Annotated in this window: 181 protein-coding genes, 2 tRNA genes, 1 pseudogene and 1 other annotated feature; of the genes and pseudogenes, 37 read left to right on the top strand and 147 right to left on the bottom strand. The window is 54.5% G+C overall.

What is annotated here, in order from left to right:
• Positions 1-24: 24 nt before the first annotated feature.
• The 4 genes from plsX to JUF11_RS01665 all read right to left on the bottom strand — a co-directional run bounded on the left by plsX (position 25) and on the right by JUF11_RS01665 (position 5,241).
• Complete coding sequence (gene plsX / locus JUF11_RS01650; protein ID WP_204118038.1) at positions 25-1,023, bottom strand: phosphate acyltransferase PlsX; 999 nt, start codon at positions 1,021-1,023, stop codon at positions 25-27.
• 18 nt (positions 1,024-1,041) lie between these two features.
• Positions 1,042-3,081, bottom strand: a complete 2,040-nt coding sequence (gene recG / locus JUF11_RS01655; RefSeq protein ID WP_204118039.1) for an ATP-dependent DNA helicase RecG — start codon at positions 3,079-3,081, stop codon at positions 1,042-1,044.
• A 94-nt stretch (positions 3,082-3,175) separates the two neighbouring features.
• Complete coding sequence (fakA, locus tag JUF11_RS01660) at positions 3,176-4,849, bottom strand: DAK2 domain-containing protein (RefSeq protein ID WP_204118040.1); 1,674 nt, start codon at positions 4,847-4,849, stop codon at positions 3,176-3,178.
• Positions 4,850-4,875: 26 nt separating this feature from the next.
• Entirely contained in the window at positions 4,876-5,241 is a 366-nt protein-coding gene (locus JUF11_RS01665) for an Asp23/Gls24 family envelope stress response protein (RefSeq protein WP_125579598.1), read from the bottom strand.
• Between the two features lie 529 nt (positions 5,242-5,770).
• Here JUF11_RS01665 and rpmB point away from each other — a divergent pair.
• Positions 5,771-5,956, top strand: coding sequence for a 50S ribosomal protein L28 (gene rpmB / locus JUF11_RS01670; protein WP_082603255.1), 186 nt, complete (start codon positions 5,771-5,773; stop codon positions 5,954-5,956).
• A gap of 152 nt (positions 5,957-6,108) precedes the next feature.
• On the opposite strand, the gene JUF11_RS01675 is transcribed toward rpmB, so the two are convergent.
• From JUF11_RS01675 to JUF11_RS01735, 13 genes are all read right to left on the bottom strand, one after another.
• On the bottom strand, positions 6,109-6,717 hold the full coding sequence (locus JUF11_RS01675) for a hypothetical protein (RefSeq protein WP_204118041.1): 609 nt from the start codon (positions 6,715-6,717) through the stop codon (positions 6,109-6,111).
• Positions 6,718-6,850: 133 nt separating this feature from the next.
• Positions 6,851-7,516 carry a thiamine diphosphokinase gene (locus JUF11_RS01680; protein ID WP_204118042.1) on the bottom strand — a complete coding sequence of 222 codons (666 nt, stop codon included), beginning with the start codon at positions 7,514-7,516 and terminating at the stop codon, positions 6,851-6,853.
• Positions 7,513-8,160: a ribulose-phosphate 3-epimerase gene (rpe, locus tag JUF11_RS01685; protein ID WP_204118043.1), complete on the bottom strand. Its 648-nt coding sequence runs from the start codon at positions 8,158-8,160 to the stop codon at positions 7,513-7,515. Before rpe ends, JUF11_RS01680 begins: the two co-directional genes overlap by 4 nt.
• Positions 8,161-8,181: 21 nt before the next feature.
• Positions 8,182-9,096, bottom strand: coding sequence for a ribosome small subunit-dependent GTPase A (gene rsgA, locus JUF11_RS01690; protein WP_236000362.1), 915 nt, complete (start codon positions 9,094-9,096; stop codon positions 8,182-8,184).
• The gene (pknB, locus tag JUF11_RS01695; RefSeq protein WP_204118045.1) at positions 9,089-11,086 is read right to left on the bottom strand and encodes a Stk1 family PASTA domain-containing Ser/Thr kinase; all 1,998 of its coding nucleotides are present in this window, start codon (positions 11,084-11,086) and stop codon (positions 9,089-9,091) included. Before pknB ends, rsgA begins: the two co-directional genes overlap by 8 nt.
• Positions 11,083-11,826 carry a Stp1/IreP family PP2C-type Ser/Thr phosphatase gene (locus tag JUF11_RS01700; protein ID WP_125579592.1) on the bottom strand — a complete coding sequence of 248 codons (744 nt, stop codon included), beginning with the start codon at positions 11,824-11,826 and terminating at the stop codon, positions 11,083-11,085. Before JUF11_RS01700 ends, pknB begins: the two co-directional genes overlap by 4 nt.
• A gap of 9 nt (positions 11,827-11,835) precedes the next feature.
• On the bottom strand, positions 11,836-13,173 hold the full coding sequence (gene rsmB, locus JUF11_RS01705) for a 16S rRNA (cytosine(967)-C(5))-methyltransferase RsmB (protein WP_204118046.1): 1,338 nt from the start codon (positions 13,171-13,173) through the stop codon (positions 11,836-11,838).
• Positions 13,157-14,104 (bottom strand): methionyl-tRNA formyltransferase, encoded by a 948-nt coding sequence (fmt, locus tag JUF11_RS01710; RefSeq protein ID WP_204118047.1) that lies wholly within the window; start codon positions 14,102-14,104, stop codon positions 13,157-13,159. The genes rsmB and fmt overlap by 17 nt, the downstream gene beginning before the upstream one ends.
• Before the next feature lie 20 nt (positions 14,105-14,124).
• On the bottom strand, positions 14,125-16,545 hold the full coding sequence (priA, locus tag JUF11_RS01715; RefSeq protein ID WP_204118048.1) for a primosomal protein N': 2,421 nt from the start codon (positions 16,543-16,545) through the stop codon (positions 14,125-14,127).
• Complete coding sequence (gene coaBC / locus JUF11_RS01720; protein WP_204118049.1) at positions 16,542-17,723, bottom strand: bifunctional phosphopantothenoylcysteine decarboxylase/phosphopantothenate--cysteine ligase CoaBC; 1,182 nt, start codon at positions 17,721-17,723, stop codon at positions 16,542-16,544. The genes priA and coaBC overlap by 4 nt, the downstream gene beginning before the upstream one ends.
• A 423-nt stretch (positions 17,724-18,146) precedes the next feature.
• Positions 18,147-18,389, bottom strand: a complete 243-nt coding sequence (gene rpoZ / locus JUF11_RS01725) for a DNA-directed RNA polymerase subunit omega (RefSeq protein WP_125579587.1) — start codon at positions 18,387-18,389, stop codon at positions 18,147-18,149.
• 33 nt (positions 18,390-18,422) lie between these two features.
• On the bottom strand, positions 18,423-19,031 hold the full coding sequence (gene gmk, locus JUF11_RS01730) for a guanylate kinase (RefSeq protein ID WP_125579586.1): 609 nt from the start codon (positions 19,029-19,031) through the stop codon (positions 18,423-18,425).
• 58 nt (positions 19,032-19,089) lie between these two features.
• The gene (locus tag JUF11_RS01735; RefSeq protein ID WP_204118050.1) at positions 19,090-19,779 is read right to left on the bottom strand and encodes a patatin-like phospholipase family protein; all 690 of its coding nucleotides are present in this window, start codon (positions 19,777-19,779) and stop codon (positions 19,090-19,092) included.
• A 97-nt stretch (positions 19,780-19,876) separates the two neighbouring features.
• Between JUF11_RS01735 and JUF11_RS01740 the strand changes: the two genes are divergently transcribed.
• Complete coding sequence (locus JUF11_RS01740) at positions 19,877-20,176, top strand: hypothetical protein (RefSeq protein ID WP_204118051.1); 300 nt, start codon at positions 19,877-19,879, stop codon at positions 20,174-20,176.
• Between the two features lie 78 nt (positions 20,177-20,254).
• Here JUF11_RS01740 and recN read toward each other — a convergent pair whose 3' ends face one another.
• From recN to rplU, 14 genes are all read right to left on the bottom strand, one after another.
• Positions 20,255-21,943 carry a DNA repair protein RecN gene (gene recN, locus JUF11_RS01745; protein ID WP_204118052.1) on the bottom strand — a complete coding sequence of 563 codons (1,689 nt, stop codon included), beginning with the start codon at positions 21,941-21,943 and terminating at the stop codon, positions 20,255-20,257.
• A gap of 3 nt (positions 21,944-21,946) precedes the next feature.
• Positions 21,947-22,399 carry an arginine repressor gene (locus tag JUF11_RS01750; RefSeq protein ID WP_204118053.1) on the bottom strand — a complete coding sequence of 151 codons (453 nt, stop codon included), beginning with the start codon at positions 22,397-22,399 and terminating at the stop codon, positions 21,947-21,949.
• Positions 22,400-22,471: 72 nt separating this feature from the next.
• On the bottom strand, positions 22,472-23,293 hold the full coding sequence (locus tag JUF11_RS01755) for a TlyA family RNA methyltransferase (RefSeq protein ID WP_204118054.1): 822 nt from the start codon (positions 23,291-23,293) through the stop codon (positions 22,472-22,474).
• Between the two features lie 3 nt (positions 23,294-23,296).
• Entirely contained in the window at positions 23,297-24,160 is an 864-nt protein-coding gene (locus JUF11_RS01760) for a polyprenyl synthetase family protein (RefSeq protein WP_204118055.1), read from the bottom strand.
• Positions 24,153-24,383: an exodeoxyribonuclease VII small subunit gene (locus JUF11_RS01765; protein WP_204118056.1), complete on the bottom strand. Its 231-nt coding sequence runs from the start codon at positions 24,381-24,383 to the stop codon at positions 24,153-24,155. Before JUF11_RS01765 ends, JUF11_RS01760 begins: the two co-directional genes overlap by 8 nt.
• A complete protein-coding gene (gene xseA, locus JUF11_RS01770) occupies positions 24,376-25,722 on the bottom strand; it encodes an exodeoxyribonuclease VII large subunit (RefSeq protein ID WP_204118057.1) in 1,347 nt (448 codons plus the stop codon). The genes JUF11_RS01765 and xseA overlap by 8 nt, the downstream gene beginning before the upstream one ends.
• Entirely contained in the window at positions 25,715-26,566 is an 852-nt protein-coding gene (folD, locus tag JUF11_RS01775; protein WP_204118058.1) for a bifunctional methylenetetrahydrofolate dehydrogenase/methenyltetrahydrofolate cyclohydrolase FolD, read from the bottom strand. The genes xseA and folD overlap by 8 nt, the downstream gene beginning before the upstream one ends.
• A 116-nt stretch (positions 26,567-26,682) precedes the next feature.
• Positions 26,683-27,078, bottom strand: coding sequence for a transcription antitermination factor NusB (nusB, locus tag JUF11_RS01780; RefSeq protein ID WP_204118059.1), 396 nt, complete (start codon positions 27,076-27,078; stop codon positions 26,683-26,685).
• Positions 27,079-27,516, bottom strand: a complete 438-nt coding sequence (locus tag JUF11_RS01785; RefSeq protein WP_125579575.1) for an Asp23/Gls24 family envelope stress response protein — start codon at positions 27,514-27,516, stop codon at positions 27,079-27,081.
• An 83-nt stretch (positions 27,517-27,599) separates the two neighbouring features.
• A complete protein-coding gene (gene efp / locus JUF11_RS01790) occupies positions 27,600-28,157 on the bottom strand; it encodes an elongation factor P (RefSeq protein ID WP_125579574.1) in 558 nt (185 codons plus the stop codon).
• Between the two features lie 262 nt (positions 28,158-28,419).
• Positions 28,420-29,499, bottom strand: coding sequence for a M24 family metallopeptidase (locus JUF11_RS01795; RefSeq protein WP_204118060.1), 1,080 nt, complete (start codon positions 29,497-29,499; stop codon positions 28,420-28,422).
• Between the two features lie 60 nt (positions 29,500-29,559).
• Complete coding sequence (rpmA, locus tag JUF11_RS01800; protein ID WP_125579572.1) at positions 29,560-29,850, bottom strand: 50S ribosomal protein L27; 291 nt, start codon at positions 29,848-29,850, stop codon at positions 29,560-29,562.
• 32 nt (positions 29,851-29,882) lie between these two features.
• Complete coding sequence (locus JUF11_RS01805; protein ID WP_125579571.1) at positions 29,883-30,227, bottom strand: ribosomal-processing cysteine protease Prp; 345 nt, start codon at positions 30,225-30,227, stop codon at positions 29,883-29,885.
• Positions 30,228-30,239: 12 nt separating this feature from the next.
• A complete protein-coding gene (gene rplU / locus JUF11_RS01810; RefSeq protein ID WP_054663477.1) occupies positions 30,240-30,551 on the bottom strand; it encodes a 50S ribosomal protein L21 in 312 nt (103 codons plus the stop codon).
• 28 nt (positions 30,552-30,579) lie between these two features.
• Positions 30,580-30,649, bottom strand: a sequence feature (ribosomal protein L21 leader region).
• Positions 30,650-30,762: 113 nt separating this feature from the next.
• On the opposite strand from rplU, the gene JUF11_RS01815 reads away from it, so the two are divergent.
• On the top strand, positions 30,763-31,005 hold the full coding sequence (locus tag JUF11_RS01815; RefSeq protein WP_204118061.1) for a hypothetical protein: 243 nt from the start codon (positions 30,763-30,765) through the stop codon (positions 31,003-31,005).
• A gap of 134 nt (positions 31,006-31,139) precedes the next feature.
• On the opposite strand, the gene JUF11_RS01820 is transcribed toward JUF11_RS01815, so the two are convergent.
• Positions 31,140-33,536, bottom strand: coding sequence for a Xaa-Pro dipeptidyl-peptidase (locus tag JUF11_RS01820; protein WP_204118062.1), 2,397 nt, complete (start codon positions 33,534-33,536; stop codon positions 31,140-31,142).
• A gap of 114 nt (positions 33,537-33,650) precedes the next feature.
• Here JUF11_RS01820 and JUF11_RS01825 point away from each other — a divergent pair.
• A tRNA-Arg gene (locus tag JUF11_RS01825) sits at positions 33,651-33,724 on the top strand.
• 39 nt (positions 33,725-33,763) lie between these two features.
• Here JUF11_RS01825 and JUF11_RS01830 read toward each other — a convergent pair.
• Both JUF11_RS01830 and JUF11_RS01835 read right to left on the bottom strand, forming a co-directional pair.
• Positions 33,764-34,630, bottom strand: a complete 867-nt coding sequence (locus JUF11_RS01830) for a patatin-like phospholipase family protein (protein ID WP_204118063.1) — start codon at positions 34,628-34,630, stop codon at positions 33,764-33,766.
• Positions 34,631-35,200, bottom strand: coding sequence for a hypothetical protein (locus JUF11_RS01835; protein WP_204118064.1), 570 nt, complete (start codon positions 35,198-35,200; stop codon positions 34,631-34,633). It abuts the gene before it with no gap.
• A gap of 549 nt (positions 35,201-35,749) precedes the next feature.
• On the opposite strand from JUF11_RS01835, the gene JUF11_RS13265 reads away from it, so the two are divergent.
• Positions 35,750-35,872, top strand: a complete 123-nt coding sequence (locus JUF11_RS13265; RefSeq protein WP_263852864.1) for a hypothetical protein — start codon at positions 35,750-35,752, stop codon at positions 35,870-35,872.
• Positions 35,873-35,929: 57 nt separating this feature from the next.
• Here the strand turns inward: JUF11_RS13265 and glnA are convergent, their stop codons facing one another.
• The 4 genes from glnA to miaA form a co-directional block, all read right to left on the bottom strand.
• Positions 35,930-37,270 carry a type I glutamate--ammonia ligase gene (gene glnA, locus JUF11_RS01840; RefSeq protein WP_204118065.1) on the bottom strand — a complete coding sequence of 447 codons (1,341 nt, stop codon included), beginning with the start codon at positions 37,268-37,270 and terminating at the stop codon, positions 35,930-35,932.
• A gap of 24 nt (positions 37,271-37,294) precedes the next feature.
• Complete coding sequence (locus JUF11_RS01845) at positions 37,295-37,660, bottom strand: MerR family transcriptional regulator (RefSeq protein WP_203632126.1); 366 nt, start codon at positions 37,658-37,660, stop codon at positions 37,295-37,297.
• Between the two features lie 121 nt (positions 37,661-37,781).
• On the bottom strand, positions 37,782-39,047 hold the full coding sequence (locus tag JUF11_RS01850) for a methionine gamma-lyase family protein (protein ID WP_204118066.1): 1,266 nt from the start codon (positions 39,045-39,047) through the stop codon (positions 37,782-37,784).
• On the bottom strand, positions 39,031-40,002 hold the full coding sequence (miaA, locus tag JUF11_RS01855) for a tRNA (adenosine(37)-N6)-dimethylallyltransferase MiaA (protein ID WP_204118067.1): 972 nt from the start codon (positions 40,000-40,002) through the stop codon (positions 39,031-39,033). Before miaA ends, JUF11_RS01850 begins: the two co-directional genes overlap by 17 nt.
• A gap of 53 nt (positions 40,003-40,055) precedes the next feature.
• Here miaA and JUF11_RS01860 point away from each other — a divergent pair, with 53 nt between their 5' ends.
• Complete coding sequence (locus JUF11_RS01860; protein ID WP_203632132.1) at positions 40,056-40,235, top strand: DUF3042 family protein; 180 nt, start codon at positions 40,056-40,058, stop codon at positions 40,233-40,235.
• 88 nt (positions 40,236-40,323) lie between these two features.
• On the opposite strand, the gene JUF11_RS01865 is transcribed toward JUF11_RS01860, so the two are convergent.
• From JUF11_RS01865 to JUF11_RS01885, 5 genes are all read right to left on the bottom strand, one after another.
• Entirely contained in the window at positions 40,324-40,656 is a 333-nt protein-coding gene (locus tag JUF11_RS01865) for a rhodanese-like domain-containing protein (protein ID WP_373301005.1), read from the bottom strand.
• 124 nt (positions 40,657-40,780) lie between these two features.
• On the bottom strand, positions 40,781-41,740 hold the full coding sequence (locus JUF11_RS01870) for an ROK family glucokinase (protein WP_204118068.1): 960 nt from the start codon (positions 41,738-41,740) through the stop codon (positions 40,781-40,783).
• The gene (locus JUF11_RS01875; protein WP_203632141.1) at positions 41,712-41,966 is read right to left on the bottom strand and encodes a YqgQ family protein; all 255 of its coding nucleotides are present in this window, start codon (positions 41,964-41,966) and stop codon (positions 41,712-41,714) included. The genes JUF11_RS01870 and JUF11_RS01875 overlap by 29 nt, the downstream gene beginning before the upstream one ends.
• Positions 41,966-42,643, bottom strand: coding sequence for a rhomboid family intramembrane serine protease (locus tag JUF11_RS01880; RefSeq protein ID WP_204118069.1), 678 nt, complete (start codon positions 42,641-42,643; stop codon positions 41,966-41,968). Before JUF11_RS01880 ends, JUF11_RS01875 begins: the two co-directional genes overlap by 1 nt.
• 153 nt (positions 42,644-42,796) lie before the next feature.
• Complete coding sequence (locus JUF11_RS01885; RefSeq protein ID WP_204118070.1) at positions 42,797-44,917, bottom strand: peptidoglycan D,D-transpeptidase FtsI family protein; 2,121 nt, start codon at positions 44,915-44,917, stop codon at positions 42,797-42,799.
• Between the two features lie 173 nt (positions 44,918-45,090).
• Here JUF11_RS01885 and JUF11_RS01890 point away from each other — a divergent pair, with 173 nt between their 5' ends.
• Positions 45,091-47,697, top strand: coding sequence for a YfhO family protein (locus JUF11_RS01890; protein ID WP_204118071.1), 2,607 nt, complete (start codon positions 45,091-45,093; stop codon positions 47,695-47,697).
• Positions 47,698-47,932: 235 nt separating this feature from the next.
• Here the strand turns inward: JUF11_RS01890 and JUF11_RS01895 are convergent, their stop codons facing one another.
• The 15 genes from JUF11_RS01895 to JUF11_RS01965 all read right to left on the bottom strand — a co-directional run bounded on the left by JUF11_RS01895 (position 47,933) and on the right by JUF11_RS01965 (position 61,341).
• Positions 47,933-48,736: a hypothetical protein gene (locus JUF11_RS01895; protein WP_204118072.1), complete on the bottom strand. Its 804-nt coding sequence runs from the start codon at positions 48,734-48,736 to the stop codon at positions 47,933-47,935.
• Entirely contained in the window at positions 48,729-49,439 is a 711-nt protein-coding gene (locus JUF11_RS01900) for an ATP-binding cassette domain-containing protein (RefSeq protein ID WP_204118073.1), read from the bottom strand. The genes JUF11_RS01895 and JUF11_RS01900 overlap by 8 nt, the downstream gene beginning before the upstream one ends.
• A complete protein-coding gene (locus JUF11_RS01905) occupies positions 49,432-49,812 on the bottom strand; it encodes a GntR family transcriptional regulator (RefSeq protein WP_204118074.1) in 381 nt (126 codons plus the stop codon). The genes JUF11_RS01900 and JUF11_RS01905 overlap by 8 nt, the downstream gene beginning before the upstream one ends.
• 126 nt (positions 49,813-49,938) lie before the next feature.
• On the bottom strand, positions 49,939-50,238 hold the full coding sequence (locus JUF11_RS01910) for a HesB/YadR/YfhF family protein (protein ID WP_204118075.1): 300 nt from the start codon (positions 50,236-50,238) through the stop codon (positions 49,939-49,941).
• Complete coding sequence (locus tag JUF11_RS01915; protein WP_203632156.1) at positions 50,235-50,882, bottom strand: response regulator; 648 nt, start codon at positions 50,880-50,882, stop codon at positions 50,235-50,237. The genes JUF11_RS01910 and JUF11_RS01915 overlap by 4 nt, the downstream gene beginning before the upstream one ends.
• Complete coding sequence (locus tag JUF11_RS01920) at positions 50,875-51,939, bottom strand: sensor histidine kinase (protein WP_125579550.1); 1,065 nt, start codon at positions 51,937-51,939, stop codon at positions 50,875-50,877. The genes JUF11_RS01915 and JUF11_RS01920 overlap by 8 nt, the downstream gene beginning before the upstream one ends.
• Positions 51,936-52,646, bottom strand: coding sequence for a cell wall-active antibiotics response protein LiaF (liaF, locus tag JUF11_RS01925; protein ID WP_236000364.1), 711 nt, complete (start codon positions 52,644-52,646; stop codon positions 51,936-51,938). Before liaF ends, JUF11_RS01920 begins: the two co-directional genes overlap by 4 nt.
• Positions 52,647-52,754: 108 nt before the next feature.
• Positions 52,755-53,231: a transcription elongation factor GreA gene (gene greA, locus JUF11_RS01930; protein WP_125579548.1), complete on the bottom strand. Its 477-nt coding sequence runs from the start codon at positions 53,229-53,231 to the stop codon at positions 52,755-52,757.
• A gap of 62 nt (positions 53,232-53,293) precedes the next feature.
• Positions 53,294-53,932: a uridine kinase gene (udk, locus tag JUF11_RS01935; protein WP_203632534.1), complete on the bottom strand. Its 639-nt coding sequence runs from the start codon at positions 53,930-53,932 to the stop codon at positions 53,294-53,296.
• Between the two features lie 14 nt (positions 53,933-53,946).
• A complete protein-coding gene (mltG, locus tag JUF11_RS01940; RefSeq protein WP_204118169.1) occupies positions 53,947-55,038 on the bottom strand; it encodes an endolytic transglycosylase MltG in 1,092 nt (363 codons plus the stop codon).
• Between the two features lie 173 nt (positions 55,039-55,211).
• Positions 55,212-57,620 carry a phenylalanine--tRNA ligase subunit beta gene (pheT, locus tag JUF11_RS01945; RefSeq protein ID WP_204118076.1) on the bottom strand — a complete coding sequence of 803 codons (2,409 nt, stop codon included), beginning with the start codon at positions 57,618-57,620 and terminating at the stop codon, positions 55,212-55,214.
• A gap of 1 nt (position 57,621) precedes the next feature.
• The gene (gene pheS, locus JUF11_RS01950; protein ID WP_204118170.1) at positions 57,622-58,668 is read right to left on the bottom strand and encodes a phenylalanine--tRNA ligase subunit alpha; all 1,047 of its coding nucleotides are present in this window, start codon (positions 58,666-58,668) and stop codon (positions 57,622-57,624) included.
• A 317-nt stretch (positions 58,669-58,985) separates the two neighbouring features.
• Complete coding sequence (locus tag JUF11_RS01955; protein WP_125579545.1) at positions 58,986-59,345, bottom strand: winged helix-turn-helix transcriptional regulator; 360 nt, start codon at positions 59,343-59,345, stop codon at positions 58,986-58,988.
• Positions 59,346-59,960: 615 nt separating this feature from the next.
• The gene (locus tag JUF11_RS01960) at positions 59,961-60,467 is read right to left on the bottom strand and encodes an HD domain-containing protein (RefSeq protein ID WP_125579544.1); all 507 of its coding nucleotides are present in this window, start codon (positions 60,465-60,467) and stop codon (positions 59,961-59,963) included.
• A 115-nt stretch (positions 60,468-60,582) separates the two neighbouring features.
• A complete protein-coding gene (locus tag JUF11_RS01965) occupies positions 60,583-61,341 on the bottom strand; it encodes a TrmH family RNA methyltransferase (protein ID WP_204118077.1) in 759 nt (252 codons plus the stop codon).
• Between the two features lie 113 nt (positions 61,342-61,454).
• Here JUF11_RS01965 and JUF11_RS01970 point away from each other — a divergent pair, with 113 nt between their 5' ends.
• Together JUF11_RS01970 and yidC are read left to right on the top strand one after the other, a co-directional pair.
• Complete coding sequence (locus JUF11_RS01970; protein WP_125579542.1) at positions 61,455-61,736, top strand: acylphosphatase; 282 nt, start codon at positions 61,455-61,457, stop codon at positions 61,734-61,736.
• A gap of 67 nt (positions 61,737-61,803) precedes the next feature.
• A complete protein-coding gene (gene yidC, locus JUF11_RS01975) occupies positions 61,804-62,781 on the top strand; it encodes a membrane protein insertase YidC (RefSeq protein ID WP_204118078.1) in 978 nt (325 codons plus the stop codon).
• A gap of 91 nt (positions 62,782-62,872) precedes the next feature.
• Here the strand turns inward: yidC and JUF11_RS01980 are convergent, their stop codons facing one another.
• From JUF11_RS01980 to JUF11_RS02045, 14 genes are all read right to left on the bottom strand, one after another.
• On the bottom strand, positions 62,873-63,331 hold the full coding sequence (locus JUF11_RS01980) for a MarR family winged helix-turn-helix transcriptional regulator (protein WP_204118079.1): 459 nt from the start codon (positions 63,329-63,331) through the stop codon (positions 62,873-62,875).
• Between the two features lie 35 nt (positions 63,332-63,366).
• Positions 63,367-65,706 carry a YhgE/Pip domain-containing protein gene (locus tag JUF11_RS01985; RefSeq protein ID WP_204118080.1) on the bottom strand — a complete coding sequence of 780 codons (2,340 nt, stop codon included), beginning with the start codon at positions 65,704-65,706 and terminating at the stop codon, positions 63,367-63,369.
• Positions 65,707-65,885: 179 nt separating this feature from the next.
• Positions 65,886-67,460 carry a sensor histidine kinase gene (locus JUF11_RS01990; protein WP_204118081.1) on the bottom strand — a complete coding sequence of 525 codons (1,575 nt, stop codon included), beginning with the start codon at positions 67,458-67,460 and terminating at the stop codon, positions 65,886-65,888.
• Positions 67,460-68,146: a response regulator transcription factor gene (locus tag JUF11_RS01995; RefSeq protein WP_125579537.1), complete on the bottom strand. Its 687-nt coding sequence runs from the start codon at positions 68,144-68,146 to the stop codon at positions 67,460-67,462. The genes JUF11_RS01990 and JUF11_RS01995 overlap by 1 nt, the downstream gene beginning before the upstream one ends.
• A 316-nt stretch (positions 68,147-68,462) precedes the next feature.
• Positions 68,463-69,887: an NADP-dependent phosphogluconate dehydrogenase gene (gene gnd, locus JUF11_RS02000; RefSeq protein ID WP_204118082.1), complete on the bottom strand. Its 1,425-nt coding sequence runs from the start codon at positions 69,885-69,887 to the stop codon at positions 68,463-68,465.
• Between the two features lie 112 nt (positions 69,888-69,999).
• Positions 70,000-70,551 (bottom strand): YceD family protein, encoded by a 552-nt coding sequence (locus JUF11_RS02005; protein ID WP_204118083.1) that lies wholly within the window; start codon positions 70,549-70,551, stop codon positions 70,000-70,002.
• 9 nt (positions 70,552-70,560) lie between these two features.
• Positions 70,561-71,697 (bottom strand): nucleotidyltransferase, encoded by a 1,137-nt coding sequence (locus tag JUF11_RS02010; protein WP_204118084.1) that lies wholly within the window; start codon positions 71,695-71,697, stop codon positions 70,561-70,563.
• Between the two features lies 1 nt (position 71,698).
• The gene (locus tag JUF11_RS02015; protein WP_204118085.1) at positions 71,699-72,430 is read right to left on the bottom strand and encodes a class I SAM-dependent DNA methyltransferase; all 732 of its coding nucleotides are present in this window, start codon (positions 72,428-72,430) and stop codon (positions 71,699-71,701) included.
• Positions 72,427-72,783 carry a ribosome silencing factor gene (rsfS, locus tag JUF11_RS02020; RefSeq protein ID WP_373305848.1) on the bottom strand — a complete coding sequence of 119 codons (357 nt, stop codon included), beginning with the start codon at positions 72,781-72,783 and terminating at the stop codon, positions 72,427-72,429. Before rsfS ends, JUF11_RS02015 begins: the two co-directional genes overlap by 4 nt.
• Before the next feature lie 29 nt (positions 72,784-72,812).
• On the bottom strand, positions 72,813-73,427 hold the full coding sequence (yqeK, locus tag JUF11_RS02025; RefSeq protein WP_204118086.1) for a bis(5'-nucleosyl)-tetraphosphatase (symmetrical) YqeK: 615 nt from the start codon (positions 73,425-73,427) through the stop codon (positions 72,813-72,815).
• Complete coding sequence (locus JUF11_RS02030) at positions 73,414-74,067, bottom strand: nicotinate-nucleotide adenylyltransferase (protein WP_204118087.1); 654 nt, start codon at positions 74,065-74,067, stop codon at positions 73,414-73,416. Before JUF11_RS02030 ends, yqeK begins: the two co-directional genes overlap by 14 nt.
• A gap of 4 nt (positions 74,068-74,071) precedes the next feature.
• The gene (yhbY, locus tag JUF11_RS02035; RefSeq protein ID WP_204118088.1) at positions 74,072-74,386 is read right to left on the bottom strand and encodes a ribosome assembly RNA-binding protein YhbY; all 315 of its coding nucleotides are present in this window, start codon (positions 74,384-74,386) and stop codon (positions 74,072-74,074) included.
• A gap of 9 nt (positions 74,387-74,395) precedes the next feature.
• Positions 74,396-75,514, bottom strand: coding sequence for a ribosome biogenesis GTPase YqeH (yqeH, locus tag JUF11_RS02040; RefSeq protein WP_204118089.1), 1,119 nt, complete (start codon positions 75,512-75,514; stop codon positions 74,396-74,398).
• Positions 75,501-76,034: a YqeG family HAD IIIA-type phosphatase gene (locus JUF11_RS02045; RefSeq protein ID WP_204118172.1), complete on the bottom strand. Its 534-nt coding sequence runs from the start codon at positions 76,032-76,034 to the stop codon at positions 75,501-75,503. Before JUF11_RS02045 ends, yqeH begins: the two co-directional genes overlap by 14 nt.
• 671 nt (positions 76,035-76,705) lie before the next feature.
• Between JUF11_RS02045 and JUF11_RS02050 the strand changes: the two genes are divergently transcribed.
• From JUF11_RS02050 to JUF11_RS02060, 3 genes are read left to right on the top strand one after another with little or no spacing between them, the layout of a single operon-like run.
• Complete coding sequence (locus JUF11_RS02050) at positions 76,706-77,569, top strand: VOC family protein (RefSeq protein ID WP_204118090.1); 864 nt, start codon at positions 76,706-76,708, stop codon at positions 77,567-77,569.
• A complete protein-coding gene (locus tag JUF11_RS02055; protein WP_204118091.1) occupies positions 77,569-78,165 on the top strand; it encodes an alpha/beta hydrolase in 597 nt (198 codons plus the stop codon). The genes JUF11_RS02050 and JUF11_RS02055 overlap by 1 nt, the downstream gene beginning before the upstream one ends.
• Positions 78,162-79,079: an NADP-dependent oxidoreductase gene (locus JUF11_RS02060; protein WP_204118092.1), complete on the top strand. Its 918-nt coding sequence runs from the start codon at positions 78,162-78,164 to the stop codon at positions 79,077-79,079. Before JUF11_RS02055 ends, JUF11_RS02060 begins: the two co-directional genes overlap by 4 nt.
• 46 nt (positions 79,080-79,125) lie before the next feature.
• On the opposite strand, the gene JUF11_RS02065 is transcribed toward JUF11_RS02060, so the two are convergent.
• The 16 genes from JUF11_RS02065 to JUF11_RS02140 form a co-directional block, all read right to left on the bottom strand.
• Complete coding sequence (locus JUF11_RS02065) at positions 79,126-80,229, bottom strand: alpha-hydroxy-acid oxidizing protein (protein WP_204118093.1); 1,104 nt, start codon at positions 80,227-80,229, stop codon at positions 79,126-79,128.
• Between the two features lie 180 nt (positions 80,230-80,409).
• Complete coding sequence (gene rplT, locus JUF11_RS02070; protein ID WP_125582343.1) at positions 80,410-80,766, bottom strand: 50S ribosomal protein L20; 357 nt, start codon at positions 80,764-80,766, stop codon at positions 80,410-80,412.
• Between the two features lie 57 nt (positions 80,767-80,823).
• The gene (gene rpmI / locus JUF11_RS02075) at positions 80,824-81,024 is read right to left on the bottom strand and encodes a 50S ribosomal protein L35 (RefSeq protein WP_125582341.1); all 201 of its coding nucleotides are present in this window, start codon (positions 81,022-81,024) and stop codon (positions 80,824-80,826) included.
• A 58-nt stretch (positions 81,025-81,082) separates the two neighbouring features.
• Positions 81,083-81,592: a translation initiation factor IF-3 gene (infC, locus tag JUF11_RS02080; RefSeq protein ID WP_125582339.1), complete on the bottom strand. Its 510-nt coding sequence runs from the start codon at positions 81,590-81,592 to the stop codon at positions 81,083-81,085.
• Positions 81,593-81,905: 313 nt separating this feature from the next.
• Positions 81,906-83,873 (bottom strand): threonine--tRNA ligase, encoded by a 1,968-nt coding sequence (gene thrS / locus JUF11_RS02085; RefSeq protein ID WP_204118094.1) that lies wholly within the window; start codon positions 83,871-83,873, stop codon positions 81,906-81,908.
• Between the two features lie 306 nt (positions 83,874-84,179).
• Entirely contained in the window at positions 84,180-85,100 is a 921-nt protein-coding gene (gene dnaI, locus JUF11_RS02090; RefSeq protein ID WP_204118095.1) for a primosomal protein DnaI, read from the bottom strand.
• Complete coding sequence (locus tag JUF11_RS02095) at positions 85,084-86,448, bottom strand: DnaD domain protein (RefSeq protein ID WP_204118096.1); 1,365 nt, start codon at positions 86,446-86,448, stop codon at positions 85,084-85,086. Before JUF11_RS02095 ends, dnaI begins: the two co-directional genes overlap by 17 nt.
• Positions 86,449-86,519: 71 nt before the next feature.
• Positions 86,520-86,987 carry a transcriptional regulator NrdR gene (gene nrdR, locus JUF11_RS02100; RefSeq protein WP_203632486.1) on the bottom strand — a complete coding sequence of 156 codons (468 nt, stop codon included), beginning with the start codon at positions 86,985-86,987 and terminating at the stop codon, positions 86,520-86,522.
• Between the two features lie 54 nt (positions 86,988-87,041).
• Positions 87,042-87,638, bottom strand: a complete 597-nt coding sequence (gene coaE / locus JUF11_RS02105; protein ID WP_204118097.1) for a dephospho-CoA kinase — start codon at positions 87,636-87,638, stop codon at positions 87,042-87,044.
• Positions 87,639-87,641: 3 nt separating this feature from the next.
• Entirely contained in the window at positions 87,642-88,475 is an 834-nt protein-coding gene (gene mutM, locus JUF11_RS02110; protein ID WP_204118098.1) for a DNA-formamidopyrimidine glycosylase, read from the bottom strand.
• A gap of 44 nt (positions 88,476-88,519) precedes the next feature.
• Complete coding sequence (gene polA, locus JUF11_RS02115) at positions 88,520-91,153, bottom strand: DNA polymerase I (protein ID WP_204118099.1); 2,634 nt, start codon at positions 91,151-91,153, stop codon at positions 88,520-88,522.
• Positions 91,154-91,535: 382 nt separating this feature from the next.
• Complete coding sequence (locus tag JUF11_RS02120; protein WP_204118100.1) at positions 91,536-92,246, bottom strand: Bax inhibitor-1/YccA family protein; 711 nt, start codon at positions 92,244-92,246, stop codon at positions 91,536-91,538.
• Positions 92,247-92,324: 78 nt separating this feature from the next.
• Positions 92,325-93,629 (bottom strand): UDP-N-acetylmuramate--L-alanine ligase, encoded by a 1,305-nt coding sequence (murC, locus tag JUF11_RS02125; protein ID WP_204118101.1) that lies wholly within the window; start codon positions 93,627-93,629, stop codon positions 92,325-92,327.
• A gap of 24 nt (positions 93,630-93,653) precedes the next feature.
• Positions 93,654-95,930: a DNA translocase FtsK gene (locus JUF11_RS02130; RefSeq protein WP_204118102.1), complete on the bottom strand. Its 2,277-nt coding sequence runs from the start codon at positions 95,928-95,930 to the stop codon at positions 93,654-93,656.
• A gap of 124 nt (positions 95,931-96,054) precedes the next feature.
• Positions 96,055-96,705: a YtpR family tRNA-binding protein gene (gene ytpR / locus JUF11_RS02135; protein WP_204118103.1), complete on the bottom strand. Its 651-nt coding sequence runs from the start codon at positions 96,703-96,705 to the stop codon at positions 96,055-96,057.
• A 1-nt stretch (position 96,706) separates the two neighbouring features.
• Positions 96,707-97,027, bottom strand: coding sequence for a thioredoxin family protein (locus tag JUF11_RS02140; protein ID WP_125582316.1), 321 nt, complete (start codon positions 97,025-97,027; stop codon positions 96,707-96,709).
• 114 nt (positions 97,028-97,141) lie between these two features.
• Between JUF11_RS02140 and JUF11_RS02145 the strand changes: the two genes are divergently transcribed.
• On the top strand, positions 97,142-97,450 hold the full coding sequence (locus JUF11_RS02145; RefSeq protein WP_204118104.1) for a hypothetical protein: 309 nt from the start codon (positions 97,142-97,144) through the stop codon (positions 97,448-97,450).
• Here JUF11_RS02145 and trmB read toward each other — a convergent pair.
• The 4 genes from trmB to JUF11_RS02165 all read right to left on the bottom strand — a co-directional run bounded on the left by trmB (position 97,447) and on the right by JUF11_RS02165 (position 101,005).
• Positions 97,447-98,094 (bottom strand): tRNA (guanosine(46)-N7)-methyltransferase TrmB, encoded by a 648-nt coding sequence (trmB, locus tag JUF11_RS02150; RefSeq protein WP_204118105.1) that lies wholly within the window; start codon positions 98,092-98,094, stop codon positions 97,447-97,449. The two genes, JUF11_RS02145 and trmB, sit on opposite strands and share 4 nt — an antisense overlap.
• 71 nt (positions 98,095-98,165) lie before the next feature.
• Positions 98,166-98,933, bottom strand: a complete 768-nt coding sequence (locus JUF11_RS02155; protein WP_236000368.1) for a phosphotransferase family protein — start codon at positions 98,931-98,933, stop codon at positions 98,166-98,168.
• A gap of 138 nt (positions 98,934-99,071) precedes the next feature.
• A complete protein-coding gene (locus JUF11_RS02160) occupies positions 99,072-100,274 on the bottom strand; it encodes an ABC transporter permease (RefSeq protein WP_204118106.1) in 1,203 nt (400 codons plus the stop codon).
• Between the two features lie 2 nt (positions 100,275-100,276).
• Positions 100,277-101,005, bottom strand: coding sequence for an ABC transporter ATP-binding protein (locus JUF11_RS02165; RefSeq protein ID WP_204118107.1), 729 nt, complete (start codon positions 101,003-101,005; stop codon positions 100,277-100,279).
• A gap of 85 nt (positions 101,006-101,090) precedes the next feature.
• Here JUF11_RS02165 and JUF11_RS02170 point away from each other — a divergent pair, with 85 nt between their 5' ends.
• From JUF11_RS02170 to JUF11_RS02180, 3 genes are all read left to right on the top strand, one after another.
• Positions 101,091-101,522, top strand: a complete 432-nt coding sequence (locus tag JUF11_RS02170; protein ID WP_204118108.1) for an HIT family protein — start codon at positions 101,091-101,093, stop codon at positions 101,520-101,522.
• The gene (locus tag JUF11_RS02175; RefSeq protein ID WP_125582304.1) at positions 101,522-101,893 is read left to right on the top strand and encodes a YtxH domain-containing protein; all 372 of its coding nucleotides are present in this window, start codon (positions 101,522-101,524) and stop codon (positions 101,891-101,893) included. The genes JUF11_RS02170 and JUF11_RS02175 overlap by 1 nt, the downstream gene beginning before the upstream one ends.
• 101 nt (positions 101,894-101,994) lie before the next feature.
• Positions 101,995-102,906, top strand: coding sequence for a peptidylprolyl isomerase (locus tag JUF11_RS02180; RefSeq protein WP_204118109.1), 912 nt, complete (start codon positions 101,995-101,997; stop codon positions 102,904-102,906).
• A gap of 113 nt (positions 102,907-103,019) precedes the next feature.
• Here JUF11_RS02180 and JUF11_RS02185 read toward each other — a convergent pair whose 3' ends face one another.
• From JUF11_RS02185 to JUF11_RS02195, 3 genes are all read right to left on the bottom strand, one after another.
• Positions 103,020-103,997: a 3'-5' exoribonuclease YhaM family protein gene (locus tag JUF11_RS02185; RefSeq protein ID WP_125582301.1), complete on the bottom strand. Its 978-nt coding sequence runs from the start codon at positions 103,995-103,997 to the stop codon at positions 103,020-103,022.
• 96 nt (positions 103,998-104,093) lie between these two features.
• A complete protein-coding gene (locus tag JUF11_RS02190; RefSeq protein ID WP_125582299.1) occupies positions 104,094-104,462 on the bottom strand; it encodes a YlbF family regulator in 369 nt (122 codons plus the stop codon).
• A 352-nt stretch (positions 104,463-104,814) separates the two neighbouring features.
• On the bottom strand, positions 104,815-106,890 hold the full coding sequence (locus JUF11_RS02195; RefSeq protein WP_236000369.1) for a PBP1A family penicillin-binding protein: 2,076 nt from the start codon (positions 106,888-106,890) through the stop codon (positions 104,815-104,817).
• Positions 106,891-107,012: 122 nt separating this feature from the next.
• Between JUF11_RS02195 and JUF11_RS02200 the strand changes: the two genes are divergently transcribed.
• Positions 107,013-107,843, top strand: a complete 831-nt coding sequence (locus JUF11_RS02200) for an RluA family pseudouridine synthase (RefSeq protein ID WP_204118110.1) — start codon at positions 107,013-107,015, stop codon at positions 107,841-107,843.
• A 184-nt stretch (positions 107,844-108,027) separates the two neighbouring features.
• Here the strand turns inward: JUF11_RS02200 and JUF11_RS02205 are convergent, their stop codons facing one another.
• The 3 genes from JUF11_RS02205 to JUF11_RS02215 all read right to left on the bottom strand — a co-directional run bounded on the left by JUF11_RS02205 (position 108,028) and on the right by JUF11_RS02215 (position 110,498).
• A complete protein-coding gene (locus JUF11_RS02205) occupies positions 108,028-108,483 on the bottom strand; it encodes an arginine repressor (RefSeq protein WP_203632457.1) in 456 nt (151 codons plus the stop codon).
• Between the two features lie 17 nt (positions 108,484-108,500).
• Positions 108,501-110,183: an arginine--tRNA ligase gene (argS, locus tag JUF11_RS02210; RefSeq protein ID WP_204118111.1), complete on the bottom strand. Its 1,683-nt coding sequence runs from the start codon at positions 110,181-110,183 to the stop codon at positions 108,501-108,503.
• 244 nt (positions 110,184-110,427) lie between these two features.
• Positions 110,428-110,498: transfer RNA gene (locus JUF11_RS02215), tRNA-Gly, on the bottom strand.
• 162 nt (positions 110,499-110,660) lie between these two features.
• Between JUF11_RS02215 and JUF11_RS02220 the strand changes: the two genes are divergently transcribed.
• From JUF11_RS02220 to JUF11_RS02235, 4 genes are all read left to right on the top strand, one after another.
• On the top strand, positions 110,661-111,041 hold the full coding sequence (locus JUF11_RS02220) for a hypothetical protein (RefSeq protein WP_203632453.1): 381 nt from the start codon (positions 110,661-110,663) through the stop codon (positions 111,039-111,041).
• Positions 111,038-111,214 (top strand): hypothetical protein, encoded by a 177-nt coding sequence (locus JUF11_RS02225; RefSeq protein ID WP_204118112.1) that lies wholly within the window; start codon positions 111,038-111,040, stop codon positions 111,212-111,214. The genes JUF11_RS02220 and JUF11_RS02225 overlap by 4 nt, the downstream gene beginning before the upstream one ends.
• Before the next feature lie 164 nt (positions 111,215-111,378).
• Positions 111,379-112,317, top strand: a complete 939-nt coding sequence (locus tag JUF11_RS02230; RefSeq protein ID WP_204118113.1) for a dihydroorotate oxidase — start codon at positions 111,379-111,381, stop codon at positions 112,315-112,317.
• Between the two features lie 125 nt (positions 112,318-112,442).
• Positions 112,443-113,630 carry an amidohydrolase gene (locus JUF11_RS02235; RefSeq protein WP_204118114.1) on the top strand — a complete coding sequence of 396 codons (1,188 nt, stop codon included), beginning with the start codon at positions 112,443-112,445 and terminating at the stop codon, positions 113,628-113,630.
• An 84-nt stretch (positions 113,631-113,714) separates the two neighbouring features.
• On the opposite strand, the gene sdaAA is transcribed toward JUF11_RS02235, so the two are convergent.
• The 5 genes from sdaAA to JUF11_RS02260 form a co-directional block, all read right to left on the bottom strand.
• The gene (gene sdaAA / locus JUF11_RS02240; protein ID WP_204118115.1) at positions 113,715-114,584 is read right to left on the bottom strand and encodes an L-serine ammonia-lyase, iron-sulfur-dependent, subunit alpha; all 870 of its coding nucleotides are present in this window, start codon (positions 114,582-114,584) and stop codon (positions 113,715-113,717) included.
• Between the two features lie 10 nt (positions 114,585-114,594).
• Entirely contained in the window at positions 114,595-115,263 is a 669-nt protein-coding gene (sdaAB, locus tag JUF11_RS02245) for an L-serine ammonia-lyase, iron-sulfur-dependent subunit beta (protein WP_204118116.1), read from the bottom strand.
• Positions 115,264-115,400: 137 nt separating this feature from the next.
• Complete coding sequence (locus tag JUF11_RS02250) at positions 115,401-116,078, bottom strand: adaptor protein MecA (RefSeq protein ID WP_204118117.1); 678 nt, start codon at positions 116,076-116,078, stop codon at positions 115,401-115,403.
• 507 nt (positions 116,079-116,585) lie between these two features.
• Entirely contained in the window at positions 116,586-116,984 is a 399-nt protein-coding gene (spxA, locus tag JUF11_RS02255) for a transcriptional regulator SpxA (protein ID WP_125582277.1), read from the bottom strand.
• 232 nt (positions 116,985-117,216) lie between these two features.
• The gene (locus JUF11_RS02260) at positions 117,217-117,969 is read right to left on the bottom strand and encodes an MBL fold metallo-hydrolase (RefSeq protein WP_204118118.1); all 753 of its coding nucleotides are present in this window, start codon (positions 117,967-117,969) and stop codon (positions 117,217-117,219) included.
• 59 nt (positions 117,970-118,028) lie between these two features.
• Between JUF11_RS02260 and JUF11_RS02265 the strand changes: the two genes are divergently transcribed.
• Positions 118,029-118,568, top strand: a complete 540-nt coding sequence (locus tag JUF11_RS02265; protein WP_204118119.1) for a hypothetical protein — start codon at positions 118,029-118,031, stop codon at positions 118,566-118,568.
• Here the strand turns inward: JUF11_RS02265 and JUF11_RS02270 are convergent.
• Both JUF11_RS02270 and JUF11_RS02275 read right to left on the bottom strand, forming a co-directional pair.
• Positions 118,565-120,571 (bottom strand): FtsX-like permease family protein, encoded by a 2,007-nt coding sequence (locus JUF11_RS02270; protein WP_204118120.1) that lies wholly within the window; start codon positions 120,569-120,571, stop codon positions 118,565-118,567. The genes JUF11_RS02265 and JUF11_RS02270 overlap by 4 nt on opposite strands.
• Positions 120,549-121,325, bottom strand: a complete 777-nt coding sequence (locus JUF11_RS02275; RefSeq protein WP_204118121.1) for an ABC transporter ATP-binding protein — start codon at positions 121,323-121,325, stop codon at positions 120,549-120,551. The genes JUF11_RS02270 and JUF11_RS02275 overlap by 23 nt, the downstream gene beginning before the upstream one ends.
• A 163-nt stretch (positions 121,326-121,488) precedes the next feature.
• On the opposite strand from JUF11_RS02275, the gene JUF11_RS02280 reads away from it, so the two are divergent.
• Together JUF11_RS02280 and JUF11_RS02285 are read left to right on the top strand one after the other, a co-directional pair.
• Positions 121,489-122,163 carry a response regulator transcription factor gene (locus JUF11_RS02280; RefSeq protein WP_203632536.1) on the top strand — a complete coding sequence of 225 codons (675 nt, stop codon included), beginning with the start codon at positions 121,489-121,491 and terminating at the stop codon, positions 122,161-122,163.
• 11 nt (positions 122,164-122,174) lie between these two features.
• Positions 122,175-123,236 (top strand): sensor histidine kinase, encoded by a 1,062-nt coding sequence (locus JUF11_RS02285; protein WP_204118122.1) that lies wholly within the window; start codon positions 122,175-122,177, stop codon positions 123,234-123,236.
• A 56-nt stretch (positions 123,237-123,292) separates the two neighbouring features.
• Here the strand turns inward: JUF11_RS02285 and nrdG are convergent, their stop codons facing one another.
• The 20 genes and pseudogenes from nrdG to ykzS form a co-directional block, all read right to left on the bottom strand.
• Positions 123,293-123,835, bottom strand: coding sequence for an anaerobic ribonucleoside-triphosphate reductase activating protein (gene nrdG, locus JUF11_RS02290; RefSeq protein WP_373305849.1), 543 nt, complete (start codon positions 123,833-123,835; stop codon positions 123,293-123,295).
• A gap of 131 nt (positions 123,836-123,966) precedes the next feature.
• Complete coding sequence (purD, locus tag JUF11_RS02295; RefSeq protein WP_204118123.1) at positions 123,967-125,196, bottom strand: phosphoribosylamine--glycine ligase; 1,230 nt, start codon at positions 125,194-125,196, stop codon at positions 123,967-123,969.
• Positions 125,197-125,213: 17 nt separating this feature from the next.
• Positions 125,214-126,737, bottom strand: coding sequence for a bifunctional phosphoribosylaminoimidazolecarboxamide formyltransferase/IMP cyclohydrolase (purH, locus tag JUF11_RS02300; RefSeq protein ID WP_204118124.1), 1,524 nt, complete (start codon positions 126,735-126,737; stop codon positions 125,214-125,216).
• 1 nt (position 126,738) lies between these two features.
• Complete coding sequence (purN, locus tag JUF11_RS02305; RefSeq protein ID WP_204118125.1) at positions 126,739-127,302, bottom strand: phosphoribosylglycinamide formyltransferase; 564 nt, start codon at positions 127,300-127,302, stop codon at positions 126,739-126,741.
• The gene (gene purM / locus JUF11_RS02310) at positions 127,299-128,300 is read right to left on the bottom strand and encodes a phosphoribosylformylglycinamidine cyclo-ligase (protein ID WP_204118126.1); all 1,002 of its coding nucleotides are present in this window, start codon (positions 128,298-128,300) and stop codon (positions 127,299-127,301) included. Before purM ends, purN begins: the two co-directional genes overlap by 4 nt.
• Complete coding sequence (gene purF / locus JUF11_RS02315) at positions 128,300-129,754, bottom strand: amidophosphoribosyltransferase (protein ID WP_204118127.1); 1,455 nt, start codon at positions 129,752-129,754, stop codon at positions 128,300-128,302. The genes purM and purF overlap by 1 nt, the downstream gene beginning before the upstream one ends.
• On the bottom strand, positions 129,739-131,943 hold the full coding sequence (gene purL / locus JUF11_RS02320) for a phosphoribosylformylglycinamidine synthase subunit PurL (RefSeq protein ID WP_204118128.1): 2,205 nt from the start codon (positions 131,941-131,943) through the stop codon (positions 129,739-129,741). Before purL ends, purF begins: the two co-directional genes overlap by 16 nt.
• On the bottom strand, positions 131,933-132,616 hold the full coding sequence (gene purQ / locus JUF11_RS02325; RefSeq protein WP_204118129.1) for a phosphoribosylformylglycinamidine synthase subunit PurQ: 684 nt from the start codon (positions 132,614-132,616) through the stop codon (positions 131,933-131,935). Before purQ ends, purL begins: the two co-directional genes overlap by 11 nt.
• Complete coding sequence (gene purS, locus JUF11_RS02330; RefSeq protein ID WP_204118130.1) at positions 132,613-132,873, bottom strand: phosphoribosylformylglycinamidine synthase subunit PurS; 261 nt, start codon at positions 132,871-132,873, stop codon at positions 132,613-132,615. Before purS ends, purQ begins: the two co-directional genes overlap by 4 nt.
• Positions 132,866-133,588: a phosphoribosylaminoimidazolesuccinocarboxamide synthase gene (purC, locus tag JUF11_RS02335; RefSeq protein WP_204118175.1), complete on the bottom strand. Its 723-nt coding sequence runs from the start codon at positions 133,586-133,588 to the stop codon at positions 132,866-132,868. Before purC ends, purS begins: the two co-directional genes overlap by 8 nt.
• Complete coding sequence (gene purK, locus JUF11_RS02340) at positions 133,572-134,702, bottom strand: 5-(carboxyamino)imidazole ribonucleotide synthase (RefSeq protein ID WP_204118131.1); 1,131 nt, start codon at positions 134,700-134,702, stop codon at positions 133,572-133,574. The genes purC and purK overlap by 17 nt, the downstream gene beginning before the upstream one ends.
• A complete protein-coding gene (purE, locus tag JUF11_RS02345; protein WP_204118176.1) occupies positions 134,695-135,183 on the bottom strand; it encodes a 5-(carboxyamino)imidazole ribonucleotide mutase in 489 nt (162 codons plus the stop codon). The genes purK and purE overlap by 8 nt, the downstream gene beginning before the upstream one ends.
• A 181-nt stretch (positions 135,184-135,364) precedes the next feature.
• Positions 135,365-136,234: an ROK family protein gene (locus tag JUF11_RS02350; protein WP_204118132.1), complete on the bottom strand. Its 870-nt coding sequence runs from the start codon at positions 136,232-136,234 to the stop codon at positions 135,365-135,367.
• A 141-nt stretch (positions 136,235-136,375) separates the two neighbouring features.
• Positions 136,376-137,107 carry a hypothetical protein gene (locus JUF11_RS02355; RefSeq protein ID WP_204118133.1) on the bottom strand — a complete coding sequence of 244 codons (732 nt, stop codon included), beginning with the start codon at positions 137,105-137,107 and terminating at the stop codon, positions 136,376-136,378.
• 109 nt (positions 137,108-137,216) lie between these two features.
• Positions 137,217-137,879: a beta-phosphoglucomutase gene (gene pgmB, locus JUF11_RS02360; RefSeq protein WP_204118134.1), complete on the bottom strand. Its 663-nt coding sequence runs from the start codon at positions 137,877-137,879 to the stop codon at positions 137,217-137,219.
• A pseudogene (locus JUF11_RS02365) lies at positions 137,872-140,132 on the bottom strand (family 65 glycosyl hydrolase domain-containing protein). The gene pgmB and the pseudogene JUF11_RS02365 overlap by 8 nt, the downstream one beginning before the upstream one ends.
• 38 nt (positions 140,133-140,170) lie before the next feature.
• Entirely contained in the window at positions 140,171-141,895 is a 1,725-nt protein-coding gene (locus JUF11_RS02370) for a glycoside hydrolase family 13 protein (protein WP_204118135.1), read from the bottom strand.
• Positions 141,896-142,011: 116 nt separating this feature from the next.
• Positions 142,012-143,742: a phosphoenolpyruvate--protein phosphotransferase gene (gene ptsP / locus JUF11_RS02375; protein ID WP_125581834.1), complete on the bottom strand. Its 1,731-nt coding sequence runs from the start codon at positions 143,740-143,742 to the stop codon at positions 142,012-142,014.
• On the bottom strand, positions 143,742-144,008 hold the full coding sequence (locus tag JUF11_RS02380) for a phosphocarrier protein HPr (RefSeq protein ID WP_054665507.1): 267 nt from the start codon (positions 144,006-144,008) through the stop codon (positions 143,742-143,744). The genes ptsP and JUF11_RS02380 overlap by 1 nt, the downstream gene beginning before the upstream one ends.
• Before the next feature lie 108 nt (positions 144,009-144,116).
• Entirely contained in the window at positions 144,117-144,308 is a 192-nt protein-coding gene (gene ykzS, locus JUF11_RS02385) for a protein YkzS (RefSeq protein WP_125581832.1), read from the bottom strand.
• A gap of 870 nt (positions 144,309-145,178) precedes the next feature.
• On the opposite strand from ykzS, the gene JUF11_RS02390 reads away from it, so the two are divergent.
• From JUF11_RS02390 to JUF11_RS02400, 3 genes are all read left to right on the top strand, one after another.
• Positions 145,179-147,392, top strand: coding sequence for an ATP-dependent Clp protease ATP-binding subunit (locus JUF11_RS02390; RefSeq protein ID WP_204118136.1), 2,214 nt, complete (start codon positions 145,179-145,181; stop codon positions 147,390-147,392).
• Positions 147,393-147,558: 166 nt separating this feature from the next.
• Positions 147,559-147,843, top strand: a complete 285-nt coding sequence (locus JUF11_RS02395; RefSeq protein WP_125581828.1) for a DUF1827 family protein — start codon at positions 147,559-147,561, stop codon at positions 147,841-147,843.
• A gap of 53 nt (positions 147,844-147,896) precedes the next feature.
• Complete coding sequence (locus tag JUF11_RS02400) at positions 147,897-148,967, top strand: MucBP domain-containing protein (RefSeq protein WP_204118137.1); 1,071 nt, start codon at positions 147,897-147,899, stop codon at positions 148,965-148,967.
• 139 nt (positions 148,968-149,106) lie between these two features.
• Here the strand turns inward: JUF11_RS02400 and JUF11_RS02405 are convergent, their stop codons facing one another.
• From JUF11_RS02405 to JUF11_RS02420, 4 genes are all read right to left on the bottom strand, one after another.
• Positions 149,107-149,928 (bottom strand): enhanced serine sensitivity protein SseB C-terminal domain-containing protein, encoded by an 822-nt coding sequence (locus JUF11_RS02405; protein ID WP_204118138.1) that lies wholly within the window; start codon positions 149,926-149,928, stop codon positions 149,107-149,109.
• A 30-nt stretch (positions 149,929-149,958) separates the two neighbouring features.
• The gene (locus JUF11_RS02410; protein WP_204118139.1) at positions 149,959-151,536 is read right to left on the bottom strand and encodes a peptide chain release factor 3; all 1,578 of its coding nucleotides are present in this window, start codon (positions 151,534-151,536) and stop codon (positions 149,959-149,961) included.
• Positions 151,537-152,005: 469 nt separating this feature from the next.
• Complete coding sequence (locus JUF11_RS02415) at positions 152,006-153,352, bottom strand: hemolysin family protein (protein ID WP_204118140.1); 1,347 nt, start codon at positions 153,350-153,352, stop codon at positions 152,006-152,008.
• A gap of 34 nt (positions 153,353-153,386) precedes the next feature.
• On the bottom strand, positions 153,387-154,517 hold the full coding sequence (locus JUF11_RS02420) for an AI-2E family transporter (protein WP_204118141.1): 1,131 nt from the start codon (positions 154,515-154,517) through the stop codon (positions 153,387-153,389).
• A 149-nt stretch (positions 154,518-154,666) separates the two neighbouring features.
• Here JUF11_RS02420 and JUF11_RS02425 point away from each other — a divergent pair, with 149 nt between their 5' ends.
• Positions 154,667-155,098 (top strand): GNAT family N-acetyltransferase, encoded by a 432-nt coding sequence (locus JUF11_RS02425; RefSeq protein ID WP_204118142.1) that lies wholly within the window; start codon positions 154,667-154,669, stop codon positions 155,096-155,098.
• A 38-nt stretch (positions 155,099-155,136) separates the two neighbouring features.
• On the opposite strand, the gene JUF11_RS02430 is transcribed toward JUF11_RS02425, so the two are convergent.
• The 7 genes from JUF11_RS02430 to recX form a co-directional block, all read right to left on the bottom strand.
• Entirely contained in the window at positions 155,137-155,721 is a 585-nt protein-coding gene (locus tag JUF11_RS02430) for a TMEM175 family protein (protein WP_204118143.1), read from the bottom strand.
• An 11-nt stretch (positions 155,722-155,732) separates the two neighbouring features.
• A complete protein-coding gene (locus tag JUF11_RS02435) occupies positions 155,733-156,350 on the bottom strand; it encodes a sugar O-acetyltransferase (protein ID WP_204118144.1) in 618 nt (205 codons plus the stop codon).
• Complete coding sequence (locus JUF11_RS02440) at positions 156,337-156,852, bottom strand: hypothetical protein (RefSeq protein WP_204118145.1); 516 nt, start codon at positions 156,850-156,852, stop codon at positions 156,337-156,339. Before JUF11_RS02440 ends, JUF11_RS02435 begins: the two co-directional genes overlap by 14 nt.
• A 74-nt stretch (positions 156,853-156,926) precedes the next feature.
• On the bottom strand, positions 156,927-157,463 hold the full coding sequence (gene ntdP, locus JUF11_RS02445; protein WP_125581808.1) for a nucleoside tri-diphosphate phosphatase: 537 nt from the start codon (positions 157,461-157,463) through the stop codon (positions 156,927-156,929).
• Between the two features lie 722 nt (positions 157,464-158,185).
• Positions 158,186-159,574, bottom strand: a complete 1,389-nt coding sequence (locus tag JUF11_RS02450; RefSeq protein WP_204118146.1) for a 6-phospho-beta-glucosidase — start codon at positions 159,572-159,574, stop codon at positions 158,186-158,188.
• A 118-nt stretch (positions 159,575-159,692) separates the two neighbouring features.
• Positions 159,693-160,655 carry a LacI family DNA-binding transcriptional regulator gene (locus tag JUF11_RS02455; protein WP_204118147.1) on the bottom strand — a complete coding sequence of 321 codons (963 nt, stop codon included), beginning with the start codon at positions 160,653-160,655 and terminating at the stop codon, positions 159,693-159,695.
• Positions 160,655-161,455: a recombination regulator RecX gene (recX, locus tag JUF11_RS02460; protein WP_204118148.1), complete on the bottom strand. Its 801-nt coding sequence runs from the start codon at positions 161,453-161,455 to the stop codon at positions 160,655-160,657. Before recX ends, JUF11_RS02455 begins: the two co-directional genes overlap by 1 nt.
• 90 nt (positions 161,456-161,545) lie before the next feature.
• Between recX and JUF11_RS02465 the strand changes: the two genes are divergently transcribed.
• A complete protein-coding gene (locus tag JUF11_RS02465; protein WP_204118149.1) occupies positions 161,546-163,054 on the top strand; it encodes a helix-turn-helix domain-containing protein in 1,509 nt (502 codons plus the stop codon).
• 36 nt (positions 163,055-163,090) lie between these two features.
• Here the strand turns inward: JUF11_RS02465 and JUF11_RS02470 are convergent, their stop codons facing one another.
• Positions 163,091-163,249, bottom strand: coding sequence for a hypothetical protein (locus JUF11_RS02470; protein WP_204118150.1), 159 nt, complete (start codon positions 163,247-163,249; stop codon positions 163,091-163,093).
• A 3-nt stretch (positions 163,250-163,252) separates the two neighbouring features.
• Complete coding sequence (locus JUF11_RS02475; RefSeq protein ID WP_236000374.1) at positions 163,253-163,633, bottom strand: hypothetical protein; 381 nt, start codon at positions 163,631-163,633, stop codon at positions 163,253-163,255.
• Positions 163,634-163,716: 83 nt separating this feature from the next.
• Between JUF11_RS02475 and rlmD the strand changes: the two genes are divergently transcribed.
• Positions 163,717-165,084 carry a 23S rRNA (uracil(1939)-C(5))-methyltransferase RlmD gene (gene rlmD, locus JUF11_RS02480; RefSeq protein WP_204118151.1) on the top strand — a complete coding sequence of 456 codons (1,368 nt, stop codon included), beginning with the start codon at positions 163,717-163,719 and terminating at the stop codon, positions 165,082-165,084.
• Positions 165,085-165,095: 11 nt separating this feature from the next.
• The gene (locus JUF11_RS02485) at positions 165,096-165,572 is read left to right on the top strand and encodes a nucleoside 2-deoxyribosyltransferase (protein ID WP_204118152.1); all 477 of its coding nucleotides are present in this window, start codon (positions 165,096-165,098) and stop codon (positions 165,570-165,572) included.
• 230 nt (positions 165,573-165,802) lie between these two features.
• Here the strand turns inward: JUF11_RS02485 and JUF11_RS13270 are convergent, their stop codons facing one another.
• Positions 165,803-165,937 carry a hypothetical protein gene (locus tag JUF11_RS13270; RefSeq protein ID WP_268886757.1) on the bottom strand — a complete coding sequence of 45 codons (135 nt, stop codon included), beginning with the start codon at positions 165,935-165,937 and terminating at the stop codon, positions 165,803-165,805.
• Positions 165,938-166,194: 257 nt separating this feature from the next.
• Positions 166,195-167,160 (bottom strand): helix-turn-helix transcriptional regulator, encoded by a 966-nt coding sequence (locus JUF11_RS02490; protein WP_204118153.1) that lies wholly within the window; start codon positions 167,158-167,160, stop codon positions 166,195-166,197.
• Positions 167,161-167,228: 68 nt separating this feature from the next.
• Here JUF11_RS02490 and JUF11_RS02495 point away from each other — a divergent pair, with 68 nt between their 5' ends.
• Genes JUF11_RS02495 through JUF11_RS13275 form a run of 3 tightly spaced genes read left to right on the top strand, consistent with a single transcriptional unit; the run spans position 167,229 to position 168,797 of the window.
• Positions 167,229-168,170: an ABC transporter transmembrane domain-containing protein gene (locus JUF11_RS02495; RefSeq protein ID WP_204118154.1), complete on the top strand. Its 942-nt coding sequence runs from the start codon at positions 167,229-167,231 to the stop codon at positions 168,168-168,170.
• Positions 168,163-168,441 carry an ATP-binding cassette domain-containing protein gene (locus JUF11_RS13385; protein WP_373305847.1) on the top strand — a complete coding sequence of 93 codons (279 nt, stop codon included), beginning with the start codon at positions 168,163-168,165 and terminating at the stop codon, positions 168,439-168,441. Before JUF11_RS02495 ends, JUF11_RS13385 begins: the two co-directional genes overlap by 8 nt.
• On the top strand, positions 168,426-168,797 hold the full coding sequence (locus tag JUF11_RS13275) for an ATP-binding cassette domain-containing protein (RefSeq protein WP_268886758.1): 372 nt from the start codon (positions 168,426-168,428) through the stop codon (positions 168,795-168,797). The genes JUF11_RS13385 and JUF11_RS13275 overlap by 16 nt, the downstream gene beginning before the upstream one ends.
• A 51-nt stretch (positions 168,798-168,848) precedes the next feature.
• On the opposite strand, the gene spxB is transcribed toward JUF11_RS13275, so the two are convergent.
• The 4 genes from spxB to JUF11_RS02525 all read right to left on the bottom strand — a co-directional run bounded on the left by spxB (position 168,849) and on the right by JUF11_RS02525 (position 174,358).
• Entirely contained in the window at positions 168,849-170,585 is a 1,737-nt protein-coding gene (gene spxB / locus JUF11_RS02510) for a pyruvate oxidase (protein WP_204118157.1), read from the bottom strand.
• A gap of 181 nt (positions 170,586-170,766) precedes the next feature.
• The gene (locus JUF11_RS02515; RefSeq protein ID WP_204118158.1) at positions 170,767-171,939 is read right to left on the bottom strand and encodes a hydroxymethylglutaryl-CoA synthase; all 1,173 of its coding nucleotides are present in this window, start codon (positions 171,937-171,939) and stop codon (positions 170,767-170,769) included.
• Positions 171,936-173,183: a hydroxymethylglutaryl-coenzyme A reductase family protein gene (locus tag JUF11_RS02520; RefSeq protein WP_204118159.1), complete on the bottom strand. Its 1,248-nt coding sequence runs from the start codon at positions 173,181-173,183 to the stop codon at positions 171,936-171,938. Before JUF11_RS02520 ends, JUF11_RS02515 begins: the two co-directional genes overlap by 4 nt.
• Entirely contained in the window at positions 173,180-174,358 is a 1,179-nt protein-coding gene (locus JUF11_RS02525) for an acetyl-CoA C-acetyltransferase (RefSeq protein WP_204118160.1), read from the bottom strand. Before JUF11_RS02525 ends, JUF11_RS02520 begins: the two co-directional genes overlap by 4 nt.
• A 147-nt stretch (positions 174,359-174,505) precedes the next feature.
• On the opposite strand from JUF11_RS02525, the gene JUF11_RS02530 reads away from it, so the two are divergent.
• Positions 174,506-174,799, top strand: coding sequence for a hypothetical protein (locus tag JUF11_RS02530; RefSeq protein WP_125581786.1), 294 nt, complete (start codon positions 174,506-174,508; stop codon positions 174,797-174,799).
• Here JUF11_RS02530 and JUF11_RS02535 read toward each other — a convergent pair.
• On the bottom strand, positions 174,792-175,613 hold the full coding sequence (locus JUF11_RS02535) for a sugar phosphate isomerase/epimerase family protein (protein ID WP_236000375.1): 822 nt from the start codon (positions 175,611-175,613) through the stop codon (positions 174,792-174,794). The two genes, JUF11_RS02530 and JUF11_RS02535, sit on opposite strands and share 8 nt — an antisense overlap.
• 18 nt (positions 175,614-175,631) lie before the next feature.
• On the bottom strand, positions 175,632-176,192 hold the full coding sequence (locus JUF11_RS02540; protein ID WP_204118178.1) for a restriction endonuclease: 561 nt from the start codon (positions 176,190-176,192) through the stop codon (positions 175,632-175,634).
• Between the two features lie 157 nt (positions 176,193-176,349).
• On the opposite strand from JUF11_RS02540, the gene JUF11_RS02545 reads away from it, so the two are divergent.
• Positions 176,350-177,168 (top strand): aldose epimerase family protein, encoded by an 819-nt coding sequence (locus JUF11_RS02545; protein WP_204118162.1) that lies wholly within the window; start codon positions 176,350-176,352, stop codon positions 177,166-177,168.
• An 11-nt stretch (positions 177,169-177,179) separates the two neighbouring features.
• Positions 177,180-177,347 carry a hypothetical protein gene (locus tag JUF11_RS02550; protein WP_204118163.1) on the top strand — a complete coding sequence of 56 codons (168 nt, stop codon included), beginning with the start codon at positions 177,180-177,182 and terminating at the stop codon, positions 177,345-177,347.
• Positions 177,348-177,411: 64 nt separating this feature from the next.
• Here the strand turns inward: JUF11_RS02550 and JUF11_RS02555 are convergent, their stop codons facing one another.
• Complete coding sequence (locus tag JUF11_RS02555) at positions 177,412-178,446, bottom strand: LCP family protein (RefSeq protein WP_204118164.1); 1,035 nt, start codon at positions 178,444-178,446, stop codon at positions 177,412-177,414.
• Between the last annotated feature and the right edge of the window lie 201 nt (positions 178,447-178,647).

Genomic DNA, 178,647 nt, shown 5'->3' on the forward strand with positions numbered 1-178,647 from the left:
GCATAACCGATTCAGATGCTAATGTCACGCCTGTTTCTTCGCGTCAAAATAAGCGACGACTTTTTGCACGGTTTGTGCTTCAAGCATTTTCTCCACCTGCCGCACGGTATAATAAACCGCTTTGGCGTCAGCGCCGCCGTGGGCTTTGACCACTGGTGCTTTCAAGCCGAGTAGCACGGCGCCGCCATAACTGGAGACATCAAAGGTGGTGGCAATTTCTTTAATCCCATTGCGGAGCAAGGCGCCGCCAAGTTTGGCTTTCAGACCATTGTCCATGATGGCATGCTTCAACAGACCTAAAATGGTTTTAGCTGACCCTTCAATCGCCTTCAGTGCCGCGTTACCGGTAAAACCATCGGTGACGACCACATCGGCGGCATGCTTCAGCAAGGAATCGGATTCGACGTTGCCGATAAAGTCAATGTCGTCGAGCTCACTGAGCAACTGATAGGTTTCCTGATGCAGCGCGTCGCCTTTGTTAGCTTCAGTGCCATTGTTTAAGAGCCCTACTTTGGGCTTAGCCAGGCCGCGCAAATCGTGGGCGTAGAAGTTCCCCATGACGGCGTATTGCACCAGCTGGGAGGCCCGGTTTTCGGCGTTGGCGCCCACATCCAGCATCACAAAGCCAGCGCCATCGGTAGTTGGCAAGGTCGGCATCAAGCCGGGGCGATCAATGCCACGAATCCGACCCACAATGAAGAGTCCAGCAGCCAGCAGCGCGCCGGTAGAGCCAAGCGAAATCATCGCGTCAGCTTCCCCGTTTTTCACCGCTTGCGCCGCTAGCACCATCGAGGCCTGTTTTTTGCTCCGAATGGCACGGACCGGTTCATCGTCGCTGTTGATTTTTTCTTTGGTATCAATAATCGTCATGCGGGTATCATCGGCCAGCAGCGGGCGAATTTTCGTTTCGTCGCCATACACCAAAAACTCCAGCTCTGGGCGTTCATCGCGCGCCTGCGCGATGCCTTGAATCACAACTTCTGGGGCGTGGTCGCCGCCCATGGCATCAATGGCAATTTTCATCTTGATCACTCCAATTCGTTAATCTAAACTTCCGACTTTTTGCTGCTGAGCCGCTAGGTAAGCCCGCAGCGGGGCAAACTCGGCGGCGGACAAGCTAGGATCAGCCTTGAAGAGCTGCACCGCCGTCTGCTGCGCGGCATTCAACGTGTTGTAGTCATTCACGGGATCGGCGATTTTGAACGACGGCAAGCCGCTTTGGGCAGCGCCAAAAATATCCCCACTGCCGCGTAATTCCAAATCCTTTTCGGCAATGGTGAAGCCGTTGGTCGTTTCCACCATCACCTGCATGCGCGCCACGCCGGTATCATTTTTCGGATCCGCCACCAAAATGCAGTACGCAGCCGCATGACCGCGACCGACCCGCCCGCGCAACTGATGCAACTGGGCGAGGCCAAAGCGATCGGCGTCAAAAATAAGCATCACCGTGGCATTCGGCACATCCACCCCGACTTCCACCACGGTGGTCGACACCAGCACTTGGACTTCATTTTGACTGAATGCCCGCATAATGTCATCTTTTTCTTCCGCCTTCATTTGGCCGTGCAACAAAGCGACCTTCGCTACCCCGTCAAATTCACGGCTCAGCTCTTCGTAGAGCTGCTCGGCGTTTTGTAAATCGATTTTCTCGGACTCGGCAATCAGCGGCGTAATAGCAAAGACTTGGTGGCCAGCCTGCAGCTCCTGCCGCACCCGGTCAAAGGCCCCACGCAGTTGATTTTTACGCACCCAGGTCGTGGTGATGGGCTGGCGGCCTGCTGGTAATTCATCAATCGTCGAGACATCCATTTCACCATAAGCCGTGATCGCTAGGGTACGCGGAATCGGCGTGGCGGTCATCGCCAGCAGATCCGGCTTCAAGCCTTTGTCGCGCAAAATCTTGCGTTGATTGACCCCAAACCGATGCTGCTCATCAATGATGACCAAACCGAGGTTAGCAAAGTCGACGTTTTTTTGGATCAGGGCATGGGTCCCAATCACGAGGTCAATCTCGCCGCTGCGCAGGCCCGCAGTGATGTCACGGCGGGCGGCCGTCGTGGTGTTCCCTGTCAGCAGTGCCAGCTTCACTGGAAAATCGGCAAAGAGCTTGGTCAGCTTGGCGTAATGCTGCTCCGCCAGCACTTCAGTTGGCACCATCAAAGCGGCCTGATAGCGGGCCGTGATTGCAGCGTACATCACAATCGCCGCCACAATCGTTTTCCCACTGCCGACATCGCCTTGCAGGAGCCGGTTCATGTGATGCGGCGACTTCATATCCAGGCAAATTTCGTTGACCACCCGCTTTTGCGCCGTGGTCAATTCAAATGGTAAGGTCTGGATCAGCGCCTTCAGCGCGGCGTTGTCATAAGGAATCGCGAGGCCATTGCTGACGGTTTGACTGTCTTCGCGCAGGGCTTGGATTTGGCATTCAAACAGGAAGAACTCGCGGAAAATCGCGCTGCGCCGGGCAGCCTTAGCTTCGGCTGGGGTGTCGGGAAAATGCATACCGTGGACAATTTCCTGATCGGACATGAGCTTAAATCGTTCCCGTACGGCTGCCGGCACGACATTCTGAATCTCACTGCCAGCATCGGCCCAGGCGTCCTTCACCAGCTGAACGAGCGTGCTTTGCCGGATGTTTTTGTTGGTCGGATAGATCCCGGCTAATGACGGAGTGTCCTCGGTTTGTGTGGCAAGCACCTTCATGCCCAAAAGCGTGTGGCGTTTCGCATCCCACTTGCCATAAATAGCGGCTTCCGTGCCTTGCTCAAACTTGTCTTTGAGCCAAGGCTGGTTGAAAAACGTCACCAGCACAATCGCGTGATCGACTTGAACGCGGACATTGACGCGGCTTTTGCGCGGTCCAAACCGCGTCACCACGGCTGGTGCCACCACGACCCCTTTCAGGGTGACCTTCTCTTGATCGGCGGCTTCGGCTAGATCTTTAACCTGCAGATCATCATAGCGAAAAGGAAAATAGAACAGCACATCACCCACCGTACGCAGGCCCAGTTCCGCCAGGGCTTGCTGGCGCTTCGGTCCCACTCCAGGCAGGACCGTCACTGAATCGTGTAGGGTCAAGCAAACCCCTCCTTTCCATGAAACAGAAAACGTGGCGGCAAAGCGACTCTGCCTCCACGTTTTGCAAAAAGCGCGGCGAACCGCGCGGCTAGCTTTATTCGACCGAAACCAAGTATGGATAAACCGGTTGGTCACCATCGTGAATTTCAACTTCAAGGTCTTCATGGGCCTCGGTGATGGCCGTTTCAATGGCTTCCGCTTCATCGCGCTTGCCATCTTCACCGACGATCAGAGTGACGATTTCGCTGTCTTCGTCGACCATCGCTTCAATCATATCGATGGTGGCTTGCAGCCGGTCAGGTTCGCTGACCTTGATCTTGTTGTCGATAATCCCCATGTAATCATCTTTGTGGATGGTGAGGCCATCGATCACTGTGTCCCGAATAGCTTGCGTGACACTGCCCGAAACCACGTTGCCGAGCTCTTCAGTCATGGATTCTTGGTTGGCGGTCAACGTTTGGTCAGGGTTGAAGCCGAGCATCGCAGTAAGGCCTTGGTTGATCGTCTTGCTCCGCACCAGCGCCACATTAACCTCGGCCGCCTTGCCAGCTTCTTCCGCTGCCATGAAAATGTTACTGTTGTTCGGCAGCACAATGACATTTTTCGCATGAGCTTGGTTGATGGCTTCAAGGATATCATTCGTGCTTGGGTTCATGGTTTGGCCACCATTAAGCACTGCGGTCACACCCAAACTCTTGAACAAGTCGCCTAAGCCGGCCCCAGCCGCGATCGCCACCACGCCAATTTCGGCTAATGGTTGCGGCGCTTTGGCCTGTTCATTTTCGCTTTCACGTTCAATAATGCTTTCATGCTGCAAGCGCATGTTGTCGACTTTAATCTTCGCCAAGGCGCCAAATTGCTGACCATAGCGGAAGACGGTACCTGGGTGCTCAGTGTGCACATGGACTTTAACCACTTCATCATCAGCAATGACTAAGGTCGAATCGCCAAGACTGTTCAGGTAATTGCGGAACGCTTCATAGTCAAATGGCTTCGGCGCCTCGCCTTTACCCAGTTCCACCATCATTTCCGTGCAGTACCCATAAACAATATCGTCAGGATTGAGCTGGGTCTGGGCCCCTTGGTGATGCTTGGCGTTGACCATCTCTTCCATTTCTTTATCGTCCGGGGTGTATGCTGGGTCGCTGGCCTTACCAGACAGCCCCTCCCCAAAGCCTTCATACAAAAAGACCAGCCCTTGGCCGCCGGAATCGACGACACCGACTTCTTTGAGCACAGGCAACAGATCCGGGGTCTTCGCCAAGGCGCGCTTAGCGGCTTTAGTGACCGCATCCATCACGACGATGGTATCGTCAGAGGCCGCGGCAGCCTTCAGCCCCGCTTTAGCAGCTTCCCGCGCGACCGTTAAAATTGTCCCTTCAACCGGCTTCATCACCGCTTTGTAGGCTGTTTCCACCCCAGCGGCAAATGCATCGGCTAAATCCTGCGCTGACAACGTCTTTTTGTTGATGACATTTTTAGCAAAGCCGCGGAACAACTGGGAGGAGATCACCCCAGAATTGCCCCGCGCCCCCATCAGCAGTCCTTTGCCAAGATGCTGAGCCAGTTCACCTACGGAATCACGATCACTTTCCAAAACCGCTTTTGCGCCGCTTTGGAAGGTCAGCGTCATATTGGTACCGGTATCGCCGTCTGGCACTGGAAAAACATTCAGTGAGTTCACGAACTCGGCATTTTGTTTAATGCGATGCGCAGCGACGCGGATCATATCCTGAAACTTCGCTGCTGTGATTTCTGTAACTTCCACTCGATAATCCTCCTTGACCTGCCGGCTTAGTCCGTGCCCAATACACGCACACCTTGGACGATGACGGTCACTTCTTGGGTGGTCACGCCAAGCATTGTTTCAAGGTTGTATTTGACTTTTTCCTGCACATTACGGCACACTTCGGAAATCTTCGTGCCATAGCCAACGATGATATTGACCTCGATGGTGACCCCGTTGTCCGCCTGGCGAACCACGACGCCCCGCGAATAGTTCTCGCGATTGAGGATATCGTTAAGATTATCGCGAATCTGGTTGCGACTGGCCATGCCGACGATACCGTAAATATCAGTCGCCGCCCCGCCAACCACTGTGGCGATAACATTATTCGAAATATCGATGGTACCGTACTTGGTCTTAATTTTCACCGCCATGCGATGACCCCCTATACTTAGGTATTTCCCAAATAGTTTAGCATAGCCTCCCGGGATTTGAAAGCAGGCTGCGGTTTCAGGCCGCCCTTAGCCTGAAGAGTAGCCTAGCACCAAGCATTGCCATCGATTTTTGATTGCGAGGCTTGGTGCGTAGCTAATCGCTCAGGCGTTGGCCTAAAACCGCGCGACTATGGCCTGCGGTTTCAGGCTGCAGAGCTGGGCGCATTTAGCCCAACAGGTAGCCTAAGCCCGCTCATTGAAGGCGCACTTTGCCTTCGAGGGACGGGCTGTAGCTAGCTGCTCGGGCGTTGCCCAGCGCAGCGTAATTACAAGCCACGCAGAGCGACAAGCGTTGTCTTCTCCAGGTCCAACTTTTGCTGCTCCTACGATCCCTAACCACCACGTCGCATTGGCCGCGCATCCCCCTGTCAAGTAAAATTGCTTGAAATGCTTGCAATCAACCCGGCCGTATGATAAGTTAGTTGAGTGAAAAATTCGCAACCCGCGAATAAGCAAGGAGGTCCGAGAATTGGCAAAAGACGTCATTACCGGCCGCCACACGACTTTTGGGAACAAGCGCTCACACGCTTTGAACTCCAGCCGTCGTGCATGGAAGGCTAATCTCCAGAAGGTTCGTATCTTGGTCGATGGCAAGCCGAAACGCGTTTGGGTTTCTGCTCGCGCCCTTAAATCAGGTAAAGTGACCCGGGTCTAACCGGAGTTAATGAAAATGCGTCCCCTATTGGGCGCTTTTTTTGTTGGCTTGAACCGAATTGGCTCAACCAGCCGTAAGCAAGAACAGGCACCGCGTGAGTCCCTCATTGAACTCGCACGGTGCCTGCTTTGCGTTTTAAGTGCGCTTTGCTATTACTTTACAACATCAAACATCCCACTGGGATAAACCCAATACACATGGGTCAGTTTCAGCTGATGTTGACCCACCGGCACATAACCACCAATTTCAGTGACCTTCACCCCGGCGTTGCCAGTCTGCTCACTGCGATAGCGATAGACGCGGTCAGGTTCCTTAGCGTCAGGGTTGGTCTGGTAATACTTTGTGACCACCTGCAGGGCTTGAAAATGCGCCGAACTCAAGGATTCAGATTCATCTGAGATGACGTTTGAATCACTACTCTGACTGGAGGCGGTAGTGGACGACGCGCTCGGGGCCTTTGCCTTAGTTTTGCTCTTAGTATGCTTGGCGCTGCTAGCTGACGCTTTCGCCTTCGCCTGATGACTTGTTTGCACCGACGCAGTTTTCGTGGTCAACACACCGGTGCGATCAACAATAATCAACCCTACCAGCGCTAGCAACAAGGCAATCAGTAGCCACCGCGTCCCTTTAATCAGACTGTCCAATCGCAGGCGCGCATGCCGGCTGTCTGGCATTTTGGCAAAGTGGACATAGCGTAAATAATAAATCACCAAAAAGAGGACGATTAAGGCCCCTAAGGTTAATTCCCGATATAATGGCACGGAAAAAAGTTGCTCATTAATTTCATGTTGACCTCCACCCATCCCCAAACAGAATCATTATATGGGCAAAGCGAAATCGGTGCAAGCGCCCACAAGAAAACCGCCAGTTTCGAAATGAAAATGGCGGTTCCGTTTAATTATTTTGTTTTTGGCCCAACCGATCGCGGCTGTAGATAACGGCAACCATCCCTGATTGCCATTGGATCGTCACTGGCGTTTGGCCCACAAATTCATTGGACGCCCAGGAAAATGGCGTCTGACTCGACCAATCTTGGAGTGGATACTTAGCCCCTTGGATGGTGAGCAAGCTAATCGCCGTCAGCGGCACAATGCCAAGATAAGGATACGCTGACTGAGGCTTCAAGGTATGCCGACCAGGTCGATAGAAGCGCACCTGATTTTGCGCATCAACCAGTTCAATTTGATCGGCAAAAACCTGAAAGCGCGGCTGGGTCGGCAGGAACAGATTAGACAATAAGTGATCTAAGCGCCCGCCGGTAGCCCCCACCAGGCGCACCTGGTCAGCGCCAGCCTCAAATGCAAACCGGACGGCCATTTCCGTGTCGGTTTCGTCTTTTTCAGCCGGGGCTTGATGCAACGTTTTCACTTGCGTTTTCACCTGGGCCAATTCGTCAGGGGTCAGCGAATCAAAATCCCCTACCGCAAACGCCGGCGTCAGCGCCGCCGCCAGCAAACGTAAGGTACCGCGATCGACGCCCACCCACTGGCCGTCAAGCTGTTGCCAATTCGCCGGCAACGCGGCGGCGGGCCCGCCAACCATCAGATTAAAGGTGGTCATTTGGCCTGCCTCAGCTTGGTCATCTGGGCTTCTGGTTCACCTTGGGTAAAGACAAAGGAACCCGCCACAAAAATATCGGCACCGGCGGCTTTGACGCTACTGATGGTCTGGTCGTTGATGCCGCCATCGACCTCAATGGCAAAATGCCAGTCATGTGCTTGCCGCATGGCGGCTAGCCGCGCGACTTTATCCGCCATCGCCGGCAGAAACGCCTGCCCACCAAAGCCAGGGTTAACGGTCATAACTAGGACCTGATCCACAATCGGCAGGACTTCCTCAATCACCGTCAGGCTGGTGCCAGGGTTGACGACAACCCCGGCTTGAACGCCCAGGCTTTGCGCGAGCTGCACGGCATGGTACAAGTTCTGCGTGGCTTCAGCGTGAATCAAAAGCTTGTCAGCCCCAGCCTTAGCAAAGGCTGGCAGCCATGCTTCAGGATCAGAGACCATCAAGTGCACATCCAGTGGTAGCGACGTCACTGGCCGAATCGCAGCGACCATGCTGGGGCCGAAAGTGAGATTCGGCACAAAATGCCCGTCCATCACGTCAACATGCAGCAAATCCGCACCGGCTGCCTGAACCGTTTCAATGTCCCGGGCGAGATGCGCAAAATCCGCACTTAAAATCGACGGTGCAATCTTCATCAAATTTTCCTCCTCGAAGCCTTACTTTTTGGTATAAACCGGCCGTTGCCCAGATAATTCCTCGCGAAATTGCAGGTAATTGTCATAGCGACTCGGCATAATCGTGCCAGCGGCCACCGCAGCTTTAACCGCGCAGCCCGGTTCTTTGACATGCTGACAAGAGCGGAACTTACATTGATCAGCCACCGCGTTAAACTCCGGAAACCGCTCGCGCAAGTCATCCAGCGTCACATCAAGCAAACCCAGCGAAGAAAAGCCTGGGGTGTCAGCGACCAAGCCGCCAGCCGCCATAAATAACTCAGTGGTGCGCGTCGTATGCTTCCCCCGATTCAAGGCCTTGCTAATTTCGCCGGTAGCTAATTCCAGACCTGGCACCAGATGATTAATTAAGGTCGATTTGCCGGCGCCAGTTTGGCCGGTAAAAATCGTAAGCTGGTCTTTGAACGAGGCGCGCACCGCATCTAGCGTCGCCGCCGCAAATGGCGGTTGGCTCAGAAAAGTGCGATAGCCGATTGCTTCATAACCGCGCAAAGCGGTTTGAATGTCAGCCAGCTGCGAGGCCGTGACCAAATCGGTTTTGGTGACATAGATTTCGGCATGGATTTGCTTGCCTTCCAGATAAATCAAAAAGCGATCCAGCAAATTCAAGGAGAAATCCGGTTGCGCCGCCGCCACCACCAAAATGGCCTGGTCGATGTTGGCCACCGGCGGACGCACCAAGGCATTTTTCCGCGGCGCAAGCGCCAGCAAATAACCTTCGTCATCAGGCCCCGCTCCAGGCGTGAAAGTGGCAAAATCACCCACTAATGGGGTGATTTTTTCTTTGCGTAAGTTGCCGCGGCCACGGGTACGATAGATGGTGCCAGCGACATCAAGATCATAAAAGCCGCTTAATTGCCGAATAATTCGGCCTTCCAATTGCTCAGAATCAGCCACCAATATTATCCTCCGATTGCACCACTTGACCATTGTTCATCACGCGGTAAGCCCCGGTATCGCCATTGTTGAGCTGGAACTGCAACTGAACGGTGGTGTCGCTACTGATGGTCATCGTCTTAAAGACGTCACTAAGCGAGTGCTTACTGTCCTGAATGTAAATGGTAATCTGATTCGAGGCGCTACTACCAGAGCCACTGGATTCTCCGCTTGGTGCTTGATAGCTAATCGTCAGATTGCGGGTCACAGTTTGCGTCTGAGCTTCAGAACTGGAACTACTTGCACTGCTCTTGGCTGGATCAACACCCTTAGAAATCACAACGCTAACGGTATCACCTTTTGACATGGCGGTGCCCTGGTCAGGGTTTTGACTGATGATATTGCCACTGGCCACCGTGTCGCTATATTCTTGAGAGACTTGCGGGGTCAGGCCATGGGCGGTCATCCAAGTATTGAAATAATTTTCGCTTTGCCCAAGGAAGCTTGGGAGCTTAACTGTTTTGGGCCCGCTGGAAACCGTGAACGTGAGCTCGGTGCCCTTAGCCACCAGGCGTTTGCCTTCAGGTTCCGACTGATCCATGATTTCACCGGCCGGCACGGTATCGCTGCTCTTGCGGTCGGCCTTAACGTCAAAGCCCACTTTTTCAAGTTTCTTTTTGACCGTTGAATACTTCTCACCGGTGTAGTCCTTCAGGGTGTAGCGCTTCTTACCCGTACTCAGGACAATCGCCACTTTGCGACCAGATTTCAAGTTGGCCCCAGAGGCGGGGTTGGAGCGAATGACCTTGTTCTTCGCCACGGTATTCGAGCTGGCTTTGGTGACGTTACCTAATTCGAGATTGGCTGCTTCCAGCGCCGATTCGGCTTGGGTTTGCGACATGCCCGTTAAGTCTGGGACTGTGGCATCACCTTTGCCGCCGCTGAAGGCCAAAATCAGCATGGTGATCAGCCCCACCAGCAGCACGCCGAGGACAATCGCCGGCCACCATTTCTTCCAGCCGCCTTTGCGTTTCGGTTTGGCCTTGGTGGCCTTCGCGTCGGTTTGCGGCGCCTGCGCCTCGGAGCGAGCCGCAACTGGCGTGGCAGTTTGCGAGGACACGACAGGGACAATTTTGGTTTCATCCAAATCGTTGCTGTCAGGCACAAACTTGGCCTCATGCGCCCGCGCCGAGGACAAGGACGTCTTCAAATCTGCCGCCATGGCAGAGGCACTGGTGTAGCGGTTGGCTGGGTCCTTGGTGGTGGCTTTCAGGACCACGTTTTCCAAGGCTTGGGGAATGCGCGGATCAAAATCGCGCACCGAAGGCATTTCTTCTTGGAAGTGCTTGAGCGCAATCGACACCGCCGAATCGCCTTCAAATGGCACCGTGCCAGTGAGCATCTCAAATAAAATGATCCCCAAAGCGTAAATATCGCTTTGCTTGGTCGGCATACTGCCGCGCGCTTGCTCCGGCGACAAATAGTGCACCGACCCCAGCAGCGAGTTGGTTTGAGTCATGGAATTGTCTGACAGCGCCACGGCAATGCCAAAGTCAGTGATTTTGGCGTTGCCGTTTTCGTCAATCATGATATTTTGCGGCTTCAAATCGCGGTGAATGATGTTGTGATCATGCGCCACCTGAATCCCCGCCAAAATCTGCTCCATGATATCAACCACGCGCTGGTAAGGAATCGGAAAGTGCTCAACGATGTACTTCTTCAGATCCGACCCCCGCACGTATTCCATCACTAAGTATTGCTGGTCGTTACTTTCCCCAACATCGTAAATCGACACGATATTCGGGTGCACCAGCTCAGTGGTCGCCATTGCCTCACGCTGAAACCGGCGCTTGGTGTCGGGATCATTTTGTAAGTCAAGCCGCAGCACTTTGACCGCCACGTCGCGGTCCAAAATCAGGTCATGGGCCAAATACACATTGGCCATGCCGCCTTCACCCAAGGTTTTGAGCAGCTTATAGCGCTCGCTAAGAATGTATCCTGGTTCGATCATGGCTGCTCCCTCCAATCTTGGTGAATGATCAAGGCCGAAATATTATCCGGACCACCAGCGGCATTGGCCATAGTGATCAACTGCTCCGCTTTTTCGCCGATCGGCGTGGGACTGGCAATCACTTTGGCGATTTCCTCATCGCTGACTTGGTTGGTCAAGCCATCCGAGCAAAGCAATAAGTAATCATCGTATTCCATATCGTAAATCGTCACGTCGGCATCGACGTCTTCCGAGACGCCTAAGCTGCGGGTGATGACATTGCGCTGCGGGAAGCGCTGTGCTTCTTCCGGCGTGAGCTCCCCGGTTTTCACCAGCTCGTTCACGAGACTGTGATCCTCAGTGATTTGGAGCAAATGGCCGCCGCGGTAGAGATAAGCCCGCGAATCGCCAATATTCGCCACCACAAAGCGGCTACCAGAAATGATGACGGCGACCAAGGTGGTACCCATCCCCATCAGATCTGCATAGCGTTTGGCTTTTTCCAAAATCACATCGTTTTCTTGCTGCAACTCAAAAATCAGCCACCGCACGATGGTTTCAACATCGGTGGTGCTGGTACTTTCGAAGGCATAGCCAAGATGCGAGACTGCCATTTCACTGGCCACATCGCCGCCTTGATGGCCGCCCATGCCGTCTGCCACAATGGCTAAAGTCGAGCCGGCTAAGTTGGCAAACAGCCCCACGTAATCTTGATTGTTCGGCCGTTTCCGGCCGATATCGGTTCGGTAGGTGTATTCCATGCATTACTCCTAATTCCGCACAAGGCTAGCAATAAAGAACCCGTCCGTGCCATAGTCATCGGGAAACAGTTGCAAGGCCGGCGCGCCATGCGCCTTGACTGGCGTTAGCGTCGGCACCGCCACTGCTGAAAATTCAGGGTGGGCACTTAAAAACCGCGCCACCACCGCCTGATTTTCCTCTTCCACCATGGTACACGTACTATAGGTCAAGCGTCCATTAGGTTTTACTAAAGATGCCACTGCGTCAAGGATTTCGAACTGAATTTCAGGCAATTTAGCAATGGATTCTGGATCTTTATCATAACGAATTTCGGGCTTACGGCGAATCAGCCCCAGCCCTGAACACGGTGCATCAACCAACACCTTGTCAAAACTGCCTGGAGCAAAGGTATCCGCTGCTTCGCGGGCGTCCATCGCCATTGCGGTCACCCGATCCGCCAGGCCCAACCTTTTGGCATTGGCCGTGATCAACTGGACCTTATGCGGATGCAGATCCAGCGCCGTCACCTGGCCCCCTTCCGCCGCATCCAGATATTGCGCGATGTGGGTCGTTTTCCCCCCAGGCGCAGCACAGGCATCCAGCACCTGGTCGCCAGGCTGAACCTCAAGGCTTGGCGCCACCAGCATCGAACTTTCATCCTGAATGGTGAACTCGCCAGCGGCAAATGCCAATAGCCCCGCCAAGTGCCCGCCTGGTGCCACTAACCCGACTGGCGTCAATGCACTCACTGCCACGTCAGGTAAAGTCTGTTTCAACTCAGCCAGTAATTGGTCTGGGGTGATTTTAGTGGTGTTGACGCGCAGCGAAGCCGCCGCCGGCCGGTCAACCGTCGCGAAAATGGCTTCCGCCTTCGTCGCCCCGACCTGTTCGATCATCTTCGCCACTAACCATTCCGGAATGCTGTACATGATGGACATTCGGTAAGCGGCCGGCTGCAGCTTGGTCAAATCTGGACGCTGGCTGCGCTGCAAATTGCGCAGCACCGCCGTCACAAACTTACCAATGCCAACATTGCCCATGCGCTTAGCAATCGCGGTGGATTCATAGAAAATCGCGTGCAGCGGAATTTTATCCAAGTACACCATTTGGTAGACCGCGGTTTGCAGCAGTGCATGCACCCAAGGATCTAACTTGCGGTCTTTGACGAAGGGCTTGAGATAATAATCCAATGTCAAAGCATGCTGAATCACGCCGTACACCAGATTAGTCACCAACGCGGTGTCACGCGGACTCAAATCATGCTGGCGCAGTGTGGCATCTAAAGTCAAGTTGGCATAACTGCCTTGCGCCGCCACTTTCGCCAAAATAGTGACCGCTAAGGTTCTCGGATCAGTCGGTTTCGCCAATGATCAAGTCTCCTTCTTTAATGGTGCGCCCTGCCCCGTTCAAAAACGCAGCAATCGGCTGCTGGGCCTTACCGGCCGGTTGAATGGTTTGGATGCTAAACATCGTGCCTTGACCAGCGGCGACTACCAGTTGTTTTTTCGTGCGTTGAACCACCGTGCCTGGCGCCTGCCCGGTGGCCTCAGTCAGCGGTGTCACGGCCCATAATTTGACCCGTTCACCGTTCAAGACAACATAGCCGCCCACCTCTGGCCGCAGGGCGCGCACCCAGTTGTCGAGCTGCTCAGCAGTGAGGCTGATATCAAGGTGTTCTTCTTCTTTTTTGATGGTGGGTGAGAAGGTCACTTGGCTTTCATCTTGCGGCGTTGGTTGGGCGCCGGCGATAATCGCCGGCAGGGTCTTCATCAAGAGATCTCGACCCATTAGGCTGAGCTTTTCAAACACCGTCCCACTGTCATCTTGGCGGGTCAGCGGCAGCTTAGCTTGTGCCCACATACCACCAGCATCCATCTTTTTGACCATCTGAATCAAGGTGACGCCAGTTTCAGTATCCCCATTGATCAGGCTGTACTGAATCGGCGCTCCACCGCGATACTTCGGCAGCAAGGAGCCATGCACGTTGACGGCCGTGATTTTAGCCGCGTTCAAGAATTTCGTCGGCAAAAACTGGCCGTATGCTGCGGTGATAATCAAATCTGGCGCCAGCGCAATGGCTTGATCTAATTCAGGACTGCCACTGAGCTTCTCGGGTTGGAGCACCGGTAAGTGCAAAGCCAGCGCGGCCTGTTTGACCGGCGATTGCGCCAGTAGTTGCTTGCGACCGACTTTGCGGTCCGGTTGGGTCACCACCGCTAAGACGTCATAACTGGCAGCAACGGCTTGTAAAATTGGTACTGCAAACTGCGGCGTTCCCATAAAAATCACACTGGTCAAAATACCACTCCTTCTGGTTGTTAGATAAACGTTAATGGTTCGCGGTCAATGCCCACAAAGTAACCTTTGCGGGTACCGGTTTGCGTCTCAGTCAAAATCCGGTCTAATTCTGGGCCTAGCTCGGGCTCGTGTTTATATTTGATGACCAATTGATAGATGTAGCGATTTTTCAGCCGCGCAATGGCGCCTGGCGTCGGTCCTAGGACAATCGCTTGCGGGCTGAGCGCGCCGTGCAGCTGCTTGGCGAGTTGATAAATCAACTTCGCGGCCGCCTCCTCATTTTGGTGGCTAACCGTGAGCTTGGTCGTGAAGTAATATGGCGGGTAATCGCCGCGATGGCGCGTGACCATCTCCTGGCGGAAAAAGCCTTCATAATCATGATGCTGCGCGTACTGAATCGCGTAATGTTCCGGATTGAAGGTCTGAATGAAGACCTCGCCGGACTTTTCAGCGCGGCCAGCGCGGCCGGCCACTTGCGTCAGCAAATCAAAGGTACGCTCACTGGCGCGAAAATCAGGCATCCCCAGTCCGGTATCGGCGTTGATCACGCCGACCAAAGTGACATCGGGAAAATCCAGGCCTTTGGCAATCATCTGGGTGCCTAGCAAGATATCGGCTTCATGCGCGCCAAAAGCGGCTAAAATCTTCTCGTGGCCCCCTTTGCGCCGGGTGGTATCGACATCCATCCGCAGCACCCGCGCCGCTGGCAGCAGCTGATGCAGACTAGCTTCGACTTTTTGCGTCCCAGTGCCATAATAGCGAATTTTGCGCGACCCACACTTCGGGCACACGGTGGGAATGGGTTCCTCATGGCCGCAGTAGTGGCACTTCAAGGTATGGGTATCCATGTGCAAGGTCAAGCTGATATCACAGTTGGGACATTGCACCCGGTAGCCGCATTCCCGGCACATCACAAAGGAAGAAAAACCCCGCCGGTTCAGCAGTAGCACACTTTGTTCGCCGCGGGCCAAACGCGCTTGCAAGGCTTGGAGGAGCGGCTGGGAAAAGTCGTCCTTCCCGCCTTGTTTATAAGCATCCCGCATATCGATGATGTGCACCGCCGGGAGCGGCTGATCATTGATGCGCTCAGGCAGTCGCAGCAAGGTATAAACCCCTTTTTCCGCGCGCGCCCGCGACTCCAGACTTGGCGTCGCCGAACCCAGCAGCACCGGGGCACCAAAGGTTTGAGCCCGATGCATCACCACATCCCGAGCGTGATAGCGCGGCGCGTCGTCCTGTTTATAAGAGGTTTCGTGCTCTTCATCGATGATGAATACACCGATATTGGTCATCGGCGCAAACGCCGCCGAACGCGCGCCAACCACCACGCGGGCTTCCCCGCGTTCTAGCCGCCGCCACTCGTCGAACTTTTCCCCTTCTGACAAACCACTGTGCAGCACGGCAACGGCATCACCAAACCGGCCTTTAACCCGGTGGACCATTTGCGGCGTCAAAGCAATTTCTGGGACCAGCATCATGGCATTGCGGCCAGCGGCTAGGGCAGCAGCGATGACTTGCAAATACACTTCGGTTTTCCCCGAACCCGTCACGCCTTCCAGCAAAAACGGCTGAGCGGTGTGGCTTTCAACCGCCGCGACCACCGGTTTCACCACTGCGGCTTGGTCCGCCGTCAAGGTGAGTGGTTGAGTTAACGGCTGCTGATCCAGCTGAGCATAAGGAGCGCGGTAAATTTCGCGGGCGGCTAACGTGAGCCAGCCCTTCTGCACCCCGGCGTTCACCGTGGCGCGCGACAGTCCAGAATCTTTAAGCGCCGTGGTGAGGGCCGGTTCAGTGTGGGTTTGCGCCCATTGGGTCAGCGCCTCAAGTAAGGCCCGCTGCTGCTTGGCATTCGCCCGCAGCGCAGCGGCCTCAGCCTGGTAGGCAGCCGGCGTGAGGCTAGGTACAATATAGTTTTGCGTCTTCACCTTGGCCCGGTCGCGGCTTTGATACTGAATGGTCAACGCCTGTTTGGCCACCAACCGCAACACCTGAGCCGACAATGTGGCATCAAGGTGCTGATCCAGCACCATCCCTGGATGCGCTGCTAGGAGGCTTTCGGCCTCGGCGGTGGGCTTTGGCCCAAGCGCCACGGTTTTCACCGTGTCCACTTTCAGCATCGCCGGCAGCATGGTTTGAATACAGGTAATCCAAAAAGCATAGGTCGTTTGCGCCAGCCAATGGGACAGCTTGAGCAGCTCACTGTTCATCACTGGCGCATAATCAAGCACCGCCAGCAGCGGCTTGAGTGTACCAGCGTAGTCTGGTTGCGCTTCGGTGGCAACTACCATGCCGCTGACTTCGCGTGTACCTTGGCCGAATTGCACCCAAACGCGCATCCCCGGCACGACTTGGCCAGTCAAAGCAGCCGGTATGGCATAGTCATAGGGCTGATCGGTTTGCATCGTCGGCACATCGACAATCACTTTTGCCACAGTGGTCATGCGCGCACCTGGGCAATCTTTTGCCAAATGGTTTGCGCCAAGGCGATTTTGCTGGCAGTCGGCAGCGGTTCTGGCGCCGCATTTGGCCACAACAGCGTCACGGTATTGTTGTCGGCGTTAAAGCCAAGACCGCTACCAACTGGATTAGCAATCAGCAAATCAGCGTGTTTCTTCGTTAATTTGGTTTGGGCATTGGCCAGCAGATCATTGGTTTCCGCCGCAAAACCCACCACGAACTGATGGGTCTTCGCGTTGCCAAGCTGCGCTAAAATATCCGGGTTTTGCACCAAATCAATAGTCAGTCCTGCCGCCCCTTGCTTCTTCAACTTATGATCCGCTGGGGCAGCAGGCCGATAATCCGCCACTGCCGCCGCCATCAAGACGATATCGGCCGCCTCAAAGCGGCTTTGCACCGCGGTGGCCATCTCGCTAGCTGTTTGCACCGCTGTCACCTTGACTTGCGGCAACGTCAACTGCTGGGCGGTAGTAATCAGTTCCACTTCTGCGCCGGCTGCCGCGGCGGCGTTAGCCAGCGCTGTGCCCATTTTGCCAGACGAGTCATTGGTCAAGTACCGCACGGGATCGATGCGTTCACGGGTCCCGCCAGCCGTGATCACAATTTTTTGACCGGCCAAATAAGCCTGTTGCGGCGCGAGCGCCGAGAACAACGCAATCGCGTCCGGTTCCGGCATGCGGCCAACGCCCGCATAGCCTTCCGCTAAAAAGCCAGTGGCTGGCGGCAACACTTGCCAGCCCGCGGCCTGCAGATGGCGAATATTCGCCTGGGTTTGCGCATTCTGCCACATCTGGTCGTTCATTGCCGGCACCAGCAGCTTCTGCCCGGCGAAAGCCAATAGCGTGGTGGTCACCACATTATCCGCCAGCCCAAAAGCCAGCTTGGCAATGGTATTCGCGGTAGCTGGCACCACAATGGCCTGATCCATCCAGTGCGCCAGCGCCACATGCGCCACATGCTCTGGCGCAGCAAATTCAGCGGCATCCGTTAGCACCGCCGCCTTGCTGACAGTGGCGAGGGTTTGCGGCGTCACAAAATTGGCCGCAGCTGGCGTCATCGCCACGCGCACCTCATTGCCTTGTTTAATGAGCGCGCGCACCAAAAGCGGGACTTTATACGCCGCAATGCCGCCAGTCACAAAAACTCCGATGTGTTTCGCCATGCAATCCCCTCCATTTTTGAATCTATTATACCAAAGAATATCACGCTGCGAAGGCCAGCGGTTTTAGCGCGACGAGTAGCCTAGCTTAAGCCATTGCCGGCTGATCTTGCCGGCGAGGGCTTAAGCATAGCTAATCGCTCGCGCGTTGCTGGTCTGAGCGCACCTATACGCTGCGAAGGCTGGCGATTTTTGCCGACAAAGTAGCCTAGCTATTCGCAACCCAACAATTTTGCCCAAAGAAAAAGTGATCGAGACATAATTTGAGATGAAGATAGGCACACGACTATTCCGGAACAGTGCGAGCCAAAATGCAACGCCCTAGCCGTACAAGCCAAACGGCCTGCAAAACCTAAGTTCGGGTTTTACAGGCCGTTTGGCTTATACTCTGGGCTAAAACCGCATTTTGTCTCAGCCTCATTCACTTTAGTCTTTGTGGTCCAGCTTTTCCGCGTCACGTTCCAGCAACTTAGAGTCAGGGTCGATGATGACGTCACCAGCCGCGACTTCTTCAAGCGCCTGACCGACTTTTTTCAGCGAGCGGTATTCCGGCAACATTTTGATGCTGCCACTTTCCAGCTCATGCGCCCGCTTCGCAGCCAAAACTGCCAGTGAGTAGCGGGAAGGAATCTTCGCCAGTAACTTATCGATGGATGGGTAAATAATCATGATGTTTGCTCCTTTTTTCCGTTAACCGTCAGTCTAGTTTACCATATTTCGGTATTTATCGATCACGCGCGGCACCCGCAAGTGCTCACTTTCGATGATGCGTTCGATGCGCTTCACTGCCAGCGGCACTTCGTCATTGACGACGGCATAGTCATAATTTTCCATCATCTTAATTTCTTGCGCCGCTTGCTGGATGCGCTTGTTGATGGTGGCAATATCATCGGTGCCGCGGCCGACCAAGCGGTGTTTCAAGGCGACTAAATCTGGCGGCGTCAAAAAGATGAAGACCCCATCCGGACATTTGGCCCGCACTTGCATGGCGCCTTTGACTTCGATTTCCAGCAGGACATCGCGGCCGGCATCGAGGGTTTGATTCACATACTTAAGCGGAGTGCCGTAGTAGTTGTCGACGTATTTGGCATATTCGAGCATCTGCCCATCCGCAATTTCTTGCTCAAACTGCTCCTTGGTGCGGAAGTAGTAGTCGATACCGTCTTTTTCCCCAGGTCGGGGCTTGCGGGTGGTCATCGAAACTGAGTACTGAAAATCGCGAAAATCGTCTTGGAGCATGGCTTGCCGAACCGTACCCTTACCGACACCACTAGGACCCGATAAGACGATCAGCATTCCCCGTTCATGCATGCTTTAACCTCTTTCATTTTTGTGTTACCTCACATTATGCCGTTTAGGCCGGTGAATTTCAAGCTTGTTCGGCACGCCACGCTTGAAATTCAGGGCTTTTCAGTAGTTTTTGCCCTGCTTGCCAGCCGCGGGTCAGCATCAACGCCCGGCCTTGGCGGCGAAAATCCAAAATGCCGGGCATTTGCGGCGGTATTTTAATGGTGAAATCAGCGATGCGCGTTGAGCGGGCGCCAACCCCACCGGCCTCGATGGCAATCACCGCAGTGGCCCCGAGATCATAGGCCAGATCCACCGGTAATTCATCGCACACCGCCCCGTCGACATAGCGCTGGCCGGAGATTGTGACCGGCGGGTAGACCCCAGGGATGGCCGTTGTCGCTAGGAGCCACTGCAGCTGCTCTGCTGATGGTTGGTTGAGCGTCACCACATGGGGGCGTCGCGTCCGTTTAGTGGCGGTCACGGCCAGCACCGGCCAGGCCTGCCGCCGCGGCAATTGGATCAGCTCTTTTAGCACTGGCACAAACGGCAGTTCACCACCCAAGGCAAACATGCGGGTGGGCAATTTAGTCAGCCACCATTGCCCCAGCTGCGGGCCAGCCAGTTTCGTGGTGGCTAACGCATTGATGACCCCAATCGAGGTCCCCACCATGAACCGCGGCGTTATCCCCGTCTGGGCCAAGGCCGCATAGGCTCCGGCTTGAAACGCGCCGCGCGCGCCGCCACCGCCAAACACCATGGCTAAAGGCATAGGCTCACCTCCTCAAAATAAATTTTAAAACCGCTTGACTTCTCGAACGTTTGTTTGCATAATGAAGTCACAAACAAATGTTCGGGGGCAAATCAAAATGGAAAATCGCGCTAACGCATTACAAACCGTCACGCATTCACTGATTGAATCAACCAAGCAGTTCTTTGCGCTAGAAGAACCTGCTCAGACAATGCCGGCTAATCAACTGCGCGCGTTCACGGCCCAAGCGTTCGACCGTCACTACCGAGTGGCTTTATTCTTTGAAGGTGAAGCCACCCCGCTGGCCGGTCACCTGACTCGTCAACTGGGCGACGATCGGTTCTTGTTTCAAGCATATCGCAGTAACTTATATCGTGTCGTCTCATTTGACCAACTGCGCTACATTCAGCGCGTTTAAGCACCATCCGCGCGGCTTTGCTTCGGCAAGGTCGCGCTTTTTGATTCGAAAAAAGACTGCCAGCGACAGTCTTCATCCTCACTTTTTCGCCGCGGCTGCCAGCCGCAACATTTCTTCCGCGTGTTCGACCGCGAGTTTCGTGACTTCCTCACCCGCCAGCATCCGCGCAATTTCTTGGACCCGGCCGGTATGGTCGAGCTTTTGCACCTTGGTTTGGGTCCGCCCTGCCGCCACCTGCTTTTGGATCAAGAACTCATGATCACTCATCGCCGCAACTTGCGGCAGATGACTGATGCACAGCACCTGCGAGCGCTGCGCAATTTGAGAGATCTTCGAGGCGATGGCTTGAGCGACCCGGCCGGAAACCCCAGTGTCGACTTCATCAAAAATAATACTGGTGACGCCGTCGGTTTCGGCAAAAATCGTCTTCAGCGCCAGCATGATGCGGGAAAGTTCCCCGCCACTGGCAATTTTAGCTAGTGGTTTCGCCGCCTCGCCAGGGTTAGTTTGAATGTAAAACTCCACGTTGTCGATGCCATCAGGCCGCAGCGTGCCCTCTGCCACCGGGGTGAAGCGCACGGAAAAGACGGTTTTGGCCATGTAAAGCGCAGCGAGCTGCGCATGAATGGCTTTGGTCAGCGCCTTTGCTGCGTGCTGGCGCGCTGCCCGGAGCTTAGCCCCAAGCTTGAGCAAAGCCTCATGCTCCGTCTGGACGCGCTGATCGAGGCCTTCTTCATTCTCATCGGTGGCCGTCATTTGCGCGAGCTCCTTGGCCGCTTTTTCGCCGTAAGCAATCACTGCGGGGAGATCCGCGCCATATTTGCGTTCCAGTTGGTTGATCAATTCCAGGCGTTTTTCGACTTCATCGAGGCGATTGGCATCGAATTCCTGCCCGTCCAATTCCCGCGACAAGTCACTTTGCACATCTTGCAAGCCGTAGTAAACCGACTGGACACTGTTGGCCAACGCCTCATAGTCCTTGCCATAAGCGGCAATTCCTTGCAGCGCATGCATGATTTCACCGATTTGATCCAGCGGGTTAGCATCTTCATTGCCGAGCAGCTCATAGCTTTCGGTCAGCGCGTCAGAGATCCGCTGATAATTGGCTAAGCGATCGCGCTCAACGCTGAGTTCGTCTTCTTCATTGGGTTTGAGCTGCGCCCCTTGAATTTCCCCAACCTGAAACTGCAACATATCCAGACGCTGGGCCCACTCCTGCTCGTTGGCGCGTTTCTTCGCTAAGGCCGCTTGGTCTTTTTGATACGCCGTGTATTGCGCATGAAAATCGCTCAACAAATCACCAACGGCGGCTCCCGCATATTGATCCAACAACGTGATATGCGTTTCCGGATGAATCAGCTGCTGATGCTCATTTTGGCCGTGAATATCGACCAGCGTTTCGCCGACTGCGCGCAGCGTCGCGGTGTTCACCAGCTCGCCGTTGATTCGGCACAGGTTGCGGCCACTGGCAAATAGCTCGCGCTGGAGCAGCACGGTGCCGTCATCCGGCGCCAGGCCATACGTCGCCATCACGGCCGCGGTGCGGGAATTACGGCTCGCATCAAACAAGCCTTGCAACACCGCTTTGGGCGCGCCGGTGCGGATGAAATCCGTGGAGCCGCGGCCACCTGCCAGCAGCCCCACCGCGTCGATGATAATCGACTTGCCGGCGCCGGTTTCCCCAGTTAACGTGGTCATGCCTTTTTCAAAGCTCAACTCCAGGGATTCAATGATTGCAAAATCATGAATGACTAATTCTTGCAGCATGGTTTATCCCACCATTTCGTCTAAATCCTGATTCACCGTGAGCGCGTCCTGATCGCTGCGACAAACAATCAGAATCGCCGCATCCCCAGCAATCGAAGCAAAAATCCGCGGATCGTCAAGCTGGTCAATCAGATTGCCGACCGCCGCGGCGGTGCCAGGGGACATCACCAGGTGCACAAAATTATTCATCCGGTCACTGCGGACAAACGAGGCCGCCAAGGTCCGCTTGAGTTTATCTCTTGGCGAAAGTTGTTTTTCCGCCGGCAAACTATACCGGTAATGGCCATTAGCCATAGGCACTTTGATCAACTGCAGCTCCTTAATGTCGCGCGAAATCGTGGCCTGGGTGACATTGGCGCCTTCAGCTTTCAGGGCTTTCACAAAATCACTTTGGCGTTCGATTGCCTGACTGGTGACCAAGCGCCGGATGAGCGCATGCCGTTGAGTTTTTTGCATCCTGCCACCTGCTTTCCACTAATAATTATACTACATACTGCATATTCGTGAAAGCTGATGCATAGATATACATTAGTGGCCTGGGCGTAATTCGGCGTAGGCGGCAGCCAGGGTTTGCTCGATATCCACTGTGCTGGCGGCTTGACCAGCCCCCTCGGTTTGCTGCAAATGAATCAGGAATTCGATGTTGCCTTCCCCGCCTTTGATTGGGCTGAAATCTAGACCGAGCACATTGTAGCCGGCACCGAGCGCAAAGTTGACAATGGTGGTTAAAACGCTGCGATGCACCGCCGGATCGCGGACAATCCCTTTTTTGCCGACATGGCTCGGCCCCGCCTCAAACTGCGGCTTGATCAAAGCCACAGCATGGCCGCCGGGCTGAATGATGGCATGCAGCGGCGGCAAAATCAGCTTCAGCGAAATAAAACTCACATCCGTCATGGCAAACTCAACTGGCCCGTCAGTGAAGTCTTCCGGTTTGCTGTAGCGGAAGTTGACCCGCTCCATCACCTTGACCCGCGGATCTTCGCGCAGTTTCCAGGCCAACTGGTTGTAGCCAACATCCAGCGCATAACTCATCTTAGCGCCATGCTGTAGGGCCACATCGGTAAAACCGCCAGTCGAAGCGCCGATATCAAGCACGGTCAGGCCCGTCAGATCCAAAGCAAACACATCGAGCGCCTTGGCCAGTTTCAAACCACCGCGACTGACATAAGGCATGGTTTTACCCTTGACATGCAAAATCGTGTCCCCAGCAATTTTGACCCCTGGCTTGTCTTGCCGCTCATTGTTTTGGTCATACACTTCACCGGCCATCACCGCCCGCTTGGCTTGCTCGCGGGACATGAACAACCCTTGCTCGACCAATAGCACATCGACTCGTTCTTTTTTCACAGTTTACCTCGTTTCAAAATAGGTCAAAAAAGCGCTTAGTTGCGGCGCCGGTTGGTTCAGCGTGGCTAAGCTCGCCGCCGCTGCGGCGACTTCCTGCTGCAAAGCCTCACGACTGCCAGCCAAACCTAGCAGCGCCGGGAAAGTGGCTTTGTGCTCGGCCACGTCTTTGTTCGGGGTTTTCCCGAGCTGCGCTGCGGTTTTGGTCAGATCATTAATATCATCTTGGATCTGGAAAGCCAGCCCAAAATGCGCCGCAAACGCCCGCAACGCGCCAAAGGTGGCCGCGTCGACGTTGGCCAGCTGGCCGCCCATCACCACCGCCGCTTCCAGCAAGGCACCGGTTTTCAGGCGCTGTAGCTGTTTCAAGTCGGCTAAGCTGATGGTTTGGCCTTGGGAATCCATATCCATCACCTGGCCGCCCACCATGCCATTGCCGCCGATTGCGGCAGCCAAGGTTTGGAGCAACGCCACTTGCACCTGCGGCTGAGCGGTGAGCTGCCCTAACAAAGTGAACGCTTCGCTTTGCAAGGCATCTCCGGCCAAAACCGCCGTCGCGACATCGAATTTTTTATGTGCGGTGGGTTGCCCGCGACGCAAATCGTCGTTGTCCATTTCAGGCAAGTCATCATGAATCAGCGAATAAGTATGCACCAGTTCCAAGGCGGCGGCGGCTGGCATGGCCGCTTCTACCTCGCCGCCAAACGTCGCCACTGTGGCGAGCAGTAGCAGTGGCCGCAACCTTTTGCCGCCGGCGTCGACAGAATAGCGCATCGCGGCTTGTAAATGGGCATTCTCAACCGTGGCTAGATGCTGATCCAAAAACGCGTTTAAAGGCGCCCGTAATGCTTCAGTGTCAGGTTTAAGCATGCTGATCGGCTTTCGGGTCAAATGAGGCCACGGTGCCATCTTCTTTGACCATTTGCGTCACGGTTTGTTCCGCGTTCTTCAACGTCGCCTCCAGCTGCTGGGAGAGCTTGATGCCGGTTTTATATTGTTCCAGCGCTTCTTCCAGCGGCACTTGGCCTTGCTCCAGCTGCGTGACGATGGTTTCAAGTTTCTGCAGATTTGCTTCAAAGGTTGGTTCAGCCATTTTTCTTCGTCCTTTCTTGAACGACGACTGGGACAAGCCCATCCGTCACATGAATCACAGCAGCGCTTTGCGGCTTAAAATCAGCCACGTGCTTGAGCATCCGCCCTTGCTCGTCGGTCACATACGCATAGCCGCGCCCTAGAATCTGAGCTGGGCCCAAGTGCTCCAACCCTTCATTCGCCTGGGCAAAGGCTTGCCGCTTGGCCTGCAAGAGACTTTGCATCGCCGTTTGCAAGCGGTGCGTGGTCGTTTGCACGGTTTGCTGCCCCGTCGCCACCCGCACCCCGAGCTGACGCGGATTAAGCGCGGTTTGCGCCACCTGGACCCGGTGCGCCAAAAAGTCCAGCTGGGCTTTGGTCGCAGCGTGCAATCGGTTCTTCAACTGGTCGACTTGCTGCAAATACTGGTCATACAATCGCTCCGGTTGCGTGAGCACCACGCTGCGCCGCGAGCGATCGAGCCGCTCTTGGGCGTTGGCAATGCGATTTTTCATCGCCGTGGTCAAACGCAACCGATCTTGGGCGATGCGATCCAGCGCATCCACCAGTGGCACCGGCGTCACCAGCTCCGCCGCTGCAGTGGGGGTGGCCGCGCGATGATCAGCGATGAAGTCGGTGATGGTGGTATCGGTTTCGTGACCGACCGAGCTGACAATCGGCATCGGCATGTCAACCAAGGCCCGCGCCACCTTTTCTTCATTGAACGGCCACAGATCCTCAATGGAGCCGCCGCCGCGGCCAATGATCAGCGCGTCAAAACCACCCATGGCTTTGACCCGCTCCAGCTGAGTGACAATGGTGGCCGCCGCGGTATCGCCTTGCACCTGAGCCGGAAACAAGACAATCTGCAAAATTGGGTAGCGCCGCGCCACCGTGGTCATAATATCTTGAATCACCGCACCGCTAGGGCTGGTAATCACCGCCACTCGCTTAGGAAACGGGCGCAGGGGCCGTTGGTTGCGCGTGAATAAGCCTTCTTTTTCCAGCTTTTCTTTCAGCTGGGCTAAGGCTTGATACAAGTCGCCAACGCCATCAGGTTCCATTTTGTCGATGACGATTTGATACTGGCCGCTAGCCGGATACAGCGTCACGCGGCCCACGACCCGGACCTTCATGCCTTCTTCAGGCTTAAATTTGAGCTTGGCAAAGGCCGACTTAAACATGACCACACTAATTTTGGCGTGATCATCCTTCAAGGAAAAATACTGATGCCCTGGGCGCTGGCGGAAGTTGGACACTTCGCCGGTCAAAAAGACCTGTTTCAAATACGGATCCAGGTCAAACTTACGCCGCAGGTACTCCGTCAGCAAACTGACGGTCAGAAAATCAGGCTCACTCATGCACTCGCCTCTTTGCTAGCGCCACGGTTTGCGTCATTAAACCAGCAATCGTCATCGGTCCCACGCCGCCAGGCACTGGCGTAATGGCGCTGGCCACCGGCGCCACACTGGCGTAGTCCACGTCGCCGACCAGCTTCCCGGCTGCGTTGTGATCCATACCAACGTCGATCACCACCGCGCCAGGCTTTACCGCATCCGCGGTGATGAATTCAGCCTGGCCAGTCGCCACCACCAAAATGTCGGCCTGCTTGGTGATCGCAAACAAATTCTGAGTCTTGCTATGGGCGATTGTCACCGTTGCGTCATGATTGAGCAGCAGCGCTGCCATGGGCCGCCCCACGATATTGGACCGTCCCAGCACCACCGCGTGTTTGCCGGCCACATCAATATGGTAATGCTCCAGCAAGGCCATGATGCCAAAAGGCGTCGAGGCGATGATCCGCGGCATATTTTCCCAGAGTTTGCCGACGTTCAGGGGATGGAAGCCATCCACGTCTTTAGCTGGATCAATGGCTTCGATCACCGCGTTTTCGTCGATTTGCGACGGCAGTGGCAGCTGCACCAAAATACCATCGATGCTGGGATCTTGGTTCAGTGTCGCCACTTCAGCTAGCACTTCCGCTTGGGTGGCTGATTTCGGCAAGGTGCGGCGGACGGAATTGATGCCCAATTCTTCCGCCCGCCGCTGCTTATTTCGCACATAAATGGCGCTGGCCGGGTCATCGCCCACCAGTACCACAGCCAGCCCTGGGGTCACTCCCTTAGCCTTAAGCGCTGTGATTTCAGTTTTAAGTGTGGCCATCATGCTGTTAGCCGTTTGTTTGCCATCAAGTCGAATCGTCATGTTCTTCCCCCTTGCAGCCGCTGCCGCGCGACTGGGTCATTAGATATTTCGCAGTCGTCAGCTTGACGACCATAAAGCAAAAGCCGGCTCCGCTTTACGCAGTAGTCGGCTCGTGGTCAGGCCTCAACAAAATGGCCCAAGATCCCGTTGATGAACTTTGCCGCTTGGTCGTCACTGTACGTTTTCGCCAGTTCGATGGCTTCGTTAACCGCCACGCGATTAGGCACGTCAGCCACTGCGGTGATTTCGTATAGGCCAAGCCGTAGCAAAATCAAATCGGTTTTGGAAAGCCGCGCTAATGTCCAGCCTGCTTTAAGCTTACCCTGAATCTGCTCATCCAGTTCCGACTGCTTGGCCAGCACGCCATCCACCAGCGTCACCAGATAATCTGGCGTGGCGGCGCCTTCAGGCAGCACCTCTTGGTAAACCGTTTCGCGGTCAGCATCAGGATTGGTCGCCAGCGCAAACAGCACCTTGAAGGCGGCTTCCCGTGTCTCATGTCTATCTAGCATTTACTTGTCGTCCTCGTTTTCGCCATTATCATCGGCAAACAGGGCCTCGGCGTCCAGTTTCGGCGCTTTTTCTGGCACGACGCCAACCACATGCACATTGACTTCATCAAGGGTCAAATCAGTCATGTACAACAATTGTTCACGCAAAGTCGATTGCATGGCCAAAGCCACCTTCGGCACAGATACCCCGTAATCAAGGTAAACATAAACATCCGCCGTCAGCCGCTTGCCGTCGACTTTCAAATCGACGCCTTTGCCATGATTGGCACGGCCGAACCATGAATTAATCGTGCTGGCCATGCTGCCACGCATTTGATAAACTCCATCCACGGACACCGCGGCGATGCCTAAAATCACTTCCAGCACTTCTGGAACGATTTCAATCGTGCCTTGCGCATCCGTCCGATTTGCCAGAATGATATTCGATTCTTCTGCCATGCCAATTCCTCCTGTCTCGTGCCACACTGCCATCGTTCAAAAGTCTAACGCATCAAAACGTCAGCAGCAACTGCCGCGCTTTTTTAAGCGCGAGAAATGTAACTGCCGTCTTGCGTATTGATGGTCAGGACATCGCCTTCGTTAATGAAAAATGGCACCTGAACGACCAAGCCAGTTTCCATCGTGGCCGGCTTGGAACCGCCTGAACTGGTATTACCACGCACCCCAGGTTCGGTCGCGGTCACAGTCAAATCAACGGTGTTTGGTACCTCAACGCCCAGCGTTTCGGCCCCGTGCATCATGATTTTGACTTCCATATTTTCCTTCATGTACTTCAGCGCATCCTGCAATTCATCGCCTGGCAAGGAAAGCTGTTCATAAGTACTGGTATCCATGAAGACATAGCTATCACCATCGGCATACAAATACTGCATGGTCTTGGTATCAATCTGCGCCTTTTCAACTTTTTCAGTGGAACGGAAGGTCTTTTCTTGAACGGCCCCGGTCCGCAGGTTCTTCAAAGTGGACCGCACAAACGCGGAACCCTTCCCTGGCTTAACGTGTTGGAATTCAACAATCCGCCACAAGTCGCCATCGACTTCGATTGTCAAACCATTTTTAAAATCGTTTACTGAAATCATAAATTTCCTCCATAACTGCTAAATCGCTACACTTTACTATATCAATCAGGCAAAGGCCATGCAAGCAGAAGGACGAAAGAGAAAAGACGAAAGACGGCGGGCTTAGCGCCCCATTTGTAGTTGCGCTCCAGGTGGCCAACGCCCAAGTGAATAGCTACGCTCAAGGCCTCACCGGCAAAGCGCGCCGGCAATGCCTTGAGCTAGGCTATTCATTGGGCTAAGAGCGGCCACCTTCCGCAGCCTGATACCAAGCCATTTTCTCTCAGGTCTGATCTTGCACTGGCACAATCAATAACTCACTGGGCGCCGGGGTGGTGAGATACTGCGCCCCCGCCGCGGTGATCAACAGGTCGTCTTCGACCCGCACGCCGCCTAAATCTGGGACGTAAATACCAGGTTCGTCGGTTTCCACATTACCAATGGCTTGCGGCACATCCCGATACGGCCCCCAGGCGCCTGGCCCTTCGTGAATCGATAGGCCGATGCCATGCCCGGTGCCATGCCCGAAGTACTGGCCATAGCCGGCTTGGTCAATGAACCCATGGGCAAAGTCGTTAATGGTTTTGCCTAACACGCCTGGGGCCATCATCTTCGCCGTGGCCTGGTTGCATTCAGCCACAATCTTGTAAATGGCTTTGAGCTTAGGATCAGGTTCACCCACCGCAAAGGTCCGGGTGATATCCGAAACATAGCCTTGGTAAACACAGCCCCAGTCTAAGGTCACCACATCGCCAGCTTCAATCTTTTTGGCGGTGGCGGCACCATGTGGCATTGCCGCGCGCGCACCACTGGCCACAATGGTTTCAAACGAGGTCCCGCTAGCGCCCTGCTGACGCATGAAAAAGTCCAGGTCGGTGGCAACTTCAAGCTCGGTCATCCCTGGCTTAATCGTCGCCAACACATGCTGATAGCCCGATTCCGCAATCGCGATAGCACGCTTGATGAGCGCTAGTTCGTGTTCGTCTTTGACTTCGCGCAGCTGCGCCACGACATTTTGGGTCGGTTGCCAGTTCAGGCCCTGAGGCAGCTTCGCAAAGTCCGCATAGGTCAGCGTCTCCGCCTCAAAGCCCACGGTCCTAAGGCCATGCGCTTGGGCCAAGCTGCCGGCTTCCGCAAACAGCCCATGTTCATGCAGCACCATTTCGGCATCGGTTACTTCTTGCTTCACCTGTTCCGTAAAGCGTGAATCGGTGATGAGCCAGGCCTTTTCAGCGCTGACCAAGAGCGCACTCTCATCGCCAGTGAAACCGGTCAGATACGTGACGTTCACTGGGTCTGACACCAGTAAGGCATCAAGCTTCAGGGGTGTGAGCTGCGCTTGTAAATTGGTTAAACGGGTCATGTCATCCCTCCATTTTCCCAAAGACATACAAAAAACGCCCCGTCTCCGGAGCGTTCAGGATTATTCAGCTTTTGCTGCTGGATAAACAGATACTTGTTTCTTATCGCGGCCAAGGCGTTCGAATTTCACAACGCCATCTGCGGTTGCAAACAAAGTATCATCGCCGCCACGGCCGACGTTAACGCCTGGGTGAATCTTGGTACCGCGCTGACGGTACAAGATGTTACCAGCCTTAACGAATTGACCGTCGGCACGCTTGCTGCCAAGCCGGCGACCGGCAGAGTTACGACCGTTTGAAGTCGAACCGCCACCTTTGTGGTGAGAGAAGAACTGCAAATTCATCTTTAACATAAGTTGTACACCTCCGAGTATCGAATATTGAATCAGGCTTGTTGCTGGGTTGTGACGTGCAGATAATCGCCGTAATTTTCTTCAATGCTGGTCAGGGATAACAGCAAATTCTCAAGGAGAATCTGTGCGATATGCTCCTGTTCACCATTCACTGGTTGTTCCAGCGCCAAAACTAGGTGCCCGCCGTTGACCTCATCTGCGTCCACATCCGGCTGAAAGCCGGCTAACGCTTCGATGCCATTGACAGCGCCGATACTGACGGCTGAAACCGCGCTACAGACCAAATCATGCCCGTAATCACCTGAATCGGCATGGCCGGTTAAGCTAAAATGGCTGATTTCGCCTTGCGCGTCCCGCGTAAAAATCGCTTTGATCATGCGAACTCCTTGTTAGGCGTTGATCGCGTCGATAACCACTTTCGTATATGGCTGACGGTGGCCCTTCTTCTGGTGTTGATGCTTCTTAGGCTTGTACTTGTAGGTAACAACCTTCTTTTCGCGCCCTTGCTTCTCAACTTTACCAGTGACCGTTGCACCGTCGATCGTTGGTGTGCCAATCTTGGCATCGCCTTCGCCGCCGACCAAAATGACTTGGTCGAATGTAACTGTCTTGCCTTCTTCAACATCGAGCTTCTCGACGTAAAGTGCTTCACCGACTTCAGCCTTGTATTGCTTACCACCGGTTTTGATAATTGCGTACATCTTGTGCACCTCCTGTTGCCCGTAGGCTTTTTCCCCTGAGTACTCGCCAAGTCAGGTGCTACGCTTAAAAACCTGACGTTGTGCGGTTGCAGTTGAGGGGTGACAAATACAACGTTCAGATTGTACCAAAGAAAACCCGCCAGCGCAAGTCTTGGCGGTAGGGATTGTCGCCGCCGCACTTGGCCGGTATACTACCTTCAGGAGGTGGATCGTGTTGGTTGCTTTGTTGATTGCTTTGATCTATTTGATTTCGGCAGGCTTGCTCCTGATCACCACGGCGCGCTTGCATCAACCCTTGAATCTCGTGGTGGCCGGCTGCTTGTGGGTCATTTTATTCGGCCTCAGTCTCAAATTCTGGGGCTTCGGCGGCTTCAGTTTGCTATACGGCTTATGGATGCTGGCCATGATTGGCGGCTTGTACGGTCTGCGCTATTATTTCCGCCAGACGAAATAGAAAAAGGCTCGATCAAACTGCAATCGAACCCTGCCCCTGCCAAGGACCTTCAGTATACCACCAGCGCTATCATCAATTCGAGTCCAAAAACAAATCGGCCTTTCGCTAGCATTGCGAGAAGCCGATTTTTCTTGTTATTTCGTTCGTAAAGGCAACAGCAATTCACTTTGCGCCAGATCAACGTGGAAATTAACCACCGCTTCGGTTCGCTGGGTCTGCGCCATATCTGCACCATGAATGATCAGCGCCAGATGTCGACTGGCCGGCAAGTTCAAATGCGTTGGCTGCAAGTCGAACTCGACGGTGAAGGGTTGGCCCGGCACCACCGGCACATTTTCATACGCGTTGTGCTGGTTTTGCACGTTGACATGGCCGAAGCTGACCAGCTTGCTGGCAGACGGCTGTTTTTCCGGTTTGAACTCCAAAATCGAAGCCGTTTTAAAATCATAGCCGAGTTGCCAGCCGGCTGGATCAACTGCACTGGCTACTGGCGTGAAGCGCAACGCATCCCCCACGTCGACTAACCGCACCGACAAAATGGCCGTTGGTTGATCAATCCACAGCCGCAGCTTCAGATGCGGGACGCCTTCCAAGGTGACGGCTGTGCCGAACGCTGGCAAACCTAACCAAAGACGCGCGTCATTGTAGCGCGAGTCTGGTTTGATGATGTCTGCTTCGAATTCATCAGAATTCGAATGCGCCGCGGTGAAAATACTCGTGGCATTGTCGGCAAAGCTGGCCCGCGGCGCTTTGAAATCCGCGGCCAAGTTCAGGGGCTTCACCTCATGGTCACTGGCCGGTGCGCCAAAATCTTCGTACGTGTGCCAGGTTTCCGGGGTCACGTTATCCTGCACCGTGACGTTCGGCAAGGTGGCTGGCGCATTGTTGTCAACGCCGAGCAATTCATAGGACAGCCACAAATTTAATTGGTCAGCGAAGTCCAGCGAGCGGATGTTGTCCAAGTAAGTATGTTGGCCTTGATGCAGGAATAACTTCTTATTGATGGGCAAATCCCGCAGGCCATTCCAGAAGCGAATAGCGTTAGCCGGTTTGACGTTCCAGTCGTTGAGGCCATGTTCAATCACGACATCGCAACGAATGTCTTGCAAGTGGTTGCGATAGTTACGCTCATCCCACCAGGCACTGTAATCGCCAGTTTGACGATCTTGATCGGCGGTGATTTGCGCCAAAGCACGGTCCCAGGTCGGCTTAATTTTCAGGTAATCGCCTGTTTGTTTCTGCCGCGAGAAAGTATCCACCGCCAGCACATCGGCGTCTTCCCCTTGGAAACCGCCTGGCGCAACGACCAAGCCGTTTTCCCGGTAGTAATCGTACCAAGAGGAAATGGCAGACTCGGAGATCACGGTTTTCAGTCCCGCCACGCCACTGGTGGCAGCGGCAATCGACAGCGTCCCTAGGTAAGACTTCCCAGTCATGGCCACTTTACCATTGCTCCACCAGGCTTTGATTTCGATGCCATCGGTGCGGTTGGTGAAGGCCTTGCGCTGGCCGGTCAACCATTCAATCACCGCCACGGCGGAATCGGTTTCGCTTTGACCGCCGGTGCTGCGGACACCATCTGAACCGCGGGTCCCGACCCCACCGGAGTACACCGTCACGAAGCCCCGCGGCAGCATAAAGTCATTGAACATGTAGATACCATTTTCATCGCCGTAAACTTCGGCGGTGGTGCTTTCGCCGTTCACGGGTTGATGAGGCAAATCGGTAGGCGCCGGTACTTTTGCCGTGACGTCAGCGCGCGTGTGCGAGTGAGTCTTCACCGCCAGCGTGGGATCGGGCTTGTGGGTGATCCAATCGACATCGTTGGTGCCATGGAAATAAGGATTGGCCGTGAACAGCACCGGCATTTTAACGCCGTGATCCGTGGCAGCGGGCCGGAAAATGGTCACTTCCAGCATGTCACGCTTGCCATCCTCGTCGGTGTCCAAGTCCGATTCCACCCACACCACTTCACGACGCAAGTGGCGCGCATCAAACACTGCCTGGGCTTTACCGTTGAAGAAGAGATACTCCGGTTTGGCCTTCCCCGCTTGGAAGTCCTGATAGAAGCCGCGATTGGCCAAATCATCCAAGTAGTTGACCAAGTGCTTTGTGCGCGTGCACAGCAGCAAATACAACGCCGCGTAAAAGTCGGCCGCGGACTCAATCGCATCGTCAACGACTGGGAGCTGAGTTTTGGCCATAAAACCCAGGGCATCATCAAGCGGATAGTCGGTCAGGGGTTCAAACCCCAAGAGCTGCAAGGCAACCGCATAAAAGATTTCGCGGCTGATGGTGGTTGGCTTAGTGGCCAGCCACGCCCCTAAATCCAGCTTGGCCGTGGCGGCCACCGCAGCTAACGCCTGCGCCTTGGCCGTATTCGACAATGCTTCTGGAAAAAGCTTAGCATAGGCCGCGCTGGCGACTGCGGCTAATGGTTGGTCCAGCGTCACGTTAAAGCCGATGGCAGTCAGTTCCTGGCATTGCTGGTCAAAGCTGACGGTGACGCGGCCAAATTGATTGAGTTTCAAAGCAATTCCTCATTTCTTCTTCATTTCTTTCAGTCTAGACGACTCACCGCCGCCTTTCAAGCCAAGCAGTGATTGACAGGCCTCAATGCCCGTTCGTATAATGGAAAGCGTGCTGCGATAGTAGCTCAGTTGGATAGAGCAATGGTCTTCTAAACCATCGGTCCCGAGTTCGAATCTCGGCTATCGCACTTTTGAGCTAAGAAAAACCCGCAAATTTGCGGGTTTTTTTAATCTTCTGATGCGTGAGATAGATATGCCTGCATCCCTGGCAGCGCCGCTTCGGCCTCTGCCATCCCGGTTTGATGCAAGGCGGTTAATTTGTTGACATCACGCTCCAGGCGGCCAACGGTGACCGGCTCTTGTGGGGCAATGACAAAGACCTGGCCCTGCTGCTCCAGTTGCTGAAGCTGGGCGGCCTGCTGGTTATACATCTCCGGCCGGGCGCTGGCGGTGCTCGCAAAAGCCGGATACTCGGCAAAACTGTGCTGATAAGCGCGGCGTAATACGGCGCTCGTCGGGTTCTTGCGGTAAGTCCGTTCTCTGGTGCGGACCACCACGATTTGATCAAAACCGCGCTTTTGGGCATAAGCAAACGGAATGGAATCGGCAATCCCACCATCCAGGCAGACGCCAGCATTCGTGACCGCCGGCGCCGAAATGAACGGCATCGCGGAGCTGGCTTTCAAATCTGCCACGAGGTCGCGCCCTTGCGGATGCCTAAAGTACACTGCCTGGCCGGAAGCCAGCGCCGTTGCAACCACGACAAATTCGCTGGTTGAGCTGCGGTACGTCCGCTCATCAAAGTTCTCCCAATCGCCGCTATGCGGAGCAAAAAGATAATCAAGATTGATAATGTCCTGGCGTTTAAAGGCGCGCCGCAGAGAAATATAATTTTTATCTTGGCGGTGTTTGGTGTTGATGGTATTGGTGCGGCCAATCTGCTCAGACAAGTAGTTCGTCCCACACAGTGCCCCGGCTGACACGCCAACCACCAGTTCAAAGTGGATGTCATGCTTCAGAAACGTGTCCAACACCCCGGCGGTGTACTGACCACGCAAAGCCCCGCCTTCCAAAATTAATGCTGCTCGATACATTTACTTCACCTCTGATTCGCGTTGGGTCGACGTCGATTCTGCTAGGTCACTTGGGGCCGGCGCAGCAGCCGCGGCATCATTTGCCGAGGTCTCACTTGCAGCGACGGTTTTATCCGCTGAGGTTTCAGTGTTTGCCTGGCCTTCAACTGGGGCTGCCGTATACTCACCAGTGGCGAAGACCACATAGCGCTGACCGTCCTGACTGGTCACGACGAATTGAATCGGTGAAGACACCGCCACGGTGCCACTTTCAGTGTGCCAGCCGAAATCGCCCACTTTTTCCGTGAGCAAGCTTTCTGCAGCGGAAGCGCTGGTGATTGGCTCCCAATCCAAAGGCAGATGCCCGTTCTTTTGTTCGAGTTCAGTAATGGTGGCGCGATCCGACGGCAGCCCTGGCTTGGCCGCTGGCTGGTGCAGAATGTGCCAGACGATTGCCGCCACCAACACCAGCGTCAGCACCCCCCAGATCACCTGATGCGCCACCATCAGCAGCACTGCGAGGATGACCCCCACGATTCCGGTGATCAAGGCGCCTTTCAAGTCTCGTGTTTCTTTGGTTTCCTCTTCCATGTCATGGCCTCCGTTTCTTTGTGTTCTATCTTCGCACACCCAGCCCGCTGGCGCAAAAAACCTTTCTCAAAGGCTGCGAAGGGCGGCGGGCTTGGCCGGATGGCTAGCCTAGGTCAGGGCATTGAAGGCGCTTTTGGCCTTCGAGGGCCTGACCGTAGCTGGACAGTCCGGCTTTGCCGACCGTAGCGTAACTAAAGGCTGCTGAGGGCGGCCGCACTCAGCTCGACGAATAGCCTAGCTCTGAGCATTAGCGGCGCACTTTGCCGCTGAGGATCGGAGCATAGCTATGCGCCCGAGCGTTACCGACCGGAGCGCATCTAAAGCCTGTGGAGGGCGGCGTTAGGCCGATGAGTCGCCTAGCTCAAGGCATTGCTACCTGGTTGCGGCGGTGAGGCCTTAGCTCGTTCTGCTCTGCTCCGGTTCTCTACGACTTCCGACTGATTTTACGCCACTAGAAGGTTTTCTTTTGACTTGCTTACTAAAATATAGTATAGTTATTTCATCGCTACTGAACGACCATTCATGCGTGATCGAATGGAGGTAATACACATGAAATACAGAATTCAATTAGATACCAATACGCAACAATTTATCGCAATCGATCCTGCCAACCAAACTCACATTGGTCGTGGCGCGACGATTGAACAAGCCGTGGCTCAGCTTTCACGCTAAGCACAGCAAAAGCCGGAGGGAAAAGTTTTCCCTCCGGCTTTTTTTGTTTGGTTTGGCTTAGTAGAGTTCGAGGTACTGGCTGCGTTCCCATTCAGAAACACTTTGCCGATAAGCCGCCCACTCCAGGTCTTTGGAATCCGTGAAACTGCGGAACAGATGCTCACCCAGCGCATTTTTGACCACTTGGTCCGAAGCCAACGCCTTCAATGCGTTATGCAGCGTCGAAGGTAAGTCTTGGATGTGGTTGGCTTTGCGTTCGGTATCTTGCATCGAGTAGATGTTACGATCCACCGCATCTTCCGGATCCAGCTGGTTGCGCACACCATCGAGGCCGGCCTCCAGAATCGCCGCAATCGCGAGGTATGGGTTGGCCGTTGGATCAACGGACCGCATTTCCAGCCGCGTCCCTAGGCCACGAGATTGTGGCACTCGAATCAGTGGACTGCGGTTAGTGCCAGACCACGCGATGTAAACAGGCGCTTCATAGCCAGGAACCAAGCGTTTGTAAGAGTTAACGGTGGGGTTGTTGATAGCCGTCAAGCCGCGCGCATGGGCCAGCAGACCGGCGAGAAAATGCATCGCCACTGGGCTCAGTTTTTCATCGGCATCGGCATCGTAGAAGGCATTGCCCTGTTCATTAAACAAGGACATGTTGATGTGCATCCCTGAGCCGTTAATGCCTTGCAAAGGCTTGGGCATGAAGGTCGCATACAAGCCATGCTTGCGGGCAATGGACTTCACCACCAGCTTAAAAGTCTGAATATTATCGGCGGCATCTACCGCGTCGGCGTACTTGAAGTCGATTTCATGCTGACCTGGGGCCACTTCATGGTGCGAAGCTTCCACTTCGAAGCCCATTTTTTCCAATTCCAGCACGATATCGCGCCGGCAGTTTTCCCCTAAATCAAGCGGGGCAAAGTCAAAATAGGAGCCCTTATCATTCAACTTCAAGGAAGGTTCGCCATTTTCATCCAGCTTGAATAAGAAAAATTCTGGCTCCGGGCCAATGTTAAAGGCAGTGTAGCCAGCCTTATGCGCATCTTCCATCACCCGAATCAGATTGTTCCGGGGGTCGCCGACAAAAGGTTCACCGTCGGGCGTATGCACACTGCAAATCAACCGCGCAATCTTGCCGCCGTCGTTTTCCCAAGGGAAAAGCAGCCAGGTGTTCAAATCAGGGAACAGCAGCATGTCACTTTCTTCGATGCGGACAAAGCCATCGATGGAGGAGCCATCAAAGGTCATTTTGTTGGCTAGGACCTTCTCTAATTGCGAAACCGGCACCTCGACGTTTTTGATGATGCCGTTGATGTCGGTGAACATCAACCGTAAAAATTCAACGTTTTGCTCTTTGACGCTCTGCCGAATCATATCAGCAGTAATCGCTTGTTTAGCCATGAAGTCGCTCCTTTTCCCTTCCCATTACGGACGAAATCCGAAACCTTGAGTCGGCTGATCCGGTCCGCTTGGATTCAGTCGACCCTGATTGAGCAATTCCTCACGCAGCATGCGCCGCACTTCTTCGTCGCTGAGTGGCTGGCGGTGGCGCGGATGGCGCTGCTGTTTGATATCGGCAATCGTGAAGCCGTCTTTCAGCTGGGTGCTGATTTCGAGCAACGCGTCGATATTGTTCAAGGAATACAGTCGGTGATTGCCCGCCGTCCGCTCGGTTTTGATCAAGCCCTGTGCTTCGTAGTACCGAATCTGACGCGCAGTCAAATCGGTTAACGCCATCACCGTCCCGATCGGCAAGACTGGGCGGGTGCGAATGTCATCGATGTCTGGCATCAGCCTGGCCCCCTTTATCACGTGTACCAGACTACCAACTTCAAAACCAGGCGTCAACGGCTGATGTCAGTTTTTCTAACATTCATCAAAAAAGATTCGGCGGCTGCCGAATCTTTCCGGTTTAATTGAAAAATGTGGCCTGGGCTGCGCCGATGGTGGCGAGCTTGGCATGGGCGTAGGTCAACCCGCCTTGCATATACAAGGTGTATGGCGGCCGCATCGGGCCATCAGCGGAGTACTCAATGGTGGAGCCTTCGACGAAGTTCCCGGCGGCCATAATGACCTTATCTTCATAACCGGTCATTTCCTCGGCGATTGGGGTCACGAAGGCGTCAATTGGTGAGTTCTGCTGCACGGCCTTGGCAAAGGCGGTCATGTCTTTGGGGTTGCCGAAGTTGACGGTTTGAATCAAGTCCGTCCGCGGCGCATCCCAGCTTGGGCTGACCTGCAAGCCTAATTTCGCCAGCAGTGCAGCTTCAAAGATGGCGCCTTTGATTGCGCCACCGGTGACTTGCGGCGCGATGAAGAAGCCTTGATACATATCGGCCAAGTTGCCGTAGGTCGCGCCTTCAGCGCCACCAATGCCTGGCACAGTCATGCGATAGGACACCCGCTCAACCAGGTCTTTGCGGCCCACAATGTAGCCCCCGGACTTGGCCATGCCGCCGCCGGCATTTTTGATTAAGGAACCAGCCATCAGGTCAGCGCCGACTTGCAGCGGTTCGATCGGTTCGGAAAATTCGCCATAGGCATTGTCGATGAACACCCAGACGTCAGGCTTGACCGCCCGCACGGCTTTGATCATTTCGGCGATTTTGGCCACGGTAAAGGACTCGCGGGTCGCGTAGCCACGCGAGCGCTGAATCGTGATCACCTTGGTTTCTGGCCGAATGCGCTTTTGAATGGCAGGCAAATCGGCACTACCATCGGCTTTCAACGGCACATAATCCGCTTTGATTCCGTATTCTTTGGGACTGCCGATACCATTGCCGGCCATTCCCAGTACTTCCTGCAAGGTGTCATAAGGCGCGCCGGTGATATAAAGGATTTCATCACCAGGCCGCACCAGCCCCAGCATCGCCACGCCAATCGTGTGGGTACCAGAGACGAACTGGGGCCGCACCAAAGCGTCCGCATATGGCGCCCCACCGCTGAGCACATCGGCGTAAATGGCTTCCAACTTATCCCGGCCGACATCGCTGTCACCATAGCCGGTGGAACTGATCAGGTCGCTTTCCGCGACCTCATGCGCGCGAAAGCTGTCTAGCACCTTCGCCTCATTGGTCAGCACCTGATCATCAATCGCTGCCAGCCGCGGAGCGATTTGCTCATCGACTTCGGCCACCGTTGCCATTAATTTGGGATCAAATTTATCTTGCCACTTCATTTGAATGTACTCCTCCTTGAATGCGCCACGCTGAAACCAAAGCCGCCGCTTGCGCAGGCGCCTTGGGATCAGCAATCAGATCCAGCCAGTGGGCCGGCATCTGATGGCGAAAATACGTTAATTGTCGTTTGGCATAATGCCGTGAATGTTGCTGAATCAGCGCTGTGGCCGCCGCTAAGGACTGCTCTCCGGCCAAATATGGGAGCAGTTCCTTGTAGCCTATGGCCTGCAGCGCCTGAGCCGTCGGCGGCGGCGCCTGCGCCAACACGGCTTGCACTTCGGCCACTAAGCCCGCGTTAAGCATGGCCACCACCCGCGTATTAATCCGGTCATACAAAGTCGCCCGCTCCGTGGTGAGGGCCAAGACCAAAGTATCGTATTGCGGGGTGCTGGGTGGCTGGGCCGAAAACAGCTGACCGGTTTGCTCAATCACTTCTAGCGCTCTGATCACCCGCCGTGAGTTGCCGGCGGGAATTTTGGCCGCCGCGGCCGGATCTTGAGCGGCCAATTGGTGCCACAGCCAGGCTTCATCATGAGCCGCTAACGCCGCTTGCCAGCGCACCCGGCTTGGTGAAGCGGCCTGGGTGCCCAGCGGCAAGCCCAGCCTTAGCGCATTCAGGTAAAAGCCCGTCCCGCCCACCACAATCGGTAGCTTACCGCGTCTGGCAATGTCAGCGATCGCCGCTTCGGCCCGATGCTGAAATTCAGCCGCAGAAAAACTAGCATTTGGCGGCACGATATCCAGCAGATGATGAGGGATTCCGCCTTGCTCCGCCGCTGTCACTTTGGCCGTGCCAATATCCATGCCCTGATAGATTTGATAGGCGTCCCCATTGATGACTTCACCGTCAAATTGCTTGGCCAAAGCCACGGCCAAGGCACTTTTGCCGGTAGCAGTCGGGCCCCCGATCATTAATACTTGCGTTTGGTTAGAATTATTCCCGCTCAATGTCATATATCAAGTATAATGTAGTTAGCACTTAAGTTCGATATATTGGAGGGATTTTTATGAAACACAAATTTGCGACTGGGTTCCTGTTCGGAATTGTGGCTGCGGCCGGCGCCGTTGCCGGTGCGGTGTTAACATTCAAAAAGTCTTACATCGAACCCGTTGAAGAAAAAGTTGATGAGATCAATGCTAACCGCCGCAAGGCCAACCGCAAATCTCACGCTGCGCACCAAGGCTAACGCTACCTCGCTCCTAGCGAGGGGGTTGGTTCACTCAAAACGCAAAAGACGTGCCTGTTTGCAATCGCAAACAGCCACGTCTTTTTCATTATGCTTCGCGTTTTTTCGTTTTGCCGGACCAGTTATCATAACCGCCCTTGAGGAAGTACAGATGCTGGAAGCCTTCTTTGCGCAGCTTGCGTGCCGCGCGCACGGACATGGCACCGGTTAAATCATAGAGATAAACCGGCAAGTCCTTGCGCAGTTCCACTTGGCGCTGCTTTAACTGCGTGTATGGCAGATTGCGGGCGCCCAGGATATGGCCGGCGTCAAAGTCGCCTTTTTCCCGCAGATCGATGATCTGTGCCTTGCGCATCGTCGCTTCAAAGTCTTCCGGCGTCATTTCGCCGCCGACCGCTTTGAGCCGTGACTTCTGCCACATTTGATACAAATAGTTGGCGGCCCAGACGACCAGCCCAATCCCAACAACAACCAGCAACAAGTTCCCCATTACAAATTCGCTCCTTAACAGACTCTTCGCCCTGATTTTTTAATGCTAATGTTCTTTATGCGCGAGCCAAGCTAGCGGCCCCCACCACACCGGCGGTATTGCCCAAAGTGGCCAAACGCAGGTGCGTAGTGTTGCGCACATTCGGGAAAGTAAATTCGTTGAAATACTTCTGGACCCGCGTCAGCAAGAAGTCGCCGGCTGCGGAAACGCCGCCGCCAATCAGCAGAAATTCAGGGTTCAGCATGTTCCCAATGTTCCCCAAGCCAAGGCCAAGGTAGTAGCACACTTTATCGACAATCATCAAAGCCAGCTTGTCACCAGCCTGGGCGCAGTCGAAGACAATCTTACTGGAGATATCTTCGCCATCATCCAAAATCTGCTTCAAGCGGGAGTCGCCAGCAAATTCTTCGGCCATGTCGCGCGCCACATGCACAATCCCGGTGGCGGAAGCAACAGTCTCCAAGCAGCCGCGCTTGCCGCAGGTGCACATGTAGCCGTCTGGTTGGACGGTCACATGGCCGACTTCACCGGCAGAACCTGCCGCACCATGCAGCAAGATGCCATCGGACACAATGCCGGCACCAATCCCGGTGCCCAAAGCCACCAGCGTCACGTTGTCGGACTTGTCGCCGGCGCCTTTCCACTGTTCGCCCATCGCTGCCACGTTGACGTCGTTGTCGATCGCAAACGGAATGCCAGTGGCCGCTTCAATGTCGCGCTTGGGATACTGCATGGTCTTCCAGTTTAGGTTGTAGGCGCCAATGACGGTGCCTTGGGCAGGATCAACTGTCCCTGGGGTACCCATGCCGATGCCTTGGAAATCAGCTGCGCTCATGTCATAAAGCTTCAAGTGGTCTTGGATAGACGCGATGATATCAGGGATGATGTGGCTGCCTTCATCCAAAATATTCGTGTCAATACTCCACCGTTGTTGAATTTCACCGTCTTCGGTTAAAATTGCAAACTTGCAGGTGGTACCGCCTAAATCAACGCCCATCAGTTTCTTGTCCGCCATGATTGTTTCCTCCATGTGTTTGAATTAAAGGATGCTTCTCCTCTTGAGCATGTTCGTGTCGGAGCACGATTTTGGCTGAGGCATAGGTTTTATCATCAATCAGCTGGGCTTTGTGAAGGCGATCCACTTCCACCGCTGCCAATTCGATATCCCACAGCCGCTCACCGACGTGAACGTAGGTGCCGTAGCGCTTGAGTAATTGCAAAACGTCATAAAAAGTCTTCATCAGAATGCCCCGAAAGCGGCCCACACCATCGCGCCTGAGGCCACGACCAATACTACGGCAGCGATCACTTGGCGCACCCGGCTGCTGGTGAAACGCGGAACCCCAAGCACTGTCGCAATCAAGAAGCCGCCAACAAACCCGCCAATGTGACCCCAAATATCAACGCCGCTCATGAACAGATCCATCACCAAGTTCAAGCCCGCCAGTAAAATGAACTGCTTGGCTAACGCCGTGATTTGCGGATCATCGCGGAAGGTATCATAGAGCATCAGAAATGCCCCCATCAGCCCAAACAGCGAAGTCGAGGCGCCGGCCGCTAGCCCGGTTGAATTAAACACCGCGCTCGCTAGGTTGCCGGTGATACCTGACAGCAGGTACACCACAAAAAAACGCCAGTGGCCAAAAATGCGTTCAGTCAACATGCCCAGGTAGTACAGCGTGACGCCATTGACGACAATGTGCATCAAGCCGATGTGGACAAAAATCGGCGTAATCAACCGCCACCACTGGCCTGCTTCAATCAGCAGGTTGTAGCGCGCGCCGAACTGAAGCAGCACCATGGTATCAGTACTGCCACCAGCCAGCGTTTCAAGCAGGTAAACCAACACGGTAATGCCAAGCAAGCCATAAGTGACAAAAGGCTGGTTAGCAAGTCTGCGGTAGCCAGAACTGTGCAAAGGGGTGGCTCCTTTCTGAATCAAACTAGGTCAACGTCATGCAATAAAAAACCGCTACCCAACCAACTTGGGAGCGGCCGGTGCGCACAACAACAGAACATGTCCAAGTTTCACAAATCAGTGTAGCATTATTTCCGCTGATTGCCTAGCCGCTCAACCATTGGCGGTCTTTTGATGAACCGAATAATTCTTCTGCGTTGGCACCTTATAGAGCTTGTAGTAATCCTGGAACATTAACTTCGCAATATCATACGCCCATGAAGACATCTTGCTGACGTTAGGCACCACGATGGCGATTGCCACTTGCGGATCGCTCGCTGGAGCATAACCAATGAAACTTTGGGTGATGGCTTCGACCTGAGTTGAATTCGAATTTTCCGGATCAGTGCGCGTGAAGGTTTGCGCCGTCCCAGTTTTCCCAGCCACGCCAGGATTGAGGCTTTGCAGCGCCGTCCCAGTCGCATAACCGCTGGTGCCGTGCACCACTTGCCACATCCCCTGCTTAACCAAGTTGATTTGGTCCTGGTTATTCTTGATTTTGGACAACACCGTTGGCGTGGTCGTGCTCAAAATTGGCCCTGAACTGCCATCACTGAGGGTTTGGCTGACACTCTTCACAATATACGGTTTCATCCGGTAGCCATTGTTGGCGATAGTGCTGACATATTGAATGGCTTGGATCAACGTGTAGGTATCCAAGTTACCATAGGACAAGTCCAGCGCCGAGCCGACATTGAAACGGCCATCGGTGTATTCAGCCCCTTCCAACCCGGCAATTTCACCAGGCAGGTCGATGCCAGTTTTCTGACCGAGTCCGAATTGATTAAAGTAACCACGCATCTTGCTGAAAATGTCCTTATTCATATACAAATGCGAATTGGCCACATAATCCGCGTGGCCTTCAAGCATGGCCAGGTGCATCATGTAGGTGTTTGAGGAGACTTCCAAGGCTTTCGTCGCGGTCAGGCTGCTAAATTTGCCAATCCCATAGTCAGACTTTTTGACTGGGGTATTCGGTAAGTAAATAGCGGAGTCGCCAAGCGTATTGTTGTTCACGGTAATGACGCCATCTTGCAGCGCCCCTAGCACCATGGCAGGCTTGGCAATTGACCCCATGGCGAACGCCCGGTTCAAAACGCCCAAAGAATCATTGGTCACTTCATGTGTCTTGACGTTTTGATGCAACCCAGAAATAGCCAAAATTGCGCCAGTTTTGGGATTCATCGCCACCGCATAGGCCCCATCGGACACGCCAGCTTCGCCAGCAGCCTTGGCCTGGTTGAAGACCTTCGTCACATCGTCATCCACCATTTTCTGGTAGGCGGAATCGATGGTCAAATTCAGGTTGGCGCCTTGTTGGCCCTGAAAATCGGTGGTTGAGCTGACAATGCTGTTGTCACGCCCGATTTCTACCTTAGTGCGACTCTTGGCGCCTTTGAGAATGCTTTCGTATTCTTTTTCCAGATAGCTGGTGCCGACCCGATCATTGCGGGCGTAGCCGTTGGCGAGGTATTCATTCAGCGTTTCCGCTGGTAGCCCGGTCTTTTCTGAGGACACCGTGCCAATGATACTCAGCATCGATTTACCGTTCGGATAGGAACGCTCCCAGTCTGTGCCCAAACTGATGCCAGGCATTTTGGTGAGATGTTCGCCGACTTCTGCCACTTCTTGCTCAGACACGTTTTGATCTTTGATGTAAACCGTGGTGAGTTGCGTGGCGCCGTTCATTTTTTTGTAAATCGCGGCGGCGTCTTTTTCTCGGTCAGAGTAATCAGGCAAGTGTTTCGACACGTAACTCAGCTGGGCTTGGTACTGTTTGCTTGTGTCTGTCGTGGCTTGCATCGCCGCTGACAGCTTTTTCAGCACCGCATCAGAAGCGGTTTTATCCGCGAGATAATAGTCAGCGTAGTCCCGTTTGCGCATGCCATCAAGGGAAATCGTGACATACTTAGACAGCTCGTCAGCAGTGTCACGCATGGTTTGCGCCGAAACGCCAACACTTTTGGTGTACACAATCGCATTGTTGGCCGAGTTCGCCACCAACAGTCGGCCTTCACTATCATAGATCTGGCCCCGAGGCACACTGCCGGTGACCGTCGCCTGATCCGTACTGTCAACATCCGCGCGGAACTTGGCGCCATTCATGATTTGCAGGTACGCTAACTGCGCCACCAGCGCCGCTAGCAGCAAAAACACGAAGAAAAATAACAAGTTCAGGCGAAACGGAATGTGCGAGCGCTCGCGCTTGGGCTTCGGCGTGCGAATGTATTTCAAAGTTCTCGACTCCTTCTTCTATCCTCTGCAGTTTAGCAAAATCTAGGGCTAAACGCCATGCCTTACCGAATCATGTTATAGTAAAAGCAGTTGAACTGACGGGCTTAGCGCAAGATTTTACCGATTCCTAACCTTGCCAGCTGCCAGTTCAAATCGTGGTTCAGGAGGCCTTTATGCAAGAGAGCAAATGGCGCAAACGGCGGCCGTTAATTTTCGCTTTTTTGGTGCCAGTCGTCATCATGGCCGGTTATTTCATCGCGGTCAAAGTATGGCCCTTTGGCAATAATTCGGTGATGACCGTCGACATGGGCCAACAATACATCGACTATTACAGCTACTATCGCCAAACGCTGCTCGGCCATCCTGGCCAATTTTTTTATGCTTTCAACAAAGATCTTGGCGGCGATGCGTTAGGCATTTGGGCTTACTACTTAATGAGTCCGTTCAACCTCATCACCTTGGTGTTCCCGAAAACAATGCTGGATCTGGCCATCACTGTGATGACCCTACTCAAGTATGGCGCCGCTGGCCTGGCCATGGGTTGGTATGTGCAAAAGCAGCATGCCCGCGGCAGTTGGGTGGTCGGCTTTGGCACGGCTTATGCCTTATGCGGCTGGATGGTGGCCAACCAGCTCAATCTTATGTGGTTGGACGCTGCCGTCTTTCTACCGCTGATTGCGCTGGGCTGCGATCGGCTGATTAAGCGGCAGCGGCCTTTCATGATGCTCGGCTGGCTGCTCTTGGCCATGGTCAGCAACTACTATATGGCCTACATGCTGGTGCTGTTTTTAATCGCCTACTTCGGCTTTCGCCTGCTTGAAGTTCGGCTGCCGCACAGTCAGGCTTGGCGTGCCGTGCGGCAGTTCGCCGCCAGCGGGCTGCTCGCGGCCGGGCTGGCGGCTTGGCTGTTGTTGCCCACGGCCTTTCAGCTGGCGCAAAGCAAAGGCACCTATACCGAAACCCAAATTCAATGGACCCATTTCGAGTCTAATCCGCTGAAGCTGTTAGGCAAGTTTTTTGCTGGCGCCTATTCCTTCGGCCAAATGCCAAGTGGTGAGGCCAATATCTTTGTCGGTAGCATTGGCCTGATTGGCTTCATCTTATATTTCTGCACCAAGGAAATTCGCTGGCAAGAGCGGCTGGCCGCAGGGTTCTATAGTGGCTTCTTGTTGCTCTCCATCACCTGGGCGCCGCTAGACCTGCTGTGGCATGGCATGCAGTTTCCGGTCTGGTACCCTTACCGCTTCTCGTTCGTCATTTGTTTTTGGCTGTTGATGCTCAGCCTGCGGGCCCTGCTGCGCCGGCCCAAAGGTATCACCATCACCCAATTGCTGATTGCACTCGGCGTGATGACGGCGCTCACGCTAACCGTGTTCTTGCGGCGTGATCATTATAGTTACCTCACCACCGGCGCCATTGGCATCACCGCCGGCCTGAGTGTGGCTGCGCTGATGCTTTTGAGCTTGCATGGGCCAAGGCGCCGGGCCTTCACCATTGCCATCGGCGTGTTAATGGTGGTAGATGCTGGGAGTAATGCGGTGCTGACCTTAAATCAACTAAGTGATATCAGCCATTCGGATTACCATACGTACACCGAAGCGCTCCGGGCTGGCATCAACACCCTGCAAGCCAAAATCGGCACTAACAGCCGCATTGGCAAAACCGTGCTTCGCAGCAAAAACGATTCCATGCAAATTGGCTACCTCGGCACGGATCAATTTTCTTCGATGCTGGAGCCGGCGGAACCGCAATTTTATGGCGAGCTCGGGCAAAGCGCCGGTGACAATTTTGTGGCCTACACCAACGGCACCGTGATTACGGATGCCTTGCTGAATATCAAAGGTTACCTGAGTCCGCGGCTGAGTGCCCCGACCAGCGTCTTCATGCCGCAAATCGCGGCCCGGCCGGATCTGCAGCGCTACGACCAGGTCGGCCACACCAAGGTCCTGAACGCCTACCGCAATCCTTATGCCTTGGCCCTCGGCTTTACCGCGAGCCAGAACATCTTTAAAACGAAACTGCTGCCCCAGACGCCGACTGTTAACCAGGAACGAATTCTCGGCGGCTTGACCGGCACCAGCACGCCGGATCTGTTCAACGTCGAGCCGCTGTCCGCCCCGCAAGTCAAGCATGGCACGCAAAGCGGCAGTGTCGTGACTAAAACGGTCCTCACCAGCAATGAAGCCACCACTGTCACCTACACCTTCACCGCGGCGACCACCGATGCGTACTATCTCCAAATCGGCGCCAACTTCACTGACAACCTCACCAGCCTGACCCAAAACGGTCGCAGCGTCCCGATTTACGACACCTTCCGTGATCGCGAGTTGCTTAATGTCACGCCGAGCGCGCCCGGCGTCAAGCAAACCCTGGTCTTCACGCTGAACAAAGACTCGGCCGATTTCGCCGACATCAAATTATTCCGGTTGGACTTAGCTGACACCTTGCTTCGGCTCAACACCTTGAAGGCCAACAACTGGCGCCTCACCGCGCGCGGGAGCCGCTCACTCGCCGCCACAGTCAACGCTAAGGCCAAGCAAGTGGTAATGACCAGCATCCCCTATGCCGCCGGCTGGCACGTCAAGGTTGATGGGCAAACCGTCAAAGCCAGAAAGGCGCTTGGCTTCATGCTCGCCATTCCCGTGACCAAAGGTGAGCATCAGCTAACCATGACCTATACGCCACCGTATTTCTGGGCCGGCGTGGGCGTCAGTGTCATCGCCCTCTTGCTCTGCTGCCTCTGGTGGTGGCTACTGCCGCTGGGCCGGCATGCCCAGTAGCGAAAACAAGGGGCTGTGACACTTGTCACAGCCCCTTGTTTCACATCGAATATTCCAGCAGAGTTACGTGCCAAAAGGCCAGAGCCGAGTAGCTAGCTACGCCATCCACCGAGTCCAAAGTTCGGACTTGGTGAATGGCTTGATCAGCCTGTAGCGCGAAGCGCGTACAGGCTGACATGCGTTAGAAAGGCTACTTGTCGGCTCCAAAACCGCCTTTTTTCACAGCCGCTTTCGATTACCCAATTTGTTGCGGTTGTTTGGTTTCCACATGATTCAGCAGATACGCGTTGAGGCAGACAAGTGCTACCGTGCCAATGCCTAAGAGCACAAAGACGGGTAAAAATGCCTGCCCAATGCCAGCAGGAATCTGAACCGAGGTCCCCCAGTCAGCAGTACTGGTGCCAAAAGAAAAACTGAACTCGGGATGGCCGCCATGATAGGCCAGCCCTGACAGCCAATCAAACGCTGCACCCAGCAGATATTCAAGCCCGATGAAGACGCCGGCATATAACACCACTTTCACGATTTTCTGCCGCAGATCTGGTAAGTAAGCACTGATCATCTCGGTAATCAGATGGACGGTCGAGATCATGGCCCCAAACCACAATTCGACCACTAAAGCCAAGGCGACCAGCACGAGCCCTCCTTGAATATTCGGGGCGCCCAAATCTGGGCCACCAGGCGCAACCGTTAACCAGGCGGCGGTTACCAGCCCTGCCCCTAACCACAACACGATTTGAGTCAGCCAGGTGGCGAGTGTCACCACCACCATTAATTGCCAGCTTGGCAGCGGCAATAGTCGCCACCAGTTACTGGTCCACATCTGCTCTTGCAACATCGCCAAGCGAACAAAGCCGGCGAATAGACCAAACACCATGGCACTCAGCGGCAGGCCGAAATAGTTGCCTTCATCGACCCAGCCCAGCGCATATGCGGCGGAGAGCCCGAGAATCAGGAGCACGTAGAGCCCCAGCCAACCGGCAATTTCTTTGAGCCGCAGCCCCAGAAGTTGCCCCAACACCTTGCTTGCTTTAGTCATCGTTTTCACCACCTTCGTAGAATTGTTCAAAGTAGGATTCAATGCTTTGGCCACCTTCACGAATTGCATCAGCAGCGGCATGGGCCACAATGGTTTGGTTTTTGATCACCACTACGGCGTCCAGCAGCTGGTCGATATCAGTGACATGGTGATCAGATATCACCATCGTCGCCGTGTCGGGTAACCAGCGCACGATGCTATTCAGCATTGCCTTGCGGGTCATGACATCGATGCCGTCAAACGGTTCATCCAGCAAATACAACTGCGCGCGCCGGGCCATGGTGACCGCCAGCGCCAGTTTGCGCTGATTACCTTTGGACAGGCGATTGAACCGCTGCTTTTGCTGCAGGTCGAGCAAGTCCGCCAGCTGCAAAAAATCTGCCATCCGAAAATCAGGATGCAACTGAGCCATTAATTCCGCAATCTGGCCAACTTTCCACCGCGGATCAATATCTGTCAGCTGGCCGGTGTAGCTGACGCCAGCTTTGCGCCGGGCCAAGGCGGTTTGGCCACCAACCTGAATCTGGCCTTTAAACTGCACCGCACTGCCGGCAATCAGGCGCATCAGAGTCGTTTTACCTGCGCCGTTGGCCCCGAGCAGGCCAATGATTTGGCCTGCTGGTAGCTGCAACGATACATCGGTGAGAATGGTTTTCCAATTGCGCCGATAACTCAGATTTTCAATTGTTAACACATCACTCATGCCTTTCGCCTCCTTGCTGTGTTTGCACGTACTGCGCAAAGGCGGTCGTCATTTCCTCAGGACTGAGTTCAAGCGCCGCCAAATGGTCGTATAAGGCCTTAAATTCCCCTTCGATCATGCTTTGTTTCATTTTCCCCAACACCTTCTGATCCGTGGTGACAAAATTCCCTTTCCCGCGTTCCGGCACCAGAATGCCAGCTCCAATCAGATTCGCTAGCGCCCGCTGAATGGTATTCACATTCACCGTCAGCGTGATGGCGAGCTGTCTGACTGCCGGGACCTGAGCGCCTGGGCGCAAATGCCCAATGATGATTTCCCGATTAATGTATTGCTCGATTTGGTAATAAATCGGGGTCTTAGCGTCAAATTCCATTTTGCCCCTCCTCACTAGTGTACTATTTATCTATTACACTAAGAATATACCGCGAACCCAACCGAGGTGCAACCCCTAAATGCGTCTGACGGCAAAAAAATAACCCGCATTGCGGGTTGGCGCCTCTCAGGCCTGCGGGGTGAAGTGATAACTGGGTTCATCGCGCTGGGCATCGTAGTCCACGGTGAGATCAAGATTGGCAAAAAACCAGTCATCATTGGCATCAACGTAATAGAGCACGCCATCTTTTTGCGTGGCCAGCACTGGCGCAACGGCTTGGTCATCGCGGGTCATCCCCACCGAAAAGCCATCATGGACATTGGTTTTGCCGTAGACTTTGCCGAAAAAGCGCACACCGGCGCCGGCTTTCGGTAGCGCCAATTCCCGGCGAAACCAGGCACTGGCCTGTTCAGTAATGGTAATCATGACGGGTCCTCCTTGCTCACGAGGTGGTGTTTGAAAGCGTAAATCGCCGCCTGCGTGCGGTCTTCGACTTCCAGCTTGGCCAGAATGTTCGACACATGGGTCTTGACGGTTTTCAGGGTGATGAACAGTTCATCGGCAATTTCTTGATTAGACTTGCCTTGCGCAATCAGCATCAGCACTTCGCGTTCGCGGTTCGTGAGCTCATCAGCCAGCTCTGGCGTTTGCTTTTGGGTGAGGCGATTCATCATTTTGGTGGTCACTTGCGGATCCAGCGCCGAATCGCCGGCTGCCGTTTTGCGAATCGCAGCGGCGATTTCATCGGCCGTAGCGGTTTTCAAAATATAGCTAGCCGCGCCGGCTTCAATGGCGGGGTACACCTTCTCATCATCAATGAAACTGGTCAAAATGATGATGCGCGCTTCCGGCCAGGCTTTGAGAATGCGTTTGGTAGATTCAATGCCATCCATATTGGGCATCACCAGATCCATCAAAATGACATCTGGCCTCAAGTCGAGCGCCTTATCCAACCCTTGCTGGCCGTCTTCGGCCTCGCCGACCACTTCGATATCCGGTTGCACCCCAAGGTAGGTCGATACGCCTAAACGCACCATTTCGTGATCATCGACAATCAATACTTTAATCATGAGCCTCTTCCTTTGAAATCGGCACGCGAATTTCAACGCTAGTGCCTTGATGAGGGAAACTGATGACCTTCGCGACCCCGCCGATGCTGCTTGCGCGTTCGGCAATGTTGGAAAGGCCATAGCTGCCAGTGGTATTTTCGGTTTTCGGATCAAAGCCCACACCATCATCCACCACCCGCAGCACCACCGTGGTGGCGACCTGCTTCAGGTAGACTTCCAGATGCTTAGCTTTGGCGTGACGCAAGGTGTTGGAGAGCAGTTCCTGCACAATGCGAAACAGGTTATCTTCAATCGCCGGCGACAAATGAATGTCTTCCAGATTCCAGGTAATCTCGATTTTGATTTTCGTTTGCAGTTCCTGCAACAAACTGATAATACCATCTTTAAGCGACTTGCCGGCCAAATTCGTCGGCCGCAGGTGCAACAGTAGCGCCCGCATTTCCGACTGCGCCTCGTTGATCACACTTTCAATCGTGGTGATTTGTTTCAGCTCCGCGGCATTGTTGCCATTTTGGGCCACCACACTGCGCACCGCCGATAACATCATCATCGCCGCGAACAACTGCTGCGAAACCGAGTCATGCAGCTCCCGCGCCAGACGGTGGCGTTCTTCAGTCAAAATATCCTCTTTGGACTGACCGTCGAGTAAAACCGGGGTGTTGCTATAGCGCTCGATTTCATGCTGTAAGCGTATCATTTTTTGGCGCAAGGCTTCAAGCGCCCCTGCCACATCTTGGCCTAACACTGCTTGGGCCTGGTGCTGGCGCGCCAACACTGGCGCATCGGTTTGCCCTGCCACCAGCTGGGTCAGGCGGCGCGATAGCTGCGTGTGTTGCATGCGCACCATGGCCGCGGTCCAGCCGGTCACAATCAGCGCCAATAAGACCGCCCCAGTGAGTAAGTAGGCGAGTAGCGGCATGGCATACGCCGGCGCCATCAACTCGTCAAGAAAGGTCACCGCTTGGGCGGTACTCAGCAGAAACACCAGCCCCAGTTCCAAGGCGAAGGTGGCCAGCAGTGTGATGGCAAATAACCAGATAATCTGGCGATTTTTCATACCGACAGCACCTCCAAATCACCAACAATCACGTTGGTCAGGATGTGCACCCGCCGCGCCGCCGTGTCGTAATCGTCGCTATAGTGCTTAACCGCCTCGTTGTGCAAACTATGCTCGGTGCCGTTGATGGTCAGGGTCCCAGCCAAGGTAGCATGATCAACCATCACACCGACCCCAACCGGAATCAGAATCCGCGTTTTGCCCAGCCCCTTGCGCACGACAATGGTGCTATCGCCTGGCGGTAGCAAGGTATTGCCCAGATCGATGATGGTGTCGCCGGCAATCAAGGTCATGTTGATATCGTCCCACTCGAAAGTTTGCCCGCCAATGTGCTCGTCGCCAAACCAGGCGTGATGTGTGGTGCAGCCGGCCTTGGGCACTGGCGCCTTGGTGCGCACCGCCCAGTACTGCTTTTGCAGCCAAGGCAAGCGCCCGCCTTGCTTGCCTGACATGGCAAACAAGGCGCCGATCAGCGCCACGAACAGAATGATCCAAATGGTGGGAATGAGGAAGACCCCGACCACCATCAAAATCGTCCCCAAAGTCAACCAAAAAGCGCGCCAAAAATGACCCTTGATGCCCAGCAGCAAAGCACACGCCCCAGTCAGCACCCCAATGAGGGACGCGGTGTTTTGAACGATTTGGTAACCCAGCACCATCAGCAAAGCGATTTCAAGCACCCAGAACAATTGCCACCGTCGTTTCACTTGCACCCCTCCTTAGTCTTGTTTTCTTCAGTATACGCTAGGCAGCGCACTTTACTGTCCGCCCCGAGACGGATTTCCGTAAAAAAAAAGCGCCGCAGCGCTTTTTGCTTAGCCTTCAACCTTAGTGATTTTAACCAGCATGTCCCCACCTGGGGTGCTGATGGTCACATGATCGCCGACTTTCTTGCCAATCAGGCCAGTGGCAATTGGGCTTTCGTTGGAGATCTTGCCATTAAAGGCATCTGCTTCCGCAGCACCGACGATTTCGTAAGTTTCTTCCTCGTCATCACCGTCTTCAACGAAGCTAACTTTCTTGCCCAGCGAAACTTCATCGGCTGGGACTTCGTTAGAGTCGATGATGTCCGCAAACCGCAGCATGGTTTGCACCTGCACAATGCGGCTTTCCAGCGTCGCCTGTTCATCCTTAGCGGCACTGTATTCGGAATTTTCCGATAAGTCGCCAAAGCCGCGGGCGACTTTGATGCGATCAATCACCTTGGGCCGTTCTACGGTCTTCAGCCGTTCTAGTTCGGCCTCCAGCTTTTCTTTACCTTCTGCTGTCATTGGATATGTCTTGTCTGCCATGTTACATTCCTCAATTCTTTATTCTCTAGTGGAGATATTACCTTAATCTGAAGCTTTGTCAATTACTCTTGCAAGCCGCGGGCCGCCAAAATGGCGCGAATCTTGGTGGTAAGTAGGTCGATGGCGACTTTATTGCGCCCGCCTTCTGGGACAATAATGTCCGCGTAGCGCTTGGTCGGTTCGATGAACTGATGGTACGACGGCTTCACGGTTTTAAGGTACTGCTGAATAATATCATCCAGCGACCGCCCGCGCTCCACCATATCCCGCTTAATCCGCCTGATCACCCGGATATCATCATCGGTATCCACGTAAATCTTGATATCCATCAAATTGCGCAGTTCCTCATCCGCCAGAATCAAGATACCTTCAACAATGATGACATCCTTAGGCGTCATGTGCACCACTTCATCAGACCGGTTATGATTTTTGTAATCATACACCGGGCGGTCAATCGCCTCACGGGCAATCAGCTGCTTCAGCTGCCGGTGGAGCAGCGGCGTATCAAAGGCCAACGGATGGTCATAGTTGATTAACCGGCGTTGTTCAAACGGCAGGTCACTTTTTTTATAATAAGCATCCTGGGTCAGCAGCAGCAGTGAGTGCCCGGAGAACTGATCAAAAATTGCCCGGGACACTGATGTTTTGCCGCTGGCGGAGCCGCCAGTCACGCCGATGACGATTGGTTTGGGTAACGTCACAGTTTTGCCTTCCCTCATTGCTGATTGTCAGCCGCAAACTTTGCGGTGTTGATGTTATGTTGCGCCAGCGTGTGGGCGTAGAGGATTTCGCCAGTCTTCAAGTTCGCCACGAAGTACAAGTAATCATCGCTGCGATCAATCGGGTTCAATACCGCTTTAATGGCCGCTTCGCTCGGCGAATTGAACGGCCCTGGCCCATAACCAGTGTTGCGATACAGATTGTACGGCGAATCGACACTGGTGTCTTTATTGGTCAGATGGGTCTTGTGCGTATCCAAGGCGTACATCACCGAAATATCGGATTGCAGCGGCATCCCTGCCGCCAAGCGGTTGAAGAACACGCCAGCGATTTTACCGCGGTCAGTGTCCGTCACACCTTCCCGCTCGACCAAACTGGCCAGCGTCAGAACTTCTTGCACCGTTAAGCCTTGTTTTTGAATGTTGGTTTGGTATGGCGCAATCACGGCGTTCGCTTTCGCCACCATTTGAGCAATCAACTGTTCCGCTGAGGAGTTCGCGGTAACGGTGTATGTCGCCGGGAACAAGTAGCCTTCCAGGCGGTAGCGGACGTTTTGCGCCTTCGCTGCACTGCCAAGCAGCTGCGGGTATTGCTTGGCCAAGCGCTTGAAAAAGGCCTGATCCTTCAGCGCCGCCAGGAACTGCTTACGGCTCAGCTTGGCATCTTTCTTGTGCAGCTTCTGGACTTCCGTGGCGATAGTTTCAGCATCCACGCCTTCTTTGACCAAAACCGTGCCAATGCCAGTATCGCTGCCGCCACCGCGGAGGTTCGTCAGCATGCTCGCCATGGTGTCAGCTTTCGTGAAGCGGTAGTCCCCCGCCTGATAACTCGGGATGTTTTGAAACTTCACGTAGACTTTGAAGACCAAGGCGCTTTTGATCAAACCCTTAGCCGCCAAGGTCTGGCCAATTTGATCGGTGCTAGCGCCTTGTGGGACGTGGACGGCGATGCCTTTTTTGGCATTGGCATCAACTGGCTGCAAGGCATCATGCACATATAACCCGCCCATCAGCCCGGCAATCACCAACAGGGCCAAAACAATGCCCATCACCCATTTCACCACGTGCTTGGACGCGCCTTCGACCATCTGATCGCGGCGGCGCCTGCTTGAACTCGGCTGCTTCACTTGCGTTCCTCCTCAAAAACGGCCAGTCAACTGGCCGTTTTTACTACGGGCATTGGGCCCGCTCAAAATCCTGCCATGATTATACAAAAGCCTGCCGCAAATTGCGACAGGTTTAGGGGAACAGTTACCGAGTCTTAACGAATTTGCGCACCGACTTGCGTTTCCAAAGCGGCCACGATCTTAGCAAAAGCGTTGTTGACCTCGTCTTCGGTCAAAGTCTGATCATCGCGGCGATACGTCAAGGTGTAGGCCAAACTCTTTTGCCCAGGGGCGACTTTGACGCCACTGTAGACATCGAATAACCGCGTATCACGCAAGAACTTGCCACCATTGGCCGCAATAATGGCCTCGATTTCGGCATTGGCCACCGTCGTTGCGACTTGCACCGCAATGTCGCGGGTGACACTTGGGAACTTCGGCGCTGGCGTCGCCGTCATTTCCGACCGATCAGCAAGCATCAAGGCTTCGAGATTCAATTCGAAAATGTAAGTTTCCGGAATGCTTTGATCCTGCTCAAACCGCGGGTGCAGCCGGCCAATCAAACCCACCACTTCATCGCCCAGCATAATCTGAGCGCTTTGGCCTGGGTGCAGGTCTGGGCGCTTGGTTGGCACGTACTGCACCGGCTGCTCCAAGCGGAAGTCTGCCAGCAGGGTTTCCACGATGCCTTTCACATAGTAGAAATCCACGGGCTTGGCGGCTTGATGCCAACTCTTTTGAATCACATTACCAGTTAAAGCCCCGGCAATGTATTCTTTTTCGGCAGGCCGCGTGTGCCCAGCGATGCGCGGGAAGATCCGACCTTGCTCATACAAAGCGAGATCCGTTTGCTTGCGCGCGACGTTGTAGGCCACCGCGTCCACCAACCCAGATACCAGGTTGCGGCGCAGGGTTTCGTGATCCGCGGTCATCGCCCAGGCGACATGCGTTTCTTCACTTGGCTCCAACTGAAAGGCATTCGCTTTATCGGCGGTGGTCAGACTGTAGGAGATAATCTGCGTCAGCCCAAGGCCTTCCAGCAGTTTGCGGCTCCGCTTGCGCCGCGCCTGCATTGGCGTGAACTCCCCGACCGTCATCGTGGTGGTCGGCAAGGTGCTAGGCAGGTTGTCATAGCCGTAAAGCCGCGCGATTTCTTCAATCAAATCGGCTTCGATATGAATGTCCCAGCGGCGCGTCGGCACGGAAACAGCGAACAACCCGTCAGCCACGGTCACCCCAAAGCCAAGGCGATCCAGTAAGGCCGTCACCGTGGCTTCATCGAGCTGGGTGCCGAGCACATGGTTGATGCGATCCAGCGAAATATCAACTTCTTCCGGATCAGCTGGGACTTGGCTGGCAGAAATGGTGCCAGTCGCAACCTCGCCGTCGCCCAGTTCCGCCATCAAGCGGGCGGCTTCATCAAGCGCCAGGTTGATACTGCCAACATCCACGCCTTTTTCAAAGCGGGCGGAAGCTTGGGAACGCAAGTTGTAGCGCAAAGCGGTTTTGCGAATCGGGGTCGGGGCAAACATGGCGGATTCAATCACCACAGTTTGGGTCTTGGCGGTGATTTCGGAATCAAGGCCGCCCATCACACCGGCCAAGGCGACCGGCTTTTCGCCGTTGGTGATCACAATATCTTCAGTGGTCAACTCATGCTTGTTGCCATCCAAAGTCGTCAGCGGTTCGCCGGCTTGAGCGCGGCGCACCAGGATTTCCTTACTACCAAGCTGCGCATAATCAAAGGCGTGAAGCGGCTGGCCGTAGCCAAGCATGATCAAGTTGGTCACATCGACAATGTTGTTGATGGGCCGGACCCCGGCATTCCAGAGCCGGCGCTGCAGCCACAGCGGACTGTCTTTGATGGTGATGTTGTCCACCACCCGCATTTGGTAAGCTGGCGCATCATTGGGGTCTGCCACCTTGGCGCTCAGGTAGTCCGCAATCGGCTTGCCAGTTTCCACCACGGGTTGGTCATTGAAGTGCGGCTTGTTGCCATAAGTGGCACCGACTTCCCAGGCCACCCCGCGCATGCCCAAGGCGTCGGCGCGGTTCGGGGTGATTTCAAAATCCAGCACAGCATCTTCCATGCCCAGCGCCGCCAAGGCATCGCTGCCAGGTTTGAGGGCCTCATCGAAGACATAAATACCATCGTCATAGGCTTTTGGCGCTAAGTCGTTGCTAAAGCCGAGCTCCTGCAGTGCACAGAGCATACCGTCAGAAACAACGCCGCGCATTTTACCGCGCTTGATTTTGACATTGTCGCCAATCCGAGCACCAGGTAGCGCCACAATCACCGTTTGGCCTGCTGCCACATTTGGCGCACCGCAGACGATTTGGCGTAATTCGTCCTCGCCGGTATCCACCATGGTGATGCGGAGGTGATCCGCGTCAGGATGCGGCTTCACGGATTCAACATGGCCAATCACGATTTTTTTCAGCCCGTCGCCCAGGCGATGCACGGAATCGACTTCAATCCCGGTGCGGGACACTTTGTCCATCAGTTCCTCAGGCGAAACTGGCACGTCAACTAATTCTTTTAACCAATCGTATGAAACGTCCATGTTAACCTTCCTCCTTGAACTGCGTCAAAAAGCGCAAGTCGCCTTGGTAGAAGCTGCGAATATCGTCAATCCCATACTTCAGCATGGCAAAACGATCCGGCCCCAGCCCAAAGGCAAAGCCGCCGTAGACATCAGCATCCACCCCAGCATTGGTCAACACATTCGGGTGGACCATGCCGGCGCCTAAAACTTCAATCCAGCCGGAATACTTGCAAATCGCACAGCCCTTGCCGTTGCAACGGAAGCAGGAAACATCAACTTCCACACTCGGTTCAGTGAAGGGGAAGTAACTTGGCCGCAGGCGAATTTTGCGATCAGCGCCGAAAACATGCTGCGCCAAGGTCAGCAGCGTCCCTTTCAGGTCGGCCATGGTGATATGCTTATCAATCACCAAGCCTTCAACCTGGTGGAACTGGTGGCTGTGGGTGGCATCATCGGTATCGCGCCGGTAGACGCGCCCGGGGCTAATCATTTTGAGCGGCCCTTTACTGAAGTCGTGGACTTCCAGCGTCCGCGCTTGCACCGGACTGGTTTGAGAACGCATCAGCAGCTGATCGTCAATGTAGAAGGTATCTTGCATGTCGCGCGCCGGGTGGTCCTTGGGGATGTTGAGCATCTCAAAGTTATAGTGATCTTCCTCGACTTCTGGGCCGTCGACCACCTGATAACCTTGACCAATGAAGAATTCTTCGATGTCATCCATGATTTGGTCAAGAATGTGCGGTGTGCCTTCCAGCATCTGGTCGCCAGGCAGCGTCACGTCGATGGTTTCGGATTCAAGTTTGGCATCGATGGCCGCTTGCTCCAGCGCCTCCCGCCGCGTCTGCAGGTTAGCTTGTAAATCAGCTTTGATCTGATTGGCAAACGCGCCGACTTTCGGCCGCTCGTCTTGATCAAGATTCTTGAGCCCACGCAATACTTCAGTAATGGGACTCTTTTTCCCTAACAAATTGACGCGAATCTGGTTCAGCGCATCAAGGTCTGTCGTTTCCTTGATGCGTTTTTGGTTCTCTTCACGCAGCTGTTCCAAGCGCGTTTTAAGATCCATGCTCATGCAAATTGCCTCCCTTTTTTCCATACAAAAACGCCTCGTCCTAGAAGGGACGAAGCGTCGCGGTGCCACCCTTGTTCACGCCAAATACACGTGCACTCAACTTCATAACGGCAAGGCCGGAGCAGTCTTTCGACTGTCTACTCCAAAAGTGAAAACGAATCATTAACCGTCGTGGTGTCTTCCAGTCATCGAACACCTTCCCTGTACTGGGCCGCCGATTCGCGCTTTTATCGTTGTATTTATGGAATATCTCAATGACCTTAGTGTACCAAAAAAGCGCGATTCGTCAAGGTGACGGCGCGCAAGGTCAATTATTTACCGCATTCAGCGTCACTGAGCCAAGTATCGCCCCAGGTGTGCGCTGCGGCCATGACTGGCTGCAGGGCTGCCCCTTTGGCGGTCAAAGCGTATTCGATCAAGCTGGATTCAGCATGCGTCAGCCGATCAACCAAGCCCGCTGCTTCCAGTTCTTTCAGGCGCTCAACCAACACCCGGTCGGAGCACTTGCTAACGGCACCGGCAATATCTTTGAACCGGGAAGGGCCGTTTTGTAATAGCGTCTCCAAAATCATACCATTCCATTTCTTACCAAGGATCACAAAAGTTTGTGTGAACTTCGGACACAGGGTCAAAGCATCTGCGGTCCGTTCCTTAAGGATGACCTGTTCCATCTTTTTCACCTCATTGAATTATTCGCTTACAATTTGATAGTAGTTATTATACCCCATCAGCGAGGAAATACAAGGGGCGAGTTAGAAGCCGGTTTGGCAAGGATTTTGGTCGCCGTGAGCACCACGATTTCAGCAGAGTTACACTCCAGGTGGCCAACGCTCGAGCGATTAGCTACGCCTAAGCCCTCGCCGCCAAACCCAGTGGCCATGAATGAGATCACCACTATTCCAGCAGAGTTACGCTCCAGGCGGCCAACGCCTGAGTGGTTTGCTACGCATCAGGCCTCGCCGCCAAAAGTTAGCAACAAGGCCAGAAATCACCACGATTTCAGCAGAGTTACGCTCCGGGTGGCCAACGCCTGAGCGATTAGCTACGCCAGCTGGTCCGCCACCAAAAAACGGTGGCAAACCAGCTGGCTAGGCTACTCGTCAGGCTAAGTACGGCCACCTTCCGCAGTCTTTAGTTACGCTCCAGGCGGCCAACGCTCGAGCGAATAGCGACGCTCAAGGCCTCACCGGCAAAGTACGCCGGCAATGCCTTGAGCTAGGCTATTCGTCGAGCTAAGTGCGGCCACCTTCCGCAGCCTCAAAAAAGCCTGGCACTGGGCCAGGCTTCTATCCAACATGCTCATGTTCTAAGCGGCGATGCGGGTGCCGCAACTTGTGCAGCATCGGTAAGAAGTACTCATCCACCGCTGCGTAGTCATCGACCAAAGACACCACCCAGGTTTCGCGGTACTTTGGCACACCTAGGGTTGCACCCCACATGTGCTTGATGATGATGTCCTTTTCCATATCGGACAGGTCGGTGATTTTTTCAGCGTTACGCAAGGCAATGCGCGGATGCACATACGCGTGCGTGCCCAAGCTAAACTTGGTCACCCGCCAGTCGTAATAGAACAAGTCATGCAAAAGACCTGCTCGCGCTAAAGCGCGGGTGTTCAAATGCCATTTCTTACCGAGTAGATAGCTCCGGTAAGAAACGCTCAAGCTGTGGTCCAGCCGGGTCGAATGATGATGTTGCGTGTAATCAGCCAATTTTTGCACGGCTGGTTGGGCTAAAAGATCACCCACGTAACTCATGTATTCGGCATCAGCGGCCCAATTAAGCTTATCGCTCATTCAACTGCCCCTTTTCGTGACGCTGTGTTTCGCGGCCAGGTTTTCTGCCGCGGGTTGTCCAACACACTTCCAGTATAACAGGTTTCTAGGCGTTGGTGCAGCCATTAAGGGATCCTTAAGCAGTTAAATGAAACATAATGACAGCGCCTGCAATGGCGACGTTCAAGGATTCAGCTCGGCCCTTGATGGGAATGTACAAGTTGGCGTCGGTTACGTTCAATAACTCTTTGGCCATGCCATTGCCTTCATTGCCAACAATCAAAGCAAACTGGTCGCTAGGCGCGACATCACGATAAGGCTTGGCGTTTGCATTCAGTTCAGAGCCATAGACCGGAATGCCGGCCTGTTGCAGCTTTTTGACCAACGTTGGTAGCGGGGTGGCCACGATTTTGACGTGGAACTGGCTGCCTTGCATCGCGCGCAGGACTTTCGGGTTGTGCGCATCGGCAGTTCCACCGCCAAACACCACGGTCTTGATTCCAGCCGCATCGGCGGTCCGCACCAAGGTTCCGACGTTGCCGGGATCTTGAATCTGGTCCAACAGTAGGTATTGACCTGCCAGCGGCGCGTCTAACTTCTCCTCCTCCAGGGGCAAAATGGCAAAGATGCCTTGCGGGGTTTCGGTTTCCGCCAGGTGCTTGGCCACATCATCGCTGATTTCCGTCGTGATTTCATACAGTGGCTTTAACAGCCGCTCAGCCAAGTACTTATTCGTGGCGTAGATGCGCTTCGGCGTGATGCCTGCATTGATGGCTTCTTCAACCAAGTGCCACCCTTCCAGCAGGTAGGCGCCAGCTTGTTTTTGATATTTTTTGACGGTCAATTTTTTGGCCGCTTTGATATGCTCGTTTTTTGCAGAAGAAATGTATTCCATATTCCGCCTCCTCAGGCTTAAGTCTAACATATATCCCTTGGCAATTATGCTAAACTGGACAGTATATTGCGCAGGTTAAAGCCTGCCCCACCTCATGTTAGGAGGCACAGCAGATGGAAAAAATCGGCAAAGCAATTACGGTGACCGGCCGCGTGCAAGGCGTTGGCTTTCGCTGGATGACGCAGCTCGTGGCCCAGCAGCTGCACATCTTTGGTAAAGTGGAGAACAATGCAGACGGATCCGTGTACATTGAAGCGGTCGGCACACCGGAAAATATGGCCAAGTTCACCGCCGCAGTGAAAGCCAGCCCGACCCCAAGCGGCAAAGTCACGCATTATGAGGAACAACTGCTTGATCCGGTGCCATTATATGACAGGTTCCGCGTTACTGGTTGAAAGCGGCCGCACCATCAAGTATCATGTTCCACAGACTAATAGAATATTTATGAAGGGAATCAATTCAATGTCTAAATTTAAACGGGGGCTGACGCTTGGCGGCATCGGCGTCATGACAGTACTTCTGAGTGCCTGCAAACGCGCAGCCACCACTCAACTCAAGCCACCGACCGGCTTTTTCGGGATGTTCTATGACTTTATTGGTAAGCCGCTCCAAAACTTGATGGGCTGGATCGCTAACGACCTGCTGAAAGGGTCGGCTAGCGGCTACGGGATTGCCATTGTGCTCATCACCCTGGTGGTCCGACTGGTGCTTTTGCCGTTGATGCTGAATCAGCAAAAGAACATGACCGCTTCCCAGGAAAAACAGCGCGTGCTGAAGCCGCAGCTTGACCTCATTCAAAAGCAAATGAAAAAGCCTGGCATCACGCAGGAAGAACAGGTTAAGTTAAACGGCTTAATGCAAGATGTTTACCGCAAAAATGGCACCAGCATGATTCCTTCCATGGGCTGCTTAACCATGTTGATTCAGCTGCCAATCTTCTCGGGCTTGTATCAGGCCGTTGCCTACTCCCCGGAAATTTCCAGCAGTAAATTCTTCGGCATTGCATTGGGCCAGTCCAGCATGGTCATCACCATCATCGCGACCCTACTGTATGTTGCCCAGTCCTTCATCATGCTTCAGATGTATCCGCCGGAGCAGCGCAAGCAAATGCAAACCATGTCGATGATGAGCCCGCTGATGACGTTCTTCTTCTGTATGATGTATAACGCCGGTTTGGGGCTTTACTTCCTTGCTGGTGGGGTCATCGTTCTGGTGCAGCAAGTCATCGTCACCTACGTCATCACGCCTGGTATTCGCAAGCGCATGGATGCCGAGCTTGCCGAGAACCCACCGGTGATCGTGGTGGATGAACACACATTCGATGTTCAGCCTGCAAGCGCCCCGGTCGAAGCCGCTTACGACGCTGACGCCGCTGCGGCTGATGATGCCAAGCCGCGTTCGCACCACGGCCGCAATGCTGGCAAGCAGCACTGCCGTTAATTGCAAACGCAAAGAGGAGGTCACTTCACATTGAAGTGGCCTCTTTTTTTGGCCAAAAACAGGGCGGAGACATGGTCTCCGCCCTGTTCGTCTATTTGGCTTTCGGTTCCCGCTGGTCGGTTTGGATGACTTCCACGCTGACGCGCCGCATGATGCGCAGGAGTTCCTTGACATCATGCTCACCGATTATATCCACCCACCCATAGAAACGCTTGTGAATCGCTTCGTTGATTTGACGGGTAATCTCGGTGCCTTCCGGCGTGAGACTCAGATACAACCGGCGCCGGTCCCCTTCATCGCGGGTTTGCACGATGTAATGGTGATCCAGCATGGTTTTGATTTGGCGGGAAATCGCTGCGCGGGTGACCCCGCGATGCTTGGCCACATCCGAAATGGCCAACCGATGACCAGCGTGCAAATCACGCATGATTAAAAATTGTTCAAATGACAGATGAAACTTCACTGTGGGGACGGACACCAGCTCACTGACATACTTAAAACTGGTCAGATACACCTCAATGTATTCATCCAACAACGTTTGCGTTGCCATGGGCCGTCCTCCTTTTTTCCTGCCGTTAGTTAAGTTTAGCCTACCACATTTTCGCTGTCGACGCTTTGACTGCGGCGCGGTAGCCAGAGGATGACCCCGACTAAGGCGGCAATGCCTAACAGCACAATCCAATCAAGCAGCGAGGCGGTTTGCAGGCCATTGATGGCACTGTTAAACAAATCAAGCGCATAGGTGCCTGGAAGCAGATAGCGCACGAACCGGTAGAAGCCGGACAGCATCGCGCTTGGCAGCAAGCCACCAGAGGCGATCAATTGAAGGAACAAAATGACGAGTGTCGCCAGAACGCCGAGCGTGCCGAACCAGCGGTCGAAGGCGAAAATAATCATGGTGAACAAGCCCCCAGTGGCAAATAAGGCTAAGAAGTAAACCAATGGACTGGCAATCGCCACGCCCATTGCCGCCGTTAACAAGGCAATGCCCAGGGCTTGCAAAGCCACCGCCAAGGCCACCACTGCCGCGCGCTTAAGCAGCGGCTGGCTGGCAAAGGACTTGCTGTATCGGCCAAAGCCCAGTTCAGTGAGCAGGGCCGCGATGAAGGCCACCATTAAAATCACGACTGGGGCCAGCACACTGAGCAGTGGCTTGGCCAGCGGATCAGATTGAGTTTGGTTGGCGACTGGAGAAACGAAATGAGCCACATTCGCGCTTCCAGTGTTCAGGCCTTTGACCTGACTAGCCCCTTCGCCGAGCTTGACGTTAAGCTCCGTGACCCCGGCAGCCACTTGCTTGCTGCCATCTTGCAGTTGAGTCGTGCCATCGGTGTACTGAGTCAGGCCATCAATCAGGCCCACCTGGGTCTTGGTACCAGTGAGTCCAGTGTAGAGCTGAGCCAAGCCGCTGTGCAGTTGATCCAGGCCGCCGCCGAGCTGAGAAGAACCGTCAGCCAGTTTGGTCGCCCCTTGCACCGCGCCCATGGTGCTGGTGGTATTGCCGGTGCGGGTCAAGCCTGCTTGCACTTCATTCAGGCCGGCAGTCAAGGTGTTAATCGCTTGCCGAACACCGGCAGCCAGAGCTGGCGCGCCATTTTGCTTGTCATTCAGCTGGTTAACCCCGGCTTTTAAGGTGTTCATGTTGTTGTGTAGCGTGGTCAGGAGTTCGCCCAGAGCGGGCAGCGCCGCCCCAGTTTTGGTCAAGGCGTCTTTCATCTTCATGGCGTGAATGCCGCCGACCATCAACTGGGCGGCAACAGCATTCATTTCCTTTTCGCCAGACTTCATCGACGTTTCCACGCCGAGCAATTCTTTCAGCTTATCAGGGTGCGTGATAAAGAATTTCATGACGCCGCTATCACTCATCATTGAACTCTTGAGATCCGTCAGAGCGGCCCCGACTGAGGTGAAGTCGTTACCAGCCGCCTTGAGCTGGGAGGCTGCAGAGTTAGCCGCAGTTTGATCAAAAATCGCTGCGTTCAACCCCACTAACCCTGCTTGCAAAGCCTTGGCATTATCGCCCAAGCCTTGCACGTTGGCGGCAATGTCGCCATCCAGCTTAGTCATTTTTGGATCATTGACCCCAGCCGCTAATTGCGCGGTGCCGTTGGTCAAGGTGGTCAACGCTTCGTCCAGCCGGGCGAGGTCTGGCGCACCAGATTTCAGTTGCCCTTGAATTTGCGCAGCCGCTTGCCGCAAACTGGCGGCCAAGGTCGTTGCGCCGCTGGTGACTTGCTGGTTCCCGGCGAGCAACTGATTATTGCCATCGATGATTTGTTCAACCCCATCGGCCATTTGCACCGCGCCGCCGGTCAGCGTGTCATTGTTGGCCGTCAAGGTCTCAAAGCCATCGCTGATTTGATCGGTACCGGCTTTGAGCTGCTGGGTGCCGTCATGGGCCTGATCGACCCCATCGGCCAGCTGCTTAATCGCCGCCAGCGCGGTTGCATCATAAGCTTGTTGCACATTTTGGACCACCTGCGCCTGCAGCTTTTCGGCCACAGTTTCGGTAATCATGTGCGACGCGAAGTTGTTATGCGCAGAGAGCGCGACTTGAATCGTGCTTTTCTGCGGATTCTTCGCCAACGCTGTCGTCACGTTGCGGGAAAAGTCCTTAGGCAGCGTCACCTTCATCAGGTAAGTGCCGTTTTTCAGATTCTTGTCGGCCACCGCGGCAGAAACAAAATGCCACGTCACGTCCTTGTTATGCTTGAGCTTCGCTTGGACGTCTTGTCCGGCGTGGACGGTTGTGTCCTGGAACGTCGCGGACTGGTCATTGTTCACTACTGCCACATTGATGTGCTTCGTCGAATTGGTTTGCTCATAATCGACAAACTGAAGCGCAATGTAGAGCACTAGCAACGGGATCAACACGATCATTGCGAGTAATAACGCAAAGCGACCCCGAGATTTAAGAGCTTGCATGTCTGATACCACCTGAAAAGTTTTTGTCAATGGTATATATTGTCAATGCCATTGACATATTGACGATTTTACTGAAAATCAAGGCGATGTCAATGCACAAGCCTTAAAATAACAGCCAAGACAACGCGCTACTGCCAAATAAAAACCGGTGTGACAGGTTTTGTCAGCGCCGGTGGTGGTTATAAATTACTTTTGATTTGATCGGTAGCAGTGCCTTCAGCCTCTTTCTGCTTGGCTTCTTCGGCGGCACGGAGCGTCAACACCTCATCATAAGTGATGGTGGGCAGCTGAATGCGGAACACCGAACCGGACCCCACCACGGAGTCGACTGAAATCGATCCGTGATAGCTTTCAATCAGTTGCTGGGCAATCGACAGGCCTAACCCGTTACCGCCTTTCTCGCGGCTGCGGGCCTTATCCACCCGGTAGAAGCGGTTGAAGACGCGTTCGCGGTCCTTGGGGGTAATGCCTTCGCCGAAGTCTTGCACCGCCAGGGCCACGCCGTCACTATCCAGCGCCGCCGAAACATGCAGCTCTTTGCGGTCACGGGAGTACTTGACCCCGTTATCCAGCAAGATGATCAAGATTTGCTCCAAGTGGTTGCGATACATGCGGACGTACACTTCCCCTGGCAAATCATTGTCTAAGGTGAACACAAAGTCGGGATGAATCATCCGAAAATCATTGACCACTTGTTCGACGGTTTGGTTAAGGTCCGCCGTTGCATTGGGGAACTGAACATCCACTTGGTCGGCGCGAGTCAGCTCCAGCATTTCCTGAATCAGACTCTTCATCCGCTTCACTTCTTGCAGGGAAGCGGTCAACGATTCATCGAGCACTTCAGGGTCGTCTTTCCCCCAGCGGTTCAGTAGCTGCAAGTGCCCTTCCAGCACGGCCACCGGCGTGCGCAGTTCATGCGACACATCCTGCACAAACTCGCCTTGCTGATCGATGAACCGCTGAATGCGATCCAGCATGCCGTTAAACTCATCCACCAGGTCAGACAACTCGTCATTGCGCTGCAGCGGCGGAATCCGCACACTGCTTTGCGGCTCGTCATTGACCCCATCGATGGTGTTGGTGATCAGCTTAATCGGTTTCAAGAACCGCCTGGCGAGGAAGAAGCCAACCAACGTGGACACCAGAAGCGCGACTGCCGCCAAGGCTGCGATAATCTCCCAAATCTGCTTCATCGTGGCGTAAAACGCCGTCATGTGATCAGTGATCTGCAGATAGCCAATCATTTTGCCATTTTCGCTGGACACGATCGGTGCGCGAGCCAACATGCCGCGGAAGCGACCGTTATCCACCATTTTGATGGTGGTATGTTTGACTGTGGTCAGCGGTTCGTCACTTTCCCGCGAGGTGAAAATTTTGTGGCCATCGCGATCATAAATGGCGAGCGACATATCATCGCGGGACACTTTTTGAATCACGGAATCGTCAAACACACTCCCCTGTGCTTGCCCAGTAATGGAACCATCTGGCAAACGGGTTTGACTGCTTGATTCAATCCGTGGGAGCACCGTTTCATGGGTCAAGTTTGTCGTGACTGGGGCCAGCCGCAACTCGACGGCACTAATCGTTTCCTTGATGGTGCCTTGCTCCTGATTGATCAAAATCTGACGCATCAGGGTGACCAGCATCACCGAAAAAACGATAAACGTGAAGAAGATGCCCACTGCAACAACGGCTGTCCACTTGAATGCAAGGGGCAGCCGTCGTTTGGTATGAGGCTCAGGCTGGTCTGCCATTAGGAGCGCATCACGTAGCCGGTGCCCCGAACCGTCTGAATGTAGCTAGGTTCCCCTGGCCGATCGATCTTATTGCGGATATAACGGACGTAAACGTCCACCACGTTGGTTTCAACATCTGAGTTATAACCCCAGACCTTGGACAACAACACGTCCCGGGCCAACACGACGTTGATGTTTTCCATCAGGGTCAAAAGCAGCTCATATTCGCGCTTGGTCAGCTCGATGATGTCATCCCCGCGCCGCACCACACGATTTTCCTTTTCGATGGTCAAATCACGATACGTAATCGTCGTTTGCTTCGCCGCGTTATGTTCGCCTTCGATGCTGATGCGCCGCAGCAGCGCGCGCAGCCGCGCCAGTAATTCTTCAATGGCAAAAGGCTTCACGATATAGTCATCAGCCCCATGATCCAACCCGGAAACGCGATCAATCACGGAATCCCGCGCCGTCATCATGATGATTGGGGTGTTTTTGACCTGCCGCACGCGCCGGCAAACTTCCAGCCCATTCAGCTCTGGCAACATCAAATCAAGCAAGATGGCATCCCAGTCCTCTGACAAAGCCGCCTCCAAGCCAGTCCGGCCGTTAAAGTGTACGGCCGTTTCATACCCTTCATGCTTCAATTCGAGTTCAACGAAGCGCGCAAGGTTTTTCTCATCTTCAATAATTAAAATTCGGCTCATGACGTGTACTCCTTAATCTCTTGTGCTCATCAGGCCACTTCTCATACTGGAGGGACCCAACGGTAACTTTTTCTCATTCTTACATTTGCTTTGTCATTCTACCATAGTTAACAGGCAGATGCTATCACATCAGTTTCTAACTTTCTCATCCTTAAGGAAACTATGAGAATTAAGAATATTTGGTATTGGTATATACCGTTATTCTATCCGTTGTTAATGGTACCTGTAAATTTTCTGATGGTATAGTCCAATGGCCAAAAGAAAAGACGTTACCGCCTCAACCAACTGGTCAGGCGGTAACGTCTCTATAAACCGTTTATTGTTCGGTGTACCAGGAGTAATGGAAAATCCCGTCACGATCCACGCGCTGATACGTGTGGGCACCGAAGTAGTCACGCTGCGCTTGGGTCAGGTTGGCTGGCAAGACGGCACTGCGATATTGATCGTAGTACGAAATGGCAGCGGCAAAGCCTGGCACTGGCACGCCGGCTTTAACGGCGAAGCCAACCAAGTCACGGACACTTTCTTGATAGTTCTTGGCAATGTCCTTGAAGTAGTCATCCAACAGCAGGTTCTTCAAATCAGGAGCCTTGGTGTAGGCATCCGTAATGTTTTGCAAGAACTTGGCCCGAATGATGCAGCCGGCCCGCCAGATCTGAGCCAGTTCGCCGTACTGCAAGTTCCAGTCATAGTGCTCTGAGGCCACGCGCATCTGCTCGAAGCCTTGGGCATAGCTCATCAGCTTAGAGAAGTACAAGGCCTTGCGAATGAGTTCAATCGTCGCCTTTTTATCTTCAAAAGTGACGTTGCCCACTGGCTTTGGCAGCACCTTGCTAGCCGCCACCCGTTCGTCTTTCATGGCACTGATGTAGCGCGCATAGAGGGATTCGGTGATGACACTTTGCGGAACGCCGAGTTCAGCGGCAGACTGGGAAGACCACTTCCCGGTCCCTTTATTGCCGGCAGCATCCAAAATCATATCCACCATTGGCTTGCCGGAACCCAGGTCGTCTTTACGGGTCAAAATGTCGGCGGTGATGTCAATCAAGTAAGAGCTCAGTTCGCCTTCGCTCCATTCCTTGAAGACGCCAGCGATTTCGTCAACCGACATCCCCAGCATGGTGCGCATCACATTGTAGCTTTCAGCGATCAATTCCATATCGCCATATTCAATGCCGTTGTGCACCATTTTGACATAGTGGCCCGCGCCATTCGGGCCGATGTAGGTGACGCATGGTTTGCCATCTTCGTCTGCTTTAGCGGCGATTTGTTCAAGAATAGGGGCCACCAAATCGTATGCCTCTTTTTGACCGCCTGGCATCAAAGAAGGTCCTTGCAAGGCGCCAAGTTCACCGCCGGACACGCCCATGCCGATGAAGTTAATGCCAGATTTGTCCAGTTCCTTGCTGCGGCGCATGGTGTCTTCAAAGAAGGTGTTCCCACCATCGATCAGCACGTCACCTTTGTCCAGCAGTGGGAGCAATTCTGCGATCACCGCATCGGTACCGGCACCCGCTTTGACCATCATCACAATGCGCCGCGGCTTTTCCAGTGAGTTGACAAAATCTTCAACTGTGTAGCTTGGGACCAAATGCTTTTCTGGGTGATCCGTGACCACTTTTTCGGTTTTGCTGCCAGTACGGTTGTAAATCGCGACTGTGTAGCCCCGGCTTTCAATGTTCAGGGCCAGGTTTTTACCCATGACCGCCATGCCGATAACGCCAATTGTTGGTGTTTCCATTAGATTGCCTCCTAAACGGTATTAGAAGCTGCCGTTATTATGAATTCGTTTAAAAGCCATTACATGGTTATGTTAGCAAAGTTGGCGTCAGTTTTAAAGTGACGCTGGCCAGTTACTTTTGCTTGTCATCATCATCAGGAAACAAGCCTTTAAGCTTTTCAAACGCTGGATTCGGGCGGTCTTGCTCCTGCTCTTTGGCAAAGTCATCCTCGCCCATGACCGTCCAGTTGTCGCCTTTGGGCATAATGCCTTGCGCTGCTTCTTCCGGGGTCAGCACCTGCATCGGAATACTCAAGAGCACATGGTCGGCAATGGCCGGGTGCAAATCCAGGGTGTCACCGTCAAGGTCCAGCACCAGCTGGCCATCTTCGTACTTGTCTTTGTGTCTTTCATCGGTGAGATACACTTCACTAAAAGTGAAATCTAGCGGCAAAACCACCGGCTGCAAACTCCGGGTGGACGGCACCGTCAGCTTACCGCCTAACGTCACGCTGACCAAAATATCACCATCATCGAAGCTGACATAACCGTCAGCCTTCACTGGCGTCACGTCGAGAATTTCGGGATCGCGTTCCATCAGCTCCTGCTTCAAATCCAGGGTCTCGGTGAAATGCAGTGGCGTCTGGCGGTATTTGGCCAGCTCACTTAATGTCCATTTAAGCATATTGTCTCCTTATTTCATCAGGGGGATGCGGCCATAATTTTGGCGCGTTCCCACCAGCGTTTCATATAAATTATCCGCTCGCTGCTGCGCATACATCATGCCGCCTGGCGCAATCATGTCAGCGGCCACCTTGGTAATCAGAGGGAGCGAGACCTCTTTCTTAACCGCATTCAGATAGGCTCGGCCGGCTGGAGTAAACCCTAGGACATGTAAATAGCGATGGGCAGTGGCGTCAGCCATGACGGCCCTAGTCAGATTCAACGTCACATACAGACACAGCCGCCTCATGCGAGCAAAGGTGTAGCGCTTGGATTTGATTTGCGCCATGTAACCAGCAAAATCCTTAGCGCCTGCCAGCTGCTGCGTCAGGCGATATTCCAAACCTTCACTCATGGTGTAAACTTGCCGGAGCGCCGCGAGATCGGCGGTTTGCAGGCGATAGCGCAGCAGTGGAAACAAGTCATCCCAAGTCTGGAGCCGCTTTGCCAGCCCTGAGGCCATGGCAGGCGGCACCAGCGCCGCAACCGAATCCCCTGCCGCTACCCGCCGGCGAATCGCACTGCCGCTGGCAAAATTGCCTTGGGCTTGAGCCGCGTCATGCCCTGCCCCTTGGCGGGCAAAAGCCAATAACTTCATTGGTTGTGGTTGCGCCAGCGCGGCTTGGGCATAACTCAACCCCAGCAGTAAGTTCGGCGCAGTTAAGCTCACACCAGCCGTTTGCTGATAATAATGATTCAGCTGCGTGGCATAAGTTTCGGTGAAGTCTTGAAACAAGTTTTTACTGGGCGGCGCCGCGGCCACGGCTTGCGCCAGCCCCAGATAATCAATCTCTGGCGCCTCGCTACCAAAAGCCAGCTGGTCCACGCCCAGTGCTGTCAGTAGCGCCACCGCGCCTGCCGCAAAGCCGTCCGCCGCCTGCACGGCATCGGTGGTGGGCAGCTCCACCACCACATCCGCGCCGCTGACTAGTGCGGCCTCAGCGCGCGTCCACTTGTCGATTAGAGCAGGTTCACCGCGCTGCACATAGTTGCCTGACATCACCACCACCACCACATCGGCTTGGCCCAACTGCCGCGCTTGGTGCAAGGCATAGACATGGCCATTGTGGAGCGGGTTGAATTCAGCAATCATTCCAACCGCGCGCATATCATCCCTTCTTTGCGTGAAAGAACCAGCGAGTGCTATCAGGTGCCACCGCACCGGTGCCAAAATCTGCGGTCACTTCAATGTCTGTAAAACCGGCAGCCTTGAGCGCTTTTTCGTAGTCGGCAATCGGGTAAGTGCGCTCCTCATGGGTTTCGATCAGCGGATGATAGGCATCGATGGCTTCATCGTAAACGAAGAACGTCAAATCATGGGAAGCCGAATGTGGCACCTCACCAGCGTAACTATGCCACAAAAAGGCATAATCCTCGGTCTGGTAATTGTACATGTAGCCTGGGAACAGGTCGTCCATTTGATGCAGCGAGTGCGCATCAAACATGAAGTCCCCACCTTGCGGCAAATGGGCCGCCACCTGCTTAAACACTGCCGTCACACTGGCCAAATCCGGCATGTAACAAATCGAATCATCAAAGCAAGTCACCACCGGGTATTCCCCCAGCGCGCTTAAATCGCGCATGTCGCCTTGAATCAGGGGCAACTGCAGGCCCTTGGCAGACAGCTTGGCATCGGCTAACGCCAACATTTCGTTGGACAAATCAAAGACGGTCGGCTGATAGCCGGCCGCCGCCAATAACCCAGCCAAGCTGCCGGAGCCGCCGGCGAGCTCAAGCACTGGTTGCGGCGCCACGCGCGCCTGTACATAATCGCGCCACTTCAGATACAGGGACTCGTCCATCAAGGTGTCATACACCTGCGCAAAGGTGGCGTAAATCATGCGTTGACCCAGTTGGAAACGTCAACCAGTGGCGCTTGTTGCCACAGCTTTTCCAAGTTATAGAATTGCCGTTCTTCTGGGGTGAAGACATTGACCACGACATCCCCGAAGTCCATCAAAATCCACTTGGAGTCTTTGTTCCCTTCGATGCGCGGATCAACGCCACCTGCGGCTTTCACCTGCGTTTCAATTTCATCGACAATGGCTTGCACTTGGCGCGTTGAGCCGGCACTCATGATCACAAAATAATCCGCCAGCAAGGAGACCTTGGTCATATCCAAGGCCACAATGTCCTCGGCCCGTTTTTCATCAGCCGCGTGAACGGCGGTTTGCAGTAATGCTTTGGTATCCAGAATAAACCCTCCTTAAGGTGAGGCGCAGGTTAGGCCCGCGCTGCTTGTGTTTTCTTCAAAAAGGCATTATAGGTCAGCAACGTTTTCGGATAAACCGTCAGCTCGCTGCCAATCAAGTATTGCAGTGTATTTTTCATTTCAATGAAGCTGGCCAGCTCGAGATTGGTCTCAGCGGCCTTGCGTGCTTGGACTTCTGCATCTAAAGTACGAGCAGGTTCAATGAAGTCAGCAACGAAAATAATTTGATCCAGCACAGTCATCTCAGGATCGCCGGTGGTATGGCGCTCAATCGCTTGGAGCACCTCATGATCCATGATGCCGGTTTCGGTTTTGATGAACCAAGTACCAACAATGCCGTGCCAGACACCGCGATTATACTGGAGCAACGCCGGATCAAAGCCATTTTCAACAATTACACGGCGGTACTCTTCCACCGGAATCTGCTTGGCATAGTCATGCAGCAGACCGGCTAAACCAGCGCGATCCACATCGGCATCGAAGCGTTGCGCTAGCTGCCGGGCCGTGGTTTCGACCCTCAGACAGTGCTGAAAGCGGGCGTCATCTAGCCGATTTTGCAAATGATTGAGCAGCTCAGTGCGAGACAAGCCTTGCGTGAGGCTTTGCGGATATTCAATGTTCGTCAAGATACAACCCTTCTTTCTCGATATAATTCCGGACACAATCTGGCACCAGATAACGGATGCTTTGTCCGGTTCTAATTTTCGTGCGAATCTGACTGGAGGAAATCTCAATGGTGGGGGCATCGACCCAGGTAATCGGATACGGACTAGTGGGCGCAAAACCGCGGCGCTTGACGCCGACGAAATGCACCAGCTTTAGTAGTTCATCAATGGCGCGCCATTTGGGCAAGTAATTCACCATATCGGCGCCGATGATGAAGTAGTAATCGGTGTCTGGATGGGCTTTAGTGAGCTGGCGCATGGTATCAATGGAATAGCTGACCCCGCCACGTTGCACTTCAATCAATTCTAGCCCAAACATGGGATTGTCGTGAATTGCCGCTTGTAGCATCTCAACGCGCTGTGGCGCCGGGATGGCTTCTTTATGATCGACATGTGGCGGCAAATTGTCCGGCATGAACAGGACTTTGCTCAAGCCCAATTGCGTGCCCACGGTTTCCGCCATGATCAAATGCCCCAAGTGGACGGGATTAAAAGTGCCACCCAGCAGGCCGACTTGTTTGCGCCGTGGCCCCAGAATCTGTTCACTGACCTCTTCGGTGATCACCGGTTGGCTCAGGTGTGTTTGCAGCGTGTTGGTCACAGTCTCACCCCAATTTGGCCACTTCGACAGACAGCTTCTGATGCTCTTCCTTACTGGCCTTGCGATACATCAACACCGTCCGACCAATGGTTTGAGCGACCTGGGCGCCAGGAATGGTGCGGGCTAAGAAGGCCCCGACCTGCGCCGGCGTTTCCTCTGCCGTTTGGAGCAGAGAAATCTTAACTAATTCGCGGGCTTCCAAGGCTTTGGCCACCCCATCCACGAATTGATCTGAAAGCCCATTTTTACCCAGTGACACTAGCGGACGCATGGTGTTTGCGCGGCTGCGCAAAAAGCGTTTTTGTTTTCCTGTTAACATGCTGACCTCCTAAATCAAAGCCTTGCGCAATAAGACATCGACCCCTTCCGGCGCATAGCCGGCAACCATCGCCCCGGCCGGGACAACCACCCAGCCGAGTCCGGCAATCACAAGATCGGATTTTTCCTTCGGCGTAAACTCAAAGCGCGCCAGCGGCGGGAAAGTCGCCAAATCTTCGGCCCGCGGCGGACTGAGTAAGTCCCCGCGATGCTTTTCGTAAAAGGCATCCGCATTGGCCAGCTTGGTCCGGTGGAGCAGTAGCTGATTATCGGCATACACCGTGAAGCCTGCCTTCGGTCCCCGCAAGTAATCAAAGCGCGCTAACCCAGCAAAGAATAACGTCTGGCCAGCGTTAAGCTGGAACACTGTTGGGCGAATCGGCTTCGTGGGCGCCACCAGCTGGAGATCCTTGGGATTAACGTAATGCGCCATTTGGTGGCGGTGAATAATCCCTGGGGTGTCAATCAAGAAATGCCCATCCGCCAGCGGGATCTGAATGCGGTCCAGGGTCGTGCCGGGAAAACGCGAGGTGGTGATTAAATCGCCCATTCCATTTTCATCTTTAATGATCCGGTTGATCAAGGTCGACTTGCCAGTGTTCGTCACCCCGACCACATAGACATCACGATGCTCACGGTACTGTTCAATCAGCGCCAGCAGGTCATCCAGATTGCGACCTTTCTTCGCGCTGGTTAACAACGTCGCCACCGGCCGCAAGCCTTGAGCATGAGCAGCCTGGGTCAACCAGTTGGTCACGCGCCGCTCATTAATGGATTTGGGTAAGACATCAGCTTTGTTGCCGACCAAAATCACCGGGTTGTCACCGACGAAGCGATGAAGGCCAGGAATGACACTGCCATTAAAGTCAAAAATATCAACCACATTGACAATCAAGGCGTCGCTTTCCCCAATTTTATTCAGTAAGCGCAAAAAATCGTCGTCGGTCAATTCGACTGGCGCGATTTCGTTGTAGTGCCGCAAGCGGAAGCAGCGCTGGCAATAAATATCCTCGCCGGCATCCGCCTTGGCTAAACTGCTGGCCGGCAAGTAGCCAGCAGCTTTGGGATCGGTCGTTTGCAGCTTGGCGCCGCAACCAATGCAATAAAGCGCGTCATCAGTGTTTGCCATTCAATTCCTCCGCATAATCGATGAGATGGTGTTTGTTCATTCGTTTCATAATGCGCCGCTCAAAAAAGCGGTTAATGCGTGTATTCCAGGCGTCTGTTTCAATCAGGGGCTGGACCAAGATGGTGCGCACCCCTGCCGTGTTGCCGCCAGCGATATCGGTCATTAGTTGATCACCAACCATGACCACCTCGGCTTTCGTCAAGCTGAGCTGGCGCACCGCGCGATTGATGCCAGTGGGTAGTGGTTTCAACGCCCGCGAAACAAAGGGCAGTTCCAATTTAGCCAAGGCGCGCGCAATGCGGTCAGCATTGTTGTTGGACACCACCATCACCGTGATGCCGGCGTTTTTCATTTCGCTAAGCCACTGCCGCAGCTGCGGGGTACCGTCTGGATTGTTCCAGGCGATCAAGGTATTATCTAGATCCGTCAACACCGCGCGAATCCCTTCTCGTTTCAATTGTGCTGGGGTCAGATTATAAATCGCTTTGATTGCCCATGTCGGTTCAAACAGTGCCACCAGGCCGCCTCCTTATATGTTCCATAGTCCTTAATAGTATAGTCGATTTAAGCGCGAAATGCACGACAGGCTGCGGAGGTCGGCGGGCTTAGTCCGACGAGTAGCCTTTCTAACGCATGTCAGTCTGTACGCGCTCTGCGCTACAGACTGAGCAAGCCTGAAGCATTGCCAGCGTTTTTTGCTGGCGAGGCTTCAGGCGTAGCTAATCGCTCGGACGTTGCCGACCGTAGCGCAACTAGGCTGTGGAGTGAGGCCGCCCATAGCCGGATGAGTATGGGTGTTGCTGACGGGTAGAACAGCCTCCGCCGCCATGGGCTGGAACGTGGTGGCCAGCGCTTTGAGCCTCTGCGAGTCTCAAAGTCGCGGCTTGTTCTAAGCCAACCAAAACCGTTGGCTAAGAACAATTTCACCACTGAGCCCATGCCGGCTCCGGCTGTTCTGCCCTACACTGGTGGTAGCTTGCCATAAGCGCCGCATGTCCCAAAAAGTGTCTACGTTCTGACCGCAGTTTCTTCATGTCATTTCGAGGACCCTGACACCAACTCTCGGAGCTGGTGGCGAAGCACATCGTTCGCACCTTCGCTTCTACGGCGTTAATATAAAAGTGATGACCTTGGCTATATTTGGCGACTGCGATATACTTATTATTAATAAGTAATTAGGAGGCATGAGGCATGAACTATCCCTTACACCATGTTTCACTTTTGACCGGGGATGCAGCGGCGACGGTCACTTTTTACACGCAGCAACTTGGTTTACGGCTGGTCAAGCAAACTGTGAATCAAGAGAACTGGCGCATGCCGCATTTGTTCTTCGGGGATGCCCTGGGCACACCGGGTAGCGTCGTCACTTTCTTTGTCATCGATCATCTTGGACCGCGCTACGATGGCACCAGTTTTATGGACACCCTGGCGTTGGCCATCCCCACTGGTAGCGCCGCTTTTTGGCAGCAGCGACTGGGGGGCTTGATGGTGCGGGATCCTAATGGCGTGACCGTCACCTTAGTGGAAACTCCAGCACACACTCAGGCGCCAGTCGAAAATGAAATTCCAGCGGCTAACCAAATTAGCGGCCTGGCTGGTAGTGCGCTGCGAGTCCCTGACCCGAAGGCAACGAGGCAGTTTTTCGCCCAACTACTAGCCCTCCCTGCGTTTGGCGGTGATCTGCAGCTCGGCCCAGACACCATCGCGATTACCGCTAGTCAGGTGCAAACCAAACATCGCTTTGGCCGCGGTAGCATCGATCATATTGCCCTAGCCGTGACCGATGCCGATCAGCTTACAGTTTTGGCCAACCGTACCGAAGCGGCTGGTGGCCAAATTGAAAAGCGGGCCGACCGTGGCTGGTTCGAAAGTTTATATGTCAAAGAACCGGGTGGCAATCGTATCGAATTCGCCACCACCGTGCCTGGGTTCACCTTGGATGAGCCAGCGGCTACTTTGGGAACCACGCTTGGCTTGCCGCCATTTCTGGAACCGCATCGGGCAGATATTGCGGATGGCGTGCCGCAGCTACCACTCCTACCGGTGCACGCATGATGCGACATGAGCGGTTCCAGGCTGGTGCAGCTGACCAGCCAACTTTACTCTTGCTCCATGGTACTGGCGGTACGGAAGATGACTTAATGCCGATTGGTCATTTTCTGGCGCCGCGCGCCAACTTACTCAGCCTCCGCGGCCAAGTCACCACTCAGGGGCGCACCCAGTTTTTCGCCTCATCCGCTGACGCGGCAGCCATCGAGACCCAAGTCTCTTGGCTCGCTGAAACAGTGCAGGCCCGCTGCGGGCAGTATCAGTTGAACCCGCAGATGGTGATTCCAGTCGGCTATTCCAACGGCGCGGATTTTGCCCTAGCGGCATTAGGCGTGGCATCACCATTCCCAGCCGCAGTCCTGCTGCATCCCACTACCCCGCTGCCGTTAAAGTTGCAACTGGCAGGCAAAGCACTTTGGGCGTCACATGGCACCCATGACGACAAGGTCAGTGCAGGCAATTTTGCGGATTTAACCCAGCAAATCAGGGCCAGCGGCGGCCAATTAACCGTGTTTCAGCATGATCAACGGCACAATCTCAACATCACGGAACTGCGCCAGGCCAAGGCGTGGCTCACTCATTTCATGGAGGTGACACAATGATTCGTTTTGGCTTTAATCGCTATGGGACTCCTCAAGTTTTTCAAGTCCTGGAGAGCGACCCGCCGCAACCCAAGCCAGGTCAAGTTCAGCTTAAAGTGCTAGGCTTCGGCCTCAATCCCTATGATGCTTCGCTGCGCCGCGGTGAACAGGCGGCTTTTCGCAAACTCAGCTTTCCCATTGTCCCTGGCACCGATGTTTTAGGCGAGGTCACGCAACTCGGTGAAGGCGTCACCGAGTTTGCCGTGGGGGATGTGGTGATTAATTATCGCCCCATTGGCGGTTATAGTGAATACGTCACCGCTACTGTGGGCAAAGTGATCAAAAAGCCGACCGCGCTTGATGACGCCGCTGCCGCTGGCCTAGGACAGGTGGGCATTGCCGCTTATTCCATTCTCCAGCAACTCAACTTAAACCCTGGGCAAACCCTAACAGTGCTTGGGGCCAGCGGCGGGGTCGGCGCCCTACTGGTACAAATGGCCAAACACGAGGGCCTGCACGTACTCGCCATTGCTGGCTCGGCCAGTCAAACCTATCTTGAAAGCCTCGGGGCTGATCAAGTCGCCACCTATGATGATGCGCCAACCCTGCCGGCCTCTGATGCGACCGTGAATGCCATCAACGGCGGCGATGACCACGGCTTAGGCGGCATCCTCACCAAAGCTGGTGGCACCTTGCTCACCACCGCCTACCGTACACCAGATGTGCAGGGTAGAGCCCTGAAGCTCATCCAGCTTGGCGATGACCGTCCCGCTAAGGCTGAGGTGGTTCTGCCATACTTAGCGGAACTGGCGTCGAGTACCGAGCTCTCGGTTCGGATTGCCGAACGCTTGCCATTTTCGCTGGCCGGGGTCGTGCAAGGCCATGAACTGCTGGCAACGCACCATGCCGCAGGCAAACTGGTGGTCTTACGCTAAGTGAATGACGCAAAATGCCCTCACATGAAGTGAGCGCATTTTTTGGTTAATCAGCATATTGATTAGGAATCAGCTGGGTGTGTTTAATCTCATCGATATTATGCGCCCCAGTCAGCTGCATCGCGATGAGCAGCTCATTTTCCAATTCCTCAAACACGGCCTCAACGCCTTGACTGCCACCTAGCGCTAAGCCGTAAATCACCGGCCGTCCGATGGCCACTAAGTCCGCGCCACTTGCCAGGGCTTTGAACACATGCATCCCGCGACGGACGCCAGAATCAAAAACAATCGGTACGCGTTTGGCCACGGCTTTGGCGACCACCTGCAAGGCGTCAAAGGAAGCTACCCCACCATCGAGCTGCCGCCCCCCATGGTTAGAGACCCAAATGCCATCAGCGCCGGCGCGAATCGCTATTTCCGCATCGGCAGCGGTTTGCACCCCTTTGACATACACCGGCAGCCCGGAATAATCCTTAATAAAGGCGATATCACGTGGTCCTAGGGCCTGCTTGGCAGACTTATAGACGGCATCCATCGTTTGGTCCTGCCCGTCTTGGTAGGGCACAATTGGCAACCCCACCGGGAAGGTGAAATGGTTGCGCTTATCCGCCTCGCGATAGCCACCCACCGTCGCGTCTGCAGTTAACACGATGACTTCGGCGCCATTGGCCTTGGCTGTATCGAGCATCTGCTTGGTCACCGCATCATCTTTACTCTGGTACAGCTGAAACCATTGCGGCTGATCACCGCGCTCAGCCGCTTGGGCTTCGTATGTCTCACTAGCGAACGAACTGATGGTGAAAATCGTCCCATGCTTAGCCACGCCGCGGGCCGTGGCCACTTCGCCTTGGGTATTGGCCAGCTTGTGGGCGGCGACTGGCGCCATGATGATGGGACTGGTCAATCTGTGGCCCATGAAGTCGGTATGCATGTCGGCGGGAAACGCAATTTTCTGCAGCACTCTTGGTGCCACCAACTGGTGATTAAACGCCTTGATATTTTCTTTAATGGTATAAAGGTCTTGCGCTCCGCTGGATATGTAACCATAAGCGCCCTGAGGAATCACTTTGGCCGCCGCTGCTTCCAGGTCAAACACATTGATGACATCGATGGGTGCTTCGGCACTACTGGTAACAAATGGTGTTGACATAATTTCCACCCCGTATCTGATTATTTGGTTTTGGACGATTAGTTTGCTTGCAATCGTTCTTACTGCCAGTTTATCAGGTTACGAAAGCGTTTTCTAGGCTTTAAGTTAAAAACTTCCAGCGAATGATCATTGCTGGAATCAAAAACGCCGCCTACGATGAGGCGACGTTTTGGTTTGGCTTTAGGCCAAAGCCTTCTTGGCGGTTTCTGCCAAGGCAGCAAAGCTGTCTGGATCAGCAATCGCGATGTCCGCAAGCATCTTGCGGTTCATGTCGATGTTAGCGACCTTCAAGCCGTGCATCAACTTGCTGTAGGAAAGACCATTGATCCGCGCAGCAGCGTTGATCCGGGCAATCCACAGGGAGCGGAAGTTACGCTTGGTAGCGCGACGATCGCGGAAAGCGTAACGATAGGAAACCATGACCTGGGCATTAGCTGCCTTGAACAACAGGTGCTTGGCGCCGCGGTAACCCTTAGCCAGCTTTAAAACCTTTTTACGACGTTTGCGTGTTACTGTTCCACCTTTTACACGTGGCATTTGAAATTCCTCCTCAAATCATTAAGCGAACTCGAAAGCGTGAAATTAGTCACGCAATTACTTCATCTGACTCATCATCTGGCGGATCCGCTTCATATCTGAGTGGGATACCAAACCTGACTTGCGCAGCTGACGACGCTGCTTCTTGGTCTTACCGTGGAAACGGTGGCTCGTGTATGCGTGGCCCCGCTTCAAAGCACCACTGGCGGTGCGCTTGAAACGCTTGGCTGATGCACGGTGTGTCTTGAATTTTGGCATGACTATTTTCCTCCTAATACTTATGTTCACCCAGTCGCAATGCGATCAGGTTGGTCGCCTACTTTTTATTCGGGTCGACCTTTGGTGCGAGCATCATGAACATGCTACGACCGTCCATCTTGGGACGGGCTTCGACATTAGCCAGGTCGCTAACAGCCTTGGCCATTTGTTCGAGGACTTTTTGCCCCAAGTCCTTGTGGGTGATTGCGCGGCCCCGGAACCGAACCGAAACCTTGACTTTGTCACCCTTCTCAAGGAACTTCGATGCGTTCTTAAGCCGAGTGTTGAAATCTGCTTCGCCAATCGTTGGGCTCAGGCGGATTTCCTTGATGCTGATGGTTTTTTGCTTCTTGCGTGCTTCGCGCTGCTTCTTTTGAAGCTCAAACCGAAACTTCCCGTAATCCATAATGCGGGCAACTGGCGGCTTAGCAGTTGGTGAAACAAGGACTAAATCCAAGTTTGCGCTAGATGCAAGTTCCATGGCGTCGCGCGTACTCTTGACGCCAAGCTGTTCACCGGTTTGAGAGATCAAACGCACTTCGCGGGCGCGAATCCCATCATTGACCATCACTTCTCGTGCTATGGCAGTTCACCTCCGAATTAATTTCGAGAAAAAGAGAATGCGGCGGAGCTCAGAAAGCCCCGCCGCATCGTTAAATACCGATCATATCAACCTAGAGGCCAGTGGCTTGGGTGAGAAGCGGGAACTTCTGCTTTTTCTCAACTTTATTAGTATACGCACTCTGACTACCGGTGTCAAACGTTTCTATCATGGGAGCACTGCCGGGTAGGCCAGCTTCCGCAGTAAGGGGCTGGAACGTGGTAGCCAGCGGGAGGCGGTGCTGGGCGGAGCTCGGCGCCATCACCCGCGTCAGTGTGAATTACAGGTTCTTACCGGCGCCGCGCTTTTGCTTGCCATCACGGCTGTAGTTCTTGATTTCGGCCTTAACCGAATCCACGAACATGTTGGCCGGCATTTCCTCGGCCTCGCTTTCACCATAGCGCCGCACCGAAACAGCAGCCGAGTTGACTTCTTTTTCGCCGACCACGACGGTGTAAGGAATCTTCTGGGTTTGCGCTTCGCGGATCTTGTAGCCCATCTTTTCGTTGCGGGCATCCAGCTCGACGCGCAGGCCGGCTTTGCGCATTTCGGTTTCGATCAACTTAGCATAGTCGAGGTGTTCATCCAAGGAAACTGGGATGATTTCAACTTGCTTCGGGGCCAACCAGGTTGGGAACGCGCCTTTGTAGATTTCCGTCAGGTAAGCGATGAAGCGTTCCATGGTCCCTACGATGCCACGATGGATCATGACTGGCCGGTGTTCTTGGCCATCTTTACCGACATAGGTCAAATCGAAGCGTTCTGGCAGCATGAAGTCCAGTTGGATGGTGGACATGGTTTCTTCGTTGCCCAGTGCCGTCTTAGTTTGAATGTCCAGCTTTGGCCCGTAGAAAGCTGCTTCGCCTTCTGCTTCGTAGTAATCCAGACCTAAATCATCCATCGCGCCTTTCAGCATGCTTTGGCTACGGGTCCACATTTCATCGTCATCGAAGTACTTTTCCGTGTTCTTCGGGTCGCGGTAGGACAAGCGGAAGGTGTAATCGGAGATGTTGAAGTCTTCGTAGACATCCATGATCAACCGCAGAATCTTCTTGAATTCGTCCTGCACTTGATCCAGCGCCACGAAGGTGTGACCATCGTTCAAGGTCATTTCCCGCACGCGCTGCAAACCGGACAAAGCGCCGGACTTTTCATAGCGGTGCATCATCCCCAGTTCGGCAATGCGCAGTGGTAGTTCGCGGTAGGAGCGGATGTGGTGGTTGTAAATCTGAATGTGGCTTGGGCAGTTCATCGGCCGCAGTTCGAGCATTTCGCCATCGCCCATGTCCATTGGTGGGAACATGTCTTCACGGTAGTGGGCCCAGTGACCAGAAGTCTTGTAAAGATCCAAGTTAGCCAGCACTGGCGTATAAACATGTTCATAGCCATCGGCCAGTTCCTTGTCGATGATGTAGCGTTCAATCACGCGGCGGATGGTGGCCCCATTTGGCATCCAGTATGGCAAGCCAGAACCAGCCTTCGGATCAACGAAAAACAGGTCCAAATCACGGCCAATGGCGCGGTGATCGCGGTCGCGGGCTTCTTGGCGCTGCTTAGCGTCGGCTTCCAGGTCGGCTTCTTTGAAGTAGGCTGTGGCATAAATCCGCTGCAGCATTGGGTTGGAGGACTTACCCTGCCAGTAAGCGCCAGCAACAGACAACAAGGTGAAGTGCTTCAGGTCTTTGAGACTTGGCAGCACCACTGCTTCTTCAAAATCGAAGAAATCGCCCAATTGGTAGCCGTTGATGGTGTCGCCAGCCGCGGCATCAATCAATTCCAGCTTGTAAGGTTCATCAGCGAAGGCCTTTTTGGCGTCAGCCTTGCTCATGCTAACGGCTTCGATTGGCGCGTTAGCCTTCACCAATGCATTGATTTTGTCGCTGATGGCAGGCAGTTGGTCCACCGTCAACTGGCCTTCCTGACGGTCGGTATCGTAGAAGAACCCATCGTCAGTCGCTTCGCCTTGGCCCAGCTTAACTTCCGGGTGCAGGGCTTTGATTGCAGCAGCCAGCGCAAAGGCGCCAGTTTGCCGCAGCACGTTCAAGCCGTCTGCACTGTCTTTGGTGATAATTTCCAGCGCGCCGTCTTCGCTAATGGGTTGGTTCAAAGCAATCAGTTGCGCATTGAACTTGCCGGCAACGGCCTTTTTGGCCAAGCTGTTGGCAATCGCCTTAGCGACGCCTTCAGTGGTGATGCCAGCGTCGAATTCTTTGACGCTGTTGTCTGGTAAGGTAATTTTGATTGACATAGGTATTGCTCCTTTTCTGACGAAGGCAAAAGAAAAATCGCCTCGAGTGTCATTTCTGACACTCGGGACGATTAATATCGCGGTTCCACCCGACTTGAAAGCACTGCTTTCCTCTCAATGCTCGTAACCTGAGCTTGGGGCCACTAGTGGCAATCTCGGAAAGAGGTGCGGATCAGGTCTTGTCTCGGTTTACAGCCACGCCCGAGGCTCTCTGGTGAAACATGGTCCTTAAAGCTTTCGTCTTTGATACCTAGATTAAACCACAGCGCAAACACGTGTGCAAGCTTCATGGGCAAAAAGTTAAGCTCAGCCGTTACGCCGATCCACCCCGGCCACCGGAATTTCCTTGGCCAAAAAGCGAATGCGTTCCATGATTCGCTGCGCTTTGAGCGCCTCGTTGTTGCCCACATCTGCCCCCGCCAAAAAGTCAGTCAGCTCGGCCATGGTTTTGTTGGAAGTGAACAACGTCGGCAGTTCTTCTTGCATCCGATACTGCAAAATGACGCCCAAGACTTCATCACGAACCCAAGGACTCAGCGCCTCAGCGCCAATATCGTCAATCATCAAGACCGGCGCGGTTTTCAGCGTGTTGATTTTCGGCAATACCTGGTTGCTGGCAATGGCGGCCTTCATTTCGACCGCAAAGGTTGGAAAATGCACTAAGGTTGAAGCAATGCCGGCTGCGGCCAGGTCGTTGGCAATGGCCCCAAGTAGGTAGGTCTTCCCCACGCCAAACGGGCCGGTAAGGTACAAGCCTTGATGAAACTCATGCGGTGCCTTCGCCAAGGCCAAAGTGAAGCCAGTCGCCGCAGCCAGGGCGGTCATGCGCTCCGTGGGATCATAGCCTTGCAAGCTGGCCTGCTTGATGGCTTTCGGCATGTTCAACGCCGTCACCAAATTCGCTTGGGCCTGCTTGGCATCGGCCGCTAATTTTTCCGGCGTGGCATCATAAGTGATGTCAATCAAGCCATTGGAGGCAATCAGCCGCGGCGCATAGCCCGAGGCAATCAGCGGGTCACCGGCTTGGAGCCGATCCCGCGCCGTCACAAACTCGTAGATTTTGGCGGCACCACGCGTCACCGCGTCAGGTGCCAGTGCCGCTTGATTGGCGGTTAAAAAGGCCTGAACCTCGGGATCAGCCACAGCGGTTTTCACCATATCACGATAAGCAGCGGTCATGGCCCGGGGATCCATGACTTTCTTCAGTTCCTCATTCATTGGTTCCATGGCTTTGCTCCTTTCGCAATGCCTCGAGTTCCGCTAGCTGCGCGGCTAGTTCCTGCTTGGTCGCCGCACTGACCGTTTCTTTGGTTGGCTGGTAGTCCTTTTTCATCCAGTCTGGCGTGGCTTCCTGGCGACTGGGCCGGCCATTGCGCGGTTTCGGTTTGCGCTGCTTGGCTTGATAGTCATCAATCGCTTTAAGGGCCGCTTCAGGGCTGTTGACGTTCTCGCCGAGCCAACGGTTAGCAATGTTGTCAATCAAGGCCTGGGTGACACTGTCGTAATTTTGCAGGATATAAGACACCAGGATATTGACCGTGGCGTTGTCGAACACCTGGCGACTGGCAAGCTGGGACACTGCCCGAGTTTCCGAGCTGGCCACAAAGAGGTTTGAATTCTTCGCGTGCTTGGCCTGCTCCAGGAATTCCCTTGGCGGCGTGCTTTTGGCCTGCTGCAGCAAGGTTTGCTGCTGCGCGGTCAGCTTGATGCTGCCAGCTGCCTTCGGAGTTGCCGCCGGGATAGCGTCAGTTTTGGCGGTTAAATGCGGCCGCTGCTTGGCATAGGTCTGCTCGATGATCTGCTTCAAGCGTGGCATCGCCAACTGACCCGACACCGGACTCGTCGCTTGCATGATGTGGCGGGCCAAGACTGGCGGCGTAAGGCCATAGAACGTGGCTAGTTGCGCCAAGGCACTGCGATTTTTCGCTACCTGCCCCGCCGCTAGATCTGAGCGGCTGAGCAATTGATCAAGCAGCGCCCAGTCATACCCGGCGCCGTCGCTCAAAGTCACCTCTGGCAAGGGCTTTTGCGCCACGGCTTGCTGACTGGCGACGACCGGCGCCGGTAAGGCCACTGAAGTCAGCTGGAAGACATCCAGTAGCTGCGCCGAAACATCTTGCCAGGCCGCTGCCTTCACCGTGTGAATGGTGTAGCGCTGGACCAACGTGTCATACCGAGTCTGGCCAACGCGATCGTACAGCAACAAACTTAAGGTGTCGTCTTGGAAAAAAGCGTTCGCCGCCACCGGCCGGTAGAGCTCATACGCCCAGTACCGGCCATTTTGATCAACCGCGGTGTAGGTTTTCATCAGCCCCATGGCTTCCAGGTGAATACGCGCGTCATATAACGTATCTAAATCGACCCCTAGCAAATCCATCAAGGCCGTTTGCTTTTTACGGTCAGAGCGCAGCGGTTTGGCATGCGAGGTTTGCCACAGACTCAAATAAAGGGCCAGCGCCACCGGTCCAATCAAGGGTTGGTAAAGGTTCACCACCACGTCTTGATCATGGTCACTAAAATAAGTGGCTTGCACCACAATATAATCATCTTGCGCCATGTAATTTTGCGGTCGCATGAAGACGCCCCTTTCCAAGTGATAAGTTAATAACGGCAAAACAAGGAGTCGGCCGCGGGCCCACTCCTTGCTTAGTGACTGTCTTTTTCGCGTTTCATCATGTCTTGGAGTTCATCCATGAACACGGACATGTCCTTAAACTGGCGATAGACACTGGCGAAGCGAATGTAGGCCACATCATCGACGTCGGCAAGTTGTTTCATGACGTACTCGCCGATTTGCTGACTGGAGACTTCATTTTCACCAATCGCCCGCAGCTTATTTTCGACGCTTTCGACGATGCCTTGCATCTGCTCCATCGTCACTGGCCGCTTTTCGGCGGCGCGAATCAAGCCTTTGAGAATCTTCTCACGGCTGAACTCCTCGCGGGTGCCATTTTTCTTAATGACCAAAAGTGGGGTTTGTTCAACCCGTTCGAATGTGGTGAAGCGGAAACCGCAATTTTCGCATTCACGGCGGCGCCGAATCGCGCGGCCGCCATCGGTTGGCCGCGAATCGACCACTCGTGAACTATTGTGATGGCAATGTGGGCACAGCAATGAGACACCCTCTTATAAATTGATACTCTATTATACCACGACCGCCAAGCACGTTCACCTAGCCAATTGCGCTAGGATTGCCGCCACTTGCTGCTCACGGCCAGCCGCACCGAGACTATTATCAATGACAAAATCGGCCCGGGCCACCTTCTCGGCCAGCGGCATCTGGGCAGCGATTCGCTGTTTGGCTTCAACTTCAGCCAAGCCATCCCTAGCCATCAGGCGCTTGAGCTGTAAGTCAGCCGGTAAGCTCACCACCGCCACGCCATCAAAGCTCGATTCATAGTGCGTTTCATACAGCAGTGGAATTTCCCCCACCACCACCGAGGCACCGGTGGCTTTGGCCGTCGCCAAAGCCTGATTAATGGCTTGACGCAAATATGGCTTGTCGATGCGGTTGAGCTGGGCCAGTTTGGTCGGATCCGCGAAAACAATCGCGCCTAACGCCTTACGATCTAAGGTTCCATCCAGGTTGATCACGGTTGGGCCAAAAGCTTGGCTAATCGCCGCCAGGGCTGGTTGACCAGGCTGCACAATTTGCCGGGCAATCACATCGGCGTCCACAATGGGACACCCCGCAGCGCGAAACACCGCTGCCACGGTACTTTTGCCGGTGGCAATGCCGCCAGTTAAACCCAGTAAGTATGTCATTGCCTAGCCCCGCTTTGGCTGGCAGTGCGGGCAATAATGGGTGCCGCGCTGGCCGACTTTGATTTTGACAATGGTGGTGCCGCAGCGATCGCAAGGGGTTCCTTCCCGGTCATAAACATGCAACTGGTCCTGCATCGCCCCGCGGTGACCATCGGCATCCACGAAAGAATGGACACTGGTGCCGCCAAGCGTAATCGCCTTTTGCAGTTCGGCGATAATGGCATCATGCAGCGCTTTAACCGCCCTAGCTGATAACGTGTTGGCCGGTTGCTCCGGATTGATGCGCGCCAGCCACAGCGTCTCGTCGGCGTAGATATTGCCGACCCCGGCCACCACAGTCTGATCGAGAATCACCGACTTGATTGGCGCCTTGCGTTTGGCCAGTGCCGCTTTGAACGCCTTCAGGTCAAAAGTGGCCGCCGTCGGTTCTGGCCCCATTTTAGCCAGCCCGGCCACGGCCTTGGTTTCCTCGCCGGTAGTCACGAGCTGCATACGGCCAAACTTGCGCATATCGAGGTAGCGCAGCTGACTGCCATCGGTAAAGGTAAACCACACATGCAAGAACCGCGGCTTCGGCGTATCAACGGTTGGCGCCAGTTGATACTTACCTTCCATGCGGAGGTGCGACACAATGGTCAACGCCCCAAAGCGAATCAGCAGATACTTGCCGCGCCGGTCAATACCGGTCACAGTGGCGCCGGCCAAGGCGGTTTGAAACAAGGCCAGCCCGCCGACTAGGATTTTCTCCCAATCGGTGCCGACTTGCGCCACTGTTTTGCCGACAATCAGCTTCGTCAAGCCGAGCCGGACATTTTCAACTTCTGGTAATTCTGGCATTGCGTCCCTCTTCCCGTCTGCGCCAGTGCCCAGACTCAGCTTTTTTACTTGGCATCAAACCAGGTTTTGCCCCAGTGACTTTCCACCTTGAGCGGCACCGCCAGTTTGACAGCGGAGTCCATCACTTTCGGCACCAGTGCCGCTAATTGGGCCATTTCCGCTTCCGGCCCTTCGAAAATCAGTTCATCGTGGACTTGTAGCAGCATGCGCGACTGAAGGTGGTTTTCCTCCAGCATGGCTTGCATCCGAATCATGGCCACCTTGATGATATCTGCGGCACTGCCTTGAATCGGCGTGTTCATCGCGGTGCGTTCGGCAAAGCTGCGTAGGTTAAAGTTGCGCGAGTGAATGTCGTTCAAATAGCGGCGGCGATGGAACAAGGTTTCAACATAACCTTGTTCTCTGGCCACCTTCACCATCTCGTCCATGTAGTCATGCACCTGCGGATACTGTTCGAAGTAGCCGTCGATGAAGGCTTTGGCCTGCTTGCGCGTGATGCCGATGTTTTTGGCCAAACCAAAATCGGAAATGCCGTACACAATCCCGAAGTTCGTTGCCTTGGCCTGGCGCCTCATGTCTGGGGTCACCTCATCAGGCGAGTCAAGGTGGAAAATCCGCATGGCCGTGTTGGCATGAATGTCGCGATCTTCCTTAAAGGCCTCTTGCATGTTCTTATCGCCGGAAATATGGGCCAACACTCGCAGTTCGATTTGGGAATAGTCACTGGAGAAAATCTGCCAGCCTTCATGGGCGGGTACAAAGGCGCGCCGCACTTGCTTGCCTTCATCGCGCGCCGGAATGTTTTGCATATTCGGATCCACTGAGGACAGACGGCCAGTTTGGGTCAGCGTCTGCAGGTAGCGGGTGTGAATTTTATGATCCGGATGGACCGCTTTAATCAGCCCAGCTACATAAGTCGACTGCAACTTCGCAACCGTGCGATAATCCAAGATATCTTGGACAATCGGGCTAGCGGAGCGCAACTGCTCCAAGACATCGACTGAGGTGGAGTAACCGGTTTTGGTTTTTTTGATCACTGGCAACTGCAGCTTCTCAAACAGCACCTCACCAAGCTGCTTCGGGGAGTTCAAGTTGAACTTCAGCCCGGCTTCAGCGTAGATTTTTTCTTCGAGCACATGCATGGTGCTGGTCCATTGGTCGCCAAGCCCTTGCAGCGTCTTGCTGTCCAACACAATGCCGGTGATTTCCATGCGGGCCAGCACCTTGGCCAGCGGGAGCTCCATGTCGGTGAACAAGCTCAGTTGGTCCTGCGCCTTCAGCTCGTCAAGCAGCTTAGGCCGCAGCGTCAGGAGGGCTTGGGCTTTGCGGGCAAAATGGCCAAACAAGCTCTCCTCGTCTGGCACCTTACGCTTGGCGCCTTTGCCATAGACCGCCTCATCGAAAGGCAAGTTGTAATCGTGATCTTGCGCAATTTGGCCAAAATCATTGCTGTTTTGGTCTGGATTGAGTAAATAAGAAGCCAACAAGAGGTCAAAATCAATTTGCGGCAAGTTCACGCCCAGCCGCTCTGCAGCCACCAGGTTGCGCTTGGCATCAAACACCGTCAGCTGATGATCCCCCAGCCAGTTTTGCACCTTCGGCAGCGTCAACAAGGTGACATCAGTGCTGACAAAGGTTTCTTCAGTCGTGCCAATGAAAAAGCCAATTTGCTCGGCGGTGTGATAATTGTCTTCCAGCATCTCCAGCTCAAAGGCCACTGGGTCCGCTGTCTTTGGCAACTGAGCCAAGTTGGCATCCGTGAGCACCACAAAATGTACCGGTGCTTGTTTTTCCGCCGTAGCTGCTGGCAGATGGGCCAAAGCTTGGCGCATTTCCAGCTTGGTATAGAGCGCACGCAAGGCGTCAAGGTCTGGGCCGGTGTACGCCAAATCATCCAACCCAATCGTGAGCGGCGCCGCCTGATCAATCGTGGCCAGCGTTTTGCTCATTTCAGCATTGGCCTGGTCATTCACCAGGTTTTCCTTCATTTTGCTGGGCTTGAGTTCATCAATGTTGGCGTACAGGTTCTCAATCGAGCCGAATTGATGCAGCAACTTCAGCGCAGTTTTCTCCCCAACTTTCGTGACCCCAGGATAATTATCCGAGGTGTCCCCCATCAGCCCTTTCAGATCAATGATCTGCTTGGGCTCCAGCTCAAATTTTTCTGCGACGTGCGCTGGGGTGTAGGCTTCAAGGTCGCCGACCCCTTTTTTGGTCACCTGCACGGTAGTTGATGAGGTAGCCAGTTGGGTCAAGTCGCGATCGCCGGTCACAATGTTGGTTTGCCAGCCGCGTGCGTCTGCCGCTTTGGCCAGTGTACCGATGACATCATCGGCTTCATAGTCCTGCAGCGCGTAATGCTTGATGCCATGGTCGTCGAGTAACTCATGGATATAAGGCAACTGTTCAAGAAATTCGCTTGGCGCCGCATCGCGCTGCGCTTTGTAGTCGCTGAACATCTTGGTGCGGAACGTACCCCCACTTTTATCGAACGCCACCAGAATGTGGTCCGGCTTGAATTGATCGACCACATTATCGAGCATGCTGTTGAACGTCATGATGGCATTGGTATGTAGCCCATCTTTGGTGGTGAAACGATCCATCTGGGTATACATCGCATAAAAAGCGCGAAACGCCAGCGAACTCCCATCAATCAGCAGTAATTTTTCTTGTGCCATGGTTAGCCTCCTAAATTGGCTCTTCTGACACCCAGTATAACAAACTTCAGGCTGCGAAGCCGAGCGCTTTTAGGGGGACGGCTAGCCTAGCTTGAGGCATTACCGCAGGTTTTAGGCGGTAATGCCTCAAGCGTAGCTAGACACTCCCCCGTTGCTCGGCGGAGCGCAACTTCAGGCAGGCAGCGGAGCGGGACCGAACTTAGCTGGATGGATAGCCTAGCTCAAAGCATTACCGCCGCTTTTTGGCGGTGAGGCTTTGGGCGTAGCTAGCCACTCCAGCGTTGGCCCTGCGGAGCCAACTAGAGGCTCCTGTTCAGGTTGTATGCTTTCACTGGAATCAAAAACCTGGCCCCTCTCATCGAGGAAGCCAGGTAAGTGTGATTTAGTCGCGGCTGGAGCTGCCTCCGAACAAGCGGAGCACCACCAGGAAGATGTTCAGGAAGTCGAGGTACAAAGCCAAGGCCCCTTGAATCGCCAGCGTGTTGGTATTCACCACATAGCCGCCTTCTTGGTTGGCAGACATGTAAATCGTCTTGAGCTTTTGGGTATCAAACGCCGTCAACACGATGAAAATGACCAAAATCGCGTAGCTTAGAATCAGTTGCAAGCCTGAGGACTGCATGAAGAAGTTAATCACTGACAGCAGGATCACCCCGATCAAAGCGGAGGTGGCAATCACGCCGGCACGACTCAAATCTTGCTTCGTAATGCGGCCCACCACCGACATGGTGAGGAAAATTACCGCGGTGGTCAAAAATGAAATCGCCACGATTGAACTTTGATACTGGATCAAAATCACGGTAAAGGTCGTCCCATAGCAGGCGGAGATGAGATAAAACATCAGCCCGGCGTAACCGGCGTTGGCCTGTGCCCGGCGGCTATTGACCCCCATGGACAAGAACAGCGGCAAAAACAGCAAGATGTAAAACATAAAGGTGTGATTCGCCACAAAGTTGGCATATTGATTATAAAAAACAGTGCCGAGCAAGTAAGAAATCGCAGCGGTCAGCAGCAACCCGGAGCCCATCACACTGTAAACTCGATTGAAGAACCCGACCAAGCCGGTGTCATTCACGACGCGTCGTTCTTGCATGAGATCATTCCTTTCATGAATCTTTGCTTTTCAGTATACCAAAGATAACAAATCTCTGGCTAAGACTTTAGGCGGATATTAGAGTTTTGCCTCAAAAGCACGCTCATATTTCTGCACGTCCCCGGCGCCCATGAAAACAATCGCCGCGTTTTTGTGCTTCAGCAGCGACGTCATATCGTCTTCGTGCAGCACTTCACCGCCGTTTTTCAGTTTCGCCACCACATCCTCGGCGCTAACCGAACCCGATGTTTCGCGGGCGGAGCTGAAGATTGGGGTCACATAAACCGCATCGGCTTGACTCAGCACTTGGGCAAAATCGTCCAGGTAAGCAATCGTGCGCGAATAAGTGTGCGGCTGGAACACCGCTACCAATTCGCGATCTGGGAACTTCTGGCGGGCCGCATCCAGGGTTGCCTTGATTTCATTTGGATGGTGCGCGTAATCATCAATGATGACGGTGCCGTTGAGGTCGGTTTCCGAGAAGCGGCGCTTAACGCCAGAGAAACTCGCCAGTTCACGGGCAATATAGTCAGGATTCAAGCCTTCCGCATCGCTCACTGCCACCACGGCTAAGGCATTCAGCACACTGTGTTCACCGAACAGCGGCACGAAGAAATGGCCCAAGAGCTGGTCTTTGTGATAAGCATCAAAGCTGGAACCTTCCGGGGTGCGCTTGATGTTTTTCGCTTGGTAATCATCCTGGTCGGATTCGCCGTAGTAGTAAACCGGCACCTTGACATCCAGCTTGCGCAGCCAAGGATCATCGCCCCAGGCAAAAATGGCCTTTTTGACCTGCTTGCCTTCGGTTTCAAAGGCGTCATACACGTCTTCGATGCCGGTGTAATAATCGGGGTGATCGAAGTCGATATTGGTCATAATCAGATAATCCGGGCTGTAAGCTAGGAAGTGACGGCGATATTCGTCGGCTTCAAACACGAAGAATTTGGAATCTGGCGTGCCTTTGCCGGTGCCGTCACCAATCAAATAACTGGTTTTGTCGATGCCACTTAAAGTGTGCGCCAGCAAACCGGTGGTGCTGGTTTTGCCATGTGCACCGGCGACCCCAATGCTGGTGTAATGACTCAGCAGTTCGCCGAGGTATTCATGATAACGGTAGAACTTGAGGCCCAGCGCCTTAGCGGCTTTCACTTCGGGATGTTCATCCGTGAAGCTATTACCACAGATAATCGTGTAGCCGGGCTTGATATTCGCCGCATCAAACGGCAAGGTCTCGATGCCCGCGGCTTCCAGCCCTTTTTGGGTAAAAGTGTACTGCGTAATATCTGAGCCTAGGACTTGGTGACCCAAATCATGCAAAATCAGCGCCAGCGCGCTCATGCCTGAACCTTTGATACCAATAAAGTAGTCAATTTCCTCTGTCATCATGTAGCCTCTTTCATTTAAGCCCTACCGCGGCTGCGGCTGGGGCAAATCTTCTTTGTTAAGATAAACATCCCGCGGTTTGGAACCATTGGCGGGTGAAACATAGTGTCGCATCTCCAGCTCATCGATCAACTTCGCGGCGCGGTTGTAGCCAATGGCAAACTTACGCTGTAACTGTGATGTGGACACGGTTTGCTCGCTGGCCACGTAACTCAGCACTTGCGGGAACAACTCGTCTTGCGCCTCAATCGCCTGGGCCTTAGCCACCAGACGGCTGGGGTCAAACAGATATTGCGGCGGCTGCTGGCTGCGGACAAAATCCGTGATCGCATCCAGCTCCCGGTCGATAAACGTGCCTTGCAGGCGAATGGGCTGGCTGGCCCCGTTGCCCAAGAACAACATGTCGCCTCGGCCGAGCAAGGTTTCGGCCCCGGCATGGTCGATGATGGTCCGCGAGTCGACCTGGCTGGCCACCATAAACGCGATCCGCGTCGGAATGTTGTTCTTGATGGTACCGGTAATCACATCCACACTCGGCCGCTGGGTGGCCACAATCAAATGGATCCCTGCCGCCCGGGCCTTGGCGGTGATGCGCGCGATGTAATCTTGCACTTCACTCGCCGCTACCATCATGAGATCGGCCAATTCATCGATAATGATGACAATGCTTGGCATGACCGCGGCGTCATCGCCGTGCGCGCGGGCCTTATCATTGAATTGCGCCAAGCTGCGGACATTGGCTGCTGCCATTTTTTCGTAGCGGGCTTCCATTTCGCCTACCGCCCACTTCAAGGCGGCGGAGGCGGCTTTAGAATCTGAAACCACTGGGGCGACCAAATGCGGTAGCCCATTATAAACCGCGAGCTCCACGGCTTTCGGGTCGATCAGTAGCAGTCGTACTTGCCGCGGCGTTGCTTTGTAGAGCAACGAGGTAATCAGACTGTTGATGAAAACCGACTTCCCAGCCCCGGTGGCCCCAGCAATTAAGCCATGCGGCATTTTCGCGAGGTTGGTCACCACGGGTTTACCGAACAGGTCCACCCCTAAAGCGATAGTGAGCGGTGAGGTCGCGGTTTGGAACGCCGGCGCGGCAAGCACCTCTTTGAGCATCACCGGGCGTGGCTTGCGGTTAGGAATTTCAATCCCGACCGTGCTCTTGCCAGGTATCGGCGCTTCAATGCGAATGTCCTTAGCGGCTAACGCCAGCTTCAAATCATCGGTGAGATTGGTGATTTTGTTCACCTTCACCCCTGGCGCCAGCTTGATCTGAAACTGGGTGACAGTTGGCCCGACGGTGCTGGCGACCACCTGGGCCTCCACGTTGAATGAAGCCAAGGCCGCATTCAGCGTTTCGGTTTGCTGGGCGACCCAGGTCTGCTGCTCACTGGTGTCTTGGCGCACCGGGTCACTCAACAAGCTAAGCGGTGGCAGCTGGTAAGCCGCCGTCGATGATGCCACTGGCGTCGCTGCTGCCGTTTCGGCCGCCACTGGCGCTACCGGTGCGGCCTGGCGCCGGACCGGCTGTGACGGCAGCGGTTTAGCGTCTATCACCTGGTCGGCTGGTGGGTTTTCCTTGGCAGCTTTAGCGGCCGCTTTCTTCATCTTCAGGTAATCACGCACTGAGGCACGCACCGCAAAAGGATTAGGTCTAGTGCCGTGGTGCCGCGGCTGGGCCGCCTGCTCCGGCTTGGCTTTTGCCACCAGTTCCGTCACGGTAGCTGGGCGCTGGTCTTCGGTACTTTCTGCCGCAGCATTGGCACTGATTTGCGCATCGAGGTCGGCTTGCGCGGCATCGCTGGCAGTGGTCAACTGCGGTACTGGCGAGCTTGAAGCTGCTTCAGACGTTGATTGCGGCGTAATTGCTTCTGACTCATCGTCAGTTAGATCAGTAGCCACTGATGACACCGTTGGCTTAGCTGCTCCGGTGCTCATTTCAGTGGCAGCGGCCGGTTCAGGCTGAGCAGGCAAGGCATCAACGACCGGAGTTTCAGGCGCATTGAGCGTCGGTTCAGCCTGAGGCAGTGTTTGATCAGTGGCCCAAGGCGTTTGATCATCTGGTGTTGCCAGGACGTAAAGCTGGGCGGGATCCACGGCGAGTTGGACACGAATTTGTTCATAGTCAACCTGATGCTGGCGCCGGGTCGCCACGCTCGCCGGCGTCTGCAAAGCGTCAAAGGGATCGACTTGATACGCAGGTGCGACTGCCGCTGGCGCAGTGGGCCGATGTGCCGGCTTGGCTGCTTGGTATTCTGAATGCGGGTGGTGGCTGCGGTTAAAAGCAGGCCCATCATAATGCGGCATAGTCCGCTTCCTCTCTTTTTCATGCTGTTTTCATTTTAGCATAGGCCCGCCCGAATGCTTAGCCCCACCAGCAAAAACCGCAATTTTTAGCCAAAAAAAGACTCGATTGCTCGAGTCGAAGTGGTTAGGAAGCAGCAACCACTGCTTCTGCTTGTTTGAAATCAAATTCGCTGCCAGCGGCAAGGTCGTCTGGCATGATCAAAATGCCGCGGGCCGCTGGTGCCCCAGGAATGGCGAGTTCTCGCGCCGCGCACAGCATGCCAAAACTTGGCACGCCAAGCAATTCCCCCGGCCAGATGATTTTACCATCGGGCATCATGGCGCCAGGCAAAGCCGCCACCACCGTTTGGCCCAAAGCCGCGTTCGGCGCGCCGCAGACGATTTGCTCCTGATGGGTGCCGAAGTCCACTTGGGTCACATGCAAGTGATCAGACTTGGGATGCGGCTGAAAATCAATGATTTTACCAATCACGAATTTCGGCGTCTCTGCTAATGGCAGTGCACCGGTAAGACCGGCCGCTACGATGGCCTGGTTCAATTCCTTGATTTGGTCAACGGTTAAGTGGACCTGACCTTGACCTTCAACCGGCGTGAAGCGCGCCACGTCGAAAAAGTTGAAGCCAATGGCCTCGCCTTGGGCATCATAAATGCCGGTGATGCCGTTAGCTTGTTTGGTGGTTTCCTCAGCCGTATCTTGAGCCAATACCACAATCAGAGTATCGCCCAGTGCTGGTTTGTTATACGTGGTGATCAAAAAATTGCCTCCCTGCAACATTTTAGGCTGGCAATCCCGTGATGAAGTCTTCGACCTGCTGCTTGGTCTTGCGGTCTTTGTTCACAAACCGTCCGATTTCCTTGCCGTTTTCAAAGGCAATGAAACTTGGGATTCCCATGACGCCCATTTCTTGCGCGACCTTAATATTATCATCGCGGTCCACTTTGATAAAGGTATAGTCTGGATAATCTGCTTCAATCTCAGGCATAGCCGGTTTGATAAAGGCGCAATCTGGGCACCAGCCGGCGGTGAAGAACAACATTTGCTTGCCGTCAGCCTTAGCTGCGGTCAAGATTTCTGCGTCTGAACTAAACTCTTTCATGTTTGCCTCCTACTAACTTTTAATAAGGAAATTATACGGCGTTACCAGCCAATTTGCAATGCCCTTCTGCTCAGTTTCCGCTATACTGAAGAAAACAAGAAGGAGCCTTGCCTTATGAAAAAATCGCATCAAGCCCTAGCATTTGTGGCGACGGCCACTTTGGTTGGCCTCGGCGCACAGGCGCTTAATCACCTGTACTGGCACCGCCTGCTACCAAATCGGCTGTTTAACCAAATCAAACCGGTCATCGTCGAGCCCGCCCAAATCACCGGCGGCTGGATGACGATGGCCCCGGAAGCCGCGCTGGTCGCAGGCAAAATCGTCGCCAGTTACCGCGGGGGTGTCACCACCGACCATGACATCTATCGCTTCCAGGTCAGTGAATCGGGCACCATTCTCAGCCTCAACCGCGCTGAGCGTTAAGCCTGGGGAAACCGGGCGACCAGTTCGTAGATGCGCCCGCCTTGGCTACTGAACTTGTGCTCATACTCGGTTTCAATGTTATCCGTGACCCGCGGATCGTGATGCAGATCAAGCGCCACCAAGTCAAACACCATACCATAATTGTTCATGCTGACCAGTGAGAACTCGAACAGGCCTTGATTATCGGTTTTGAATTGCAAAATCCCGTTCGGTGCCATAATGGCTTGATACTGCTGCAAAAAGTGGCGATAAGTCAGGCGCCGTTTTTCGTGCCGCGACTTGGGCCAGGGATCGGAGAAATTCAAGAACAACCCGGCCACTTCGGCGGGCGCAAAATAGTCCGTTAAATCTGCCCCATCCCCTAACACCAGGTGCAGATTTGGCAACTGCAAGGCGACCTGTTTGCGCAGGATGTACGCAATCGCCACTTCCTGAATTTCTAAAGCAATATAGTTGCGGTCAGGATGGGCTTTGGCCATTTCGATAATAAACTGACCCTTGCCAGAGCCCACTTCTAGATAAAGTGGCTGCTGCTGGCTGAACTTGGCCTGCCATTTACCGGCCATGTCAACCGGCCGCACACTGATCAGGTCCGGATTGGCGGCAATCAGCGGCGCTGCCCAAGGTTTGTTTCTTAATCGCATAAAATCGTTAATCTCCTTTAATCTTGCCTCGACATGAAGCGGACCCGAGCATTTGGCTCGGGTCCGTTCGTCTATTCCATCAGTTGTTGCAACTGGCGCAGGGCCTGGTTCATTTCGGTGTAGCGCTGCTGGCCAAGCTGCTGATTAACCTCATGCAGCAAGTGCAGTTCGCCGTACCAGGTGATGCGGGCCAGTAAATCGTCGGTCAGTTCGCAGCCATAAGCGGCGAGCCATTGGGACCACTCCCCGCGCGGCACATAATTAATCAGCACCACACTGAGATCAAAAGCGATATCGCCAAGGCTCGCTTGGTCCCAGTCGACCAGGTAAAGCTGCTGGGAGTCGGATAAGAGCCAGTTTTTGTGGTTGAGGTCACCGTGGCACACCCGCAGGTCACTCGCGACTGGCGGCAAGTGATGCAAAGCTGCAATTGTGGTTTGCACCAGTGGATGCTGGCGCAACTCCGGGGCCAAATTGGCCAAATAGTGATCCACCAGCTGCTTTGGCGTTTGCGGGCGGCCGCCGACTTTGCGGAGCATCCGCCGCAGCAGCACCGAATTATGCACCTTAGCCAGTAATTTGGCCACTATCGCCGAATTCATTTGGGCACGACTGAGCGTTTGCCCATTAACCCAATCTTGAGCAGTGAGAATATCACCGGTAGCCATGCGTTTGGTCCAAATCAGTTTCGGGGTAATGCCCTCAACCGATAAGGCCGCCAAAAAGGGGGACGCATTGCGTTTTAAAAAGAATTTCTCATGGGCATAAACGCCCATGAAGGCGCCGCCGGTCGTACCACCGATGGGCTCAAGCGACCATCCTGGTTCCAAATCAAACAATGCCCGCCGCCTCCTTGGGCCCTGCTCCCTGTAGCAAAGGCCAAAATTTCCCCAAAATCGGGGACCGAATCATCAGATACCTCATCTTACCCAAGGCCCTACACTGGCGTCAAGCCCTTACCGGCTGGCCAGCGCTTTTTAGTGGCGCTGCAATCGCCATGGCACGTACCAGTAAGTAAAACCGCCCGCAAACACCGCACCGCAAGCCAAAACCAGGCCAGCAATCAGCCATCGGCCCATCAGCGCCGGTCCCACTGCAAGCAGCACTGCCAAAATGCCGAGCAGCACCCCAGTCAGATGCTGGAACGCCCGCGGCCGCTGCGTCGCAGGCACTGGATATAGCTGCGCGAAGACATTTTCATCGTAAGCCCCAGCCAGCGGCAGCAACTGAAAGCCGACCAAGTAAACAAACAAAATGCCAACCAAACCAGCCAGCCACCAAATCTTCAGCAACATCAGCACCGCCGCGCCCACAATTGCCAGCCGCACGTAAAGGCCCAGATACGTGGTTTGCCGCAAAAAGCCTCGCCAGTACAGATACGCCCAGGTGTGGCGATGGTTGGGGCGAATGAGCTTGGCAATCCCATCCAGCCACCGCCGGCGCCGCACGCCACCACTCAGCCCGGGCACATCGGTAAACAAATTGTAGAAGCGATACAACCGATCCATCCGTTTGCCTTCATTGGCAATCAAGGTCAGCCAGTCCAGCCGCTCCGGCGCAAAGTGCTCGCCAATGCGCCAGCGCAAAGTCAAATCCAGCGCCAAAGCCACCACCATCGCCAAGGCCGGATGCCAATACAGCGACCCCGTCACACTGACGAAGGCCACCGCCAGCAAGCTCACGCGTCTTAGCCAGATTGGGCAAGCCCCTTGGTAAGATCTGATCAGTGCCACCCACAAATCGCTGTCCTTGAAGATGATTAAAGCCGCGGCCAACGTGAGCCCGCCACTGAGCGGGTCAATCTTCAGTACCGCCAGTAGCGGCACGCTCGCCAGCGCCCCTAATGCCAGCACCACACTTGGCAGCAGGAGGCTATACCGGCGCGCCTTAAACAGAAATTTGGCAAAAGCCGAGGTCTGAGGCAACAAGAACGTGCCATCAGCCGGCGCGACCAGCGTGGCTAGCTGGCCGAAGCTCAAGAGCGCCGTTAAAATCAGCGCCAGCAGCGGCCGCAGCCACCAAGCCGGTACCAGGGTTTTCACCAGCTGGCTATAGCCGTACAGCAATGCACCCACCAGAATCACCAGCACCAGCACAAAATGGTCATTGAAGACAAGCTGCAGATATTTAAATTGTTGTTTTTGATGTTGCCGCAAGCGCGTGCGCCACAATGTGCCCATGCTTATGCCTCCCTCGTCATGGCCATGTAAATGGCATCAAGGTCAGCATCAGCCAAGTTGAATTGCGTTTGCAAGCTCGTCAAATCGCCGGTGGCCCGGACTTGACCATTGTTCAACAGGACAAACTGATCTGCATACTGCTGAGCCGTCGCCAAAATATGGGTCGACATCAACACCGCAGCCCCCGCCTGCTTTTTTAGCGCCACCAGGTCCAGCAAATCATGCACAGCCAGCGGATCCAGCCCAGTAAATGGTTCATCAATGATATAAAGCCGGGCATTGGTCATAAACGCGGCCACAATCATCACCTTTTGCTTCATCCCTTTAGAGAAGTTGGCGGGGAACCAATCGAGCTTATTGGCTAAGCGGAACTGTTCGAGCATTTCATTGACCCGCGGCCAGGTGGTTTTAGCATCGAGGTCGTAGGCCATCATGGTCAGCTCTAGGTGCTCTTTCAGGGTCAATTCCGGGTAGAGCACCGGGGTTTCAGGCACATAAGCAATCGCCTGGCGGTAAGCTTCAGGCGCCTCGGCCAAGGTTTGGCCATCGATTTTGATGGCCCCTTGCATCGGCGTGAGCAGCCCGATAATGTGCTTGATGGTGGTGGACTTGCCTGCCCCATTGAGCCCAATCAGGCCGACAATTTGGCCATCCGGTACTTCAAAACTCAAATTCTTGATCACCGGCAAATTGCCATAACCACCGGTCACGTTCTCCAAAGCCAATGTCATAAGCCTGTCCTCTTTCCGCTACTTTTTACTTGATTTTATGATAGCATGGAAATAACCGAAACGTTTACGAAAGAGGGAAAACACCATGGCTGAAGACTGTATTTTTTGCAAAATCATCGCAGGAGACATTCCCAGCGTCACTGTCTATGAGGATGACGTGGTCAAAGCGTTCCTTGATATCTCTCAAGTGACCCCGGGCCACACGCTGCTAGTGCCTAAGGTGCACGTACCAGACATTTTTGCTTATGATGCCGACCTGGCCGCCGCGGTGTTCTCCCGCGTGCCTAAAATCGCCAAGGCCATCAAGGCCAGCGACCCGCGGATTGTCGGCATGAATATCATGAACAACAATGGGACTGTGGCTTATCAAAGCGTCTTCCATTCCCATATTCACCTGCTGCCGCGCTACTCTGGCCAAGATGATTTTTCGATTCATTTTGGCGATCACACCGACCAATACGACACAAAGCAGCTGCAGGCCATCGCCGCTGCCATTCACGAAAGGATTGAAGCTTGATGAAATTCAAAACTGGTTTTCTGCTCGGCGCGATCGCCGGCGTTGCATACGGCTTGTTGACCGCCAAAAAAACTGGCCCCCAGCGCTTGCAAAGCATGGTCACCTACTCGGATGATTTGACCCATGCTACCACTGACGTCCAACATGCCGTCACCCGCTTTGGCCATGCGCTAAGCGACTTGAAACAGGAGATCCAAACCACCCTGGCGCCGAACTTAAAAGACATCACCGATAGTGCCACGGATTTTGCCTTCCAAACCGAGGCCCACACCAAAGCGATGCAGGCGCATTTGGACACGATTGCTGAGGCCATGGATGACATCAATGCGGCTGCGGCTGACCCCAAACCCGTTGAACCAGTACAAAACTGAAATTATGAAGGTTCTGTGAAATCCCTTCGAGCCTTTAAGCATTGTGGTATATTAGACAAAGTGTTGCACCAAAATTACAAATCGAAAGTGGGCTGTACAGTATGAAAAAGTGGATCGCCGGCATCGCTGGTATTTTACTGGCTGTGTCATTAGCCGGTTGCTCAAGTGGTAGCGAAACGGTTGCTAACATGAAAGGCACCAAGATCACCAAGGACGAATTTTACAACGAAATGAAGACTTCCAGCACCGGTGGTGAAGCTACCTTGCGGAACATGATCGTTGAAAAGGCGCTCGAACAGCAATACGGCAAGAAAGTTTCCGATGCTGCCGTCAACAAGCAATACAACAGCGTCAAGAAACAGTACACGGATGCCGGCCAAGACTTTGCCGCCGCATTGAGCCAAAACAGTTTGACGGAAAAGTCCTTCAAGGCCCAAATCAAGACCTCCCTGCTCTCTGAAGCCGCCCTCAAGGCGCAAAAGAAGCCAACCGAAGCGCAACTGAAGAAGCAGTGGAAGAAGTATGAACCAAAAATCACGGTTCAGCACATCTTGGTGGCTAAGGAAGATACCGCTAAAGAAGTGATCGCGGCCCTGCAAAAGGACAACACCGAAGCTAATTTCAAGAAGTTAGCCAAGCAGTACTCAACCGATACCGCGACGGCTTCCACTGCTGGTAAGCTGGCCGCCTTTGACAACACCGACACGCAGCTCGACTCCACCTTCAAGGCAGCCGCCTTCAAGCTGAAGAAAGCCGGCGACTTCACCACCACCGCCGTTAAAACGAGCTATGGCTACCACATCATCCGCGCCATCAAAGTGCCGGCTAAAGGCAAGATGAGCGATCATAAGAAGGACCTCACCGACCAGCTCTACAAGACCTGGGAAAGTGATGAAACCATCATGACCGGCGTCATCAAGAAAGTGCTGACCAAAGCCGACGTCAACATCAAGGACTCCGATCTTAAGAACGTCCTGTCTGTCTACCTTGGCTCCAGCTCAAGCTCCAAGTAATCACTCAAGCAATTCCAGCACGGCCACTTTGGCCGTGCTTTTTTTGTCCTCAGATTCAAAAAAGCTGAGCAGCATGGCTCAGCTTTGGCGGTTATTTGAATATGGTAATTGGGTTACCGCTCCGCACTGGGATCAGGATAAGTCTGGCCATTGGTTGGCCGGTAGAAGCGGCGGTTATCCATCCCGAATAACCGCTCGGTGAAGGTGCCGGGATCAACATGCTGATACGCCGTTGACAGCATATTGATGCTAGCATCCAGCTCATCGAGATCATGCAGAATCTGGGCTTCGAGCAGTTCTGGCCGGACTGGTGAGCCATACTCTAGCAAGCCGTGATGGGACAAAATCATATGCCGTAGCATGATCATATCTTCCGCATGGATGTCGATTTTCAGACTTTGAGCGGCTTCGACGATAGCTTCATCCACTAGGACAATATGGCCAATCATATTACCTTCCATGGTGTACTCGGTCGATACCGGCCCAGTAAGCTCCATAGTTTTGCCTAAATCATGCAAAATCGCGCCGGCATACAGCAGCGACTTGTTGACCTGGCTGTATTGGCCGGCCACGCTTTTGGCCAGGCGCAAAATGCTCAACGTGTGAAACGCCAAGCCGCCAGCAAAGGCATGGTGATTAGACTTGGCCGCCGGATACGTCAGAAACTGCTGCTTGTGATCAGCCAGCAGCCGCCGCACAATGCGATTCCAGTTGGCATTGGTGATTTGGAAGATAAAGTCATTCAGCTCTTCTCCCATATCAGCCTGGCTTTCTGGGGCATGTTCGACAAAGTTGGCGGGATCATTGCCTTCTTCCTGCGTTGCCAGACGCAAGGTATAGATTTTCAGTTGCGGCTTGCCTTGGTACAGCTCGCGCTTCCCCGACAGCAGCACCACCACGCCTGGCTGGTATTGGGCAATGTCGTCTTCTGACGCGTCCCAAAACTTGGCGGTGATGTGGCCTGAAGGATCTTGGAATGTGAATGCGATGAACTTCTTGCCGTTTTTGGCGACGCGGACTTCAGCGCCTTTGACCAGCACCGGCAACTTCAGCTCGGCGCCATTGGCATAGTCGAAAATTTGTTTTGCCATTGTTTACCCTTCCATCTGTGTGTCTGTTGCCTTTAGTGTACCAGTCTCGGCGCCAAAGCAAAAGAAGCGCCACCCTGGACGCTTCTTGCTTGCTGCTTATTTCTCGGCTGGCGTGTCTGCGCCTTCGCCTTGATAGATTTCGCTAATCGGTTGGGCAATGATGCGGTTGATGTCATCCATCACCGTAGACAAGCCTTGTTCTTTAGCCATCAAGTCCTTGATGGCGTCGATGTTTTGCATCTTTTCGGACAGGTCTTGAAGCGGCTTCACATCATCCTGGCTGATTTCCTGGCCTTGCATTTGCTTTTGTTGCAGCGTCATTTGCAGGTTTTGGAATTGCTGGAACAAGGCAAAGCCAACTGGATCAAGCTTGAGCATGTCGTAACTCTTTTTCAAGTCTTGGAATTGTTGGCTTTGCTTCAGATCAGCAGCCAGTTGATTAGCGGTATCGTATACGTTTGCCATGAGGCACCTCTTTCAATTTTTATGAACCGGCGCAAGCGCCTTCGTCTTTCCATTGTACCTGCCCAAGATGGTTTGGGCAATTGTCATTCACCGCAGAGTTGATCATACGGTCGGGCCGGGTGCTTCCGCCGGTAAGGGCTGGAACGTGGTGGCCAGCGCTTTGAGCCTCTGCGAGTCTCAAAGTCGCGGCTTGTTCTAAGCCGGAAACCCGCCGGCTAAGAACAATTTCACCACTGAGCCCTTGCCGGCTCCAGCACCCGGCCCTATGTTACGGTTTTCAGCTCATTTGACCGTGCGCTGGTAGCTGGTTAGAACCCACTAGCTGGCCAAGGAATCGAAGAACGGTCACAGGCTAGTTAAACATCCCTTTGAGGCCGCTGAACCAATTCGAGACTGTGTCTTTGGCCTGCTCAACGCCGTTTTGGATGCCGCTTTGGATGTTGGACCAGACGTCGCCGCCGTCGCTGGTGGCTGGGGTCTGGAGGGTGGCGCGGGCTTTAGCGTCGGTGGTGTTGAATTTCGTTTGCGGCGTGTTCGGCAAGATATTACTCATTTCGAGTTTGAACAACTTGGAAGCGCCTTGTCCTTGCTGGAGGTAGTGGCTGGCATTGGTATTGGCAAAGCCAGTCCAGGTGGCAACCACGATATCTGGCGTGTAACCAATCGCCCAAGAGTCCTCAGCACCTTTGCCGTTGCCCCAGCTGGCCGGAGTTTCCACCGTGCCGGTTTTCCCGGCAATGGTGTAGCCATATGGTTTCGCGTAAATCCCAGTACCTTCGTTGTAAACGCCGATCATCATGCTGGTCATTTCGGTGGCGACTGACTTTTTCATAATGCGCTTGCTGGTGGGCTCGTTGTCCACCACGGTGCGGCCGGTGGCATCCACAATTTTACGGATGAAATGCGTTTCCGGGAGCGTGCCGCCACTGGCGAAGGCGGCATAGGCCCGCGCCAGTTGCAACGGTGAATAGCCGGTGGAGATGCCGCCAAGGACCGAGCCCAGTTGGACCTTATCTTTATCGGCTAGCGTTAAGCCAAAGCGAGACAGGCTGGCCACCCCTTTGCTCAGGCCAATTTTGTCCATTAACCACACTGCCGGCGCGTTGGTTGAAAGCGCGAGCGCTTGATACATCGGCATCTGGCCGCGGTAAATGCCATCTTCGTTGGTTGGCGTGTAGTGATCTTTACCGTAGCTGAGTTTTTTATCGGTGAGTTCACTGTCATACGAGTAGCCATTCTCCAGCGCCGGTGTGTAGGCCATCAGTGGCTTTAGCGTCGAGCCAGGCTGGCGCTGCAGCTGCGTGGCGTAGTTGAAGCCTAAGTACACATGCGGCCCCCGCGAACCGACCACGGCCAGCACCCCGCCGGTATTGGGATCCACCGCCACTGAAGCGGCCTGCGCCTTGGTGCCGTCTGCGGCATTGCTTGGGAACACATAGCCAGCGTCAAAGGCGGCCTGCATCTTGGTTTGGTAGGTGGTATCTAAGGTCGTGTAGATGCGGTAGCCTTTGTTGACGATGTCGTCTTGACTGATGCCGTCTTCCTTGTAGGCCTCGGTGATGACCGCATCGACAAAATAAGGATATTTTTGCTGATTATCGGCGGTATAAGTATCTTTCAACGTGAGGCCAGTATTCTTCGCCGCGTTGACTTGCGCTGCGGTCAGTTTGCCGGTTTCTTGCTCCAAACTGAGCACCAAATTACGCCGGGAAATGGCGTTATCCATGTGATCGATTGGATTATAAAAACTTGGACTGCGGAGCATCGCGGCGAGCGTCGCCCCTTCGCCGGCGGTCAAAGCCGAGGCGGATTTGCCAAAGTAACGCTTGGAGGCGTCCTCCACCCCCCAGACCCCATTGCCGAAATAGGCGTTGTTGAGGTACATCGTCAAGATGTCTTTTTTAGAGTAAACTCGAGTCAGCTGCACGGCGAGGAAGATTTCCTGCCCTTTGCGTAAGAAGGTTTGTTTTTGCGACAGCAAGGTGTTTTTCGCCAGCTGCTGGGTAATGGTGGAACCGCCGCCGGTGATTTGACCGCGGTTGATGACAAGGTGCACCAGTGCCCGCAAAATACCCTTAATGTCAAAGCCCCAGTTGGAATAAAAGCTGCGGTCTTCCGTGGCAATCACGGCGTTTTGGACGTTGACAGAAATGTGATCGAGATCAACGTAGGTCCCTTTTTGCCCATAGAACGTGCCCGCCACTTGATTTTTGTTGTCGTAATAAGTGGTTTTGGTCAGCATCGTGCTTTTGATTTCTTGCACATTCGCCGTCTTGGCCTTGTAAGTAAACCAGGTAGACAGCAGTAAGGTAGCCAGCAAGCCGAGAAAAATGACCCAGCGGATCACCTGAAAGCGGCGGAAGAACCACTTAATCGCCTGCCAGGCTTTGCTCATCGCCGTTTTAAAGGCGGAGTCGCTATTTTTCATGATGCTGCCCCCTTTCTCAAAAAAATGACGCAACTGCGTCATAGCTGTGATTATTTTAGCATATCCTGCCTCGCGCTCTGTCCGCCTTCCGTCCGATTTTAGAATTTCTATAAGGAGCTGTCATGCCAGAATTCGAGTTTCATCTGCTTGCGTCCGCGCAGCCCAGTGTACGTGCACTACTCACCGCCCTTCAGCTGCCCAAAAAGTGGCAAGCCCATCTTCGCCTGACTGAAGGGGTGCTGATTGCCGGCCAGTATCGGCCCTTCAATCAGCCGGTCATGGCTGGGGAGCCGGTCACCTTGCAGTTTGACGCGCCAGCGCCGCTGTATCAGCCTGAACTGGGCAAACTGGCCATCGCGTATGAAGATGCCAGCGTCATTGTGGTGGACAAACCTGCCGGCATGAAGCCCCATCCCAATCAACCCGATGAAACCGGGACTTTAATGAATCTGGTGGCCGGGTACTTAGCGCCAAAGCCGGCGTACATCACTCATCGGTTGGACATGGCCACCAGCGGCTTAATGCTGATTGCCAAAGATCCACTCAGCCAGGCCATCTTGAATCAGCAATTGGCCACTAAAACCATGGCCCGCCGCTACCAAGCCCTCGTGCCGCGCGGCATTGCCGCCAGTGGCGACATCGCCTTGCCGATTGGCTTAGACCCCAACGACAAGCGCAAACGCATGGTGCGGGCAGACGGCTTGCCTGCGTTCACGCATTTTGAGCGGCTTGAGGAAACTGCCAGCAGCAGCCGGGTCCTGCTGACGCTGGGCACCGGCCGCACCCACCAGCTGCGCGTACACTTAGCCGCCATTGGCTATCCCATTATCGGCGACCCGCTGTACGCCCCAGCATCCACAGCGGAGCGGCTGATGCTCCATGCGACCAGCCTAACGTGGCGGCAGCCCCTCACCGGACAGCCGCTGACGGCCACTGCTATGGCGCCCTTTTAACTGCAACAGCGCCTGAGACGTCACTATAGTAAAGAGGACCACCACTATTCCAGGATAGTACGAGCCAAAATGCGACGCCCTAGCCGTATAAGCCCAACGGCCTGCAAAACCTAAGTTCAGGTTTCACAGGCCGTTGGGCTTATACTCTGGGCTAAAACCGCATTTTGTCTCAGTCTCTTCTTGTTTAATCGACAAACGCGCGATGATAAGCGGCATTGAACCACTCGGCGCTTTCAACGTCAGGGCTGATCACCACGATCGTGTCATGGCCAGCAATGGTGCCAACGACTTGGGGAAAACTGATGCCGTCAATGATGGCGGCCATCAGATTACCATTCGAAGGCAGCGTCTTGATGACGTTCATGAATTGGACTTGCGTGATCGACAACCCTACCTCTTGCACGGAATTACTAAGGCGCTCCAGTTGGGAAGCAGAATCGCCGCGAAAAACCGTGTACCGCAGATTGCCGGTCGCGTCTTGCGCCTTCACCACCCGCATTTCGCGAATGTCACGGGAAATCGTCGCTTGCGTCGCGTCGATCCCAGCGCGTTTCAATTCAGCCAGCAGCTCCTCTTGAGTGCCAATCGGCTTTTGGTTAATGATTTTGGCCATTAAACTTTGCCGCTCTGTCTTATTCATCTTCGCTGCCTCCTTGGTTACATTTCGGCTGGGGCACCAACGCCGAGCAGATGCAAGGCATCTGTCAGCACGGTCGACACTGCTTGGACCATGGCCAACCGCGCCGGTAATTCGGCGTCGTCAACCAAGACTTTGACGTTGGCGTAATATTGATTGAACGCCTTGGCGAGCTTCAAAGCGTACTTGGCAATCACGGAAGGTTCGTAAGCCTTGAGCGCCCGGGCAATCACCGCTGGATAATCGGCCAAAGCTTTCAGCACCGGCCAAGCCGCGGGATCCGTCAACGCCACTTCAGCGGCCGGGTCCTGACTGCTCTTCTTTAAGATGCTGTTGGCTCGCGCATTGGTGTACTGAACGTAAGGCCCGGTTTCGCCTTCAAAGCGCACGACTTCTTCCAAGTTGAAGTCGAAGTTGTCCAACCGTTCATTCTTCAGATCATGGAAAATCACCGCGCCGACGCCGACTTCATGGGCGACCTGGTCAGCATTGGCCAGATCCGGATGCTTCTCGGCAATCTGAGCTTTGGCTAAGCCCACGGCGTCTTTCAGCACCTGCTCCAGCAAAATGATATTGCCTTTCCGGGTGGACAACTTCTTGCCGCCAGAGGTAATCAACCCAAACGGAATATGGTGAATATTGTCGGCCCAATCATCGCCCATTTCCTTCAGCACCGCTTTGAGCTGTTGGAAGTGTTCGCGTTGTTCATTCCCGACCACATACAAGCTTTGGACAAAATTGTAATTGTCATGCCGGTAAATCGCCGCCGCCAAATCCCGGGTCATGTACAAGGTGGCGCCGTCGGATTTGCGAATCAACGCTGGGTTCAAGTCGTACTTACTCAAGTCGACAATTTCGGCGCCTTGGCTTTCCTTGAGCAGCCCCTTGGCTTCAAGTTCATCAGTCACCGCGTCCATCTTATCGTTGTAGAACGCTTCGCCTTTGTAAGAATCAAATTCGATACCGAGTTCGGCATAGATGCGATTGAATTCTTTCAGCGATTCTTCACGGAACCAAGACCACAGCTTGTAGACTTCTTGGTCACCATCTTCCAGCTGCTTGAACACTTGCCGCGCTTCGTCATCCAATTCGGGATGCTTTTCCGCTTCCTCGTGGAACTGGACGTAGTATTGCACAAGGTAGTGAATCGGGTCCTTCTTCACATCGGCTTCAGAGCCCCACTTGCGGTAGGCCACAATCAGCTTCCCAAATTGCGTGCCCCAATCGCCGAGGTGATTGATTTTAATTGGGCTGTAGCCGGTTTTTTTCAGGATGTTGGCTAAGGCATTCCCAATCACAGTGGACCGCAGATGGCCCATGCTCATAGGCTTGGCGATGTTCGGGCTGGACATGTCGATGGGCACATTGCCGGTGCCCAGGGTTTGTTCGCCGTAATGGGCTGGGTCGGCCGCGATGGTGGTCAAAATGCTGTTAGCAAAGCTGATTTTATCGAGGAAGAAGTTGACATAGCCGCCCACGACTTCAACTTTTTCAAACGGCGTCGCGTCGATTTGAGCCACCAGATCTGTCGCAATCATTTTAGGCGCCTTGCGGAATACTTTGGCTAAGGCAAAGGTTGGGAAGGCATAGTCTCCCATGGCGTTGGTTTTAGGCGTTTCCACCAAGTTCGAAATTTCTGCCGGTGTGAGTTGATCGCCAATGGCTTGATGCAAGGCGTCAACGACTTGTTGTTTAAAATCCATGTTCATTCATCCTTTCTACAAAAAAACTCGTCACTTTCAAAACCACTTTGAAAGAGACGAGTTTCCCCGCGGTACCACTCTTGTTGACAATAATGTCCACTCAATTGATTCAATTAGGCTCAAAAGCGCGCAGGCCCCTACCGCTAACTGCTCACACTGCCCGCAGTCTCACTGAAAACGTCTGGGTGCCGTCCTCTTTCTCCATGCCGATAAAAAAGCTGGTACGCCTCCGCACCAGCCTTGCAGCGGTTGACGAGAATCGAACTCGCGACGTCAGCTTGGGAAGCTGAAGTTTTACCACTAAACTACAACCGCAACAACACGATTCAGTATACCGGCGCCACTAGAATTTTGCAAGCGCGGGCCGCAAAAAAACCGTGAAAGTCGGGATTGATTATGAAAATGAGAGATTGAAAAGTGCATTGCGATAGACTCTAACCATGTTATAATGAAATCAAGATGAGAGGATGCGATTTTATGGCGAAGGCCACGCGCCGTTATTTCTTTGCGGCCCGCAACGAGAAAAATGCCCATGGTTACACGATTCAATTCGTTAATATTCCCCAGCTCACGGCGCAAGGCGTTACTTATCAAGAAACGGTCTACTACGCCTACCGCGTCTTAGCCTCCTTTCTTCAGTCCTTACCGAAAAATGCCGCCGCCTTGAAGGCCTATACGCTCAATACCATCCCCGACACCGATGATCCCAATGTGTTCTATTCGTTGGTCAGTGTGACTGAGGATTTCGATCCGCATCAAATGATGATGCATTTTACCTTGCCGCAAGCGCCACCCGATGAAATCAAACGCATGGCCGGCCAGCTAGCCCACTTAACTGGCACGGAGCCGACGCCATGATCGGCCGCCTGACGCTAGGCCTGTTTCTTGGTGGCATCGTGGTCGCAGCAGGCGGGTTGATTGCCTGGCTGGTGGTGATGCTCCGCGGCCATGAGCCAAAATGGTCCAAACGGCTGACGCTAACGGCAGCTGGCATCGCGATTGCGGCACTATTTTTGAATTCATTGACCTAGTCGACGCTGTGTCGGCTATTTTTATGGCAAGAGGTCGCCTGTAGTTGCGCTCAGCTCGCCACCGCTCGAGCTTCGCAGCCTGTCATGACATAGCCATTTCTCGCTTTTTGTGGTTAAATAAGCAGAGATTATCTGTCTGAGTCAATCGAAAAGGAGCGCTAATCTTGGTAAATTTGCAAACGCAGCTTGGTCATTATCACTTCGCCAACGTCTTCATGAATGCCAGCGGGGTTCATTGTATGACCACCCAGGAACTTGATGAAGTCGCTGCCAGTGGCGCTGGCACCCTAGTGACCAAAACCGGCACTTTGGAAGCACGCGCGGGCAATCCTGAACCACGGTTTGCGCCGCTGCAATTAGGCACCATCAATTCGATGGGCCTCCCTAATCAAGGCATCGATTATTATCTCGACTATGCCATCGCCTTTCAGGCCAAGCATCCCGAACAACCCATTTTTCTGTCCGTCGCCGGCATGAAGCCTGAAGACTTCCCGGTGCTGGCCCAAAAAATTGAGGATTCCGCCTTTACCGGCCTGACTGAATTCAACCTGAGCTGCCCTAATGTGCCTGGTAAGCCCCAGATTGCTTACGACTTTGACACCACACGCAACATTTTGCAGGCAATCTTCGCGATTTTCACGAAACCGGCCGGCGTTAAGCTACCGCCTTACTTTGACCTCGCCCAGTTCGACGAAGTGGCTGCCATTTTGAATGATTTTCCGCTTCAGTTCATCAACTCTATCAACAGCCTCGGTAATGGCCTCTTCATCGACCCTGCTACCGACACCGTTTTGATCAAGCCTAAAGGCGGGTTTGGCGGCATAGGGGGTCAGTACGCCAAGCCAATTGCGCTGGCCAACGTCCGCGCCTTCCGCCAGCGCCTGCGCCCAGAAATTGCCATCATTGGCACCGGTGGCGTGACTACCGGCCGTGATGCATATGAGCTCATTTTGTGCGGGGCCAGCCTCGTTTCGGTTGGCAGCATTTTGGCCACTGAAGGCATCGGCGTCTTCGACCGCCTCAGCCAAGAATTGACTGCCGAAATGGCGGCCAAAGGCAAAAATACGATTGCGGATTTCCAGGGCCAGCTCAAAACGCTGTAACTTCAAAACCAAATCCAGCCGCTTCATCGGGGGTGTGACACACCCCTTTTTATGTGCAATCAGGGTCTGCATTGGCGTAAGCTTGAGGCAATGCTTAAAGCTGATTCAAAGAAAGGGGTACTGCTATGACTGTACAAGAAACCCTCCTGGCGCGGCTAGCGGCCAGTCAAGCCGAAATCATCGCGATTCGGCGCCACTTGCATGAGCATCCAGAAGTTTCATTCAAAGAAAAGACGACCGCAGCTTATATTCGCAATTTTTACCTCAAACTCGGACTCACGCCGGTACCATACGGCGAAGGCTACGGCCTCGCCGTTGACATCGACTCTGGGCACTCAGGCCCGCACATCGCCTTGTGTGCGGACTTTGACGCCTTGGCGGTGCAGGAGGATAATGACCTGCCTTTCGCCTCGCAAAACCCTGGCGTCATGCACGCTTGCGGTCACGATGGCCACACCGCGTATCTACTGATTTTAGCCCGGGAGCTGAACGCGTTGAAAACCCAGCTCAAAGGCAGCATTCGCATCATTCACCAGCCCGCTGAGGAAGTGTCCCCAGGTGGCGCCAAAGGCATGATTGAAGCTGGCGTGTTGAACGACATCGATCAGGTGCTGGGGCTGCATGTGATGTCCAGTATGCCCACCGGTTCGATTGGCTACCATGCCGGCGAAACGCAAACCGGCCGGTCTAACTTCACGCTCACCTTCACCGGTAAAGGCGGCCACGCCTCGATGCCGCAACTGGCGAATGATGCCATTGTCGCCGGTAGCTATTTTGTCACCGCGCTGCAAACCGTGGTTTCACGGCGCATCGATCCCTTCGATACCGCCAGTGTCACCATTGGCTCATTCGATGGGGTTGGTAGCTACAATGCGATTAAGCAAAGTGTCACCTTGAAAGGCGATGTCCGGGTAATGAAAGAAACCACCCGCAAAACGGTCCGTGCCGCCATTGAACAAATCATCGGCGGCATTGAAGCGATGTTCGGGGTCAAGGCAAACTTGGATTATGACGATAATTATCCGGTTTTAGTCAACGATGCGACCCTGACCGCCAGCACTGTGGCGGCGCTCAAAGCCGCGGCCCTGCCAGAAGTCAGCGACATTTTCGACTGCGGCCCGCAAGATCCTTCTGAGGATTTTGCGTACTACGCCCAGGAGAAACCGAGCCTCTTCTTCTATATCGGCTGTGCGGTACCTGATGGCAAAGCGCATCCGCATCACAGCCCTGATTTTCTGCTCAATGAGGATAGTCTGATTATCGCAGCCAAAGCGGCTGGCGTGGCAGCACTAGCCGCACTCGACATCAAGTAAACACAAAATTGCCGCACCACCCGTTGCAGGTGATGCGGCAATTTTTGCATGCTTCCGAAACAGCATTTAATTAATGGCAATGGATTAATCGTCCCCAAAAATACGTTTGCGAATGCGGCGACCGGTTGGGGTCACGGCCAGCCCGCCTTCCGCGGTTTCCTTGAAGGCGCTGGGCATTTGCTGGCCGACTTGATTCATCGCCCCAATGACCTCGTCAGGGGGAATGACGGTCCGCACGCCGGCCAGCGCCATGTCGGCGGAGGTCAAAGCTTGAGCGGCCCCCATCGCATTGCGCTTCACACACGGCACTTCCACCAAACCCGCCACCGGATCGCACACTAGGCCCATTAAGTTGGCAATGGTGATGGCAACCGCTTGCGCCGCCATATCCGCTGTGCCGCCTTGCGCGCAGACCAAAGCCGCTGCGGCCATTGCCGCGGCTGATCCGACTTCCGCCTGACAGCCGCCTTCTGCCCCAGCAATCCCGGCATTATTGGCAATCACTAAGCCAAAAGCACCAGCCGTAAACAGGTAATCAATTTGCTGATTACGAGTCAATTTTAGCGGCTCGCGTACGGCCATCAAGGTGCCGGCTACCACGCCAGCGCTGCCGGCGGTTGGGGTCGCGCAGATCAGCCCCATTTTGGCGTTTACTTCATTCACCGCGACGGCATTGCGCACCGCCGCCAGCGCCACTGGCCCCAGCAAACTGCGACCACTAGTCAAATAAGCATCCAGCCGCTTGGCATCGCCGCCGGTCAGACCGGTGACCGACTTCACCCCGGCAATGCCTTCAGCGATGGAATCGGCCATGACATCCAGATTGCGCCCCATCAGTTCACGAATTTGCTCCGGAGTGCGCCCACTGGTTTCACTTTCGGTTTGAATCATCAACGCGGCCACACTGTCGAAATGCTCGGCTTGCGCCACCAGTTCTTTGACTGTATAAAACATGCGCGCCCTCCTACTCGAAATATGTGACGTTATCGACATGCGGCAGCTGCCGCAACTGATCGGCTAATTCTGGCTTGCGGTCGTCGACTTCGATGATCATGATGGCTTTTTCACCTTTGGCCTCACGCGTCACGGTCATGGTGCCGATGTTGACATGGGCGCTACTGAAAATGTCGGTCACCGCGGCAATCATCCCCGGGACATCTTGATGCACGGTAATGAACGTCGGTGTTCCCATGCTCAGCGACAGCTTAAAGCCATTGATTTCTGAGATTTGAATGTTCCCACCACCGATGGAAACCCCCGTCACCGTCATCGAACGCTCGCCTTTGCTCAAAGAGATGCGGGCGGTATTGGGATGATCGACTTTATCATTTTTCGGGATAAAAGTGACGTGGATGCCCTGCTCATGGGCAATCTTCAGTGAATCCGGCAACCGCGCATCATCCGGCGCCATGCCCAGCAAGCCGCCCACCAGCGCAATATCCGTGCCGTGACCGCGATAAGTTTTGGCAAACGATTCATACAGGTAAATATCCACCCGCTCCGGCGTTTCGCCAAAAATATTGCGCACCACCTTGCCAATGCGGGCGGCGCCAGCGGTATGGGAGCTGCTTGGCCCCACCATCACGGGACCGATGATATCAAAGACGCTGGTAAAACGAAGCTGTTTGGCCATGGCCGAACCTCCTACTGACAATTAATTGACACCTTTAACTTTATCGAACCACAATTTCCCACTAGCCGTCAACTAAAGCCTTGTGGACTGGGCATAAAACAGGCCGGACTACGCCAATTCATAGTCCGGCCGCTAGTTTATTTTTTGAAGTAATAACGTCCTGTTTCAAGCGCACTGGTTGGCATCAAAAGCTTGCCATATTCGGACAACACATCGCTGGATAAGTTGACCTTGTCGCCAAACTCGACCGCCACCGCAGTTTGGTCGCGAATTTCACTTGGCGCCACCTTGTTGGCATAGAAGGTCAGCACTAGGTAGTAGCGATCTTGATAGGTATATAAGTTGCTCGCCGCGCCTTCAAGCCGCAGTGCTTGGGCCAAGCTGATGAAGTCTTCAAACGACGCCAGGCGAATGACCACTTCGGTCTGATCAGCCGCTTTTGCATCGATAAAGCCGCCTTCATCAACCGCCTCATCGTCGTCATCGTCTAATTCATTCAGCTGCTGGCGAATGAAGTCAGGCACATTGGCACTGTCTTCGTCTGCATCGGCGCCATCCGCGTCATCGTTATTCTCATCTTTGCTACGTGAAATCAAAAGTTCAAGGCCAGATTGGCTAGGCATTACTTGAAACGTCACGGCGGCGTCTTCAGCAAAGCTGTGGTCCTGATCGACCTCGTCTAAAATGCTGTAAAAGAAGGATTCGATTTGTTTGTGATTCCCGAGCAGGTCAAGCACGGTGATTCCGCGCTCGGCCAAATCTTCGTTGCCGAGCAATACGCGGATCGTATTATCGTTAATGCGTTCCATTTCCATGATGACTGCACCTCACTTTGCTGCAACACTGGTTTAACCCACAGTATAGCAGATTTTATCATCGCCACGGCATTCTACGCCATAATCTTAGAGAATGCAACACAACTAGGCTGCGTAGTGGCGCCGGACTTGGCCGGGCAGGTCAGCTTCCGCAGGCATGGGCTGGAACGTGGTGGCCAGCGCTTCGAGCCTCGCTCCGCGAGTCTTGAAGTCGCGGCTTGTTCTAAGCCAACAAGTTGGCTAAGAACAATTTCACCCCTGAGCCCCTGCCCGCTCCAGCTGTCCTGCCCTACATGAGATCTTTAAGGCGATATCCTGAAGCCTTTTAAGTTCATCACCATTAGGCGAGCTCCTAGCTTAGCATGCGCTGGCGATAATAGTTGCCAGACCTTCTACTTAATCACCAGCGATGAAGTGGAAAGCGTAACACCCAAAAAGGAAACCGGCCCTCGGCGAGCATGGGGCGATGCTTGCCGAGGACCGGTTTCCCAGGGGTCATTCGTCTGCTCAAAACCCTGCGAGCAGTTGCGCCTGTTGTAGTTCCAAGGCGCGCACGGTGCGAGGCAGGAAGCGGCGAATTTCATCTTCGTTGTAACCAACTTGTAGCCGCTTATCATCCATGATAATTGGCCGGCGCAACAGCCCAGGGTATTGCACAATCAAATTGATTAAATGAGAGACCGAAAGCTCATCAATCTTGATTCCTAACTCCTGAAAAATCTTGGAGCGAGTGGAAATAATCTCTTCCGTCCCGTCTTCAGTCATACTCAGGAGATGTTTAACTTCCATGCCATTCAAAGGCGCTGAAAAGATATTACGTTCCTCAAATGGTATGTTATTCTCTTGCAACCAGGCCCGGGCTTTACGGCATGAGGTGCAGCTTGGTGACACGTATAAGATGATCATAATTGCCAGCTCCTTCTTTAGTGCCCGTCTTCTGTTCTCTACATGTACTAGTATAACGAAAAGAAGTAGCCTAAAACAATCATGTTTAAAAAATAAATTTTCGCTTTCGTGCTCATTCTTATTGTGACATAAGGAACAATAAGTGATACTAGCGAAGAATCGAGTAACCAAGCGTTTTCTTAAGCCATTACCGATACAAAATCGATACAATAACCATAATTATTTTAATCGATTACCCGACGAGGTCACTGCCATTGAGTTCATTTACCTCACTGGCAAGCAGCACATCCATATCAGGCGCTGCGGCTTGCGCCTGGGCTTTCAGCGTTGCCAGCGACAGTTCTTGTGGCAAATGTGTCAGCAGCAAATGCTTGACCTGCGCTGCCTTAGCCAATTCACCGGCTTGAGGCGCGGTTAAATGCCACAGCGGCGCTGGATGATCCGCCAAAAAGTTCGTATCGGCCAGCAGGAGGTCTGCGCCTTGCGCGAAGTCCGCCAGCCGCGGGAAGGCCCGGGTATCGCTGGTATTGACCCACACTTGACCGGTGGCTTTTTCCTCAATCCGGACCGCAAACGCCGGCACCGGGTGCTCGGTTTCAAGGAAGGTCAAGCGCAGCGGGCCCAGGTCGAGCGGCGCTTCTGCGGAATAGCCCACCCCTTGAGTAAACGGCCCAAAAGTTAATGCCGCAAAATTCAGCGGATCTTTAGTATGACCGTAAATCGGGAGCGGTGAAACCTTCTTATCGCCGCTATGCAACTGACGATAATATTGTAAGACACCGACATCCGCCGTGTGGTCGTGATGGTAATGCGTCAGCAGCACCGCATCCAACTGATTGGGATCCATTATCTTTTCCAACGCCAACAACGCGCCAGACCCACAATCCAGCAGCAGCTGATAATCGCCACTGGTAATCAAGTAACTGCTCGTCCCCACCCCGTGGTCGGGATAACCGCCTAAATAACCAAGAATTGTTAATTTCAAGCTCTTCATTCCTTTCATTCAAGTAAGCGCTATACTAAGAAGATGGAGGTGGCCATTTCATGACCCAAACAATGCAACTCGTTCTCGGTAGTCAAACCTACATGCAACAATTCGCCAAACAAGCAGCTACGCCGACGCGGCTGCTCAAAGATGTCGAAAAAGACCGTGATTTTGCCCTGCTGGACCTCAAAGGCGCGATTCCCTTTGTTTCGCCGGTGCGTGGCACCGTTCTCGCCCATTATGGCACAGTTCCGGCGTATGGGTACATTGCCCTGATGTACTTCAAACTTGGCAAAGATGAGGCTGGCGTCTTCGTGAGCCAAATGACTGAATTCACTGACCAGGCCGACCGGCTTGAAGGCTGCGACGCCATGGTGCTCATGGAAACGGACAACCCGCATCTGGAGTATCTCCTGCTATCCGCTTGGAATCGCAAACTTGACGTCTACACCGCGCAAAATACGCCGCTGTACGCGCCAGTGCGGACTTTCGCGCAGCGGGCGCAAGCAGGTTTTGGCTACCACCGGGCCATTTATACCATCGTTGATCCGGATCACCCGACCAAAGCGCTGACGGCTGAAGCAGCAGGCGCTGACTAGCTGCGCCGCACCAGCCGCGCGGTGAGCGCCCCAAAACCGGCGTAAACCAAGGCATAAATCAAGACAATCATGACCACCAAACTATAGCCTGGATTATCCAGATACAGGCTAAAGAAATGAATAATCAGCCAAGCGTTGAATGTGCCCACCACCAGCGGCAAGCCAAAAATCAACGTGGTTTGCCAGTTGATAATCTGGTGCATCGCCCGCGTTGGCATCCCCAGCGCGCGGATAATCTGCCGGCTTTGCCGCTCTTGAAAGGCAATGATCAACTGCTTCATCAACAAAATGCTGGCCGTGGCAATCATAAAAATGAGCCCCAGCAGGATGACGACGAACAAACCTAACCCAAATAGCATATTCATCTGCGCCAGCAGCGGCCCTTTCAGCCGCAGCGCACTGCGCGAATAACTGCCTGCATGTTCGGTTTGGCTGAGCTGCAGGCTTTTTTCGCCGGTCAGGGCCTTGGAACTGCCACTGAGAAAATCATACCGGCTGGCATTAGCGGCCTTTTTCACGAAGGCCTCAACCTGCTTGCCAGACTTGAGCTGATAGCCGGTCATTGGATCGCGCGGCGCCGCCAGCGCCTGATAATCATGATCGGTGACAATCAACGCCCGGTCAAAGTAGCCATCGACCCCCAGCGGGAACTGGTTGCTAACGGATTGCAGTTGAAACTTCTGGCCGGTGCGCGGCAGCGTAATCGACCACTGGCGTCTTTGATTGAGCCACGTATGCTGATACAGGGAGCGCCCATACACGGCCATCACCGCCTGGCCCGGTTTGAGGGTCAGCTTGGCCAGGCCTTTTTGCACCTTGGCAATGCGCTGATAGTCCTTTAAGGCAATGACATTATAGAAGGTTTCGTCACCATCCCCAGGCTGGCCGTGTTGCGTGTGCAGCCGGCCAGCGGCCAGTTTCGTCGGCAACACCACGGTTTGTTTGATCCAATCAGGGTTAAGGTCATGGTACGTTGTTTTTAGGCCATAGGGACTGGCCACCAGATCCATGCTGATGCTCTGATTGACCCCAGCCTGACCAAATTGGTAAAAAATCGCCCCGCTCCCCAGCACTGTAATCGTCCCAGTGGCCAGCAGCGTCGTCAAAAACAGCGAATGCACATTGCGCTGGAGCCGCTCGTTCAGATTGGTCAGCGTCAGCAAGCGCACCGCATGATGCCGGAAAAACGGCAACCGCACCAGCCGACTGGTCAGCGTTGGTAGGGAATAACGGAACACCAAATACAGCCCCACCAGCCCCACTGCCAGCACGGCCCATAACACGACGTAACCATGACCAAAGCGGCTCTGCGACACGGCATACGCCAGATGGACGAGGTTGTAGGCACCTAGGTAGCTGCCAATCAGGAGCACCCAGCCCACCGTGGCCCACACCATGCGCCAGCCAGTGACCCGGGTCGGCAGGCCTTGCGCTGGCAGTTGGTAGCGCCGGCCAATCGGAATGTGCGCCACATAAATGCCATTAATCACGCCAATCACCGCGTAGACCACCGTGAACACCGCCACTAACTCTAGCATCGCATGCGGCTGCCACAACAGGCCCACGGTCATCGGGAGCGCCATTAACCGCAGCAGCATCATCGCTAGAAACTTGGACAAAAGCAGCCCCAACGCAAAGCCAATCACCAACGTCTGCGCGCCCAGCAGCAGCGACTCGTAAAACAGGGTCAAGCCAATGCGGCCGGCTGGCATGCCCAGGAGGCGATAAACCGAAATCGAGCGGGCCCGCCGCTCAATGAGCAACGTATTCATATAGAGTAAAAAGATAATGGTGAACAGCAAGGCCACGACTAATAGCACCAGCAGCACGGACGGCGCCGCCGCACTGACTTCCGTATACCGATCGGCCGCCGCAAAAAGCGCGTCGTCTTCAATCAACGCCAATACGGCATACAAAAGCGCGACCATCACCGCGGACATGGCCACGTAAAGCCGATTAATGGTGGCGTACCGGTGAAAATCAGAACGTATCAGACGGCCCACGGCGCTTGCCTCCCCCATTGATGGTCGCTTCCATGTCGATAATGCTGTCGAAGAACTGTTGACGCGGTCCGCGCCGAGTGACTTCGGCAAAGTAGCTGCCATCGCGAATGAAAATAATCCGATTACAGAAGCTAGCAGTGAAAGCGTCATGGGTCACCATCATAATGGTGACATCTTCTTCCAGATTGAGTTTCGTCAGATACTGCAGCAGCTCGGTGGCCGCCATCGAATCCAAACTCCCAGTGGGTTCATCGGCCAAAATCAACGCCGGATTGCTAATCATGGCGCGCGCTGCCGCCACCCGCTGGCGCTGCCCCAAGCTCAGCTGCTCCGGATAGCGCGTCAGCATCGACTCTAGCCCCAGCAAGTGGGCAAAGCGCGCTAGGCGTGTGTCCAAATCGTCAGGCACCGGCGGCACAAAAGTCAGCGGCAAGGTGATGTTATCCGCCACCGTTAAATCCGGAATCAGATTGAACTCCTGGAAAATAAAACCAAGTTGCTCACGGCGATACCGCGCGGATTCCGATTCAGAAAATTGGCTCAGGCTCTGCCCAGCCACGATGACTTCCCCGCTGGTGGGCGTATCAATCGTGGCAATGGTATTGAGCAGGGTGGATTTGCCGGCGCCGCTCGGACCCATAATGCCCACAAATTCACCGGCGTCGATATGAAAACTCAAATCATTCAATGCTGTGACTCGATTTAACCGATGCCCGTAAATTTTTGTCAGGTGCGCTACGTCAACCACTCGCATGCCAAAAACCTCCTGTTTCAAGTTGGTTTTATCATAACAGATTTTATTGGCCGTGGCTGTGACCTTGCGATACTGTAAGACCCCCTTAAACTCGGTCCCAGGTCGCTTGTACCACCACGGCGAAACCGCTACTATACAACTATAAGGAACGGAGATGGAAACCTTGTTCAAGATTATGATTGTCGAAGACGACCGCACCATTGCCACCCTCATCGCCCAGGCCCTCAATAAGTGGCAATTTCAAGCCAGTGTGATTGAGGATTTTAGCCGCGTGGCCGACCAGTTTGCCGCAGATCAACCTGATCTTGTGCTACTGGACATCAATTTACCCGTTCGCGATGGCTACTACTGGGTGCAAAAAATCCGCGATGTCAGCCAAGTCCCGGTGATTTTTATTTCCAGCCGCAACACCAACATGGACATGGTGATGGCGATGAACTTAGGGGCTGATGATTTCGTCGAAAAGCCTTTTGCGATGGAGGTGCTGATCGCCAAAATCAATGCCCTGCTGCGCCGGACCTACCACTATCAAGACAACGGCAGCGAAGCCTTAGAGCACGCCGGCCTCACCTTGGATCTCAAAACCGGTATGGCACAAGTAGCCGGCCAAGAAATCAACTTGTCCAAAAACGAATACAAGCTGCTGCAGATTCTGATGCGCGCGCATGGCGAAATCGTCAGTCGTTCGCACCTGCTGAAGGACTTGTGGCAAGACGAGCGCTTCGTGGATGACAATACCTTAACTGTCAACATCAACCGCCTGCGCAAAAAAATTGCCGAAGCCGGCCTGCCAGATTATATCCAAACCAAGGTCGGCCAAGGCTACATTGTGCCTTAAAGGAGAGCAATATGACGTTTTGGGAGTATTTGCGCGATCGCCGCGCCGCCATGGTCTTTTTTTGCCTCGGCCTGGCACTATTTGATTTCGGGCTGTGGCTGGATCCGCGCCACCTGGTACACCCAGGGACGCTGGTTTACATCAGTCTGCTGGTGGCGTTGTTTGGCGCTGTCGTGTTGGTGTGGCAATATCGGCGCACCAAAGCCTGGGTCAATCAATTCAAGTCCCGCGCTGAGGCTGGTGAAGACGCCTTGACTTGGCGCCTGCCTGAGGCCCACCATTATGATCAGCAAGCCATTGTGGCCGCCTATAACCACGTCTTGCGCGAGCATCAAAAGACCCAATCGCAGCTGATTGCCCAACAACAAGATCAAAAGGCCTTCATTGATTCCTGGGTCCATGAGATCAAGGTGCCGCTGGCGGCGACCACCCTACTACGGGATAGTCTCGATGGCAAAGCCCCCGAGCAGCCGCTTGATGAGATGGCCCTGCAGCTGGACAAAATCAACTTTTACGTTGAGCAGGTCCTGTACTATTCGCGCCTGGACAGTTTTTCCAAGGATTACCTCCTCCGAGAATATGACCTGACCAAAATCGTCGATTCCGTGGTCGTTGATCAGCGCAACAGCTTCATCGCTGGCCAGCTCCGGTTTCAGCTGCAAGGCGGGCCGTTGACGGTAGTGACCGATGAAAAATGGCTGCGGTTTATTTTGACCCAGATTATCACCAATGCCATCAAATACACCAAACCGGGCGGCACCATCACCGCCGCCTTAGCCGACACGCCTACCGAGGCCACGCTCACGTTGAGCGACACCGGCATCGGCATTCCCGTCGATGAGCAGCATCGCGTGTTTGAAAAAGGCTTCACCGGCACCAACGGCCGCAATGCCAACCAAAAATCCACTGGCCTTGGCCTGTATCTGGCCGCCCAGCTCAGCCAAAAACTCGGCCATCACCTCACCTTAACCAGCACGGTTGACCAAGGCACCAGCGTGGTGGTGCACTTCCCCCATTTGTCCTATTACGGTGAGTCAGGCAACACGCTGACTAAACCGACTGTTGAAGAATAAAACGCACAAAAGGGGCGCTAGCTGTTCACATCGCAGCTAGCGCCCCTTTGCTTCCTCTAGCGGACCAAGTTGGCCCAAATTTTCACTTCGCCGCTCGCCAGACTGGCTGGCACATCAATGATGCGCTGGTTGGCACTGCCGCGAAACTGTAGCGTCAGATCTTTTTCGGCTTCCAAGAACCGGCCATCAACCAGAATGTCGAGCAGGTTGAGTAATTCCAGTTTGTCCGGTGATTCCTGCATCAGCTCATCCCATTTGTAGCCGGTCCAGCTCCAGATATCCTTGGTGTGGCCGAATTCACGCCGCACGCGCCGGCACAGCTGGAGGCAAGTTTGCGTATTCAAAAACGGTTCCCCGCCCAGCAGGGTGAGCCCTTGCACATAGGACTGACTAAGATCTTCGATAATCCGGTCTTCCAGCTCCTGGGTGTATGGCGTGCCATAGTGGAAGTTCTGGGCCACTTTGTTGTAGCAGCCGGGACAATTGAACTTACAACCAGACACGTAAATACTGCAGCGGACGCCTTCACCGTCAACAAAGGTGAACGGCTTGTAGTCAGCGACATAGCCTTGCGACAAATCAGAAGCCAGCCACTCCATCGGCTTAGGGTTATTCGGTAGGGTCTTTTTTGGCAACTTGCTCACTCCATTTCACGCTCCATCGTACCATATCTGGTAGTTCAAAGCATCAAAAAAGCGGCCACTGCCTGTATCTTGTGGTCGCCTGATTGTTACAACCCTTTCGCGCCAATATCATCACGCACCGCCAGTGGTCCCTGCAGCGGCGCCATGCGGGCATACGCCTCGCGCTGCGCGGCTGCTAAATCAGCCCCACTGCCAATCACGGTGAAAATCCGGCCGCCGTGGCTCACTAACGCATCACCTTGCTTGGCCACCCCTGCCGGAATCCAGTAGCCGCACTGGTCAGCGGTTGGTACCACCAGCGGCAAGGCTGGTCCGCTTTGCGGATAAGCGGGATTCACTGCCACCACCCCGCAATAGGTTTGGCCATTGAGGGTCAAAGCCGGCGCCTGCCCGGCAAGCAAGTCTAGGGTCAGCTGGTAGAAATCATTGGTCACCTGCGGCAAAAGCACCTGGGTTTCCGGATCCCCAAAACGCAGGTTGTACTCCAGAATTTTCGGCCCATGCGAGGTGAACATCAGCCCCACATACAACACCCCAGTGCTAGTCAGGCCGTCTGCGACCATCCCGGCCAAAGTTTGATCCACCAGTGCCGCCGCTTGGGCTTGCTGCGCAGTCGAGAACTGCGGGGCGGGACTAATGGCGCCCATGCCCCCAGTGTTCGGGCCAGTGTCGCCGGCAAAACGGCGCTTGTGATCCTGGGCCAACGGAAACAGCACGCGCTTGGTCCCATTGAACATCGCCAGCACCGATGCTTCCTGACCGCTTAAATATTCTTCGAGCAGCACTGGCGCTTGGGCATTTGCGGCGTAAAGTGAAGCCAGGGTGGCCTGCACAGTTTCAGGATTAGTGGCAATGGTGACGCCTTTGCCGGCAGCGAGCCCGTCTACCTTAATCACCAGCGGCAAGCTCATCATCGCCGCGGTGGCAATCGCCTCGCGCTGACTGTGGGCAACTTTCACCGCCGCCGTGGGCAAATGGTGCGCCGCCATGAAGGCTTTGGCAAACTGCTTGCTGCTTTCCAGTTGGGCCACTTTTTGCGTGGGTCCAAACACGGGCCGGCCAGCCGCCTGGAAAGCATCAACCAACCCAGCGGCAAGCGGCTGTTCAGGGCCGACAAACGTCAAATCCACGCCGGCGGCGAAAGCAACCAGCGCTGCCGTCTGCTCTTCCGTAATCGCCACTGGCGTTAACCCCAGTAGCGGCATCCCCGCGTTACCCGGCGCCACATACACCGCAGTGACTTGCCGCGAGGACAAAAAGGCTTGTCCCAGCGCACTTTCCCTGGCGCCACTGCCAATAATTAAGACTTTTGCCATGATGCGCCTCCTCTGTCCTAGTGGCGGAAGTGCCGCACGCCGGTGGTGACCATCGCAATGCCGTACTTGTCAGCCATGGCAATTGAATCTTGATCGCGAATCGAGCCGCCAGGCTGAATGATCGCCTTGATATCATGTTGCGCAGCATATTCCACACAGTCATCCATTGGGAAGAAGGCATCGGAAGCCATCACGGCACCGGCAAAATTAGCGTTCTGCTGCGCTTGCTTCAGCGCGATTTCCACCGAGCCGATGCGGTTCATTTGACCCGCGCCAATGCCTAAGGTTTGGCCTTGCTTGGCAATCACAATGGCATTGCTCTTCACGTGTTTAACCACTTGCTGAGCAAACAGCATCGCCTCGATTTGCTCAGTGGTCGGCTTTGTCTGAGTGACCACCGTCAAATCAGCTGCCGTTTCAATCGCCGTGTCGGTGGTTTGGCGCAGCACCCCACCCAGCACCGCCACGGTTTCGACGCGCGGCTCAGTCTGGGCCGGGGCTAAGGTGACCGTCAGAAGCCGCAGATTTTTCTTCTTGGCGAGCACCGCATACGCATCATCATCAAAGCTCGGGGCCATGATGATTTCCAAAAATAGCTTGTGCATTTTTTCGGCAGTTGCCAGATCCACTGGGCGATTCAGCGCAATGATGCCGCCAAAAATCGACATTGGATCAGCCGCATAGGCCTTATCCCACGCTTCCTCAATGGTGGCGCCTTGGCCAATGCCGCAGGGGTTCATGTGCTTCACTGCCACGACGGTAGGCTGCTGGTATTCATTCACCATGGCCAGCGTTGCATCGGCATCGCGAATATTGTTGAAAGACAAGGCCTTACCATGGAGCTGCTGGGCGTGGGCCAATGATTCCGCTGGCGCATCCGGCGCCACGTAAAATGCGGCATCCTGGTGGCTATTTTCGCCATAACGCAGACTTTGCTGCTTGGTGAAGGTTGGCGTGAAGGTGGCAGGGAAAGGCTCTGGATCAAGATAAGCGGCGATTTGGGCGTCATAAGCCGCGGTGGTTTGGAACACTTTGGCCGCCAGGCGCGCCCGCAGCGCCGCATCGTCTTCATCTAAGCCGGTCAGCACCTGAGCATAATCGGCAGGGTCCACCACGGCCCACACCGCCGCGGCGTTTTTCGCCGCTGCGCGCAAGGCACTGGGTCCGCCGATGTCGATTTGCTCGATAGCTTCGGCCCGGGTGGTGTTAGGTTTGGCAATGGTGGCCGCGAAAGGATACAAGTTCACCACCACGACGTCAATCGGAGTGATGTCATGGTCTGCTAAAGCTGCCATGTGCGACGCCACGTCACGCTTGGCTAAGATGCCAGCATGGATTTTGGGATGCAGGGTCTTGACTCGCCCATCCAGCATTTCCGGAAAGCCGGTCACCGTCTCCACCCCAGTCACCGGCAAGCCAGCCGCCTCCAAGGCGCGCTTGGTGCCACCTGTCGACACCAGTTCAAAATCGCGGGCGATTAGCCCTTGCGCTAATGCCACCAAGCCAGTTTTATCGAACACACTAAGCAATGCACGTTTCACGTTAAATCGCTCCTTCTTTGATGAGAGTGTCAATGGTTTGCGGTAGCAGGCGGTGCTCCACCTCATGAATCGCAGTTTCAACTTGGGCCAGCGGCTCACCAGGCGCAATGCGCACCGGCTCCTGGGCAATAATCTGCCCGGAGTCAATGCCCGCATCGACGTAATGCACCGTGACGCCGGTGACTCTTACCCCATAGGCATAGGCATCTTCAATGCCAGTGCGGCCAGGAAAACTCGGCAGCAACGCTGGATGTAAGTTGATGATGCGATTGGGAAAAGCCGCTAGCAACGTCTTGCCAATAATGCGCATGTAGCCCGCCAGTACCAGCAAATCGGCTGGCGGCAGTTGCGCAATCACCGCTTGTTCAACGGCCGCTTTCGAGGTGTGACCGTATTCAGCCATGATGACCGGAATCTGCCAGCGTGCCGCTCGCGCCAGCACCGCGGCCTGGGGCTGGTCACACACCACCGCCACAATCTCGGCCAACTGGGAATGGGCAAAATGCGCGGCTAAAGCCTCAAAGTTGGTGCCACTACCAGAGGCAAAAACAATCAACCGTTTCATAATGCCTCCCATTCCACGGCACTGGTGGTGCGAGGCACCACTTGGCCGATGATTTTGGCGTGCGGCACGGCTTGCAGCACCGCCGCGCGGTGTTCAGGGGCCACTGCCAGCACCATGCCAATGCCAAGGTTGAAGGTTTGCCGCATGACGGCAGTCGTTAACGCGCCGGCCTGTTGAATGCGGGTGAAGAGCTCCGGCCATGGCCAAGGGGTCAGCCGCGCCGCTAAATCGTCAGGCAGCATCCGCGGCACATTATCCGTAAACCCGCCGCCGGTGATATGCGCGGCGCCGTGAATCAAGTTCTCCTCAATCAGCGGCCAGACGGTATCGACGTAAATACGGGTCGGCGTCAGAAGCGCCGTGCGCATCTCTGTCCCATCACTCAGCGGCATGGTGCCAAGGTTGGTTTCCGCCAAGAGCTTGCGTACCAGCGAAAAGCCGTTGCTGTGGACCCCGCTGCTCGGCAGGCCAATCAACACATCCCCCGCCGCCACGTGCTTAGGCAAGAGCCGCTGGCGGCTGGCCAGCCCCACTGCAAACCCAGCCAAGTCGTAATGATGCTGGGGATACATGCCAGGCATTTCTGCGGTTTCACCGCCAATCAGCGCCATGTGAGCGAGGGTGCAGCCATAGGCGATCCCTTTGATCACCGTTTCGGCGCGGTCGACTTGCAACTCATCGGTAGCCATGTAATCGAGGAAAAACAGCGGCTTGGCGCCATCAGCAATCAAGTCATTAGCCACCATGGCCACCAAGTCGATGCCAATGGTGTCATGTTGATCACACTGCAGCGCCAGCAGCAATTTGGTGCCGACGCCATCCGTGGCAGCGACCAGCACAGGCTCCGCCACTTGTGGTAAGGCGTAAGCCGCCGCAAAACTGCCAAGCCCAGTGAGCACATTGGCATTCTGAGTCGCCGCCACCACTGTTTTGATGTTGGTCACCAAGGCGTTGCCCGCCTCAATATCGACGCCGGCGGCTTTATAATCCATGGCCATTACGCATTCACCTCACTGAGATCCATTGACAAACACGCCAGCTCGTCATGCAAATTGGCCGCGTAATCATCCAGCGGGGTTGGGTACTGGCCGGTGAAGTACGCCACGCACAAACCGCGATGCGGCGCTGTCGTTTGCAGACCCACGCTATCTTCTAAGCCCTGCACCGATAAAAAGCCCAAACTGTCCACGCCGAGAATGCGTTTCATCTCCGCCACACTGTGGTTAGCGGCGAATAATTCTTTGGTGGTCTGAATATCGATGCCATAAAAGCATGGGAAGCGCAGCGGCGGGCTGGCAATGCGCAGGTGCACACTTTTCGCGCCAGCCTCCTTCAACAACTGCACGATTTGCTTCGCCGTGGTGCCCCGGACAATGGAATCATCCACCAGCACCACGCGCTTACCGGCCACGGTGGCTTTAAGCACGCTGAGTTTCATCCGGACACTGCGCTCCCGCAGCGCCTGAGTGGGCTGAATGAACGTACGGGCCACATACTGACTTTTGACCAGCCCCAGTTCATAAGGAATACCGCTGGCTTGCGCGTAACCCAAGGCCGCCGAAAGCGAAGAATTCGGCACCCCGACCACAATATCAGCTTCAGCCGGCTGCTCCTTGGCCAGCTGCCGCCCCATGGCCACGCGGGCCTGGTGCACATTGACCCCGTGAATTTCGGAATCCGGCCGGGCGAAATAAACAAACTCCATGGAGCACACCGCCAGCTGGGTCTTGTCCGTGTAGGCCTGACTGTTTAGCCCTTGGTCGGTGATGCTGATGAGTTCCCCTGGCGCGATGTCTTTGATCAGCTCTGCCCCCACTGCCGTCAGCGCCGCCGTTTCACTGCACACCACGTACCCGCCGCTAGGCAACTGCCCCACCACCAGCGGCCGAAAACCCTGCGGATCGCAGGCCGCGTACAAGCCCTGTTCAGTGAGCAAGGCAAAGGCAAAGCCGCCATGCACCTGGGTCAAAGCCTCTTTCAGCTGCTCCACAAAGGTCGGCTTAGGGCTGCGCCGCAGCAGGTGCATCAAGACTTCGGTGTCGCTGGTGGATTGAAAAATCGCGCCACTGGCCTCAAGTTTGGCCCGCAAACTCATGGCGTTGGTCAGGTTGCCATTATGAGCCAAGGCGACCGCCCCATCGGCAAACCGAAACAGCAGCGGTTGGATGTTTTCCAAAATCCGCCCCCCAGCCGTGGAATACCGCACATGCCCCAGCGCGGCTGGACCGCGCAAGGCCTGCAGGTCCTCGGGATGGGCAAAGACCTGTGACACCAACCCAAAGCCATAGTGGCGCCGCAGTCCAGCCGGCGTGCGGCCGACAATGCCGGCCCCTTCCTGCCCGCGATGTTGCAAGGTGTGCAAACCCAAATGGGTCAGCTCGACGGCATGGGGATCCCCCCAGACGCCAAACACACCACATTCCTCATTGAGACTCTTTATTTGAGCTGCCATGCCAGGGCCTCCTTGTTAAGTTGCTTCAGACTCGCGACATTGGCGGCCATCGCTTGCCCCGCTGACTGCACCGTCAATTCGCCTGGCTGGGTGCGACCAAGGCGCGTGGCTAAAGGCCCGGCCAAAGCTTCAAAAGCGGCAATCTTGGCCGGCGGTACGCTGACGATAAAGCGGCTCTGGCTTTCACTGAACCACAGCGCCGGTGCCCAGTCAGCGACCACATCTGCGCCAATATTGCGGCCAAAACTCATTTCTGCTAAGGCCGTCAGCAGGCCCCCATCGCTCACATCATGTGCGGCCGACACGACGTGCTCGCGAATGGCTTGCAACACCAAGGCTTGGTTTTCTTGCTCCTGCGCCAGGTCCAGCGGCCGCAAACGCCCGCTCACATCCCCTTGCGTCATTTGCTGAAGCAGCCTGCCATTAAACTCGGCCTGAGTTTGGCCAATCACATAAACGGCCTCGCCGGCGGCTTTGAAGCTCGGACTCATGATGGCAGTTAAATCTTCAATCAAACCCACCATGCCAATCATCGGTGACGGCGCAATCGCTTCGCCGTCGGTTTCGTTGTACAGCGACACATTGCCTGAGATCACCGGCGTGTTCAGCGCCTTGGTCGCCGCGACAATGCCTTTGGCGGATTCCGCCAAACTGTAGAACTGCTCCGGTTTGGTCGGGTCGCCGTAATTCAGGCAATCGGTAATGCCCAGCGGCTCCGCGCCAGTGGCGACCAGATTACGCGCTGCTTCCGCCACGGTGATGGCCCCACCGATTTCGGGGTCCAAGGCTAAGTAGCGACCATTGGAATCAGTGGTCAACGCCAGCGCCCGGTGCGTGCCCCGCACGCGAATCACGGCAGCGTCCCCACCAGGCCCGACGATGGTGTTGGTTTGCACCTGGGCATCATAGCGGCGGAAAATCGCGGTTTTATCGGCGACGTTAGGATCTTGTAGCACCGCTTCAAGCGTTTTTTTCAGATCAATCGCGCCAGGGTCAAAATCAGCCGCGGGCTGGGCCAACCGAGCCGGCTTAATGCCGACTTGGTGATACACCGGCGCATCATCCGTCAGCAGGCTGACCGGCACATCACAAACCACTTGGCCATGCTGCAACAACTTGTATTGGTGGTCGTCGCTGACGCGGCCAATCACCACCGCGTCCAGGTCGTATTGTTTGAACACCTTGATGATCTCGGCTTCATGCCCGGTGCGCACACACAGCATCATGCGCTCTTGCGACTCCGAAAGCATAATTTCAAACGGGGTCATGTTCGGCTCGCGCTGCGGAATGAGATCCAAGTCCAGCGTCATGCCGCTGTTGGCTTTGCCGGCCATTTCCACGGTGGATGACACCAACCCGGCGGCGCCCATGTCCTGCATCCCCACCAAAGCCGCTTGATGGTCGCGGGTCACTTCAAGGCAGGCATCGACCAACAGTTTTTCCATGAAGGGATCACCGACTTGAACCGCCGAGCGATTCGCATCTTCTGCCGTCGAAAAATCACCAGAGGCAAAACTGGCGCCGTTGATGCCATCGCGGCCAGTTTTGGCGCCGACGTAAATCAGCGCATTGCCTGCCCCTGCGGCCTTGCCGCGTTGAATGGCGCTTTCGTCCATCACGCCGACGCACATCGCATTGACCAGCGGATTATTCTGGTAAGTCGACGCAAAGCGGGTTTCGCCACCCACCGTGGGAATGCCGATCGCATTGCCATAGTCACCAATGCCGGCGACCACCTGATCGATCAGCTGCTTGGTGTGGGCGTCTTGGGGATAGCCAAAGGCCAAGGCATCCAAAATCGCCACCGGCTTGGCCCCAATCGAAAAAATATCGCGAATGATCCCGCCAACCCCAGTCGCAGCGCCTTGGTACGGTTCCACCGCGCTGGGATGGTTATGGCTTTCGGCCTTGAACACCACGGCCTTGCCTTCCCCGATGGCAATCACGCCGGCGCCTTCGCCTGGCCCCATCAGTACGCGGTCGTTTTTGGTCCAAAAGGTTTTCAGCACCGGCTTGCTGTACTTATAAGCACAGTGCTCACTCCACATACCACTGGCGAGGCCAATTTCCGTGTAATTCGGCAAGCGCCCGAGTTTCTCCGCAAAGCGGTCATATTCTGATTCCGTCAAGCCCCATTCCAGATACGGCTTGGCCGTTTTGATGACCGTTGGGGTGGGTTCAGTTTGCATGGATGGCGGCTCCTTTCGTGGCTTGAATCAAGGATTGAAAGACGCCCAACCCGTCGACGCTGCCTAACAAGGCTTCAGCGGCCCGCTCCGGGTGCGGCATCATGCCCAGCACATTGCCTGCTTCATTGGTCAACCCCGCAATGTCATTCAAGCTGCCGTTGGGATTGTGCAGATAGCGAAACACCACTTGGCCATTGGCTTCCAGTTGGGCCAAGGTCGCCGGGTCCGCATAGTAATTACCTTCCCCATGTGCGATAGGCAGCGTAATCTGCTGATCTTGGGCATACGCTTGCGAAAAGGCGGTGTGAGGGTTCACCACCAGCAGCGGCTCTGGTTCACAAATGAATTGCAGACTCGTGTTCCATTGCAAGGTCCCTGGCAACAGTCCGGCTTCCGTCAAAATCTGGAACCCATTGCAGATGCCAAGCACATACCCGCCTGCCGCGGCGAACGCCTTGAGCGCTGTCATCACCGGGGCAAACTTGGCGATGGCACCGGAGCGCAGGTAATCGCCGTAAGAAAAGCCGCCTGGCACCAGGACCACATCATAGCCGGTGAGGTCCGTGACTTGATAGGACACTTTCACCGCGGTTTGCCCCAGCACCGTTCCGACGGCATGCAGCAAATCGTCATCACAGTTCGAACCCGGAAAGCTCAGCACTGCCGCCTTCATTGCGCCGCCTCCAGTGCCTTCACCGTGAAGTGGTAAGCCTCGGTGTTGACATTAGCCAGCATCTCGTCGCAAATCCGATCAACTTGCGCCTCGGCAGCGGCTTGATCTGGTGCGGTCAAGGTGAGTTCAAAGTACTTGCCCACCGAGACCGTGGCCACATTGTCATCACCAATGCGCGCCAAAGTGTTTTTGATCACTTCTGCTTTGGGATCCAGGACGGAAGGTTTGTAACTAACGTAGATTTCAGCTTTAAACATGAGCAGCTCCTCTCAGGCGATCCAAGACCGTTTGGTAGACCGGGGTCAGTGGCCCTTGCTCCTTGCGAAAGACATCTTTATCCAGCGATTCACCGGTGGCTTCATCCACTAACCGCATGTTATCTGGGGAAAGTTCATCGGCTAGCACCAAGGTACCATCAGCTAGCCACCCAAACTCCAACTTGAAGTCGACGAGCTTGATGCCAACGGCGCTAAACTGCGCCTGCAGCACCAAGTTGACTTGATCGGAAAGCGCGTGGATGGCCTCTAGCGTGGCGGGCTTGGCCCACCCTAAGGCGATAATCTGCTCGTCATTGGCAAAGGGGTCGTCTAAGGCATCAGATTTGTAGTAGCACTCGTGGACAGCAGGCTGCAGCGGCAGTAAGGGCTCAGTTTGGAACTTGCGCTGAAAACTGCCCGAGGCAAAGTTACGCACCACCGCTTCCAGCGGGACCATCTCGCACCGTTGACACAGCATCGTCTGCTGATCTGGGGTGCTCAGATAATGCGTTGGAATGCCCGCCGCCGCGACCGCTTTGAACAAAAGGGTCGAAATCTGAAGGTTTAGCGCCCCTTTGCCGCTGATTTGGACTTTCTTTTTACCATTCAAAGCGGTGGCTTGGTCCTTATACGTGACCCACAGCACCGCCGGGTCATCAGTGGCAAAGACGTCTTTGGCCTTACCGCTGTATAGCAATTCAGTTTTCTTCAAGATGTTCCTCCTCCAAAGCGACGGATGCTAAACGTTCTTCCAAGCTGCCCCCTAACACGGTCAAGTGGCCCATCTTACGGCCGGGTCGACTTTCAGCCTTGCCGTAGTCATGCAGATGCCACTCGGGATGCTGCGGCCACAATCGGCGCGCAGTGGCCAAGTCGTCACCCAGTAAATTTCGCATCACTGCTGGGGCAGTTAAGGTGATCGGTGGAATGGCCAAGCCGCAAATGCTCAGGATATGGGCCTGAAACTGAGAGAAATTCGTGGCCTCGATCGAGTAGTGGCCGGAATTATGCGGCCTGGGCGCCAGTTCGTTGACGAGGATCTCGGTGTCACTTTCAAACATTTCGACCCCTAGCACCCCACGCAAATCAAGGGCAGTCGCAATTTTAGTCGCCATTTCCACGACGCGGTGCTCCTCTAACCGGCTCAAATGCGGCGCCGGGGCCAAGGTCGTATGCAGGATATGATCCTGATGATGATTTTCCACAATTGGGAAACACCGAACGGCATCGTTGCCATCCCGAGTCACCATCACTGCCAACTCACGCGAAAAGGCCACTCGCGCCTCTAGAATGCAAGGCCCTTGCGCGACCAACGCGCGAGCGGCAGGTAAATCCTTTTCATTATTGATGTCTTGTTGACCATGCCCGTCGTAGCCGCCAGTGGTGGTTTTCAAAATCGCTGGCACCCCGATTTCGTGCACAGCGGGAATCAAAGCTTCAGCATCTGGCACCGCCGCAAAATTCGCCGTCGGTACGCCGGTGGTTTTAAGAAACGTCTTTTCCGTGATACGGTCGCGGGTAATCGCTAGCAGCCGCGTCCCTTGCGGCAAGGCCGCATATCGCTCAGCAGCTTCAAGCGCGGTTAAATCCACATTCTCGAATTCATAGGTCAGCACGTCGCTGCGCTGGGCCAATTCGTCCAGCGCGGCAATATCGTCATAAGCTGCCTGTACCTGAAAATCTGCCACTTGGCCAGCTGGTGCCTGCGGGGTGGGATCCAGCACGCCCACCGTGTAGCCCATGGCTTTGGCCGCCAGCGCCATCATGCGCCCGAGCTGGCCCCCACCCACGATGCCAATCGTGGCTGGCGGTAAAATCACCTTAGTCATCGAGCCGAGCCTCGCTTTCTTGGGCCGCCAACGTTTGCGCCTGCCGAAATGCGGTCAGGCGTTTAGCCACGCTTTGATCACGCACGCTTAAAATCGCCGCCGCGGTCAGCGCCGCATTTTTCGCCCCCGCCTCGCCAATCGCCATGGTGGCCACTGGCACCCCGGCTGGCATCTGCACAATCGACAGCAACGAGTCGACGCCATTCAACGTTCGGGTTTTGATGGGGACGCCAATCACCGGCAGCGTGGTATTTGCCGCCAGCATGCCTGGCAAATGCGCCGCGCCACCGGCACCGGCAATGATGACATCAATTCCTGCCCCGCGCGCGCTTTTGGCAAACGCGCCTAAGGTGTCTGGCATGCGATGTGCTGATATCACGTGTTTTTCAAAGGAGATACCCAACTGGGATAACAACGCCGTGGCCTGCTTCATGGTCGGCCAATCCGAGGTTGATCCCATCACGACTGCGACGGTCAAGATGGTCACCTGCTTTCTTTGATTGGTTTGAGTTTATCATGGTTAATTGAGAATCTCAACGAAAATACAAATTATTTTAATTGTATTTCGATTTATTGTTCGTGTTTTAGCCAAACTGAAAGCACAAAAAAACAGGCTTTCAGCGCCGGTTTGACGCTGAACGCCTGTCAAGACAGGGTTCTGTTTACTTTTCCGGATAGCGTTGTTCAAAATTGGCCACCGCACCGATCAAGTTCGCCGCTTCCGCGTAATGGCAAATCTTAATCACCGGATGCTGCGACGCAATTTCGATGGCCTTGAACACATTGACCATGTGCCGTTCAATCCCTGGCAGGAGCTCCGGATTACGCGACACACCGCCGCCCAACAGGAACAGCTCGGGATCATAGCTGTATTGCAGATTGAAAATCACCTGCGCCAGCGATTCGTAGAAACCTTCCACTTCCTCGTGGGCCACGCGGTCGCCATTGGCCGCCCGCTGGAACATTTCCTCGCCGGTGATCTCCTCGCCGGTGCGCTTAGCATACGCTTCAGCACGATGGACCACGGTGGCTTGCTCAGACACTGAGCGGCCATTTTGCAGCATGAAGCCAAATTCGCCGCCAAGCAAGTGGGCGCCATGTTCAACTTTCCCGTCGGCAATCAAAGCCCCGCCCACGCCAGTGCCTAGCACCAGCATGGCTACGCGGTTTTTGCCCACCGCGGCTCCACTTTTCACTTCGGCTAAGGCCGCACAGTTGGCATCATTTTCAAACGCCATGGGCAAGCCAAAGCGCTGTTCCAATTCGGGTTGAATCGGGAAGTTATGAATGTAAGGCAACGCGCTGGCGCCTTCAATCACGCCTGTGGCTTGATTGACCGCCCCGGGGGAGGAAATCGCCACCCCTTTGAGGTCGTGGCCTGCTTTCATCTTGGCCACGGCTTCAGTTAAGCAATCATAAAAGCCGGCTAAATCCTTCGGCGTCGGCTCTGCGAAGCGGTCCTGCAGTTGTTCGCCGTCCCACCGGGCAAACTTGATTGAGGTGCCACCAATATCGATTACAGCTAGTTCCATCTGCTCCATCTCCCGTTACACATTTGTATATACAAATACAGTCTAGCCGTTGGTGAGAGCGCTGTCAACGAAAGCTAGCCTTCGCCTCAAAAAAACGACTCATCCTTGAGGTTACCGTCAAGGCGAGTCGTAGTCGCTGAATTAAGCTTTTTCCCCCACCCCAAACGCAAGCCGCAGCGTTTGCATTGGATTGACGCCGCTAATCGTGTAGTACGCACTGAGCTCCCGCCATTTAACGGTGTTGCTGCGCCCCGCCGCCGTGGTGTCGATCAGAATGGCCCCGCGCTGCGCTGAGGGTAGTGTGTTATTGTGAATAAAATGATCAATGTTTTGGGCCAGCACCTTAGCATAATCAACCCCATCAGCAGTTTTGACTGTGACGGCATAATTTCCCTGATGCCAGGTCAACTTGCTCAGGTCGGCTTGCTGCTGCAGATAGGCCGTGATGTCATTCGCCAACTCTACCGCAGTCCCCACCAGCGGCTGATAAGCTAACGCCGCATCCGCCTGATCAGCTGCCGCGGTGCTGGTTGGGGTATGCTTTTGTAGAATCAATGGCGCTAGCGCCGCTTTTTGCTCCGTTGTCGTGAAGCTCAGCAGATAGTCACTGACATTGCCGCTGGCCTTGACTTGAAGCGTCTCCTCATCGGAAAACGGGGTGAAATGAGGAAACTTCACGCCAGGCAGCTTCTTTTCGGTTTGCCGGGCCAAGGTCTTTAACTGAGTCGGCGAAGTGCCGGGAATCGGTTTCGACTTGGCCGCCTGGCTGGATTCGGCAGCTGGCGGCTTAGGCGTCGCGGCACTAGCCTGTTTGCCGCAGCCAGCAGCCAACAGGAGCAAAACACAAGCGGCTAGTAATGATTTTCTCCTCATATTCACACCTCTTTCTAATTGTAGTATAGCGGATGTGATAGCGCTTGCCTACGCTTGGAGAGAAAAATTTTTGTTTCAAATTACACCATTTTTGCTTGGTACCATTCGCCTAATCAGCATTAAAGGCTTGTTTTAACTGTCCATAATTCAGTTCTGCCGTGGTCGGCACAATGATATCGGCTGCGCGCAGCACCCAATCATCACCAATCCCCACCGCAAACTGGCCGGCCGCTTTGATTGCTGCCACGCCTGCCGGTGCATCCTCAAAGCCAATCACCTCATCCGCGTCCAGACCCAGCAGCGCCTGCGCCGCCTGATAAATGTCCGGCGCCGGTTTGCCCTGGTGCACCTTGGTCGGGTCCGCCACGCCGGCGAAGTAATCAGCGATGCCCAGTTGGTCTAAAATCAGTGGCGCATTTTGCGAGGAAGAAGCAACTGCCATCATGACCCCATCGGCTTGGGCCGCTGCCAGCAAGTCGGCAATGCCAGGCAGTAGCGCTTGCGGGGTCAGACGTTTCACCAAGGCTTGGTAATGGCGATTTTTTTCTGCCATCAAACTCGCTTTTTCTGCCGCACTGAATTGTTCCAACTCATGACCATACTGCAGCAGCAGGTTTAGCGAATCCAGCCGCGACCGGCCGCGCAAATCTGCATCGGCGGCGGCTGGTAAGTCAATGTTCAGCCGCTCGGCCAGCTCGCGCCACGCCAGAAGATGATACTGTGCCGTATCCGCCAACACGCCATCCAAATCAAACAGTAATCCTTTAAGCATCCGCTTCCTCCTTAACTAAATGCTGTATGACGCCGCTCACCAACACATCCAGCGGCGCCCCTGCCAGCAAACTGATCCGCACCGAGGCCCCCACCACCACTGCCAACAACCGCCCGCGGTAATTCAGCTGGAACCGATAACCCTGCCAACCTGGCGGCAAAAACGGGTCGAACCGCAATTGGTCATGGTCATACCGCATTCCCGCGAAGCCTTGGACAATGGTCAGCCAGGCCCCAGTCATTGCTGTGATATGCAGGCCATCATCGGTGTCGGCATTGTAGTTGTCCAAATCCAGGCGCGCCGTGCGCTGGTAAAGTTCAATCGCCTTCGCCGGCCGGCCCAGTTCCGCCGCCAAAATCGCATGGACTGCTGGCGACAAGGAACTTTCATGAACCGTCAGGGGTTCGTAAAAATCAAAATTGCGCTGCTTCTGAGCAAAGGTGAATTGATCATTCAAAAAATACAACCCCTGCAGCACATCCGCTTGTTTGATAAAGGGGCTCCGTAAAATGCGATCCCAGGACCAATGCTGATTGATGGGCCGCTCTGCCGCCGGAATCGTGTTCGCCGGCCGCAAATCTTTGTCGAGGAAAGTATCATGTTGCACAAAAATCCCCAGCGCCTCATCTTCTGGATAGTACATCTGGTCAATGATGGCATGCCACTGGGCTTGCTCGGCCGCCGTCACCTGCAGACGCAAGACCGCCGCCGGATCGGCTCGCGGCAGCCGCGCCAAGGTGTACGCTAACGTCCACGTCGCCATGCGATTGGTGTACCAGTTGTTATTGACATTATTTTCATATTCATTCGGCCCCGTAACGCCATGAATCATGTATTGCCCGTGGCGCTTGGAAAAATGCACCCGGTCCGCCCAAAAGCGGCTAATGCCGACCAATACCGCAATGCCCTTCTGGTTCACATAACTTTCATCCCCGGTGTAGCGCGTATATTGCGCAATGGCAAAGGCAATGGCCGCGTTGCGGTGGATTTCTTCAAACGTGATTTCCCACTCATTATGACTCTCCAGGCCATTAAAGGTCACCATCGGATACAAGGCGCCCTTTAATCCTTGCTGCTGGGCGTTGTGGTAGGCCCAAGCAATTGATCGTACCGATACTGCAATAACGCCCGCGCCGCCGCTGGTGGGGCGATGCCAAGGTACATTGGCACCACATAAGCTTCGGTATCCCAATAGGTGGCCCCGCCATACTTTTCGCCGCTAAAGCCTTTCGGGCCCACATTGAGCCGCGGATCGGCGCCATCGTAAGTCATCAAGAGCTGCGCCAGGTTGAAGCGAATGCCTTGCTGGGCAGCGACATCGCCGGTGATTTCGACATCACATTGGGCCCAACGCTGAGCCCACAGCTGGGTCTGCATGGCTAACGCTTCAGTAAAGCTTTGCTGCTGCAACTGAGCCATCAACGCTTGCGCCACAGTGGGTTGATTGCTTGGGGCCACATCGCGGCTGGTGAGCACGATGACGTCTTTTTCCAGCACCGCCTGCTGCCCCGCCGCCAAGGCCAAATGGCCAGTGGCGACCACTTCGCCGGCGCTTGCCGTCACCGCCGCCGCAATTGGCTGGCCGTTGAGGCGTAAAGCCTGCTGCAAAAGCACGGTGAACTGCGGTACGTCATAGGGATTGGGCTTCGTCACCATTTGTAGCCAGTTGGCCGCGGCGTCAGCCTGCACTGGCACCCAAAACCGCTCGTCGTAGTTACTGTCTTCATTGACCACATTGCCGTCCAGCTTAGCGGCGTAGTCGATTTGAGCCTGGCCTTGCAGCACCTGAATAGCTACTTCAATGAACGCCGCCTGCTTCATCTGGAGGGCGAGAAAGCGGCGGAAGGTAAACTGCACCTGCACATGACCCACCTCGTAGATGAAGGAACGGGTCACTAAACCCTGATGCAGATCCAGACTAAGCGCAAAATCCCGATACCGCCCCTTCGCCAAATTCACGCGCTCCCCGTCCACCGTGAACTGCAGGTCAATGAAACTCGGCGCATTGATGGCTTTACCAAAATACGGCGGGTACCCATTCTTCCACCACCCGACGCGCGTTTGATCGGGAAACCAGACGCCACCTAAATAAGTGCCGCGCAGTGTGTCACCAGAATAGCCTTCCTCAAAGTTCCCGCGCATCCCCATGTAGCCATTGCCAATCGCCGTCAAACTCTCTTGCAGCCGCTTAGTCGCCGGTGCCAAAGTATGGGTGGCAATCACCCATGGATCAAGGTCAAACAGCCTGTTCATCGCTCTACCCTCGCTTTCACGTTTCATCACAGTTGCCTTCAAAGTTGACCGATGACGAATCCGTTTGGCGCCAGGACGCCATTCTGGTAGCCTTGGCTGAGCTCGGCGGCAGCCGTTACCGCCACCGGCCTGAACGTGGTATTGAAATAACCCACGATTTGCTCTGCGCCTGACCGAGTGACGCGGATCAAGCCTGGCGCGGTCACCATCAAGTGCACCTCACCTGTACCCAAAGTTTCCGCGTGCCGCCGCCGATAACGCACCACTGCCTGCACCTTTTGCCACCAAGCACTCCCCAGCTGCGGCCAAGCCATTGGCCGGCGATTATCAGGATCTGGCCCGCCGGTCATTCCCATTTCCGTGCCGTAATACAACCCTGGCATGCCCGGCTGCAAGAACGTAAACGCCAGCGTCTGCAAGGCTAATGCTTGGTCGCCACCAGCTTGAGTAAGCAGCCGCGGCGTATCATGCGAATCCAGCAAATTCAGCATGGCTTGATTGATTGGGGTGCGATACCACATGCGCTGATCGGCTAGCTGCGCCACCAGCGCCGGCGCATCAAGCTCGCCGGTCAAAAAATGGACCAAGATGGTTTCAGTAGCAGGATAATTCATCACGCCATCAAACTGATCGCCAGTTAACCACGGCTGGCTAGAATGCCAAACCTCCCCTAGCAGCAAGCAATCAGGCTTAACGGCATGCACCGCTGCCCGCAACTGCCGCCAAAAATGATGATCCACCTCATTGGCCACATCGAGCCGCCAGGCATCGATGTCAAACTGCCTGAGCCAATAGGTTGCGACCCCGAGCAGATACGCCTGCACCTCAGGATTGGCCGTGTTCAGTTTAGGCATGCTGGCTTCAAAGGCAAAGGTGTCATAGGTCAACGGAGCGGTTTGGCTCGGCGCCAGCGTAGGGCCATGAAGATGAAACCACCCGGCAAACCGTGATTGGCGACCGTGTTTGACCACATCCTGCCACTGCGGGCTTTGCGTCCCGAGATGATTGAACACGCCATCCAGCATCACCCTCATGCCCCGCTGATGCGCTGCGTTCACCACCTGTGCGAACAAGGCCTTGTTGCCAAAAGCAGGGTCGATTGCGTAATGGTCAACCGTGTCGTATTTATGATTGGAAGGGGCAGCAAACAGCGGGCAGAAGTATAGCCCATTGACGCCGAGCGCCTCCAGATCTGGCAAGTGATCAAGCACCCCTTGCAAATCGCCGCCGAAATAATCCGTGCGCGATGGATGCGCGTCAGGGTTCCAAGCGCGCACCCCAGCGGGATCATTACTCAAATCCCCGTTGGCAAACCGGTCTGGAAAAACCTCATACCACACGATGCTCGCCGCCCACGTCGGCGGACAAGCGGCATCAATGGCATGCAAATACGGCAGCCGAAAGCCATCACGCTGGCGATTAGCTGGCGTATCAGCACGCAAACCGCGGTCGGTGGCTAGCAACACCGTGCCATCAACGCCCACTACCTGGAACAGATATTGCAACCGCCGATAGGGCACTGTGATGGCAACAGTCCAGTGATCATCGGTCGCCCCAATGGCTGCGCGCACCATCGCCTGGGTTTGGTAAGCCCACACTGGAGTGCCTTCACCGTCGACCTCCGTCAGGTACGGGTCGCCATACAACAAGTTCACCTGGACGACATCGCCTTTGGCCGTGTGAAAACGTACCTCCACCTGGTTTGGCCCTAGCAAATAGCAATCCTCTGAATCTGGTCGATGTTTAAGCGCTGCTGTATTCATCGCTTTGCCTCCTTGTATGCGCTTTCAGATTACGCAATATTGGCCAAGGCGACAAGTAAAACCACTTGGAATCAAAAAACCACCGCGATTGCTCGCGGTGGTTTTGCAGAACTGGTTTACTTGTCTTCCGCGGTAAATTCGGCAACGAGCTTTTCGTTGTCTTCATTCGTCGTGGATTCAGTAACAGCACGTTCTGCCAACGTCTGCATGTATTCAGCAGACAGGTGCTTCATCTGACTGCGCACGCGCAGAACAGACGTTGCTGACATGGAGAACTCGTCGAGTCCCATGCCCATCAAGATTGGCACCATGATTGGGTCGCCAGCGGCTTCCCCACACATGCCAGCCCACTTGCCTTCTTTGTGTGCCGAGTCGATGATGTGCTTGACTAAGCGCAGAATAGAAGGGTTGTATGGCTGATACAGGTAGGAAACGCGTTCGTTACCCCGGTCAGCGGCCATCGTGTACTGGATTAAGTCGTTGGTCCCGATTGAGAAGAAGTCAGCAACCTTGGCGAACTGATCGGCCAAAACCGCTGCGGCAGGAATTTCCATCATCATCCCGGTTTGGATGTTGTCGGAAACCTTGACGCCTTCTTGAACCAACTTGTCCTTTTCTTCCAAGAAAATCTTCTTGGCCGCTTTGAACTCGTTGATGGTCCCAATCATTGGGAACATGATCCGCAGATTACCAAAGGCAGACGCCCGAATGAGCGCACGCAACTGGGTGCGGAAGATATCCTGCCGGTCCAAGCTGATGCGAATCGCACGATAACCCAAGAATGGGTTGTCTTCAGCTGGCAGTGGCAGGTATGGCAGCTTCTTGTCACCACCAATGTCCATGGTCCGCACAACGACTGGTTTTGGATTCATGGCTTCCAAGACTTGTTTGTAAGCCTGGAATTGGTCTTCTTCGCTAGGCAGCTCAGAAGAATCCATGTACAAGAACTCAGTCCGGTACAAACCGATGGCTTCAGCCCCATTAGCCAGCACGCCATCCAAATCCTTAGGCGTCCCGATGTTGGCCCCAAGTTCAAAATGCTTACCATCGGCGGTGATGGTCTTAGCTGTCTTCAGCTGAGCCCATTCTGCCTTCTGGGCGGCATAATCCTTAGCGGCTTTTTCGGAAGCGGCGATTTGATCGGCGCTTGGGTCGATGGTGACTTCACCAGTCAAGCCATTAACTGTCAAGGTCTGGCCGTTAGTGACATCTTTGGTCACTTCATCTGTCCCAACGACAGCTGGAATTTCCAAAGAACGAGCCATGATCGCGCTGTGCGCAGTCCGGCCACCAATATCGGTTACGAACGCCTTGACGAATTTCTTATTCAGCTGAGCGGTATCAGATGGGGTCAAATCGTGGGCAACCACAATGACTTCTGAATCAATCAGCGCTGGGTTCGGCAACGAACGACCAAGCAAATGCGCCAATACACGCGTGGACACGTCGCGGATATCCGCTGCGCGTTCTTGCATGTACGGGTTGTCGGTCATAGCCTCGAAGGTCGTGATAAAACCGTCGGAAACTGACTTCAACGCTGATTCAGCGTTAACGCTGTCGTCTTTGATCTGAGTTTCAATGGCACCAGTGAACTCTGGGTCAGCCAAAATCATCATGTGGGCATCGAAGACTTGCGCCTCTTCTTCCCCTAATGACTCAGCTGCTTTAGCCCGGATGGTCTCCAGTTCCGAATTACTTTGATCGAGGGCGGTGTGCAACCGGTCGATTTCCTTTTGTGCATCATCAATCGTGGACTTTGAAAATGACAAATCGGGTTGCACTAAGAGGTATGCCTTCGCCGTAGCGACGCCATCACTTGCCGCGATCCCTTTAAGTTCTTTTGTCATTAGTTGGACAGGCCTTCCTTTTTCATCGTTTCTTCGATTGCAGCGATGGCTTCTTTTTCATCAGCGCCTTCTGCGGAAATCGTAACGTCGGCACCCTGGCCAACGCCCAGGCTCATAACGCCCATGATGGACTTCAAGTTAACGCTCTTGCCCTTGTATTCAAGGTTGATATCTGAGTTGAACTTGCTTGCAGCCTGAACCAGCAAGGTGGCTGGACGGGCGTGGATCCCTGTTTCTGCTACAACATTAAATTCGCGTTTTTCCATGACTAATCTGCTCCTTCGTATTTAAACTTTTGCCGAATAGAATGAGGCATTCTATTTCTTGTAAACCTTACCATTATTCCGTTTTCACGGCAAGTGGTGGCTGTGGTTTTATTCATCCGTTGCGGATTGGTAGTGATAAATAATGATGCCCTCACGCTTAGCTGAGCCAACGATTTCTTTGCGTGCTGGGTAATTGGTCCAGGCGCTACGAAAAGCCAGGAACGTTTCTGGCGTGATCTCGATCTCATCAAGCTTGCCAGCCCGTAAATCGTCCATCATTTGCACGTAATCAGGTGCCATTCGCTTGCCCCCTCTCCGGAGACTATTTTAGACTAGAGGGGGCAGGATGACTAGTCATTCAACCTGCGTTTAACGCCAAAAATGTATGGTTTAGGCCGCGAGTGTGGTCGAGGTGGCGACGAGGCGCGGCAATGCGGCTACGGGGTCGGCTGGAGCCACCGGGCGGTCTCCAGCCTCAAATGCGAGCCAGCATCGCTGACGCTCAACGCTGTCTCCCATTTGCCCCCAGTCGGCACAGGAGCAGCCTGCTACGCAGTCTCCTCGTGTGCCGACTGTTTCGCTGCCGCACTACCGCGCCTCTCTGCCACCTCGACCACACCCGCTAGTTAACAGTAACGACTTCGCTTTTAGTTCTCCGTAGCTCTATCAATTTCTCCCCTTCATCTATGGTCGTCAGATGGCCGTTGGCACAATAGCCGTTGGCACGATAAAGGATGAAACTCGCACGGTCAGCAAGTAACTCTACTGTTATCGAGCGGGTGCGCTGGTGCGGGGCGGAGCTTGGGGCGCGAGGCTCGCTGTGAAACGATGAGGACTAGTCAGACTGCGCATTTGGCAGGCTGACCAGTCCTCATCGCGGCAAAGTTGAAGACAGCAATGAGCGAAGCGAAGCTGGCTTCAACTTTAGGCCCGAGACCGCCTTTCGGCTCGGGCCGGCCGCACCGCCAGCCTTGCGCCCCAAGCGGAGCCCACCACCAGTGCCACCCGCGTCCTCCGAACAAAAAGTAAGAAAAATTAGCACTCTATGGTCGAGAGTGCTTGCATTTTGGTTTGAAGGGTGTAAACTTAAACCAAGGTCAAAGAAGGTCAAAATTCTTGACCACTCTGCAAAGCGGCAGAGGAAGCGAAGAAGAAAGGTTGTGAACAACGGTGCTCTGTGAAAACTGCCATCAAAACCCGGCCACCATTCACCTGTATACCAGCGTCAATGGCCAGCGCCAGGAAATCAACCTATGCCAAAACTGCTATCAGCAGCTTAAACAACAAGCAGGAGGCAATATGAACCCAACGAATGCAAGTAACGATCCGTTCGGCTTCAACAGCCTTGATGACATCTTCCGCGCCATGGCTAATGGCGCCCAAGGCCAGCCAGACCAAACTCCACCCACCCAAAGCGGGCGCGGCGGCAATGGTAATGGCAACGGCCGCGGGGGCAATGGTCGCGGCGGCCAAGGCGGCAATTCCGTCTTAGGCCAATTCGGCGTGAACCTCACGGCGAAAGCGAAAAATGGCGAAATCGATCCGGTCATCGGCCGTGATGGTGAAATCGCCCGCGTCATTGAGATTTTGAACCGCCGCACGAAGAATAACCCCGTCCTTATCGGGGAAGCTGGGGTGGGTAAAACCGCCGTGGTTGAAGGGCTCGCCCTGAAGATTGCTAACGGTGAAGTCCCAACCAAACTGCAAGACCGCCAAGTCGTCCAACTCGACGTGGTTTCCCTAGTGCAAGGCACTGGGATCCGCGGCCAGTTCGAACAGCGGATGCAACAGCTGATTGATGAACTGAAAAAGAACCCGAATATCATTTTATTTATCGACGAAATTCACGAAATCGTCGGGGCGGGTAACGCTGAAGGCGGCATGGACGCCGGTAACGTGCTCAAGCCTGCCCTCGCCCGCGGCGAACTGCAGCTGGTCGGCGCAACGACTTCCAATGAATATCGGCAAATCGAAAAGGACTCTGCCCTCGCCCGGCGTCTGCAGCCAGTCACTGTGGAAGAACCGAGTCCTGAAGAAACGATTGAAATTCTCAAAGGCATCCAGCCACGCTACGAAGCGTATCACCATGTGAAATACACCGATGATGCGATTGAAGCCGCGGTGAACTTGTCCAATCGCTACATCCAGGATCGCTATTTGCCGGACAAGGCCATCGACCTGCTCGATGAGGCCGGCTCGCGCAAGAATTTGACCATCACGGTGGCTGATCCCAAAGCTATTCAGGCCAAAATCGATGAAGCCGAAAAGCAAAAGCAAGATGCTCTGAAGCAGGAAGACTACGAAAAGGCCGCCTTCTATCGCGATCAAGTGTCGAAGCTAGAGAAAATGCAGCAAACGGACACCAAGCAAGCTGCCAGCGATACGCCTTCAGTCACCGAAAAGGACATGGAACAGATCGTTGAACAGATGACGAATATCCCAGTCGGTGAGCTCAAGGAGCAAGAACAGCAGCAGCTGAAGAATTTGGTGCCAGATCTGGAAAGCCACGTCATTGGTCAAAACCAGGCCGTGGAAAAAGTGGCTCGCGCCATTCGCCGCAACCGAATCGGCTTCAACAAGACCGGCCGTCCAATCGGTTCCTTCCTGTTCGTCGGCCCGACTGGCGTGGGTAAAACCGAGCTGGCCAAGCAGCTGGCGAAAGAACTATTTGGTTCTGAGAACGCGATGATCCGTTTTGACATGTCGGAGTACATGGAAAAATTCAGCGTGTCTAAGCTCATCGGTTCGCCTCCTGGCTATGTCGGCTACGAAGAAGCCGGCCAGCTGACCGAGCAAGTACGGCGCAATCCGTACAGCTTGATTTTGCTGGATGAAATCGAAAAGGCCCACCCTGATGTGATGAACATGTTCTTGCAGATTCTGGACGACGGCCGCCTGACGGATAGTCAAGGCCGCACGGTTTCCTTCAAAGACACCATCATCATCATGACTTCCAACGCCGGCTCCACCGACGCCGAAGCCAATGTCGGGTTTGGTGCTTCGATTAACGGTACCTCTAAGTCCGTCCTTAATCAGCTGGGCAACTACTTCAAGCCCGAATTCCTTAACCGCTTCGATGATATTGTCGAATTCAAGGCTTTGGACAAGGCAGATCTGATGAAGATTGTCAGCTTGATGATTGCCGACACCAACGCCAACATCAAAGACCAAGGTTTGACGATTAAGGTCACCGAGCCGGTCAAAGAGAAGTTGGTTGAGCTGGGCTATGACCCAGCGATGGGTGCCCGCCCGTTGCGCCGTGTCATTCAGGAACAAATCGAAGACCGCGTGGCCGACTACTATCTAGATCACCCACAAGCCAAAGCGCTCGAGGCACGAATTGAAAAAGGTGATATTGCTATCACCGATAGTGCCACCGCTTAGCGCCTTTGCCGCCAGTTTCGATGCGAAACTGGCGGCTTTTTTGTTATTTTAAGGACTCGTGACGGATTAAAATGATGAGTTATAACAGAATAGTGAGAAAGTTTTGGTTTTTGGTCACCGTTCCCTTATAATGAAGACAGATAATTCGAGACTGGGGGCATACATTATGCGGTTGATCGACAACACCAATAGCTACCCGCATCTGGTGGCACAGCAACTCGCCCATACCGACACGAACTATATCAAGGTCTATTCCCTAGGGAGTACCACAGTGATTTTCACCAGGGCGCAGGGCCACGATGAGTTACTGTTCACCAATGAGCGGCGCAATATCAAAGATCCAGAAATTGCCTTTGCGTTGGATAAGCTCTCCAATGTCGCCTTTAAGGATGTCAACGTCATTCGCGGCGATAAGCTCGCCGAAGTGTCCTTGACCACGGAAGAAATCTGATTAAAGGCGAGGCGCCAGCACATGGCGCCTTTTTTGTCTGCTAGGAGGTCACCATGAGTTTTCTTTCAACGCTAAAAGCCCTCTTCAAGCGTCCTGCCCGGCGGCAACCGTCCACCCGGCCGCATGCCGAACCAGCCGCGGGGCAACCACAGCCTGAGCCCAGCCGACCCGCTGCTACCCCGCGAGTGGCCAATAGCTTACCGCCAGCCACCGGCCCAACAAGCCGCAACGTGCGTGTGGCCGTCTATTACCGCCAGAGCGGCATGCAAAAAGCGCTCTATCCAGCCCAGTATTTCCACGGTCCAACTGGCGCCAAGCTGACCTTCCCGTGGCCAGTGTTACCAGGGTATGAGCTGGTCGAAATCACCGGCTATATTGACCGCTTTCCGCCAACCAATCAGGTCATCTACCTCCTCTACGAACCGCATCTCGCCGCTCCGGTCACTGTTTATCATCGCGACGAGCAAGGCCACCTGTTGACAGCGCCCCAGCTACATATTGGCCCCCTCAATGCCAGCTTCACGGCGCACGCGCTGGCAGATTACCCGCTTGCCGCCGGCGAAACCGCGACTCAGCAAGGGCACTTCACCAAAACCGCGCAAACCTTGCGTTTTCGGTATCAACTCAGCCCTGAGCTCACGCGCGAGGCCGCCCCGGCCACCTATGTAGAACTGCTGGCCGCCAAACCAGCCTACGCAACGCCAAATGCGCCTAGTGCCTACCGCCGCACCTTACCGATGCATTCTTTCTGGCGCGTTTTCAGCATTGCGCAAAGTACCACCGGCGAGATTTGGCTCGATTTAGGCGGGAGTCTGTGGATCACCGCTGATCTCACCATGCCGCAGGACACCAATCCCTACCTGCCCGCGCCTGCCACCTTGCGCCTACCTGACCCGGCTCGGGCCGTGACGTTCACGCCGATTCACCAGGTCGCCGTCGTCGATACCTTCAGTGCGGTTTCCTTATGGACCGCGCCTTACGAAATGGTTAAACCAGACCGCCTGGCCGCTGGTAGCACCGTGCAACTGATTCGGCTGGCAGTGGTCAGCGATGGCAGCCAGTGGTATCAACTCAGCACTGGCGCTTATGTCCAAGGGATGTATCTTGATTTAACAGAGGCATAATCATTAAAGGCCATTGGTGGCGAATCCCCAGATTCCTCACCAATGGCCTTTTTGACTGGTGCATTTTCACTCCAGCTCCCTGCTCCACTCCGGCCCAAAGCAAAACCCCCACTGCCAAAGCAGTGAGGGCAACAAGCGATTAACGCGTGAATAGTGGATCCACACCGGCAACGATAGGCGCGGTGTCGTCATCATAACCAACGGCGCTCATCCCCAGCTCAACATCCGCGAGATACTTCTCGCCAGTTTGACCTAAGGCTTCGGTTAGGGCCGTCATGCCAGCTTCATCTTCATCCGGGGCATCGACGATCAAAATCAGATGCTCGGTGCCATCATAGTGCATCAGCCGCAGCCAAGCCCGCTTGACGGATGCCGCCTTGGTTAGCTTAGCTTTCAACGCCGGCCACAGGTCCTTCGGCAAATCAGTCGGGTCGCTGACAGCCACTTGCACCTCGTCCTTGTTGGCATGGTGCGCGCGCGCCTGTTTGGCCAAATCGGCCACCATCGGCCGGTCGAGGAAGATGTTATCCGCGAAAGGATTGATGGCAATGCCATTGACCGAATCGTTATTTTTAATCAGTTCAGACAGGTCATAAAAATTGATGGGCAAAATCGAGGCCCGGTCAACATTCTCATCCAAGCCGGCATTGTGCCAGTTATCGAACATCATGTTGACTTCCTGCCAGTCGGTGAACAGCGGCTGGATTTGGCGATTGTCCTGCGTGGTCATCAGCGGGAACTTCATGTCGACGTCAGCGTCCATTTGCGCCTTGCCGGCTTCGTCAGTTTTGATTTCTTGATCTGCCAGCACCACCATCAACAGCGTTGAGTGTTCAATCAGTTCTTCAAGAAAGGCACTCATGTTTTCATCGTTGTCTTCCAGCCGGTAGCTGTTCCACTTGGCCAGCAAGCCATCATTGGTGACGCCTTGAACGGCCAAATTGTGCTCGTTTTCTGTCATTTCAAACTCCTCCTCCGCTCGCAGCGGTGCTTACAGTTTCGCAGTTAATTTCACGTCAGGATACTTATCGGCAAACCAGCGCTCGGCGTACTGGTTTTCAAACAGGAACAGCGGCTGGCCTTGCATATCCTTGACCAGTAAATTCCGCGTACTGCTCATCTTTTCATCCAACTGATCAGGGTCGATCCAGCGCGCCACGCGGCTACCAATCGGGCTCATCACGACTTCCGAATTGTATTCATTTTGCATCCGGAACTTGAAGACTTCAAACTGCAGCTGCCCCACCGCCCCGAGAATGTAATCGTTGGTGGTGTAGGTGCGATAGAGTTGCACGGCGCCTTCTTGCACCAGCTGCTGCATACCCTTGTGGAAACTCTTTTGTTTCATGACGTTTTTCGGCGTCACCCGCATGAACAACTCCGGCGTAAACTGTGGCAACTTCTCGTATTCCACCGGCGTCTTGCCGGCGTAAATCGTGTCGCCGATTTGAAAATTCCCAGTGTCATACAAGCCGACGATATCGCCAGCCACTGCAGTTTGGACCTGCTCGCGGCTATCGGCCATGAATTCGGTCGAATTGTTCAGGCGCAGCTTCTTATCGGTGCGGGTCAAGGTGACATCCATGCCGCGTTCGAATTCGCCGGCGCCAATGCGGACAAAGGCAATCCGGTCGCGATGACTAGGATTCATATTGGCCTGAATCTTGAACACAAAGCCAGAAAAGTCTGGTGCCGTTGGTGACAGTTCGGTACCATCAAGCAGGCGGTGCGGACCAGGTTCTGGTGCCATGTTGACGAAATGGTCCAAGAAGGTCTGGACGCCAAAGTTCGTCAGCGCGGAGCCGAAGAATACCGGCGTCTGTTCGCCGCGCATGATTTTTTTCAAATCATACTGATTGCCGGCGTCATTGAGCAGCTCGATATCGCCCAACGTATCGCGGTAAATCGATTCATTGGTCAACGGCTCGCTGGAATCCAGCTCACCGTCTGCGTTCAGCGGCAGATACTTGTCCCCAGCTTCATTGTCACGGTATAGCTCAATGCGGTTCGCCACGCGGTCGTACAAGCCAACCAGGCCCTTACCCATGCCAATCGGCCAGTTCATTGCGTAACCCTCGATACCCAGCAAGTCTTCCAGCTCAGCAATCAAATCCAGCGGTTCGCGACCATCGCGGTCCAGCTTGTTCATGAACGTGAAAATCGGAATGCCGCGCTGTTTGACGACCTTGAACAGCTTCTTGGTCTGGGCTTCAATCCCTTTGGCCGAGTCAATGACCATCACTGCGGCGTCCACCGCCATCAAAGTGCGGTAGGTATCTTCGGAGAAGTCTTCGTGCCCGGGGGTATCCAAAATGTTGATTTGCTTGCCTTGGTAGCCAAACTGAAGCACCGAACTGGTGACCGAAATCCCGCGCTGTTTTTCGATGGCCATCCAGTCAGACTTAGCAAAATGGCCAGACTTACGCCCCTTCACCGTCCCGGCTTCGCGAATCACGCCTCCGTACAACAGCAACTGCTCGGTAATCGTCGTTTTCCCGGCATCGGGGTGAGAAATGATCGCAAACGTCCGCCGTTTGGCCACCTCATCCTTTAATTCTTGTGGTTTCATAACTTAAATTCCTTTCAAAATCCCGCCAGCGATCGACAACCGCGCACTCACATTGGCCCAACCTCGCTTCATAAAATAAGTCCCGGCAACAGTCCACCGAGACTAGGTCTTTTTAATATTATAGTGAATACATGGAACCACCGCAACTAAAGGCTGTGGAGCGAGGCCGCACTTAGCCTGACGAGTAGCCTAGCCAGCGGGTTTGCCACCGCTTTTTGGTGGCGGACCCGCTGGCTAGGCTACTCGCTCAGGCGTTGGCCTCGCGCAGCGCAACTAAAGGCGCAAAGCAGGCTGCGGAAGGTGGCTGATTTTAGCCTGATGGGTAGCCTAGTTCAGCGCCTTGAAGCCTGCTCTTGGCTTCGAGGTGATGAACGCTAGCCACGCAGGCGTTAGCCACCTGGAGCGCAACTAGGGGCTGTGGAGCGAGGCGCTCTTAACCTCACCGGAAGCCTAACTCAAGTCGTACGCTCTAGGCTTCCCCATCTTCCCGTTTCGGTCCAGCCGCTTGCGGCTGCTTTGGCAAATGCAAATGTACATTAATCAGCCGCGACTTTTCAATCTTGCCAGACGTCAACGTGCCGCCAGGAATCGGAATGGTTTCCTTTTTGTGATTGGTCGGAATGGCACCAAGTTGATTGATCATATAACCGGCGATGGTATCGACGTCAGGGGCGGTTAAATTCAGGTCAAATTCCGCATTGAAATCATTCAACGTCATCCGGCCGTTGACCAGAAAATCATCCTCATCGAGTTTGGTGTAATTCACCGTGGCCGAATCCGATTCGTCATCGATGTCCCCGACGATTTCCTCAATCAGGTCCTCAATGGTTACAATGCCGACCACGCCGCCATACTCGTCGAGCAAGATACCCATTTGCTGCTGGCGAATGCGCATTTCTGTCAGCAGATCATCAATGCTGATGGTTTCAGGCACAAATAACGGATCCGTCATAATGTCTTCCAGCCGCACCTGATCAAAGCCAACTTTGCGCGCGGCGCGGAGCAAGTTGCGCACATGCACAATGCCGACCACCTGATCCTTTTCGCCTTGGTAAACCGGAATCCGGGAGTAGATATTACCAAGGATTTCATCAATCGCTTCGGAATCAGGCTCATCAGCGTTCACCATGAAAGCATCAATGCGCGGCACCATCACTTCCCGGGCCAACTTATTGGACAAACTGATGATGCCTTCCAGCATTTCGTACTCGTCCTTGTCAATCGCCCCAGATTGCTTGCCACTTTCGATCATGGACACCATTTCTTCACGGGTGACCTGGTCGCCTTGCGCCGCAAACTTCAGCGGCGTTACCTTCATCAGTAAATTCGTGGAAGCCGACAACAACCACACGAAAGGCCGCAGCGCCACGCTCAGCCAAGAAATTGGCGTCACCGCCGCTTTTGCCACCCGTTCTGTCATTTGGAGCGCCACTTGTTTGGGATAAAGCTCCCCGAACACCAGCGAGAAATAGGACAAAATCAGGGTGACGACAATCACCGCCAGCTCATGGCCAAAACTCAAGCCCCCAAACACCGGCTCCAGGCGGGATGCTAACGTGGTCGCCGCGGAAGCCGAAGCGAAGAAGCCGGCGAAGGTAATACCGACTTGAATCGTGGCCAAAAAGTTGGTCGAGTTGTTCATGATGGTGACCAACTTGGCCGCTTTTTTATCGCCGGCCTTAGCCTGGCCTTCCATTTTCGATCGGGACAACGACACCACTGCGATTTCTGCCGCCGCAAAGCAGGCATTGATCACAGTCAAAATCACAATCAGTAATAATTGGCTCCATAAAGGACCCGCAGAATCACCACTCATCAGAACTTTCCTTTCTTAACTCGCCGGCATGGCGTTAACGTGTTTTCGGTTTTTGCAGCAGGGTTTGCTCACTTTGCCGCTGCTGCTTGTGGAAACGGTACAGCTCGGCGGCATAGGTGACGATGGTTTTGCCCACGGCGTAGGCCGGTACCGCCAAAATCGTGCCGAGAATGCCCCAGAGGTTGCCCGCCACCAGCAGCAACACAATGATCGTCAACGGATAAATATCCAGGCTGCGGCCGATGACATTCGGATAAATCAAGTTGCCGTCGGTTTGCTGGACAATCAGCACGACCACAATGACCAGCACCACTTTGCTCCAGCCTTGGGTCAGCGCCACCATCAGTGCCGGCGCGATGCCGATGTACGGTCCGAGATAGGGAATGATGGTGACCACGCCGGCAATAAAGCCCAGCAAGAACGCGTAGGGCATGCCGATAATCAGATAGCCGATAAAGGTGAAGCTCCCCACGAACAAACACTCAATCGCCTGCCCGGCGATGTAATGCGACAAGGTCGAACTCATCCGGGTGAACACGGTGCTGATTTCCGTTTGGTACTTATCGGGAAACACCCGCTGCACCGCCGGCACCAAGCGTTCGCCGTCTTTCAGCATGTAAAACAGCAAGACGGGAATGGTGATGACGCTGATCACAGTGCCAGCGACAGAGCCAATCAAGCTCGGCACCCCGCTGCTGAAGCCGCCCAGAATTTTCGGCAAAATTGTCGCCGGTTCCACCTTCAGTTTAGCAATCAGCTTGGCCACCCCAAACTGTTGGTACCAGCGATACCGGGATAACTCTGACAATTCGGTGCGCAGGTTTTTCAGCAGCGCCGGCAGCCCAGTGACTAACTGCGTGATCTGGTCAATCAAGTTCGGAATGATGGTGGCAATCAAAAGCCCAATCAGGCCGATCACAACGAGAAATACGAAGGTGATCGCCCCAGCGCGGGGAATATGCGCTTTGGTCATGAGATTAATTAAAGGATTGAACAGATAGAACAAAAACCCCGCCACCAGAAAAGGAATGAGCAAGGTGGAAAAGAACGTCGCGATCGGCGCAAACAAAAAGCTTAGGTTGGACAGGCAGATGATCAAAATCACAATAATCAGCGCCTCTAGCGACCAGTACATCAGCCGCGATTCGCGTAAGCGTTCAAACAAAGCCATCCCTCCTCACGAAATAATGACTAACTTTAGTATATCGGATTATACCACCTTTGTAATGTTTATAACCGGCTGCTTCCACTACCCTTTTCATTTTAGATGGTGATGCTATAATAAGTCATCTCAAAAACAGGAGCCACTTGCTAATGGAATTTAAAATCACCACTGATCTTGCTACGCAAACTTATCAAGATGCCTTAATGATTCGCACCACCGTCTTTGTGGACGAACAGCACGTCCCGGCCGACCGCGAAGTCGACGCAGACGAAGCCAAAGCCATTTATTTTGTCGCCTATGACAGCGGCCTACCGGTGGCCACCGCGCGCCTGCTGCCAGAACACGGCGGCTACCACGTGCAGCGCGTGGCGGTGATGAAAGCTTACCGGCACCATGGCGTTGGCCAAGTCCTGCTGGAGCAGCTCACGGACTACGCCAAAGCGCACGGCATCGAAACGATGCGCCTCGACGCGCAAGTGCAGGCGGTGGGCTTCTACAAAGCCCTCGGCTACCAGCTCACCGACCGGCCCGAATTTCTCGACGCCGGCATCCGGCACCGCGAAATGGAATTAACCCTTTAGAATCAAAAACGGTCGGCAAACGCCGACCGTTTTTGATTCTAGCTATGGTGAACATGGTGCTCAATCCGCTTTTCCGGCTGAGCCCACAGTGCCAGCAGCGCCACATCCACAATGATGGTCAAAGGCGGCCAGAGAAACGCCAGCAAAATCGCTATCACATTACCACTGATAGTCATCAGCGGTTTGTAATAGCCTTCACCCAGCAAACCAACCAGCGCCGTGTTGTGGCGATCAGCGTGAATCAGCAGCCGAATAAGCAGCCAGAAAGTCACGTCCATCAGGAGCATCACAACGCCGTAAGTCATCTCAGGCACGTAGCTGTCTATGTGCTGCGCGCCAACCCAGGACGTGGCAAACGGCATTAAGGACGCCGCAAACAAAAACGCTAGGTTGGCCCACAGGACGCGGCCGTTGATTTTTTTGATCAGCAAAAACAAATGATGATGATTGTTCCAATACACCGCCATGGTGAAAAAGGAAATCAGATAAATCAAAAAGACGCTTCGCATCCCCCACAACGCCGCGAAGCTACCCGCTTCTGGGGCGTGCAGGTCCAAGACCATAATGGTAATGATAATCGCGATTACGCCATCAGTGAACGCTTCAAGGCGACTTTTGGGCATGGCTACTCCTCCTATTTGATGGCGGCGTCGTACTCGGCTTTGGCCTGTACCCAGCGATCGTGATCCGCGGCAGTTAGCGGCCGCAGCACATGGGCCGGATTGCCCACTGCAATCACTGAATCAGGTAAATCCTTCGTCACCACACTCCCCGCGCCGACAATGGTGTTATCACCAATCGTCACGCCAGGCAGCACCGTCACATCGCCGCCAAGCCACACATTATTGCCAATCGTGATGGGCTGCGCGTATTCAACCCCTGAGTTGCGAATGTCCGCATCCAGCGGGTGCCCCGGCGTCAGCAAGCTGACCCGCGGGCCGAACAGCACATTATCCCCAATCGTGATGGGTGCCACGTCTAGCATGATGGGATCATAGTTGGCGTAGAAATTCTGGCCAATGCGGGTGTTGACGCCGTAATCCACCCGCAAATTCGGTTCAATGTAGCTGCCTGTCCCAATCGCGCCAAACAGCTGCTGAAGCAGGTCCGCCCGCTTCGCTGCCTCGGTGGTGGCCAGCGCATTGTACTGCGTCGTCAGCTGCCGGGCCAGGCGCCGTTGGGCAACGAGGTCGGCAGCATCGGCGCGGTAAAGCTCACCCGCCACCATCCGGTCATGATCAATCGAACTCATCATAGCCCTCCAGTTGATTTTCATTGATGTACAAGAGATAGTCAACGCTGGCCGCTTCACCAGCCTTAACCGGATACGATTCGATGTAATATGGATTGTCAGTTTGGCCAATATGCGCCGGAATCGGGAAGCCGGCTTTTTCAAGCACTTCTAGGCCTTTGGCGAAAGTGGTTTGCACCGGCAGTTGATTCAAAATCCCGTTGGCCGGCTTGCTGGCCTTACCCACCGTCGCGGCTGGTAACTTCACGCCTTCCAGCCCTGCTGGCACCGGCGTATCAGCTGCGGCCAAGCTGCCAATCCAGTACTGGAAATTATCGTAAGGCGAGAAAATCACCAGGTACGCCCGATTTGGCGTCGGCACCACAGCATCCAATGCCTCGAAGTACCCAGCCGCTTCGAATTCCTGCCAGCAGGTAAAAAAGGTCCCCATTTGATCCGAATCGGCGGCGGTGTACACCTTACCGATAAATTGACTCGCAGGCTGATTCAGTAATGCTGTCATTTATTTTCCTCTTTTCCAAAAAATAAAAACGCGAGGTTCCCCTCGCGCCTAACCGCAACCGCGCGGCTTCGGGTCTACACCCGGTGAGACAACTGCAAGTACCGGTTGTACCACAGATCAACATAGGCCTGTGAAAACGGACCTTTACCATGGTTAATCCAATCGACCAACACCCGCACGTTCGCTTTCAAAATGCGATCCGTGGTGGCCGGGTATTGCCATTTTCGACTGTGCGCCTCGTATTCATCTACATCAAGGAGCCGTTTTTCACCATCAGGGAAAACCTTAACATCCAAGTCGTAGTCAATATACTTCAGCGCTTCCTGATCCAACGTCACAGGACTGGCCAAGTTGCAGTAATACGACACCCCGCCTTCACGGATCATCGCAATCACATTGAACCAGTAATGTTTATGAAAATACACGATCGCCGGCTCGCGAGTCAGCCACCGTCTGCCATCGGATTCGGTCACAAGGGTGTGATCGTTACAACCAATAATTGCATCTTCGCTGGTTTTTAGAACCATCGTGTCTCGCCATGTGCGGTGCAGGCTCCCATCGTGCTTGTAGCTCTGAATGGCGATTGAGTCGCCTTCCTTAGGGATCCGCATAGTATGTCCAGCTTTCAGCAATTATCTTTTGTCACAGTCAGTATACCAGAAAGCCCGAAAGCAAGAAAGGCAGGCTGTGGAGGTGGCCGCATTTAGCCGGATGGGTAGAAGTCAGGTCGGGCAGGACCGCCTCCGCAGGCAGGGGCTGGAACGTGGTGGCCAGCGCTTTGAGCCTCGCGCTGCGAGTCTCAAAGTCGCGGCTTGTTCTAAGCCAACAAGTTGGCTAAGAACAATTTCACCACTGAGCCCCTGCCTGCTCCGGCGGTCCTACTCTACGGTGGTTATTCTACGGTTCAATCCTGCAGACGCGACAATTTCTCCAGTTGTCAGCTCCATATCATTTGGAGGATTCTGGTGGTGACGTGAGCAACCACCAGTGCGAACTTCTAGCCAAATTCTACTTTTCTCGTTTTCGTTCGCGGCTAGCTGGTCGTCCTACTGTTATCGAGCGGGTTGCGGTGGTGGGTGGAGCTGGCAAATGGCTGGCAGTGAAACGATTGGCGACCGGAAGACCAGCGCGTTTTTCGCTGGGCTTCCCAGAGCCAATCGCGGCAAAGTTGAAGACGCCATTGAGCGCAGCGAAGGCGGCTTTAACTTTAGGTTCGAGACCGCTTTTCGGCTCGAACCGGCCGCACAGCCAGCCGCCCGCCAGCGGAGCCCACCACCGCAACCCGCGGCACCAAAAAACCGACACTGATAGCGCAGTGTCGGTCGCGATAATCTTAAATAGTTTCGTCAATATGCGCCGCGACTGCATCGTGGACATGGACACCGGCCGCTTCGAGTTCGGCGATTTTCTTGGCGAATTGCGGCAAGTGCTGCTTGTTGGCCACCAGCATTTCATCCAAGAGATCCTTGGCCTTTTGCCCAGAGCGGATCATCGGGTTCATGGTGAACGCCTGGAGGGCTAGGCCATAGTCGCCAGTGACGGCGGCTTCGTCGATGACCAGTTCCATGTTTTTCATCAACTGCAACCAGCCGCGTTCCGCCGGTTGAAAATGACCAAAAGTCAGCGGAATCGCGCCCGCTGCGCCCACTTGCGCTGAGACTTCCACCACATGGTCCGTTGGCAAGTCCGGCACGGCGCCGCGGTTAAGGGTGGACACCACCATGTGAGTGCGTTTGTCCGCATAAATCGAGGCGATCGCTTCGCAGGCAGCGTCGGAATAATGCGCCCCACCACGTTCGGCCAGTTGCTTCGGCTTGTAATCCAGATTTGGATCTTTGTACAAGTCAAAGAGTTCCTTTTCAATCCGCATCACCTGCTGAGCGCGGGTGCCTTCACCCTTGAATTCCTCCAGGCTGTGGTCCAGCATTTCTTGTTCCCGGTAGTAATAGCGGTGGTAGCCGCAAGGAATCATTTTCATCTGTTCCAACTGTTCGCGGAAGAATTGGACGTTGAAGATGTTCTTCGGTAGCCCGGCATCCCCTTCGTACATCTTCGCCACGATGTCCATGGTCACTTCCCGGCCAGTATTATCAAAGACCCGGTGCCAGTGAAAATGGTCAATGCCGGCAAATTTGTAGGTCAAGTCCTTGAGCTGCTTGCCAATTAATGCCGGCTCGGTCATCATCGCCATCACTGGCACATTGCACAGGCCAATCACCTTGTCCCACTTACCGTAAGTCTGAATGGCTTCGGTGATCATGCCGCTAGGATTGGTGAAATTGATCAACCACGCATCGGGGCAGCATTCCTTCATGTCTTTGACAATGTCCAAAATCACCGGCACCGTGCGGAAGGCTTTGAAAATGCCGCCAGCCCCGTTGGTTTCCTGGCCTAAAAAACCGTATGATCCAGGAATACGTTCATCCTTGATGCGCGCCTGCATCAGCCCCACCCGGAATTGGGTCGAGACAAAATCGGCGTCCTGCAACGCTTCACGGCGGTTCAAGGTGAGATGCACTTCCCAATCGAGACCGGCGGCTTTGACCATGCGTTTGGCCATATGGCCGACGATATTGAGTTTCTCTTCACCTGCCGGAATATCGACCAACCAAATTTCTTTGATTGGCAGTTGGTCTTTGCGTTTGATGTAGCCTTCAATCAATTCAGGGGTGTAGCTCGAACCCCCACCGATGGTTACCATTTTCAATGCATCACGACTCATGAGCAGGACCTCCATTTGTGAATGATTTTACTTACGCATTCACCCTACCGCGTGGGATTGATCCCACGTCAAGTCGGAGCCATCAAAAAAGCCGAATCTTTTTCGATTCGGCTTGGCCTTAACAACTCTCTCGCCGCACAATAGTTGGCGTGATCGGCATGATCGGGAGTTGCTGCTTATGCAACTGATTGTACAGATAATGAAAAGCGTTCTGGGCTTGCTGGCCCAGCTTGGGGTCAATGGTGGTGAGGCCCATGACGCGGCCAAAGGCGGAATTATCAAAGCCGAAGACCTGGCAGTCTTGCGGGACGGTTTTGCCGGCTTGGCGCAAGGTCGCGATAAAATCGGCCGCGACATAATCGGAATAGATAATCACCGCTGGTGGCCGCTGGGCATCGGCGAGCCACTGCTGCGCTGCTTTGATGCCGGCGCCGGCTTGGACTGGGCTGAACACTTGCCAGCTTTGATCAATCCTCGGATGGGCATTGGCAAAGGTCTGAATCGCCCGCAGCCGCGCCTTAGTATTTGTGCTGCTGGGAGCGCTCAACACATGACCAATGCGCGTGAAGTGCTTGGCGGCAAGATAGGTTAATATTTGCAGATAAACGGGATAATGATCGACATAAGACGAATAGATGACCGGCGAATCCAAGCGGCGCCAAGTGGCGATAGGCCCGAATTGAGCATACTGTTCGATCACCGGCCAGTCATTGAACTGCGTCATCAAATACACCGCATCCAGCAAGTGCGTTTCCAGGTTGGCCAGCACCGCCCGTTCTTCCTCGGCATTGCGGGTGACATAGACGTTAACGTGGTAGCCGTACTGTTGCGCCGATTGGGCGAATTCATTCAGAAAATCGCCCAGCGTGGGAAAGTAGCCGGCTGTCAGCAGGCCAATGGTATGGGATTTTTGCGCCCGCATTTGCCGGGCTAATGAATTCGGCACGTAGCCGAGTTGCTTAATCGCGGCCAGCACCTTGGCTTTCGCGGCAGGACTGACATGCGGATTGCCACTGATGACCCGTGAAACGGTCGACCGAGACGTCCCGGCCAGCCGCGCCACTGCTTGAATGTTGGCCATCATTCGTCCTCCTGCTCTAACCGCTGCAGCACTTGCTCAATGGCATCATTCTGGAACCCTTTGCGCAGCAACGCCAAGCGCACCCGCTGCGTCCGCTCATACCCCTCGTATTTGCGTTTGAGGCGCCACTGTTTGGTCGCTTCCCGCTCCAGCAGGCCTGCTTCGGCTTCGTCATCGCGATCAAGCGCCAAGCTTGCCAGCGCGGCAGTGGTCTGATCAGTGGTGAAGCCTTTTTGCATCAAAGCCAGGCGGATTTTATTCTGCTGATCGTTAAAGGCCCGGCGCGTGGTGCGGCGCGCGGTTTTTTGCGCCACGCGCAGCGCCACTTCGGCCCATTGCGCCGGGGTCACTTGAGCCACAGCCGCAGCCGCCAGCCGTTCATGAATGCCTTTGGTGCGCAGGCGCTGTTCGACTTGGCGCGGGCCGCGTTCGCCCATGGCCAGATTATCGCGCACCAGCGTATCGGCGTATAACTCGTCATCCAGCACATGCAAGCTCTTCAGTTGGTCAGTGGTTTGCGCAATCACGTCCTCTGGCACTTCGTCTTCGCGCAACCGCTGGCGCACTTCATGCACGGTACGCATTTGATGGCTAATATAATTCAGTGCCGTCGCCTTGGCCACCGCGGCCACTTCCTCGTTCTTGATGGCCTCAACCTGCGCCGGCTCCAGCTCCAGCCCTTTGGCTAAGCGGAATTTGATTAGCGTACTTTCGCTCACGGGGAAGGCATATTTGTCGTCTAAGAAGATGTTGTAGCGGCCGCGCCGTTTTTGGGCTGTAATTTTTGTGATCGTTTGCATGCGTTCAACCTCGTCTTGTTCACAAAATAATTAATTCGCTATGGTATACTGAGTAAAAGACTTAAATCTAATCGTAAGGGGGCGGACCGGATGTTTGAAGCTTATTTCTATGACAAACACACCCAGACGAATTACCATGTTTTTCGGCTGCTCAAGGCCCGCCAACACGAAAGCTTTACCATTAACCGGCTTAGTCTCGAAGCTAAGTTAAGCTACTCACAAGCCTACAATGCCTTCCAGGATATCATGACGGCGTTGCAGGCCAAAAACGCCCATGGCTCCGGTCCACTGAATGAAACCGAATATGCAAGACTCAGCGCCGATGTCACGGTGGATGACTATCGGTATTTTCTGCTGAGCGATTCGATGGCCTTCCGCTTCTTTGACTACGCCTTTCGCCAGAGCACCCCAGATGTCCATCAATTTTGCAGCGATTGGGGTCTCAGTATTTCTACCTTACGCCGCCGGATTGCCCCTTTCAAGCGCTACTTAACCAGCAAAGGCCTGCGCCTTAATACCAGCACCTGGGCGCTGGAAGGCGATGAGCTCAAGGCGCGGATGCTGATTCTGACGTTCTACAAGATGGCTTACCGCGGGGTTGGCTGGCCGTTTAGCGAACGTGATTTTCAAGCTGCTAACCAGCGCTACCTCTACTTAACCCAAGGCCAAGACCAGCTTTTTGGACCGCCTACCACTTCAATGAAACAAGATCTACTGCTCCTGGCTGTGCAGGCCATGCGGATTGAGCAAGGTCACATTCTGGCGGTGCCGGAACGCATCCCTGATTTATTCGCCGAGTTCCGGGCGCCAGGCACCGATTTTCCCGCTGAAGACTTACCACCCTTGTCTACGGTACAGCGCCAATGCGAACGCAACTTTTACGACTTCACCCGCTGGCACTTCATTTCGCTCAGCCACACCGTCAGTGCGCGCGATCAGGCCGTGATGCGCGTGCTGGATAAACCTGACACCTGCGCTCACCATTTTGCCCATGGCCTCATCAGCTATCTGCAGGCACAATGCCCGCCGGCCGACCGGCAAGAAGAAAGCCAGCTGGCGATGCTCAACGTCAATCTTCACCGCATGGCGGACACTTACCTGACGCTACAAGGTGATTTTGCCAAGCGGCTGGACTTTATGGATCTCGATCGCGACCTCGCCGAAAGTGGCCGCCTGCCATCTTTGATCAAAACGTACTTCGACCACCTCGACCGCAGCCAGGTTGGGGCTTTGGCGGACTACTACAACGCCATGTACCAAGTGCTGTACATTCTGCTCGCCCCGGCCTTTCCTGGGCTCAACGCCGATCATCAGCTCAAAGTGGCCGTGATTGTCGATGCCGGCACCTTCATGAGTCGAGATTTGCACAGTTTCTTGAACGCCCTCACCTTCATCGACCTGGTGTCACCGGCGCACAATGTCTTGCCCGATGTAATCATCACCAGTTTGTCCGTGCCGCAAGTGCTCAAGGACTATTACAGCCCTGAGCGGCTCAAGCAGGTCACGGTGATTCATTGGCAACCTGAAGTCGCGGATGACGACTTCTTCAACCTGCTCAGCCGCTTATCGCAAATCAAGCCCCGCATCGTTCATCAGTAAAAAAACAGACGTCGCATTTTTCCTGCGACGTCTGTTTTAGCGTGGTCTTGTCAGCACTTTAGCGATGATTAAGGCGACGACCGCCACAAATAATAGCAGTAGCACCACGACGTTTTTCAACAGATAGCCGGCGATGCCAAAGGCCAGCAGCACCAACAAAATCACCAAAAACGCATTGCCATTTAGCCACTTCATCGGCTAGCTCCGATGCACAGGATGCGCCTGGTAGCCATTGAAGTAATTGAAGGCCTCAAAAATCACCAGCCCGACAATCACCACAATGGTTAAAATGGTGTTGGAAATGTTCTTCAGGTACCACAGCCCCACCAAAATCACGACTAACGCCGCCAAATAAGCATACAGCAGCACCCGGTTTTGCGTGATTTCGAATTCCGCATCGGTGGACTGATAGTCAATCGTATGCTCCGCCGACAAGCGGCCCACTTTGTAGGTCACCTGCTCACCGCGCTTCACGTTAAGCTCCAGCGTTTGGCCTGGTTCCAATTCGTGCAGCTCACCGTTGTGGGTAATGAAGGCTTTGATTTTGCCTTGATTATTATTGTTAAAGTAGATTTTCACCGGTCATCCCCCCTGCAGGTGATTATACCCGACATGGAGAAAGCGTGCCAATTTCTGTATACTGAACGCAAAGGAAGTGCAGCATGGAAAATACGGTTCAAGTCGGTCAGCGGTTCCCGTTGACCATTAAACGCCTCGACATTAACGGCCGCGGCATTGGCTATTACAAACGCAAGATCACCTTTGTCACCGGCGCCTTGCCGCAAGAGGTCGTGGTCGCCGAAGTGACTGCGGTGCATGACCGCTATCTGGAAGCCACCACGCATCGCATCAAACAAGCCTCGCCGGATCGTGTCACCCCCAGCGAGCCCTTATTTGGTCAAATTGGCGGTGTCGAGCTCAATCACCTGGCCTACCCGGCGCAGCTGAATTTCAAACGTGATGTGGTGGCTCAAAGCCTGGCGAAATTCAAACCCAGCGGCTGGCAGCATTACGACCTGCGTCCCACCATTGGCGCCGCGCACCCGCTGCATTATCGCAACAAGGCGCAATTTCCAGTACGCCTCATTGACGGTCACGTCCGCGCGGGGCTCTATGCACCGAACTCCCACCGATTGGTTCCCCTAACCACCTTTGCCACCCAGCGGCCGCTGACGATGCAAGTCATCACCGCTTTGTGCGGCATGCTTGAGGATTTGCAGGTGCCGATTTATGATGAAGCGCACCACAGCGGCATCGTCAAAACCTTGGTGGTCCGGGAATCCGTGGCCACCGGCGAGGTGCAAGTCACCTTCGTCACTAACTCAGCTAAACTGCCGCACCACCTGCAGCTGCTGGAGCGCATCGCGAAGGAACTGCCGATGGTGGTATCCGTCTCGCAAAACCTCAACCCTGGCACCACGTCTTTGATCTGGGGCGCCAAAACCACCCTGCTAGCGGGTCAGCCTTACATCACCGAACGGCTGCTGGGCCGCGACTTTGCCGTGTCACCGCAAGCATTTTTGCAGCTGAACCCGGAGCAAACCGAAATTCTGTACCAAGAAGCCTTGAAGGCCCTTGCCTTAACCCCGCATGCCACCTTGGTGGACGCTTACGCCGGCATTGGCACCATTGGGCTGAGCCTGGCAAATCAAGCTAAAACCGTGCGCGGCATGGAAATCATACCTGAAGCAGTGACTGCGGCCAACTACAATGCTAAGCAAAATGGCATCACGAACGCGCATTACGAAGTCGGCACCGCCGAGTCGCTGTTCCCACAATGGTTGGCGCAAGGCTTCAAGCCCGACGCCTTGATTGTCGATCCACCCCGCGCCGGGCTGGAGCCGGCCTTCATTCAGGCCTTGCTCAAAGCTGCGCCCAAGCAGTTTGTCTACATTTCTTGTAACCCTTCGACGCTGGCGCGCGATTTGGTCGCCTTAACCAAGCGCTATCAGGTCGATTACATTCAATCCGTTGACATGTTCCCGCAAACCGCCCGCTGCGAAGCGGTGGTGAAGTTCACGCGCCGTTAGGAGGCCCCTTGATGAAGATCTATTTTGCCAATGCTTTATTCAGCCAAGCTGACTTTGACTTCAACGCCCAGGTGGTGGCCCAACTGCGCCAAGCCGCGCCGAGCTTGGACATTTACCTGCCGCAGGAAAACGCGGCCATCAATGACAAAAATGCCTATGCCGATGCCAAAATGATTGCCCAAGCCGACACGGAGCAGGTGCTCGCCGCCGATCTAATGATTGCCATCCTTGATGGCCCCACCATTGACGTGGGCGTCGCGTCGGAAATCGGCGTCGCCTACGCCAAGCACATTCCCATTCTAGGCCTGTACACCGACTCCCGCCGGCTTGGCGCGACCAATCAACAGAAATTGTCTGCGCTGCAAACCGTGGCCGAAAACCAATTCCACTACCTCAACCTTTACACGGTTGGCCTCATCAAACTCAACGGCGGAATTTACACGACCGTCGAGGCACTGGTCAAAGCGACGCTCGCCTATCAAGCTTAAATCGTGCTCCCATGCTAAACCCGGCAAGCATTTGATCGCCTGATTAGTCGCAGACTTGGGCCATATCAGGTTCACCCGACTGAGAAGGCATGCTATAATAAGGGTAAGCGAAAAGACACCCCTTAAGGAGTGTCTTTCCACAGCAGAGCCGTTTGAAGAACGGTGGTTGTCATCTTACAAGCAAAACGCCGCAGGACTTCGCCAAAAGTAACAGCGGCGTTTTTGCTTGCTTATTTTTTCCGACCCAAGCCGGTAGCTTCCATCAGCTTGCGCACTGCGTTGACCAATCGCGTGACCGCGAGGACCAGCAGTGCAAGCACACTGACAAAAGCCGTGATTGTCGCCAAGGCGCCAATCAAAAGCAAACCCGTACCTCCTTCCGTTTGAAATCAAGGTTATGAACCTTACGCTCATAAGCCTCACCTTCTCTCGAATGCGAAGATACCACCGCTCATTAACTTTTCTGCCAGAAACATTATACAAGGAAAGTCGCTAACTGCCTAGAGTCCTCGAAGTTGGCGGCTTTTTGCTTGAGCAACTTCCAATGATCACAGCGTTCGACATGTGGCCCGTCCTCTTTGGCTAAAATAGTTCGCCCATGACAATGGCATCCGCAATCAGACTACCGGTGGGGTCTCAAGTCGGAGGCGGCTTCACCTGGTTCCTCCTCAGCCGCAAAAGCACTCAGCGGTCTGCCAGCCAGCGCTGCCTTCAACCCGGGCAACAGATTGATGTACGCTTCGAAATCAAAGTCAGGCACCTGCCTTTGAAACGTGGCCAGCAGTCGCGCTGTGCTGCCAAGTTCCGTCTGCGACCATTCGGCATGTAAATCATAGCTGGTCAGAATATGGCGACGATTATCCACAAAGGTATCGGCAAGCAACGGTTCCCCCAGCGCCCTCAAAGCGGTGATGATTGGAGTGGTCGCCGCCTCAACCGCCGCCCGACCTTGAGACAAATTCACCGCGATTGCGTTTAAAAACCGTAATTGCACTCGACCGTTGACCGGCAGCCCACTCACCAGGTCAGCGGTGGCAATCAGCGCCAAACCGCGCTTCAAAAAGAGGGCGGCTTGCTGAGATTGATGCCCGAACAAGGCCGCATAACAAGCGTCCACGCATATTTTCAGGGCCGTCTGAGCATAGTCTGCCTGTCCCTGCTGGCCCTGCGCCTTGCGCCAAAGTTGTTCATAACTGCGCCAAGCAAACGCATCTTCAAATCTGGCCACCAAGCCGGAAATCTGCCGCAGGGTGGCCAGCGCCGGTTGACTATCCGTGAACAGATATTGCTGCACGGCTTGCAGTTCTTCATCAGTCAGTGGCCAATCTTGCCAGAGATTGAGCCGCGCCAAAGCCAGCATCAACGGGCCCGAAGCCTGCGCGCTTGGCGTTATCAACGACTGCACATCGCTCGCGGCGACCTCGAGCCGGTCCAGCACAACGAAGAGCACGCTGGCCTTAATGTCGTTTTCGCCGTTTTCAAAACGGATGGCTTGTCGCCGCGATAGCAAATCAGCGTATAGCCTGGCTTGCGTCAGTTGCCTGGCTTCACGGAGATCACGAATGAGGCCCCCTAATCTTTGTGCCACTTTTGTCACCTTCTCATTTTGTGTTTAGTGTAGCAGATACACTGAACGCATGAAAGTGAGATGGTAAAATGATCAATTGGAAATGGCTTTATCAACAGCTGCCCAAACCACTGCTGGTGGCATTATTGATTTTTAGTGCCCTAGGTGGGTTCGAAGGCGTGTTAAACGGCTATGTACTCGGCCAAGTGCCTAACTTGACTGCCGCCACCATCGCTCAACGGTTGCAATATGTCGCCTTAGCCGCTGCTTTGTATCTAAGCACGTATACTTGCTTGTATCTCAGCCTCTGTCTTCAGCAAAGCGCCATCAACATCTGGAATGTGGCTTTAAAGGGTCACCTCCTTCGGCTCAGCGGCGCGTTAAATGAACCTGCCAGCAAAGGCATCAATCGGCTAACTAACGACGCTAACCAAATCGAAACCCGCTATTTTCGCCTCATTCTTGATTGTGGTCAAAATCTGATGATGACAGTCATCAGTATCTGGTTCGTCTTAGTCGTCAACTGGCTTATGGGCCTAATTTTTGTCGCTTTTTCCGCCTTGACCATGGTGCCAATGGTGATTGCCGAGCAGCCTCTGGCCAAACTCGGCCAGCGCGCCAGCGAAGCCAACGCAGAAACGGTGGCTCAAGCGACTGATTGGTTAAGTGGACTGGCGGAACTGGGGCAATATGGCGCTGCCCACACCTTTTTTAAACGTGTAAACCGCGCCTTGCATCAAAGTGAAAAGCGCCTGCAACAACAAACGGTCGCCCAATATACGGCTCAATTTGCCACTTGGTTGCTGGTGGTACTCGCTTTGTTTGGCCCAATGCTGATTGGTTTTCTGCTGATGGCACATGGCGGCTTCGGCATCACCATTTTCAACCCTATTGACCCTGCAACTGTCTGCCGATCATGTCACTTTAGGCGTTCGCAGCGTGATCAACGATTGGAGTCAGCTGGCCAGCACCAAGCAGCTCCGCCAGCTGCCGCCTTTTCCAATCAACCCCTCCTCTGCTGCTATGCCTGAAGATGGGCGAATAGAGCTGAACCAGACCACCTTGAAATTCGATTCCCACCTGCTGCTACGGCCCACCAACCTAACCATCCCCACCGGCGCCAAAGTTTTGATTGCTGGCCCCTCAGGTATCGGCAAAAGCAGCCTGCTTAACCTCATCGCCGGCCGCCTTAATCCTTCGAGTGGCAGCATCACAGTCGGCGGCCAAACACCGCGGCCAACCAGCGTGACGTATATTACCCAAAGCGCTACATCTTTAGAGGCACCATTCGGGACAATTTGACGTTAATGCAGGCCTTCACCGATGATGAGTTGCTCACCGTACTCGACCAGGTGCAACTGACTGCAGAACTCGGCACCGCACCGCTTAAGCGCATGATTGATCCAGACACCTTATCCGGCGGTCAGAAACAGCGACTGGCGCTGGCCCGTGGTCTACTGCGCAAGCGGCCGATTCTATTGTTAGATGAAATTACCGCCGGCCTAGATGATCACAGCGCGCGTACCATCCGTCAGGTTCTGTATGCACTGCCCATCACGTTGATTGAAGTCGCCCATCATTATGACAAGGCGATGTTGACCGCCTTTCATTTTGAGGCCTTTACCCTAAATGCTGGCCACCTAGAACCCATGGCCTAACTAAAAAAGCACTGCCGCCCGCAAATGGGTGGCAGTGCTTTACGATTCAGGTTACTTTTCTTCGTCTTCCAGAATTTGCCGGAATGGAATGAGGCTTTCGGCATGATACTTCTTGACGAAAGCATCAACCGCCGCTGGATCCTGAGTTTTCTTGTCCAGTACCAACTGCTCAACTGGCAGTGGCCGCAGGTCGGAGATCTTCACATCGATCACCACTGGGCCTTTGGCGTCCTTCGCCTTGGCAAAGGCGTCCTTCAATTCGGCCAAGGTGTGCACCTCAAAGCCGGTGGCACCGAGCGCTGCCGAAGCGGTCGCGTAGTCGGCGTCAATCAGATCAACCCCGGAGTGAGGCTGCTGAGTATCGTCTTGCTCCGCTTCAATGAAGCCCAAAGACTCGTTGGTCAAAATGACATTGATGATTGGCATCTGGTACTTCACTTGGGTAAGCACGTCTTGCATCACCATGGCGAAGCCGCCGTCCCCAGAAATCGACCATACTTGGCGATTTGGATACTCGGTTTGAGCGCCAATGGCTGCTGGCAAAGCGTAGCCCATGGTGGCGTACCAGCCACTCGTGGTGAACTGCTGGCGCTGGTCCGCCTTCAGGTAGCGCATGCCGTTGATGGTGACGTTGCCGACATCCACTTGGAAAATCGCGTCGTCAGTGGCCATGTCATTGATTTGCTTGAAAACAGGCTCTACGCGCAGTGGCGTTTCGTCATCGTCTTCAAATGAGGCCATCCAGTCCACCCAGTTTTGCTTGTTCTTAAGGGCTGCCCGGTACCAGCCGGTTTCTGGCTGCTGGTCGATGGCGTTGATCAAAGCCTGAGCCGTCTTCTTGGCATCAGCTAAAATCGCGACATCCACATAGTGACGGCGACCGAACTTGGCGCCATCAATATCGACTTGGATGTACTTGGCATTCGGCTGAATGAAGTAGGCCTGGAACGGCATGTCGGAGCCGAGGAACAGCACCGCGTCCGCCTGGCCGGCCACCTCAACGCCAGGCTTGCTGGCTACGCGGCCGGCAGAGCCCATGTTCGCCTTGTAAGAATCTGGCACCACGCCTTTGCCCAAAGCAGAGGTCATGATTGGGGCGTGCAGCTTTTCAGACAAAGCAATCACTTCATCGCGGGCCCCACGTGCGCCAGTCCCGATGTAAATCAAAGGATGCTTGGCGTCAGTCAGCAACTTAGCGGCTTCGGCAATCTTCTCCGCCGGTGGTTCTGGCAAAATCGGCTTCTGGAAGTTGCCGGCGCGAGAAACATAGTTGTCCTCGATTTCTTGCCAGCCGAGGTCCTTAGGAATCGTGACCACTGCCACCCCGTTTTTGGCATAAGCTTGCGCAATCGCATCATCGATCACGGCCGGGAGCTGTTCTGCGGTCATGACGGTGCGGTTATATACGGAAACGTCCGCGAACATGGGGTTTTCGTTCATTTCTTGGAAGTAGTTGGTGTTCATGGCACTGGTTGGCACCTGACCGACCAATGCCAAAACTGGCACATGATCCCACTGGGCATCATAAAGGCCGTTCAGCAGGTGCACGGCACCAGGGCCGGCGGAGCCAAAGGTGACCCCGATTTTACCGGTGACCTTGGCTTCACCAACGGCAGCTAAGGCGCCGACTTCTTCGTGGCGCACTTGAATGTACTTGATGGTATCTTTACGGTTGTGCAGTGCATTCATGGTCGAGTCGAACGAACCGCCCGGCAGACCATAAATGTTATGCACCCCCCAACTCTCGATGACCTTTAATCCTGCGTCTGCTGCATTAATCTTTGTCATACACTCGCCTCCAGCATTTTTACTTACTTTTTAAAAGTCCTAACAACATCAGTATACCTGACTACTTACAAAAAACAAGTGGCGATTTCATTTTCCTAACTAATTCCAATGTAGCACAAGCCTTATGATGACGCCTAACAAAGCGCTCTCACGCAAAAAGCCTCGCCGCAGCGAGACTTGGTTAAGCGTTCGGATTTACTTGATATTGCCGTTCCTGCCCTTGCACGCCAGTGAGCACGAATGGGCCGGCATAGTAGGCAGAATTGCTTTGGTAATCGGCTTTGGCGTATGGCACAGCGTCGTTGAACACCGCCTCGTACTCGGTGATCGACAGCTGCCGGCGCTGATCAAGCAGTTCAGCATGGGCAGCGGGCCTCAGAGCCTGCTCGTACCCTGACACCAGCTCGGCGGAGAAGAACTCGCCCACCGCGCCAGAGCCGTAGGAGAAGAGCCCCAGCCGACTGCCAGCTGGCAAGTGATCCAGCTCGAGCAGCGACAACAGCCCCAGATACAGCGAGCCGGTATAGATATTGCCAATCCGCCGGCTGTATTGAATGCTCTGATCAAAATGCTTCAGCAGCGCCGCCTGCTTGGTCGCATCGACACTCGGCAGCACTTGCCGCAGGGCTTTGAGCCCCATTTTCGTGTAAGGCAAGTGGAAGGTCAGCGCAGTGAAATCGTTAAGCGTCAGGCTGGTTTCGGCTTGGTACTGCTGCCAAACCAGGTCAAAAAAGTGCAGGTATTGCTCGGTGGAGTACTTCCCGCGCGCCAAAGCCTGGTCCGTGTAAACCGGCCGCCAGAAATCGCCGATATCTTCGGCATGCACCACAGAATCGTCATTTATTACTAGTATCCGGGGATTGGCCTTAACCAGCATCGCCACCGCCCCAGCACCTTGGGTCACTTCGCCGGCTGTGGCCAGCCCGTAGCGCGCTACGTCTGAAGCAATCACTAACGCCTGTTTCGTCGGATGTGCAGCAACATAATCGCGCGCCATCATCAACCCAGCGGTGCCGCCATAGCAGGCTTCCTTGATTTCCATCGCCCGTACATGCGCCGGCAGGTCGAGCAGGCGAATAATTTGCAGCGCACCGGCCTTGCTGGCATCCACGCCGCTTTCGGTGCCCAGTACCACTAAGCCTAACTGCTCGCGGTCAATCGCGCCAAGCAGACTTTGGGCGGCGGCGGCACCCATGGTCACCGCATCCTGGCTGCTTGGGGCGACAGCTTGCTGGTCTTGACCGATGCCGATGGTGAACTTGTCAGGTGCCACGCCGCGCACCGTGGCCAGTTCCCGTAAGTCGATAAAAAAGTCCGGCGTGTACATGCCGATTTGGTCGATGCCAATTTTCACTGGTTTTTCCCCGCTTTCGTTCTTAGCTGTGTCAGTAGCCGCTTGGCCACGGCCAATTCTTTGCGTTCGCCTTGGAGGGCCGCCGCCACCAGCGTGATTTCCTCGCCTTGGGCGCCAGCAGCCATCGCCAACGCGTTGGCCTGCAGCGCCATGTGGCCGGCCTGAATGCCCGGTCCAGCCAGGGCTCGCAGCGCCGCCAAGTTTTGCACTAGGCCCAACGCCGCCAAAGCTTCTTGCAGCGTGGCCACCGTCTGGAACCCACCCAGCCGCAGTGCGACCGGTGCCAGCGGCAAGGCGCTAATGGCGCCGCCTACCACGCCAACCGGTAGCGGCAGGCTAATTTTACCCTTGAGCTGGCCTTCAACCAACGTCCAGGTGCTAAGCGGCCGCTCATGACTGTAGGCGCTCACCGCCGCAGCCACAGCGCGGGTGTCATTGCCCGTCGCCAGCACCGCCGCTTCAATGCCGTTCATGATGCCTTTGTTGTGTGTCGCGGCCCGTTCTGGATCCACGTGCGCCAGGTCGCTTAACGCCGCGATCCGCTGGGCAATCACTGCGCCAGCCTCGTGCTTGGTTGCTAAGGTCGCCGGGTCCAGCGTCACCGTCGCTGTGGTGAGCTGGGCACTGGCATTGGTCAATATCGCCACCAAGGCTGGTTGATCCAACCACGCGCCAGCCGCGGCCGCCACCGCCTCAGCAATGGTGTTGCTGATATTGGCCCCCATCGCCTGACTCGGATCAATCAGCAAGCGTAGTTTCAAAAACCGCTCCACCACCGTAGTTGTGACCTGCTTTAGGCCCCCGCCGCGCTTCACAATTGACGGGTGCGCCGCCTGCGCCACCTGAAAAAGCTCGGCTTCGTGCGCTTTGAGCACACCCTGGGCCGCGGTTAAATCTGAGAGGTCAGCGAAGACCACTTCTGCCACCACCCGATGCGGCGCGGCCGTGGCCTGGACGCCGCCATTTAAGCCGGCAAGGCGGGCGCCGTTACTAGCAGCGGCGACCACTGACGGTTCCTCTGTAGCCATGGCGACTTGGTGCAAAGTCCCGTTCACCGGCAGATTGCGCACCAGCCCCAGTGGCAAGGTAAACTGGCCAATTTGATTTTCACTCAGATGACTGGCCACGTCAGCTGGCAGCGCCGTGGCTTGCTTTAGCAGCGCGGCGTCTTCAGCGCTCAAGCTGCCTTCCGCCACCAGCTGTTGCAGCCGCTCTGCCGTGGTCAATTCATAGAACTTGGTCATGGCCGGCTCACCTGCATGGCCACACCGATGCCGCCGCCAACGCACAGCGCCGCAATCCCGGTTTGAGCATCACGCGCGCGCAAGGCGTACAGCAAGGTCGTGAGCACCCGGGCCCCAGACGCCCCAAGCGGATGGCCTAACGCAATCGCCCCGCCGTTGACATTCAGTTTGCTTTGATCCAGTTCGAGTTCCTTGGCGACAGCAATGCTTTGGGCGGCAAAGGCTTCGTTGATTTCAATCAGGTCAATCCCGCTCATTGCGGTCGCCGTGCGCTTCAGCAGCTTTTCAATCACGCGTTTCGGTGCGTACCCCATGAAATTCGGATCAATGCCACCTTCGTTGTAGCCATCAATCACGGCCAGATACGGCAAGCCTTGGGCATCCGCCAGATCCTTGCGCATCAAAATCAGCGCCGCAGCGCCATCATTGATGCCACTCGCATTACCAGCCGTCACGGTACCTTCAGGTTTAAAAGCCGGCCTCAGCTTACCAAGTTTGGTCAAGTCGGTATCTGGCCGCGGGCCTTCATCCGCCGCCACCACGAGGTCACCTTTACGCGTGGTCACCGTCACCGGCGTGATTTCAGCATCAAAAGCGCCGGCTTGCTGCGCTGCCACGGCTTTTTGATGTGAGGCCAAGGCAAAGCGGTCCTGCTGCTCGCGGGTGACACTAAACTGCTCCGCCACGTTCTCGGCGGTGACGCCCATCGGCAGGCCCGTGAAAGCATCAGAAAGGCCGTCTCGGGCCAGGCCGTCAACGAAGGTCACATCCCCGAACTTATGGCCAAAGCGCTGCTGCGGCGCATAAAATGGCGCCTGGCTCATGTTTTCGGTGCCACCAACCAACACGGCATCGGCGTCCCCCAGCAAAATGGCACTTTGCCCTAGGCGCACCGCCTTCAGTCCTGAGCCACACACTTCGTTAATAGTCATCGCGGTGCTATCCGTGGTCAGGCCCGCCTTGAGGGCGATTTGCCGCGCCACGTTCTGCCCTGAATTGGCTTGCAACACATTACCAAAAATCGCCTGGTCGAGCCGCTCCGGGGCAATCCCGGCGCGCTGAATGGCCGCTTTGGCAGCGATGGCACCCAGCTCCACTGCCGACACACCTGCCAGCGCCCCCCCGAATTTGCCGATGGGGGTGCGGGCGGCACTGAGAATGACAACTTCAGTCATAGGTTCCCTCCTGTTAAAGACCGCGCCACGCGCTGTCTAATCTTGGCAATTATTATACCGTGTTGGCGGCGCGCCGACCCTTGCCCTTAAGAAATCTTACAATTTACCGCCTATCATGTATGATAGAGCTAGAAAGAAGGTGGCCGTATGCGCGTGATTGATCTACTTGCCTTAATGCAAGACTACAACCGCAATACCAAAGTCCAGCTCCGCACCGCTGCCGGCAACGCCACCGTGGCCAAAATTCGACCGGCCGAGCAGCAAGAACAGCCTCAACTGATTCTGGTGCCAGGCCCAGGCAAAGCGCTCAAACTCTGGGAGTTTGCCGTGCTCTTGGACCAAAAAGACCGCCGGCTGCGTTATCTCTATATTCAAGATGACGCCGCCTTGCGGCCTGTGTTTGGCTTTCAAGAAGTCGCCGGGGTGCTGGTGGTTAACTGAACCCTTGCGCCATCTGCTTGAGATACGCGTGGCTCGCCAGCATTTCGCGGCAGTCTGATTGATCGCTTAAATTGATTTCGTAAATACTGCTGGCGCGCGGATTCAGTACTGGTAGCACCCGCGCCCAATCAATCCGGCCTTGGCCCAGGGATAAGCTGTCATGGGTCTGACCCATGGAGTCTACGAGATGGTAGTGTCTGACCAGCGGCGCCAAGTGCTTCAAACTCGCCACCAAGGCGTCATTGTCGCCATGCAAATAAATGAAGGCATGACTGATATCATACGCCAGCGGCAAGCCTAGCGCCAGCAATTGCGCTTCCATCGCCGCATCCCCGAAGGCACAGATCGGGCTGATGCTATTTTCAAACACCACATGCCCCGCCGCCTCGGCATTCAGTTCACACATTCGGCCCAGCACCACCGCCTGCGCCTGGGCCAAGTTCGGCCAATCGCCGATGAAATCATAGCCTTTTTGATTATAACCGCCATGCACCAGCGTCAGCCCATCGACCTGCTTACTCAACGTGATGAGCCGCCTGGCCGTGGTCATTACAAAGGCATACTGCGCTGGGTGCAGCGCCTGGTTCACGCACAGTTCATTGCGCTTATCCTGATACCGCATTGGGTGATGGAACACGATGCGCGCCCCACTGGCTTGCACCCGCGCCACTTGCGCTTCTAGATTGGCCCACCCGGCGGCGGTGAAATCCTCAGGCGTCAGGAAAAATTCAACAACTTGCGGCTGATGTTGCAACCGGTCCGTCACCTGCTGCGCCGCCGTGCTGGCTTTTAAGCCTAAAATCGGTGAGAACACACCCATACTTCCTTTCGCTTAGCTCGGCAGCCGCCGCATCAGCCGTTTCAAGCGCGGCCGGTCAATTAACGTCACGCCTAGCTGCTCCGCCAGCTCCTTAGCCGCATCGGTGAATTCCGAATTCGTTAGCACCATCGCCTCATCCAGCTTGTAGAACGCCTGGCCGCTCCAGGCCTCTTGCACTGCCTTGTTACCCACTTGGCCGGTATAGCGTTTGCATTGGAACCCGACTTGCTTTTGCTTTTTGACGCCAATAATGTCGATGCCTTGATCGCCTGAGCCCTTGGTGGTTTGCAAATGCTTGAAGCCATTGCGCTTGAGCAGGTAGACGCAAAATTGCTCGAATTCCTCGCCTGCCATGGCATCTACATTCTCCAGCTGCAGGTCTCGGAAGCGAAAATGCCGCCGATAAATCAAGCCGGCATTGATCACTACCCAGGCCACAATGGCGGCAAAAGCCACCAAGTCGAACTGCTGCTGCCAAGTATGCAAGTAGCCCCGCGCGAAGAAGGCATAGACCAGTGCCAGCGCAAACAGCGCGGTGAGCCACCAGTACAGCTGCTTCATGAACGCCTGCAGTTTTTCCTTCAGTGCTTTCAACCAATCACCTTTTCCTCTTATTCCTACTTATCCTACCAAACCCGCACCGCGCAAAACACCGCGTACGCCGGATTTTCATTGAATCTTAGGCTTCGGTTCGGTACGATTGAAGCGGATACGGAAGGAAGCGCTCACAGTGAAAATTACCTCAAAAGTCTTTTACCGCATTAATGACGAAAAAATCATGCAGTATTCGCTGCAAAATGATCACGGCATGACCCTGAACTTCATTACCTTCGGCGCCCGGGTACAGCAAGTGCGCCTGCCGAATCGGGCCGGGATGAATCCGAACTTGACCATTGGCTTCATCACCTTTCAAGATTACGCTGAAGATAGCGAATTGTTCGGCGCCACCATTGGCCCGATTGCTGGTGAAAATGGCGACCAGCCACTGAATTCCGGCCGCACCGGCTGGCAAAACTGGAACTGGGATGCCGCAACTGAAGAAGCTGAGGACCATGTGAGCGTCAAATTCTCCCTCCAGCTCGCTGACGGCCAAGACGGGCTGCCCGGCAGCCGCACCGTGGCCTTGGTGCACACCTTGGACAATCGCAACCGCTGGACCATTGATTGGCACATCGAAACCGACACCAAAGTGCAGCTCCGGCCCAAACTTAACGTGGCCTATGCCTTAACAGGCGACCCGGCCCAAAGCGTGATGGACCAGCGCCTGCGCCTTGACGCCGAGCCAGTGCCGTTGCCGACCAAAACCCTCAGCACCGAAGCGACTATGGCGACCCTGACAGCGAATGACTGGGCCTTGAGTCTTAACACCGAAGGCCCTGGCCTGGTGGTAGACACCTTCGCCCATCTCAATGAGCAGAATTATTTCAATGGCATCACCGGCGCCCCGCACACCGCAGTTGCCATTCGCCCGGTCACACCGCTGTTCACTTTGATGCCAGGCGCCCCGTTTGAACGCCGCACCACCGTGACCTTGCACGCCTTGGCGTAGGAGGATAGCGGATGAGTGTGATGATGCAAGCGGGATTGGCGTTGGTGGCCGTGGTGGCATTGACCGCGATTGTGTGGCAGGTAGTGCCGAAAGGACGGCTCAGGGCTGGACTGGGGTTGATTTCGGCAGTGATGGTGCTGGTGCTGGTTGCAGTACTACTTAAAAGCCTGCTCAAATAGTGGGAAAATGCAAAGGCTGAGCTGATCATATTTGATCAGCCCAGCTTTTATGATTCAGCGGAATTTAGTACAGAAGATAACGCGGATTGTTATCGCTGTTCCAGCTGAATCCGTTCTGCGCATTTAGCGCATTTTCCTTGGTATTATAGTTGTCCAATGTCGTACTCGAGAGGCCTAACTCACCACGCGCCAGATTGGAAACGCGCTGCAGCTCGGCGGTTGACGGAACTTGGTAGGATGCAGTGTTGATATAAGCCCCAATTTCACTGAGATGATCCTGAGTAACGTTTTCGAAAGCCACGCGATATTGATTTACGAGCGTGACAAGTTCGTCAAAGCTCAAGTTCGTGCGCAAGTTATCAGCTAACGAGTTCATCAACTCTCCATAGTTATTGAACGTCTGAGCAGACAAAGCTTGGCTTACAATGGCAGAAATAACCTCTTGCTGTCGCTTTTGCCGACCATAATCACCAGCCGGGTCCTGATGGCGCATCCGCGCGTAGGCCAGAGCCTGCTTACCATTCAGATGCGCGGGTCCCTTGGTGAACGAACCTTGCGAATACGGATCCGACCAGGAAAAGGCGACGTTAACATTCACTCCGCCGACTGCATCGACAATTTTCTCCAAGCCACCCATGTTGACCAAGGCATAATAATTAATCGGCACATTGAACATCGTGGTGACTGAATCCACAGCCCCTTTGACGTCGTTATAGGTGTATTGCGCATTGATCTTGGTTGCCCCCGTATATGACGAACTTTGAACGTGACTCAGCGTATCCCGGGGGATGCTAATCATCGTCGTTCGATTCGCCTTGGGATTCACGGTGACCAAGATCATGGTGTCAGTGCGGCCTTTTTCGCTTCGGCCCAATGCACCAGTATCTGTGCCTAGCAGCAACACACTGAAAGGCTTCTTCTCTGCTAAGTTGACGACCTTTTTCTTCACGACTTTATTGTCGTAAGTTTTATGTACAGCTACTTTGGTTTGTGAAAAGATTCTGACGCCGTAGCTCCCAGCCAGCAGCACGATTGTCATGACCAGCAATGAAAAAATCCGCAGGAGCGGATGTCGCTTTGAGTGACGATGCTTACTCATTTCGATGCCTCCACCTTCATCCTATTAATCAGAGTTTACCTGCAAATGTGTAAAAAGCGAATAGGCTTCTAATTCTAGGTAAAAAGTGTCATTAGATTAATGAGCAACGGCCACAGAAAAAGACGGGTCTAGAATTTTTGGTGTTGGTAGTAATCAACACTGGAGATGCTAGACCCTTTTTAGATAACAAAAAGACACCTG

The organism is Lacticaseibacillus suilingensis (assembly GCF_016861845.1).
Taxonomy (GTDB): domain Bacteria; phylum Bacillota; class Bacilli; order Lactobacillales; family Lactobacillaceae; genus Lacticaseibacillus; species Lacticaseibacillus suilingensis.

Bases quoted from the DNA above. Each gene is read 5' to 3' on its own strand.
- JUF11_RS02520 (WP_204118159.1), bottom strand. From the start codon at position 173,183: ATGACCAAGTTCTATGAATTGACCACGGCAGAGCGGCTGCAACAGCTG.
- JUF11_RS01915 (WP_203632156.1), bottom strand. From the start codon at position 50,882: ATGATTAAAGTATTGATTGTCGATGATCACGAAATGGTGCGTTTAGGC.
- argS (WP_204118111.1), bottom strand. From the start codon at position 110,183: ATGGATTTTAAACAACAAGTCGTTGACGCCTTGCATCAAGCCATTGGC.
- pheS (WP_204118170.1), bottom strand. From the start codon at position 58,668: ATGGATCTTAAAACGCGCTTGGAACAGCTGCGTGAAGAGAACCAAAAA.
- murC (WP_204118101.1), bottom strand. From the start codon at position 93,629: ATGACAGAGGAAATTGACTACTTTATTGGTATCAAAGGTTCAGGCATG.
- JUF11_RS02550 (WP_204118163.1), top strand. From the start codon at position 177,180: ATGAGTGTGATGATGCAAGCGGGATTGGCGTTGGTGGCCGTGGTGGCA.
- trmB (WP_204118105.1), bottom strand. From the start codon at position 98,094: ATGCGATTAAGAAACAAACCTTGGGCAGCGCCGCTGATTGCCGCCAAT.
- polA (WP_204118099.1), bottom strand. From the start codon at position 91,153: ATGGCACAAGAAAAATTACTGCTGATTGATGGGAGTTCGCTGGCGTTT.
- pheT (WP_204118076.1), bottom strand. From the start codon at position 57,620: ATGGACGTTTCATACGATTGGTTAAAAGAATTAGTTGACGTGCCAGTT.
- JUF11_RS01680 (WP_204118042.1), bottom strand. From the start codon at position 7,516: ATGACCACCTTTAATCTGATGGTTGGCGGGCCCGCCGCCGCGTTGCCG.
- pgmB (WP_204118134.1), bottom strand. From the start codon at position 137,879: ATGCTTAAAGGATTACTGTTTGATTTGGATGGCGTGTTGGCGGATACG.
- JUF11_RS02410 (WP_204118139.1), bottom strand. From the start codon at position 151,536: ATGAAACCACAAGAATTAAAGGATGAGGTGGCCAAACGGCGGACGTTT.
- ytpR (WP_204118103.1), bottom strand. From the start codon at position 96,705: ATGTTGCAGGGAGGCAATTTTTTGATCACCACGTATAACAAACCAGCA.
- JUF11_RS01765 (WP_204118056.1), bottom strand. From the start codon at position 24,383: ATGGCTGAACCAACCTTTGAAGCAAATCTGCAGAAACTTGAAACCATC.
- JUF11_RS02065 (WP_204118093.1), bottom strand. From the start codon at position 80,229: ATGTCAACACCATTTGTTACCAGTAGTGCCGAAGCACCCATCGATGTC.
- JUF11_RS02205 (WP_203632457.1), bottom strand. From the start codon at position 108,483: ATGAATAAGACAGAGCGGCAAAGTTTAATGGCCAAAATCATTAACCAA.
- yhbY (WP_204118088.1), bottom strand. From the start codon at position 74,386: ATGTTAACAGGAAAACAAAAACGCTTTTTGCGCAGCCGCGCAAACACC.
- JUF11_RS02235 (WP_204118114.1), top strand. From the start codon at position 112,443: ATGACTGTACAAGAAACCCTCCTGGCGCGGCTAGCGGCCAGTCAAGCC.
- JUF11_RS01905 (WP_204118074.1), bottom strand. From the start codon at position 49,812: ATGGAATTTGACGCTAAGACCCCGATTTATTACCAAATCGAGCAATAC.
- JUF11_RS01970 (WP_125579542.1), top strand. From the start codon at position 61,455: ATGGAAAAAATCGGCAAAGCAATTACGGTGACCGGCCGCGTGCAAGGC.
- gnd (WP_204118082.1), bottom strand. From the start codon at position 69,887: ATGGAAACACCAACAATTGGCGTTATCGGCATGGCGGTCATGGGTAAA.
- JUF11_RS02250 (WP_204118117.1), bottom strand. From the start codon at position 116,078: ATGGAAATGGAACGCATTAACGATAATACGATCCGCGTATTGCTCGGC.
- JUF11_RS02495 (WP_204118154.1), top strand. From the start codon at position 167,229: ATGATCAATTGGAAATGGCTTTATCAACAGCTGCCCAAACCACTGCTG.
- JUF11_RS02430 (WP_204118143.1), bottom strand. From the start codon at position 155,721: ATGCCCAAAAGTCGCCTTGAAGCGTTCACTGATGGCGTAATCGCGATT.
- recN (WP_204118052.1), bottom strand. From the start codon at position 21,943: ATGCTGCAAGAATTAGTCATTCATGATTTTGCAATCATTGAATCCCTG.
- JUF11_RS02370 (WP_204118135.1), bottom strand. From the start codon at position 141,895: ATGAATACAGCAGCGCTTAAACATCGACCAGATTCAGAGGATTGCTAT.
- infC (WP_125582339.1), bottom strand. From the start codon at position 81,592: ATGGTCAATGATGGGATTCGCGCCCGCGAAGTGCGTTTGATCTCTCAA.
- JUF11_RS02190 (WP_125582299.1), bottom strand. From the start codon at position 104,462: ATGGCAAACGTATACGATACCGCTAATCAACTGGCTGCTGATCTGAAG.
- JUF11_RS02170 (WP_204118108.1), top strand. From the start codon at position 101,091: ATGGCTGAAGACTGTATTTTTTGCAAAATCATCGCAGGAGACATTCCC.
- greA (WP_125579548.1), bottom strand. From the start codon at position 53,231: ATGGCAGACAAGACATATCCAATGACAGCAGAAGGTAAAGAAAAGCTG.
- JUF11_RS02060 (WP_204118092.1), top strand. From the start codon at position 78,162: ATGATTCGTTTTGGCTTTAATCGCTATGGGACTCCTCAAGTTTTTCAA.
- JUF11_RS02285 (WP_204118122.1), top strand. From the start codon at position 122,175: ATGACGTTTTGGGAGTATTTGCGCGATCGCCGCGCCGCCATGGTCTTT.
- JUF11_RS01980 (WP_204118079.1), bottom strand. From the start codon at position 63,331: ATGGCAACGCAAACGTTGTTGGATGAATACATTGAGGTGTATCTGACC.
- folD (WP_204118058.1), bottom strand. From the start codon at position 26,566: ATGACGATTCGACTTGATGGCAAACAAACGGCTAACAGCATGATGGCC.
- yqeH (WP_204118089.1), bottom strand. From the start codon at position 75,514: ATGGCAAACACTGATGACGCGCTTTATTGCATTGGTTGCGGCGCCAAG.
- JUF11_RS02130 (WP_204118102.1), bottom strand. From the start codon at position 95,930: ATGCCGCATTATGATGGGCCTGCTTTTAACCGCAGCCACCACCCGCAT.
- JUF11_RS01990 (WP_204118081.1), bottom strand. From the start codon at position 67,460: ATGGCAGACCAGCCTGAGCCTCATACCAAACGACGGCTGCCCCTTGCA.
- rpmA (WP_125579572.1), bottom strand. From the start codon at position 29,850: ATGTTAAAGATGAATTTGCAGTTCTTCTCTCACCACAAAGGTGGCGGT.
- JUF11_RS01750 (WP_204118053.1), bottom strand. From the start codon at position 22,399: ATGCAAAAAACTCAACGGCATGCGCTCATCCGGCGCTTGGTCACCAGT.
- JUF11_RS02165 (WP_204118107.1), bottom strand. From the start codon at position 101,005: ATGACATTGGCTTTGGAGAACGTGACCGGTGGTTATGGCAATTTGCCG.
- ntdP (WP_125581808.1), bottom strand. From the start codon at position 157,463: ATGCGGATCCCTAAGGAAGGCGACTCAATCGCCATTCAGAGCTACAAG.
- JUF11_RS02200 (WP_204118110.1), top strand. From the start codon at position 107,013: ATGCCAGAATTCGAGTTTCATCTGCTTGCGTCCGCGCAGCCCAGTGTA.
- nrdG (WP_373305849.1), bottom strand. From the start codon at position 123,835: ATGGAGTGGCTGGCTTCTGATTTGTCGCAAGGCTATGTCGCTGACTAC.
- purN (WP_204118125.1), bottom strand. From the start codon at position 127,302: ATGAAACGGTTGATTGTTTTTGCCTCTGGTAGTGGCACCAACTTTGAG.
- purK (WP_204118131.1), bottom strand. From the start codon at position 134,702: ATGACTAAGGTGATTTTACCGCCAGCCACGATTGGCATCGTGGGTGGG.
- ykzS (WP_125581832.1), bottom strand. From the start codon at position 144,308: ATGGCACCTGATTACGTGCAAATGATGGACGATTTACGGGCTGGCAAG.
- JUF11_RS02425 (WP_204118142.1), top strand. From the start codon at position 154,667: ATGGAATTTAAAATCACCACTGATCTTGCTACGCAAACTTATCAAGAT.
- JUF11_RS02380 (WP_054665507.1), bottom strand. From the start codon at position 144,008: ATGGAAAAACGCGAATTTAATGTTGTAGCAGAAACAGGGATCCACGCC.
- nusB (WP_204118059.1), bottom strand. From the start codon at position 27,078: ATGCTAGATAGACATGAGACACGGGAAGCCGCCTTCAAGGTGCTGTTT.
- plsX (WP_204118038.1), bottom strand. From the start codon at position 1,023: ATGAAAATTGCCATTGATGCCATGGGCGGCGACCACGCCCCAGAAGTT.
- yidC (WP_204118078.1), top strand. From the start codon at position 61,804: ATGTCTAAATTTAAACGGGGGCTGACGCTTGGCGGCATCGGCGTCATG.
- purF (WP_204118127.1), bottom strand. From the start codon at position 129,754: ATGGCAGCTCAAATAAAGAGTCTCAATGAGGAATGTGGTGTGTTTGGC.
- ptsP (WP_125581834.1), bottom strand. From the start codon at position 143,742: ATGACAAAAGAACTTAAAGGGATCGCGGCAAGTGATGGCGTCGCTACG.
- JUF11_RS02175 (WP_125582304.1), top strand. From the start codon at position 101,522: ATGAAATTCAAAACTGGTTTTCTGCTCGGCGCGATCGCCGGCGTTGCA.
- rpoZ (WP_125579587.1), bottom strand. From the start codon at position 18,389: ATGATTATTTACCCATCCATCGATAAGTTACTGGCGAAGATTCCTTCC.
- JUF11_RS02160 (WP_204118106.1), bottom strand. From the start codon at position 100,274: ATGGGCACATTGTGGCGCACGCGCTTGCGGCAACATCAAAAACAACAA.
- JUF11_RS02465 (WP_204118149.1), top strand. From the start codon at position 161,546: ATGTTTGAAGCTTATTTCTATGACAAACACACCCAGACGAATTACCAT.
- rlmD (WP_204118151.1), top strand. From the start codon at position 163,717: ATGGAAAATACGGTTCAAGTCGGTCAGCGGTTCCCGTTGACCATTAAA.
- coaBC (WP_204118049.1), bottom strand. From the start codon at position 17,723: ATGGCGAAACACATCGGAGTTTTTGTGACTGGCGGCATTGCGGCGTAT.
- JUF11_RS01700 (WP_125579592.1), bottom strand. From the start codon at position 11,826: ATGGAATACACCTACCGAACCGATATCGGCCGGAAACGGCCGAACAAT.
- JUF11_RS02140 (WP_125582316.1), bottom strand. From the start codon at position 97,027: ATGAAAGAGTTTAGTTCAGACGCAGAAATCTTGACCGCAGCTAAGGCT.
- JUF11_RS01785 (WP_125579575.1), bottom strand. From the start codon at position 27,516: ATGGCAGAAGAATCGAATATCATTCTGGCAAATCGGACGGATGCGCAA.
- JUF11_RS02525 (WP_204118160.1), bottom strand. From the start codon at position 174,358: ATGACTGAAGTTGTCATTCTCAGTGCCGCCCGCACCCCCATCGGCAAA.
- miaA (WP_204118067.1), bottom strand. From the start codon at position 40,002: ATGACATTGAGCGGGAATAATTCTAACCAAACGCAAGTATTAATGATC.
- JUF11_RS02455 (WP_204118147.1), bottom strand. From the start codon at position 160,655: ATGGCCAACATTCAAGCAGTGGCGCGGCTGGCCGGGACGTCTCGGTCG.
- efp (WP_125579574.1), bottom strand. From the start codon at position 28,157: ATGATTTCAGTAAACGATTTTAAAAATGGTTTGACAATCGAAGTCGAT.
- JUF11_RS02055 (WP_204118091.1), top strand. From the start codon at position 77,569: ATGCGACATGAGCGGTTCCAGGCTGGTGCAGCTGACCAGCCAACTTTA.
- JUF11_RS01845 (WP_203632126.1), bottom strand. From the start codon at position 37,660: ATGCCAGACATCGATGACATTCGCACCCGCCCAGTCTTGCCGATCGGG.
- xseA (WP_204118057.1), bottom strand. From the start codon at position 25,722: ATGAGTGAGCCTGATTTTCTGACCGTCAGTTTGCTGACGGAGTACCTG.
- JUF11_RS13265 (WP_263852864.1), top strand. From the start codon at position 35,750: ATGAAATACAGAATTCAATTAGATACCAATACGCAACAATTTATCGCA.
- rplU (WP_054663477.1), bottom strand. From the start codon at position 30,551: ATGTACGCAATTATCAAAACCGGTGGTAAGCAATACAAGGCTGAAGTC.
- coaE (WP_204118097.1), bottom strand. From the start codon at position 87,638: ATGACATACTTACTGGGTTTAACTGGCGGCATTGCCACCGGCAAAAGT.
- JUF11_RS01740 (WP_204118051.1), top strand. From the start codon at position 19,877: ATGGAAAATCGCGCTAACGCATTACAAACCGTCACGCATTCACTGATT.
- JUF11_RS02095 (WP_204118096.1), bottom strand. From the start codon at position 86,448: ATGCGACCGCAAAATTACATGGCGCAAGATGATTATATTGTGGTGCAA.
- JUF11_RS02265 (WP_204118119.1), top strand. From the start codon at position 118,029: ATGACCCAAACAATGCAACTCGTTCTCGGTAGTCAAACCTACATGCAA.
- JUF11_RS02120 (WP_204118100.1), bottom strand. From the start codon at position 92,246: ATGCAAGAACGACGCGTCGTGAATGACACCGGCTTGGTCGGGTTCTTC.
- JUF11_RS01920 (WP_125579550.1), bottom strand. From the start codon at position 51,939: ATGAAAAATCGCCAGATTATCTGGTTATTTGCCATCACACTGCTGGCC.
- JUF11_RS02415 (WP_204118140.1), bottom strand. From the start codon at position 153,352: ATGAGTGGTGATTCTGCGGGTCCTTTATGGAGCCAATTATTACTGATT.
- JUF11_RS13385 (WP_373305847.1), top strand. From the start codon at position 168,163: ATGCCTGAAGATGGGCGAATAGAGCTGAACCAGACCACCTTGAAATTC.
- JUF11_RS02400 (WP_204118137.1), top strand. From the start codon at position 147,897: ATGAGTTTTCTTTCAACGCTAAAAGCCCTCTTCAAGCGTCCTGCCCGG.
- JUF11_RS01805 (WP_125579571.1), bottom strand. From the start codon at position 30,227: ATGATCAAAGCGATTTTTACGCGGGACGCGCAAGGCGAAATCAGCCAT.
- JUF11_RS01870 (WP_204118068.1), bottom strand. From the start codon at position 41,740: ATGGCGGACAAGAAACTGATGGGCGTTGATTTAGGCGGTACCACCTGC.
- JUF11_RS01900 (WP_204118073.1), bottom strand. From the start codon at position 49,439: ATGAGTGATGTGTTAACAATTGAAAATCTGAGTTATCGGCGCAATTGG.
- JUF11_RS02220 (WP_203632453.1), top strand. From the start codon at position 110,661: ATGGCGAAGGCCACGCGCCGTTATTTCTTTGCGGCCCGCAACGAGAAA.
- JUF11_RS01665 (WP_125579598.1), bottom strand. From the start codon at position 5,241: ATGGCGGTGAAAATTAAGACCAAGTACGGTACCATCGATATTTCGAAT.
- JUF11_RS02225 (WP_204118112.1), top strand. From the start codon at position 111,038: ATGATCGGCCGCCTGACGCTAGGCCTGTTTCTTGGTGGCATCGTGGTC.
- JUF11_RS02485 (WP_204118152.1), top strand. From the start codon at position 165,096: ATGAAGATCTATTTTGCCAATGCTTTATTCAGCCAAGCTGACTTTGAC.
- spxB (WP_204118157.1), bottom strand. From the start codon at position 170,585: ATGACAAAGATTAATGCAGCAGACGCAGGATTAAAGGTCATCGAGAGT.
- recX (WP_204118148.1), bottom strand. From the start codon at position 161,455: ATGCAAACGATCACAAAAATTACAGCCCAAAAACGGCGCGGCCGCTAC.
- spxA (WP_125582277.1), bottom strand. From the start codon at position 116,984: ATGATCATCTTATACGTGTCACCAAGCTGCACCTCATGCCGTAAAGCC.
- rpe (WP_204118043.1), bottom strand. From the start codon at position 8,160: ATGAAGATTGCACCGTCGATTTTAAGTGCGGATTTTGCGCATCTCGCC.
- JUF11_RS02275 (WP_204118121.1), bottom strand. From the start codon at position 121,325: ATGCGAGTGGTTGACGTAGCGCACCTGACAAAAATTTACGGGCATCGG.
- glnA (WP_204118065.1), bottom strand. From the start codon at position 37,270: ATGGCTAAACAAGCGATTACTGCTGATATGATTCGGCAGAGCGTCAAA.
- JUF11_RS01830 (WP_204118063.1), bottom strand. From the start codon at position 34,630: ATGTATCGAGCAGCATTAATTTTGGAAGGCGGGGCTTTGCGTGGTCAG.
- JUF11_RS02470 (WP_204118150.1), bottom strand. From the start codon at position 163,249: ATGAAGTGGCTAAATGGCAATGCGTTTTTGGTGATTTTGTTGGTGCTG.
- JUF11_RS01895 (WP_204118072.1), bottom strand. From the start codon at position 48,736: ATGACTAAAGCAAGCAAGGTGTTGGGGCAACTTCTGGGGCTGCGGCTC.
- purS (WP_204118130.1), bottom strand. From the start codon at position 132,873: ATGTTTAAAGCTGAAATCTACGTTAGTTACAAACCTTCCGTCCTGGAT.
- sdaAB (WP_204118116.1), bottom strand. From the start codon at position 115,263: ATGGCCAAACAGCTTCGTTTTACCAGCGTCTTTGATATCATCGGTCCC.
- priA (WP_204118048.1), bottom strand. From the start codon at position 16,545: ATGACCACTGTGGCAAAAGTGATTGTCGATGTGCCGACGATGCAAACC.
- pknB (WP_204118045.1), bottom strand. From the start codon at position 11,086: ATGATCGAACCAGGATACATTCTTAGCGAGCGCTATAAGCTGCTCAAA.
- JUF11_RS01890 (WP_204118071.1), top strand. From the start codon at position 45,091: ATGCAAGAGAGCAAATGGCGCAAACGGCGGCCGTTAATTTTCGCTTTT.
- JUF11_RS01760 (WP_204118055.1), bottom strand. From the start codon at position 24,160: ATGCTTAAACCTGACACTGAAGCATTACGGGCGCCTTTAAACGCGTTT.
- JUF11_RS02185 (WP_125582301.1), bottom strand. From the start codon at position 103,997: ATGGCAAAACAAATTTTCGACTATGCCAATGGCGCCGAGCTGAAGTTG.
- JUF11_RS01850 (WP_204118066.1), bottom strand. From the start codon at position 39,047: ATGAAGTGGCAAGATAAATTTGATCCCAAATTAATGGCAACGGTGGCC.
- JUF11_RS02195 (WP_236000369.1), bottom strand. From the start codon at position 106,890: ATGAAAAATAGCGACTCCGCCTTTAAAACGGCGATGAGCAAAGCCTGG.
- JUF11_RS02180 (WP_204118109.1), top strand. From the start codon at position 101,995: ATGAAAAAGTGGATCGCCGGCATCGCTGGTATTTTACTGGCTGTGTCA.
- JUF11_RS01960 (WP_125579544.1), bottom strand. From the start codon at position 60,467: ATGAGCGATAAGCTTAATTGGGCCGCTGATGCCGAATACATGAGTTAC.
- dnaI (WP_204118095.1), bottom strand. From the start codon at position 85,100: ATGGAACCAATGAATGAGGAACTGAAGAAAGTCATGGATCCCCGGGCC.
- JUF11_RS01835 (WP_204118064.1), bottom strand. From the start codon at position 35,200: ATGGAAGAGGAAACCAAAGAAACACGAGACTTGAAAGGCGCCTTGATC.
- JUF11_RS02355 (WP_204118133.1), bottom strand. From the start codon at position 137,107: ATGAGGAGAAAATCATTACTAGCCGCTTGTGTTTTGCTCCTGTTGGCT.
- JUF11_RS01985 (WP_204118080.1), bottom strand. From the start codon at position 65,706: ATGCAAGCTCTTAAATCTCGGGGTCGCTTTGCGTTATTACTCGCAATG.
- JUF11_RS01875 (WP_203632141.1), bottom strand. From the start codon at position 41,966: ATGAAGACTTTTTATGACGTTTTGCAATTACTCAAGCGCTACGGCACC.
- JUF11_RS02530 (WP_125581786.1), top strand. From the start codon at position 174,506: ATGCGCGTGATTGATCTACTTGCCTTAATGCAAGACTACAACCGCAAT.
- thrS (WP_204118094.1), bottom strand. From the start codon at position 83,873: ATGTCAATCAAAATTACCTTACCAGACAACAGCGTCAAAGAATTCGAC.
- mutM (WP_204118098.1), bottom strand. From the start codon at position 88,475: ATGCCAGAATTACCAGAAGTTGAAAATGTCCGGCTCGGCTTGACGAAG.
- JUF11_RS01865 (WP_373301005.1), bottom strand. From the start codon at position 40,656: ATGTGGCAGAAGTCACGGCTCAAAGCGGTCGGCGGCGAAATGACGCCG.
- JUF11_RS02435 (WP_204118144.1), bottom strand. From the start codon at position 156,350: ATGAGTTCGATTGATCATGACCGGATGGTGGCGGGTGAGCTTTACCGC.
- JUF11_RS01965 (WP_204118077.1), bottom strand. From the start codon at position 61,341: ATGGAATACATTTCTTCTGCAAAAAACGAGCATATCAAAGCGGCCAAA.
- JUF11_RS02440 (WP_204118145.1), bottom strand. From the start codon at position 156,852: ATGACAGCATTACTGAATCAGCCTGCGAGTCAATTTATCGGTAAGGTG.
- JUF11_RS02450 (WP_204118146.1), bottom strand. From the start codon at position 159,574: ATGAGTCGTGATGCATTGAAAATGGTAACCATCGGTGGGGGTTCGAGC.
- JUF11_RS02050 (WP_204118090.1), top strand. From the start codon at position 76,706: ATGAACTATCCCTTACACCATGTTTCACTTTTGACCGGGGATGCAGCG.
- JUF11_RS02350 (WP_204118132.1), bottom strand. From the start codon at position 136,234: ATGGAACTAGCTGTAATCGATATTGGTGGCACCTCAATCAAGTTTGCC.
- JUF11_RS01735 (WP_204118050.1), bottom strand. From the start codon at position 19,779: ATGCCTTTAGCCATGGTGTTTGGCGGTGGCGGCGCGCGCGGCGCGTTT.
- purM (WP_204118126.1), bottom strand. From the start codon at position 128,300: ATGGCCATGGATTATAAAGCCGCCGGCGTCGATATTGAGGCGGGCAAC.
- purD (WP_204118123.1), bottom strand. From the start codon at position 125,196: ATGGCAAAAGTCTTAATTATTGGCAGTGGCGCCAGGGAAAGTGCGCTG.
- JUF11_RS02005 (WP_204118083.1), bottom strand. From the start codon at position 70,551: ATGCTTAAATGGACATTAAGTGAGCTGGCCAAATACCGCCAGACGCCA.
- mltG (WP_204118169.1), bottom strand. From the start codon at position 55,038: ATGGTCGAAGGCGCGTCCAAGCACGTGGTGAAATGGGTGATGGGCATT.
- JUF11_RS02010 (WP_204118084.1), bottom strand. From the start codon at position 71,697: ATGCGCGCGGTTGGAATGATTGCTGAATTCAACCCGCTCCACAATGGC.
- sdaAA (WP_204118115.1), bottom strand. From the start codon at position 114,584: ATGTTTTATACAGTCAAAGAACTGGTGGCGCAAGCCGAGCATTTCGAC.
- JUF11_RS01795 (WP_204118060.1), bottom strand. From the start codon at position 29,499: ATGACCCGTTTAACCAATTTACAAGCGCAGCTCACACCCCTGAAGCTT.
- JUF11_RS02395 (WP_125581828.1), top strand. From the start codon at position 147,559: ATGCGGTTGATCGACAACACCAATAGCTACCCGCATCTGGTGGCACAG.
- JUF11_RS01910 (WP_204118075.1), bottom strand. From the start codon at position 50,238: ATGATTACCATTACTGAACAGGCCAGTGCCTGGTTTCGCCGGGAATTG.
- JUF11_RS02015 (WP_204118085.1), bottom strand. From the start codon at position 72,430: ATGATTTACGCCACCTTTGCGCAGGTGTATGACACCTTGATGGACGAG.
- JUF11_RS02555 (WP_204118164.1), bottom strand. From the start codon at position 178,446: ATGAGTAAGCATCGTCACTCAAAGCGACATCCGCTCCTGCGGATTTTT.
- purQ (WP_204118129.1), bottom strand. From the start codon at position 132,616: ATGAAGGCGGCAGTGCTGAGCTTTCCGGGTTCGAACTGTGATGACGAT.
- JUF11_RS02145 (WP_204118104.1), top strand. From the start codon at position 97,142: ATGAAAAAATCGCATCAAGCCCTAGCATTTGTGGCGACGGCCACTTTG.
- rplT (WP_125582343.1), bottom strand. From the start codon at position 80,766: ATGCCACGTGTAAAAGGTGGAACAGTAACACGCAAACGTCGTAAAAAG.
- gmk (WP_125579586.1), bottom strand. From the start codon at position 19,031: ATGCATGAACGGGGAATGCTGATCGTCTTATCGGGTCCTAGTGGTGTC.
- purL (WP_204118128.1), bottom strand. From the start codon at position 131,943: ATGCAAACTGAACCCACCCCAACGGTCATCAAAACGGCCAAGCCGTAT.
- JUF11_RS02405 (WP_204118138.1), bottom strand. From the start codon at position 149,928: ATGACAGAAAACGAGCACAATTTGGCCGTTCAAGGCGTCACCAATGAT.
- JUF11_RS01860 (WP_203632132.1), top strand. From the start codon at position 40,056: ATGAAACACAAATTTGCGACTGGGTTCCTGTTCGGAATTGTGGCTGCG.
- JUF11_RS01955 (WP_125579545.1), bottom strand. From the start codon at position 59,345: ATGGAACAGGTCATCCTTAAGGAACGGACCGCAGATGCTTTGACCCTG.
- JUF11_RS01995 (WP_125579537.1), bottom strand. From the start codon at position 68,146: ATGAGCCGAATTTTAATTATTGAAGATGAGAAAAACCTTGCGCGCTTC.
- rpmI (WP_125582341.1), bottom strand. From the start codon at position 81,024: ATGCCAAAATTCAAGACACACCGTGCATCAGCCAAGCGTTTCAAGCGC.